At 69.2% G+C, this 223,483-nt stretch carries 226 protein-coding genes, 4 tRNA genes, 1 other RNA gene and 8 pseudogenes (1 of these 239 cut by a window edge); 87 read left to right on the forward strand and 152 right to left on the reverse strand.

The features are described from left to right. Positions 1-422: 422 nt before the first annotated feature. Entirely contained in the window at positions 423-1,679 is a 1,257-nt protein-coding gene (locus P2L57_RS15770) for an FAD-dependent monooxygenase (RefSeq protein WP_275814657.1), read from the forward strand. Positions 1,680-1,876: 197 nt separating this feature from the next. Beyond that, positions 1,877-2,686 (forward strand): MBL fold metallo-hydrolase, encoded by an 810-nt coding sequence (locus P2L57_RS15775; protein WP_275814660.1) that lies wholly within the window; start codon positions 1,877-1,879, stop codon positions 2,684-2,686. A 422-nt stretch (positions 2,687-3,108) separates the two neighbouring features. Here the strand turns inward: P2L57_RS15775 and P2L57_RS40205 are convergent, their stop codons facing one another. Both P2L57_RS40205 and P2L57_RS15785 read right to left on the reverse strand, forming a co-directional pair. Then, on the reverse strand, positions 3,109-4,266 hold the full coding sequence (locus P2L57_RS40205; RefSeq protein ID WP_275814663.1) for an ATP-binding protein: 1,158 nt from the start codon (positions 4,264-4,266) through the stop codon (positions 3,109-3,111). A 702-nt stretch (positions 4,267-4,968) separates the two neighbouring features. Further along, a complete protein-coding gene (locus P2L57_RS15785) occupies positions 4,969-5,736 on the reverse strand; it encodes a helix-turn-helix domain-containing protein (RefSeq protein ID WP_275814666.1) in 768 nt (255 codons plus the stop codon). Positions 5,737-5,884: 148 nt separating this feature from the next. Between P2L57_RS15785 and P2L57_RS15790 the strand changes: the two genes are divergently transcribed. From P2L57_RS15790 to P2L57_RS15800, 3 genes are all read left to right on the forward strand, one after another. Further along, a complete protein-coding gene (locus P2L57_RS15790; RefSeq protein WP_275814668.1) occupies positions 5,885-6,346 on the forward strand; it encodes an ATP-binding protein in 462 nt (153 codons plus the stop codon). A gap of 484 nt (positions 6,347-6,830) precedes the next feature. After that, positions 6,831-7,352 (forward strand): GntR family transcriptional regulator, encoded by a 522-nt coding sequence (locus P2L57_RS15795; protein ID WP_303656344.1) that lies wholly within the window; start codon positions 6,831-6,833, stop codon positions 7,350-7,352. A gap of 9 nt (positions 7,353-7,361) precedes the next feature. Then, positions 7,362-7,907 carry an HD domain-containing protein gene (locus tag P2L57_RS15800; RefSeq protein WP_275814674.1) on the forward strand — a complete coding sequence of 182 codons (546 nt, stop codon included), beginning with the start codon at positions 7,362-7,364 and terminating at the stop codon, positions 7,905-7,907. Positions 7,908-7,915: 8 nt separating this feature from the next. Here the strand turns inward: P2L57_RS15800 and P2L57_RS15805 are convergent, their stop codons facing one another. Both P2L57_RS15805 and P2L57_RS15810 read right to left on the reverse strand, forming a co-directional pair. Further along, positions 7,916-8,398 (reverse strand): NUDIX hydrolase, encoded by a 483-nt coding sequence (locus P2L57_RS15805; RefSeq protein ID WP_275814677.1) that lies wholly within the window; start codon positions 8,396-8,398, stop codon positions 7,916-7,918. Further along, positions 8,395-9,096, reverse strand: coding sequence for an XRE family transcriptional regulator (locus P2L57_RS15810; RefSeq protein ID WP_275814680.1), 702 nt, complete (start codon positions 9,094-9,096; stop codon positions 8,395-8,397). Before P2L57_RS15810 ends, P2L57_RS15805 begins: the two co-directional genes overlap by 4 nt. Before the next feature lie 307 nt (positions 9,097-9,403). Between P2L57_RS15810 and P2L57_RS15815 the strand changes: the two genes are divergently transcribed. From P2L57_RS15815 to P2L57_RS15845, 7 genes are all read left to right on the forward strand, one after another. Then, complete coding sequence (locus tag P2L57_RS15815) at positions 9,404-9,616, forward strand: hypothetical protein (protein ID WP_275814683.1); 213 nt, start codon at positions 9,404-9,406, stop codon at positions 9,614-9,616. Then, positions 9,613-9,897: a hypothetical protein gene (locus tag P2L57_RS15820; protein ID WP_275814687.1), complete on the forward strand. Its 285-nt coding sequence runs from the start codon at positions 9,613-9,615 to the stop codon at positions 9,895-9,897. The genes P2L57_RS15815 and P2L57_RS15820 overlap by 4 nt, the downstream gene beginning before the upstream one ends. 17 nt (positions 9,898-9,914) lie before the next feature. Continuing rightward, the gene (locus tag P2L57_RS15825; RefSeq protein ID WP_255930353.1) at positions 9,915-10,109 is read left to right on the forward strand and encodes a hypothetical protein; all 195 of its coding nucleotides are present in this window, start codon (positions 9,915-9,917) and stop codon (positions 10,107-10,109) included. Between the two features lie 29 nt (positions 10,110-10,138). Continuing rightward, positions 10,139-11,968, forward strand: a complete 1,830-nt coding sequence (locus P2L57_RS15830) for an FtsK/SpoIIIE domain-containing protein (protein ID WP_275814691.1) — start codon at positions 10,139-10,141, stop codon at positions 11,966-11,968. Between the two features lie 105 nt (positions 11,969-12,073). Next, positions 12,074-12,286: a helix-turn-helix domain-containing protein gene (locus P2L57_RS15835; RefSeq protein ID WP_275814693.1), complete on the forward strand. Its 213-nt coding sequence runs from the start codon at positions 12,074-12,076 to the stop codon at positions 12,284-12,286. Then, positions 12,283-13,404, forward strand: coding sequence for a site-specific integrase (locus P2L57_RS15840; protein WP_275814696.1), 1,122 nt, complete (start codon positions 12,283-12,285; stop codon positions 13,402-13,404). The genes P2L57_RS15835 and P2L57_RS15840 overlap by 4 nt, the downstream gene beginning before the upstream one ends. Further along, entirely contained in the window at positions 13,364-13,702 is a 339-nt protein-coding gene (locus P2L57_RS15845; protein ID WP_275814699.1) for a tyrosine-type recombinase/integrase, read from the forward strand. The genes P2L57_RS15840 and P2L57_RS15845 overlap by 41 nt, the downstream gene beginning before the upstream one ends. Before the next feature lie 260 nt (positions 13,703-13,962). Here the strand turns inward: P2L57_RS15845 and P2L57_RS15850 are convergent, their stop codons facing one another. The 37 genes and pseudogenes from P2L57_RS15850 to P2L57_RS16030 all read right to left on the reverse strand — a co-directional run bounded on the left by P2L57_RS15850 (position 13,963) and on the right by P2L57_RS16030 (position 43,802). Beyond that, a complete protein-coding gene (locus P2L57_RS15850) occupies positions 13,963-14,553 on the reverse strand; it encodes a hypothetical protein (protein ID WP_275814701.1) in 591 nt (196 codons plus the stop codon). Then, the gene (locus P2L57_RS15855) at positions 14,550-15,134 is read right to left on the reverse strand and encodes a DUF6349 family protein (protein ID WP_275814705.1); all 585 of its coding nucleotides are present in this window, start codon (positions 15,132-15,134) and stop codon (positions 14,550-14,552) included. The genes P2L57_RS15850 and P2L57_RS15855 overlap by 4 nt, the downstream gene beginning before the upstream one ends. 55 nt (positions 15,135-15,189) lie before the next feature. Beyond that, entirely contained in the window at positions 15,190-16,281 is a 1,092-nt protein-coding gene (locus tag P2L57_RS15860; RefSeq protein ID WP_275814707.1) for a DUF4192 domain-containing protein, read from the reverse strand. After that, positions 16,278-16,850: a hypothetical protein gene (locus tag P2L57_RS15865; protein ID WP_275814710.1), complete on the reverse strand. Its 573-nt coding sequence runs from the start codon at positions 16,848-16,850 to the stop codon at positions 16,278-16,280. The genes P2L57_RS15860 and P2L57_RS15865 overlap by 4 nt, the downstream gene beginning before the upstream one ends. Continuing rightward, positions 16,847-17,878, reverse strand: a complete 1,032-nt coding sequence (locus P2L57_RS15870) for an N-6 DNA methylase (protein WP_275814713.1) — start codon at positions 17,876-17,878, stop codon at positions 16,847-16,849. Before P2L57_RS15870 ends, P2L57_RS15865 begins: the two co-directional genes overlap by 4 nt. Before the next feature lie 89 nt (positions 17,879-17,967). Next, positions 17,968-18,267, reverse strand: coding sequence for a hypothetical protein (locus tag P2L57_RS15875; protein ID WP_275814716.1), 300 nt, complete (start codon positions 18,265-18,267; stop codon positions 17,968-17,970). Positions 18,268-18,334: 67 nt separating this feature from the next. Then, complete coding sequence (locus P2L57_RS15880) at positions 18,335-18,961, reverse strand: hypothetical protein (RefSeq protein ID WP_275814720.1); 627 nt, start codon at positions 18,959-18,961, stop codon at positions 18,335-18,337. A gap of 315 nt (positions 18,962-19,276) precedes the next feature. Then, positions 19,277-19,903 carry a hypothetical protein gene (locus P2L57_RS15885; protein WP_275814723.1) on the reverse strand — a complete coding sequence of 209 codons (627 nt, stop codon included), beginning with the start codon at positions 19,901-19,903 and terminating at the stop codon, positions 19,277-19,279. Beyond that, positions 19,900-20,727 (reverse strand): phosphoadenosine phosphosulfate reductase family protein, encoded by an 828-nt coding sequence (locus tag P2L57_RS15890; protein ID WP_275814726.1) that lies wholly within the window; start codon positions 20,725-20,727, stop codon positions 19,900-19,902. The genes P2L57_RS15885 and P2L57_RS15890 overlap by 4 nt, the downstream gene beginning before the upstream one ends. Beyond that, positions 20,724-21,311 (reverse strand): hypothetical protein, encoded by a 588-nt coding sequence (locus P2L57_RS15895; RefSeq protein WP_275814729.1) that lies wholly within the window; start codon positions 21,309-21,311, stop codon positions 20,724-20,726. Before P2L57_RS15895 ends, P2L57_RS15890 begins: the two co-directional genes overlap by 4 nt. A gap of 77 nt (positions 21,312-21,388) precedes the next feature. After that, positions 21,389-21,706: pseudogene (locus P2L57_RS15900) on the reverse strand (HU family DNA-binding protein); the annotation flags it as partial. A gap of 177 nt (positions 21,707-21,883) precedes the next feature. Then, on the reverse strand, positions 21,884-22,291 hold the full coding sequence (locus tag P2L57_RS15905) for a hypothetical protein (RefSeq protein WP_275814732.1): 408 nt from the start codon (positions 22,289-22,291) through the stop codon (positions 21,884-21,886). An 18-nt stretch (positions 22,292-22,309) separates the two neighbouring features. Next, a complete protein-coding gene (locus P2L57_RS15910; RefSeq protein WP_275814735.1) occupies positions 22,310-23,041 on the reverse strand; it encodes a hypothetical protein in 732 nt (243 codons plus the stop codon). A gap of 29 nt (positions 23,042-23,070) precedes the next feature. Further along, positions 23,071-24,570, reverse strand: a complete 1,500-nt coding sequence (locus tag P2L57_RS15915) for a DNA cytosine methyltransferase (RefSeq protein WP_275814737.1) — start codon at positions 24,568-24,570, stop codon at positions 23,071-23,073. 210 nt (positions 24,571-24,780) lie between these two features. Continuing rightward, on the reverse strand, positions 24,781-25,395 hold the full coding sequence (locus tag P2L57_RS15920; RefSeq protein WP_275814739.1) for a hypothetical protein: 615 nt from the start codon (positions 25,393-25,395) through the stop codon (positions 24,781-24,783). 84 nt (positions 25,396-25,479) lie between these two features. Continuing rightward, on the reverse strand, positions 25,480-25,758 hold the full coding sequence (locus P2L57_RS15925; protein ID WP_275814742.1) for a hypothetical protein: 279 nt from the start codon (positions 25,756-25,758) through the stop codon (positions 25,480-25,482). Between the two features lie 105 nt (positions 25,759-25,863). Then, positions 25,864-26,763: a helix-turn-helix domain-containing protein gene (locus tag P2L57_RS15930; RefSeq protein WP_275814745.1), complete on the reverse strand. Its 900-nt coding sequence runs from the start codon at positions 26,761-26,763 to the stop codon at positions 25,864-25,866. A gap of 77 nt (positions 26,764-26,840) precedes the next feature. Continuing rightward, positions 26,841-27,974, reverse strand: coding sequence for a PD-(D/E)XK nuclease family protein (locus P2L57_RS15935; protein WP_275814748.1), 1,134 nt, complete (start codon positions 27,972-27,974; stop codon positions 26,841-26,843). A gap of 64 nt (positions 27,975-28,038) precedes the next feature. After that, positions 28,039-28,623, reverse strand: a complete 585-nt coding sequence (locus tag P2L57_RS15940; RefSeq protein WP_275814751.1) for a hypothetical protein — start codon at positions 28,621-28,623, stop codon at positions 28,039-28,041. Continuing rightward, positions 28,620-29,588: a phage recombination protein Bet gene (gene bet, locus P2L57_RS15945; RefSeq protein ID WP_275814754.1), complete on the reverse strand. Its 969-nt coding sequence runs from the start codon at positions 29,586-29,588 to the stop codon at positions 28,620-28,622. The genes P2L57_RS15940 and bet overlap by 4 nt, the downstream gene beginning before the upstream one ends. A gap of 29 nt (positions 29,589-29,617) precedes the next feature. Beyond that, positions 29,618-29,968 carry a hypothetical protein gene (locus P2L57_RS15950; RefSeq protein ID WP_275814757.1) on the reverse strand — a complete coding sequence of 117 codons (351 nt, stop codon included), beginning with the start codon at positions 29,966-29,968 and terminating at the stop codon, positions 29,618-29,620. Between the two features lie 102 nt (positions 29,969-30,070). Continuing rightward, positions 30,071-30,289 carry a hypothetical protein gene (locus P2L57_RS15955; RefSeq protein WP_275814760.1) on the reverse strand — a complete coding sequence of 73 codons (219 nt, stop codon included), beginning with the start codon at positions 30,287-30,289 and terminating at the stop codon, positions 30,071-30,073. 96 nt (positions 30,290-30,385) lie between these two features. Continuing rightward, entirely contained in the window at positions 30,386-30,955 is a 570-nt protein-coding gene (locus tag P2L57_RS15960) for a hypothetical protein (protein ID WP_275814763.1), read from the reverse strand. A 169-nt stretch (positions 30,956-31,124) separates the two neighbouring features. Then, positions 31,125-31,370, reverse strand: coding sequence for a hypothetical protein (locus P2L57_RS15965; RefSeq protein ID WP_275814766.1), 246 nt, complete (start codon positions 31,368-31,370; stop codon positions 31,125-31,127). 35 nt (positions 31,371-31,405) lie between these two features. Further along, positions 31,406-32,614, reverse strand: a complete 1,209-nt coding sequence (locus P2L57_RS15970) for a peptidoglycan-binding protein (RefSeq protein ID WP_308292477.1) — start codon at positions 32,612-32,614, stop codon at positions 31,406-31,408. Positions 32,615-32,759: 145 nt separating this feature from the next. Further along, a complete protein-coding gene (locus P2L57_RS15975) occupies positions 32,760-33,197 on the reverse strand; it encodes a hypothetical protein (RefSeq protein WP_275814769.1) in 438 nt (145 codons plus the stop codon). Next, complete coding sequence (locus P2L57_RS15980; RefSeq protein ID WP_275814771.1) at positions 33,198-34,322, reverse strand: hypothetical protein; 1,125 nt, start codon at positions 34,320-34,322, stop codon at positions 33,198-33,200. Then, entirely contained in the window at positions 34,322-35,254 is a 933-nt protein-coding gene (locus tag P2L57_RS15985) for a hypothetical protein (RefSeq protein ID WP_275814774.1), read from the reverse strand. Before P2L57_RS15985 ends, P2L57_RS15980 begins: the two co-directional genes overlap by 1 nt. A 13-nt stretch (positions 35,255-35,267) precedes the next feature. Beyond that, positions 35,268-36,188 carry a phage tail family protein gene (locus P2L57_RS15990; protein WP_275814776.1) on the reverse strand — a complete coding sequence of 307 codons (921 nt, stop codon included), beginning with the start codon at positions 36,186-36,188 and terminating at the stop codon, positions 35,268-35,270. After that, positions 36,185-40,450 carry a phage tail tape measure protein gene (locus P2L57_RS15995; protein ID WP_275814779.1) on the reverse strand — a complete coding sequence of 1,422 codons (4,266 nt, stop codon included), beginning with the start codon at positions 40,448-40,450 and terminating at the stop codon, positions 36,185-36,187. The genes P2L57_RS15990 and P2L57_RS15995 overlap by 4 nt, the downstream gene beginning before the upstream one ends. Before the next feature lie 34 nt (positions 40,451-40,484). Continuing rightward, a complete protein-coding gene (locus P2L57_RS16000; RefSeq protein WP_275814781.1) occupies positions 40,485-40,868 on the reverse strand; it encodes a TFIIB-type zinc ribbon-containing protein in 384 nt (127 codons plus the stop codon). Next, positions 40,823-41,386 (reverse strand): hypothetical protein, encoded by a 564-nt coding sequence (locus tag P2L57_RS16005; protein WP_275814784.1) that lies wholly within the window; start codon positions 41,384-41,386, stop codon positions 40,823-40,825. The genes P2L57_RS16000 and P2L57_RS16005 overlap by 46 nt, the downstream gene beginning before the upstream one ends. 4 nt (positions 41,387-41,390) lie before the next feature. Further along, positions 41,391-41,996 carry a phage tail tube protein gene (locus tag P2L57_RS16010; protein WP_275814787.1) on the reverse strand — a complete coding sequence of 202 codons (606 nt, stop codon included), beginning with the start codon at positions 41,994-41,996 and terminating at the stop codon, positions 41,391-41,393. A 142-nt stretch (positions 41,997-42,138) separates the two neighbouring features. Further along, entirely contained in the window at positions 42,139-42,588 is a 450-nt protein-coding gene (locus tag P2L57_RS16015; RefSeq protein ID WP_275814790.1) for a hypothetical protein, read from the reverse strand. Next, a complete protein-coding gene (locus P2L57_RS16020; RefSeq protein ID WP_275814792.1) occupies positions 42,585-43,010 on the reverse strand; it encodes an HK97 gp10 family phage protein in 426 nt (141 codons plus the stop codon). The genes P2L57_RS16015 and P2L57_RS16020 overlap by 4 nt, the downstream gene beginning before the upstream one ends. Next, positions 43,010-43,441 carry a DUF6093 family protein gene (locus tag P2L57_RS16025; RefSeq protein ID WP_275814795.1) on the reverse strand — a complete coding sequence of 144 codons (432 nt, stop codon included), beginning with the start codon at positions 43,439-43,441 and terminating at the stop codon, positions 43,010-43,012. Before P2L57_RS16025 ends, P2L57_RS16020 begins: the two co-directional genes overlap by 1 nt. Beyond that, a complete protein-coding gene (locus P2L57_RS16030; RefSeq protein ID WP_275814798.1) occupies positions 43,431-43,802 on the reverse strand; it encodes a hypothetical protein in 372 nt (123 codons plus the stop codon). The genes P2L57_RS16025 and P2L57_RS16030 overlap by 11 nt, the downstream gene beginning before the upstream one ends. Positions 43,803-43,889: 87 nt before the next feature. On the opposite strand from P2L57_RS16030, the gene P2L57_RS16035 reads away from it, so the two are divergent. Beyond that, on the forward strand, positions 43,890-44,108 hold the full coding sequence (locus tag P2L57_RS16035) for a hypothetical protein (RefSeq protein ID WP_275814802.1): 219 nt from the start codon (positions 43,890-43,892) through the stop codon (positions 44,106-44,108). A gap of 18 nt (positions 44,109-44,126) precedes the next feature. Here the strand turns inward: P2L57_RS16035 and P2L57_RS16040 are convergent, their stop codons facing one another. The 14 genes from P2L57_RS16040 to P2L57_RS16105 form a co-directional block, all read right to left on the reverse strand. Beyond that, positions 44,127-46,016 (reverse strand): ATP-binding cassette domain-containing protein, encoded by a 1,890-nt coding sequence (locus P2L57_RS16040; protein WP_372515726.1) that lies wholly within the window; start codon positions 46,014-46,016, stop codon positions 44,127-44,129. A 343-nt stretch (positions 46,017-46,359) separates the two neighbouring features. Next, complete coding sequence (locus P2L57_RS16045) at positions 46,360-47,454, reverse strand: methyltransferase domain-containing protein (RefSeq protein ID WP_275815324.1); 1,095 nt, start codon at positions 47,452-47,454, stop codon at positions 46,360-46,362. A gap of 655 nt (positions 47,455-48,109) precedes the next feature. After that, the gene (locus tag P2L57_RS16050; RefSeq protein WP_275814808.1) at positions 48,110-48,958 is read right to left on the reverse strand and encodes a helix-turn-helix domain-containing protein; all 849 of its coding nucleotides are present in this window, start codon (positions 48,956-48,958) and stop codon (positions 48,110-48,112) included. A gap of 37 nt (positions 48,959-48,995) precedes the next feature. Continuing rightward, a complete protein-coding gene (locus P2L57_RS16055; protein WP_275814811.1) occupies positions 48,996-49,505 on the reverse strand; it encodes a DUF6879 family protein in 510 nt (169 codons plus the stop codon). Further along, positions 49,459-49,740: a hypothetical protein gene (locus P2L57_RS16060; RefSeq protein WP_275814813.1), complete on the reverse strand. Its 282-nt coding sequence runs from the start codon at positions 49,738-49,740 to the stop codon at positions 49,459-49,461. The genes P2L57_RS16055 and P2L57_RS16060 overlap by 47 nt, the downstream gene beginning before the upstream one ends. 199 nt (positions 49,741-49,939) lie before the next feature. Further along, entirely contained in the window at positions 49,940-51,292 is a 1,353-nt protein-coding gene (locus P2L57_RS16065; RefSeq protein ID WP_275814816.1) for a phosphomannomutase/phosphoglucomutase, read from the reverse strand. Positions 51,293-51,382: 90 nt separating this feature from the next. After that, on the reverse strand, positions 51,383-52,429 hold the full coding sequence (locus P2L57_RS16070; protein ID WP_275814818.1) for a mevalonate kinase family protein: 1,047 nt from the start codon (positions 52,427-52,429) through the stop codon (positions 51,383-51,385). Further along, positions 52,426-53,340 carry a radical SAM/SPASM domain-containing protein gene (locus tag P2L57_RS16075; RefSeq protein WP_275814821.1) on the reverse strand — a complete coding sequence of 305 codons (915 nt, stop codon included), beginning with the start codon at positions 53,338-53,340 and terminating at the stop codon, positions 52,426-52,428. Before P2L57_RS16075 ends, P2L57_RS16070 begins: the two co-directional genes overlap by 4 nt. A gap of 136 nt (positions 53,341-53,476) precedes the next feature. Next, a complete protein-coding gene (locus P2L57_RS16080; RefSeq protein ID WP_275814823.1) occupies positions 53,477-54,052 on the reverse strand; it encodes a class I SAM-dependent methyltransferase in 576 nt (191 codons plus the stop codon). Next, positions 54,049-54,642, reverse strand: coding sequence for a DUF6624 domain-containing protein (locus tag P2L57_RS16085; RefSeq protein ID WP_275814826.1), 594 nt, complete (start codon positions 54,640-54,642; stop codon positions 54,049-54,051). Before P2L57_RS16085 ends, P2L57_RS16080 begins: the two co-directional genes overlap by 4 nt. Positions 54,643-54,644: 2 nt before the next feature. Then, complete coding sequence (locus P2L57_RS16090) at positions 54,645-55,169, reverse strand: hypothetical protein (RefSeq protein WP_275814830.1); 525 nt, start codon at positions 55,167-55,169, stop codon at positions 54,645-54,647. Positions 55,170-55,301: 132 nt separating this feature from the next. Further along, on the reverse strand, positions 55,302-55,691 hold the full coding sequence (locus P2L57_RS16095; protein WP_275814832.1) for a hypothetical protein: 390 nt from the start codon (positions 55,689-55,691) through the stop codon (positions 55,302-55,304). Then, positions 55,688-56,170, reverse strand: coding sequence for a DUF6415 family natural product biosynthesis protein (locus P2L57_RS16100; RefSeq protein ID WP_275814835.1), 483 nt, complete (start codon positions 56,168-56,170; stop codon positions 55,688-55,690). Before P2L57_RS16100 ends, P2L57_RS16095 begins: the two co-directional genes overlap by 4 nt. After that, positions 56,167-56,574, reverse strand: coding sequence for an ATP-binding protein (locus P2L57_RS16105; protein WP_275814838.1), 408 nt, complete (start codon positions 56,572-56,574; stop codon positions 56,167-56,169). Before P2L57_RS16105 ends, P2L57_RS16100 begins: the two co-directional genes overlap by 4 nt. Positions 56,575-56,788: 214 nt before the next feature. Between P2L57_RS16105 and P2L57_RS16110 the strand changes: the two genes are divergently transcribed. From P2L57_RS16110 to P2L57_RS16130, 5 genes and pseudogenes are all read left to right on the forward strand, one after another. Next, positions 56,789-57,649 carry a helix-turn-helix domain-containing protein gene (locus P2L57_RS16110; RefSeq protein WP_275814841.1) on the forward strand — a complete coding sequence of 287 codons (861 nt, stop codon included), beginning with the start codon at positions 56,789-56,791 and terminating at the stop codon, positions 57,647-57,649. Between the two features lie 2 nt (positions 57,650-57,651). Continuing rightward, entirely contained in the window at positions 57,652-57,870 is a 219-nt protein-coding gene (locus P2L57_RS16115; RefSeq protein ID WP_275814844.1) for a DUF397 domain-containing protein, read from the forward strand. Between the two features lie 11 nt (positions 57,871-57,881). Next, positions 57,882-58,016: pseudogene (locus tag P2L57_RS16120) on the forward strand (Scr1 family TA system antitoxin-like transcriptional regulator); the annotation flags it as partial. Continuing rightward, positions 58,013-58,237, forward strand: a complete 225-nt coding sequence (locus P2L57_RS16125; RefSeq protein WP_275814847.1) for a DUF397 domain-containing protein — start codon at positions 58,013-58,015, stop codon at positions 58,235-58,237. The pseudogene P2L57_RS16120 and the gene P2L57_RS16125, both read left to right, overlap by 4 nt. 1 nt (position 58,238) lies before the next feature. Next, positions 58,239-58,475 carry a DUF397 domain-containing protein gene (locus tag P2L57_RS16130; RefSeq protein WP_275814850.1) on the forward strand — a complete coding sequence of 79 codons (237 nt, stop codon included), beginning with the start codon at positions 58,239-58,241 and terminating at the stop codon, positions 58,473-58,475. An 87-nt stretch (positions 58,476-58,562) separates the two neighbouring features. Here the strand turns inward: P2L57_RS16130 and P2L57_RS16135 are convergent, their stop codons facing one another. Together P2L57_RS16135 and hisS are read right to left on the reverse strand one after the other, a co-directional pair. Beyond that, the gene (locus P2L57_RS16135; RefSeq protein ID WP_275814852.1) at positions 58,563-59,174 is read right to left on the reverse strand and encodes a hypothetical protein; all 612 of its coding nucleotides are present in this window, start codon (positions 59,172-59,174) and stop codon (positions 58,563-58,565) included. Positions 59,175-59,218: 44 nt separating this feature from the next. Further along, on the reverse strand, positions 59,219-60,622 hold the full coding sequence (hisS, locus tag P2L57_RS16140) for a histidine--tRNA ligase (protein WP_275814854.1): 1,404 nt from the start codon (positions 60,620-60,622) through the stop codon (positions 59,219-59,221). A gap of 206 nt (positions 60,623-60,828) precedes the next feature. Between hisS and P2L57_RS16145 the strand changes: the two genes are divergently transcribed. Further along, a complete protein-coding gene (locus P2L57_RS16145) occupies positions 60,829-61,218 on the forward strand; it encodes a DUF6907 domain-containing protein (protein ID WP_275814856.1) in 390 nt (129 codons plus the stop codon). A gap of 3 nt (positions 61,219-61,221) precedes the next feature. Here the strand turns inward: P2L57_RS16145 and P2L57_RS16150 are convergent, their stop codons facing one another. From P2L57_RS16150 to P2L57_RS16175, 6 genes are all read right to left on the reverse strand, one after another. Next, on the reverse strand, positions 61,222-61,554 hold the full coding sequence (locus tag P2L57_RS16150; protein WP_275814859.1) for a hypothetical protein: 333 nt from the start codon (positions 61,552-61,554) through the stop codon (positions 61,222-61,224). Positions 61,555-61,631: 77 nt separating this feature from the next. Next, positions 61,632-61,904 (reverse strand): hypothetical protein, encoded by a 273-nt coding sequence (locus tag P2L57_RS16155; RefSeq protein WP_275814862.1) that lies wholly within the window; start codon positions 61,902-61,904, stop codon positions 61,632-61,634. After that, complete coding sequence (locus P2L57_RS16160) at positions 61,904-62,953, reverse strand: major capsid protein (RefSeq protein ID WP_275814864.1); 1,050 nt, start codon at positions 62,951-62,953, stop codon at positions 61,904-61,906. Before P2L57_RS16160 ends, P2L57_RS16155 begins: the two co-directional genes overlap by 1 nt. A 12-nt stretch (positions 62,954-62,965) precedes the next feature. Next, positions 62,966-63,382 (reverse strand): head decoration protein, encoded by a 417-nt coding sequence (locus P2L57_RS16165; RefSeq protein WP_275814867.1) that lies wholly within the window; start codon positions 63,380-63,382, stop codon positions 62,966-62,968. Positions 63,383-63,503: 121 nt separating this feature from the next. After that, positions 63,504-64,118 carry a hypothetical protein gene (locus P2L57_RS16170; RefSeq protein WP_275814870.1) on the reverse strand — a complete coding sequence of 205 codons (615 nt, stop codon included), beginning with the start codon at positions 64,116-64,118 and terminating at the stop codon, positions 63,504-63,506. 65 nt (positions 64,119-64,183) lie between these two features. Beyond that, a complete protein-coding gene (locus P2L57_RS16175; protein ID WP_275814873.1) occupies positions 64,184-65,938 on the reverse strand; it encodes a hypothetical protein in 1,755 nt (584 codons plus the stop codon). A 519-nt stretch (positions 65,939-66,457) separates the two neighbouring features. On the opposite strand from P2L57_RS16175, the gene P2L57_RS16185 reads away from it, so the two are divergent. Then, the gene (locus P2L57_RS16185; RefSeq protein ID WP_275814876.1) at positions 66,458-66,796 is read left to right on the forward strand and encodes an STAS domain-containing protein; all 339 of its coding nucleotides are present in this window, start codon (positions 66,458-66,460) and stop codon (positions 66,794-66,796) included. A gap of 13 nt (positions 66,797-66,809) precedes the next feature. Here the strand turns inward: P2L57_RS16185 and P2L57_RS16190 are convergent, their stop codons facing one another. The 7 genes from P2L57_RS16190 to P2L57_RS16220 all read right to left on the reverse strand — a co-directional run bounded on the left by P2L57_RS16190 (position 66,810) and on the right by P2L57_RS16220 (position 73,671). Continuing rightward, entirely contained in the window at positions 66,810-68,303 is a 1,494-nt protein-coding gene (locus P2L57_RS16190) for a phage terminase large subunit family protein (protein ID WP_275814879.1), read from the reverse strand. Then, entirely contained in the window at positions 68,300-68,833 is a 534-nt protein-coding gene (locus tag P2L57_RS16195; protein WP_275814882.1) for a hypothetical protein, read from the reverse strand. Before P2L57_RS16195 ends, P2L57_RS16190 begins: the two co-directional genes overlap by 4 nt. Before the next feature lie 25 nt (positions 68,834-68,858). Then, a complete protein-coding gene (locus P2L57_RS16200; RefSeq protein WP_275814885.1) occupies positions 68,859-69,764 on the reverse strand; it encodes a ParB N-terminal domain-containing protein in 906 nt (301 codons plus the stop codon). Continuing rightward, positions 69,764-71,104, reverse strand: a complete 1,341-nt coding sequence (locus P2L57_RS16205; RefSeq protein WP_275814888.1) for a putative antirestriction adenine methyltransferase — start codon at positions 71,102-71,104, stop codon at positions 69,764-69,766. Before P2L57_RS16205 ends, P2L57_RS16200 begins: the two co-directional genes overlap by 1 nt. Positions 71,105-71,256: 152 nt before the next feature. Next, entirely contained in the window at positions 71,257-71,667 is a 411-nt protein-coding gene (locus P2L57_RS16210; protein ID WP_275814891.1) for a DUF488 family protein, read from the reverse strand. Positions 71,668-71,846: 179 nt separating this feature from the next. Next, entirely contained in the window at positions 71,847-73,025 is a 1,179-nt protein-coding gene (locus P2L57_RS16215) for a ParB/RepB/Spo0J family partition protein (protein ID WP_275814894.1), read from the reverse strand. A 472-nt stretch (positions 73,026-73,497) separates the two neighbouring features. After that, positions 73,498-73,671: a hypothetical protein gene (locus P2L57_RS16220; RefSeq protein ID WP_275814897.1), complete on the reverse strand. Its 174-nt coding sequence runs from the start codon at positions 73,669-73,671 to the stop codon at positions 73,498-73,500. Positions 73,672-73,916: 245 nt separating this feature from the next. Between P2L57_RS16220 and P2L57_RS16225 the strand changes: the two genes are divergently transcribed. Then, a complete protein-coding gene (locus P2L57_RS16225; RefSeq protein WP_275814900.1) occupies positions 73,917-74,459 on the forward strand; it encodes a hypothetical protein in 543 nt (180 codons plus the stop codon). Positions 74,460-74,584: 125 nt separating this feature from the next. After that, a complete protein-coding gene (locus P2L57_RS16230) occupies positions 74,585-75,232 on the forward strand; it encodes a hypothetical protein (RefSeq protein ID WP_275814903.1) in 648 nt (215 codons plus the stop codon). Here P2L57_RS16230 and P2L57_RS16235 read toward each other — a convergent pair. Both P2L57_RS16235 and P2L57_RS16240 read right to left on the reverse strand, forming a co-directional pair. Beyond that, on the reverse strand, positions 75,229-76,203 hold the full coding sequence (locus P2L57_RS16235) for a recombinase family protein (RefSeq protein ID WP_275814906.1): 975 nt from the start codon (positions 76,201-76,203) through the stop codon (positions 75,229-75,231). The two genes, P2L57_RS16230 and P2L57_RS16235, sit on opposite strands and share 4 nt — an antisense overlap. 118 nt (positions 76,204-76,321) lie before the next feature. Next, positions 76,322-76,540 carry a helix-turn-helix domain-containing protein gene (locus P2L57_RS16240; protein ID WP_275814909.1) on the reverse strand — a complete coding sequence of 73 codons (219 nt, stop codon included), beginning with the start codon at positions 76,538-76,540 and terminating at the stop codon, positions 76,322-76,324. Between the two features lie 210 nt (positions 76,541-76,750). Between P2L57_RS16240 and P2L57_RS16245 the strand changes: the two genes are divergently transcribed. Continuing rightward, a complete protein-coding gene (locus P2L57_RS16245) occupies positions 76,751-78,337 on the forward strand; it encodes a tyrosine-type recombinase/integrase (protein ID WP_275814912.1) in 1,587 nt (528 codons plus the stop codon). 96 nt (positions 78,338-78,433) lie between these two features. Here the strand turns inward: P2L57_RS16245 and P2L57_RS16250 are convergent. Then, a tRNA-Thr gene (locus P2L57_RS16250) sits at positions 78,434-78,510 on the reverse strand. 233 nt (positions 78,511-78,743) lie between these two features. Between P2L57_RS16250 and P2L57_RS16255 the strand changes: the two are divergent. Both P2L57_RS16255 and P2L57_RS16260 read left to right on the forward strand, forming a co-directional pair. Then, positions 78,744-79,211 (forward strand): annotated as a pseudogene (locus tag P2L57_RS16255) (MFS transporter); the annotation flags it as partial. 73 nt (positions 79,212-79,284) lie between these two features. Next, positions 79,285-79,803: an MFS transporter gene (locus P2L57_RS16260; protein ID WP_275815342.1), complete on the forward strand. Its 519-nt coding sequence runs from the start codon at positions 79,285-79,287 to the stop codon at positions 79,801-79,803. 25 nt (positions 79,804-79,828) lie between these two features. Here P2L57_RS16260 and P2L57_RS16265 read toward each other — a convergent pair whose 3' ends face one another. The 10 genes from P2L57_RS16265 to bldG all read right to left on the reverse strand — a co-directional run bounded on the left by P2L57_RS16265 (position 79,829) and on the right by bldG (position 96,955). After that, positions 79,829-81,421, reverse strand: coding sequence for an alpha/beta hydrolase (locus P2L57_RS16265; RefSeq protein ID WP_275814915.1), 1,593 nt, complete (start codon positions 81,419-81,421; stop codon positions 79,829-79,831). 154 nt (positions 81,422-81,575) lie between these two features. After that, complete coding sequence (locus P2L57_RS16270) at positions 81,576-82,721, reverse strand: alpha/beta hydrolase (RefSeq protein ID WP_275814919.1); 1,146 nt, start codon at positions 82,719-82,721, stop codon at positions 81,576-81,578. 238 nt (positions 82,722-82,959) lie between these two features. Then, the gene (locus P2L57_RS16275; protein ID WP_275814922.1) at positions 82,960-84,174 is read right to left on the reverse strand and encodes a DNA polymerase III subunit delta'; all 1,215 of its coding nucleotides are present in this window, start codon (positions 84,172-84,174) and stop codon (positions 82,960-82,962) included. Between the two features lie 230 nt (positions 84,175-84,404). Beyond that, positions 84,405-87,440 carry a dTMP kinase gene (gene tmk, locus P2L57_RS16280; protein ID WP_275814926.1) on the reverse strand — a complete coding sequence of 1,012 codons (3,036 nt, stop codon included), beginning with the start codon at positions 87,438-87,440 and terminating at the stop codon, positions 84,405-84,407. 104 nt (positions 87,441-87,544) lie between these two features. Further along, positions 87,545-90,415: a type I DNA topoisomerase gene (topA, locus tag P2L57_RS16285; protein ID WP_275814929.1), complete on the reverse strand. Its 2,871-nt coding sequence runs from the start codon at positions 90,413-90,415 to the stop codon at positions 87,545-87,547. Between the two features lie 178 nt (positions 90,416-90,593). After that, on the reverse strand, positions 90,594-92,144 hold the full coding sequence (locus P2L57_RS16290; RefSeq protein ID WP_275814932.1) for a DUF7059 domain-containing protein: 1,551 nt from the start codon (positions 92,142-92,144) through the stop codon (positions 90,594-90,596). A gap of 168 nt (positions 92,145-92,312) precedes the next feature. Further along, the gene (locus P2L57_RS16295) at positions 92,313-93,008 is read right to left on the reverse strand and encodes a small secreted protein (protein ID WP_275814935.1); all 696 of its coding nucleotides are present in this window, start codon (positions 93,006-93,008) and stop codon (positions 92,313-92,315) included. Positions 93,009-93,223: 215 nt separating this feature from the next. Then, positions 93,224-95,626, reverse strand: coding sequence for a sodium-translocating pyrophosphatase (locus P2L57_RS16300; protein WP_275814938.1), 2,403 nt, complete (start codon positions 95,624-95,626; stop codon positions 93,224-93,226). Positions 95,627-96,022: 396 nt separating this feature from the next. Further along, positions 96,023-96,493: an ATP-binding protein gene (locus tag P2L57_RS16305; protein WP_275814941.1), complete on the reverse strand. Its 471-nt coding sequence runs from the start codon at positions 96,491-96,493 to the stop codon at positions 96,023-96,025. 120 nt (positions 96,494-96,613) lie between these two features. Then, positions 96,614-96,955, reverse strand: a complete 342-nt coding sequence (gene bldG, locus P2L57_RS16310; RefSeq protein WP_275814945.1) for an anti-sigma factor antagonist BldG — start codon at positions 96,953-96,955, stop codon at positions 96,614-96,616. 135 nt (positions 96,956-97,090) lie between these two features. Between bldG and sftH the strand changes: the two genes are divergently transcribed. Further along, positions 97,091-99,457, forward strand: coding sequence for a DEAD/DEAH box helicase (sftH, locus tag P2L57_RS16315; protein WP_275814948.1), 2,367 nt, complete (start codon positions 97,091-97,093; stop codon positions 99,455-99,457). A 63-nt stretch (positions 99,458-99,520) separates the two neighbouring features. Here the strand turns inward: sftH and P2L57_RS16320 are convergent. The 7 genes and pseudogenes from P2L57_RS16320 to ssd form a co-directional block, all read right to left on the reverse strand. Further along, positions 99,521-99,796, reverse strand: a pseudogene (locus tag P2L57_RS16320) (Rv3654c family TadE-like protein); the annotation flags it as partial. Next, positions 99,793-100,176: a TadE family type IV pilus minor pilin gene (locus P2L57_RS16325; protein ID WP_372515727.1), complete on the reverse strand. Its 384-nt coding sequence runs from the start codon at positions 100,174-100,176 to the stop codon at positions 99,793-99,795. The pseudogene P2L57_RS16320 and the gene P2L57_RS16325, both read right to left, overlap by 4 nt. After that, positions 100,163-100,378, reverse strand: coding sequence for a DUF4244 domain-containing protein (locus P2L57_RS16330; protein ID WP_275814954.1), 216 nt, complete (start codon positions 100,376-100,378; stop codon positions 100,163-100,165). The genes P2L57_RS16325 and P2L57_RS16330 overlap by 14 nt, the downstream gene beginning before the upstream one ends. A gap of 160 nt (positions 100,379-100,538) precedes the next feature. After that, positions 100,539-101,321, reverse strand: coding sequence for a type II secretion system F family protein (locus tag P2L57_RS16335; RefSeq protein WP_275814957.1), 783 nt, complete (start codon positions 101,319-101,321; stop codon positions 100,539-100,541). After that, entirely contained in the window at positions 101,318-102,250 is a 933-nt protein-coding gene (locus P2L57_RS16340) for a type II secretion system F family protein (protein ID WP_275814960.1), read from the reverse strand. The genes P2L57_RS16335 and P2L57_RS16340 overlap by 4 nt, the downstream gene beginning before the upstream one ends. Continuing rightward, the gene (locus tag P2L57_RS16345) at positions 102,247-103,443 is read right to left on the reverse strand and encodes a TadA family conjugal transfer-associated ATPase (RefSeq protein ID WP_275814963.1); all 1,197 of its coding nucleotides are present in this window, start codon (positions 103,441-103,443) and stop codon (positions 102,247-102,249) included. The genes P2L57_RS16340 and P2L57_RS16345 overlap by 4 nt, the downstream gene beginning before the upstream one ends. Beyond that, entirely contained in the window at positions 103,440-104,489 is a 1,050-nt protein-coding gene (ssd, locus tag P2L57_RS16350; protein WP_275815326.1) for a septum site-determining protein Ssd, read from the reverse strand. Before ssd ends, P2L57_RS16345 begins: the two co-directional genes overlap by 4 nt. A gap of 954 nt (positions 104,490-105,443) precedes the next feature. Between ssd and P2L57_RS16355 the strand changes: the two genes are divergently transcribed. Further along, positions 105,444-106,268, forward strand: coding sequence for an HAD family hydrolase (locus tag P2L57_RS16355; RefSeq protein WP_275814966.1), 825 nt, complete (start codon positions 105,444-105,446; stop codon positions 106,266-106,268). A gap of 357 nt (positions 106,269-106,625) precedes the next feature. On the opposite strand, the gene P2L57_RS16360 is transcribed toward P2L57_RS16355, so the two are convergent. Further along, positions 106,626-107,483, reverse strand: coding sequence for a Fic family protein (locus P2L57_RS16360; RefSeq protein WP_275814969.1), 858 nt, complete (start codon positions 107,481-107,483; stop codon positions 106,626-106,628). Between the two features lie 101 nt (positions 107,484-107,584). On the opposite strand from P2L57_RS16360, the gene P2L57_RS16365 reads away from it, so the two are divergent. From P2L57_RS16365 to P2L57_RS16390, 6 genes and pseudogenes are all read left to right on the forward strand, one after another. Further along, on the forward strand, positions 107,585-108,601 hold the full coding sequence (locus P2L57_RS16365) for an ATP-binding protein (protein WP_275814972.1): 1,017 nt from the start codon (positions 107,585-107,587) through the stop codon (positions 108,599-108,601). Between the two features lie 173 nt (positions 108,602-108,774). After that, positions 108,775-109,611, forward strand: a pseudogene (locus tag P2L57_RS16370) (carbonic anhydrase); the annotation flags it as partial. A gap of 124 nt (positions 109,612-109,735) precedes the next feature. After that, positions 109,736-111,700 (forward strand): acetate--CoA ligase, encoded by a 1,965-nt coding sequence (gene acs / locus P2L57_RS16375; protein WP_275814975.1) that lies wholly within the window; start codon positions 109,736-109,738, stop codon positions 111,698-111,700. A 212-nt stretch (positions 111,701-111,912) separates the two neighbouring features. Beyond that, a complete protein-coding gene (gene nhaA / locus P2L57_RS16380; protein WP_275814978.1) occupies positions 111,913-113,307 on the forward strand; it encodes a Na+/H+ antiporter NhaA in 1,395 nt (464 codons plus the stop codon). A 72-nt stretch (positions 113,308-113,379) separates the two neighbouring features. After that, positions 113,380-113,820, forward strand: coding sequence for a phage holin family protein (locus tag P2L57_RS16385; RefSeq protein ID WP_275814980.1), 441 nt, complete (start codon positions 113,380-113,382; stop codon positions 113,818-113,820). Positions 113,821-113,833: 13 nt separating this feature from the next. After that, the gene (locus tag P2L57_RS16390) at positions 113,834-114,754 is read left to right on the forward strand and encodes an alpha/beta fold hydrolase (protein WP_275814983.1); all 921 of its coding nucleotides are present in this window, start codon (positions 113,834-113,836) and stop codon (positions 114,752-114,754) included. A 406-nt stretch (positions 114,755-115,160) separates the two neighbouring features. On the opposite strand, the gene P2L57_RS16400 is transcribed toward P2L57_RS16390, so the two are convergent. Genes P2L57_RS16400 through nth form a run of 3 tightly spaced genes read right to left on the reverse strand, consistent with a single transcriptional unit; the run spans position 115,161 to position 118,240 of the window. Continuing rightward, positions 115,161-116,360, reverse strand: a complete 1,200-nt coding sequence (locus P2L57_RS16400) for a MarP family serine protease (RefSeq protein WP_275814989.1) — start codon at positions 116,358-116,360, stop codon at positions 115,161-115,163. 12 nt (positions 116,361-116,372) lie between these two features. Next, on the reverse strand, positions 116,373-117,044 hold the full coding sequence (locus P2L57_RS16405) for an NUDIX hydrolase (protein ID WP_275814992.1): 672 nt from the start codon (positions 117,042-117,044) through the stop codon (positions 116,373-116,375). Continuing rightward, the gene (nth, locus tag P2L57_RS16410; RefSeq protein ID WP_308292478.1) at positions 117,041-118,240 is read right to left on the reverse strand and encodes an endonuclease III; all 1,200 of its coding nucleotides are present in this window, start codon (positions 118,238-118,240) and stop codon (positions 117,041-117,043) included. Before nth ends, P2L57_RS16405 begins: the two co-directional genes overlap by 4 nt. Positions 118,241-118,498: 258 nt before the next feature. On the opposite strand from nth, the gene P2L57_RS16415 reads away from it, so the two are divergent. Further along, positions 118,499-119,173, forward strand: coding sequence for a Crp/Fnr family transcriptional regulator (locus P2L57_RS16415; RefSeq protein ID WP_255931744.1), 675 nt, complete (start codon positions 118,499-118,501; stop codon positions 119,171-119,173). A 739-nt stretch (positions 119,174-119,912) separates the two neighbouring features. On the opposite strand, the gene P2L57_RS16420 is transcribed toward P2L57_RS16415, so the two are convergent. The 5 genes from P2L57_RS16420 to P2L57_RS16440 form a co-directional block, all read right to left on the reverse strand. Next, positions 119,913-120,737 (reverse strand): MBL fold metallo-hydrolase, encoded by an 825-nt coding sequence (locus P2L57_RS16420; RefSeq protein ID WP_275814996.1) that lies wholly within the window; start codon positions 120,735-120,737, stop codon positions 119,913-119,915. Further along, positions 120,737-121,663 (reverse strand): NUDIX hydrolase, encoded by a 927-nt coding sequence (locus P2L57_RS16425; protein WP_275815000.1) that lies wholly within the window; start codon positions 121,661-121,663, stop codon positions 120,737-120,739. The genes P2L57_RS16420 and P2L57_RS16425 overlap by 1 nt, the downstream gene beginning before the upstream one ends. 295 nt (positions 121,664-121,958) lie before the next feature. After that, positions 121,959-122,420, reverse strand: a complete 462-nt coding sequence (locus P2L57_RS16430; RefSeq protein ID WP_275815330.1) for a RidA family protein — start codon at positions 122,418-122,420, stop codon at positions 121,959-121,961. Positions 122,421-122,470: 50 nt separating this feature from the next. Continuing rightward, positions 122,471-122,629 carry a Sp36 family protein gene (gene sp36, locus P2L57_RS16435; protein WP_017947820.1) on the reverse strand — a complete coding sequence of 53 codons (159 nt, stop codon included), beginning with the start codon at positions 122,627-122,629 and terminating at the stop codon, positions 122,471-122,473. A 194-nt stretch (positions 122,630-122,823) separates the two neighbouring features. Then, a complete protein-coding gene (locus P2L57_RS16440) occupies positions 122,824-124,053 on the reverse strand; it encodes an IS110 family RNA-guided transposase (protein WP_275815006.1) in 1,230 nt (409 codons plus the stop codon). Between the two features lie 485 nt (positions 124,054-124,538). Between P2L57_RS16440 and bagA the strand changes: the two genes are divergently transcribed. Then, a complete protein-coding gene (bagA, locus tag P2L57_RS16445; RefSeq protein WP_275815009.1) occupies positions 124,539-125,600 on the forward strand; it encodes an ATPase BagA in 1,062 nt (353 codons plus the stop codon). After that, positions 125,597-126,928, forward strand: coding sequence for an ATPase BagB (gene bagB / locus P2L57_RS16450; protein WP_275815012.1), 1,332 nt, complete (start codon positions 125,597-125,599; stop codon positions 126,926-126,928). Before bagA ends, bagB begins: the two co-directional genes overlap by 4 nt. Here bagB and P2L57_RS16455 read toward each other — a convergent pair. Further along, the gene (locus P2L57_RS16455) at positions 126,910-127,239 is read right to left on the reverse strand and encodes a WhiB family transcriptional regulator (RefSeq protein WP_275815015.1); all 330 of its coding nucleotides are present in this window, start codon (positions 127,237-127,239) and stop codon (positions 126,910-126,912) included. The genes bagB and P2L57_RS16455 overlap by 19 nt on opposite strands. A gap of 395 nt (positions 127,240-127,634) precedes the next feature. Here P2L57_RS16455 and P2L57_RS16460 point away from each other — a divergent pair, with 395 nt between their 5' ends. After that, on the forward strand, positions 127,635-129,845 hold the full coding sequence (locus P2L57_RS16460) for a transglycosylase domain-containing protein (protein ID WP_275815018.1): 2,211 nt from the start codon (positions 127,635-127,637) through the stop codon (positions 129,843-129,845). Between the two features lie 159 nt (positions 129,846-130,004). Here P2L57_RS16460 and P2L57_RS16465 read toward each other — a convergent pair whose 3' ends face one another. After that, positions 130,005-130,469 carry a GatB/YqeY domain-containing protein gene (locus P2L57_RS16465; protein WP_275815021.1) on the reverse strand — a complete coding sequence of 155 codons (465 nt, stop codon included), beginning with the start codon at positions 130,467-130,469 and terminating at the stop codon, positions 130,005-130,007. Positions 130,470-130,548: 79 nt separating this feature from the next. On the opposite strand from P2L57_RS16465, the gene P2L57_RS16470 reads away from it, so the two are divergent. Both P2L57_RS16470 and P2L57_RS16475 read left to right on the forward strand, forming a co-directional pair. Further along, positions 130,549-131,478, forward strand: coding sequence for a metallophosphoesterase (locus P2L57_RS16470; RefSeq protein ID WP_275815025.1), 930 nt, complete (start codon positions 130,549-130,551; stop codon positions 131,476-131,478). 71 nt (positions 131,479-131,549) lie between these two features. Further along, positions 131,550-131,623 (forward strand) — tRNA-Pro (locus P2L57_RS16475). A 363-nt stretch (positions 131,624-131,986) separates the two neighbouring features. On the opposite strand, the pseudogene P2L57_RS16480 reads toward P2L57_RS16475, so the two are convergent. Continuing rightward, positions 131,987-132,160, reverse strand: a pseudogene (locus tag P2L57_RS16480) (transcriptional regulator); the annotation flags it as partial. Between the two features lie 139 nt (positions 132,161-132,299). Here P2L57_RS16480 and P2L57_RS16485 point away from each other — a divergent pair. Next, positions 132,300-134,093, forward strand: a complete 1,794-nt coding sequence (locus tag P2L57_RS16485; RefSeq protein WP_275815027.1) for a S9 family peptidase — start codon at positions 132,300-132,302, stop codon at positions 134,091-134,093. A gap of 205 nt (positions 134,094-134,298) precedes the next feature. Here P2L57_RS16485 and P2L57_RS16490 read toward each other — a convergent pair whose 3' ends face one another. The 11 genes from P2L57_RS16490 to P2L57_RS16535 form a co-directional block, all read right to left on the reverse strand. Beyond that, positions 134,299-135,114, reverse strand: coding sequence for an SURF1 family protein (locus tag P2L57_RS16490; RefSeq protein ID WP_275815030.1), 816 nt, complete (start codon positions 135,112-135,114; stop codon positions 134,299-134,301). 67 nt (positions 135,115-135,181) lie between these two features. Next, positions 135,182-136,327, reverse strand: a complete 1,146-nt coding sequence (locus P2L57_RS16495) for a hypothetical protein (protein ID WP_275815033.1) — start codon at positions 136,325-136,327, stop codon at positions 135,182-135,184. Next, a complete protein-coding gene (locus P2L57_RS16500; RefSeq protein WP_275815035.1) occupies positions 136,324-136,947 on the reverse strand; it encodes a SigE family RNA polymerase sigma factor in 624 nt (207 codons plus the stop codon). Before P2L57_RS16500 ends, P2L57_RS16495 begins: the two co-directional genes overlap by 4 nt. A 379-nt stretch (positions 136,948-137,326) precedes the next feature. Continuing rightward, the gene (locus tag P2L57_RS16505; RefSeq protein WP_275815038.1) at positions 137,327-138,415 is read right to left on the reverse strand and encodes an aspartate-semialdehyde dehydrogenase; all 1,089 of its coding nucleotides are present in this window, start codon (positions 138,413-138,415) and stop codon (positions 137,327-137,329) included. After that, on the reverse strand, positions 138,412-139,683 hold the full coding sequence (locus P2L57_RS16510) for an aspartate kinase (protein WP_275815041.1): 1,272 nt from the start codon (positions 139,681-139,683) through the stop codon (positions 138,412-138,414). Before P2L57_RS16510 ends, P2L57_RS16505 begins: the two co-directional genes overlap by 4 nt. Positions 139,684-139,974: 291 nt before the next feature. Beyond that, positions 139,975-140,685 carry a DUF5063 domain-containing protein gene (locus tag P2L57_RS16515; protein ID WP_275815044.1) on the reverse strand — a complete coding sequence of 237 codons (711 nt, stop codon included), beginning with the start codon at positions 140,683-140,685 and terminating at the stop codon, positions 139,975-139,977. Beyond that, a complete protein-coding gene (locus P2L57_RS40740; protein WP_372515728.1) occupies positions 140,678-140,818 on the reverse strand; it encodes a hypothetical protein in 141 nt (46 codons plus the stop codon). Before P2L57_RS40740 ends, P2L57_RS16515 begins: the two co-directional genes overlap by 8 nt. Then, positions 140,811-141,410, reverse strand: coding sequence for a recombination mediator RecR (gene recR / locus P2L57_RS16520; protein ID WP_275815047.1), 600 nt, complete (start codon positions 141,408-141,410; stop codon positions 140,811-140,813). Before recR ends, P2L57_RS40740 begins: the two co-directional genes overlap by 8 nt. A 43-nt stretch (positions 141,411-141,453) precedes the next feature. Next, positions 141,454-141,792, reverse strand: a complete 339-nt coding sequence (locus P2L57_RS16525; protein ID WP_275815050.1) for a YbaB/EbfC family nucleoid-associated protein — start codon at positions 141,790-141,792, stop codon at positions 141,454-141,456. 172 nt (positions 141,793-141,964) lie between these two features. Beyond that, positions 141,965-144,244: a DNA polymerase III subunit gamma and tau gene (locus tag P2L57_RS16530; protein ID WP_275815053.1), complete on the reverse strand. Its 2,280-nt coding sequence runs from the start codon at positions 144,242-144,244 to the stop codon at positions 141,965-141,967. Between the two features lie 69 nt (positions 144,245-144,313). Continuing rightward, positions 144,314-144,910, reverse strand: a complete 597-nt coding sequence (locus P2L57_RS16535; RefSeq protein WP_275815056.1) for an HhH-GPD-type base excision DNA repair protein — start codon at positions 144,908-144,910, stop codon at positions 144,314-144,316. Positions 144,911-145,088: 178 nt separating this feature from the next. On the opposite strand from P2L57_RS16535, the gene P2L57_RS40210 reads away from it, so the two are divergent. Next, a complete protein-coding gene (locus tag P2L57_RS40210) occupies positions 145,089-146,219 on the forward strand; it encodes a PP2C family protein-serine/threonine phosphatase (protein ID WP_275815059.1) in 1,131 nt (376 codons plus the stop codon). 88 nt (positions 146,220-146,307) lie between these two features. Here P2L57_RS40210 and P2L57_RS16545 read toward each other — a convergent pair whose 3' ends face one another. The 3 genes from P2L57_RS16545 to P2L57_RS16555 form a co-directional block, all read right to left on the reverse strand. After that, entirely contained in the window at positions 146,308-147,171 is an 864-nt protein-coding gene (locus P2L57_RS16545; RefSeq protein WP_275815062.1) for a geranyl diphosphate 2-C-methyltransferase, read from the reverse strand. Between the two features lie 94 nt (positions 147,172-147,265). Continuing rightward, positions 147,266-148,579: a family 2 encapsulin nanocompartment cargo protein terpene cyclase gene (locus P2L57_RS16550; protein WP_275815065.1), complete on the reverse strand. Its 1,314-nt coding sequence runs from the start codon at positions 148,577-148,579 to the stop codon at positions 147,266-147,268. Between the two features lie 53 nt (positions 148,580-148,632). Continuing rightward, on the reverse strand, positions 148,633-150,042 hold the full coding sequence (locus P2L57_RS16555; RefSeq protein ID WP_275815068.1) for a family 2B encapsulin nanocompartment shell protein: 1,410 nt from the start codon (positions 150,040-150,042) through the stop codon (positions 148,633-148,635). Between the two features lie 493 nt (positions 150,043-150,535). Between P2L57_RS16555 and P2L57_RS16560 the strand changes: the two genes are divergently transcribed. Further along, a complete protein-coding gene (locus P2L57_RS16560) occupies positions 150,536-151,774 on the forward strand; it encodes a glycoside hydrolase family 3 N-terminal domain-containing protein (RefSeq protein ID WP_275815072.1) in 1,239 nt (412 codons plus the stop codon). A gap of 158 nt (positions 151,775-151,932) precedes the next feature. On the opposite strand, the gene P2L57_RS16565 is transcribed toward P2L57_RS16560, so the two are convergent. Then, positions 151,933-152,898 (reverse strand): trypsin-like serine peptidase, encoded by a 966-nt coding sequence (locus P2L57_RS16565; RefSeq protein ID WP_275815075.1) that lies wholly within the window; start codon positions 152,896-152,898, stop codon positions 151,933-151,935. 104 nt (positions 152,899-153,002) lie between these two features. Further along, positions 153,003-153,890 (reverse strand): putative protein N(5)-glutamine methyltransferase, encoded by an 888-nt coding sequence (locus P2L57_RS16570; protein ID WP_275815078.1) that lies wholly within the window; start codon positions 153,888-153,890, stop codon positions 153,003-153,005. 220 nt (positions 153,891-154,110) lie between these two features. On the opposite strand from P2L57_RS16570, the gene P2L57_RS16575 reads away from it, so the two are divergent. Beyond that, on the forward strand, positions 154,111-154,425 hold the full coding sequence (locus P2L57_RS16575; protein WP_275815081.1) for a hypothetical protein: 315 nt from the start codon (positions 154,111-154,113) through the stop codon (positions 154,423-154,425). Beyond that, positions 154,422-154,670 carry a hypothetical protein gene (locus P2L57_RS16580; RefSeq protein ID WP_275815084.1) on the forward strand — a complete coding sequence of 83 codons (249 nt, stop codon included), beginning with the start codon at positions 154,422-154,424 and terminating at the stop codon, positions 154,668-154,670. Before P2L57_RS16575 ends, P2L57_RS16580 begins: the two co-directional genes overlap by 4 nt. 12 nt (positions 154,671-154,682) lie before the next feature. On the opposite strand, the gene P2L57_RS16585 is transcribed toward P2L57_RS16580, so the two are convergent. Continuing rightward, a complete protein-coding gene (locus tag P2L57_RS16585; protein WP_275815087.1) occupies positions 154,683-155,741 on the reverse strand; it encodes a PP2C family protein-serine/threonine phosphatase in 1,059 nt (352 codons plus the stop codon). 420 nt (positions 155,742-156,161) lie between these two features. On the opposite strand from P2L57_RS16585, the gene P2L57_RS16590 reads away from it, so the two are divergent. Both P2L57_RS16590 and fumC read left to right on the forward strand, forming a co-directional pair. Then, positions 156,162-157,835 (forward strand): NAD-dependent malic enzyme, encoded by a 1,674-nt coding sequence (locus tag P2L57_RS16590; RefSeq protein ID WP_275815089.1) that lies wholly within the window; start codon positions 156,162-156,164, stop codon positions 157,833-157,835. Continuing rightward, positions 157,832-159,328, forward strand: coding sequence for a class II fumarate hydratase (fumC, locus tag P2L57_RS16595; protein ID WP_275815091.1), 1,497 nt, complete (start codon positions 157,832-157,834; stop codon positions 159,326-159,328). The genes P2L57_RS16590 and fumC overlap by 4 nt, the downstream gene beginning before the upstream one ends. Positions 159,329-159,424: 96 nt before the next feature. Here the strand turns inward: fumC and P2L57_RS16600 are convergent, their stop codons facing one another. The 4 genes from P2L57_RS16600 to P2L57_RS16615 all read right to left on the reverse strand — a co-directional run bounded on the left by P2L57_RS16600 (position 159,425) and on the right by P2L57_RS16615 (position 163,575). Beyond that, complete coding sequence (locus tag P2L57_RS16600; protein WP_275815094.1) at positions 159,425-160,627, reverse strand: cytochrome P450; 1,203 nt, start codon at positions 160,625-160,627, stop codon at positions 159,425-159,427. A gap of 36 nt (positions 160,628-160,663) precedes the next feature. Continuing rightward, positions 160,664-162,028, reverse strand: coding sequence for an NAD(P)/FAD-dependent oxidoreductase (locus P2L57_RS16605; protein WP_275815096.1), 1,365 nt, complete (start codon positions 162,026-162,028; stop codon positions 160,664-160,666). Then, the gene (locus P2L57_RS16610) at positions 162,018-162,227 is read right to left on the reverse strand and encodes a ferredoxin (RefSeq protein ID WP_275815098.1); all 210 of its coding nucleotides are present in this window, start codon (positions 162,225-162,227) and stop codon (positions 162,018-162,020) included. Before P2L57_RS16610 ends, P2L57_RS16605 begins: the two co-directional genes overlap by 11 nt. 220 nt (positions 162,228-162,447) lie before the next feature. Beyond that, positions 162,448-163,575, reverse strand: a complete 1,128-nt coding sequence (locus P2L57_RS16615; RefSeq protein ID WP_275815100.1) for an NADH:flavin oxidoreductase — start codon at positions 163,573-163,575, stop codon at positions 162,448-162,450. A gap of 701 nt (positions 163,576-164,276) precedes the next feature. Between P2L57_RS16615 and P2L57_RS16620 the strand changes: the two genes are divergently transcribed. Together P2L57_RS16620 and P2L57_RS16625 are read left to right on the forward strand one after the other, a co-directional pair. After that, positions 164,277-165,692 (forward strand): arylsulfotransferase family protein, encoded by a 1,416-nt coding sequence (locus P2L57_RS16620; RefSeq protein ID WP_275815102.1) that lies wholly within the window; start codon positions 164,277-164,279, stop codon positions 165,690-165,692. 292 nt (positions 165,693-165,984) lie between these two features. After that, positions 165,985-166,542 carry a tyrosine-type recombinase/integrase gene (locus P2L57_RS16625; RefSeq protein ID WP_486387832.1) on the forward strand — a complete coding sequence of 186 codons (558 nt, stop codon included), beginning with the start codon at positions 165,985-165,987 and terminating at the stop codon, positions 166,540-166,542. A gap of 151 nt (positions 166,543-166,693) precedes the next feature. Here P2L57_RS16625 and P2L57_RS16630 read toward each other — a convergent pair whose 3' ends face one another. The 3 genes from P2L57_RS16630 to P2L57_RS16640 are packed head-to-tail and all read right to left on the reverse strand — an operon-like array spanning position 166,694 to position 168,263. Further along, positions 166,694-167,107 (reverse strand): arsenate reductase ArsC, encoded by a 414-nt coding sequence (locus P2L57_RS16630; RefSeq protein WP_275815104.1) that lies wholly within the window; start codon positions 167,105-167,107, stop codon positions 166,694-166,696. Positions 167,108-167,145: 38 nt separating this feature from the next. Then, entirely contained in the window at positions 167,146-167,895 is a 750-nt protein-coding gene (locus P2L57_RS16635) for an aquaporin (RefSeq protein ID WP_275815106.1), read from the reverse strand. Then, positions 167,892-168,263 carry an ArsR/SmtB family transcription factor gene (locus tag P2L57_RS16640; RefSeq protein WP_275815108.1) on the reverse strand — a complete coding sequence of 124 codons (372 nt, stop codon included), beginning with the start codon at positions 168,261-168,263 and terminating at the stop codon, positions 167,892-167,894. The genes P2L57_RS16635 and P2L57_RS16640 overlap by 4 nt, the downstream gene beginning before the upstream one ends. Positions 168,264-168,351: 88 nt before the next feature. Here P2L57_RS16640 and P2L57_RS16645 point away from each other — a divergent pair, with 88 nt between their 5' ends. Then, complete coding sequence (locus tag P2L57_RS16645; protein ID WP_275815110.1) at positions 168,352-168,867, forward strand: ArsI/CadI family heavy metal resistance metalloenzyme; 516 nt, start codon at positions 168,352-168,354, stop codon at positions 168,865-168,867. Positions 168,868-169,093: 226 nt separating this feature from the next. On the opposite strand, the gene P2L57_RS16650 is transcribed toward P2L57_RS16645, so the two are convergent. Both P2L57_RS16650 and P2L57_RS16655 read right to left on the reverse strand, forming a co-directional pair. After that, on the reverse strand, positions 169,094-169,516 hold the full coding sequence (locus P2L57_RS16650; protein ID WP_275815113.1) for a PIN domain nuclease: 423 nt from the start codon (positions 169,514-169,516) through the stop codon (positions 169,094-169,096). After that, positions 169,513-169,728 carry a type II toxin-antitoxin system VapB family antitoxin gene (locus tag P2L57_RS16655; RefSeq protein ID WP_275815116.1) on the reverse strand — a complete coding sequence of 72 codons (216 nt, stop codon included), beginning with the start codon at positions 169,726-169,728 and terminating at the stop codon, positions 169,513-169,515. The genes P2L57_RS16650 and P2L57_RS16655 overlap by 4 nt, the downstream gene beginning before the upstream one ends. Before the next feature lie 345 nt (positions 169,729-170,073). On the opposite strand from P2L57_RS16655, the gene P2L57_RS16660 reads away from it, so the two are divergent. Next, positions 170,074-170,790 (forward strand): hypothetical protein, encoded by a 717-nt coding sequence (locus P2L57_RS16660; RefSeq protein ID WP_275815118.1) that lies wholly within the window; start codon positions 170,074-170,076, stop codon positions 170,788-170,790. Beyond that, on the forward strand, positions 170,787-171,047 hold the full coding sequence (locus P2L57_RS16665) for a hypothetical protein (protein WP_275815120.1): 261 nt from the start codon (positions 170,787-170,789) through the stop codon (positions 171,045-171,047). The genes P2L57_RS16660 and P2L57_RS16665 overlap by 4 nt, the downstream gene beginning before the upstream one ends. Positions 171,048-171,357: 310 nt before the next feature. On the opposite strand, the gene P2L57_RS16670 is transcribed toward P2L57_RS16665, so the two are convergent. The 6 genes from P2L57_RS16670 to P2L57_RS16695 all read right to left on the reverse strand — a co-directional run bounded on the left by P2L57_RS16670 (position 171,358) and on the right by P2L57_RS16695 (position 175,021). Then, the gene (locus tag P2L57_RS16670; RefSeq protein WP_275815123.1) at positions 171,358-171,855 is read right to left on the reverse strand and encodes an NUDIX domain-containing protein; all 498 of its coding nucleotides are present in this window, start codon (positions 171,853-171,855) and stop codon (positions 171,358-171,360) included. A 118-nt stretch (positions 171,856-171,973) separates the two neighbouring features. Continuing rightward, entirely contained in the window at positions 171,974-172,525 is a 552-nt protein-coding gene (locus P2L57_RS16675) for an NUDIX hydrolase (protein WP_308292479.1), read from the reverse strand. Next, positions 172,522-173,643, reverse strand: a complete 1,122-nt coding sequence (locus tag P2L57_RS16680; protein WP_275815129.1) for an NAD(P)-binding domain-containing protein — start codon at positions 173,641-173,643, stop codon at positions 172,522-172,524. Before P2L57_RS16680 ends, P2L57_RS16675 begins: the two co-directional genes overlap by 4 nt. 51 nt (positions 173,644-173,694) lie before the next feature. Next, positions 173,695-174,171 carry a hypothetical protein gene (locus tag P2L57_RS16685; RefSeq protein WP_275815131.1) on the reverse strand — a complete coding sequence of 159 codons (477 nt, stop codon included), beginning with the start codon at positions 174,169-174,171 and terminating at the stop codon, positions 173,695-173,697. Then, positions 174,165-174,596: an ATP-binding protein gene (locus P2L57_RS16690; protein WP_308292480.1), complete on the reverse strand. Its 432-nt coding sequence runs from the start codon at positions 174,594-174,596 to the stop codon at positions 174,165-174,167. The genes P2L57_RS16685 and P2L57_RS16690 overlap by 7 nt, the downstream gene beginning before the upstream one ends. Then, the gene (locus P2L57_RS16695) at positions 174,593-175,021 is read right to left on the reverse strand and encodes a hypothetical protein (protein WP_275815133.1); all 429 of its coding nucleotides are present in this window, start codon (positions 175,019-175,021) and stop codon (positions 174,593-174,595) included. Before P2L57_RS16695 ends, P2L57_RS16690 begins: the two co-directional genes overlap by 4 nt. Positions 175,022-175,176: 155 nt before the next feature. Here P2L57_RS16695 and P2L57_RS16700 point away from each other — a divergent pair, with 155 nt between their 5' ends. The 3 genes from P2L57_RS16700 to P2L57_RS16710 are packed head-to-tail and all read left to right on the forward strand — an operon-like array spanning position 175,177 to position 177,763. After that, entirely contained in the window at positions 175,177-176,271 is a 1,095-nt protein-coding gene (locus P2L57_RS16700; protein WP_275815136.1) for a helix-turn-helix domain-containing protein, read from the forward strand. Between the two features lie 15 nt (positions 176,272-176,286). Beyond that, a complete protein-coding gene (locus P2L57_RS16705; RefSeq protein WP_275815139.1) occupies positions 176,287-176,955 on the forward strand; it encodes a YdcF family protein in 669 nt (222 codons plus the stop codon). A gap of 10 nt (positions 176,956-176,965) precedes the next feature. Next, positions 176,966-177,763: a WbqC family protein gene (locus P2L57_RS16710; protein WP_275815141.1), complete on the forward strand. Its 798-nt coding sequence runs from the start codon at positions 176,966-176,968 to the stop codon at positions 177,761-177,763. On the opposite strand, the gene P2L57_RS16715 is transcribed toward P2L57_RS16710, so the two are convergent. Next, a complete protein-coding gene (locus tag P2L57_RS16715; protein WP_372515729.1) occupies positions 177,750-179,234 on the reverse strand; it encodes a relaxase/mobilization nuclease domain-containing protein in 1,485 nt (494 codons plus the stop codon). The two genes, P2L57_RS16710 and P2L57_RS16715, sit on opposite strands and share 14 nt — an antisense overlap. Before the next feature lie 506 nt (positions 179,235-179,740). On the opposite strand from P2L57_RS16715, the gene P2L57_RS16725 reads away from it, so the two are divergent. Together P2L57_RS16725 and P2L57_RS16730 are read left to right on the forward strand one after the other, a co-directional pair. Beyond that, positions 179,741-180,112: a GNAT family N-acetyltransferase gene (locus P2L57_RS16725; RefSeq protein WP_308292481.1), complete on the forward strand. Its 372-nt coding sequence runs from the start codon at positions 179,741-179,743 to the stop codon at positions 180,110-180,112. Between the two features lie 663 nt (positions 180,113-180,775). Further along, entirely contained in the window at positions 180,776-180,919 is a 144-nt protein-coding gene (locus P2L57_RS16730; protein ID WP_275815144.1) for a hypothetical protein, read from the forward strand. 394 nt (positions 180,920-181,313) lie between these two features. Here P2L57_RS16730 and P2L57_RS16735 read toward each other — a convergent pair whose 3' ends face one another. The 3 genes from P2L57_RS16735 to P2L57_RS16745 all read right to left on the reverse strand — a co-directional run bounded on the left by P2L57_RS16735 (position 181,314) and on the right by P2L57_RS16745 (position 185,210). Beyond that, on the reverse strand, positions 181,314-183,017 hold the full coding sequence (locus P2L57_RS16735) for a hypothetical protein (RefSeq protein ID WP_275815147.1): 1,704 nt from the start codon (positions 183,015-183,017) through the stop codon (positions 181,314-181,316). Positions 183,018-183,306: 289 nt separating this feature from the next. Next, positions 183,307-184,047, reverse strand: coding sequence for a 5-formyltetrahydrofolate cyclo-ligase (locus tag P2L57_RS16740; protein WP_275815150.1), 741 nt, complete (start codon positions 184,045-184,047; stop codon positions 183,307-183,309). Then, complete coding sequence (locus tag P2L57_RS16745; protein ID WP_275815152.1) at positions 184,044-185,210, reverse strand: helix-turn-helix transcriptional regulator; 1,167 nt, start codon at positions 185,208-185,210, stop codon at positions 184,044-184,046. The genes P2L57_RS16740 and P2L57_RS16745 overlap by 4 nt, the downstream gene beginning before the upstream one ends. A 324-nt stretch (positions 185,211-185,534) precedes the next feature. Here P2L57_RS16745 and P2L57_RS16750 point away from each other — a divergent pair, with 324 nt between their 5' ends. The 9 genes and pseudogenes from P2L57_RS16750 to P2L57_RS16790 all read left to right on the forward strand — a co-directional run. After that, the gene (locus P2L57_RS16750; RefSeq protein WP_275815154.1) at positions 185,535-185,954 is read left to right on the forward strand and encodes an ATP-binding protein; all 420 of its coding nucleotides are present in this window, start codon (positions 185,535-185,537) and stop codon (positions 185,952-185,954) included. Positions 185,955-186,120: 166 nt separating this feature from the next. After that, positions 186,121-186,438, forward strand: a complete 318-nt coding sequence (locus P2L57_RS16755) for a hypothetical protein (RefSeq protein ID WP_275815158.1) — start codon at positions 186,121-186,123, stop codon at positions 186,436-186,438. Next, a complete protein-coding gene (locus tag P2L57_RS16760) occupies positions 186,435-186,779 on the forward strand; it encodes a hypothetical protein (protein WP_275815161.1) in 345 nt (114 codons plus the stop codon). The genes P2L57_RS16755 and P2L57_RS16760 overlap by 4 nt, the downstream gene beginning before the upstream one ends. Beyond that, positions 186,767-187,591, forward strand: coding sequence for a DNA glycosylase family protein (locus tag P2L57_RS16765; RefSeq protein WP_275815164.1), 825 nt, complete (start codon positions 186,767-186,769; stop codon positions 187,589-187,591). Before P2L57_RS16760 ends, P2L57_RS16765 begins: the two co-directional genes overlap by 13 nt. Next, entirely contained in the window at positions 187,545-189,050 is a 1,506-nt protein-coding gene (locus P2L57_RS16770) for a B12-binding domain-containing radical SAM protein (RefSeq protein ID WP_275815166.1), read from the forward strand. Before P2L57_RS16765 ends, P2L57_RS16770 begins: the two co-directional genes overlap by 47 nt. Further along, complete coding sequence (gene tmk, locus P2L57_RS16775; protein ID WP_275815169.1) at positions 189,047-189,679, forward strand: dTMP kinase; 633 nt, start codon at positions 189,047-189,049, stop codon at positions 189,677-189,679. Before P2L57_RS16770 ends, tmk (P2L57_RS16775) begins: the two co-directional genes overlap by 4 nt. 46 nt (positions 189,680-189,725) lie before the next feature. Further along, positions 189,726-190,040: a MazG-like family protein gene (locus P2L57_RS16780; RefSeq protein WP_275815171.1), complete on the forward strand. Its 315-nt coding sequence runs from the start codon at positions 189,726-189,728 to the stop codon at positions 190,038-190,040. Between the two features lie 1,021 nt (positions 190,041-191,061). Continuing rightward, positions 191,062-192,039, forward strand: a complete 978-nt coding sequence (locus P2L57_RS16785; protein ID WP_275815173.1) for a hypothetical protein — start codon at positions 191,062-191,064, stop codon at positions 192,037-192,039. Between the two features lie 142 nt (positions 192,040-192,181). Further along, positions 192,182-192,631, forward strand: a pseudogene (locus tag P2L57_RS16790) (SPDY domain-containing protein); the annotation flags it as partial. A 387-nt stretch (positions 192,632-193,018) separates the two neighbouring features. Here the strand turns inward: P2L57_RS16790 and P2L57_RS16795 are convergent. After that, the gene (locus P2L57_RS16795) at positions 193,019-193,798 is read right to left on the reverse strand and encodes an NAD(P)H-dependent oxidoreductase (RefSeq protein ID WP_275815176.1); all 780 of its coding nucleotides are present in this window, start codon (positions 193,796-193,798) and stop codon (positions 193,019-193,021) included. 138 nt (positions 193,799-193,936) lie between these two features. Here P2L57_RS16795 and P2L57_RS16800 point away from each other — a divergent pair, with 138 nt between their 5' ends. Further along, positions 193,937-194,803 carry a helix-turn-helix transcriptional regulator gene (locus tag P2L57_RS16800; protein ID WP_275815179.1) on the forward strand — a complete coding sequence of 289 codons (867 nt, stop codon included), beginning with the start codon at positions 193,937-193,939 and terminating at the stop codon, positions 194,801-194,803. Between the two features lie 183 nt (positions 194,804-194,986). Further along, positions 194,987-195,167, forward strand: a pseudogene (locus P2L57_RS16805) (SPDY domain-containing protein); the annotation flags it as partial. A gap of 210 nt (positions 195,168-195,377) precedes the next feature. Here the strand turns inward: P2L57_RS16805 and P2L57_RS16810 are convergent. From P2L57_RS16810 to P2L57_RS16825, 4 genes are all read right to left on the reverse strand, one after another. Further along, positions 195,378-197,138: a relaxase/mobilization nuclease domain-containing protein gene (locus P2L57_RS16810; protein ID WP_275815182.1), complete on the reverse strand. Its 1,761-nt coding sequence runs from the start codon at positions 197,136-197,138 to the stop codon at positions 195,378-195,380. Further along, positions 197,128-197,979 (reverse strand): type II toxin -antitoxin system TacA 1-like antitoxin, encoded by an 852-nt coding sequence (locus P2L57_RS16815; RefSeq protein ID WP_275815185.1) that lies wholly within the window; start codon positions 197,977-197,979, stop codon positions 197,128-197,130. The genes P2L57_RS16810 and P2L57_RS16815 overlap by 11 nt, the downstream gene beginning before the upstream one ends. 162 nt (positions 197,980-198,141) lie before the next feature. After that, positions 198,142-199,104, reverse strand: coding sequence for a DUF2637 domain-containing protein (locus P2L57_RS16820; RefSeq protein WP_275815189.1), 963 nt, complete (start codon positions 199,102-199,104; stop codon positions 198,142-198,144). Positions 199,105-199,519: 415 nt separating this feature from the next. Further along, entirely contained in the window at positions 199,520-200,671 is a 1,152-nt protein-coding gene (locus P2L57_RS16825) for a DUF3631 domain-containing protein (protein WP_275815334.1), read from the reverse strand. Between the two features lie 417 nt (positions 200,672-201,088). Here P2L57_RS16825 and P2L57_RS16830 point away from each other — a divergent pair, with 417 nt between their 5' ends. From P2L57_RS16830 to P2L57_RS16840, 3 genes are all read left to right on the forward strand, one after another. Further along, positions 201,089-201,604 (forward strand): helix-turn-helix domain-containing protein, encoded by a 516-nt coding sequence (locus P2L57_RS16830; protein ID WP_275815192.1) that lies wholly within the window; start codon positions 201,089-201,091, stop codon positions 201,602-201,604. Positions 201,605-201,734: 130 nt separating this feature from the next. Next, positions 201,735-202,028: a helix-turn-helix domain-containing protein gene (locus P2L57_RS16835; RefSeq protein ID WP_275815195.1), complete on the forward strand. Its 294-nt coding sequence runs from the start codon at positions 201,735-201,737 to the stop codon at positions 202,026-202,028. A gap of 10 nt (positions 202,029-202,038) precedes the next feature. Next, positions 202,039-203,274 (forward strand): tyrosine-type recombinase/integrase, encoded by a 1,236-nt coding sequence (locus tag P2L57_RS16840; RefSeq protein WP_275815198.1) that lies wholly within the window; start codon positions 202,039-202,041, stop codon positions 203,272-203,274. Between the two features lie 320 nt (positions 203,275-203,594). Here P2L57_RS16840 and P2L57_RS16845 read toward each other — a convergent pair whose 3' ends face one another. The 5 genes from P2L57_RS16845 to P2L57_RS16865 all read right to left on the reverse strand — a co-directional run bounded on the left by P2L57_RS16845 (position 203,595) and on the right by P2L57_RS16865 (position 207,641). Beyond that, complete coding sequence (locus tag P2L57_RS16845; RefSeq protein WP_275815201.1) at positions 203,595-205,610, reverse strand: DNA recombination protein RecN; 2,016 nt, start codon at positions 205,608-205,610, stop codon at positions 203,595-203,597. Beyond that, positions 205,607-206,185: an ABC-three component system middle component 2 gene (locus P2L57_RS16850; protein WP_275815204.1), complete on the reverse strand. Its 579-nt coding sequence runs from the start codon at positions 206,183-206,185 to the stop codon at positions 205,607-205,609. The genes P2L57_RS16845 and P2L57_RS16850 overlap by 4 nt, the downstream gene beginning before the upstream one ends. A gap of 41 nt (positions 206,186-206,226) precedes the next feature. Beyond that, on the reverse strand, positions 206,227-206,589 hold the full coding sequence (locus P2L57_RS16855) for a hypothetical protein (RefSeq protein WP_275815207.1): 363 nt from the start codon (positions 206,587-206,589) through the stop codon (positions 206,227-206,229). After that, entirely contained in the window at positions 206,586-207,212 is a 627-nt protein-coding gene (locus P2L57_RS16860) for a hypothetical protein (RefSeq protein WP_275815210.1), read from the reverse strand. The genes P2L57_RS16855 and P2L57_RS16860 overlap by 4 nt, the downstream gene beginning before the upstream one ends. Positions 207,213-207,553: 341 nt before the next feature. After that, a tRNA-Ser gene (locus tag P2L57_RS16865) sits at positions 207,554-207,641 on the reverse strand. Positions 207,642-207,713: 72 nt separating this feature from the next. Here P2L57_RS16865 and ffs point away from each other — a divergent pair. The 3 genes from ffs (at position 207,714) to P2L57_RS16880 (ending at position 209,065) form a co-directional block, all read left to right on the forward strand. Further along, an RNA gene (ffs, locus tag P2L57_RS16870) (signal recognition particle sRNA small type) lies at positions 207,714-207,810 on the forward strand. Positions 207,811-207,976: 166 nt separating this feature from the next. After that, a complete protein-coding gene (locus P2L57_RS16875) occupies positions 207,977-208,273 on the forward strand; it encodes a type II toxin-antitoxin system VapB family antitoxin (RefSeq protein ID WP_109454617.1) in 297 nt (98 codons plus the stop codon). Positions 208,274-208,420: 147 nt separating this feature from the next. Next, entirely contained in the window at positions 208,421-209,065 is a 645-nt protein-coding gene (locus P2L57_RS16880) for a LytR C-terminal domain-containing protein (protein ID WP_275815215.1), read from the forward strand. 207 nt (positions 209,066-209,272) lie between these two features. Here the strand turns inward: P2L57_RS16880 and upp are convergent, their stop codons facing one another. Beyond that, on the reverse strand, positions 209,273-209,908 hold the full coding sequence (gene upp, locus P2L57_RS16885; protein ID WP_275815218.1) for a uracil phosphoribosyltransferase: 636 nt from the start codon (positions 209,906-209,908) through the stop codon (positions 209,273-209,275). Positions 209,909-210,089: 181 nt separating this feature from the next. Between upp and P2L57_RS16890 the strand changes: the two genes are divergently transcribed. From P2L57_RS16890 to P2L57_RS16930, 9 genes are all read left to right on the forward strand, one after another. Continuing rightward, positions 210,090-210,365 (forward strand): hypothetical protein, encoded by a 276-nt coding sequence (locus P2L57_RS16890; RefSeq protein ID WP_275815220.1) that lies wholly within the window; start codon positions 210,090-210,092, stop codon positions 210,363-210,365. 206 nt (positions 210,366-210,571) lie between these two features. Then, on the forward strand, positions 210,572-211,096 hold the full coding sequence (locus tag P2L57_RS16895) for a tRNA adenosine deaminase-associated protein (protein WP_275815223.1): 525 nt from the start codon (positions 210,572-210,574) through the stop codon (positions 211,094-211,096). After that, positions 211,066-211,695 (forward strand): tRNA adenosine(34) deaminase TadA, encoded by a 630-nt coding sequence (gene tadA, locus P2L57_RS16900; RefSeq protein WP_275815225.1) that lies wholly within the window; start codon positions 211,066-211,068, stop codon positions 211,693-211,695. The genes P2L57_RS16895 and tadA overlap by 31 nt, the downstream gene beginning before the upstream one ends. A gap of 10 nt (positions 211,696-211,705) precedes the next feature. Continuing rightward, positions 211,706-211,795 (forward strand) — tRNA-Ser (locus P2L57_RS16905). Positions 211,796-212,498: 703 nt separating this feature from the next. Further along, positions 212,499-212,663 (forward strand): hypothetical protein, encoded by a 165-nt coding sequence (locus P2L57_RS16910; protein ID WP_275815227.1) that lies wholly within the window; start codon positions 212,499-212,501, stop codon positions 212,661-212,663. Positions 212,664-212,784: 121 nt separating this feature from the next. Then, positions 212,785-213,078, forward strand: a complete 294-nt coding sequence (locus P2L57_RS16915) for a Dabb family protein (RefSeq protein WP_275815229.1) — start codon at positions 212,785-212,787, stop codon at positions 213,076-213,078. Between the two features lie 239 nt (positions 213,079-213,317). Continuing rightward, positions 213,318-214,370: an RNA polymerase sigma factor SigF gene (locus tag P2L57_RS16920; RefSeq protein WP_425574855.1), complete on the forward strand. Its 1,053-nt coding sequence runs from the start codon at positions 213,318-213,320 to the stop codon at positions 214,368-214,370. Between the two features lie 162 nt (positions 214,371-214,532). Then, positions 214,533-215,423 carry an RNA polymerase sigma factor SigF gene (locus tag P2L57_RS16925; protein ID WP_275815233.1) on the forward strand — a complete coding sequence of 297 codons (891 nt, stop codon included), beginning with the start codon at positions 214,533-214,535 and terminating at the stop codon, positions 215,421-215,423. 174 nt (positions 215,424-215,597) lie between these two features. Further along, complete coding sequence (locus tag P2L57_RS16930; RefSeq protein WP_275815235.1) at positions 215,598-216,260, forward strand: hypothetical protein; 663 nt, start codon at positions 215,598-215,600, stop codon at positions 216,258-216,260. Between the two features lie 64 nt (positions 216,261-216,324). On the opposite strand, the gene P2L57_RS16935 is transcribed toward P2L57_RS16930, so the two are convergent. Then, on the reverse strand, positions 216,325-216,546 hold the full coding sequence (locus P2L57_RS16935; protein WP_275815237.1) for a hypothetical protein: 222 nt from the start codon (positions 216,544-216,546) through the stop codon (positions 216,325-216,327). Positions 216,547-216,611: 65 nt separating this feature from the next. On the opposite strand from P2L57_RS16935, the gene P2L57_RS16940 reads away from it, so the two are divergent. From P2L57_RS16940 to P2L57_RS16960, 5 genes are all read left to right on the forward strand, one after another. Beyond that, positions 216,612-217,565, forward strand: a complete 954-nt coding sequence (locus P2L57_RS16940; RefSeq protein WP_275815239.1) for an aldo/keto reductase — start codon at positions 216,612-216,614, stop codon at positions 217,563-217,565. 159 nt (positions 217,566-217,724) lie between these two features. Beyond that, positions 217,725-218,198 carry a MarR family winged helix-turn-helix transcriptional regulator gene (locus tag P2L57_RS16945; protein ID WP_275815241.1) on the forward strand — a complete coding sequence of 158 codons (474 nt, stop codon included), beginning with the start codon at positions 217,725-217,727 and terminating at the stop codon, positions 218,196-218,198. 179 nt (positions 218,199-218,377) lie between these two features. Further along, positions 218,378-220,816 (forward strand): MFS transporter, encoded by a 2,439-nt coding sequence (locus P2L57_RS16950; RefSeq protein ID WP_486387833.1) that lies wholly within the window; start codon positions 218,378-218,380, stop codon positions 220,814-220,816. 137 nt (positions 220,817-220,953) lie between these two features. Next, positions 220,954-221,799 (forward strand): YceI family protein, encoded by an 846-nt coding sequence (locus tag P2L57_RS16955; RefSeq protein ID WP_275815244.1) that lies wholly within the window; start codon positions 220,954-220,956, stop codon positions 221,797-221,799. A 21-nt stretch (positions 221,800-221,820) separates the two neighbouring features. Further along, positions 221,821-222,285, forward strand: coding sequence for a PPOX class F420-dependent oxidoreductase (locus tag P2L57_RS16960; RefSeq protein ID WP_275815246.1), 465 nt, complete (start codon positions 221,821-221,823; stop codon positions 222,283-222,285). 65 nt (positions 222,286-222,350) lie between these two features. Here the strand turns inward: P2L57_RS16960 and P2L57_RS16965 are convergent, their stop codons facing one another. Together P2L57_RS16965 and P2L57_RS16970 are read right to left on the reverse strand one after the other, a co-directional pair. Further along, positions 222,351-223,100, reverse strand: coding sequence for a TetR/AcrR family transcriptional regulator (locus P2L57_RS16965; RefSeq protein WP_275815248.1), 750 nt, complete (start codon positions 223,098-223,100; stop codon positions 222,351-222,353). A 48-nt stretch (positions 223,101-223,148) separates the two neighbouring features. Beyond that, positions 223,149-223,483 carry the 3' end of an MFS transporter gene (locus P2L57_RS16970; RefSeq protein ID WP_275815250.1) on the reverse strand. It continues 1,177 nt past the right edge of the window, so 335 of the gene's 1,512 nt are visible here — the last part of the coding sequence; its start codon lies beyond the right edge, outside the window; the stop codon is at positions 223,149-223,151.

The following is a 223,483-nucleotide window of genomic DNA, read 5'->3' on the forward strand; positions in this document are numbered from 1 at the left end:
GGAGGCGATGAACGCCTTCGACATCGCCTTCGACGGCCGCCTCTCGGCCGGACGGGTATAGGCCAATCAGATCAACGAGAAACCTCTACGCCAACCGAGTGGTGAACACCGCTTTCGTGATACTCCCTTCGACGTCGTCAGCCAGATCCACATTTCGGCGGGCGGCGCGTAGTGGAGAGATCTGGCGGGTCACGCTGGTCGGCGGCGCCCCGCCGGTAACCAGTCGCGCGTGGCAGGCCCTGGACGGCCTACGCGAGATCCAGTTCCGCAGCGACCTCATCGAGATGGATGCCGTGCCGCCACCGGACTCGCCCTGACGACACCACGTCCTCAACTCAGCAGCGCGATGCGGAAGAATTGGGTGGGCATGCGTCCCACCGAGGAGCCTCCGTCGCAACGCTGACGAAAGGTAGGGACAGACGATGAGAGTCACCATCGTGGGCGGGGGCATCGCCGGGCTGACCTGCGCCCTGAGCCTGCACGCCGCCGGCTTCGAGCCGCGGGTGAGCGAGGCGGCGCGGACTATCGAGGCAGTCGGAGTGGGGATCAACCTGCTGCCGCACGCCGTCCGGGAGCTCGCCGAGCTCGGCCTGGCCGACGATCTGGCCGCTATCGCGCTGCCCCCGCATCGGCTGAGCTACCGCGACCGGGCGGGCGAACCGGTATGGGAGGAGGCACTCGGACTCGCGGCCGGCTACAACTGGCCGCAGTACTCTGTGCACCGTGGCCGCCTGCACGTGACGCTGTTGGCGGCGGTGCGCGAGCGCCTAGGGCCAGACTCGGTCCGCACCGGCCTGCTGTTCCAACGCTTCGAGCGGACGGCGGGCGGCATCCGGGCCCACTTCCTGGACCGGACGAGCGGCGTGTCGACGGTCGAGGACGCCGACTTGCTGGTCGGCTCCGACGGCATCGACTCCGCAGTCCGCGCCCAGCTCTACCCGAACGAGAGCCCTTCCCACTGGAACGGCGTCCACATGTGGCGCGGGGTCGCACACTACCCGCACATCCTCGACGGCCGTTCGATCGTGGTGGCCGGCGGCACCCCCGGCGCGAAATTCGTCGCCTACCCGATCGAGGACCCGGTGACCGAGGGTGGCGAAGCCCTGATGAACTGGGTGCTGGAGATACGGCACAGGCCGTCCGCCAAACCGCTGGACCGCTCAAACCGTCGCATCACGACGGCGGAGGCCCGCGCCGGCCTGGCGGACTGGCGCCTGCCCTGGATCGACCTGGCGACGCTGGTCGAGCACTCCTCGACGATCTTCGAGTACCCAATGCTCGACCGCGACCCACTGCGGCGCTGGAGCTTCGGACGGGTCACCCTGCTCGGTGACGCTGCACACCCGATGTTTCCGATGGGCATGAACGGCGGATCGCAGTCCATCATCGACACCCGTGTGTTGGCCTGGTACCTGGCCCGGGAGCGCGACCCCGTGGCCGCGCTTCGCTGCTACGACCAGGCGCGCCGGCCGACGGTCAACGCGGTCGTGCTGGGCAACCGGGCTTCGGGACCGGAAGAGATAATCGCGCGAGCCGCGGAGCATGGCGGGGCGCTGCCCGTCGGCCAGGCCGAGGAGATCGCGAACCGTTACAAGAAGCTGGCCCAGGCCACAGTGGCGCAGGTCAACACCCACGCGTCGTGGACGGTCTCGCCCGATGCCGCAGGCCCGGCACCATGACCACCGCAACGCCCCGACACGCCACGGCGGTTAGTAGCGTCTGGGAGGACCTGCCGCCCGCGTACCGCAGGTGCCCCCGGTAGGCCCCACCGCGGTCAACAACGTCCGCAACAACGAACCGCACCTTCTCGACCCGCCCGCACCGCAAGCCGGATGAGTCGCCTCTGCGGCTATCCGCACCAGGCCAGAGGAGACCCATGCTGATCGGTGACATCGCCATCCACCCCGTCGCCGACGGGACCTTCCGGGCTTCACCCGCCTACTTCGGCGCCCACGCCCGCCCCGACGGTCACGAGGACCTCTTCACCCGCCACGCAATGGCCTGGCTACCCATCGGCTGCTTCCTCGTGCGAACCCGTGACCGCACGATCCTCGTCGACGCCGGCATGGGACCCGCGATGCGCGACGACGGCCCCCGCCGACTCCTAGTCGGCGGCCAACTCCTGCTCGGGCTCCGCGCCGTCGGCGCCACCCCGCCGGACATTACCGACGTCGTCTGCACCCATCTGCACGCCGACCACTGCGGCTGGCTCTTCGACACCGACGCCGCACCGGTCTTCACCCACGCCAGCATCTGGTTCGGCGCCCACGACTGGGACCACTTCGTCGCCGACCCCGACGTATGGATGTTCGACCACATCCGACACGGCTTCCGCGCCGCCGCCAAGCGCGGTGACCGCCTCCGCCCCGTGAACTGCGACACCGCCATCGCGCCCGGCGTCACCCTGACCATGACACCGGGACACACCCCCGGACATCTGTGCGTCGTCGTCTCCTCCGCAGGCCGCCGCGCGCTGCTCCTCGGCGACGCGATTGTCTGCCCGGTCCAACTCGACGAGCCCACCTGGCAATCGATCGGCGACGTAGACCCCGCTCTCGCACAACGGACCCGCGAACGACTGTTCCGCGAACTCGAGGGCGACACGACCCTCGGCGCCGGCGCTCACTTCCCCGAGCTTCAGTTCGGCCGCGTCCTCACCGGACAAGGGCGGCGCTGGTTCACCTGAGCGAGAGGCCGAAGCCGTACGCCTCCGAGCCACAAGCAGCACCGCACGGGCCGACGACAGAACAGCACGGTAGGTCGCGGCGTGCCGCTCGCGCTCTGCTGGGTCGGCGGCTCCCTACCGGCCCGGCTGTCCGGCCGGGCCCTTCTTCTCGTGCGCTTCAAGCACGCCCTAAGGGAATCGAACCCTTGACCTACGCATTACGAGCAAGCGGGGTGGTGGTTCGGTGACGTCCGGCGGTGTCCATCTGCGCTGGTCAGCCTTGGGGGCGGACGTGGGTGGGCATCGCTGGACGGGGGTGTACTGCTACTGATCTTGCAACTGGGCGGCGCTCCGGTAACCCTCCACCACGTCAGGGTCCCTGCAAGAAGCCTGGGGATCCGTCCCAAGGCGCGTTCACCGACGGCCGTCCCCCAGCAAGTGCTCTAATTTGCGGCGAGACCTTTGCTCGCAATTCCCTTATCCGTGAGTCGCCAGGCAGACTTCGACCGAACTCTTCCAGGGACAGGTTCAATCATGCCCGCTTTCTTGAGCTTGTAAAACACCTGCTTCACTCTGTTCTCTGAGGCGATACCAGTGAGAGACCTAGCAATCTTATTGGATATTTCAGGATTATTCCGAAGGAATTCCAAAATCAATTCCTCCGGTCGCGCCAGCGGGGTGTGCACCAAGACGACGACGAACGCATTCTCCTCAACGACAAATTGAGGCCCTTTTAGCTTTGCGGCCTTCATCGCACTCATTACAGTATCCAGACCTTCACCGATGTCCTTGTTGGGCGGATCAGGATACTTATTCAACAGCCGCACAATGCTGGGATTTCGCGCAAATCTGTCCGTGAGGATGTTATTCGGTGTCATGTGGCCAGGCAGGCGACCCGGACTTCGAACCTCCACCCTGTTATCGAAGATTGAAATCAAGATGTCATCCGAGACATTGTAATCTCGATGAATTACCGCGTTTACGATAATTTCCTTCAGCGCCTCGGGGGGGTACTTAACGGGCGACATCATTCCATCGGTTCCAAGAACTGGCACCGATTCAATAATCTCTGCCACGGCCGCCAGGGTCCTGTCGATCAGCAAACGAGCTGGTCCGTCGATAGTGAGCGGGGTACCCTTAAGATATTTGCGATCCGGTACCGCTTCATTGCTCTCATAGCGGGCGATCTTCACAGAGCAGCGCTTCGGGACGACAGTCGCCGGTTCCTCTGCGTAAAGGATGGCTGCAGCCACCGTGGCCTTCCCGTCTTTCCTCGTGACCAATCGCTGACGCCTGAGGAATTTTTCGGTCGAGGACACCGGGCTATAGCTCTCAAGGAAACGGAGAATCTCGGGTTCCTCTGCGAGTTCATCCATCTCATAGTCACTTAGCGGCTGGTCTTCATAAGACCTCGCACCTTTCGAAAGCGCCAAATCAGCGATCTTTGCCCCTGTCAACTTTAGAGATTGCGCACCCCTCCTTTGACGCACCTCGCCGCTGGCTGTTTTATGTACATCCGCACTCTTCTGGACAGTCACAAGGCAACAGGTACCAAGCTCTTCGCGCGCATCAATCCACAAATATTCCAGATCGTAAGGCACGGGAGGATCGACCTCCCCCACCAATGACTGGTGCACCCAATTGGCATCTTCTATCGTCGGAAACCCTTTCCAGCGGGCAATTCCCGACCCAGACTTTGGATCTTCGATCCCTACCGCGAATTCGCCTCATTCTGCGTTAGCTAGCGCAGAGGCGATTTCTTGGACATTCTTCCCGCCACTCGAAGCACTTTTGAAATCCCAAAAATGTGATTCCTGCCGATTCACAAGAGCGAGTGCCTCTTTGTAGGAGATTCGCCTTTCTTCCATCTGCCCCTCCCCAGGTGCCAGAGCGATGCGCCCTCAGACGTCAGGCCGTAGCCGTAAGACGCACCGTACAGCGCCTTGCCTCATGCGCGGAGGCGAATGCTGTTCTTGCTCAGTCATGAGAGTGGGCCGCCCTGCGCGTCGCCCCCGGCTGCTGGCACGACAACTGGTGGCTGAAGGGCGGCAGAGCAGGTTTGGGCGGTGCCCTTCGGGCTTGGGTCGAGTCCGATGCAGCGAAGCTGGCCGCCCAACGGCCTCTCGATATGAGCAACTCACCGCCTGCACTGGCGGCGCGCGGGTCGGCGGAGGCCGGGGCAGAGCAGGGCGAAGTCAGGAGGTCGACCCGGTCAAGTGGCCGCGCCGCGCGCACAGCGAGAAGCGGCAAGTTGCTGACCCCGTGGAGGAGGCTTTGGCCTAGTCAGAGCGAGCAGGATTCCCCTACCCGTGATCGAAGCGCCTAGCAATACCCCCTTCATGGCGAACCCCTACCACCGCTTCCTCCCATACTCGTTCGAAGCTTGCCTCGTACGTGCTTGCCATCGCCGTCTCGTCTGACCATCGGAGGTGTACGACGGGTGAACAGGTGGCAGGGTGTCCATATACATGGGTATTGAGCAGGAACTCAGTATCGGAGCGGAATATGGAGTTGTAGAGGGTCGTACTGTGCTTACGGATCTCAATTCCCCATGCCGACGCTAGCGGGAGTAGGAGCACAAAGGCGTTACGGATTCGGGCCGCCATGGCTTCGTCGATGCCTTCCTCGTCGCCACGGGTGGTGACGTACTCGCTGTCTGGGTCGCCCAGTAGCAGCCGCACCCTGACTCCCGCCGCTGCCTTGTCCGCCCAGATGCGGAGGATCGCGGCGTCCTCTACGAGGAAAAGGCCGCTGTAGACCAGGACGCCGATCTCCCGTTCGGCGCTGGCGAAGAACATGCGCCAGACCTCCTGGGGGACCATCCAGCGGTGGGGGTAGATCGCTTGGATCTCTGGTCCCAAGGTGCCCCGTTGCTTGCAGCGGCCAGCGTCCGGCCATAGGTCTGGTTCTCGGACGCCCAGCAACGCGCTGACGCGGGCGCGGTGGCGGGCGTGCGGCACCCGGCCACCGAGCCATCGGCTCACCGTCTTGGGGTCTACCTCGCACCGTGCCGCCACGTCGACAACGTTCAGCCCGGCGCGCGAAAGCGCCTGCTTCAGGGCGTAGTTCATGGGTTGCTCCCGCCCGGAGGGACGTTTTCAATGTAGCGGAGACGTCCCAAGACGTCCCTAGAACGCGGTACTTGAGCAGGTTCGCCGTCAGAAGACTCCTGCACATGCAGAGCCTGTTGGCGACAGCCTCAACCTGCGAGGTATCCCTGTGAGCAGTTCCCCAAGTCGGTCTTTGGCCGCCCAAGGACACCCGGACCACGACGAGTTGCTTGCCTACCTGGTCCTCGACAATGCCCCGACCTCCGTACCTCTCGCTCGCCAGTTCGCGAGACTCGCGCTGGCGGCGCGCGGGTACCAGGCCCACACGGGCACCCTGGAGTTGGTCACCTCCGAGCTCGTGACCAATTCGGTGGTCCATGCGCAGCCCTCTTGCGACGCTCCGATCAGCGTTCGTCTGTTGGTCCAGGGGGCGGTACTACGCCTCGAAGTCAACGATGGGAAGCGGCGACGGCCGATGCCACGCACGGCGCGTCCCGATCAGGAAAGCGGGCGTGGGCTGCGGATCGTCGAGGCGCTGACGATGAGCTGGGGCAGCTACCTCACCAACCACGGCAAGTGCGTGTGGTGCGAGGTGGACACGAAGTGCCGCGCAGAACGGCGGTCACGATGAAGCCCACGGCAGTAAGCGTTAGCGGTCGCGGCGCGTACGCGTGGCCTGGGTATTGGTGCGAATGCCTTCTCTACGAGGCCGCAGAGCACAGCGTGGACTTGGTGGCCTCGTTCGACGCGACCAGGCCCGAGCAGGCGGTTCGGTGGGTTCGCGTCGCGCTCCGGACTCTCGTTTCCGCGCTCTCCCCGGAGGAGGCGGAACGCGCCTACGACTGGCTTGCACTCGGGCACCATGAGTCCACCCACCGCCTTCGGGACGGGAAGCCGTTCTCCTTCTCAATCTCCCATGCGGGCAAGCGCGTTGAATGGACGGCAAGGCAGGTGCTCTTTCTGCCTCTGCCGCACCGGAAGTCCGGTCTACTTCCGCCATGCGTCGAGCTTTATCCCGGCCCGCTGTCGGCTCGGACGAAGGTGGTGGGCGAATGAGAGCCTGCACGTGGCCGGGACGCGCCAGCGGCTACACGACCAGGCCAAGACCCGAGACGATGGCCTCGGCACCAGGTTCAATCAGCGCGAACGACCCACGAGAGGACAGCGTGAGCCCGAGATCGACGGCATGGGGCGCGCACACGAAGATCGCGAGTGCCCTGCGGGAACGTATCCGTTCAGGGGTCGTGCGTCCCGGGGAACTGCTGCCCTCCGAGGCTGCGCTGTCGGCCGAGTTCGGCGTCGTCCGCAACACCCTGCGGCGGGCGCTCGCGCAGCTCGAAAGCGAGGGGCTGATCGAGTCTCTTCCGGGGCGTGGGCGAGTGGTGCGCCCAGTGGACGAGCACGGAGCGGCTCCAACACGGCCCAAGCCGCCGCAGTACCGCCAGATCGCCGCGGACCTCCGGTCGGCGATCGAGAGCGGGGAACTGGCGGCGGGTGCCGCCCTCCCCAGCGAGGCCGCGCTGACGGCCCGCTACGGCGTCTCACGGGGCACGGCACGGCAGGCGCTGGCCGATCTGTCCGGAGCTGGACTTGTCGAATCTGTGCAAGGCAAGGGCTGGTTCGTGTGCGGAGGTTAGCCTCGATGCATGGACGTCACACGGGCTCGCGACCTTGCACGTCGACTGCTTGAGGAACCGCTACCTCGTCGGTGGGCGCATTCCCAGGGCGTTGCGGCTCAGGCCGAGCGCCTGGCGCCGATCTTGGGGGACGATGCAGAACTCCTGCAATGTGCCGCTTGGCTGCATGACATCGGCTACTCCCCCACCATCGTGAAGACCGGATTCCACCCGTTGGATGGCGCGCGTTACCTACGGGACGTCGAGCATGCCGACCGCAAGCTGTGCAATCTCGTGGCGCACCATTCCTGCGCTTTGATCGAGGCCGAGGAGCGATCCCTCGACCATGAGCTTTCGGAGGAATTCCGCGTCGAGGACGGCGAGTTGGTTGATGCGCTGATCTACTGCGACATGACGACGACTCCCGATGGGCAGGAGACGACGGCAGGCGAACGCCTCGCGGAGATCCTGTCCCGATATGGGCCAGAACATGTCGTCACCCGGTCGATCGAGCGTGCTGCGCCACAGATCCGGACGGCGGAGAGTGCGGTGCGAGCTCGGCTCGCCGGGCGGTGATCCAGTCCTTACCCGAGGTGGGGAGTGTCGCCGTTGTTCACGTAGTGCTCGATGCGCATACGCATTGACCTGTCCATCTGGAGTTTGCCGAGCCCCGCTCGCGGGACCCACTCCACCTCACGTGACTCGTCGCTCGGCGTTGGCTCGCCTCCGGTTGCCCGAGCGGTGAAGACGACCGAGAATTCCTGCCTGCACTCGCCGTTGCTGGTGTAGAGGATCACGTGTCGAGGGTCGGTGTAGATGCCGACGAGTCCGGTGATCTCGCAGGTAATGCCCGTCTCCTCCTCGACCTCTCGGACGCCGGTGGTGGGGAGCGACTCCCCCAAGTCCATCGCGCCGCCAGGGAGAGCCCAGTTTCCGTTGTCGCTTCGGCGGATCATCAGGATCTCGTCGCGGGCGTTGAGGACGACGACGTTGGCTGAGGGAACGAGGCTGTTGGCCTTCGGAGCCTGCCCGTCGTCGAAGTAGTCAATCCTGCTAGCCATGCTCATCCCCACGTAAGAGGTTTCGCCTGTGCCCAGACCTTTTCGAAGCTTTCGAGGGACGTGTTCACCATCTCACCCCCGGGGATCCGCTTCAGGTGCAGGACTGGAGCGTGGGATGCGGCGAACCCGTACACGTGTGTGTTCACGAGGAGTTGATCGTCGGCGCAGTACATGGAGTTGTAGAGGACCGTGTCATGCAGGCGGATGTCGATGCCAGGGATGCCGCCCACGGCGCGCTCGTACAGCACCATCACGTTGCGGATCTTCGCTGCCATGGCGTCGTCGATTCCCTCGTCGGCTCCTCGGTTCGCTACGTGGGGGCTGTCCGGGTCGCCCAGTAGGACGCGCACGTGTACCCCCGCCCTTGCCTTCTCGGCGAACGTGCGCAGGACTCCGGCGTCCTCCGCGAGGAACAGGCCGCTGTAGACCAAGACGCCGATCTCGTGTTCCGCCGTGGCGAAGAGATGTCCCCAAGCGTCCCTGGGCACTGCCCAGCGATGGGGGTAAACCGTCAGGATCTCGCTCGCCGAGGCGCTGGCCACCTGCTGGCGCGGCAGGGCCTCGGGCCACAGGTACGCCTCGTCGACGCTGAGGAAAGTGGCTACGGCGTACCGGTGCCGCCGGTACGGCATGCGCCCGCCTATCCAGCGCTCGACCGACTTCGGATCGACGTCCACAGCGCTGGCCAGGGCGTTTGGGGTCACGCCTCGTTCCAGAAGGGTCGCTCGTAATCTCTCGTTCGGCATGTACCCCCACCCGGGACATCTGAGGACGTCCATGTCCTCGGGGACGTCTTGCACACGTCCAGTCATGTGGTGATCCGGTCCCATCCTCTCATCGGATGCTCGTTGTCGTGCGGATTCGTCCGCACAGATCCATCGACAACTGCGAGTCGAGATCCCCTCGTTGACAGTGCTCGGCGCTGCCGCGACGCTTAGAACTTGCACATGTTGTACATGCTTAAGTTCGCAGCTCCTCCGGTCTCGACTCCGATCTCGGAGAGGAGGCGCGATGCGATCCAGGAAGAGGAACGTCCAGGAAGCACAGCCGGATACGCCCCGGATCTGTCTGTGTGGCGCGCAAGTCGAGGGGAGCGGCGATCTGTGCCGCAAGTGCCGTGGTCGGCTCCGCCGGCTGCGGCGGACGAATGGCAAACGGCGAGACCAGTGGCGCGAGTTCAACTGGTCCAACTTCTTCTTCAACGAGGTGGTGAGCGCATCGTGACCACGCAGACGACCCAGTTGGTGCCCGCGAAGCACAAGGGCCACCGCCCTTGGGGGAAGCAGCCAGCGGCCGTCGAACTCAGCGCCATCTCGGTTCGACCGGCTGTGCACTACACCCGCCCTTGGTCCGCCGCCACGGAAGACGTCCCGTTCGCGTTCCGGCTGGCCGTGCTGCCCCTACGGGCGCTGGCTCTCGTCGTGCTCTGGGCGACGTCGTCGCCGCAACGGCTCTCCTGCGCCGTTGCCCTGTCCAGCGTGCTCGCGCTCGTACTGCTCGGCTGAACCAGGAAGGGGGTGCCATGTTCCTCTCAATGTCGGCAATCGTCCTGCTGGGTGCTGCGATTTTCGCGCTCTGGCGCTTCGGGCGGCTCTCGCCCTGGCACGCCGTGCTCTGCACGCTCTTTGGCTTCTTCCTCGCGTCCAGCTCCGTCGCGCCGTACATCGGCGCGACGGTCCGCGCAGCGGCTCGTCTCCTGGCAGGCATCCATCCGTGAAGTCCCAACCCGTCGAAGGGGGAATGCACTTGAACCGAACTCCTCGCAGGTATGCGCGGCGGCTCCGCAAGCAGATCGGGGGCGCCGACACCCCGCCGTTCATGCTCGTGATGAACGACCGCTACTCCGGTGCCGCTCTGGAGGCTGTAGGGCGGTGGCTGTTCCGCTATCGCTCCGAACTGGCGCCCATCGTCCTTGGACTGTGGGTCGGGCTCGCCGGCCTGGTCCTGCACTCGACTCATCCGGGCGTGTGGCCGTTGATCGCGGTTGGCGCAGTCGTCCTGTCTGGGGCGGTGCTCAAGGGGTGGCTGCTGCGGCGTCTCGACCGCTTCGAGGAGCGGCTGTACGCGGCGGTGACGGCCTGCGCGGCGGGTGGCTGGCTGGCCAGTGCCACGGCGCTCGGTGGGGGCCGTTTCCAGCTGTCCTGGCTGCTCCTCGTTGGCACGCTGGCCGCCGCGGTGCCGTGGTGGACTCACCGGCGGCGTAGGGCACGGGTCGCGGTCGATCGCACCATCCGGGCATGGCCCGACGTCGCCGAGTCCATCGGCCTGGTCGGCTCGCACGTCGTCTCGGCAGCCGTTGATCTGTGGGGCTGGCGCGCCCGTGTCGGCCTGCGGCGGGGCCAGACCGTGGCGGACGCCTTGAGCCGCGTCCCAGCCATCGAATCGGGGCTGGGAACGCGACCCGGAGCCGTACGGGTCACGCCAGACGAGAGCCGCGCAGACCGGTTCACGCTGCGCGTGCTCGACCGCGACCCGCACGCGGAACCCATCCCATGGACCGGACCGTCCGTGGCATCGATCTGCGACCCCATCGAACTCGGCGTCTACGAGGACGCCTCCCCGGTTCGGGTCTCTCTCCTACGTCGTCACGCGCTGATCGGCGGTATCGCCGGTTCCGGCAAGAGCGGAGTCCTGAATGTCATCCTCGCGAATCTCGTCGCGTGCCCTGACGTCGTGCTCTGGGGCATCGATCTTAAGGGCGGCATGGAACTCCAGCCGTGGGCCGCCTGCCTCGACAGGCTTGCGACGATGCCCCGAGAGGCCGCCGCCCTACTGCGCGACGGGGTACGGGTGTTGGACGGGCGAGCGGGGGCGCTGAGCCGTCGTGGACTGCGCGTCTGGGAGCCAAGCGAGGCAGATCCCGCACTCGTGTTCGTAGTGGACGAGTACGCGGAACTGGCCGAGGAAGCCGGAGACGCGCTCGCACACGCCGACTCGATAGCGCGACGTGGCCGAGCCGTCGCTGAGACGCTGCTCGCCGCCACCCAGCGGCCGACGCAACAGGCCATGGGCAGGAAGGCCGTTCGGTCGCAGATGGACGTACGGGTGTGCCTGCGCGTACGGGAGCGGCGGGACGTCGACCTGGTGCTCGGGCAAGGGATGCTCGCCGCAGGCTGGGCAGCGCACATGCTGGACGCGCCCGGGAAGTTCCTGCTCTCCGCGCCCGGTGCCGACGCTCCGCAGCGTGCTCGCGCGTACCTCGTCGGGGACGCGGATGTCCACGCCACCGTGGAGCGGTACGGGCCGAGCAGGACGCCTCTCGACCCACTCTCCCTGTCCGCTACCCGCCCGGTCGTCACGCCCGACGAGGACTCCGACGTCATCGACGCCGAACTCGTCGACGCGGACGACAGTGCACCGCCCCAGGGGCCGGAAGCAGTACTGCTCAACGCTCTCAACGACGCACCACCACAAGGCCGTTCCGTCGCCGGCCTCATGCGGGCTACTGGCATGGGCCGCACATGGGTCTACGACCGCTTGCAGGAGTACGCCACCGCCGGACGCGTCGTCCAAGTCTCCCGAGGCCGCTGGCGAGCACACCAGGGCGGCGACTCGGCAGCAGCCATGACCGGATAGCCGTCCGCGTCCGTGCGGACGTCCGCGCCACCCCGCGCGCCTGCGCGTATGGGCCACGGACGCCGTCACGGACGGACCCGCGGACGACCCGCACCCCGAGAGGAGGTGATCACCACGACGATCGGCAACCCGACCGAACGCCTCGTCTACACCGTCGCGGAAGCCGCGTACGCCCTACGGATCGGCAGGAGCAAGCTCTATGAACTTCTCGCCTCGGGTGAGATCGAATCCATCCACATCGGCCGGAGCCGCAAGATCCCCGCCAGCGCGCTCGACGACTACCTCAACCGACTACGCGAACAGGAGGTATCCGCATGAGCAAACGACAACCCAACGGCCACAGCAAGATCTATCTGGGCTCCGACGGTGCGTACCACGCGTACATCACCATCGGATTGAAGGACGACGGCTCGCCCGATCGACGTCATCGGAGCGGCAAGACGGCAAGCGAAGTGCGCGACAAGGTCCGCGAGTTGGAACGCAAGCGCGACGCTGGCCACGTTCCCGGCAAGGGACGCGTGCCCACCGTGGAGGAGTGGGTCACGACCTACCTCGACACCATCGCGCCGGGCACACTCGCGCCCCGTTCGTTGGACGACTACCGGTCCAAGGCGAAGAACTGGATCATCCCGGGACTCGGGCAGCACAAGCTGGACCGTCTCCAACCCGAGCACCTCGATCGGCTCTACGCCAAGATGCTCGACGCCGGGAAAGCACCGAGCCATGTGCTCAAGGTTCACCGCATCCTGTCCCGGATGCTCAAGATCGCGGTCCGGCGCGGCATCGTGGCCCGCAACGTCGCCCAGTTCGTCGATCCGCCGACCGCCACCGAGTCCGAGATCCTTCCGTTCAGTCGGGAGGTGACCCGGAAGATCCTGACAGCGGCGCAGGAGCGGCCCACGGCCGACCGCTGGTCCTTAGGGCTTGCTCTCGGACTGCGCCAAGGTGAAGCGCTCGGGCTGCGCTGGTCATACTTGGACCTCAACACCGGTCGCGTACGCGTGTGGTGGCAGCTTCAGCGCAACACCTGGCAGCACGGTTGCGGCGACCCGCACGCTTGCGGTGCGAAGCGGCACAAGACCAAACCGCGCCCCAAGACCTGCAAGCAGCACACGCGGAAGTGCCCGCCGCCCTGTCCCAAGGACTGCACGCGCCACGCGAGCACCTGCCCGCAGCGCAAAGGCGGCGGGCTCGTCTTCCGCGAGCCCAAGGGCAAGAACAAGCGCACGATCTCCCTCCCGCCCGAACTCGTCCCGATCCTCGAAGCGCATCGGGTGGCGCAGCAACGGCAACGCATGTGCGCGGGATCGGCCTGGCAGGATCACGACCTCGTCTTCTGCCAACCGGACGGGCGGCCCATCGACCCGCGGGACGACTGGGAGAACTGGAAAGGAGTTGCTACAGGCCGCCGGGGTCCGGGACGCCCGCGTGCATGACCGGCGGCACACCTCCGCCACGCTGCTCCTGGAGTACGGCGTCGACGTACGCGTCGTGATGGAGATCCTCGGGCACTCGGGCCTTCGGGTGACGACCCGCTACACGCACATCGCGGCACCCTTGGCCCAGGACGCCGCCCGTCGCATGGGGCAGGCTCTCTGGGGCGCGGCCCAAGCCGCCGAGCCCGGCTCCGCCGCTACTGCAACTGATCTTGCAACCGAAAAGGCCCAGGTCAGTGACGAGAAAGTCATTGACCTGGGCCTATACCGGAGCCGCCTAAGGGAATCGAACCCTTGACCTACGCATTACGAGTCAGCACATGATCATCACGATCTTGATCAGCATGGTCTGATTCTCGGGAAAATTGCAGTTCAGAAGGGGTGCGGGTGTCGGCCCGCGCTGGGCCTTGCCGCATCATTCCCGATCCTTCCGTTCCCACCAGGTTCCCATCCGTTCCCGCGTTCCGGCCTCCAGCACCGTGCTGAACCGCAGCGTTGCTGGTCCAAGCGGGGTGCCGATGCGGGGAGCTTCACACCTGCATCGAGATGAACGCGAGCTCACTTCCCCTGCGCCCGGGGTCGAGCCGGTGACCGTTTTCGCAGGTCAGCCGCGTCCTCACAGACTACCCCGCCGTCTCGTGCCCCGTCCGGTGATGCTGCGGGATCGGCGCGGGACCCTCCCGTGAGGCGTTGGACTGCGGCGACCTCTTCGGCCAGGCGCTGCTGGGCGTGTTGGAGTCGTGCTCGGTGCTTCTCCAGGGCGCGGCGGGTGTCGGCGAGCGTTGCGGCCTGTCGTGCCTCGAGTTCGGTGAGGCGAGCGATCTGGCGTTGGGCGTGCGCGATCTCTGCGGCTCGAATGGTTGCCGCTGAGCGGCGTGGTGCGGCCGGGCCGCTCGGGCCGCCGGGTTTCTTGTTCAGTTGGGTTCGGGCGAAGGCGAGGAACTCGGAGCGTGGGACGTATTTCATGCGTCGGTCGCCGAGGCCGGTCAGGAGGGCGATCTTGGGGAAGTTTGCGTGGCGTTTCGCCCAGTTGCTGACGGCGGAGCGGCTGATGCCGACGAGGGATGCTCCGGCTGCGAGGCTGACGAGTTCTTCCTCGCGGCCTTTGTATTCGGGGCGGAGCCAGGTGACGGACTTGGGGTCGCTCACGCTGCCTCGCTCGCGTTGTACTCCAGGGGCAGCGTCTCGGTGATCGCCGCCGTGTGGTTCTGGGTCTTGGGTGGTTGTGCGGCGAGGTCGTAGCCGCCTCCTGGGGCTTTGCCGGGCAGGTGCCGCTTCTCGGTCCCTGTGCGGATGGTGCGGATCGGTCCGCCGTTGTCGAACCAGTTCTCGGGGTAGAGGTGGGCGGCGTGGGTGAGCCAGTGCCGGCCGCGTCGTTCGGGGAGCAGTGGCAGGTTTCGCCATTCGGGGTGGTTGTGGTCGTGCGCGTCTTCGACGGCTTCGTCGGTACGGCGGCGGTCGGGGCCTTCCCAGTCGCAGCCGAGGCAGGCGCCGCGGTGGAGGTAGGGCCATATCGGCCCGGGTTGTCCGGGTGCGGGCTTGCCCCAGTTGCGGGTGATGACGGTGGGCCTGTGGTCGGGTGTGGGCTCGGGCGGGGTGTGGTGGGTGAAGCCGGGGTGGCCCCAGGCGATGCGCCACAGGTGCCGGGCGTTCTCGATCTTGTCCAAGCGTCGGGGCGGGTAGGCGGTGTGCCGGGCGACGGCGCCGACGGGTTCGGTGGGTGTGGTCATGTGGGGGTCTTTCGAATGGGGGTGGCCCCGGTGTTGGGCCGGGGCCACCTGGTGGTCAGTGGTTGCGGGTGTTGGGGCCCTCGGGGCGGGCTATCCGTTCGGCTCGGGCCTGCTGGGCGAGGTCGAGGAGGTCTCGCGGGTCGTCGCCGTCGAGGATTCCGAGGTGGATGCCGACGGCGAGTTCGTAGTCCGCGTCGGTGGTGAGGGCTTGGCGCAGGGCGAGGTGGGCGGTGATCAGGTCGTCTTGGCGCCAGGCGACGAACGCGAGGAGCGTGAGGATGGGCACGGCCTCGTAGGTGTATGGGGTGGTGCAGTGGCGGGCGAGGTAGGACCACAGGCGTCGGGCGTGGGGTAGGTCGTCGTCTTCGGCGAAGGCCATGCCTTCTTCCACGGCGCCGTCGTCTTGGAGGCCGACGATGAGCCGTGCGGTCAGGGCGCGGTCGAGTTCCGTTGCTCCTTGTCGAAACAGGCGCATGGCGGTCTCGATGTGGACCTGGGTGGTGGAGAGCGCGGCGTCTTGCCCGAGCTGTGTGGCGCACTGCTTGTTGAAGTTGTAGGCGGCATCGCCGAGGACGGTGAGGAAGTCGCGGCTGGTGGCGGGCTGGAACTCGTTGACGGTGTCGCGGGTGCGGGGTCCGCGTGAGTAGCCGAGCTGGATGAGCTGCGCGGCGGCGCTGTCGGGGTCGTCGAGCGCGGGCAGCGGTTGGCCTTCGCAGCATCCGGGCAGATCGCAGTTGTATGCCCACCAGCGGTCGGCGACGAGGCCGAGGGTTTGCAGGACGACGCCGCGGTGCTCGTAGAGGGCGTCAACGAGCGTGTTGGCGAGGGGTCGGAGGAGTTCGGCGGTGTCCTCGGGGGTCTCGCCTGTGCGGGGTTCGCGGCAGAGGTAGACGATGATGCCGCTGTCGGGGTTGTGGCCGCGGGCGCGGACGGTGTGGGTGAAGTGGCAGGCGAAGGTCTCGGCGGCCTGCTTCCAGTCGGCGGGGTTTTCGGGGAGGGGGGCGGTGATGGTGGGGCCTTCGATGAAGTTCGGGCCGGTGAGGTGGAGGACCATGCTGTCGTCGGGGTAGTGGCCGAGGAGGAACGGCAGGATCTCGGCGACGTTGGCCAAGCTGGTGATCTTGAGGGTCTTCTTCGGATTGTTCACTTCGCGGTGTCCTTCTTCGTTGTGGTGCGAGTCGTCTTGGTGGTGCGCTGCGCTTTCTGCGAAGGGGCCTTGGGCTCGCGTTCCGCCTTCGCCGGGGGCTTCGGCCCGGTGGCGACGCACTTGGGCTTGCGAGTGAGCGCAGGGATCAGCTGCTCGCGCAGCACGGCAGCGATGGCTGCGGGAAGGTCGTCGGTGTGCCGGATGGCGACGGTGGCGTTCCAGGAGCGGCTGGGCTGAAGGCGGGCGTCGTTGGCGGCCTGGGCCTCGGCCTTCTCCTCGTCGGTGCCGGCCGGGATCGGCGGCAGGTCGGGGCCTGCGGTGATCGAGGTCTGGACGATGAGGCCGCCGGGCATCAGGCGCAGCCCGATGCGGTGGCCTTCGGGGTGCGTGTACGTGGCGGTGCGGTCGGGGGTGTCGGTGTCCTCCTTGGTCCAGGGCTCCTCGAGGTCGGGGGCCAGCTCGTTCATGGGGTGTTGGGCGCCGGTGGGCTCGGGCTGAGCGAAGGACGGCCGTCGGGCGCGTTGCGCTGGGGTGGCGCGGGGTCGTGCGAGGTCCTGCTCGTCGGTCATACGGCGGCCGTCTCCTTGCTGGAGGTGAGCTCGTCCAGGAGGCGGAAGGCGCGGCGGGACGTGACGATGGCGGTGGCGGTGTCCACGTACCGGTCGCGCTGTTCGAAGGCGTCCTTGGCTTCGGAGAGCGTCTTGGCGTAGCCGCTGTCCTCGGTGGCGAGGGAGTCGGCGCAGCCGATGAAGGCGTTGGGGCCGAGGTCCCAGATGATCGTGTTGACGGCGGCGCACCCGGCGGACAGCGAGTCGATGTCGTTGCCGTACCAGTGGTAGTCGTGCGGGTTGAGGCCGAGGTCGCGAAGCCGTTGGGCGACGGAGCGGAACATGGTGCCCGAGCCGACAGCGGGTTCACGGATCGCGAGGCCCGGCTGGGCGAAGTCCTTGTCGACCAGCATGTTGGCCATCAGGTCGGTGACGCACGCCGGCGTGTGGTACTCGCCGCGCCACTTCTTGTCGCTCTTGTGGCGCAGACCTGTCAGGAGCGGGCTGAGGACGTCGGCTTCGGCGCGCTGGCCCGGGTCGTCGTGGCCGGTGAGGTCCAACAGGCCCTGGTTGAGGGCGCGGTGGGTGACGGCCTGGACGGCGCGGAGCTGCTGCGGGTCTGGGTCGGGGTTCCAGGCCCAGTCGTGCAGGCGCAGGGCGCGGTTGATCAGGTCGGGGCGCTTGATCCAGTAGCCGAGGTAGATCTCCTTGAAGAGTTGGGGCAGTTCGTGTGGCTGGCGGCTCAGGATCCAGTCGGCGAGGCCGTTGCCGATCTCCTCAGGTTGGCGCAGGAGCGCGAGCGCGGCGATGGTGCCGATGGGTATGTCGATGCTTGAGCCGCCGTAGCTCTGGTACCAGGCGTCGATGGCGTTCTCGGCGATCTTGCGGGCGTGCTCGTGCGGGTCACGCGGGGCAAGAGCCTTGCGCCAGGTGGTCTTGGCGCAGGCTCGTACAGCGGCCTTCGACTTGGGCGGGCTCTTCTTGGCCCAGGCCGGGGCGCGCCGCTCGGTGTTCTGGGCCGCGCGGGGCAGGAATGTGTCGTCGGGCATGGTGGGGGTTCTTTCTGCGCGTACAGGGCCGCCCCGGTGCGCGCGGGGCGCGGCCGGGGCGGCGGGGTGGTGCTGTGGGTGAGGTGGCGTCAGCTTTCGGGGTGGGGGTGGAGCGCGTTGACGATGGCGCGCAGCTCCACCGAGCGCGCGGCGTCGTGGTGTCCGGACTCGCGCAGGCCGCTGATCAGGAACATCAGGGCGAACTCGTCGATGTCGATGTCGCTGATCAGTGCCTCGAAGGACAGGTGGCGCAGCGCGGGCGGGCGGTGGGTGTAGCCGGTGCGCAGGGTGGTTTCGATGTCCGCGAGGGTGGCGGTGGTCTGCTCGGGGGTGAGGCCGAGGAGCGTGGACCAGGCGCTGAGGGTGTCGTCGTCTACCGGAATCTTCACGGTGGCTCTTTCTCGTCCGGGCCGTCCCCGGCTCGCGGTGGGCGGGCCGGTGGGGACGGCGGTGCGGTCAGGAGGGGAAGGGGTTGCTCCGGTAGTTGGGGTGGACGGCGGCCCACAGGCCGTCGGCGACCGGTTCGGTGATGACGCCCCATCCGGCGAAGCGCAGGACGGCGAGGTAGCCGAGTCGGCCGCCGGCGAAGCCGGTGCGCTCCTGGCAGGCTGGGTCGGGGTTGATGAACACCCAGCCGGGGAAGTCGTCGCAGCCGGGCATGACCTGGAAGCCGGGGCGCAGTTCGCGGGTGCCGTCGGTGACGATGGGTGGCAGGTCGGCGGCTTGCAGGATGCGGATGGCCTGCTGGACGTGCGGGTGGTCGTGGTACTCGGGCAGCGTGCCGACGCCGCGGCGGACGTGGAGGCGGTGGGCGGTGGCGTCTTCGCTGGCCTTGAAGATGTCCATCAGGAGCTGGGCGTCCTCGGGGCGGCCGGCGAAGCGCATGGCAATGTTGGCGACGATGACGACGGGGAACCGGTCGGTGCCGATGAGGCGGCGGAACTGGTCGTCGGTCAGGTGCCGGTAGTGGGTGGCGCGGATCGCGGTGTGGGTCCGTGAGACGTAGTGGAAGGCGCGTGCGACGTGCTGGACATCGACGCCTATGTGTTCCGCGAGGATTTCGACTCCGCGGGTGTGGGTCATGGTGGTGGTCTCCAAGAGTTGTTCGCTTGCGCGTATGGGTGCGCCCCCGGGCAGTGCCGGGGGCGCGGGGTGGTTCTGGTGGGCTGGCGGTTCTAACGGCGCCGGCCGCCGCATCCGGCGTGGCCGCAGCCACCGCAGAAGCCGCTGGGTTTGTTGCACTCGCAGCCGCAGCCGCCGCTGCGCGCGATTTCCATAACCTTTTCCCCTTTCCGATTCGAGCGTTTCCCGAATTACTTACTTATATCCTATTCGCATTCACCTCTGAAGCAAGTTTTACCGTGCGGAATTCCGATTAATTTCCGGGAATCCCAATACCTAATTCGCTGAGACAGGAATGAGGTCCGGCCACTGCACCGCTTCCAGCGCACGCCGGTGGGTGTCCGGCACCGGCACCGTCGGGTAGCCGAGCCAGTCCAGCCCCATCGCCGCCAGCACCGTGGCGTCCGCCTGGTCGTAACGCCCCGGCCCGTCGCACTCGACGCCGTACCGCTCCGCAGCGACGGAGCGCACCATGCCCTTGGCCACCTTCGACCGTTCCTTGCGCGGCCACTCCTGCGCCGGATTCGCCCGCCCGGTGGCATAGATCGTGCGGTGATGCGGGTTGGCCACCGCGTACGGGATGCGCAGCCGCCACAGGTCCTGTGTCACCAGCCACCACAGGCCGGCCAGTTCGTGGTGCCCGGCCTGCCCGCCCTGGGCGTAAGCCGCACCCTCGACCACCACCAGGTCCGCTTCCTCAACGCACATGCGGATGTGCCCGCACAGCCAGTCCATCCGCTCGTGACTCCGGCGCCGCCCGGGCCGCAGCGCCTTCGCCCAGGTGGTGCCCGCCACGCCGGTCGAGGTCAGCGACAGGTCGAGGCCGACGACCTTCGGCTGCCATCCCCCCTCGCCCTGGACGCTGGGCAGGGTGACCGGGGCACTTTGCAGCACCACCGTCATACCGCCGCCCCAGCGCGCTCGATGATCTCGGCCATCGTCAGGTCGCGGCGGAACGGGCTGCCCGTCTCACGCTCCGTCTCGGCGTATTCGGCGGCCAGTTCCGGACGAAGCCGTGCGGCACACGTCAGATCGGACGCCGACGCAAGGGGACACAGACTGCACGAAAGGCGGGACATGCCTTCGCGGTAAGCCCAGTGGTACGGAACACCGGTGGCGTGGATGCGCTCCCAGACCTCCTCGGTGCTCCAGCGCAGCACCGGGTACCACAGGGTGATGGTGCGCCGTCCGCTGCTGGCCGGGTCGCGCTCGATGGGCGGCTTGGCAGCCCGGTTGCGGGACTCGGCCGCGCGCAGGCCCAGGCACAGCACCACGCGCGCCGGGCGGCCGGTGATGCCGAGTTGGGCAACCTGCTCAGTGATGAACTTCCGCGAGACGTTTCGTTTCATCTCAGCCGTGCAGTACCTGTTGAAGAGATTCGGGAAGCGCCCGCGCGCTCGTATACGGTGCAGCAGCGACTCCCACTTCGCCGAGCGGCGCACCTCGAACGACAGCCCGTAGTGCTCGGCCTGGGCACGGGCCAGGTCGAGGGTTCCGGGCCACTCGATGGTGTGCCCGCGAGGGGTGACGCCAAGGTCGCAGTGGAGCACCACGATGCGGTCGCGTACACCGGCGGCGTCGGCCAGGCGCACCGTCTCATCGAGCGCCACCTGGGAATCTTTGCCGCCGCTGCTGGAGACGATGATCCGGTCGGCGGCGGCCAGGTCGGGTATCGGGTCAGGGCCCAGTGCGTCGCGGGCGGAGAGTAGTTCGAGTTGGGCGGTCACGAGGTCACCGCCCGGGTGGTGAGGTACTTGGTGATCAGCCGGTCGGCCTCGGTGGTCGCCTCGGTCTTCAGGCGGCCGGTCCATTCGCCGAGGTGCCCGCTCTCGGTGGGCCCCCACACGTACCAGCCGGTGTCGTGGTAGCCGTCCTTGGGGTTCTTCTTGCGGTGGGCCAGCACCCACCAGCCCTCGCGCCAGCGCCACAGGCGGCGCTGGGCGGGGTCGGGTATCCAGCCCGCCCGTTCGGCGTGCCCCTGGAACTGGGCCAGGTCAATGCGCAGCTGGGCGTTGGTGCGGGTCAGGGCCGCGGAATGCTCGTTGAAGCGGCGGCAGTCCTCGCCCCACTGAGTGTGGAAGTCGTCCAACTGCTCGCTGACGCTGGTGAACTTCGCGTGTTCGGTGCGGGCGCGGCGGCGGGCCGAGCGCCAGGCCAGCCGGTAGCGGTCCGGGGCGCGGTGGGCGGCCAGTTCGCGGCGGGCCTGGTCGCGTTGGCGGGCGACGCGGCGCAGCAGGGCGGCGGCTCCGGGTGCGGCGTGCTGCTCCAGCCACGTGGCGGTGGCCTCGACTTCGGTTCCCAGATCGTTCATGGGGTGCGGTTCCCTTCGGCATGGTGCCGCCCCGCGTGTGGGGCGGCACCAGCCAGGTCGGCTTACGGGCGGGGGGACTTGGGGGCCTTGCGGATGGCGTTGCCCGAGGGCGGAAGCGGGGCGCGGCCGGAAACGAGGTCCTTGAACTTGCGGCCCGGCGTGAAGCGCAGGACGCGGGTGGCGGGGACGTGCACCGCGGTGCCGTCTTGCGGGTTGCGGCCGATGCGTGCGGCGCGGTTGCGGGCCTGGATGCTGCCGAAGCCGGTGACCGAGACGGTCTGTCCTGCGACCACGGCGCGCACGATGGCGTCGAAGACGGCATCGACCGCCTCGGCCGCGGCAGCCCGGCCGCCCACCTGATCCTTGATCGCCTCGATGAGGTGGGCCTTGTTCATTGCGTGTCCTTCCGGTTCTGGGTCGGTTGCTGCGGGCTGCGGGCCGGTGCGGGTGCCCGCCACGCGGCGGGCAGGGGGTTCAGGCCGGTGCTCGGCTCGTCCGGCCCGTCGTCAGGCGGGTCCCATCGCGCCGCGTCAATCATCTCTACGTGTTGCAAAGTTGTCTCCTATCTTTGGTCAGTCGGAGACCCGCCGCCTCATCTCGCGGCGGCGGGCCTGGGCCAGCCGTCCGGCCTCCCGGCACAGCGAACAGGCCCGCTCTCCGCGCCGGTTGTGGGCACGGGCACCGGCCTCGGTGCCGTGGGGGATGTAGCTGCCGTCTTCGGTGAGTTCGTCGGGGTGCGCGGCCTCGCACTCGTCCCGCACGGTGCCGTCGATCCATAGACGACCGCCGCAGATGCCGTCGAACTTCGAGGTGCGAGGCAGGACGAGGTCGATGCACTGCGACCGGTAGGGGCAGCCCTGGCAGACCTTCAGGAGCTGCCGGGTCATCGGCGTCCTGAGCGCGTCGGCGGAGGTGTCGTTGGGGGTGAAGCGCGAGTCCCCGACGCACGGCGCGTCGCTGACCCACCAGGTGCCGCTCATCAGCTGCTCTCCCGGCGGTTATGCGCTCGGCAGCGGCATCAGGCACACCAGGTCACTGGGGCTGCTGCCGTAGGGGTGGCGGTAGGCGCTCCCGGCCGGGACCAGGTGCTTGTCGGCCAGGGTGGGGAGCGCGAAGATCTGGGCGACCAGGGCGGCGATGGTGTCGTCGCACTCCCGCGACCACCGGCGCCGAGTGGTGCGCTGGTCCGTGCCGTCCTCGGCGATGCCTTCGATGATCTCGATGACCCGTCCGCCCGCGTTGCGCCGGTCAACGACGACGGCGGTCGCCTCCGGGTGGTACTGGCGGATCAGGTCGGCGATGTGCACGGCGCGGTCGGCCGGGGGCAGCTCCAGCAGCCAACTGTTGCCCTCCGCAGCCGCGTTGCGGCTGACGGTCGCCCAGGCCGGGGAGTCGTACGGCTCCAGGGCCTGTTGCAGGTCGACTTCCAGCTTGTCGCTGTAGTGGTCCAGCGGGTGCTCGCCACCGCTGTCGCACGCGTCCCACAGCCATGGCAGGGGCGAGATCTGGCTGGCCGCGGCGCCGAGCGCGCCGTGCAGGTCCAGGGCTCGGGTCTTGCCGTAGTAGGCGAAGGTGACGTACGCGGCTTCCGGGCACATCTGTCGCACCGTCGCGGCCATGTGGTCGAGTACGGCCAGGGCGTACGCCTGCTCGATCCGCCGCCGCTGGGTGGCGAGGTCTTCGCGCTGCTGGGCCAGGCGGGCCACCTGGTCGGTGGTGTCCGGGGTCATGGTGCAGTTTCCTTTCCTCGTGTGCGGGTTCAGGCCAGGACGGGCACCAGGCGTTCGCCGATCCAGCGGGCGACGTTGACGCTCACGGCGTTGCCGGCCTGCATGGTCTGGGCGGCCTTGGAGCCTGCGACCTGGTAGTCCTCGGGGAACCGCTGCGCTGAGAGCTGCTCGCGCGGCTGGAGCATGCGGAAGTAGCAGTCCTCGATGGCGGGGGCGGTGCGGAGCACGGCCGCCGAATCGCGGGTGGACAGGGTGTGCAGCGGCTCGGCCGCGGTCTTGGGCGCGGCCTTGCGGTAAGGGATGACCAGCGTGTTGCGGGCCCGGTCGCGGGCCACGCCGTCGGGCACCACCAGGCCGTGATGGCGGGCTCCGGCCAGGGTGCTGAGGGGGTTGTCCACCGGTGCGGCGTCGCAGTTGTTGCGGAACTCGACGATGAACGGGGCCGGGTCGATGGTGACCAGGGCCTCGCTCTCGCGTGTCGTACGGGTCCGCAGTGGGACGTCGACCGGCACGGGGGTGTCGTTCCAGGAGCCGCCGACGGGGACGAGGAGGGCTTCGCCGAGCTTGGCCGTGCGGGTGGGCAGCGGCCTGGTGTGCGGGGCGAACGCGCGGTCCGTGCCGTCCTTGCCGTGGGTAACGGTGATGACGCTCGGCTGGTACGGGAACTTCTCCAGACCGGCCTCGATCCGCGCCATCGTGTTCGGCACGAGCGGTCGGGCCCGGTCGCCGATGCGCTGCCCGATGTCGTCCCACATGATGACGTCAGCCGCAGGGCGGACGTAGGGCTCGACCAGCGCGTGCCCGCACTGGCTGTGGGGGCACCGGTAGTCGTACTGCTGCTGGTACTTGCCGACGCGGACCTTCGCATCGCGCCAGCTCTGCTTGGCGCGCACGTCCTGCCCGCACTCGAAGCAGTACGCCAGCGGGCGCGGCGCGAGATCCGGGCGGCGCACGCCGACGAGCGTGAACACCACATAAATCCTGTCCCGCCACTGCGGCGCATACGGGTTGGCCTTCGAGCCGATGTGCGCGGAGGACACCGAAACGATCTGGACGCGGTAGCCCAGCTTCTTCGCGGCACGGATCCACTCAGGGAACAAGATCCAGTCGGTGACGAACTCCGTGACGTTCTCCACCACCACGCAGGGAAACCGCTTGGCCTCCATGGCGCGCAGCACGCACCACGCGGTGGCGCGGGTCTGCTCGAAGGCTTCCGGCGGCAGCTGGCGCCACTGCTCCTCTTCCTCGAACAGGGCTTCCTGGGCCGGATCGGGCAGGCGCTTGCGGCCGCCGGCGGGGCTGATCTCCGTGCAGATCACCGAGGCCCACAAGATGACGGCCTTGGGCAGCCAGCGCATCGGATAGTTGCGGATGTCGGCGCACCGCGCTGCGGCGGTGGGGTGGTTGAGCTCGAAGGTGTCGATGGCGGTCTGCCAGTGGTTGATACCGAGAACCGGATCGAATCCGGCTTCCTTCAGGCCGGTTGCGTCTCCGCCTGCTCCACAGAGCAGGGATATGGCACGGGGCAAGGGTGCTGGTCTCCAAGAAGCAGGGGCCGCCCGGCCCGGCGTGGGCCGGGCGGCCGTCGGTCAGAACTGGTCGTCTCCGCGCTGGGCGCGGTGGTGGCGGCTGTCCTCGACTCCGAGGGCGATGAACGCTGCGAGGGCGAGGACGCCGCCGATCAGCAGCCAGATCACGGCCGCACGCCCCCGGCGGGGAGCGGCCGTAAGCGGCGCTGGTCAGTCATGCCAGGGCGTGATGCGGTAGGTGGTGATGTGGCCGTCGCGCTCGAACAGCGCCAGCGGGTAGCCCTCGGTCTCCGGGCGCTCCCAGACCTTGCGGTAGCCCTCCACGGTGATCAGGCGGTGCGACCACTCGAAGAAGCGGGCGACGGCCGTGCCGGGGGCTTCGATGCCCGCGGTCTGGTTGGCGTTCGCGCCGGAGGGGTGGGTGTGGGTGGCGGAGAAGATCAGCCGCGTTGCGGTCTTGGGGGCGTCCAGTTCGTCGATGCGCGCGAGCAGCGGGATCAGGCTGGTGCCGTGGTGGCGCTGCGGGCCGCCGGGGGTGGAGTCGTACACGGCGGTGTGCACGTCGGGGTTGTCGACGTTCTGGCGCACCACGCTCCAGCCGTCCACCTCGGCCGGATCGGCGGGTAGCGCCTGCGAGGCGGCGATGATCAGCTCGGTGCCGTCGCTGAGGGCGGCGCGCAGGTGGTACTCGCCGCCGCAAGTCTCGACGTCGGTGGTCCAACCGTTGTGGCGCAGGGGGGTGATGACGTGGCGGTAGCCGTGGAACAGCGTGCGCCACAGCGGGTCGGTCAGGCGGTTGTGGTCGGGCAGTGCCGCGAGGGTCATGACAGTCTCCAAGAGGGTTGTGCCCGTGGGCACCCATCCAGGGCACCCACGGTCGAGAATTGACACCTATCTCTGAGTGGGGTTTCAGAGGCCGATGGGCAGCTCGTGGTAGGCGTGGACCTGTACGGTCCACATCCGTCCGCCGCCAGAGACAGCGACGCCGACGGGGCGGCCCTCGTGGCGGGCGAGGAACGTCGCGCCCCGTTCTTGCAGGCCGAGCGCCACGGTCAGGTCGCGCACTTCGTGGGCGGCGCAGTCCAGCGAGCAGAACAGCCCGTTGCCGAGGATGGGGTCAGCCTTCGGACCGTGGACGACTGTGGCGACCACGACGTAGGCGGTGGGCTCGCGATTCAGGGTTTCCATGGATTCTCCCAAGAGGTTGAAGGTCGGGGACTTTCGAAGTGACTACTTATATTTTATTCGCATACCTCGGGGCGTCAATGGTGATCAGCCCGGATGCGCCTGCGGCTAGGGAGAGTTGGCGCCCGGTCCGGGACGTTTGCGTATGCCCGCCCGTGCCTGCGCGCGGGCCTTTGCCACGGCCCCGTCGTCGGCCTCCGCACGGCGCCGCTGTTGCTCGGCGAGGAACTCCCGTAGCCACTCCTGCTGCGAGCGGTGCTCGCCCGCCGCCGCCTCACGCCGCGCCTGCTCGCGCCCGGCACGCGGATTGGTTCCGCACCCCCGGCAGTTCGCCACCGGTCTCTCGTGCCGCGGGCAGCCTCGTTGATCGGCGGCAGCGTCCGGCTCCCCCGCGGCGGCAGCCGTGGGGGTAGGGGGGTAAGGAAGGCTGTAGGAAGGAGAAGGAAGAAAAGGGGTTTCCCTGGGGGAACCCTCTTGGTTCCCCTGCGGGAACCCACTCGGTTCCCCTGGGGAAACCCTCTTCTCTCCGCCGGCCGGGTTCCCCTGGGGGAACCCACTTTCCTCATTCCGGTCAGAGGGACGCTCCTCCTTCCGCGCGACCACGTCCTGCTGGGTGCGGGCCGGCGCCGACGGCTTGCGGCGCCTAACCTCTGTGCGCGCCAGCCGGGGGTTCTTCGGGGCCCGCTGCGCCAGACGGCGCCGCTCGATCAGCTCCTCCGTCGTGGGCACCGGCGGCACGCCCTGGGGGAAGACCCGGTACTCGGCACGCCGCCCGATCTGGCCGGTCTGCGACCGCTCCACCAAGCCGAGTTCCACCAGCTCCGTGACGACCGTGATGACCTGCTTCTCCCCCACCCCGGCCCAGGCCATCATCCGCTCAAGTCCCGGCCGCCCCAGGCGGGTCTGGTCGTCGGCGGAGTCACAGATCTTCATCAGCACCAGCTTCTGCGTCTTGTTGATCACCTCCTTGGGCAGATAGGCGGCCACCACCATCAAGTGGATGCTCAACTCCGCACCTCTTCGCGGTTCGAGTGCATGCCGGGCCGGGGCGGCGCGCTGGACCGCGCCGCCCCGCCGACAGGGGATCAGGGCTTCTTGCGGGCGGTGACGTTGATGCTCACCGCAGTGCGCCGGGCGCTGTCGTAGCGCACGGGAACCGGGATCCCCGCAGCCTTCAGCTGCGCCTTCATGGCAGCCGCGTCCGGGGCCATCGGCACCTGAAGGCCGGCGTGCCTGAACAGGGCGACCATGGCGTCCAGGTCATCGACCTTCGTCGAGTTGCCGCCGCTCCACGACAGCACGTTGTCGCCGTACACGCCCGGCTCGCAGCCGTCCAGCATCGCCCGCAGCACTTTCTGCCGTTCCTTAAGCGGCTTGATCTGCTCGGTGACCTCCACGTACTCCGCCAGCGCCGCCTCGCGTTCGACATCGTCATGGATGAGGATGCTCTGCGGACGGCGCCCGGCCACCGCACCGCCCCAACACGTGCTCCTAAACGGGCAGTTGTCGCAGATCGCCGACAGCCCCGGCCCTTCGAAGGAGCGCGGCAGCTCCTCCGGCACGGCGGCTTGGCGTACCTGAGCCACCCACCAGCGAGCCCGTTTGGCCCGCTCGGCGGCGTAGGCCAGCTCCTGGATGTGGTCCTCGCCGTTGTCGCGGTTGATGAACCTAAAGCGGATCCGGCCGACCGGCACCGGCCCCAGCCGGGCCAACTGCCGCTGCCCGTCGATGTCGGCGAACCCGTGCGTGCGCAGCAGGTCCGCGTACAGCAGCACTTGGCGCAGCTCGGCCTCGCTGGCGCCGTGCCGCAGGACGCTGTCCCACTGGTAGGTGCTCTTGGTCTTCACGTCCTCCACCGTCGTCTCGGACGCCGGAAGGCTCGGGCGCAGCCTGCGGGGCAGGCGGGCCGCGGTGCGGGCGTCGAGCTGGACGGCATCGATGTGCCCGCGGATCGTGGCGTCCTCGACGCGGCGTTCGATGATCCAGCCGAACTCCTCGCGCGCGGCGGCGAGGATCCCGGCGTGCAGCCAGGTGCCCAGGATCGCCTTGCGCTTGTCGCCGACGTCGGTGGGAGTGCGCCCGTGCAGGAGGTATCCGGCGCGGCGAGCGCAGACGGTGTCGCTGGCACCGATCTTGGTTTGCAGGGAACGGGGGCGCCGCGCGTCGGCCGCGTGGGCTGCGGGCCACAGGCTGACGGGACGCTCGGCCGTGATGGTCATATCAGGTCTCCAAGAGAGCAGGGTGCCGCCCGGCCTCAACCAGCCAGGCGGCACCGAGGCGGACTTACAGGTGGTCAGCGCAAGCGCCGCTCTGGTGCGCCGTGGGCGGACGCAGCGCGGCGATCAAGGCGTTCAGCGCGTCGGGGATGGCGCCGGTCATCTGCTGCGCGGCACCGATCACCTTGCTCACGACCGGTGTCGCGCCGCCGTCGCTGCGCCGGTCGGCCGAGGCGATGTAGTGGCGGCCGTGCACATCCCGGGCAGAGATGATGCGCTGTTCGATGCGGCCGGGGATCTCGGCGTTGGGCGGGACCGAACCGCCCGCCCTCTTGCGCCGGATCGCCTCGGCGGCCTGGGGGCTGGACTCCGAGGTAATGGCGAACCCCTCGTAGCGCAAGGCCACCGCAACCAGGCTGTCCCCCGCGATCAGGCCGAACTGAGTGAACGATTCGGCGCACGCCAGGACCACCATCGCGGTCGGCATCGCGTCCCATACGGCCAGCGATACCGGGATCGGTACCGCCTTGGGCTCTGCGCCACCCGTGCGGAGCACCACCAGCAGCTCCGGGGGTTCGTCCCAGGCGGTGCGCCGGGCGAGCTGTTCCTCGCACGCAGCGAGGATCATGCTCTCGGTGTCGCTGCCGCTCACGCCTCCTCCTGGTTGGTCGATGCGGCTGACGACGGCTTGGCCGCGGCGGTCTTCTTGCCGGTGGCACGCCTACGGGCAGGCTTCGCAGCGTCCTCGGCCTGCTGCGGTGCCGCCGGGGCCTTGGCTGCCGCTTTCTTCCTGCTGCGCGCCGCTGGCGTGGGCTCGTCCGGCGCCTCCTGCTGGGCGTCGGGCTTCGGGCTGGCCTGCTGGCCGGTCTCCAGCCCAGCGGCGGCGCGCAGGCGGCGGGCGGCGTCCTCTGCGACGCCGGCGGTGGCTTCGGCGTCCGCCTGCTCCATTTCCTCATCCGCGTACACCCCGGACAGGTCTTGCGGGGCGGCCATGCGTAGCGACCCGGCTTCGGCGCACTTGCGGAGCATGTGGGCGGGCATCTGCCGCCACATCTTCGCAACGACGTACTGGCCCTTCTTCGCATCCCAGTACGTGGGGGCGAACTCGCCCCATCGGGCGATCATCGGGAACCGGCTTTCCCCACGCAGGACGGTGACCTTGACGGCGGCGGGCGGCCCTTGGGCGAGCCAGACCTCGTGTGCCGCGCCCTCGGCGTCGTAGTAGACGGTGTCCTCGTAGCTGATGCGCTCCCCGGTGCGTTCGGCGGCCCGGTGCGCGACGGTGCGGAACCCGTCGATGCCGGTCTGGATGGTCCAGGTCATCTCCGGGGCGTCGGGGTCGTCGGCCGCCTTCCAGTTCTTCCGGCCGATCATGTAGATCTGCCGGGCGAACGGGTCGAGCCCGGTGCGCACGCAGTAGTGGAAGAACATCGCCAACTGGGCGCGCGGGGCGTTCTCCAGACCGGGGCTGACCAGCGCGAGCGCGCTGAGCTGCCTGCGGTCGAACTCTTCTTGGTCCGCGCGCAAGACAATGGCGCTCGCCGGTATGGGCCGCGGGGCCGTCGCGACGACGGTGCCCTCAACAGGCGTGGTCTGGTCGGGTTGTTGGTCGTTCACGGATAGGTCTCCCAAGAGGTTCGGTTTTTTTAGTCGGTACGCAGGGATCGGACCTCGAACGCGGACTGCCACTGCGGGTGGCGCTCGACGATCAAGCGGACGTACCGGGAGCGAAAGTTGTTGTTGAGGCGGAACTCGTCCCCCTCGGTGGCGGTGGTGTAGCGCCAGCGCAGGACCTCGAAGAGCATCCCGATGCCGACGCGCCGAGCGCCGCGGGCGAGGTAATCGGCGGTCAGGCTCTCCAGGGCTTTGAGGACCCAGGGGTTGAGCCGGTGGAACTCCTCGAACTGCTGCTGGATGGTCGCGGTCGCGGTGCGGATCTCGGGATGCCGCACGGTCTGGATCACCAGGCCCGGGATCTCGTCCTGGATGGTTGCCACACCCGCCCCCTTGGTGACTACTCGAAGATTGTCACCTATCTTGCAGGGGGAGCGACCGGCGATCAACCCCGCTTTGGCCGAGGGGGACTTCGCATACGCAGATCAGGCCGAGGCGGCACCCTCCGCCTCGGTCGCGGCCTCCTCGGCTCGCCGCTCGGCCGCCTCGTTGGCGCCGACGAGTTCGGCCATCATCCGGGCCGCGAGATTGGAGTCCCGGCCGGGTCCGGCCACGTAGTGCATCAACGCGGCTTCGGCCAGGACGAGTTCGGCCGACTTCATGACGGCGACCGCGTCGCCGCCGGGGGTGAGCAGGACCTGCATGAACTACCTCCTGTGTGCGAATGGGGGTGGGTTACCCCGAAGGGATATACGTATATCTTATTCGCACACGAGGGCTATGTACAGTGTTTCCGCAGGTCATTGGCGCTTTCGGGCGTGGCGGCCACGGGTGAAGACGACCGAGCCTGGACCGTCGTAGCGGCCCTCGCGCAGCGCGGCAGCGACCTGCTCGTCCACCTCCCACGGCAGACTGCGGGCGCTGTTCAGCAGACCGGGCGCGGCCTCGATCACGCTGTCCAACAGCCACAGCCGCGACCCCGACAGCAGCCAGTCGCACTCCGGGAAGCGGCCCGTGGCGATGGCCGTCGCCAGATTGCCCTGCTTCGGCAGGCGGAACAGCTCGATGATCTCCTGTTGCCCGACGATCGGCGGCAGCTCCTCGCGGGAGAAGGCCATCCAGCCCTCGCCCTGCTCGGCCATGAGCCGTTCCTTCACCTCCAGGTGCAGCGTCTTGGGGCGAGCAGTCATCTGCCCGAAGCGGCACGCGAAGCCCAGCGGCCAGTACCGCACCCCGGAGACGACGATGGCCGTGGCCGGGTCCAGCACGGCCCGGCTGGGCGCCAGCCACTGCGAGACCATCTGCGCCTCGACCCCGTACAAAGCGGCGAACTCCTGGTGCCCGACCAAGTACGGCTTGCCGCCCGCCATGTCCCCGTCCCTCTTCGATCGTGTTGCCCGTGGTGTGCCGACCGAAGGGTAACGGTGCCCACCGGCGCTGCGCGCGACCACAGGGCGCTGCTATCGTGAGGGCCGGTCTTCCAAGAGGCCCGAACGGCCCCCGCCGAGGCGGGGGCCGTTTCTCTTACTCGGTCGGCTGTCAGCCGCGTGCGATGCCGAACAGGGTCAGTGCCACTGCGGTGACGCTGGCGAGCACGGCGATCGTCGGCAGCGGCCACCGTCCCTTCTCCAGGGCCGTCACCCGCTGCTCCAGGTCCTCGATGGCCTTGTCGGTCTGGTCGCTGCGCTGGACCAGCAGCGCCAGCTGCCCGTCGATCCTGGCCAGGCCGACTTCCAGGGCGCTGCGCAGCTCGGCCAGGGCAAGGGCCACCTCGCCTTCCGGCATGGTGCACCTCCTTCTTCCTGCACGCGGGCCGGGGGTCAGTGGGCCGGGGTCGCCGGGTCACGCTTGAGCGGCAGCCACGAGGCGGTGCCCTGCCGTCCGATGACCGTTCCCAGGGAGGACTTCAGCACGGACAGGCCCGCGGGTATCGCGGAGACGGCGGCTGCCTGCCAGGCGGACAGCGACAGCAGGTCGGTGGTACCGGAGGCGATCACCAGGCCCAGGAGGGTCTGGAGGTAGGTGGCGAGGGTGCGCTCAGCGATGTCGGCGAGGGCCTGCGGCGTCATGTCGGGCTTCTCCTTGGTGGGCTTGCTGGGAGCCGGTGTGCTGCCGGCGTCGGCCTGGTAGGGGACGGTCAGCTTGTTCCAGCTCTGCTCGCCGGGGATGCCGTCGGCGTCCGCGCCGCGGTAGCCGCATCTGATCTGCCAGACGGCGTACGAACGGCGGTGGGCGTCATTCCAGACGGGGCCGGGGCGGGTGTCGTAGGAGTCGCAGCCCTCGGCGATCAGACGCTTGGCCATGGCCTCGATCACCGGCGAGGAACGGCCGTCGTGGAAGAAGTCCTTACCCGGGTAGGGGGCTGTCTTCGGCTGCGGTTTCGGCTCGGGCTTCGGCTTGGGGTCGGGGTCGGGCTTCGGCGCCGGCGGGTTGCTGCCGCCCTTGATGTATGCGGCGACACGGGCGCGGAAGTCGTCCATGTCGATGCCGGCGGGGTCCGGCTTGCCCGGCTGCCACTCCTTGTGGCCGATCACCGAGCGTTCGTTCCACCCATGGGCCTTGCAGATGGCCGCGGCGGCCTCGGCCATCGCCTCGACCTGGGCGCTCGGCCAGGGCTGGCCCTCGCCGTTGTTAATGCACTCGAAGCCGTAGAAGACCTTGTTGCCGTCGGTGTCGGCGACCCGGTCCACGGGCACCTTCCGCTCAGCGATCACTGCGTCGAGGACGGCGCTGTCGCCGAGGCCGGCGTGGTTGGTGCGCCCGTAGCCGACCAGATGCACGGTGCCGGAGCGGTCGATGACGCCATGGCACAGCGGGCCGGGAAGTTCGTCGTAGCCGACGCGGCAGAACTCCACCATGTCGGCCTCGGAGCTGTAGGAGCCGGTGTGGTGGATGACCACGCCGTGGACCGGACCCCAGGGGCCCTTGTGATTCCTGTTGTGGGTGCGCCAGTTGCCCACTTCGACGACGCCGAGACCGGCGTGTTTGAGCACGGTGAGGAACTGGTCCGCGGTCAGTGGTGTTGCCACGTGGGTTGCGCCTTCTCCCCTGTGCCTGTGCGGCAGTCGGCCGGGCCGGGCGGGTCGCCGCGGTCGGTCCCTCGGGGAGTGGTGTCTACCGGGTGGAGGGTCACCCGCTCGTCATGGTATCCAGCAGGCCGGGCGGCGACCGGGGTTACTCGTCCTCGTCGCCTTCGGCTCGGCAGGAGGCGCCATCGAGGCTGATCCAGCTGGCTTTCACACCTCCGCCGCCTTGCACGCGCAGCCTCACATGCCCGCTGGGTGCGATGTCGATCTGGAGCGGACGGCGGGCGTCGGAGGCCACCGGCAGGGTGCGCGGTGCTGCGGGGTGGTAGCCGTCGGGCAGCAGCGCGATGACCGCGGTGTCGGTGGCGCGGCCGTCGGACAGGCCGATGCGCCCGCTGAACTCCAGCGTGTGCCACGGGTTGGCCCGTATCTGCGGGGGCCGGGCGGCGTCGGGGATCGAAGTCTTGCCTGTCAGCGGCAGGTCGCGCCACGGCGGGTAGGGCTGGTCGCGGGCGCGCTCCAGGGCGGTGACCCGCCGCTCCAAGCGGGCCAGGCGACGGGCGAGGTCGGCGATGGTGTCCGGCATCTATCCCTCCGGGGTGGGTTCGTTGGTCTTGCCGTCGCCCTTGCCGTCGTCGCTGGGCTTGAGGGTGCGCTCCAGCTTGAGGGTGACGCGCTCGGATGTCTCGCCCTGCCCGGGGCGGACCGTGAAGCCGGTGATCCGGTTCCACTGGTCGTAGGTGGTGTGCGGCTCGTGCAGTCGGATGCGCACGTCGTCGCCGACCCGCAGGGCAGCGATCGGCGCGGCCGGGTGGTCGCACACTTCCAGTTCGGTCAGTGTCGGGAGGATTTGCCGGGCCTGCCGGTCGTGCTCGGCGCGCTGTTTGAGCTTGGCCTCGTCCTTCTCCTGCGTCTCCAGCCGGTGTTCCAGGCGCAGACGGCGGTTGCGCATCCCGTCGATGACGAGCTTGCGCTTGGCTCCCTCACCGCTGCCGAGGGCGACCACCCATTGCGCGTACTGGTCGGCGTCCAGCACGACTTGCGGCTCGCCGGTGACGTTCGCGCCGGTGGTGAACGTCAGGTCCTCGCGCCGCCGACCCAGGCGCGGGGCGCCGAGGACGATGCGGCGCTCGGCGTGGCCGTCGCGCCATGCGACGGTCTCGCTCCACTCCAGGCCGTCATCGCTCCCTGCCATTTCGTCCACGATGTCGCCGAGGTTGCGGGCGTCCCACCGGTTGATGACGTACGGGTCCTTGGACGTGCCCTTCTTCGCCGTGGACTTGGTGTCGTCCACGGTGACCTTCAGATCGCCGTCCGGCTGCGTTTGGGCGTAGGTCCACACGTCCCGGATGATCTGGCAGGGGTCGGCGCCGATGTAGGAGCCGCGCCCGCCGAGGTTGCCGTTCAGGTCGTAGCGGCGGTGCAGGTAGCTGGTGAACCCGGACGCCTCGATGGGCAGCTTCGGCCCCTGCGGTTCGGCCCGCCAGATGACCCCGCCCCACAGCAGCACGGAGTCCCGCTCGACGTAGAGGACGGTGTTGCCCGGATCGAGCAGGTCATCCATGGCCTGGCCGAAGGTCGGGTTCAGCGTGGCGCTGAGCGATCCGGGGCCGCCCAATTCGGGGCCGAACTCCACATCCGACAGCGGCAGGTTCCAGTGCAGGATCTCGCCGGTGACGGCGCGGGCGACGATGTAGCGGTAGTCCGGCATCAGATCGGGCTTTCGGTGAACTCGACATCAGCCACCACCGCGGTGCCAGCCGCCGCCGAGACGTTGCCGTGGCCGTACTTGTCGTTCTGGTTGATCTGCACGGTCAGTTGCTGGCGGGTACCGCGGTAGTGGGCCGGGACGTCGAAGCTGTCAGCGAGGACAGCGGTGGTGCGGCGCGCGCTCGTGCCCTGGTCGTCATCGATGACCGTGGGAGCACCGTTGTGGTCGCCCAGGACGGTGCGCACCTCGACGTAGACGCTGCCGCCCTCGATGCGCAGGCCGGTGACGGTGAGCACCACGGCGGCCTTCGTTGCCCACGCGGGGATCTCCACCGTCCAGGTCGCATCCTTCGGCCAGGCGGTCCAGCGGCCGTGTTCGGCCGGGGCGAGCGCACCAGGCTTCGGGTGGAGGGTGCGCAGCGTGCGCTCGGCGCGGGGATTGGCCAGCCGCCGCAGGTCGCTGATCATCTCCGCGGTGATCGCGGCGGTGTTGCGGGGGATGGTGATGCGGGCCAGCGGGATCGCGGTCATCTCCCGGACCGCCGTGGTGTCCCGGGGGTCGATGCCCTGGATGAGGTGGAAGTATCCGACGTCCTCGTGGCGCGGGTCGCGGTCGCCTTCGAACTCGGGGTCCTCGATGCGCAGCACCAGCAGGTCGGTGCGGGCGTACGGGCCGGTCGGCAGCACCTCGACGATGGCGTCGCCGATGTTGGCCTGGGTGTAGGCGCCCTGCCAGGGGCGTGCGCCGTGGACGATGGCCGACCCGTCGCCGACCCGCACCCCAGGCCCGGGGGTCGCCAAGGGCCGCACCTTCAGGTCTCCTGCTTCGGCGACGCCCTGTCGGCCGCGCGCCAGGTCACGGATCATCAGACGCATCGCGCGGGCCGGATGGTCGCCGCCGTGCACCATCATCGGGGGCTGGACAAGAGTCAACGGGTGCTCCCTTTCACAAAGCGGTGTACGCCGACCGCCACGACACCTCGAGTCGGCACGTGCGGGTGGGGTCCTCGCCGCTCCAGCCGATCTCCGATCGGCCCGGCGGGATGGTGAACAGGTCGATCCGGGAGAACGGGGTCAGGTCGCCTGCGGCGTTGACGGTCCCGTTGCGCAGCGCCCAGCAGGTGCCGGGCCGGGTCTGGATCTCGATCCACTCCGCGTCCCGCAGCGTGGTCGTCAGCTCCAGCACGCGGCCGGTGACGGTGTTCCAGATCCTCGGGCGGGCCACGGGGCCGTGGATGCGCAACGTCGGCCAGGCGGAGGTGTACCCGTGGTTGGTGATCCAGCCGGGCCGCTGGGCCGGGTCTGCGCTGCCGCAGCGGGCTGGCGCGCCCAGCGGCGCAGTCACGCTGCGGCGGACCGGGGCCTGGTCGAGGGAGAGCTGAAGGTGCGACGCCTCGTCCGCGTGCCAGCGCGGGTCGAGGGCGGCGAACTCGATGTCCAACGGGATCCAGCCGTGGACCGCGGTCGCGGTGCTGGTGGCCTCCATCCGGCGCAGCCGCCCGTACAGGCGCCGCACCTCATGCCCGGGCCAGCGCCCGCGCAGCACGGCCCGCCCCTCGGGCTCCGTGCGGGCGGCCGGATCATCGAGCGCGCGCTGGAGGCGGGCGAGGAGGTCTGCGGCCTTGGCCGGGTCGCCGGGGGTCTTGATTCCGGCCTCGATCCGTACGGTGCGCGGACCGTAGAAGTCCTGGCCGGGGAAGGTGCCGTCGCCGACGGGGTTGTCCACATCCTGTGCACGCACGGTCGGCGAGCCGAGCCCTTCGATGTTGCCGACGGGAATCGGGGTGCCGTGGCCGAGGACGATGCCGCCGCATTCGAACTGCCAGGGGGCGAGTTCGATGCGGGGCTTCTGGGTGGGTGCGCTCATCGGATTCTCCCGCCGCGTTGGGCGTTGCGCAGGTTGCGCATCATTTCGCTGCCGATCTGCTCGGGGGTGGCGGAGCTGTCGGTGACGGTGACCGGCATGGTGCCGATCAGCGGCTGCTGCTCGCGGACCACCACGACCTGCACGCGCCCGCCGGCGCGGGCATCGACCACGCGGGTGCGGTCGTCGTCGGGGCCGGTGCGGATGTCGAAGCGGCGCACGACGTCGGCCATGGCCGCCACGCTGGTGGCGCGTTTGAAGGAGTTGGCCATCACCGCCCCGACCTCGCCGCCGGTCCGGCCGCCGTTGGCGAACCACGTCACCTCGCCGCCGAAGCGGCCGACGACGTCTTCGACCACGGCCTTGCTGCGCTCCCGCTTCGACGGGGTGAGCGGCACGTACGCCTCTCCGCCGGTCTCGGGCTCGGCCCAGATCCGCCACGCACCAGCTGGGGCGATTTGGGCAACGTGGTGCTCAGATCGACCAGGCGGCTGCGTCCTCTCGTCGCTCAGGCCGCCGTTGGCGTAGTAGTCGACTACGCCGCCTTGGGCGTGCGCTCCGAAGTTCTCGGCCTGCTTCTCCAGGGCATTCGCGTTGTCCTGCGCGGTGTTGCGGATGACGTCTTGGATGGTGACGTAGTGCGTCGTGACGGTCACCTCTTTGCCCTGCAAGGAGTTGATGCGCTGCTGGATGGCGCTGATCGCCTGGCCCGGCCCGCCGGTTGGGACGGTGATCTTGACGTCCTTGGAGCCAGGCACCTGGGTGACCTGGAACCCAAGGGCACGCAGCTCTTTGATGGCGGCGGCGGTCGGCGCCGCGACGGTGACGGTCTTCGCGCCCGGGGTCGCCCGGATCTGTGCCTGGACGGCCTGGAGGCTCTTGATCGCGGCGGCGGTCGGCGCGGAGACGGTCACGTGCTTTGAACTCGGCGTCTGGCCAAGGGTGTTGATCAGCCCATCCAGACTCTTGCGGGCCTCAGTGGTAGGGGCGGTGATGGTGATCTGCCGGGTTCCCGGCACGGTCTTGACCGTGAAGCCCAGGGCCTTCAGCTTTTGCTGCGCGCCATCCGACAGGCTGTCGACCTTGATGATCTTGGTGTTCGGCAGCTTGCTGAACTCGGCCTGCACGGCCAGCAGATCCGCCAGAGTGCTGTCCATGCCCTTGGTCTGGAGCAGCAGGCTGACCTTCGTGGGCAGCAGACCGAGGCTGTCGGCAACCTTCTCCGCCTGCTCGCGGGTCAACCCGTACCCCTCGGCGGCCTTGATCGCCGCGTCCCGGGCCTGGCTCATCTCGTCCCGTGCCTTCGCCAGCGCCGCCGGCAGCGCCTCACCGTTCTGCTTGGCCAAGCTGTAGGTGGCGACCGATGCGTCCGCGGCGGCGTCGGACAGGGAGGTGAGCTGGGTGTACAGCTGCTGGCCGTTGCGCGTCGTGGTGTTGAGGGTGTTGTCAGAGTTGACCAGCTGCCTGCCGCCGTAGCCTTGCGACCGGTCGACGTTGGCGGTGCTGTCCTTCAGGTCGAGCGTCGCGGAGTTGACCTTGGCGTGGGCGGCCTGGAGGGAGATCTGGCCGCCGGAGAGCAGATCGAGAGCCTGCTTGAGCGAGCGAGTCCGCTGGTCGGCGTCGGCGGTCTCGTCGGCCAGCCCGCCTACGGCCGCCTTGAGCCGGTCGTAGGCGCTGGTTCCGTCGCCCGCGCCGCGTTCGGCTGCGGCGAGATCGCGGGCATTCTTCATCGACTGCGCCATCTCGCCCTTGACGCTGCCGAGCGCGTCAGCAGCCTGGGCGGCCTTCAGGCCAGTGTCGTTGTATGACTTCGCCGCGCCACCCTGCGTTGCGATCCACACGGCGTTCGCCTCAGCGGTGGCGTTCAGCTGCTTTTGGAGCGCATCCAAACTGGTGCCCTGGCCGAGGTAGGCGTCCGTGAGCCGCTGGATCGGCACACCGGCCTGCTCCATGACCTGGACGAGCTTGTCCTTGCCGTCGCGCACCTTGGTATCCATCAGCGTCTGCGCCGCCTGGGCACGCACGTTGGCGTCGATGACGCCGCCGGACTCCTTCAACGCACTGGTCAGCGTGGAGATGCGCTGCTCGTGCTCCGCCGCGGCCTGCGCGGCCTTTTGCTGGTGCTCGGCGAGCAGCCCGAGCCCGACCGTGACACCAGCGAGTGCCACCCCCCACGGGCCGCCCATCGCGCTGGTCAGCCCGGACATCGCCGACTTCAGGCCGGAACCGGCCGCGCGGCCCACCCCGCCCAGCGTGCCGACGAACGTTCTGCCCGCGCCGTCGGCGCTGCGGAACGCGGCGGTCATGTTCCCCAAGAAGCCCACCCGTGCCTGGACGGCGGCCCACGCCGCCCCGTACCGGGTGAGCTCCACACCGGACGATGCGGCCAGGGAACGCTGGAGCTGCATCTCCTGATTGAACCCCTGGATCGCGCCCCGTACCGGACCGGTGATGGTGGAGGCGAAGCTCGTCAGCCCCGGCTGAGCGCGGCGGAACAGCAGCAAAGCGAAGACCGCGGACTGGATCGGCGCCGGCAGGGCGGCAAAACCCTGCACCAGGTCGCCGACGACGTGCCCGATCGGCACCAGGACAGTGGACAGCCCGGCGACCGCCCGCAGCGCGGCGTTGACCGCCAGGACCACGATGTCCAGCTCACTCGCCGCACCACCGGACTCCTTGCCCATGGACGCGAACGACGCGGCGATCGGCTCCAGACCGGATTCCAGGTTGTGGACGACGGTGCCGAGCGTGCGGGCGGCGTTGATCAGCAGGTTCAACCCTGCGGCAAGGGTGTTCTCACCCAGCGCCTTGAGCGGCCCGAGCAGCTGCTTGGCCTCGTCGACCAGTCCGCCCAGTCCCGCGCTCACCTTCGCCTTGAGCTCCGGCCCGTACAACTGGGCCAGCTGCTGGCCGTATCGCAGCGCGGTTGTCAGGTATGGTGTGCCGCCCGACAGGCCGCGCGTCAGCAGGCGGGTGACGTATTCGAGCCCCGGTGCCATCGAGGTGTACAGGGCCAGGCCGGTCTGCTTGGCCTGGGTGCGCAGTTGGGTGACGGCGCCGGTCAATCCCTGGCCACGTGCGGCAGTCAGGGTAGCGGCGGTGCCGGTCTGGTTGACCGCCGTCGTCAACGCGTCGAACGACTCCACGCCCTGGTGCGCCAGCGCGACCGCGCCGGACAGTGCCGGGCGGCCGAACGCCTTCGTGACCGCGCCGGTGAAGTCTCCCTCGCTCATGCTGTGCTGGGCCTTCGACAACCCATCGATGACCGTGCGCAGCCCCAGGAACTTACCTTGGGCGTCGTAGGCGTCGATGCCCAGTTCTTTCAGCGCGCGGGCCGACTGCGGTGTCGGGGCGGCGAGTGCGGCGAACATGCCGCGCAGTGACGTTCCCGCAGTCGAGCCGAGGATGCCGGATTTGCCCAGCATCCCGATCGCCGCTGCGGTGTCCTGCAGCGAGACACCGAGCCCGTGCGCGACCGGGCCGGCGTACCGCATCGCGTAGTAGATGTCGGTGATGTTGCCGGACGCCTTGGTACTGGTCGCGGCGAGCGTGTCGGCCGCCTTGGACGCCTGGTCGGCACCGAGGCCGAACTGGTCCATCGTGTCGCCGAGGATCTTGGCGCTGGTGGCGGCGTTGACGTTGGTCGCCGCCGACAGCTGGACCGAGGCGCGGACCGCGGCCATGGACTGATCGGCGTTGAACCCGGCTTTCGCCAGGTCCACCAGAGCCTCGGCCGCGTCGGCTGCGGTCACCCCTGGCAGCTTCAGGTCGTTGCCGAGTTCTTGGGCGACGCTGGAGGCGATCTTCATCTGCCCGGCGGTGGCGCCTGTCGCCGCGCGGAAGGTGTTCATTTGCTGCTGGTAGCGGTTGCCCTCCTGCACCATCTCCTCGCCGCCGAGGAACAGCGCGCCGCCCGCCAGCAGGCCGGTCATGGAGGCGCCGTACCGGCCGGCCCCGGCCAGTGCCCGACTCAGGCGGGAGGCCGACCGCTCTCCGTCGTCCCCTGCGGCGCGCAGCCCGGCGCGCACCGCGCCCGCACCGGCGGAGATCCGGTTGAGCTCGGCGACGGCTGTGCGGGCGCTGCGGCCGAGCGCCGCGAACTGAGCGGCGGTGCGCGCACCGTTGGCGTCGAGCTGGCCCAGGGTGCGGCTCGCGGCCTCCGTGCGGTTGGCGAAGGTGCCCATCTGGTTCGATGCCTCGCGCGTGCCCGCGATCAGGTCGCGGACCTCGGCGCGCATCGCCACAGTCAGGGTGAACCCTGCCACCGCATTCCTCTCCTTTACGTGGGTGCTGGTGTCCTCAGTCGCTCGTCGCGTGGTCGCGCGGCAGGAGCTGGATCTTCACGCCGTAACCGGAACGGTCCTGCGGCACGTGGTCGCGCTCCTGCTCGATCAGCTCGCAGCCGGGGCAGCGCATGGTGTCAGTGACGTAGGCGTGCGGATCGCCGCCGCGCTCGCGGTCCCACTCCTCCAGCCGGGTGTGGCACTCGGGACACACCGACCGCTGCCACTCCACCCAGGCCAGGGCCTTCGCGCGGTCCAGCGCCGTCCAGTGGCCATCACCGCCGAGGAACTCCGAGTGCGGAATGCCGAACTTCTCGCACAGCTCCAGCTCGGCCCGCAGCTGCGGATCCCGGCTCAGTCTTTTCCCAGCTCGACCCGGCTCTCCTGCTGCACGCCCCAAGCCGCCTCCCACAGCGCGGTGGCGTCCGGCGCCGACCATGTGTTCAGCAGCTCGGCCGCCTCGGCCTCGCTCATCCCGTCGAACGAGGCCGCCGCGATCAGTGCCGCGGGGAAAGTGTCCGGGTTGAACGCCGCGCCGTCGGCCGCCTGTTGGGTAGTCGGCGGATGCTGGGAGATCAGTTCCTCCAGCACCGGGCGCGGCAGCGCGAGGAAGGTCAGAACGTCGCAGGCGTCATCCAGCGCGGTACGTGCTGTCTCGACGGCGGCGTCGGCCTCGACGGTGTTCCGGGCCGCCTGGGCATCGTCCGGCGCGGCTTCGGCGAGGAACCGGGCGCGCCGAGCGGCCTGTTCGGCCTCTTCAACCTGCTGCCGGAGCTGGTCGTCGTCGCAGACGCGCAGCTTCTTGCGCGGGCGAGCACGGCGGCGCAAGCGTTCCATCTTCTCCGCCCACGTCCCCTCCGTCGGCGTGGTCTCGCCGGACGGAGGGGACGGGCGCTTAGCGGGTGCGGGACGCGACATGGGGTTAGTCCTCGTCGCGCTCGAAGACGGTGGCGGCGGTCGCGCTCACCACGGTGACCTCCACCTCATCGCCCTTACTGCCATGCCCCGTTGGCTTCGGCAGCGGACGGATTTCTGCCTCGGGCACCGGCACGTCCAGCGACGGCTCCTCAAGGACGGTGTAGGTGACCTTGAACTTCGCCGCCTCGTTGCCGGTGCTGTATGTCGCGGCGCGGGTGGCGACCTGAACGGGGAAGACGTCGACCGACTTCGAGCCGGGGATGTCGCCCTTGCGGAGGAAGACCACGTACCCCTTGGCGCCCTTGGGCAGGTGCTGCTCGATCTCGTCGGACAGCTGGTCCTCGTAGAACGTCAGGCTGGAGCTGGCGGCCTTGTCGTTCCCCGGGATCGAGGAGTTGAACGTCGAGCCCATGTCCGGGGTCTCGATCGGGTCATTCTCCAGCGCCCACCCCTCGATGTCGGACACCGCGCTCGTCAGCTCGAAGGCATTCGGGGCGCAAAGTTCCTTGCGGGTGGGCCGATACGAGTCAGCGATGGCCTGGAGCCAGTAGATCTTGGAAATGCCGCGCCGGAGGAATCGGTGATGGGCATGAGTCGGCTTGGTGGACAACGGGTCCGCTCCCACTTCTGGGGCAGCGTCCCGTACCAAGGCCCTGCCCCTTCGAAACTCAAAGGGGGGATTCGCCTGGCCAGGGGCCGAGCGTCCGCGCGGGCCTCCGCGGTGAGGATCACGAAGAAGCGTTTCCACTCCTTCAGGCAGGGGTCACGGTGATCGTGAACCGTTGCACGTAGGACACGATAGCGCCTGCCGCCGACACCGAGGTCTCCCCAGCAGCGTCGTGTTCCAACTCCCGGTCGATCACGCATGCTTGGGCAAGATGCAGGTCGTAGGCCCACCGGTCGCCGTTGCGGCCGACGATGCCGTGGCGTACCCGGTCGGCAAGCCACTGCACCTGGTCATCTCGCTCTCCGACCGACGTCACCTGGTACGACCACGCCGCATCCGCCTGCCAGTCCCACAACGGCGGACCGCTGAACGTCCCAGGCAGCGAATCCAGGATCGCGTAAGGCACCGACGCCGGTTCCCACTCACCCGACGCACAGCGCACGCGCGGCAGTTCACCGACACCACACGGCCGACCGGTCGCCTGAGCGATGAGCGCGGCCAGCGCGCGTGTCACGGGAAGACGCGCGGTGGTCACAGCACCCCGTCCACCAGCGCCTGGACGAACTCCGGCTCGGTTTGCTGGAACGCCGATCCCACGTGCGGAAACGGCGGCTGCCGGTAGTGGCGGCCGAGCCCATCGACGCCGACGAACCCGTACTCAAGGCGCCGCGCCTGCGGCGCGTTCGTGAATACCTCGGCCGTCACTTGCCCGCCTCCGGTAGCCATTCGTACGTCCCACGAGGCCCGGTACTGGCCGGTGATCACGTTCGGCCCTGGCCTGCCTGAGGCGTTGCGCTGGATACGGACGCGCAGCAGCATCGCGTAATGCCTTGTGATCATGCTGGTCCGGGCGCGGGCCGCCGACCCGAGACCGGTAATCGCGGCGGCCAGCGCGATCGGATCACGGAACTCCGTCGCGTCCGGGTGGGCGTTCGGATGCGGATTCACGTCTGCCATCAGGCGATCACCTGGATCCGGACGATCCGCACCACGCTGTAGGTGCCGACGTTCGCGTCCGAGACCCGAAAGCGACGTCCCATCAGTTGTGGGTCCCGGGGGCCATCGGGCCTGATCGATCCGGCGACCCGAAGGACGTCATCAGGTCGCAGCGCCGGAACATCGACCGGGAGCACGGCCTGGTAGTCGGTCGTCGGCGGGGCTTGGGAAACCGATCCGTCAAGCGGCTTGGTGATTGCCGGGCGCCCGAGCGGCATCACCGCGCCGAGCCCATCCCACACCAGCACCTCCTCCGGTGACGGCGGGACCAACTGGCCGGTCGCCTCATCGAGCACATCGTCGGCTCGGCCGTCTGAATCGCGCCACACCTCCACCTTGTCATCCAGGATCCGACCGACGACCCGGCGCACCCCGCTCACATCAAGCCCCACAGGCCCACTCCCCCAGCTGAGCCAGCATCGCCCGCGTCAACGACCCCGGCCCGGCCCCAAGATCCGGCCGGGTCAACGCGGCGCGCTCCAGTTCGTCAGGGTCTATAGCCGCGAGGAACTCTGCGACGGCTGGCCCCGGATCGGTGACATCGGCGACTGACACGCGCGCCAGCCCGTCGAAGTTGGTGTCACCGCTGTCCGCGAGGTGCAGCACGAGGTGCGCGGGCTCCCCGGGAACCTGGCTGATGGTGTAGCCACGAAGACCGCGCGGATCGATGCACTCGCCGTCGATCTCGATGATGGTCGTCTGGCCGTCGACACGGAGACGTACGTGATGACCGGCAGAGTCGTTGTGAACCATTCAACAGACGGTAGGAGGAGTGTCGGACAACCCCGCCGCTACGCTGCACCCCACCATTCGCTCGGTTCACCAAAGGGGAAGGGCTCGATGGGATCCAACAAGCCGTGGTGGTACCGCATACCTACCCGGCCCCTCGGGGTCATTGTCACCTGCGGCGTCGCGGCCGTCATCATCCTCACCACGCCCGACATCGGCACTGATGGCGTTCTGTGCGCCCTGCTTTCCAGTGTGTGCGCAGCCTTCCTGACCGGATTCGTTCAAGGCGTAGCGCAGGCCCGTCACGACGAACACTCACAGCAAACCTGATCCCGAGGGCCGGTCTCATCAGCGATCCTTGGCCAGGGCAAGGAGTTCGGCGAACAGCCCATCGCCGTTGGACAGTTCCTCGTAGTGGCCCTGTTCGGTGATCCGGCCGTTTTGCATCACGATGATCCGGTCAGCGATCTTGGTGTTCTCCAGCTGGTGCGTGACCACGATGGTGATGCGGTCGGCCGCGATGCTCTTGATCTCCGCGAAGATGTCGTGCTCCCCACGGGGATCCATCTGCGAGGTCGGCTCGTCCAGGATCAGGAGTGGGGACCGCCTGTACAACGCGCGAGAACAGGCCAATCGCTGCCACTGTCCGCCAGATAGTTCGGCTCCTCCGAAGAACTCTCGGGCCAACAGTGTGTCCAGTTGCTTGGGAAGCTCCTCGATCGCGTCCCGCATGCCCACGGCATCGACGGCCTCCCACACGGGATCGTCGTTGAAGGTGCGGGGCTGTCCGAGAGTGACGTTCTCCCGTGCCCGCAGGGGCCACTGGGCGAAGATCTGCGGGACAAGTCCGCAGGCCGCCCACACACCGCTCGGGTCGGCCGAGGCCAGGTCGGCACCATCCCAGGTCACGCTCCCCTTATCCGCCAGGAGGATGCCCGTGATCAACCGGGTGAGGGTCGATTTTCCCGAGCCGTTCTCGCCCACGATGGCCAGGATCTCGCCACGACGCAGCGTGAGGGAGAGATGGTCGACGGCGGGCCGGTCCTTGCCCGGGTACTGGTAGACCACCTCCTCCAACCGAATCTCATCCACCCGCCTGGGGATAGACACCTCGCCACGCCTGGACGCGCGTTCGGCGGCGAAATCGAGAAAGGCGCGCATGTCGGCGAGATACAGGGAGGTGTGAAACAACGCCGCGCCATTAATGACGAGTTGAGACAAGGCGCCCAGAGATGCTTGGACGGCGACGACGACGGTGGCGGCGACGGCCAACTCCAGGCGGCCGGTGGCGGCCAGCCAGGCGAGGGTGGCCCAGGTGCCCAGCAGGAAGATGCCGCCAAGCGCCGAGGTAGCCATCACGATGCGCAGCGTGCGCGGCGCGGCGTCCAACGTGCGCTGGTCGATGCGCTGGGACAGGGTGCGGTACCAGTAGATGATGTAGTTGGTCATGCTGTTGGCGCGGACCTCGTCGCCGTAGCGGGAGGTCGTGGCCCACCAGCGCATCATGCCCCGCACGTTGCGGTCGCCGAGGTTGAGGTAGTGCGTCTCGTAATCCACACGGGCCGACAGCACGGCTCCGGCGCCTGCGGGGACGACAGCCAGGAGCAGCAGCGGCAGCATCAGGGGGTGTAGCGCGGTCAGCACGCCGCCGGCGGCGACCATGCGAATCAGCGCGGACATGAATCGCTGCGCGTCGTTGATGAGCATGGTGGTCCGCGTGACTCCGACTTCGGCGGCCTCTTGGCGGTTGGCGAAGCCGGGGTCGCTGTAGGCGGAGGCTTCAACCCGGCAGGTTGCCTCGACCAGCGCGGTGTCCGCCGCGGTGATCAAGCCGGGGCTGATCCGGTCATTGGCGTAGGAGGACAGCGCGCTGGAGATCCGGCCGACCGCGGCGGCAGTGGCGATGATGACCAGGGCGGGAAGCGCGGCGTGCAGCCGTTCAGGTACAGGTGCGTTGCCAACGAAGTGCCGCATCGCCTTCGCGGTGAAGGCCAGCACGACTGCCGCGGCGACGCCAGTGAGCACCTGGCAGGTCACCAGCAGGACGACCGCTAGTCGATCAATTGCCCATGCCATGCGTGCCGTCTGCCACAGCGCGGAGGGCAGGCGAGCACACATGGCGGCGAAGGTGGCCTCGCCCAGCGGGTTCTTGCTGTAGTTGCTTTCGAATGTGATCGTCGCCGGGGGCGGAGGAGGGGGAGTCTTACGGCCTTCGATCGGGGTATCAGTGGCAGTCAACTGCATCCCTTCTGAACGGTGTTGCCGCGCCTGGATGGTCCGGCGATGCCAAGCTCAACGAGGTCGCGCCGGAATCGAACACGCTCGATTTCGGACGACGTGGAGGCCAAGCACCCTGCGGGTTGTGGGTACGGCCCCCCGGAGCCATCGAGCATGGATCTTGATGGCGGTTGGCTGAAAGGGGACTTGAACAAGGGAACTGGCCCCCACGAGACGCGAGGGCCAGACTTACGACCCGCGCACTACCCGGCGCGGTGACCGCCATGGAGCAACACGGCACACGCCTCGGCGACAAGTGCGTCGGCCAGTGGAAGCGCCGCTTGACTGCCCCGCGAAGCGAGAGTCACCGGTACACCGTGGGTACGGGATGGTCTGGGGAGTCCAGCCATACTCTTTGCCCGTGCTGGTCGATGGCGAGACCAAAGCGGTCGCGCGCGGGGCAGCCTTGTGCTTCCCACCACCGCCATGCCGCCTCTACCTCTTCCCACAGGCGGCGCGGCCCGTACTGCTCGACCTCGAACTCCGACTGGCCGGGGACGTACTCGGCGGTCGCCCACGACTTCCCGTCGTCAGCAGTAATCCACAGTGTCGCCTCGTCGCTGCCGTCCTGGGCGAGGCCGAGTGTCGGCCAGGCGTCCCGCACCTGGGTGCCGATGGCGAACATCCCATCCGGGGAGTCGTCGATATCACGTGGGTCGATCCGGGTTGTGGACTTCTCCCCGTCCTCTCCGCGGTAGGCGTCATGAATGTTCCCGCTGCGGCCCCGTTGGGAGCGGCACCACATGAACGCCGGGCTTCCGGAGAACCGCCCGGTCGCAATGCCATCGCCCACGTCCAAGGAGGCGAAGGAGTAGGAGTGGAAGCTTCCGCCCCAGGGGGTGACGATCCGGCCGCCAGGCGCCTGCTCCACCCACGCGTAGGGGATGTCCCGCACCGTGCAGGTACAGATGATCCGGTCGAACGGAGCAACCTCGGGGATCCCTCTCAGGCCGTCACCTGTGAGGACCTCCACTGGGAGCCCGGCCGCCTTGAGATTCGCTCGCGCCTGCTCGGCAACGGCGGGATCAACGTCGATCGTGACGACGTTTCCGATGCCGAGGCGCGTGCCGAGCCATGCCGCGTTAAGGCCGGTTCCAGCCCCGATCTCGGCGACGGCATGCCCTTCACGTACGCCCAGGAGGTCGAGCATCTCCAGCATGATCGACGGCATGGAACTGGACGAGGTCGGCACTCCCGTACCGTCGCCGCCGTCATCGGTCTGCGTGACGACCGGAAGGTCCCCATAGACCTTCTGCGCCCACTGCTGGTAATCACGCTCCTTGTCCCTGTCCTCGAACACAGGGGGACAGAACAGACCCCGGTCGACGCTGGCGACGACATCGGCCCAGTCGGGCAGGAGAGCGCCCTTGTTGGTCAGGATCTCAACCAACCGCTTCATCGTGGTCACAGCGCATCACTTCTTCGGGTTACTGATGGGCTTGTCCCACTTGCCGTCCGATTCCTTCGGCGACTGCTTCTTGTCGCCCTCGCTGCCGCCCTTGCCATCTCCGTGTTTACTCATCGGTTCCTCCATCTGTGACTTTGTCGGCGATTAGTCCAGTTACGCCCTGGAAAATCCTCGCTTCGGCGGCCGGGCCGGTGTGCGGGTCGGAAGGTCGTCGGGCTGTTTCGGGCCTTTGGGGTCGGCCATGATGGACCTGCCCTTCTGATGGGTGGCGCCGGAGGCCCGCGCTGGGAACGTTGCGCCTCCGGCGTCGACTGGGCTTGCTTGACCGAGCCGCTCCACGCGGTCGGTACACCAGTCGGCGTCAGCCCGAGATCCCGGCTCTCCGCGGGACGTGGCTGTCCTCCGGTCTACATGGAGCGTTGACGTGCTGCGGGCAGCAGCAAAGCGGAAAGACCAGGGACATCAGTGGCCCTTCACCCGGCATGACTTCGTGCTCCGGCACTACCTGGGTGACCCCGTTCGCGGTCACTCGATAGACCGCGATCGTCATTGCCATGGCCGCCTCCCCGTCTGCGCTGCACGACGCCAACGACGCTAGAAACAACGGCACTTGGGCCTCAACGAAGTTGCGCCGGATTGCGCGAATTCACCCCAGGGCGTCGATCGCGGCCGTGATCAACTTCCGTGCGTGCGCGCCGTGAACAGCCATGCCTGTCAGTGTGGTGAACGTCCGGACGTAGTCGGCGATCTCCCGAGGCTGCGTGATCCGCAGGTATCCGGAGGTCAGTTCAACCGCGACCTCCGCCTCATCGAACATGTAGAAGTCCTCAACCGGTAGGTGCGGCCGGCCGGTACCCATGGGGAGGATGCCAAGGCTGACGAACGGTCGTGAGCTGACGGCGATCAGGTGCCCGAGTTGGCCTGCCATGGTTTCCGCATCGCACACGGCGGCGCGCAGGACATACTCCTCTACCAGGAGCCCGAAGCGGTGGCGCCCGGAGAAGAGCATGTGTTGCCGCTCCATGCGGGTATCGACAGCTTCGTCAACGTCATCGATGGCGACGCGATCACGCTGGATGGACCGCAGGACAGCGGCGGTGTACTCACGTGTTTGCACCATGCCGGGCATCACGCGGCTCGCGTAGACCCGGAAAAGGCCCGTGCGCTGGTAGAGGGCGGCGACGGACTCTTGAGCGGCGCGCAGGCCGGTGCGCTCCATGCGCCGCCATTGGGTGTACATCGACTCAACGGCGCGGACCGCGGCGATGAGGTCGGCGATCTGGTCGACGGCCCCGCACACGATGCACCAGGTCTTGATGTCGGACTCGGACGGAGCCGATATCCCACTTTGGATTCGGCTGGTCTTGGCCGGGTGCCAGCCGCACTGTGCGGACAGCTCGTCCCCGTTGAGCCCGGCGTCTTTGCGGATCTCGATGAGGCGGTTAGCGAGGGCTTTCCGCGCTTCGATGACGCTGGACGACGGGGACGATGGCATGGTGCTAGCTGTCCGGTACCGGTCTCGGGTGGATGGTTCAGACGGTGTACTGCTGGTGCGGGATGCCGCGGTCCCACACGGCCTCGAACGCGGAGACGACCATCTTCACCACGGCGGGGTCCTCGTTGAACTCGTGGCCAGCCCAGTCACCGTCCCCGGTGAACCAGTGAAAGAGGACCCTGCGGTCATCGATCAGCCACAAGTCATTGCCCGGCAGGGCCAGGTCGGAGGAAAGACGCCTCGGAAGCCAGCGGACCTGTTCCCCTGCCGCGATGTTGTGCTGCTCAGTGATCGCGTGCTCCCAGCGGATGTAGTCGGTGACTGGCTCGGAGACGACCCTGGCTCGGCGCATCCCCACCCCTCGGCCGACGGTCTCCTTCACCAGCTCAGACCAAACGCGGTACTCCTCGGGCAGTTGCACGGAGCTCCCTTGCCGCCAGGCAGCGAAGACGGGGTCGTCCATATAGGAGTCGCGCATCTCCAGGTGGGCCGCCGAGTGCTCAGCACTCCTCAGCAGGGCGGTAAAGTCCGGTGCGCTCTGCGTCATCGCACGCCTTCCTCAAGATCGGGATCATCCGGACGGGGAGACGCACCACGGTCTCATGGTCGGGCACGCCAGTGGGATGACCTGGAACCCACTCGGTCTCGCTGATCTTCTCGTACGTCTCCAGGTCAGGGAGCCACCCCTGAATGACGATCTCGCCCTTCTCGTCTTCGAGCCACACCGTGGGAGAGCCGCCATTGGGCGTGTTCGGGTCTATGCCGACGAACTCTAGGTTCACTGTGCACTCCCCTACCAACTCGGTTGCGCCATCTTGCGGGTGACGCTTCCCGAGGAGCGAAGGGCCGTCAAGATGCCCGTCCGAAATGGCCGAGACTTGCGCTACCTTGCCGCCTCTCGTGAGCCGCATGAACGGAAAGAGAGTGGGTGCGACAGCGAAAGGCTGCCGCACCACCCTCTTTCGTGCCCCTGATTGCAGGTCAGGTCCGGACCATGGCTAGAACTTCGTCGCGCAGGGCCTCGACAGCGGCTTGGTCGGGGGCCTCAACGTTGAGTCGCAGCAGCGGTTCGGTGTTGGACGGACGGAGATTGAACCAGCGGCCGTCACCGAGGTTGACCGTCAGACCGTCGAGTCGGTCAGTGGTGACGCCGTCGAACTCTTGGTACGCGGCTTCGACTTCGTCCAGCTTGGCGGGCACGTCGGCGACTTCGGAGTTGATTTCGCCGGAGGCGGCGTAGCGAGAGTAGTCGGCGACCAGCTCGGACAGCGGCCGGTCCTGCTCGCCGAGGGCGGCGAGGACGTGGAGGGCGGTGAGCATGCCGGTGTCGGCCCGCCAGAAGTCGCGGAAGTAGTAGTGGCCGGAGTGCTCGCCGCCGAAGACCGCGTCGTGCTCGGCCATCAGGGCCTTCATGAACGAGTGGCCGACCCGGCTGCGGATCGGGGTTCCGCCGTGCTCGCGGATGATCTCGACCGCGGCGGCGGAGGTGATGACGTTGTGGACGATGGCCGAGCCGGGGTGCTTGGCCAGCTCGCGGGCGGCGACCAGGCCGACGATCGCGGAGGGGGAGACGGCCTGGCCCTTCTCGTCAATGAAGAAGCACCGGTCGGCATCCCCGTCGAACGCCAGGCCGATGTCGGCACCGGTCTCGCGGACCTTGGCTTGGAGGTCGAGGAGGTTCTTCGGCTCCAGCGGGTTGGCCTCGTGGTTCGGGAAGGTGCCATCCAACTCGAAGTACATCGGTACCAGGTCGATGGGCAGGCCCTCGAAGACGGCGGGGACGGTATGTCCGGCCATACCGTTGCCCGCGTCCGCCACCACCTTCAACCTGCGGATGCCGGACAGATCGACCAGCTTGTTGAGGTGGACGGCATAGTCGATCAGCAGGTCCTGGCGGGTGACGGTGCCCCGCTCCCTGGCGGGGACGGGGATGTCTCCGGCCTCCAGCCAGGTGCGGATCTGGCCGAGGCCGGAGTCCTCGCCGATGGGGGCGGCCCCGGCCCGGCACAATTTGATGCCGTTGTCCTTGGCCGGGTTGTGGCTGGCGGTGACCATCACCCCGGGCAGGCCCAGCTTGCCGGAAGCGAAGTACAGGTAGTCGGTCGAGCCGAGACCGGCGTCGATGACATCGGCTCCGGCCCGGTTGGCGCCCACCGCGAAGGCTTTCGCCAGGTCCGGCGAGGTCGAGCGCATGTCGCGGGCGATGACGATCCGATCGGCTTTGGTGAGCCGGATGAACAAGGCACCGGCCTTCTCGGCGATGTCGGTGTTCATCTGCGCGGGGACTTCACCGCGAATGTCGTACGCCTTGACCAGACGGGAGTAGTCGGGCATGGCCTGCCTTCCAGAGTCGAGGGCTTGTTGGGCGAGGTTACCGACGGTGGCCGCCCGAACACGCCGAATCGGACCGCCCACCGTCGGGGGTTATGCGGAGGTGCTGGCATAGGGCTCGGAGAGACTGGAGATGAGCCCACGCGGCTCGGAGGTCGGCAGGGCGACCGCGTGGACCGGAAGATCAGCAACCGACTCCAGGACCGCTGTCAGGGCATCGTCAGGTACCAAGGCGAACAGGCAGCCGCCGTGTCCGGATCCGGTGAGCTTGGCGCCGAAGGCGCCTGCGGCCAGGACCCGCTTCGCGCAGGTGTCGATGAGCTCAGTCGAGCAGCGGACCTTGCCCCGCAGCAGGTCCTGCCCGGCGTTCAGCAACCGGCCAACCTGGCGATAGTCCACGGTCTTCGCGGTCAACAGCTCGGTGACGGCATCGACCAGCTCGCCGGCCTGGCGGGAGTAGTCGATCATTGCGGTCTCGCGGGCCTCGAAGCGGGCCCGCTTGGACGCCAGCACCTTCATGGTGGTCCGTCGCTGCAAGGTGTCGATGACCACGACCGGGATACCCAGGTTCGGTGCGATTCGCTCGATCGTGGGCAACTCGCCTGCGTTCACGCGGTTGACGCCGCCATACGCGCAGGCCAGGAAGTCCATCCAGCCCGCCCCGGAGCCCAGTTCACTGGTCTCGGCTTGGCGGGCCAGTCCGCAGACCTGGGCGATCTCCAGCGGATCTCCGGCTAGGCCGCCGAGGGCTGTGACCACGGCCAAGGTGAGGGCGGCGCTGGAGGACAGTCCGGCGGCCACCGGTAACTCGGTTGAGGCGGTCAGCACGGTCCCGGCGATCAGCTCGGCCTGCCGCAGGCTAACGCGGACAGCGGCCTGCATGTGGTCCAGGACATGACCGTCGTATTGCCGCCCGGCGGCCTGGGCGGCGGGGACGAGACGGGTGCGGAACAGCGGCGGCCCGGATGTCAGGACCAGAGCGGTGGAGCCGACCGCCTGCCAGGCGGTCACCCTGGTCCGCAGCGGCACGGCGGTCACCACGGAGGAGCCGCCGGTCATCCAGTCCAGCGATTCCCCGGCCAGACACAATCGGCCCGGGACCGAGGCGGTCACCGCCCTCGCGATCGCTCGGGCCGTCATCGGCGGGTCTCCGGTAGGGCCTGCACACAGCTCGCGCAGGCGGGTGAGCGCGACCAGTCCGCGCGGCTGTGCCGCTGCCGCCACTCGGCCATGACCGGGTGATTCCACAGCTCGGCCAGGGTGCTGTCGGCGACGTTGCCGACGACGTATTCGCGGTGCTGGGGGCCTTCGGGGACCACGTTGCAGCACATCTTCATCTGCCCGCGGAAGTCCACGCTGAGCGAGGTCGCGGTCATCTGGCACGGAGCGGTACGCAGGCCGTTCTGCGGCACCAGGGCGGTACCGCCGCGGTCGTTGTAGGTGTCGATCGACGGGCGGATGACCTCGACCTTCATCCCCGTGTCGGGGTCGGTCCAGGTCGCGGCCAGTCCTTGGCGGACCTCGGCGAGCTGCCAGGGGAAGCAGTCCCGGATGCGGGCCTTGACCAGCCAGCTTCGCAGGGCATCATAGGTGGGCTGCACGTCGGCTCGGTGGGGATAGCGGGTGACGCGCAGGTACTTCACCCCGTCCTCGCGCATGCGTTCCACGGTGCTGCGGTTGAGGAGATCGCCGTTGGTGTAGATCGCGGGCCTGGCGGCCGGGATCGCGTAGCGGACACGGGCGATCTCCTCTCTCAGACGAGGGTTGGCCAACGGCTCGTTGTAGTTGTGGAAGGCGAAGAACCCGTCGAAGCCAGCGGCCCCCAGCTCGGCGGTGATCTTCTCGAAGACGGCCCAGTCCATCAGCTGCTGGGTGCGTCGCGCGTTGGTCTGTCCGTTGGGGCACCACGAGCAGATGCGGTTGCAGTATCGGGAGGTCTCGATCTCCACATATCGCACGCCCGCCAGTGGCCGATCCTCGGCGGGGATGGGAGGCGCCAGAGCTGGCACCACGGGCAGTAATGCCCGGTCGGCGGTGTTTGGTTCGGGCACAGCAGTCCTCCGTCGTGGTGGGCTGGTGAGAGGCGATGAGCGAGGGAGCGGATGGGTTGGTGCATCTGGTTCGGGTACCGCGCTATTGCGCCGCTCGATGGTCCAGGCTCGTGCCTCCGGACCACCGAGCGGCCGTCTAGGTGGCGGTGCTGCGCAAGGCAAGGCAGGCCAGCGGGCCTCGCAGGTCGTAGCGCACGGCCTGCGCCCAACCGAAGCTGAGCGAGGCGATCTCCCGTTCGGCCATCCCACCGGGCTGGGTGACGTCCTCACCGACGACAGGTATTACCGCGTACATCCGTCCTCCGGGACGCAGCCAGAAATCACGGACCCGGCGGACCCAGGCTGCGGGGTCGGTGAGGAAGGGCAAGATCAGGCGGCACACCACCAGGTCGATGCCACGGATCGGCAGACCGGGCGGGTCGCCCTGGTTGAGGTCATGGCGGAGGTAGCGGACGCCGGTCAATGGGGTGCGGCGGGCGGCGCGCAGAGCTGTGTCGGCGAAGTCGATGCCGGTGACGTCGTAGCCGAACCGGTGGAGCTGGCGGCTGAAGACTCCGGTGCCGCAGCCGACATCCGTAGCTACATGGCCACAGCGAATGGGAAAGTGCCTTGCGAAGGCGGCCAATTCAGTGTCGGTGAGCATGTGGTAGCCGCGGCCTTCCTCGGCCCAGGCATCCCAGGTGGTTGCCGAAGGGCTCCGTGTCATCGTCATGCCGCCACGCTCACCGCGAATTCGGCAGAGCTCTTGTCGCCGGGCTGCTCGGGATCAGCTTCCGGCCCCGGCTCATGACGGCGGCGGAGAGCGTCGCGGGCAGCAGCGAACGGCGGCAGTCCGACGCTGGCGCGGCGCGCGTCGAGCTGACGGGTGTCACGGACCGGCAGGACTTCCGGCCCGTGGGGACCGGTCCTGTACTGCGTTCCGTAGAGCTGGACCGCGCCGGCGTTAACGCTGCACCGGTCGTGGAGGTGTGCCCACTGCTGGATGGGGGCCTCGCCGCGCTCAACTGCCGTGGAGAGCAGACGCAGTGCCAGGCGCTGAAAGTCGCGGAGATGGTCAGCACGAAGAGCAATCTCCCACGCGGCCTTCGCAGCGTCCTCCCCGACGAGGCTGCGACCGGGCCATCCGTGGTCAGCCACGATGCGGCGGAGCACAGCCGCGTTGGCATGGTCGAGATGCCGGCCCAAGTTGGTCTGCACGTCGCTGGGCCGGGTGCGGACGAGTTGGTACCAGTGCTCGCGTGCCTGCTCCGCGCGGGCAAGGAGGTCGCAGGCGATGTCGGGACGTCGGGGTTCGGTTGTCATGGTCAGGCTCCGTACTGGAGTGCCGTCACGAGTCGCCGTGCGGTGCGCAGTGTGAGGTCTCCCAAGGTGATGGCGGGCTCGCCCCCGCATCGCTGGCAGTAGGGGTGGAAGTACGTGTCCATGAATCCGCCGCGTGTGGCCTGTTTGAAGGCGGCGTCGAGACGGTCAAGGACTTGCTGTCCCTCGGGCCAGTCGGGGGTCTCGGCCAGCTCCGGCTGGGACGGGGCGCCCAGGACGCAGGCGAGCCGGTCCGCCGTGCAGATCGAGACATTACCGAGGCGGATCTTGGCGCCATAGACATGCGGGGTCGGCACATCGAGCCCGTGAGCCTGGAAGGCGGAGCTCAAGACATCCGCAGTTTTGAAGGCGCGCTTCAGGCTCTTGCGGATGAGGCGCGCCAGGTGGAGTGCTGTCGCCGGATCCGTCGTACCGACGTCGACGCAAGGCTTGCGCTCCGTGTTGGTCCATGGCGAGAGTCTCAAGCCCGCAGCCGTGCAAGCTCGACGCAGGTCGATGGCGGCTTCCACGACCCCTTCCATAGCGGATGAGGTAGTGAGTTGCGGCTCGACAGCGGGCTCCGCCGGGGCAGTAGTGTCGTTCGTCATGCGGTTCTCCGGACAGTGGTGCGAGGGCGGGTCGTGGGAGGCGGTTCCCCGCCGTCAGGGAGGTCCACCGATCGCGCCAGCCGGGGCTAACCGCCGTAGCGAGGACGCGTAGTTGACGGCGGTGTCCGTGAGGGGGAGCACGGAGACGGGGTAAGCGATCCACGTCCAACGACCGGCGGGGGCCGGCACGGCGAAGGTGTACGGCTTTCCTCTCCGCAGTTCGACCACAGCGGCCTGCACGGCACGGTGGTCGCCGAGCCAGCCCCAGACCCTGTGAAACGTCGCCCGGTCCAGATCCACACTGGCGGCGCGCACGGATTCGCGAACCCACTCGACGGCCTGGCCGGGTTCATCGGTCGTGATGTCATGCGGCGGCCCGTCTCCCGGCTGAGGACCGTCGTGGTCGACGTGGCACCAGTAGGTGCGCGGCAGCGGCTTCGTCATGCTGACCACCTGCTCTCGGCAGGGGCAGAGCCGAAGTCCGGGAGAGGACCGTCGTCGTCATCGGCCACGAGGTCGAGCAGGTCCAGGACGAGCGAGGCCAGACGGCGCGCATAGGAGTCTGTGGGCGTGAACCCCTTGGCTGATCCTTCGGCGTCGAGGCCGCAAGCAAGGCCGACCCGCTTGATCAGGTCCTTGTCCGGGCGCCCCCGGACGCGCTGCAAGGCATCCGTCACGAGGTACCACAGACAGCCTTGTAGACGAGGGACGAGCTTCCGGATTTCCTCGGGCTCCAGCGGCGCTGCGCCCCAGCCGAGAATCCGGTCCAGGTAGTCGTCCACGCCCTCCTTGATAAAGGAGCTGGTCAACGAACTGAGCAGGTCCAGGAGCGACTTGGGGGCGGCAGGCCGCGCGGGTTCGACCTCCATATCGCGGGCGGCCTCGGCGTCCCGTACAGGCAAGGGAGAGTGGCCAGTGTTCATGCCGCGCTCTCCCTGGAGGTCGTGCGGAACTCGAACCAGACGTCCTTGCCGTCTTCCGTCGGGTTGGCGCCCCAGGCGTCAGCGGTCTTGGCGAGGAGGAACATCCCGCGACCGCTCTGACCGCACCAGTCCGGCTCGGTGACCACCGGGAGCGCCCGACTGGTGTCGCTGACTGTGACGCGCACGGCGTCGGAACGGCGTTGCAGGGTAAGGACGCAGTCCGGAGAGCCCGCGTGCTTCGCGACGTTGCTGAGCAACTCCGTCGTGCACAACGCAGCGGGGGCCGTTAACTCAGCTCGGCCCCATAGACGCAGGTACGCGGCAACGATCCGTCGTATACCGGCGAGGGCCTTCGGGACTGCGGCCAACTCTTGTCTGTACTGCTTGATGCCTGCCTCTGCCATGACGGCCACGGCTCCTCCCAGAGGGACGCGGGCACACGCACAGGTTCGTAGCGCCCCGAACTCGTCGGAGCACCCTGCGTTGATGCCTCATGTTGCTCTCGACCAACCTTCCGCGCAACCTTTCTAGTTAGAAAGCATTCGTTCAGTGAAGATGTGTCATATGCCAGCTTGCTTACGCCCGATACGCTGCCTGGTCAGACGAGGAGGTACCGCAGTGGTCGATGCACAGCCGAACGTGCACCGCCGGAGACTGGGCCTGGAGCTCCGCGCACTACGGAAAGAGGCTGGGCTCAACCTGGACGACGCAGCCAGCAAGCTTGGGCTGTCCGGCGCCCCGGCACTCAGCAAGATCGAGAACGGCAAGCAGCGGGTAGCGCCGATCGCTATCGCTGGCTTCCTGGAGGCGTACAACTGCACGGACCCTGCCCGCAGCGCGGAGATCCGGAGCCTCGCCACCCTCGCTTCCTCCGGGAAGCGAACCAGCCTGCTCGCGCGGTACCGCGACTCAGTTCGGGACCCCTTCGCCGAGTACGTGCATCTGGAGGAGCTCGCCAAGCGAGCGGAGACCTTCGTGTATCTGTTGCCCGGGCTGCTTCAGACCGAGGAGTACGCCCAAGCGGTCGTCACAGGAAGCCGGAAGTGGAGTACGCAGCGGGACATCCGCAAGTTCGTCGAGCTCCGAATGAAGCGCCAGCAGGCGCTCACCCGCAGCGAACCGCTCGGCTTGTGGTGCGTGCTCGACGAGGCAGCCCTACGCCGCGAGGTGGGTGGGCCTGACGTCATGCGGCGACAGCTCCAGCGGCTGGTCGAGGTATCAGAAGAACTACCCCACGTCGCGATACAGGTTCTTCCCTTCGCGAAGGGTGCACACGCCGGCATGGACGGGGGTTTCACCCTTCTACACTTCGAGGCGGGACCGCCAGTAGCCGTCGTGGAGCCGATGACAACGTCGCTCTACCTGGAGGACGATAGGGACGTCGGACGCTATGAGACGGGGTTCAATCACCTCCGCGCCGAGGCTCTCGACACCGAGCAGTCCCTTGCCTTCATCCGCAACATGATCAAGGACTCGTAAGCATGAACATCAAGGTCGACCTCACCAACGCCGAGTGGGCGAAGAGCAGCCTGAGCAACGGCGGGGACAACTGCCTGGAGGTCGCGTTCGTCGATGGGGTGGTGGCGCTCCGCGACTCCAAGGACGTCGGGGACCCCAACGCCAAGATCCTGATCATCTCGCAGGACGACTACCGCGCCTTCACCGGCGGCATCGCTAAGGGTGATCTGCTGCTCCCGTAGCGTCCAAGCAAGGTGGTACGTTGCTTGAGCAGCGGCCCGACGTTCAGAGGTACTCGAAAGCATGGGACGAACTGACCGCCGCCGCAATGTCCCCATCTGCATCCCAGCAGTACATTCGTGATCTCGTCAAGGAAAGTGGATCATGACTCAGGAGTCCGCGCCCCGCACCACCGAGAACGAGCTGGAGGGCGCGTTCTGGCACACCAGCTCCTACAGCGGCACGAACAACAACTGCGTGGAGCGAGGCAAGCTCCGCTCCGGCCGCCAGGCCGTGCGCGACACCAAGGACCGCGAGCGCGGAGCACTGATCTTTGACGCGGACGTATGGCGGAACTTCGTCGCGGCCGTACGGAACGACACCCTCTAACGTGAGCCCCGACACGCGAGAAAAGGACGCGCTGTACGCGCTCGATCTGAGCGAGGTCGAGTGGGTGGGGGCACCGGGCAGCGACCCGCGTAACCGCGTCGAAATCGCCCGCCTCCCAGGCGGCGCCGTCGCCATGCGCAATGCAGCCTGCCCTGAGGATCCCCCGCTTCGGTACACGGCAGCCGAGTGGGAGGCGTTCACGCTCGGCGCCCGCGACGGCGAGTTCGACCTCTCGTAGCCTCCGAAAGCCGCGCCCCCGCTCCGATCACTCGGATGCGGGGGCGCGGCGCGTCAGGCCCACGGCGGCCCACCGGGCCGCCGCTGGCTACTCGTCGAGGTAGAGCAGCGCGGTGATCGTCTTCTTACACACGTCGCAGTGCATCGGAGCCTCGATGCTCGCGAGGTCGCACTCGATGGATGTGATGCGGTCCACCACCCTGGTGTCGACTTCGCCCCGCCATGCCTCATGCCAGCGTTCGGTGTTCTCCTGGAGCCGCGAGACGTAGCCGCGGGTCATCTCGTAGAACGCCCGAACGCCGTGCTCCTTCATGTAGCCCCAGTTGAACTTCAGGCTCTTGAGCACGACGGGGAACGGGTGCAGCGCCTGGGTACGACCCCAGGTCTCCAGCACGTCCGCGACATCGAGCCTGCCAGCCCGCTCATCCAGCACCGTCCACATGCCGGAGGCGTCGTAGTCGCCAAGCACCTGGTCCAGGACCCCGGCACAGCGGCGCAGGTTCGCCTTCTTCGCCTGGAAGACCCGCGCAACCTCGGTACGCGCCTCGGCCGTGGGCTCCTTGCGGGCCTTGCTGATCGCCCGGGTTAACTCCGTACTGAGAGCTGCCTCATCACACAGTGAGTCCCCGAAGCTGAGCCACGGGTCCGGAAACCCGCGCTCAGCCGTCACCTCGAAGATCCGATCGCCTTGCGTTCCCATCCACTCCTCCTCGAAAGTCGGCAGCGGACAGGGTCCGCTGCGCGTCAACTGGATGGTGCGCACCGCCGCGCGAGTTCCGCAGCAGCCTGATCGAGCGGGACCTGGACCTGCTCGCCGCTTTCCATGTCCCGCAGCGTGACCATGCCGGCGTCGTGCTCGGCCTTGCCGTAGATCACGCAGAAGCTGGCCCCTTGGTCGCTGGCCCACTTCATCTGCTTGGCGAACTTCCCGCTGGATCCAAGGTAAACGCCTGTTCGAATCCCGGCGCGGCGGATTTCAGCCGCCAGCCGGAAGCTGTCCGCCGACAGGTCCTCGCCCATGACCGTGACGGCCACATCGACCTGCGAGTAGCTGCCCTGATCAGCCTGCTCCAGAAGCGGAAGGATCCGCTCGATACCCAGCGAGCCGCCACAGGCCGGGGAGTCCTTGCCACCGAGCCGGGCGATCAGCCCGTCATACCGACCGCCGGAAGCGATCGAGCCCGGCATGCCCGGCGCGGCGACCTCGAAGATGATCCCCGTGTAGTAGTCGAGGCCGCGCACCAGGTTTGGCGTGAACCCGATCCGCTCGGCCGGGATCGCGTCCTTGGTCAGCTCCAACAGCCGGTCTACCTCCGCCAGACCCGCCTGCCCCATCTCGCTGGACTTCAACTCACCACGGATCCGCTCGACAGCGTCCGGCGAGGTGAGGTCATCCACCAGACCCTGCGCCACGTCTTGCGACAGCCCGCGGTTGGCCACCAGCTCGCCGACGACGGCCTCCGGGGAAAGCTTGTCGAGCTTGTCGAGCGTGATCAGCACGCCGGAGCCGAGCCCTTCGGGGACGTTGTACGCCTCCAGCAGACCGAACAGCACGTGCCGGGAGTTCAGCAGGAACCGGAACTCCGGCACCCCCAGCGCATCCAGCGCGTCATGGAGGGCGAGGACGACCTCGGCATCCGACAGCGGAGAGGACGAACCCACGATGTCCAAGTCACACTGCACGAACTCGCGGTAGCGCCCCTTACCCGGCCGGTCAGCACGCCACACCGGAGCGATGGCGTACCGCTTGTACGGGGAGGGCAGCTGGCTGCCGTAGGCCGCCGCCGCGCGAGCCAGGGGCACGGTGAGGTCGTAGCGGAGAGCAAGATCAGCCTCGCCGGTCGCCTCATGCTCGCCGCGCCGGAGGATCTTGAAGATCAGCTTGTCGCCCTCGTCGCCGTACTTGCCGGTGAGGACGTCCAACCGCTCGAACGCCGGCGTCTGGAGGGGCTGGAAGCCGTAGCGGCCGAACACTTCCCGGATTGTCGCGAACGCGCGTTCCCGCCGCTCATGCTCGGCGGCGAGGAAATCGCGGGTGCCGGACGCGGGCTCAAACTGCTTCAACGAGGCCATGCGGCCATAGTCCCGGAAGCCGGGTGCCGCAAGCAAAGCACATCGAGCAGTGTCTCGATAGCCGACCAGCCGCACGCAGAGACCTCCCAAACAGAAGGCGAGGTTCCGGTCTACTGGTGGTCGCAGGGGCCGTCGAAACCGAGCCAGGCGATCCGGCGCGGACCGAACGACCTGGCTCGACGCCTTCCCAGCCCACCAAGCGGTTCAGCGAGCGCGACCGCACCTCACCGACGCCAGGCACCCGAAATGGATCATTTGGACTACATGACAAAATCCGGACCATGAACGCGCAAGACTGGAAACTGTCTGTTACGGGCGATAGCTGCCCCGAGTGGTGTGCACAGGACCACGCCGACGACGACCCCGAGCACGAATCGATCATCCACGAGTCCACTCCGCTCACCGTCGCGCTGCCCCCAATGGTCAACGGAGAACGACTCCAACTCTCGTTCACCACCATCTGCAGCGAGGACTACAACCACCCCGAGGAGGGGCGCAGCCCCTCCCACATCGAGCTCGGCACCGAGTCCGACCAGCAGGGCCGCATGCACGACTACATACCCTTCCCGTCCGTCGAAGCCCTCGATCAGCTGATCAACGACTTCCGGAGCACGGCGAACATGCTGGAGCAATGGCGCGAGCGTCTGCCCTCCGCCGGGCAAGCCGCGTAACCCCTACCGGTAGCGGCGCGTCGGCACCAGCCAGGTGACCACCAGGTCCTCGTCGCCGTCCTCCTGGTCGCCGCAGGGATCATCGGGCGCGGGCGCTTGGCGTACGGCGTCGATCTGCCGCTCGATGCCGCGCAGGTTCTCCTGAAGGTCCATGGTCACCACGCCATCGACCGTGACCTTCAACGGGTCAGCAAGCAGCTTCGCGCGGCGCTCACCCAGTACCTCAAGTGCAACCGCCCGAACCAACCCCAGGCGGAAGTACCGGCGCTCCAGGTCGGCCGGGTCCACGTCAGGGCCGAGCTGCGCCAGCAGCCACGCCCGCTGGAACTCGTCCACCAGGTTCACATCCCTCTATACGAGACGGCCCGGAGCCAGACGCGGGAAACCAGCTCCGAGCCGTACGCGTGAGCGCATTACGCGGATGACGAGCGGGACCGCCGCGGCGGCGACTTCTTGCCGCCGCCGGTCTCGCCCTCCTCGTCTTGGGGTGCACTCACGGTGTTGTCCACCATCTCCTCGACCCCGACGACCTCCACCTCACGCGGCGGCGGCACGTCCCAGGCAGCGGGGTTGGTGATCAGCACGGCGATCTCCGCAGGCGGGCACTCGCCCGGCAACAAGACCAGCTCCTCCCGCGTCTCCGGGTCCTGCACGTACACGGCGGCGATCAGGTGACTCACCAGCATCACAGGACCTTGGCCACGATGTGCGCGTCCGGGGTGTGCATCACCGGCATGCCGACGGCGGCGCCCTTGGTCCAGATCTGCACCGGGTCATCCTGCATCCCGCGGGTGATGATGATGCCCGGCGCGTCCTCTCGGACGATCTCCGGATTGGTGCCGCGCGAGAGCACCAGCGCCTCGGCGGTCACCCCGAACATCGTCTGCGCCCACTTCTCCCGATCCGGCGGCACCAGCACCCACAGGTCCTCGGGCAGCACCTTGCGGGGCTTGCCGTCCACCCGCACCTGCGCCTTGTAGAACGTGATCGGCGGCAGGTTGTAGTTGCCCCTGACGACGTTGATTTGCTGCGGGGTGAGCGTCGCGGTCGGCGTGGTCGATGGGTTCACCGACCCGTAGTACGCCGCCCGGTAGGCGTTGTTCGCCGCCAGGTAGCTGAACGCCTTCCGGCTGGTGATCACCAGCTCCGGCTCCGGGGCGCCGATATCGTCCAGATGCTGAATCCACCGCAGCTCATCCGCGATCGGATCAGAGGCCGCGTCGGACCACGGCACCGGGGCGACCGGCATGTTCGCCGCCGGGACGTTCCAATCCACCTCCAGCGTCAGCCCGTTCTCCTGCACCAAGCTGAACTTCCCGTCGGCCAGAACGTCTCCGGCGGCCAGCTCCAGCCGGGAGCGGATCGCCTCCACATGCCGCTCGACATCGTCATACAGCAGCTCGATCAGCCGGTCCTGATCCGAGCCGCGCGAGGCTTCCAACAGGATCTGCTCCTGCTCACCAACGATGAGCTTCTGCCCGAGCGCGGGCAGCGCACCCTCACGGGAGGTCTGCCACGCCTCACGGGTCGCGAACGGCACCGAAGCATCGAACGCCCGGTACTTCGCCACGTTCACATACCGGCCGGAGTCCTTCACCCGCCACTTGACCTCGTTCAGCTCCAGCGTCGGGAAGATCGTCTGGGTGAGCAGGAAGTCCTTCGGCGACGGGATAGCACGGGCGAACGTCGTCAGGTCAGCGACCTGGACGTCCTTCAACAGGTCCTGAATCGTCACAGCCCCGGCCCCTTACACGAACCGGATCTGCGCACCACGCGGGTGCCACGACAGCTGCGACAGATCGATCCCCCCGGGCACCTTCGACGCACGCACCGCACCATGCCACAGCAGCGCCGCCGGAATCCGGGTCTGCCCCGGCGCGAACGGCACCTCCGCGAACACAAAGCCCCGCAGAACCTGACGGCCGCAAGACGCCTCCGGATCGTACGGCCCGTACAACTTCGACTCGACCACCTTGCCCACCGGGATACCGGAGAAGACCCGGCCGTACGGCTGGCATGCGTCACCGCACTGGTAGTGCACCCCCTCCTCGAAAAGGCTCAGGTCAAGAGTGATCGTGTCGGTCGACTCCGTGCCGTGCAGCGCCGCCAGCCAATCGCGGTCAGCGGTCAGGAACTCGTGCGTCGTAACAGGCTGAATACTCACGCCATCTCCTATGGACGAATGCGGTTCATCTCCTCCGCACACCGCCCACAAGGCAGTGCCGTCCACGAAGTTCGAGGGGCGTGGTCCCCAACCCTGCTGGCCAGACAGACAGTCCGCGCGGCTACTCGATCACAAGGCCGCGTCGACGAGCCATCTCCAGCCCCGCCGCACCCGGCCGCCGCACCGGCGCCGTACGCGACGGGCCTCGACCAGCCGGAGCACCACCCGGAGCAGACGGCACCGGCGTGCGCACCTCGCCGAACAGCTCCGGACGCCGCACCCGCAGCACCTCCGCAGCCGCCGCAATCTGCGCCTCGTCCGCGTCATCCTCCGCCGCGAGCAGCTTCTCCGCGTCTACCAGGTCATCACCTGCAGCGCCAAGAGCCACCAGCGCCGCACGACGCAGTGCCGCCCGCTCGCGCTCAATCGCGGCCTCCTCGCGTCGGGCTGCCTGCAACTCCCGCTCCGCAGCAGCCTGTTCACGACGCTCGACCTCCGACAGCGCCGCCTGCTCCGCCTCGCGCTGCACGGTCACGAAATCGTGGAGCGCCTTGGGCGAATCGAACCCCAGGCCCGCAAGCAGTCGCTTGATCGCGGCGCGTTCACCCTGCTGCTTCTCCCGCGTCAGCAGCTTGCCGAGCCGATCCTGCGTCACCGTCACCTGCTGCGGCTGCGGGCCCGCTTCTTCGGCGTCGTCCAGCTGCTGGTCATTCGGCTCGTCCTGGGGCGGAACCATACAACTCCTCCTGGTACGCGCCCCCGCGCTGCCGATCAGTGTAGCCACCACCACCGACTACCAGCTCAACTCACCGAGACGGCTGCCTGCTTCGGCCCCGGCGTTCCAGCCTGCCCCTCCTGCCCACCCCGGCTATCGGCCACCTGCTCGCTCCCATCCGCTGGGTGCGTCCCCTGACCCTGGCCACCGCGGCCCGCCGCAGCCTCCGCGACCCTCGCCGCCGCCTCCTGATCCGCCCGTGTCCGGATACGGGCCACCTCCTGCGAGGCGTCGTCGATCGGATACCCCGCATCGACCAGCATCCGCACCGCGGTCTCCAACGAGATCACCCCGGCCCCATACGCCTGCACCACCTCGTCCAGCACCGCCGCCCGGTCCGTCGGCGTGTGCGGAGCCCACGCCAGCCGCGCCGACAGCGACTCCCCAGCCGTCCACCCCTGAACCTGGCCGGCCTGGAACAGACGCTGCACGAACTTCAACAACAGCCGGTACTTGTGCTCCCTCGCCAACCGCATCGACCCCACCAACGCATCCAGCGGCCCAAGTGCCAGTTGCAGCGCATACCCCGACGGCACCTTCGACGCATCCAGCGCCCCCAACCCGGCCGACGTGATCCGCGAGTTCGACGCGATCCGGTCCAACAGGTGCTCCACCCGCGCCCGAAGCTCCGCCAACTGCGGCGAGGTGTCCAACGCATCCATGCGCCCGCTGTCCCCGAGCTGCCACACCGCACCGGCCTGCACCGTCAACTGCTCCGGCCGCCCCGTGGCCCGGTCGACCGGCAGCCGCGCACCAGCGAGCCCAATGATCGGCGTGCCCGTCGTCGCCGACGCAGCCGAGGAGTCCGAGTCCGTGGCGGCCAGCTCATCCAGGCCCTGCAACACCTTCGCGATCACCGAGCGGCCCCAATGCTCCCCGCCGTCCGGGATCGTGTTCGTCACGTGCACCACGGGAACGAAGTCGATCAACAAGTCCAGCCGATTCAGCGCCGTCCCGTCCGGCCGCACCCGGAACATCGCCTTACCCAGCGGCAGCTGGTCCAGCGTCTCGCCCTGCTTCAAATCGTCCAACGCCCACTCGGCATCCGTCAGGAAGCAGGTCACCGACGACGGCTTCCCGGGCTCCCACGGATACTGGCGCGCCACCGTGCCGTCCTCGGAGATCGGGCCAAGCTCGTACGTGACCCGGCGAACCCGGGCCTTCAACCCCAACTCCGGATCCTCCGGCAGCTCCCACGCCAGATGCACACGCGAGGGGAAGTCCTGGTCCTGGTCGTCATCCCACTGCGGGAAGTAGAAGCCCGGATCGTACGTACGCAGCGTCGGTCGACCCTTGTCCGGGTCCCAGGCCAGTACGTACACGCTGTCGCCGAGCAACACCGCGTTCCGCTCGGCCTGCTGCACGCGCAGTGTCAGCAGCTCCTTGTCAGCCCACTGCCGCAACCGCTCCTGTGCACCGGCCGCGTCCACAGCACCCGGCTGCGGAGCCGCCTCATCAGCGTGCTCCGCACCCAGCACCACTACCTGCTGTTCCGAGCCCAACAGATAGCCCAACGCCGTATCGACTAGCTTTGCCGCATCACCCAACTCGCGCCGATCCAACGCTGCGTCATCCCCCGACGCAGCGGCAAGCTGACCCGCCTGGTTGTTGTCGTACGCCGCGAGCACCTTGTACGCCGCCAATCGGCGCAGCTCGTGCGGGGGAAGCCACGACGCCGCCAGCTCCGGGAACGCCAGGTTGCCCGGTTGATCGGCCTCGGCCATAACCGGCTTGTACGACAGCCACGACCAGGCATCGATCACGAATTGGCGTAGGCCCACGTCCACTCCAGGAGGGTCGGCCCCGCGCCGTGCTCAACCCTAGTGCTGTGACCGCATAGGTTCGCCCCAGGCCGTACACCGCCACCTGCGCTGGCGCAACGCCAACGCCCGCCACCCCGACGTACTCGCCGCCCAGCGCAAGGAACGCGCCCGCATCCGCTGGGGCGGGAGATCACTCAAAGCTGCGTGATGCAGCGGTACCGGACCATCACGCCCTCAATGCGTCTGCTGCTGTTCAGGGGCAAGGGATCCCCGGGCGATGGCATTGAACGCAAGAAGGGGACGCGCGCATGCACAAGAGGGGCGCGCTTCGAACCAGCTGTGCGACGTTGGCGCCGGGGAGACTGCCTGACCCGCCCTGGCCGCCGAAGTGCGTGGGGGCGCGATCGGATACGCACGCTGCCACCGACCAGCTACGCTCTGCGTCCGGTCGCGCTGAGCTAGGCTGAGGACACCGGCCGGGCACCGGGCGTCCACACAAACGCAGCCATACTGCCGCACGCGAAACGGGAGGCTGCCGTGGCACCCGAGGGCCTGACCACGGAAGTGACGGCCTCATCAGCTGGCCACGCCCTGGTCACTGTCCGCGGTGAACTGGACATCGAGACCACCGACCAATTGCGCAGCCGCCTGCTTCAGGTCGTCGCCGAGAACCCGGAATCAGTCGTTGACCTCTCCGGCGTCTCCTTCTGTGATTGCTCGGGCCTGAGTGCGCTGGATGCCGCCCGCCGAGCTGCCATCCACGCAGGCCGCAGCCTACGTCTGCGGGCGGTCCCTCCTACGGTGGCCAGAGTGCTCGCGGCCACAGGCATGGACACAGCCTTCGCCATCGACGACGCGCCGACCAACGGTCGATAGCCAGGCCCTCGACTCACCTGCGACCACTCAGCCTCCGATCGTCCCCGGCACGCGGAGGCGGCATCGTCGGATCGAGGAACAGATCCCACAGCGCCCACACCGCCGAGTCCAGCAGGTCCGGTGAGTCCTCCGTCTCGCCCTGACCGACGAACGTCGTCATCTGCTCTTCCAATTCCGCGAACACCCGGGCCGACCCGACGTGGTGCACACGCGCCTGCTCATACAACTGCGCGGCCGGAGCGGCCCGAGCCCGCTTGCCGCGCGTCGCATGAACGATCCGCCAGTTCACCGTCGGATCCACCTGCTCCAGCAGCGCGGGCAGGTAGTCACCGCCGTTGTTCGCCTCGATGACCACACAGTCCGCACGGTGCTCGTGGTAGAGCCGCGCGGCCCGCTTCATCGCCTGCGTCGGCGTATGCCGGTCCTGCTCGCAGCGCAGCAGGTACCCACGCGGCCGGTCATCCCCGAACATCGACTCCACCGGATACCCGCGCCCAGCGACCGTGAACGCCGTCATGTCGGCGTTCTCGTGGCTCTTCGTGGCCGGGTCCACAGCGACAACGACGCGCTGCAAGTCGGGCAAGTGCTCCAGCTTGGGCCGGAAGCCCTCGACCTCCAGCATCCAGCCCTTCCACAGGGCACCTTCGACGTCTTCCAGCAGCTCACCGGACAGCTCCTGGCGTCCCAGCCGGGTGCCGGCGTACTCCTCCTCCAACTCGGCACGGGCAGCCGGGCTCAGGTTCGCGTCGTTCTCGCGCATGTGCCCGCGGGTGAGTACCACCCGCGGTGGCCCCCCGCCATCGCGGTGCGACTGCTCCTGCGTCCGGCCACGCTCGACCAGTCTCTTCACGTGCGGCAGCGGCTTGGGCGTCGTGGAGATCACCACCTGCGGGGTGTCCGCCTCGCGAAGACAGAACCACAGCATGTCGTAGACCTCTTGCGCGGTGTGCCGCGACCAGGCCGCGTACTCGTCGCACCACGCCTTGTCGAACGCCCAGCCACGCAGGTTGTCCGGCGTCTCCGCACCAAACCCGCGTATCAGCGTGCCGTTCTTCAGCCGCAGCGTCGTCTCACCCAGCGACGAGTTGTACTTCGCCACCTCCTCGGGCGGGATCACCGACAGCAGACCGGACTTCGGGGAGTCGAAGCAGATGTCGCGCACCAGCGTGGCGTTCTTCGCCACCACCGCGATCTGCAACCCCGGCGTCTTCGCCCACTCCCGCACCGCCTCCGCCGCCGTCCGCGACTTGCCCCAACCACGGCCCGTCAGCAGCATCCACACCGTCCACAGCCACGACGGCTGCCGCTGTGCCGCACGCGCGTGATGGTGAAGCCATCCCTCGTGCGGCAGCCCATCGCACTCCGGCACAGCGCACGCCCACCGGCGCGCCGACACCTCGTCCGCGCGCACCAGCGCGGCGACTTCAGCCTTCAACTGCTCCAGGCTCATCACCGCCGGATCGGCCAAGCCCTCAATGGCCCGGCGTTTCGCCCACCCGCCGCTCACCGGCCATCCTCCGCCAGTCGCCGTTCCAGTTCACGGCGTAGCTGCTCCATACGCGCCTTGCGGTCCTCATCGCTCAGCACCGCGAGATGACTCCCGTCGGCATCACCGGGGGTAACGGCGCCGGACAACTCCTCGCCTGCGGCGCGGCGTTCGACCTCAGCGGCGACCTGGAAGTAGCGCAGTAGCTCACCCGGCGTCAGCTCCCGGGGGTCCAGCGCCTGAAGCCGGGCGATCGCCTTGCCCAAGAACGCCTGCGCGAGCTTGGCGTGCCGTCGGGCGACATCCCGCCGCGCCTGCTTCTGCTCGGCGACGAACAGCCGGTCCTGTTCACGGTCGTAAGCCGCCGCCCGCATCACCCACGCGTACTGCCGTGACCACCGGCCCAGCAGTGTCCGCGACTTGTCCAACTCCTGTGCCACCTTCGTGACACTCCGTGCCGGGCCGAGATCGCGGTACACGGCGAACGCCTCGAACGCCTGGGGGGACTCACCGCTCTGCCGCTCCCAGGGATCCACGGGGCCCTCAGCCACCGCTCACCTCCTGGCCAACGGCCGTCTAGTCGCTGTCGGCAGCGAAAATGTCCAAGGCGCGCCACGGCTCGGACTCCGGCACGCTGCCGTCCTTCACCAGGCGGTCGATCGCGGCCCGCACCGTGGCCGCCGTCTCGACCGGGATCTCCCGCGCGCCAAACACCGTCTCCAGGGGTGCCGTGCCGCCGCGGTGCGCCTCACCGGGTGCGGCGTCGAACCAGCCGTCAGCCAGCTCGCCTAGGTGCCGCTCGAACACGGCGAGAATCACGCCGAGCGCCGTCGCCGAGTTACCGATCTTGTACGCTGCGCGGGAGGTCTCCAGCGCGTCCAGCACCGGCTCGTACTGCTCCAGCCCTGCTACCCACCGCTGGTCGGCCGTGGCGGTGGCGCGTGCCGCATCGAATGCGGCCTCGGCGCGCTCCAGCTCATCCGGCAAAAACATCAGCTGTACGGACGCGAAGTCCAGGTTCGCCTCCCCCAGGCTGGAGACGTCGACCTTCTCCAGCAGCTCCAACGCCTTGTCGTCCAGGCCCGTGTACTGCCGCCACTCCACCGACTCCAGCTCGTCGTACAGCTCCTTGAGGATCGCCGGATCGTCCTGCCCGGCGATCGCGTTGTGGCTCAGCTGGAGCGCGATCTGCCGCTGTCTCGGCAGCGGCTCGTCTATCTGCATCCACCAGATCCGCTCCAGGCCAGCCTCGATCGCTGCCAAGGTGCGGTGGTTGCCGGACAGCACGACCAGCCGCCCCGTAACGGTGTCGTTCCACACCAGCGGCGTCGAGGTCAGGCAGCCGTCTCGCTTGATGTTCGCGACCAGCTGCCGGAACTGCTCGTGCGGCAGGAACCGGGCGTTCACATCTAGCAGCGTCAGCGTGCGCGGGTCGCCCTCCACCATCTGCGGCCGGGCGAGCGGCGTCGTCTCCTCCATCATCAGGCTCCTGTCTGGGTATCCGTGGTGCGGGCGCCCCACCGCTTCGCCCACCTGTCCAGGGCCTCCGCGAGCGTGTGGCCGCCCATCGCGCCCTGGTACTGGAGCTGGAACCTCCAGCCGTCCTCGTTCGACGGGCCGCGCTTGGTCAGCCGCAGCAGCCCGCGGTACTTCATCGACACCGGGTTGTTGCTGAACGCCGTGGTGGACACCGCCCGTATCCGCCGAGAGAACGCCCGCTGGCACAGCAACTGCGCCTCGGCGCTGGTGGCCGCGAGCACGATCAGCTTCGACAACCGCGGGTAGTCCGTCGGCGCGACCCCGAAGTCGGAGAGCAGGTACGCCTCATCCGGTGTGTAGCTGCTCGGCGCCATCGCGAACACGCCCAGGATTCGGCCAGATCCGTCCTTCACCGCCACCGCCAGGTTCGCCGCGCCCGGTGCGATGCGCGGGTTCAGGTACCGGGAGCGCAGCGCGTTGAACTGACCAGGCTTGAGCAGTGCCAGGGACAACGGCCCCACCAGTTGCTCGTCTTGCCGCAGACGGGGCGCCGTGACCGGCTCGATGGGCTGCCGAGGAGCGACGATGCGTGTCGGCGCTTCGCTGGCGTAGACGTAGAACGGTGCGGCACGGGGGGTTGCCTGGATGACCCCGCGCAAGTGCCGGTGCAGCTCGGGCACATCGTGATTGGAGGCCGTCAGCCAGTACGGCCGGTCGGTGATCGCACCCAGCACGTCGACCACGTCAGCATCCGACAACGGCTCGTACTCGGGCACGTCCCAGGTGAAGTGCTCGTTCAACGGCTCATACAGCTTCTCGTACCCGCCGCCGTAGAAGGGAGGGAAGGAGCACACCGGCGCGTCACGGGGCACCTTCCGCAGCCAAGTGCGTACGTCTTCGACCTCGTAGGAGGCGAGCGACACGTCCGCGCGGGACAGGCGCTCGACCGTCTCGTGGTGCTTGGCCTGCCACTGCTCCCGGTAGGAGCGCACCACCCGCTCGTGCCACAGCCCTTCGCGGCCCACGCTGGCGAGGAACCGCGTGCCCAGCATCACCGCGGCGACGGTGCCGATGCCGTCGTCCAAGGAGTCGGCCAGCCAGCCGAGTTGCTCGGTGCTCTCCTCGTGCAACCGGATGCCGACCGGCTGGCCGGTGAGCCAGCGGCCGATGGCCGTGGTGTAGATCGACACATCCGAGGAGTGGAGGGCGAAGCCCATGCCGGCCAGGGACCGCTCGATGGTGAAGTTGCCGCAGCACGGGACGTACACCTCCCCGCGGGGCCAACTGGCCGCCGTCTCACGCACGATGGCGCGCATCGGGCCCGGGATAGTGCCCTGGAACATCTCTCGCCTCCTTCTCGCTTCGGGGGTGCGCGGAACGACAGCGCCCGGCCGGGCGGGCTGCCAGGCCGGGCGCTGCTCTGGACTCTACCCAAGAAGCACACAGCTCCTTGGAATCTTGTCACCTATCTCATGGACATGATGCAGGCTGCCGGTCACATGAGGGTGCCTTGCTCGTACTGTCCGGCCATCGGCGCCAGCTCGCGCACAGCATCTCCGGTGACGTCCTTCCACCAGGCGGCGAAGATGCGCCGGTGGCACCACAGCTTCGCATCGGACAGGTCCTCGAAGCACAGCAGGACCAGTCGGTGGTCCCCCTCCTTCCTGGCGATCTCCTTCAGCAGGCTGGCGATGCGCGCCGCGCCGAGCCGGTCGAGGTCGGCCCGGTAGGCGGTGGTGAACTCCGCCAACGACTTGGTGAAGTACTCCCGGCGCGGCGCCAACTCCCGCACGCTGTAGGTGAGCTGGTAGGGGAGCCGGAAGCGGGGAGCGCCCAGGGTGATCCGCACCGGCACTCCTTGCGCGGGCACGAACTCCTGGTAGCGGTTGGTGAACAGGGTGAGCAACCTGGCTCCTTCCGTGCGGGGGGACGGGTGTGTCCCATGATGCGTCTGGCCCCGGCCGATGTCGGCCGGGGCCACGGCCCTCCCGGCCGCCGGGGCCGAGGGGGAGCTGGGGGTGGGCTCTACTGGAGAGCCGCATGGCGAAAGGGGGCGCGGCGAGTGCCGCGCCCCCTTGTTCGGTCTTACTTCGCCGCCGGGGCCGCCGTCTTCGCAGCCGGCTTGGCCTCCTCGGCCTTCCCGCTGCTGTCGGTCTTGCGCTGCGTGGGGACCTTGGCCGCGGGCGCCTTGCTCGCCGCGGCGGAGACCGCCTTGGCCCGGGTCCGCGCGGTGCCCACCGTCTTCGCGGGCGCCTTGGCCGGTGCCGCCTTCTTCGCGGCGGGCTTGGCCTCCTCGGGCTTGACCGGACCTTCCTGCTTCGTCTCGGCCTCCTTGGCCGCCTTCGCCTCCTGCTGGACCTCCAGAGCCTTCTTGTTGAAGTCGGCCTGCATGGCACGCTGGATGCCCTGGGCCTTGCTCAGCAGGTTCCGCACCATCTGCACCTGGCTGAAGAGCTTCCCGACCACGCGGACGTGCCGGTCGAGATCGTCACCGAGGATGACCGCCAGGTCCTGGGGCCTCTTCTCCCCCAGCTCCTCCAGCAGCGGAATCAGGATCTCCTCGGCCTTCCCGAGCCCGTCCTTCGCCTTGGCCTTGGCCTTCTTCCGCTTCTCGGCCTCCTCGGCATCCGGGGCCTGCTCGCCCGTCAGGGAGGTCTGCTGCTCCATCATCTTCAGACCGTTGGCGAAGTGCTGCGCCTCGGCCTCGCTGTCGAAGTCGCCGCGCACGTACCGCATGGCCGCCACCATCTGGTTGGCCGGGTTGAGCTGGGCGATGTGCCAGGCCAGGTTGTTCTTGATCTGGCCCTTGTCGACCATCTCCGCGACCTCCGGCCGCAGGGTGAGCAGGCCCAGCCGCCAGGTGATGTGCGTTTCCGTCTTGCCGAACTGCTTGGCGATCTTCGCCGGGGTCCAGCCGGCCGCCTTGAGATCGGCGTACGCACCGGCCTCCTCCATGATCGTCATGTCGGAGCGGTTGACGTTCTCCGCAATGCTGAGGACGTATGCCTGCTCCTCGCTGGTGCCCTCGATGACCTTGGCCGGGACGACCTTCAGGCCGGCCTCCTTGCAGGCCCGCCACCGTCGCTCACCCGCGATCAGCATGTACGGGGCCTCGCCGCCCTCGACCGGTCGGACGACGACCGGCTGGAGAAGCCCGTTCTCCTTGATGCTGCCGACGAGCTCATTCAGTGCGGCCTCATCGAAGAACTTCCGGGGCTGGTCCGGGTTGGGGGCAATCTGGTCGATCTTGAGGTCTGCGAACATTTCCCGCGCCTTTCTCGAACCGAAAACCCATTTGACTGGGTTTCGCTTGCTTGTTCTTACACTTATATCCTAATCGCAAATACCGCGAATTCAAGTGGGAATTCTTTTAATTTCCGGAATTTCCCTTTCATTTGACGCGTCGATTCACCCGCCTGCGCGTCGAGGTGAGCGGTGGCGCGGGAGCGGCAGTGCGCGCCGGGAAACAGGGCGAGCCCGTCACGGCTTGGCGCCGTGACGGGCTCTACTCCCTCAACTGCCCCGGCGACCGCACCGGTTGCGGCCAGCTCCTCGCGGATGGAGCGCGGGGGGGGGTCGGCCACCCGCGAGGAGCAGGGAAGGGGATGCCGCTTGCGCGGCGTTGCCGGATGCGGGGTCCTGCGGCTGCTGTGCCCGACCCGGCACCACAGAACCTACATCAGCACTCGAAGGTTGTCACCTATCTCTACTGAAAGGCGGCGCCCCGCCTGCAAGTTCAACCATGGTCGCCCGGCTGCGCGGGCCGCCCTGGGGTCCGACGCCTCGTCAGCGCCTGCCACTCCAGCACCCTCCGCGCCTCGTCCAAGCCTCCAGCCCCGACATCGCGCCGCACCAACCTCGAGGGCTCCTTCGCCAGTTCGGCGATCCGCTGTTCATCCAGCTCGGACATGCGATTCCTCCCGTGAACGGCAACGTGCCGCCACCGCTGCCCCGTGACTTCCTCGGCGCGTCCCGCCCGAAGCTAAGCGCGAAGAGAGCGTGATCATGCTCACCGTAGACCCACCAACTCCCCCGTGAAAACTGACGGTTCAATCTAACAACCCCTGTGACCAGCGGAGGGTACTGTATGGCCAGCGATTGACACCAGTCGTTCTCCTTGTCCGGGCAGCTCATGACACAGCAGAGAAGACGGATATGACGGACACCCCCGACCGGCGCGAACCGCTCAACCTGGCCGAGAAGTTGCTCGTGCTGCTGCGCCTGCGCCGCGATCCGGAGGGCTATACGCCGAGCGCCAAGGACGTCACGAACGCAACGGTTTTGCCGGGCCAGCGCAAACCGGCCGTCTCCCACGGCCAGGTCAGCAGCCTGATCGCTGGCACCAGCCGCAATCCCCAACTGTCCACCCTCGCCACGCTCGCACGCGCCCTTGACGCCCCGACGGCTTTCCTGATGCCCGGCACAGCCTGGGACGACTTAGCCGCGCTGACGGTCTATCAACAGTCGTCTGAGGCGCGCGAGACGCTACGTTTGATGCAGGGGCTGGAGGTGCAGGACATTGTTGAAGTATGTATGAGGCTCAAGGAGATTCGTCGCCGCAGGGGACTGCCTGAGGACGTCCCGGCGATCCCCCCACCTCCTCCCGGCGTGGACCAGCCACGCGAGGGTCGGCCCCGCCGCCGACTGAGCTTGAACGAGGCCGCTGAGAGGGCGGCAGATGATCTGGAAGGACGTTGAGCCCCTTGGACGGCCCCATATACGGCGCCTGTGCCCTGTTCATGGCAATCGCTAGCGCGATGTGCCTGCGCTTAGCGCACACACGTCGGCACCAGGCGGCGTACCGCGTGGCCAGAAGAGCGCGGGTGTCGGCCTCTCTCTCGGGCTTCGTCGTCTCTCTCCTGACGATCCCCAAGGTCGCCGACGCAGCCGACGCCCTCGCCGGGTACGACGACCTTTCCACCCTCATGGCGTGCCTCGCAGCGGTTATCTTCTGCGCCAGCCTTCAGATCATGATCGTGGACTGGACGTACTCAAGAGCGCACGTCAACGGAGGCGTCACGCTGCGCATTGGAATGGCCTGTGCAGTCATCGCGCTGCTGGTCTGGGAGTTCTGCCGCACCGATAGCAACGCCACAGACCTCACCACGGCATACGCGGCAAACATTGCGGTCAGGCAGTACCTTCTGACCTACTTCGCCTTTGTGGCCATCGCCGGATCGGAGGTCAGCGTCTTCTGCATCAGGCTGGCTCGCGCTGCCTGGAACCAGCGGCGCGCTGCCGCTACCGGCCTCGCCTTCTCCGCCGCAGGGGGCGCGTTCTGCGTCGCCCACGCCATCAGCCGAGGCGGCTACCTCATTGCTTTCCGCACTGGCCACGCGTGGCCGCTGGCTATGGATGACTCCATCAGCCCCGCCTTGGCAGGGCTGTCCCTCGTGTGCATGGCCGTCGGTCTCATCCTGGCCACCACCGGCCGCCGGATCGGCCGGAGTGACGTGGGCTGCGAGGTCTAAGCGGACCCCTCTTCCACAGCGGCGTCCCCCCACTGGCGCCACTTGAACGCCACCCGGTCCGCGTCCACGGTCCGCGAGCCCCTGGACGCGGCCGGGAACACCGCCACCTGCTCCAGCAACAGCACCAGGACACCCTTCTTCGCTGCCAGCGGCGCGTGCTTCCACCAGCGCACCAGGTCCGGGATCGCCCCGACGGGCACGTGCTTGGCCTGCTCCAGCAGCCGCGCCTGCGTCATGTTGTCCCGGATCCGCTGCGCCAGTTCCTTGTCGGCGGCCTTGAATGCCTCCAGCGACAGGTCAGACGACCGGGCGAAGTCCTCGCCCAGCTTCTTCTGCCGACGCCGGTCGGCTTCGACCTGCTTGCGCAGCCCGGCGGCCTCGGCAAGCAACTCGTCGCGTGCCTGCTCGAGCAGCGCGCTGACCTCCGGCTTGGCCAGCTCCGCAAGCACGTGCTCAGCCACGTATTTCTCGAACAGGTCCGCGTTGATGCGGACCTTGCCGCAGCCGCCGGGGTGCTGGGCCGTATTCGGCGGGCAGCGGTAGCCGCGGCTGCCGCTGCCCGACGGCGACGAGCCCAGCGCGCAGGTGCACAGGCCGCAGACACCGAGGAGCCCGGAGATCAGGTAGTCGCGCTGGTCAGCGCGCTTTCTATCTTGCTTGCTAGAACGTAGGGCACGGATAGCTAGGAAATCCTCGCGCGGGATGATCGCCGGGCCACCCGACTCGACGAGCTCACCCTCCTCGTTCTCCTCAAGACCCGCGATGGCCGGGTGATCGAGCACGAGAGCGAGCACGCTCGGCCGCCACAGGCCGCCAAGCGTGGTGCGGTATCCCGCACCGTTCATCCACTCAACGATCGCGGGATAGCTCTGTTGGAGCAGCCGCCGCGAAGCGGCTGCCCGGATACCTTCTGCCTCACTCTCGCGTACGCGTCGGTGCGCCTGGTCCTCGAACCCGTACAACCGTGGCATCTGCTGGTCCCCTCGCTCCTCCGGCCGACCCCCTGCATTGCTTAACTCTTATAGAAGATAGGTCACAGTAGTGCAAAACACTCAACGACCTCCCATGCACGCGGCGGCCCCGCCCCCGTCACATACCCGCCCCCGTCGCCTGCCGCTCCTCGACGCCGAGGACCTTCCACAGCTCCGCCGTCGGCACCCGGATCGTGCCGCCCAACGGCAGCGTCCGAACCGGGAACGCCCCCGACCGGATCAGTTCGTACGCCTTGTCACGCCCAATACCCAACGCCCGCGCGGCAGTTGTCACATTCACCGTGGCCGGAAGAGCCAACAGCTCCTCCACACCCATCGCTCCAGTTGCCACTGAAGCCTGCCCGCCACTGCCCTGAGCCGTCATGCCGTTGTCGCAATCTCCCCCGCGCACAACTTGGACGGGACTTTACAACACTGTCCGACAGCCCCAACAAGATGAAGAAGGATCTTGCGCCATCCCTTACGGCCAAGCTCCACATCATCCGCACGATCGCTGGCTCCCAGCCAGCCGCCCGGGGGGAGACCCGTGTCCAAGGCGTTCAAGGACAAGACCTACCAGCGGTGCGCTTGCAAGGGCCCACTCGTCGACAAGGCAGGCAAACCGATCCTCAACGAGGACGGCACCCCCAAGATCGGCTACCTGGAGAAGCGTTGCCCCAAACTCAAGCGGCGTGACCACGGCTCCTGGTACTACTCCATCGAGATCCCCGCCGGCCCCGGCGGAAAGCGCCGCCGCCCCAAGAAGGGCGGATTCAAGACCCAGGAGCAGGCCGCCGCCGAAGCCGCCAAGGTCTACAACGACGCCCAAGCGGGGGTCGACGTGCTGTCCGACGAGACCGTCGGCGAGTACCTGCGCCGCTGGCTCAACAACCAGCACGACCTCAAGGCCACCACGAAGAACGGCTACGAGGACTACCTACGCCTGTACTTCACCCCGCACCTCGGTCACATCAAACTCCGCGAACTTCGCCCCCGTCACATAGAAGAGATGTTCGCCGCCATCCAGGCCGAAAACAAGGTGAAGGAGAAGAACCAGGAGGCCGCCCAACTGGCCCGCGAGGCCGAGGAGAAGACACGCGCAGCATGGCGCGACGCCATCGCCCCGCGCGACCCACAGCTCAGGAAAACCTGGAACGACGCCAAGGCCGAACTGAAGGCCGCCCTCGCGCGTCCGCGTCGCGAAACCGGTCCGGCGACACAGCACCGCATCAAGATGGCACTCAGCTCCGCCCTCGAAGACGCCCGCAAGCGCCGCATGATCACCGACAACTGGGCAGCCATGGTCCAGACACCTCGCATGCGCAAGGCCAAAGCCCTGGAGTGGACCCCCGCCCGCGTCGAAGCCTGGCGCAAGACCGGCAAGAAGCCATCACCAGTCATGGTCTGGACGCCCGAGCAGACCGGCACGTTCCTCGACTCCGTGGTCTACGACCGGCTGTACCCCCTCTGGGTCATCATCGCCTTCCTCGGCCTACGCCGAGGCGAAGCGTGCGCACTGCCCTGGGCCGAAGTCGACCTCGACGCCGGCGTCATCCACATCACCGAGGAGATCGTCACCGTCGCGTACGAGCCTCACGAGGACACCCCCAAGTCCGACAACATCCGCGACATCGCGCTGGACGAGGACACGATCGCCCTCCTGCGCTGGTGGCGCGACCAGCAGCAGGCCGAGAAGAACGAATGGCTCGAAGCCACAGGTGAATGGACCGACACCGGCCGGGTTTTCACCCTTGAGGATGGCGCGGAATACCACCCCCAGTACTTCTCCGACCGCTTCGAACGCCTCTACAAGAAGGTCGACCTGCCGCCTATCCGGCTGCACGACCTCCGCCACGGCTCAGCAACACTCGCCCTGCGAGCGGGCGTCGCCATGGTCGCCGTCCAGCGCAGGCTCGGGCACTCCTCGATCCGCGTCACCTCCGACATCTACACCACCGTGCTCGCGGAGGTGGAGCGCGAGGCCGCCGAGGCGACCGTCGCCGTGGTGCCCCGATCGCGCAAACGCGTGATCCCGGAGCCCAAGGCCGACGACGAGCCCTCGCAGGACCAGGAGGAGAGGGACGGCAAAGACGCCGGGGAAGACCAGAACGTTCCCGATCAGGACGCCGCCTGACGGCATGTTCCCAGGGCGTTCCCATCCGCTCACGCAGAAGGCCCCCGCGATCTTCGCGGGGGCCTTCTGTTCGGACCGTTTTCCCTGGTCAGAGGGTGGAGCCGCCTAAGGGAATCGAACCCTTGACCTACGCATTACGAGTGCGTCGCTCTGGCCGACTGAGCTAAGGCGGCATGTTGCTGTGCACGTGGTGGCAGCAGCAACGGCGCTAAGTCTACACAGTGAGCGGGGGTGCTCCGCACGGTGGTTTTCTGGGGTGCGGGGTGCGGGGTGGTACGTATCGCCACGGACAGTAGCCATTGCCGTGAGCGTCATGAGGTGGCCCGAGGTGCGAGGAGAGGGCTCGGTGGGGGCCGTGCGGTGGGGCATGCTCGCTGTGCTGTGCGTGAGTCTGCTGCTGGTGGCGATGGACGCCACGATCCTCAACGTGGCGTTGCCGTCGCTGATTGACGATCTTCGGCCGGGGGCGCTTCAGCAGTCGTGGATCATCGACATCTACGGGCTGGTGCTGGGCGGGGTGCTGGTTTCCACGGGGGCGCTTGGGGACCGGTATGGGCGCAAGGCGCTGTTCCTGGCCGGGTTCGGGCTGTTCGGGGTGGCGTCCGTGGTCGCCGCGACGGCGGGCAGTTCGTGGCAGCTGATCGCGGGGCGGGGGCTGCTGGGGCTTGGCGGGGCACTGGTGATGCCGTCCACGCTCTCGTTGATCCGGAACATCTTCACCGATCCGCGGGAGCGCACGCTGGTCATCGGGATCTGGGCAGCGGTGGCACGGCCGGGGGCGGGGGCGTCCATCGGGCCGTTGGTGGGTGGGCCGCTGGTGGAGCGGTACGGGTGGTCGGCGGCGTTCTGCGTCAATGTGCCGGTGGTCGTGGTGGCGGTGGCCGCCGGGGTCCGGTTGCTGCCGGAGTCCAAGGATCCGCACCCCCGGGCGCTTCGACTGCTGGCTGATGCACCACGTAGGCGTGCAGGCGCTGCCGGGTGGGAGTCTGCGGGCGCTCTCCGCCGGGTTCGCGGTGCTCGCGGTGGTGCCGGAGCCGACGACGTACCCGGGGGTCGCGGTCGTCCTCGCGGCGCTCGGCATCGGGGACGGGCTGGCGGTCACCACCGGGGCGGCGGTCATGTTGTCCGCGGTTCCGGCGGCGCGGGCCGGGCAGGCAGGTGCCGTCTCGGAGGCCTGCTACGAGCTCGGGGTGGGGCTCGGTGTGGCGCTGCTCGGCAGCATCCACGCCGCCATCTACCACAACAGGTTCCCTCAACTACCGCTTCATGGCAGTCATTTGGAGACGGCACCGCAGTCGGTCGGCGGCGCGGCCGAGGTCGCCCGGCAGGTGGGCGGCGCGGCCGGGGCGGCCGTGCTGGCCGCCGCGCGTTCGACAGCGCGCTCACCACCACCGCGTACGTCTCGGCCGGCATCGTGCTCGCCGCCGTACTCGCCACCGTTCTGGTACCGCGCGGCTTCACGGTGACCGCCGCGCACTGAACGTGCGGCGGTCAGGTGCAGGTCTTGCCGTTCTGCGGGGTGATCCCCTCCAGCAGATAGCGGTTGACGGCGGTGTCGACGCAGTCGTCACCGCTCGCGTAGGCGGTGTGCCCGTCGCCCTGATACGTCAGCAGCGTTCCGGAGGACAGTTGACCGGCGAGCGAACGCGCCCAGTCGTAAGGGGTCGCCGGATCGCGCGTCGTGCCGACGACGACGATGGGCCCGGCGCCCTTGGCCTCGATCCGCATCGGCCGCCCGGTCGCCTTGACCGGCCACGACGCACAGCTCAGGCTCATCCAGGCGAAGTCCGGTCCGAGGTGCGGCGACGCCTTGCGGAAGGAGGGCAACGCGGCCTGGACATCGGCCGGGCTGTTGGTGGCGGGCGGTAGGTCGAGGCAGTTCACGGCGGCGTTGGCGTACATCAGGTTGGAGTAGGCGCCATCGGCGGAGCGTTCGTAGTACTGGTCGGACAGGGCGAGCAGAGGTCCGCCGTCGCCGCGGTTGGCCGACGTCAGCGCGTCCCGCAGTACGGGCCACAGCTGCTTGGCGTACATCGCCTCGATCAGGCCGGAGGTGCCCAGCGACTCGCCGAGTTGGCGGCTCTGGCCGGTGCGCAGCGGATGCGCGTCGAGGTTGCTCAGGAACCTGACGATGTACTGGTCCGCCGCCGCCCTGGTCTGGCCCATCGGGCATCCGGTGTGCTGTACGCAGTCCGCGACGAAGGACTGGAAGGCGGTCTCGAAGCCCTGTGCCTGGGTGCGGCTCTCATCGAGAGCGGACAGCGAGGGGTCCATCGCGCCGTCGAGCACGAGATGGCCCACCCGGGACGGGAACAGGCCCGCGTAGGTGGCACCGAGCATGGAGCCGTAGGACTTGCCGACGTAGTTGAGCTTGGCGTCGCCGAGCAGTGCCCGCAGGATGTCCATGTCGCGGGCCGCCTCGACGGTGCTGACGTGCGAGAGCAGCTTCGCGGAACGCTGCTCGCAGCCGTTCGCGAAGTTCTTGTCGGCGGCGGTGATCGCATTGATCTCGGCCTGGCTGTGCGGATCGTTGTCGACCTCGGTGAACGCGTCCATCTGCGGGTCCGTCAGGCACACGACGGGCTCGCTGCGGGCGACACCGCGCGGGTCCATGCCCACGATGTCGTAGCGGGCGCGCACCGGCGCCGGGTAGCGCGCGGCAGCGATCTGCGCGTAGTCGACCGCGGAGCCGCCGGGACCGCCCGGGTTGACCAGCAGTGAGCCGATCCGCTGCCCGGGGCCGGTGGCCTTCTTGCGGGCGACGGACAGGGTGAGGTCCTGCGCGGCGACGGGGTGGTTGTAGTCGAGCGGGGCCTTCATCGTGGCGCACTGGAAGCCGGCGGTACCGCAGTCACGCCAGGTCAACTGCTGCCCGTAGTAGGGCTTGAGGGCGTCCGGGATCGCCGCGGGCAGCGGTGCCAGGGGGGCCACCGACCGCTTGGCCGGCCCCGCGTCCGAGGCGGCGGCTCCGGTCGGCCTCGAGGCGGCCGCGCTGCGGACGGAACCGGCCGAACAACCGGAGAGCATCAGGCCCGCGACGGCGAGCACGGTGGTGGAGGTACGGAGCAGGCGTGCGGTGTCCATGAGTGCCACAAGTCCTCCCGTCGTGTTTCGCGAGCCTATCCACACCGTCGTCCGGTATGCGCACTTCCGCGAGTTCTTATGGGTGATTATTCGGGTGAATTTTCGATCAGACCTGTGGTGGGGTGCTCTACCGGGCGGTACCTGGCAGGGAGTCTCAGGTGGCCTCCATCGGGGTGATCCGGTGGCTTCCGCGGCCGTGCCCGAAGCGGTGGCGGTGGTGACGGCGGTACGGGTGGTGACGGCGGTACGGGTGGCGATGGCGGTACCGGTGGTGATGGCCGTACGAGTGAGGCCGCAGCTCCTCCGTGAGGTAGCCGGAGACCAGCGCGAGCAGATGGCGCCGCGCGCCGCCGCCGAGATCGGGGTCGGGGGCGACCTCGTCGAGGAATCGGGCCCTTACCCCGCCGCGCCGCAGCGCGGTCCGCAGCCGCAGACCGGAAGCCCGCTCCCGGTCCTCGTCCACGGCGGCGGCGAGCAGCAGCCGCGGCCGGGAGCCGGGCGACGAGGGCGCGGCGGCGATGCCCGCGGTGTCGTACGTGCCGGAGACGCCCGCTGCCGCGCGGTACCGGTCCGGGTGAGCGAGCTCGGCGCGCACCGCGCAGGGGGCGAGGTCCCCGACACCGATGACGGCGCGGGCCTCACGGCCGCCGTCGGCGCGGTAGTAGCGGGCGGCGGTGTCCAGTGCGGCGGACGGATCCGCCGAGCAGTCGCGCGGCATGACGACGATCAGCGGATCGGCCGTCCCCTGGGTGATGGAGCCCGCCAACGCCGCGTACAGCTGCTCGCTGTCCGGCTCGGCCGGTAGATAGGCCGCGACCATCGGGAACGCCGGGGCACCCGGACGGCCGTACTGCGCAGGCAGCCAGACTCGGGTACCGCCGGGCAGCTCCTGCAGCGTGCCGCCGACCGAGTGGGCCACGGTACGCGGGGGGTTCCCAGCCGCGTCCTGGGGAGCCGCGTGGGGCACGGGCTGCGGCGGGGCGGCGGGGGCACGGCCGGGGCGGCCCGCGGTCGGCGGTTGGGCTTTGGCGACGGAGTGTCGGGCGGCCGACGCGTCGGCGGCCGAGGCGGTACGCGGACGCGTTCCGGTGTGCGCCAGCTGGATCGCGTAACCGATCGCGGTGGCCAGGACCAGCAGGGCCGCGGCCGCACGGAACACCACCGGGCGGTAGTCGGTGGGGAGTTCGTACACCCGGCCGCTGCGCTCGGCGGACCAGCGCACGACGGCGGCGCGGGCGAGCAGCGCCGCGACAACGGCGAGTGACGCGAGCGGCGCCGTACTCAGCAGGGCAGAATCCACCTACGCACCAACCTGAGGGGGACAACCGGGCCAACCGGCCCGGGGCAGCGTGCAAGGCTTCCCCCCGCCGGGTGCGCCGCCAACCGCGCGATACCCGAGGATCACCCGAAGGCACCAACCTCGAACGGGGCCCTGCGGCCAGTCGGGTTCAGCCGACTGGCTGCAGAGCAGTCGGGTTCAGCCGGATCCGTCTCGCGGCGCCGCCCACGAGCAGGTGCGGCGGCCCGCGAGGGCGGGGTCAGCCCGCGCGGAGCGCCATCGTCATCGCCTCCACCGCGAGCAGCGGCGCCACATTGCTGTCCAGGGCCTCGCGGCAGGCCAGCACCGCCTCTATGCGGCGCAGGGTGTTCTCCGGGCGGCCGTTCGCCGCTATGCGGGTGATGGCATCGCGGACCTCGGTGTTGGCGATCGGCGTCGATGTGCCCAACTGGACGGCCAGCACATCACGGTAGAAACCGGCGAGGTCGGTCAGTGCCAGGTCCAGGGTGTCCCGCTGGGTACGGGTCGAGCGGCGCTTCTGCCGGTCGGCCAACTCCTTCATCGCGCCCGCCGTTCCGCGCGGCATCCGGCCGCCGGTGCCGGCCGCGGCGCCCAGCGCGGCGCGTAGCTCCTCGGTCTCCTTGGCGTCGACCTCCTCCGCGACCTGCTTGGCGTCCTCGGTGGCCGAGTCCACCAGCATCTGGGCGGCCTTCAAACACCCGCCTATGTCGTCGAGTTGGAGCGGCAGCCGCAGCACGGCGGCCCGGCGCTCCCTGGCCCGCTCGTCGGTCGCCAGCCGTCGCGCCCGGTCGATGTGGCCCTGCGTCGCGCGGGCGACGGTCGCGGCCAGCTCGGGCTCGATCCCGTCACGTCGTACGAGGACATCGGCGACGGCGTCCACCGGCGGGGTGCGCAGGTTCAGATGACGGCACCGGGAACGGATCGTCGGCAGTACGTCCTCGATCGACGGCGCGCACAGCAGCCACACCGTGCGGGGCGCGGGCTCCTCGACCGCCTTGAGCAGGACGTTTCCGGCGCCTTCGGTGAGCCGGTCGGCGTCCGCCATGACGATCACCTGCCAGCGGCCGTTCGCCGGGGACATGGAGGAGCGGCGCACCAGATCGCGGGTGTCCTTCACACCGATCGACAACTGGTCGGTGGCGACCACTTCGACGTCGGCGTGCGTGCCGACCAGTGTCGTATGGCATCCGTCGCAGAACCCGCAGCCAGGCGCGCCGCCGAGCGCGCGGTCCGGGCTGACGCACTGCAGGGCCGCGGCGAAGGCACGGGCAGCGGTGGAACGGCCGGCGCCGGGGGGGCCGGTGAACAGCCAGGCGTGCGTCATCTTCGATGCCGCACGCGGCGGTTCGGCGCCCTCGGCGGCGGCGGTGACCAGTGCGTCGGCGTCGCGGGCGGCGGCGGTGAGCTGCGCGATGACGGGCTGTTGCCCGATCAGGTCGTCCCAGACTGCCATCGGTGTCCCCCTTTCCTCGATGCGTGCTCTCTTTATTGTGGGGGGCGGGTCTGACAACGGTTTCTCACCCACCCGCCCGCTCTTTCCGGGGGCTGCGCCCCCGGGCCCCCGGTTCCTGGGGCTGCGCCCCGGGCCCGTTCTTGGGGCTGCGCCTCAAACCCCCTTTTCACAGGGAGCAGCCGCGGCGGCGGCGACCGGAGCGGGCCGGCCGCCGGTCCGCCGGTCAGGGCCTATCGGCGGCCCTTGCCCCGGCGGTTTCGGGGGTCGTCCTCGTCGTGGGGGCCCAGGAGTTCGTCGGCCAGGGTGGGGAGGTCGTCCAAGGGGGTTTCCTCGGCCCAGCTGGGGCGAGGGCGCTTACGTGCCTGCTGGGGGTCGACCTGGGGGAGTTCGCGGGTGCGCTCCGGTGTCTGCTCCTCGCGGAACAGCCACGGCGGAACGCGGTCCGCCGGGTCGCCCTCAGGCTGGACCGGCGGCAGTACCGCCGTCTCCTCCTGTGCGGACTCCGGCCGCACCGGTGGCAGTACGGTCGTCTCCTCGGCGTCCGAGGGACGGGGGACCTCGATCGTGTGCGTGGTCTCCGCGTCCGGCGAGGTGGCGCGCGGGGTCTCGACGGTCTGCGTGGTGTCGTTCGGCTCGGCGGCGACCGGGGTCTCGATGGTCTGGGTCGCGTCGTTCTCGGTGGCGGCCGCCTGCGCGGCCTGGCGGGCCTGTTCCGCGCGGAGCAGAGCCTCCTCGGCCTTGCGCTGCTTCTCCAGGCGGCGTTCCTCGGCTTCGGCGCGCAGCCGGTCCTGCTCCTCCTTCTGGCGGCGCAGCCGCTCCTGCTCCTCGGCCCGGGCGCGCTCCTCGGCCTCCTTGCGGGCGCGCTCCTCCTCGGCCCGCTGACGGGCCTCCTCCGCAGCCTTGCGCTCGGCCTCCGCCTGGCGCTCCGCCTCCTCGCGGAGGCGCTGCTCCTCGGCGAGGCGCTTGCGCTCCTCCTCCGCGGCGCGCAGCCGCGCGAGCTGCTCCTGGCGTTCGCGCTCCTGGCGCTCCTCCTCGGCCTTGCGGGCGGCTTCCTCCTCGGCCCGCTGACGGGCCTCCTCCGCAGCCTTGCGCTCGGCTTCGGCGCGGGCCTCGATCTCCTGGTCGGAGAGCGGCAGCAGCTGGTCCAGACGGTGCCGTACGATCCGGGTCACCGCGTCCGGCTCCTGGCCCGCGTCGACCACCAGGTAACGCGACGGGTCCGCCGCGGCCAGCGTCAGGAAGCCCTTGCGCACCCGCTCGTGGAACTCGACGGGCTCGGACTCCAACCGGTCCGGCGCCTCGGTGAACCGCTCCCTGGCGGTCTCCGGCGAGACGTCCAGAAGCACCGTCAGATGCGGTACCAGGCCGTTGGTGGCCCAACGGGAGATCCGGGCGATCTCGGTCGGCGACAGATCGCGGCCCGCACCCTGGTAGGCCACCGACGAGTCGATGTACCGGTCGGAGATCACGATCGCACCGCGCTCCAGCGCCGGGCGGACGACGGTGTCGATGTGCTCGGCGCGGTCGGCCGCGTAGAGCAGTGCCTCGGCGCGGTGCGAGATGCCGGTACTGGAGACGTCCAGCAGGATCGACCGCAGCCGCTTGCCGATGGCGGTCGCGCCGGGCTCGCGGGTGACCACGACCTCGTGGCCCTTGCCTCGGATCCACTCGGCGAGGGCCTCGACCTGGGTGGACTTGCCCGCGCCGTCGCCGCCCTCGACCACGATGAAGAAACCGGATCCGGCCGGCGCCTGCGCCGGCTCGCCGCCACGCAGTGCCTCGCGCAGGTCGCGCCGCAGCGACACGCCCTGCCGGTCGTCGAGCTTGCCGAGCACCAGCGCGGCAACCGGCAGCAGCAGCGCGCCGACCAGCATCAGCGTGTACGCGGCTCCGCCGTGGTCGAAGGTGAAGTGCCCGGCGACCACCCGGTGCGGCCCGATCGCTCCCGCGACCAGCGGCGCGGCGACCACGGCCGCGCCCACCGCGACCCGTACCACCGCGTGCAGGTGCTCGGTGGTCCGCGCCCGGCGCGGCTCTTCGGCTTCCTGGTCGATCACCGTGTGGCCGGTGTTGGCGGCGACTCCGGCGGCATAGCCCGCGAGCAGCGCGAGCAGCAGCACGGTGGTGGCGTCGGGGACGAGTCCGATGAGCAGCAGCGCGATCCCGCTGACCGCGATGGCGAGGCCGAGCAGTCGGCGGCGGGAGAAGGCGGGCAGTACCCGGGTCGCGGTACGGATCCCCAGCACCGGCGCCGCGGTCAACGCCAGCACCATCAGCCCGAACTCCACCGGCCCGCCGTCGAGGTCCGCGGCCTGCAGCACGGTGAGCGACACCGCCGCCGCTATGGCACCGGCGACCGCACCGCACGCGATGACCAGCGTCGGCAGCGCACCGGTACGGCCGCGCTCCTGGCCCGCGGGCCCCTTGGGCAGCCGCAGGCCCTCCAGCGGCGAGCGCGGGCGCGGCGTGGCGGCGCCCGGCAGTTCGAGGAAGTACAGCACCACGATGGAAGCGGCGAACAGACCGGCCGCGACGTACGAGGAGAGCGCGACCTGGTGCAGGGAGAACCAGTCGGAGCCGAGCGCGACCACGTTGTTGATCAAGGTGATCACGATCAGGGCGGCGGCGGCCACCGGCAGTGCGACGAATCCGGTGCGCAGGTTCAACCGGCGCAGCGCGTCGAGGTGATCGGGCGCGGGGCGTACGGCGCCGCCGTCGGCCGGCGGCGCGGGCAGCAGCGCCGGGGCGGCGCCGTCCCTGGCGACCTTCCAGAAACGTTCCGCGACACCGGTGGCGAAGACCGTGACCAGCAGCCAGGCGAGCGCGGTGTTCGGTACCCACTCGATCCACAGCGGGGCCACGACGAACAGCGCGAGCCGCACCGCATCCGCGCCGATCATGGTCCAGCGCCGGTCCAGCACCCCGGAGGACGCGGTGAGCGCCGACAGCGGCCCGAGCAGCACCGCGCCGAAGATCAGCGTCGACAGCAGCCGCAGGCCGAAGACGGCGGACAGGGCGAAGGCCACCCCGCGGTAGCCGCCGCCGAGGCTCTGCGCCTCGTCGGCCGCCTGGACCGCGAGCACCAGTAGCACCAGCAGTCCGAGCCGGTCACCGACGGCTCCGGTGAACTGGGCGGTCCACAGCTTTCGCAGGGGCGGAATACGCAACAGCGAGGTCACGGCACGCTCGCGGGAGTCCGCGGCGAGTACTTCCGTGAAGTCGGTGGAACCGTGGGCCTCGCCCATTGGCTGCTCGGCACGCGTCATCCTGCCAGCCTAACCGCAGGGACGCGGCGCGAGCCGCCCTGGCCGAGGGGTCGGCCGGGGCGGTTGCCCAGTCGTAACGGAACGATCATGCGCCGATCAAAGATCTACTCGGGCTGCTCCGCGACAGCCGCCTTCTTCGCCGCCGTCGTCTTGGCGGCGGTCGTCTTGGCGGCGGTCTTCTTGGTGGTCGTCTTCTTGGCCGCGGTCTTCTTCGCCGCCGTGGTCTTCTTCGCGGCGGCCGTGGTCTTCTTGGCCGTCGTCCTCTTGGCGGCGGCCTTCTTCGCCGGGGCCTTCTTCGCCGGTCCCTTGGCGCGCTTCTCCGCGAGCAGCTCGAAGCCGCGCTCCGGGCTGATCGTCTCCACGTCGTCTTCCCGGCGCAGCGTCGCGTTGGTCTCGCCGTCGGTGACATACGGGCCGAACCGGCCGTCCTTGACCACCACCGGCTTTCCGCTGGTCGGGTCGGTGCCCAGCTCCTTCAGCGGCGGCTTGGCGGCGGCCCGGCCGCGCTGCTTGGGCTGCGCGTAGATGGCCAGCGACTCATCCAGGGTGATGGTGAAGAGCTGCTCCTCGGTCTCCAGCGAGCGCGAGTCGGTGCCCTTCTTCAGGTACGGGCCGTAGCGGCCGTTCTGCGCGGTGATCTCGGTGCCGGACTCCGGGTCGACGCCCACGACACGCGGCAGCGACATCAGCTTCAGCGCGTCCTCAAGCGTCACGGTGTCCAGCGACATCGACTTGAACAGCGACGCGGTACGCGGCTTGACCGCGTTCTTGCCGGTCTTGGGGGTGTCCTCGGGCAGCACCTCGGTCACATACGGCCCGTAGCGCCCGTCCTTGGCGACGATCGGACGGCCGGACTGCGGGTCCGTGCCCAGCTCGAAGTCGCCGCTGGGCTTGGCCAGCAGTTGCTCCGCGTACTCGACGGTCAGCTCGTCCGGCGGCAGATCGGCGGGCACGTCGGCGCGCTGGCTGCCTTCCTCGCCCTTCGCGCCCCGCTCGACGTACGGCCCGTACCGGCCGACGCGCAGCACGATGTCGTCGCCGACGGGGAAGGACGAGACCTCCCGGGCGTCGATCGCGCCCAGGTCGGTGACCAGTTCCTTCAGGCCGCCGAGGTGGTCGCCGTCGCCGTTGCCCGCCTCCGCGGCGCCGCCCTCGGTGCCCTCGCCGAAGTAGAACCGGCGCAGCCACGGAACGGCCTGGGCCTCGCCGCGTGCGATGCGGTCGAGGTCGTCCTCCATCTTGGCGGTGAAGTCGTAGTCGACGAGCCGGCCGAAGTGCTTCTCCAGCAGGCCGACCACGGCGAAGCTCAGGAACGACGGAACGAGCGCCGTGCCCTTCTTGAAGACATAACCGCGGTCCAGGATCGTGCCGATGATCGACGCGTAGGTGGACGGGCGGCCGATCTCGCGGTCTTCGAGCTCCTTGACCAGCGACGCCTCGGTGTAGCGGGCCGGGGCCTTGGTGGCGTGCCCGTCGGCCTCGATGTGCTCGGCGGCCAGCGGGTCGCCCTCGGCGACCTGCGGCAGCCGACGCTCACGGTCGTCCAGCTCGGCGTTGGGGTCGTCGGCGCCCTCGACGTAGGCCTTCATGAAGCCGTGGAACGTGATGATCTTGCCGGAGGCGGAGAACTCGGCGTTCCGGCCGGCCCACTGTCCACCTTCGGCGGCGCATCGGCCGCCGACCTTGACGGTGACCGACTGGCCGACCGCGTCCTTCATCTGGGAGGCGACGGTGCGCATCCAGATCAGCTCGTAGAGCCGGAACTGGTCGCCGGTGAGGCGGGTCTCGGCCGGGGTGCGGAAGCGGTCGCCGGAGGGGCGAATCGCCTCGTGCGCCTCCTGGGCGTTCTTGACCTTGGACGCGTACGTGCGCGGCTTGTCCGGCAGGTAGTCGGCGCCGTAGAGCTCGGTGACCTGCGAGCGGGCGGCGGCGATCGCGGTGTCCGACAGCGTGGTGGAGTCGGTACGCATGTAGGTGATGAAGCCGTTCTCATACAGCTTCTGCGCCACCTGCATGGTCACCTTGGCGCCCATGCCCAGCTTGCGGCTGGCCTCCTGCTGCAGCGTGGTGGTACGGAACGGGGCGTACGGGGACCGGCGGTACGGCTTGGACTCGACGGACCGTACGGAGAACTGGCTGTCCGCGAGGGCGGCGGCGAGTGCCCGGGCGCCCGCCTCGTCCAGGTGGAGCACGTCGGCGCCCGGCTTGAGCCGGCCGTTCGGGCCGAAGTCCCGGCCCTGGGCGACCCTGCGGCCGTCGACGCTGGTCAGTCGGGCGCCGAAGGTGCCGGGGTCGGTCTTGTCACCGGCCCGGCCGGTGCCGAAGGTGCCGGTGAGGTCCCAGTACTCGGCGGAGTTGAAGGCGATCCGCTCCCGCTCGCGCTCGACCACGAGGCGGGTGGCGACCGACTGCACCCGGCCGGCCGACAGCCGTGGCATGACCTTCTTCCACAGCACCGGGGAGACCTCGTAGCCGTACAGCCGGTCGAGGATGCGGCGGGTCTCCTGGGCGTCGACCAGGCGCTTGTTCAGCTCGCGCGGGTTGGCCACCGCCTCCTGGATCGCGTGCTTGGTGATCTCGTGGAAGACCATCCGGCGCACCGGGACCTTGGGCTTGAGGACTTCCTGCAGGTGCCAGGCGATGGCTTCGCCCTCGCGGTCCTCATCGGTGGCGAGGAGGAGTTCGTCAGCGTCGGCGAGCAGCTCCTTGAGCTTCTTGACCTGGCTCTTCTTGTCGCTGTTGACGACGTAGATCGGCTGGAAGTCGTGCTCGACGTCGACGCCGAGACGGCGGACCTCGCCGGTGTACTTGTCGGGCACCTCGGCGGCCCCGTTCGGCAGGTCGCGGATGTGCCCCACGCTCGCCTCAACCACGTACCCGGGACCCAGGTAGCCCTTGATCGTCTTCGCCTTGGCAGGCGACTCGACGATGACTAGGCGGTGGCCGCCCTGCGCGGTGTCGGTGGTCGGGGACAACTTCGGCTCTCTCTCCGGATCGAAAGGGTGACGCTGCGGAGTGTGACCGTAACCCAGCCCCCCGTGTCAAACGGGAAAAGTCCACAACGCCACTCGAACGGTAACCCGACAGTCGGGCTTTCTGCCCCACGGCCCACCCTGCCGGATGGCTTCCGGCCGCGCCCGCGCACCGCCCCGGTCAGTCCATCGGCTCGATAAATCCCTGTTCAACGAGGAGGCGGATAGCGGCCGGGGTGCGGTCGCGCAGTACGACCGGATCTTCCCCGAGCAACTGCGCGATCGCGTCCAGAATCCGTCCGGCGGTCAGTGTCCCGTCACAGACTCCGGCGAAGCCGGCGCCGACCGTGTCCACCTTCGTAGCCCGTCGCATACCCCGATTTGACCTGAGCACAACATGCTCGGGGTCCTCGGAACCGGGCAGTCCGACCTGTTCCTGGACCACCTCGTCGGCCAGCCGGAAGCGGGCCGCGAGCAGTGCCGCGTCGTCATGGGCGCGCAGGAAGTCCTGGCGTTCGAACCACCTCTTGATCTCCGGGCCCAGCGGCTGCTCGACCGGATGCGGCCACTCCTCCGCTGTGACGGACGGCATATCGGAACCCGAGTTCCGCAGCGTGATCCAGCCGAATCCCACGCCCTTGACCCTGCGGCGTTCGAATTCTTCCAGCCATGCGTCGTACCGGGCCGCGTAGCCGGCCGGATCGGAGCGGTGGTCGCCGCCGTCGCGCAGCCACAGTTCCGCGTACTGCGCCGGGTCCTGCACCTCGCGCTGGACGATCCACGCGTCACAGCCGGATGGCACCCAGGAGGTGACGCGTTCCCGCCAGTCCTCGCCGTCCACGTGTTGCCAGTTGGCGAGCAGCTGGCAGTAGCCGCCCTCGGTGAGATGGTCCGCCGCCTGTCGCACCAGCGTGCGGCACAGATCGTCGCCCGCCATACCGCCGTCGCGGTAGACGAAACGCTCACCCGGGGAGATCACGAACGGCGGGTTGGAGACGATCAGATCGAACCGCTCCTCACCCACCGGTTCGAACAGGCTGCCCAGCCTCAGGTCCGCCTCCCGCACCCCGGAAAGCGCGAGGGTGAGCCGGGCGAAGTGCAGGGCGCGCGGGTTGACGTCGGTCGCGGTGACGCGGGAGGCGTGCGGGGAGGCGTGCAGCGCCTGGATGCCGGAGCCGGTACCCAGGTCCAGCACGCGCGACACCGGGTTGCGGATGGTGATCCCGGACAGCGTCGTGGAGGCGCCACCCACACCGAGTACGAGCTCGGAACGGTTGACCGTGGCGCCCCCGGCCCCGATCCCTCCCGCCCCGCCCACCGCGCAGCCCAGGTCGGACACGATCCACCAGTCCTCGCCGGACTCGCCCGCGTAGGGGCGTACGTCGACGGTGGCCCGCACGCCGTCGCCGTCCTCCGCCACGGGGCACAGCCAGCCGTCGGCGAGGGCGTCCTCCAGCGGGAGCGCGGCGCGGGCCTGCTCCCTGGAAACCGGCTGCTGCAACAGGAACAGCCGGACGAGGGTCTCCAACGGGCTGCCGCCGCGTGTCCCGCGCAGCGCCGGAACGGTCTCGCTACGGGACAGCGCCGTGTACGCCGTGACGCCGAGCAGATCGAGACAGCCGTCGGCGGTGAAGGCGGCGGCCCGTAGCGCGTCGCGCAGACGGGCGGTGCGGTCGGGGTCCGCGATCGGGAGGCCGGGGACGCTGCTGGCACTGAGGCTGTTCTGGCTCACGGTGTCATTCTCCCGGACATGGACCCGGCCGGGCGCCCCCTGAACGGGTCACCCGGCCGGGCCGTGGCCCGACGTCCGCCGGTCAGCCCATTCAGGGCGCGCCCGGCGGCACGGGGCGCGCCGGACGGATCCCGGCCGCGACCGGCGCTCGGCCCGTCACGGCCGCGCTCAGCTCGACTTGGACGGCGCGGCGGAGGCCGAGCCGGACGGGTGCGAGGAGGGCTTGGCGGACGGGTGCGCCGACGAGCTCGCCGACGGCGTCTGGGAGCTTTCGGGGTTGCCCGCCGCGCCGGAGGGTGAGTTCGCGGCGCCCGCCGCGGGGGACGGCTTCTGGCAGCCGGGCTGCTTGGCCATCGCCTTGCCGACGTCACCGGACTGCAACTTGTTCAGCGCGTCGTCGCCGCTCTTGCCGACGTTGCTGAGTTGGCCGACGACGCCCTTGAGGCCGTCCGCGAACTTGCCCTGGTCGCTGGTGTTCAGACCATCGACGTCCTTCTTGAGGGTGCCGTACGCGCCAGCCGTGTCGTTCAGCTGCTTGACGGCGTTCTGCTGCAGCGTCGCTCCGTTGTTGACGGGCGGTGCACCCGCCTTGTCCACCGCGTCGGCCAACGCCTTGTACGCGCTGGAAATCTGCGAGAACGCCGCCGAGTCGGTGTTCTTCACGTCCTCGGGCTTGTGGTCGCCGCTGGAGACCGACGCGATGGAGTTGCTGGCGTCCTGAATCTTCTTCAGCTGGGGTTGCACCTGGTCGCAGACCGACTTGGCGTACTTGTCGACCTTGTCGTTCGAGCTGCTGCTGCACCCCGCGAGCGCCAGCGTCAAAGTCGCCGCACCGGTCGTTACGGCCATGAGCTTCTTGTTCACCGGGTGAGTCCCTTCCGTGGCTCTACGGCCCCGGAACATACACGGAGAACCGGGAGCGCTCGCGAGTCGATCAACCGGTACGCCCGGTATCACCGCCAATTGCACCACGCCAAGGGCGCCAAGTGACGCTTCTCGCACGGGGGCGGGGGGCGGTGCCCACACCACCCCCCCCCCCCCCCCCGCCCCGGTATTGACGCTGTGCCGGAGCTCCCGGGTTAGGACACCACCGCCGGGTCGGCCGAACGGGCAGCCTTCTCGCTGTTGTCTTCGTCACCCACGGCGATTCCGCGCCGCTTGGAGACGTAGACCGCACCGGTGATCACGGCCAGTGCGAGGGCCGCGACACCGATGCGCAGCGGCAGGCTCGCCTTGTCCCCGTAGGAGTAGGTGACGATGGCCTGCGCGATGAGCAGCGAGACCAGGTTCATCACCTTCAGCAGCGGGTTGATGGCCGGTCCCGCGGTGTCCTTGAACGGGTCACCGACCGTGTCGCCGATCACCGTCGCGGCGTGGGCGTCGCTGCCCTTGCCTCCGTGGTGGCCGTCCTCGACCAGCTTCTTGGCGTTGTCCCAGGCACCACCGGAGTTGGCCAGGAAGACCGCCATCAGCGTGCCCGTGCCGATGGCGCCCGCGAGGTACGAGCCGAGCGAGCCGACACCGAGCGCGAAGCCGACGGCGATCGGCGCCAGCACCGCCAGCAGCCCGGGCGTGGCCAGCTCGCGCAGCGCGTCCTTGGTGCAGATGTCCACCACCCGGCCGTACTCCGGCTTCTCGCTGTAGTCCATGATCCCCGGGTGCTCACGGAACTGGCGGCGCACCTCGAAGACCACCGAACCCGCCGACCTGGACACCGCGTTGATGGCGAGCCCGGAGAACAGGAAGACGACCGCCGCGCCGAGCAGCAGCCCGACGAGGTTGTTCGGCTGCGAGATGTCCAGGCTCAGGGCCAGACCGTGGGCGGCCGGGCCGACGCTGTCCTTCGCCGTGTTGATGGCGTCGGTGAACGAGCCGAACAGCGCGGTGGCGGCCAGCACCGCCGTGGCGATGGCGATGCCCTTGGTGATGGCCTTGGTGGTGTTGCCGACCGCGTCGAGGTTGGTGAGCACCTGGGCGCCCTCGCCCTCGACGTCACCGGACATCTCGGCGATGCCCTGTGCGTTGTCGGAGACCGGGCCGAAGGTGTCCATCGCCACGATCACGCCGACGGTGGTGAGCAGACCGGTACCGGCCAGCGCCACCGAGAACAGCGCCAGCATCAGCGAGCCGCTGCCGAGCAGGAACGCGCCGTACACGGCCAGGCCGATCAGCACCGCCGAGTAGACCGCGGACTCCAGACCGAGCGAGACCCCGGCGAGCACCACGGTGGCCGGGCCGGTCAGCGAGGTCTTGCCGACATCGCGTACCGGACGGCGGTTGGTCTCGGTGAAGTAGCCGGTGAGCTGCTGGATGAGGGCGGCGAGCACGATGCCGATGGCGACCGCGACCAGGGCCAGGATCCGCGGGTTGCCGCTGTGGCCGGTGATCGAGGCCGGAACGCCCTTCAGATCGGCGAAGCGCGCGGGCAGGTAGACGAATACCGCGGCCACCACGAGAGCCAGGGAGATCGCCGCGGAGATGAAGAACCCGCGATTGATCGCGGTCATTCCACTTCGATCACGGCGACGCGGCGCGACGGCGAAGATTCCGATCATCGCAGTGATCACACCGATTGCCGGGACGAGCAGCGGAAATGCCAGCCCTGAATTACCGAAGGCGGCCTTGCCCAAGATCAGTGCGGCGACCAGGGTCACCGCGTAACTCTCGAACAGGTCAGCCGCCATACCGGCGCAGTCGCCGACGTTGTCGCCCACGTTGTCCGCGATGGTCGCGGCGTTGCGCGGGTCGTCCTCCGGGATGCCCTGCTCGACCTTGCCGACCAGGTCCGCGCCGACATCCGCGGCCTTGGTGAAGATGCCGCCGCCGACCCGCATGAACATCGCGAGCAGCGCGGCTCCGAAGCCGAAGCCCTCCAGCACCTTCGGGGCGTCCGCCTTGTAGACGAGCACGACCACGGACGCGCCGAGCAGGCCGAGGCCCACGGTGCACATGCCGACCACACCGCCGGTACGGAAGGCGATCTTCATCGCACGGTGCGAGACGGTCGTCAGGTCGGCCGCGGGGGCGTCGGGGCCCGGCGTCGCCGCGCGGGCGGCGGCGGCCACCCGGACGTTGCTGCGTACCGCCAGCCACATGCCGAGGTAGCCGGTGGAGGCCGAGAAGACGGCACCCACCAGGAAGAACGCCGAACGCCCGATGCGCTGCGTCCAGTTGTCCGCGGGCAGCAGCATCAGCAGGAAGAAGACCGCGATGGCGAACACGCCGAGGGTGCGCAACTGCCGCTTGAGGTAGGCGTTCGCGCCTTCCTGTACGGCAGCGGCGATCTGCTTCATCGCCTCGGTGCCCTCGTCGGCGGCGAGCACCTGGCGGACCAGGGCGACCGCGACGAACAGCGCGACAACGGCGACGGCGGCGATGACCAGTACGAGGTTGCGGTTGCCGCCGGTCAGTACGGCCGCCGCTGCGAGCGGTGGGTGAAGCTGGGTCAGGTCCTGCACGTGAGGGGTGAGAGGCCCCGCCATTCGTCCTCCTTGACGTTTGGCACGTGGGCGCGCGGCTCCTGCGACTGCAACAGCCGCGGCGCTCAGGCTGCTTGAGCTAACTGAGCAAAGATGGACGGATTGTAGGTAGTGGGAACGGATCAAAACAGAGCGCAGGAACGAGAATTCGCCGGTGACGCGCGTGCGGTACGGGCTGGCAATTTTCGGAAGCGTTCCAGAAATCACCGCTTACGGTGAACGGCGAGGCGCCGGGTAGACCCCGAATTGATCACTGGTATTGATCAAGGGGTTGACCGCGGAGATCTTGAGCGCACCGTGGGCGCGTCCCGGGCACACGAAAAAGGCGCCCCGCAGGGCGCCGGATGATCGGGAAGATCGAAAGTCGAGAACCGGGGGCGGGCGGCCGACCCGCCCGCGCTACGGGAGCTCGACCGTGGGCGTGGTCGGCCAGCTCATACGGATGACGCCGCCGCCCGGCCCGGAGACGACCTCGACGTCGTCCACCAGCCCGCTGATCACCGCGAGGCCCATCGTGCCCTCGTCCTCACCCTCCTCGGACCCGGACTCCCCGGAAGCCCCGGGGGCCGGGTGCCCGGAGGCCTCATCACCGGCGCGGGCCCCGGGCCCGGAAGGTGTCTCCGGCACTTCGTCCCCGACCTCGATGGAGAACTTCTTCTCCTCCTCGGTCAGCACGACGCGCACCGGCATGTCGACACCGTTGCTGCGGTGCAGCCCGACCGCGCGCGTGCAGGCCTCGCCGACGGCGAGCCTGACCTCGTCGAGTACGGCCTCGTCCACCCCCGCACGGCGCGCCACCGCGGCCGCCACCAGGCGTGCGGTGCGGACGTGCTCAGGCAGGGCGCTGAAGCGCAGTTCAACGGTGGCCATGGCCTCCCCCTCGGGCGAACGCGGGCGTGCTTGACAGGGGTCCGGGCTCCCAGCCAGGCCCGGTACCCCCGTACTCGGTCAAACAACGGAGATCACACTGACGACGCTACGCCGTCAGGGTCAGTCCGTCGCCGAGACAGCCTCTTGCACCGAGGTGTGGATCGGGAACACCTTGGTCAGACCGGTAATGCGGAAAATCTTCAGAATGCGCTCCTGGTTGCACACCAGTCGAAGCGAGCCCTCATGGGCGCGCACGCGCTTGAGCCCGCCGACAAGCACACCAAGGCCGGTGGAGTCGAGGAAGTCCACGCCCTCCATGTCCACGACCAAGTGGTAGCTGCCGTCGTTGACGAGCTCGACCAGCTGCTCGCGCAGCTTGGGCGCGGTGTATACATCAATCTCGCCACCGACCTCGACGACCGTACGGTCGCCAACGGTCCGGGTCGACAGGGACAGGTCCACGGATCCTCCAGCACCTTGCATCGAGCGGTCGCCCCCCATGGATCGGCAGCCGCGATGGCATTCAATCACTTACCACCGGGCGAAGACGACGCCTTGAAGCGATTGTCCGTCATGCCGGTGACACACTGAGTGCCGATGGCCCACGATGATCCACCGCAGCCTACGCGCGGTCGCCCAGCCCCAGCCACGGTCCTGCACCGGCTCGCCACCGGGGCGGGCCGCGCCGCGCGTATCACTCATACGGAGCACCTGCCCCCTAGGACCGGTCGGCATGCCGATTGGCCTGATCAGATCCGCTCCGAAGTGATCGACGCGATCCGTGCGGCCGGGATCGCCCGTCCCTGGGAGCACCAGGCCCGGGCCGCGGAGCTGGCGCTACGGGGCGAATCCGTGGTCGTCGCCACCGGAACGGCGTCCGGAAAGTCACTCGGATACCTGGCCCCGGTGCTCAGCGCGCTGCTGGACGGCTCGGAGGCGCCCAATGGGCGTGGCGCGACGGCGCTGTATCTCGCCCCGACGAAGGCGCTCGCCGCCGACCAGCGACGAGCCGTGGCCGATCTGGCCGCCCCGCTCGGCACCGCCATCCGGCCCGCGGTCTACGACGGCGACACGCCGTTCGAGGAGCGCGAGTGGGTCCGCCAGTACGCGACGTATGTGCTCACCAACCCCGACATGCTGCACCGCGGCATCCTGCCCGGCCATCCCCGCTGGTCCTCCTTCCTGCGCCAGCTGGCGTATGTGGTGATCGACGAGTGCCACACCTACCGGGGCGTGTTCGGCTCGCACGTCGCCCAGGTGCTGCGGCGGCTGCGCCGGGTGTGCGCGCGTTACGGCGCGGATCCTGTCTTCCTCCTCGCCTCGGCCACCGCCGCCGACCCCGCCGCCGCGGCGGGACGGCTCACCGGAGTGCCGGTGACCGAGATCACCGACGACGCGTCCCCGCGCGGCGAGCTGGTCTTCGCCCTGTGGGAGCCGCCGCTGACCGAACTGAGCGGGGAGCGCGGCGCGCCGGTGCGCCGTACCGCGACCGCCGAGTCGGCCGACCTGCTGACCGACCTGGTGGTCCAGGGCACCCGCACGGTGGCGTTCGTACGCTCCCGGCGGGCGGCCGAGCTGATCGCACTGCTCGCACAGGACAAGCTCAGCGCGGTCGACCGCTCGCTCGCCGGGCGGGTCGGCGCCTATCGCGGCGGTTATCTGCCCGAGGAGCGCCGGGCGATCGAGCGGGAGCTGCACAGCGGCCGCCTCCTCGGCCTCGCCTCGACCACCGCCCTGGAACTGGGCGTGGACATCTCCGGTCTGGACGCGGTGCTGCTGGCCGGATATCCGGGCACCCGGGCCTCGCTGTGGCAGCAGGCGGGGCGCGCCGGGCGGGCGGGCCAGGGGGCGCTGGCGGTGCTCATCGCCCGCGACGATCCGCTGGACACCTATCTCGTGCACCATCCGGAGGCGCTGTTCGACCGGCCGGTGGAGTCCACCGTGCTGGATCCGGACAACCCCTATGTGCTGGCACCCCACTTGTGCGCGGCCGCCGCCGAACTCCCGCTCACCGAGGCCGACCTCGCGCTCTTCGGCCCCGAAGCACTTGATCTGATACCCCAGTTGGAGAAGCGCGGTCTGCTGCGGCGCCGTAGGGACTCCTGGTACTGGACCCGGCGGGAGCGCGCCGCCGACCTCACCGACATCCGCGGCGAGGGCGGCCGTCCCGTCCAGGTGGTCGAAGCGACGACCGGACGGCTGCTGGGCACCGTCGACCCGTCCGCCGCGCACGCCACCGTCCACGACGGTGCGGTCCACCTCCATCAGGGACGCACCTACCTGGTGAACCACCTTGACCTCGACGACAACGTGGCGCTGGTCGAGGAGGCCGATCCGCCGTACTCCACGATGGCCCGCGACACGACCGCCATCTCCATCCTCGGCACGGAGACCGAGGAGCCGTGGGGTGAGGCCCGGCTGTCCTTCGGCTCGGTCGAGGTGACCCATCAGGTCGTCTCGTTCCTGCGTCGCAAGCTGATCACCGGCGAGGTGCTCGGCGAGACCAAACTCGATCTGCCGCCGCGCACGCTGCGCACCAGGGCGGTGTGGTGGACCCTCACCGAGGACCAGTTGGAGCGGGCCCGCATTCATCCGGAAGAGCTGCCGGGCGCCCTGCACGCGGCGGAACACGCCTCCATCGGCATCCTGCCGCTGTTCGCGACCTGCGACCGCTGGGACATCGGCGGGGTCTCCTTCCCACTGCACCCCGACACGGGCCTGCCGACCGTCTTCGTCTATGACGGCCACCCGGGCGGTGCGGGCTTCGCCGAACGCGCCTACCGGACCGCGCGGGCCTGGCTCACGGCGACGCGCGAGGCGATCGCCGCGTGCGAGTGCGAGTTCGGATGCCCTTCGTGCATCCAGTCCCCCAAGTGCGGAAACGGCAACGACCCGTTGGACAAGCCGGCCGCGGTACGCCTGCTGGACTGCCTGCTGGCCGCCGGCATCGGCGACGCCGGCTGACTGCGGCCCCGCACGGGCGCGCACCTGGGCCGGGCCCATCGGCACTGGTAGCCCGCCGCCCCGCACCTCCGCCACCACATCGGCCACCGCGCCTCGCACCGAGCAGGACACCAGCCGCGCGCCCTGTGCCACGGCCACCCGCTCCGCGCCCCGGCAGGCCGATTCCTGGCCGTCCAGCGCATGGTCCGCGGCCGCGAGGGCGGCCAAGTCGGCGGCGGCGCCCGCCCGATGGCGTACCGCGACCGCCTGACCGAGCGCGAGCAGGGCGGCGAAGACCGTGCACAGCGCTCCGGCGAGCACCAGCGCCCAGATCGTGGCCGACCCGCGGTCCCGGCTCACCGGACCGTGTCCTCTGCCAGCGCCGCCGCCTCCGCGCCGACCGTGGCCGAGAGCAGCCCGGCCAGCCGCCCCGGCCCCAGCGACCGTGCGGTCACCCGCACCCGCACCAGGTCCCCGTCCCGCCGCAGATCGACAACTGCCCCGCGCGGAGCGGCCGTTGCCGCCGCCGCCAGCGCGGCGGACCGTGGCTCGGATCGTGCGGCGGCCCGTGCCCCGGCGCGGGCGGCGTCCACGCACCGGATCTGTGCGGCCGCCGTCATCAGGCCCCACAGCAGCATCGCGGTGAACACCACCAGCACCGGGACCACCACCGCCGCCTCGGCGGTCACATAGCCGGTGTCGCCGGACACCTGATGTACGGCAGGCTCAGAAGGAGACATCGAGCGCCCTCTTGATCATCCCGCTGAGCGCCGAGCTCACCGCCCCACTGGTGACGACCTTGTACAGCACGGCCGCGAAGGCACAGGCCGCCAGCGTGCCCACGGCGTATTCGGCCGTGCTCATTCCGGCGTCCGCGGCCGCCCCGCGTACCCCGCTCCATCGGCCGCGCAGCCGACCGACGATGCTTACCGCTGCGAACATCTCTCCCCCTGAGGTTTGTTGGGTTGTGTTGTGTGCCGTGAGTGGCAGATGTGCCTTATGGGGATGGCGCGTTGTGATCCGCGCCAAGTCCTCCGTGAGTTGTGGTCCCGTCCGTTCGGTCCGTCCGTCCCTGCGTGCGTGTCCGCAGTGCGGTACCGCATCACCTCGCTCGTGTCATCGCCTCCGCCAGTCCGATCACCACCGGAACCACGCCGATCACCAGGAACGCCGGAAGGAAGCACAGGCCCAGTGGCGCTGTGGCCACCACTCCGGCGCGGCGCGCCCGGCTGTTGGCCGACCGGCTCCGCTCGGCGCGGCATTCAGCGGCCAGCCGCGAGACGGCGGCGACGGGCGGCACTCCCGTGGTGGAGGCACGCGCCATCCAGCTCCCAAGTCCGGCCGCTCCAGGGAGCGTTCCCAGCCGGATCCAGCACTGGATCGGGTCGGCGCCGAGCCGTAGCTCCGCCGCGACCCTGCGCAACGCCTCACCCAGCGGCCCGTCGAGGGTGCGGCCCACCGCGTCGGCGGCGTCCGCCGGGGCGGCCCCCGCCGTCAGGCAGGCGGCCAGCAGATCTGCCGCGAACGGCAGTTGGCGCCCCGCGCCGCGCGCCTCGTCGGCGGCTGTCCGCCTGGGCCTTCGCTGCCAGCGGCGTATGCCGTACGCCCCGGCGACTCCAGCCGCACACCCGATCGGGCCGCCCACCACGACGGTGAGCCCGATTCCGGCCGCCGCCGGTCCCGCCCACTCATGGAGCTTCCGCTGGGCGACCAAGCGCAGTCCGGGCCACGGCGTACGCCGGATGCGTTCGACGCCGAGCAGCCGTTCGCGGCGCCGTCTGGCCGCCCGCTCGCGGTGCGCCGAGACCAGTGCCGCCGCTGTGCACAGGGCAGCCGCCACCAGCGCCCCCGCCGTCCCCAGCCTGTGGACAACATCCCCGCTCATGTCGCCTCCTGTGCCGCGCTGACGATGCGGGCGGTCCATGCCAGCCCGGCCCACTCCAACGCACCGCCGCTCAACAGGCAGCCGAGCCCGGTCGGGGTACGCAGCAGCACCCGCAGCGGATCGGCGCCGAGAGTGGCGCCCAGCACCACACCGAAGACCGGGAGCAGTGCGAGCATCACGGCGGTCGAGCGCGGACCCGCCAACTGAGCCCGCAAGTCCTCCCGTTGATCACGCTCGGCCCGTAGGGCGGCCGCCACCCGGTCGAGGCCGTCGGCGAGTCCGGCGCCGCCGTCCACCGACACCTCCCAGCACGCGGCGACCCCCGCCAGCCCCTCGGCGCCCGGCCTGGCGGCCGCCTCCCGCAGTGCGGCCGCCACATCACCGCCGAAGCGGGCCGCCGCCAGCAGCGGTGTCACCCACTCCGCCGTGCCGGGACCGTCCGGCCCACGCAGCCGTTCAACTGCCTCGGCCAGCGCGGCGTCCGGCGGTCGGCCAGCGCGCAGATCTCCGGCGACAGCGGTGCACAGACCGGCTACCGCCTCCTGCCAACGCTCAGTCGCCAGCCGCCGCGCCCGGACCCGCAGCAGGCGCCGGACGTACGGTGTGGCGAGCCCGCCGACCAGCGCCGGGACCGGCGAGTGGGCGAACAGCGCCAGCGCCGTCCCAGCCACCGGGCACCACACCTCACGACCGAACCGGAATCCCAACCGGTCCTCGATGCCCGCTCTGCCCCGCCGCAGCCCGGCTCGCGCTCGGCCTCGATAGGCCCGCCAGCGCATCACGCCCAGAGGGGCCGCGGCGGCCCGGCCGCCGTCCGCGAGCATCAGCCGGGCCCTGCGTGCCGCCTCGTCCTGCCGGTGCAGCCGCCACACGGCGCCAGCCGCGCAGACCGCCGCGCACCACACCGTGAGCAGTTCGGCGCCCCTCATCGGGCACCTCGCTCACACAACGCGGCCAACCGCGGCCAGCCGCGCTCCCGCTCATAGCGGCCGTCGGCGCCGCGCAGCACGGCCGGAACGGTACCGACGAGCCCGCCGCTGTCCCGCTCCAGTACGTGGATCTCGGCGACCCGGCGCTGCCCGGACCGGTCACGGACCAGATGGACGACGACCGAGAGCGCGGCCGCGAGCTGGCTGTGCAGCGCCGCGCGCCCCAGCCCGGCCGTGGAACCCAGCGCCTCCAGTCTGGCGGGGACATCGCAGGCCGCGTTGGCATGCACGGTTCCACAGCCGCCCTCGTGCCCGGTGTTGAGCGCGGAGAGCAGGTCCAGCACCTCGGGCCCGCGCACCTCGCCGACCACCAGGCGGTCGGGCCGCATACGCAGTGCCTGCCGGACGAGGTCCCGCAGCGTCACGATGCCGACGCCCTCCTGGTTGGCTGGGCGGGTCTCCAGCCGCACCACATGCGGGTGTTCGGGCCGCAGCTCCGCCGAGTCCTCGGCGAGCACGATCCGTTCGCCCGTTCCGACCAGCCCGAGCAGCGTGCTCAACAGCGTTGTCTTTCCACAGCCCGTCCCGCCGCTGACGAGGAAGGACAACCGGGCGTCGACCACCGCTCGCAGCAGCCGCGCCGCCTCGGCGTCCACGTTGCCCGCCTCGACGAGCTCGGCGAGGGTGAAGGCGCGGGTCCGAACCACCCGCAGGGACAGGCATGGCGCGCCGATCGCGACGGGTGGCAGCACCGCGTGCAGCCGGGTGCCATCCGGCAGCCGTGCGTCGACCCAGGGACGGGCGTCGTCCAGCCGCCGACCGGCCGCTGTCGCAAGACGCTGTGCGAGCTTGCGGACGGCCGCCGCGTCGCGGAACCGGATCCCGGTCCGCTCCAGGCCCGAGCCGCGGTCCACCCACACTTCATCCGGCCCGTTGACCAGTACGTCCGTAACCCCGGGTTCGGCCAGCAGTGGCTCAAGCAACCCGGCACCCACCATCTCGGAGCGCAGCGCCCGGACCACCCCGAGCACGGCGGTGTCGCCGAGCAGCCGTCCCTGAGCACGTAACGCGGCGGCGACCGCCGCCGGTGTGGGTTCGCGCCCGGACTCGGCCAGCGTGAGTCGCACCGCGTCGAGCAGCGCCGCACGGTCGCCCGGGTCGGTGCGGAGGCGTGGGGTGTCGATGGTGTTCATACGGCCACGCTCCCGCCGCTGGGCAGTGCCTCGGCGAGGAACGCCGTACAGAACCTGGCGAGGGGTCCGCGGCCGTTGCCACCGGGCGGCCTACCGCCATTGACGGCTTCCAACAGCCCGTGTTCCGGTGGGAGTTCCCCGGCGAGCCGCAGCCCCAGCAGCCGAGCGATCTCCTCGTCGTCGAGGCCGGAGGGGTAGGGGCCGCGCGCCACCACCCGTAGGTCGGGCAGGATCATGCCGATCCGGGACGCCACCCGGTCGGCCGCCGCGACGGCCCGCAACTCGGCGGGGACCACGAGCAGTCCGACATCGGCCTGGGAAAGCGCCTCGACCACGCCGTCGTCCACCCGGCGCGGAAGGTCCACCACGACCACCCCGCCGCGCCGCCGGGCGGCGCCGAGGACCGAGCGCATCGCGTCCGGGGTGATGACGACCGAGTCGCCGCGGTCCCAGCTCAGCACGCTGAGATCGTGCAGCCGAGGCAGGGACTCCTCCAACGCTCCGCTGCTGACCCGGCCCTGGGACTCGGCGAGGTCGGGCCACCTCAGACCCGCGGAACGCTCACCGCCGAGCAGTACGTCCAGTCCGCCGCCCAGTGGATCGCCGTCGATCAGCATCGTGCGGCGCCCGCCGCGCGCTGCGGTCACCGCGAGCGCGCAGGCGAGGGTGCTGGCCCCGGCGCCGCCCCTGCCGCCGACCACGCCGATGGTCAGCGCCGGTTCGCCAACGCCCTCCGCGGCGTCGGCGATCCGGTCCACCAGCCAGCTCTCGGCGTCGGGCAGGAACAGCACATGGTCGGCGCCGATGCCCACCGCCCGCCGCCACACGCCCTGGTCGTCGAGGTCCCGTCCGATGAGCAGGACTCCGGAACGCCGCTGCATACCGCGCAGGGCCACCGAGCGGTCATCACCGACGAGGATCAGCGGCGCCGATGCCCAACTTCCGGGACTGGCCGGCGAGCCGTAGGCGACTTCCGGCTCCACGCCCGCGGCCGCGCACAGCCGCAGCAGATCATCGAGCAGGTCCTCGTCCTCGGTGACGATCAGCGGGACCCCGGCCCTGAGCGCGCGGGGGACACGGCCCGGCCGTGGCTCCGTACGCCCGGGCCGCGGGTCCGACCCAGTCGGCCCCGGTCGCGGCTCTGGCTCCGCGGGTTCGGGCCGGACACTCCGCTTCCGGTCTTCCACGGACGCCGGTGGCGTTTTCTGCTCCCGGTTCTCGGCGGGTTCCCCACTCCGATCCCCAGCCAGATCCCCGGCCTCCCGGGCTCGGCACCGTTCCCTGCCGCGCGGCACGGTCTCCCGGCCGCAGTCTTCCGGTTCCCCGTTCCGATCCCCCGCCTGCCGAGCCTGCCCGCGCCGCAGCGCGACCGGACTCCACTCCTCCTCTTCCTCGTTCAGCTGTGCGGGCTCCTGGGTCTGGCCACGGGAGACCGCACTGCGCGGACCTGGCCGCTTTTCCTTTGGCGTTTGGCCCGCCCGTCCAGTCCGGCCGATCCTCCCGGTCCGTTCTGGAGTGTCCGGTGAGATGGATTCGGTCATGGCCCCCTCACTTCCCTCGCTGATACCGCGTACCTCGCGGGCCTTCTTGCCTCGCGGTTCTTCACGGTGGAGGAAGACCAGGAATCGAGTGGATCTTGGTCAAAAACAGGGGATAACTCGACGGTTGTGGATAACTCCGCCACTCACACGGGTGAGTTCTCCGCGATAGCGCAACGATTACGGACCGTCACGCGTCGTATGTGTCACCAGACAGGGAGGGGCAGAGAAATGATCATGAAAAATGCGGCGGCCGAACCGGCCAGGCGGTGTGAAATGTACCCGGACATGCGACGACCCCCGCCGGGGGGGAGAGCGGGGGTCGTCCCCACGGCCGACTCGGGGGGGGAGGAGCCGGACCGGGTTAGCACGGTCGCGAACGATCCGTGACTTCCATGGTGTACCCGAAGGCCTTCTCAGGCAAACCCACGCGCCTGAGCTTACGCCGAATGGTGGGTGCCTATGCTCGTCCTCGTGGAAAACCACTCCTTGCCGCGAACAGCCGCCTTCTTCGATCTCGACAAGACGGTCATCGCGAAGTCGAGCACCCTGGCCTTCAGCAAGTCCTTCTATCAAGGCGGACTGATCAACCGTCGGGCCGTGCTGCGCACTGCTTATGCCCAGTTCGTCTATCTGCTCGGAGGTGCGGACCACGATCAAATGGAACGTATGCGGGAGTATCTGTCGGCGCTCTGCCGTGGCTGGAACGTCCAGCAGGTACGGGAGATCGTCGCCGAGACGCTGCACGACCTGATCGACCCGCTCATCTACGACGAGGCCGCCTCTCTGATCGAGGAGCACCACGCCGCCGGTCGCGACGTGGTCATCGTGAGCACCTCGGGCGCCGAGGTCGTCGAGCCGATCGGGGCGATCCTCGGCGCCGACCATGTGGTCGCCACCCGCATGGTGGTCGAGGACGGCCGCTACACCGGAGAGATCGAGTACTACGCGTACGCCGACACCAAGGCGAAGGCGATCGCCGAGCTCGCCGAGACCGAGGGATACGACCTCGACCGCTGCTACGCCTACAGCGACTCGGCGACCGATGTCCCGATGCTGGAGTCGGTGGGGCATCCGTACGCGGTCAACCCGGACCGTGCGCTGCGCCGCGAGGCGATCGCGCGGGAATGGCCGGTGCTGACGTTCAGCCGCCCGGTCCGGCTACGCCAGCGGATTCCGTCGATGCCGAGCCGCCCCGTTCTCGCCGTGGCCGCCGCGGCGGGGGCCGTCGCCACCGCGGGCCTCGTCTGGTACGTGTCCCGCCGCCGCAAGCCCGTAATGCCCTGAGCGCACCATTAGTTGTTCCTTGAGGCTAAAAGTAAAGAACTGCGGCCGGGGGTTCCGCTTCCCCGGGGCGCGGAGTAGAAAGGACTTGACGGCCCGCGAGACCACGGACATCCGAGAGGAACCCCGTTGAATCAGGCCCCACGGACCGAAGCACGAACGCTGGGCACCCACGCGAAGCCAGCCCGCTGACCGGGTTAGCCGCACCAGGTGACGGGCAAAGTCCCCGACCTGATGGGCCAAAGAGAGTGCACGCATGGTCACTCAGCGGACGTGCCAGCGGCGGCACCCGCGGGTGCCGCCGCACATTTTTGCCCGCGTGCGTTTCGCCGCCTTCGGCCGCGCACCGAGGATCGCCGCTCAGGCGGCGCCCCGCTGGAGCGCCTCGCACACCGCGGTGCTCTCCCGGACGCCTAGCCGCACGGCCTCCGCGCAGTGAGCGATCCACTGCGCCATACCCTGCGGCGTGCCTGACATGTACGCCCCCAGGGCCTTGAGGTACTCGGCACGCCCCAGTTCCGCGTGCCCAACCTCCGCCGGGCAGATCGACTTCGGGTCGAGCCCACTGCCCACCAGGACGATGCGCTGCGCCGCCAGCGCCACCGGCCCGTTGTAGGAGCCGAACGGACGCAGCGCCAGCAGCTCACCGTGCACCACCGCGGCGACCACCAGCGCGGGCGCCGTACTCCCGCCGAGCAGCAGCCAGGCCAGCCCCTCCAACCGCGCCACGACCTCCGCCGCATCGGGAAGCGGCAGTGCGGCCAACTGCTCCTCGGCCACCGGCTCGCCCGCCCGACGCGGCCGCCCCACCGTGTCGTCCGGCACCACTCCGCCCGCCGCGACCAGGTGCAGACGCGCCAGCGCCTGCAGCGGGGACTGCCGCCAGACGCTGAGAAGTTGACCGGATTCGGCGGTCAGCCGCAGCGCGGCGCCGACCGTACGGGACTCCTCATCGGCGCCGAAATCGCTACGCCGCCGCACCTCTTCCAGCGGCCAGTCGGCCCCGGCCAGCGCCGCGGAGGCACGCGCACCACGCAGCGCCGCCTCCGAGGTGATCTCGTTCGAGCGGCGTCGCATCACCCGGTGCCCGTACGCCCGGTCCACGGCCTGGCGTACCGCTTCCACCGAGTCGGACACCCCGGGCAGCGTGCCCAGCACGGCAAGCGGATCGGACGACACCGGGGAACCGGGGGCCGTCCCCCGGGAGAACGCAGTCATGGGTACGACACTACGCACCGATTCCGGCGCACCCCTCGTTGGAGTGGTCTTCTTCACTTCGGTATCGCACCAGGGCCGGACCTCCCGCTATCTTGTTGAACATGAAGATCGCTTTCGTTGGGAAGGGCGGGAGCGGCAAGACCACGCTCTCCTCCCTGTTCATCCGGCACCTCGCCGCCGCCGGCATCCCGGTCATCGCCGTCGACGCCGACATCAACCAGCACCTCGGCCCGGCCCTCGGACTCGACGAGGCGGACGCCGCGGCGCTCCCGGCGATGGGCGCCCACCTGCCGGCGATCAAGGAGTACCTGCGTGGGGCCAACCCGCGGATCGCCACGGCCGAGAACATGATCAAGACGACCCCACCGGGCCATGGCTCACGTCTGCTGCGCGTGACCGAGAGCAACCCGGTCTACGCGGCGTGCGCCCGGACCGTGGCACTTGACGGCGGTGCGGTGCGGCTGATGGTGACCGGCCCGTTCAACGAGTCGGACCTCGGGGTCGCCTGCTACCACTCCAAGGTCGGGGCGGTCGAACTCTGCCTGAACCACCTGGTCGACGGCCGCGACGAATACGTCGTCGTCGACATGACCGCGGGCAGCGACTCCTTCGCTTCCGGAATGTTCACCCGCTTCGACATGACGTTCCTGGTGGCCGAGCCGACGCGCAAGGGCGTCGCCGTGTACCGCCAGTACAAGGAGTACGCAAGGGACTTCGACGTCAGCCTGCGCGTGGTGGGCAACAAGGTGCAGAGCCAGGACGACGTTTCGTTCCTGCGCGACGAGGTGGGCGAGGATCTGTTCACCACCGTCGGCCACTCCGACTGGGTGCGCGCCATGGAGAAGGGCCGTCCGCCCCGGTTCGAGCTGCTGGAGGAGCCCAACCGCCAAGCGCTGCAAGCTCTTCACGAGGCCGCTGACGCCTCCTACGAGCGACGCGACTGGCAGCGGTACACCCGCCAGATGGTGCAGTTCCACCTGAAGAACGCGGAGAGTTGGGGCAACGAGAAGACAGGGGCCGACCTCGCCGCGCAGGTCGACCCCGCGTTCGCGCTGAGCGAGGACCTGCTCGCCGGGAGGCGCACCCCGGAGTTCGCCGCCGCGGGGACGAGCGCCTGACGCACCCGGCGCCCGCCCATACGGCCGCCCGGCCGTTACCCTGCGGGCGCTGCTTCAAAGACGTCCAGTGCACGCTTCACCCGATGGAGGCAATTCGAGCCGGTCCGGCTTGTTCGACCTTCCCGGCGGCTTTGGCATCCATTACCCTCCATTTACCGATCCTTGAAAGTAACGGAGTCATCACACTCCGCGACCGACGTTCCGCCGGCCTGCTGGAGACCCATATGCCCGAAGCCCACAGCTGCTCCCCCTGGACACCCTGGCGCCACCACCGCTGCGCTCACCCGCGGCAAGCGCCGCATGGAACGAGTCAACTCCTCGGCGGCGTCAGCGCGTTCCAGAGCCACACGGCACCGCTGGTCCGGGACGAGTTGGCCCGGCTCGCCCGTGAAGGACAGCGCCCCACCCACACCTTCTTGACCTGCGCGGACTCCCGACTGGTCACCAGCATGATCACTTCAAGCGGCCCCGGCGACCTGTTCACCGTGCGCAATGTCGGCAACCTGGTACCGCCGCCAGGCAGCGAGGGCGCCTGCGACTCGGTGGCGGCCGCCATCGAGTACGCGGTGGAGGTCCTGCGGGTCGACTCGATCACGGTCTGCGGCCACTCCGGCTGCGGCGCGATCCAGGCGCTCCTCGCTTCAGCGGCACCACCAGCGACCAGGGGAGCACGGTGTCCGATGGAACAGCCAGAAGGGCAAACCCCGTTGGCCCGCTGGCTGCGACACGGTCGCCCGAGCCTGGACCGCCTCGCGGCGGGCGCGGCCGTACCGCTCGCCGACCGCGAGGTGTCCGACGCGGCCGAGCGGCTCTGTCTCGTCAACATCACGCAGCAACTGGATCATCTGATCGCGCATAGTTGCGTGGCGCGGCGCGTGGACGAGGGGACGCTACGGCTTTACGGGATGTACTTCCATGTCGGCGAGGCCCAGGCGTACCTGCTCGACAGCGGGGCGGGCGTGTTCCGTGCCGTACGTCCCGAGGGGCAACCACAGATCGCACAGGTCTAAACCAATATTCGCCCGGTAACCCTTGTCAGCGCGCCGCTGGGCTGGTGAGCTATGCCGAGGGACACATAGGACATCCCAAGGGACATCCTGCGGCCAAGCGGATAAGCGGATAAAGGGAGATGGCGTGAGCAGCAACGAGAGCCTGGCCAACCTGTTGAAGGAGGAGCGGCGCTTCGCTCCTCCGGAGGAGTTGGCCGCGGCCGCGAATGTCACCGCTGAGGCCTACGAGCAGGCAGCGGCGGACCGGCTCGAGTTCTGGGCCGCCCAAGCCGACCGGCTGACCTGGAGCACAAAGCCCACCGAGACACTGGACTGGTCGAACCCGCCGTTCGCCAAGTGGTTCGCCGACGGCAAGCTGAACGTGACGTACAACTGCGTCGACCGGCATGTCGAGGCGGGTCACGGTGACCGGGTCGCCCTGCACTTCGAAGGCGAGCCCGGCGACGCCCGCACCATCACCTACGCCCAGCTGAAGGACGAGGTGTCACGGGCGGCCAACGCACTGACCGAGCTCGGCGTCACGGCCGGAGACCGGGTCGCCATCTATCTGCCGATGATCCCCGAAGCGGTCATCGCCATGCTCGCCTGCGCCCGTATCGGCGCGCCGCACTCGGTGGTCTTCGGCGGCTTCTCCGCTGACGCCCTGGCCACCCGGATCGGGGACGCCGACGCGCGCGTCGTCATCACCGCCGACGGCGGCTACCGGCGTGGCAAGCCCTCGGCGCTCAAGCCCGCCGTCGACGAGGCGCTGACCAAGCCTGGCACCGAGGGGGTGCGCAGCGTCCTGGTCGTGCGCCGCACCGGCCAGGAGACCGCCTGGGCCGAGGGCCGCGACGTCTGGTGGCACGACCTCGTCCCCCGCCAGTCGGACCAGCACACCCCGCAGGCCTTCGACGCGGAACACCCGCTGTTCATCCTGTACACGTCCGGCACCACCGGAAAGCCCAAGGGCATCCTGCACACCACGGGCGGCTACCTCACCCAGGCCTCGTACACCCACCATGCCGTCTTCGACCTGAAGCCGGAAACCGACGTCTTCTGGTGCACCGCGGACATCGGCTGGGTCACCGGCCACTCGTACATCGTGTACGGGCCGCTCTCCAACGGCGCCACCCAGGTCCTCTACGAGGGCACCCCGGACAGCCCCCACCAGGGCCGCTGGTGGGAGATCATCCAGAAGTACGGCGTCACCATCCTCTACACCGCGCCCACCGCGATCCGCACCTACATGAAGTGGGGCGAGGACATCCCGGCCAAGTTCGACCTGTCGAGCCTGCGGCTGCTGGGCTCGGTCGGCGAGCCGATCAACCCCGAGGCCTGGGTCTGGTACCGCAAGCACATCGGTGCCGACCGCACCCCCATCGTCGACACCTGGTGGCAGACCGAGACCGGCGCCATGATGATCAGCCCGCTGCCGGGCCTGACCACCACCAAGCCCGGTTCCGCCCAGACACCGCTGCCGGGCATCGCCGCCACCGTCATCGACGACGAGGGCAACGAGGTGCCCAACGGCTCCGGCGGCTACCTCGTGCTCACCGAGCCGTGGCCGTCGATGCTGCGCACCATCTGGGGCGACGACCAGCGCTACCTCGACACGTACTGGTCGCGCTTCGAGAACAGGTACTTCGCGGGCGACGGCGCCAAGAAGGACGAGGACGGCGACATCTGGCTGCTGGGCCGGGTCGATGACGTGATGCTCGTCTCCGGCCACAACATCTCGACCACGGAGGTCGAGTCCGCCCTGGTCTCCCACCCCAAGGTGGCCGAGGCCGCGGTGGTCGGCGCCTCCGACCCCACCACGGGCCAGGCCATCGCCGCGTTCGTCATCCTGCGCGGCTCCGCCACCGAGGACGAGAACCTGGTCGAGGAGCTGCGGACGCATGTCGCCAAGCAGCTCGGCCCGATCGCCAAGCCCAAGCGGATCCTGCCGGTCGCCGAACTGCCCAAGACCCGCTCCGGCAAGATCATGCGCCGACTGCTGCGCGATGTCGCGGAGAACCGGCAGCTCGGCGATGTCACCACGCTCACCGACAGCACGGTCATGGACCTGATCCAGTCCAAGCTCCCCGCCGCACCCAGCGAGGACTGACCGCTAGACACACACCGCCATAAGGGGCGCCCGGCAACATGCCGGGCGCCCCTTATGCACTTAATGTAACCACCAGCCGCTATCCGTTCGAATCCGCCCGGTAAAGTGGTTGCCGCGTCAAGAGCACGCAAAGATTTCGGGTGTGCCGGGAAGTCTGGTCGGCGGGTGCAACAGCCGTATCCAGCCACCGAGCCCGACCGGAGGTCATCCTCGTGACGCAGCCCCGCCGCCGTTCCGTCTTCCTCGGACGCCTGTCACTGCCCGAGCGGAACTTCGTGGCGGACGCGCTGCGCGCCGAAACCGTCGGCGGCGTCCTGCTGCTGATAGCCGCCGTGGTCGCGCTCGTCCTGGCGAACACGCCGCTGAGCAGCGGCTATGCCGCGCTACGGGACTTCCATCTGGGCCCGGCGGCGCTCCATCTCCACCTGTCGGTGGCCGACTGGGCCAAGGACGGCCTGCTCACCGTCTTCTTCTTCGTGGCGGGCATCGAGCTCAAACGCGAGTTCGTCGCGGGCGAGCTGCGGTCCCCGTCGGCCGCCGCGCTGCCGGTGATCGCCGCCGTCTGCGGAATGGCGGTACCCGCGCTGGTGTACACCACGGTGAGCCTGTCCGGGGACGGCAGTCTGCGCGGCTGGGCGGTGCCCACCGCCACCGACATCGCGTTCGCGCTCGCCGTCCTCGCGGTGATCGGCACCGCACTGCCCTCCGCACTGCGGGCCTTCCTGCTCACCCTCGCGGTGGTCGACGACCTCTTCGCCATCGTGATCATCGCGATCTTCTACACCACCAGGATCGACTTCGCGGCCCTCGGCCTGGCCGCGGCCGGGCTGTTCGTCTTCTGGCTGCTGCTGCGCAGGCGGGTGCGCGGCTGGTACGTCTATGTGCCGCTGGCCCTGGTGGTCTGGGCGCTGATGCATGCCAGCGGGGTGCACGCCACCATCGCGGGCGTCGCCATGGGGCTGATGCTCCGCTGCACCAAGGAACCCGGCGAAAGCGTTTCTTCGGGCGAGCGCATCGAGCACCTGGTCCGCCCGCTGTCCGCCGGGATCGCGGTTCCGCTGTTCGCCCTCTTCGCCGCGGGGGTGTCGCTCTCCGGCGGGGCGCTCAGAGGTGTCTTCACCAGCCCGGAGACGCTCGGTGTGGTCCTCGGCCTGTTCCTCGGCAAGGCTGCGGGGGTCTTCGGCGGCGCCTGGTTCGCCGCCCGGTTCACCAGGGCCGAGCTCAACCCCGAACTGGCCTGGGCGGATGTGGCAGCCGTGGCCTGCCTGGGCGGGATCGGCTTCACCGTCTCGTTGCTGATCGGCGAACTCGCCTTCGCCACGGATCCGGCACTCACCGACGAGGTCAAGGCCGCGGTCCTGATCGGCTCGCTGATATCGGCGGTCACCGCGGCCGTGCTGCTGAAGATACGCAACACCAAGTACCGCAAGCTCTGTGACGAGGAGAACCTCGACGAGGACCAGGACGGCATCCCGGACGTCTACGAGAAGGACAAACCGGAGTACCACCTACGGATGGCCGCCATCTTCGAGGCGAAGGCCGCGGAGCACCGCAGACTCGCAGAACTGGCCCGCAGCGGCACGAACGGGGACCATGGTTCAACATGATTCCGGCATGATCGAACGTGACGACGCACCCGATCCACTACGGGACACGAACCGAATACGACGGAGGACGCGATGAGCGCAGTCGACCGGACCGATGAGCGGAGCCTCGGCCAACTGGTCGCCACGGCCACGGCCGAGATGTCCGCACTCGTCCACGACGAGATCGCGCTCGCCAAGGCCGAGCTGCGGGAGGACGCCAGGCGCGCCGGGATCGGCGGCGGCGCGATCGCCGGAGCGGGGGTCTTCGCGCTCTTCGCGCTGCCGGTGCTGAGCTTCGCGGCGGCGTACGGCATCCACAACCTCGGCCTGGGGCTCGCCTGGTCGTTCCTGATCGTGGGCGCCGCGTACCTGGTCATCGCGGCGGTCCTGGGGGTCTTCGCGCTGGCCAAGTTCAAGAAGGTCAAGCCCCCGGAGCGGTCGATCGCCTCCGCCAAGCAGACCGCGTCCGTGCTGCAGAGCGTCAAGCCGCATCCTCGCTCCCTCGCCGACCACACGTCGGCGGGTCAAATGTGACACGCTCTCGGACATGACGGTCGCTGACTCAACAGGTGTACGCCTCGACGGCCCCTGGACCCACCGGGACGTGGCCGCCAACGGCGCCCGGTTCCACATCGCCGAGCTCGGTGACGGTCCGCTGGTCCTGCTGCTGCATGGCTTTCCGCAGTTCTGGTGGGCCTGGCGGCATCAGCTGACGGCGCTGGCCGAGGCGGGGTTCCGCGCGGTGGCGATGGATCTGCGCGGTGTCGGCGGCAGCGACCGTACGCCGCGCGGTTACGACCCGGGCAACCTCGCCCTGGACGTCACCGGCGTGATCCGCTCGCTGGGCGAGCCGGACGCGGCGCTCGTCGGCCATGATCTGGGCGGCTATCTGGCATGGACCGCGGCGGTGATGCGGCCCAAGCTGGTGCGCAGGCTCGCGGTCTGCTCGATGCCGCATCCGCGGCGCTGGCGCTCCGCGATGCTCGCGGACTTCCGACAGACCGCCGACAGCTCCTACATCTGGGGCTTCCAGCGGCCCTGGCTGCCCGAACGCCAGCTGGTCGCCGAGGACGCGGCGCTGGTCGGGCGGCTGATTCGGGACTGGTCCGGGCCGCGGCTGCCGGATGACGAGGCAGTGGAAACGTATCAGCGCGCGATGCGGATCCCGTCCACGGCGCACTGCTCGATCGAGCCGTACCGCTGGCTGCTGCGGTCCATGGCGCGGCCGGACGGTGTGCAGTTCTACCGGCGGATGAAGCGGCCGGTGCGGGTGCCCACGCTGCATCTGCACGGCTCGCTCGATCCCGTGCTCCGCACCCGCAGTGCGGCCGGTTCCGGTGAGTACGTGGAGGCGCCGTACCGCTGGCGGCTCTTCGACGGGCTCGGGCACTTCCCGCACGAGGAGGACCCGGTGGCCTTCTCCACCGAGTTGATCAACTGGTTGAAGGACCCGGAACCGGACAGGTGACATGCCGAACGGGTGACACACCAGGCACCCTCCGGATACTACTTTCTGACGATCGGCCAAATGCCGCGCGCATAGGCCAATTGAGCGACCGCGAGGTGGTTACCGACCTTGCGGCGCGGGCACGTAGCTCGGTATGGGCTGGACGCACGACTACCGTGACGTATCACGCGACCACCGCGACACCACCGCTACGGGCCGATCGGCGCCCACTGCGGGGCTTCACCGCCAAGGGCAGTTGCTACCCATCCCGCGCATCCTGGGGCGCCGCGCCCGGTGGGTAAGTGCCCGGCTGCGCCATTCCGCGCGCAGTTGACCGCGGCACGCGACTTAAACCCCCATACCCGGCGGACATCGGGCCTCGAGTCGGCCCGACGCAGGCCCCTACCCGTGGCTGAAAGCGCACGGGCTACAGGGCGCACTCCTGGGTGTCCGCGGTCCGTACCGCATTGCGGCCCGCGGTGATGTCGTCGGTCACCTCGTGCGCGGTCAGGGCGTAGCCGGTGGAGTCGTCGTCCAGGGACTTGGCGAAGACCACCCCGTACGCCTTGCCGTCCGGAGTGAGCAGCGGGCCGCCGGAGTTGCCCTGCCGCACCATCGTGTAGAGCGAGTACACATCGCGGCTGACGTTGCCGCGCCGGTAGATGTCCGGTCCGTGCGCCTGGATACGGGCCCGCACCCGGGCCGCGCGCACGTCGTAGCCGCCGTTCTCCGGGAAACCGGCGACGATGGCGTCGTCGCCGCTGTGCGCAGGGTGGTTGACGAAGTCCAGCGCGGGCGCGTCGAGTGACGGCACGTCGAGTACGGCGATGTCGCGCTGCCAGTCGTAGAGCACGACCCTGGCGTCGTACTGCTTGCCCTGGCCGCCGATCTGCACGGTCGGGCCCTTCACACCGCCCACCACATGCGCGTTGGTCATCACCCGGTGCGAGGCGAAGACGAAACCGGAACCCTCCAGCACCTTGCCGCAACTCGGCGCGGTGCCAACGACCTTGACGATGCTGTGCTCGGCGTTGGTCGCCGTCGGGCTCGTGGCGAGCTTCGGGTCGGGCGGGTGTACGGCGGTGATCGGCTCGCTGGAGAACGGTGTGAAGACCTGCGGGAAGCCGTTCTGGGCGAGGGCCGAGGAGAAGTCCGCGAACCACATGTCGGCCCGCTGCGGAATCATCCGCGAGACGCCGGTGAGGACCTTGGAGGCGCGTACCTCACGGCCGATGGTGGGCAGCGCGGTGCCCGCGAGCGCCGAGCCGATCAGCCATGCGACGAGCAGCATCGCCAGCACGTTCACCAGCGCGCCGCCGGTCGCGTCGACGGCGCGCGCCGGTGACCAGGTGATGTGTGTACGCAGTTTGTTGCCGAGATGGGTGGTGAACGCCTGCCCCACGGAGGCGGACACGATCACCACGACGACGGCGGCGATCGCACCGAAGGTACCGGGCGGTGCGTTACCCGTCGTCTGGTCCCAGACCAGCGGAAGGACGTAGACGGCGATCAGCCCGCCCCCGAGGAAGCCGAGCACCGACAGGATGCCGACCACGAATCCCTGCCGGTAGCCGACAATCGCGAACCAAACGGCGGCGAGCAGCAGCAGGATATCCAGCGCGTTCACCGGGATACCGTCTCACGCGCGGGCGCTGAGCGGGACTTCCCTGGCACGGTCCCATGGTCGTTCCCACCCGGAGAAGTGCAGGATGCGGTCGATCAATCCGGCCGTGAACCCCCAGACCAGGACATCTGACACCAGGAACGCGGGACCGCGGAAGCCGCTCGGATGCGTGACCGTCCGCCGGTTCCCCGGGTCCACGAGATCGGCGATCGGCACGCTGAACACCCGCGCGGTCTCCGCCGGATCGACCGGCCGCACCGGGCTGGGGTCCCGCCACCAGCCGAGGACCGGCGTCACCACGAAGCCGCTCACCGGAATGTACAGACGCGGCAGGACGCCGAAGATCTGTACGCCGCGCGGATCGAGTCCGGTCTCCTCCTGCGCCTCACGCAGGGCGGCACGCAGCGGACCATCGCCGTCCGGATCTCCGTCCACCGGATCGACCGCGCCACCGGGAAACGACGGCTGCCCGGCGTGCGAGCGCAGCTGCCGGGCGCGCTCCATCAGCAGCAGCTCAGGGCCGCGCTCGCCCTCCCCGAACAGGATCAGCACGGCGGACGGGCGGCCGCCCGAGGCGGGCGGCAGAAAGCGGCTCAGCTGCTCGGGCCGTACGCCCGGCGCCACCTTCGCCACCTTCGCCAGCCACTCGGGCAGCTCGCTCAGCGACACCTCCGGCGCTCTCGTCATCCCTCCCCCAGCGGGGGCGCGGGCTTGCCGGGAAAGTCCGACGGCGGCTTGAGTCGCTGGCCGGGACCGCCGCCCAACTCGTACTTGAGCAGCTTCGCCGCCTTGGCCGGGTCGGTCTCGCCCTCCCCGTACGAGGGGCACAGCGGGGCGATCGGGCAGGCGCCGCAGGCGGGCTTGCGCGCATGGCAGACGCGACGGCCGTGGAAGATCAACCGGTGCGAGAGCATGGTCCACTCGCTCTTGGGGAAGAGCGAGCCGACCTCCTGCTCGATCTTCACCGGGTCCTCCGAGGTCGTCCACCCGAAACGGCGTGCCAGCCGGCCGAAGTGGGTGTCGACCGTGATGCCGGGAACCCCGAAAGCGTTACCCAGCACCACATTTGCCGTCTTTCGCCCCACACCGGGCAGGGTGACCAGATCCTCCAGCCGGTTCGGCACCCGGCCGCCGAAGCGGTCGCGGATCGCCGCCGACAGACCGAGGCAGGCCTTGGCCTTCGCCCGGAAGAACCCGGTCGGCCGCAGCAACTGCTCCAGTTCCTCGGGGTCGGCGTCCGCCATCGCCTCGGGGGTCGGGTACTTGGCGAAGAGCGCGGGCGTCGTCTGGTTGACCCGCAGATCGGTGGTCTGGGCGGACAGGACCGTGGCGATCAGCAGTTGGAAGGGGTTCTCGAAGTCCAGCTCGGGGTGGGCGTACGGGTACGCCTCGGCGAGTTCGCGGTTGATGCGACGGGCGCGGCGCACCAGCGCGGTCTGCGATTCCGGCTTCGCCGCGGCCTTACGGACCGGAGCGGCGGATTTCGAGGCGGCGACCGCCGAAGTGGCGGTATTCGCCGCGCCCTTGGCCGTGGTCTTGGTCGCGCGCTTCGCGGTGGACTCGGTCGCGGGCTTCGCCGTGGACTTGGTGGCGGGCTTCGCCGCCGACGTGGCGGCGGTCTTGGTCGCGGGCTTGGGAGCGCTCTTGGCGGCGGCCTTGGCGGGCGTTCGTGAGGCGCTCTTGGCGGTGGCCTTGGCGACCATCTTGGCGGCGGCGTCCGCGGCCGCCTTGGAGGTGACCTTGCCGGTCCGCCGGGACGTGGCCCTACCGGTCGCCTTCGCGGCGGGCGCGGTCTTCGGCTGGGCGCCCGGCTTCGTCTCCGCCCGGGCTTCGGGCGCGGCATCCGGCGTCGACCGGGCCGTACTGGCAGCTTGTTCGCTCACAGCGGAATCCCGGTCGCGAGTCACCCGTACGGACCCTCCACCCTGCTGCTTCTTGCGCGCACTTGGCGTATCAGGCACCCGGCCAGCCTAAGCCTCAGCACCGACATCCGCCCTTGTGCATCACGATTCACGGCACAATCCGACCCCGGGCGACGCAGGCGCGGCACTATAGGTCACACTTGTGATCGATAGCACTGTTTTACCGTCCGGCATTATGGGGACTGGACACGGTCGGTGAAATCAACAAGGAGAAACCTCGTGGACGACGTTCTGCGGCGCGCTCCGCTGTTCGCGGCGCTAGACGACGAGCAGGCCGCTGAGCTGCGCGCCTCCATGACGGAGGTCACGCTCGCGCGCGGTGACTCCCTCTTCCACGAAGGCGACCCGGGCGACCGGCTCTACGTGGTCACCGAGGGCAAGGTGAAGCTGCACCGCACCTCGCCGGACGGCCGGGAGAACATGCTCGCGGTGCTGGGCCCCGCCGAGATGATCGGCGAGCTGTCCCTGTTCGACCCGGGCCCGCGCACCGCCACCGCGACCGCGCTGACCGAGGTCAAGCTGCTCGGCCTCGGCCACGGCGACCTGCAGGTGTGGATCAACGCCAGGCCCGAGGTCTCGGTCGCGCTGCTGCGCGCCGTCGCCCGCCGTCTGCGCCGCACCAACGACAACATGTCGGACCTGGTCTTCTCCGACGTGCCCGGCCGGGTGGCCAAGGCCCTGCTCGACCTGTCGCGCCGCTTCGGCGTGCAGTCCGACGAGGGCATCCACGTCGTGCACGACCTGACGCAGGAGGAGCTGGCCCAACTGGTCGGCGCCTCACGCGAGACGGTCAACAAGGCGCTCGCCGACTTCGCGGGCCGCGGCTGGCTGCGTCTGGAGGCGCGCGCGGTGATCCTGCTCGACGTCGAGCGGCTTGCCAAGCGGTCGCGCTGACGCTTGGTCGTTGGGGGAAACTTCTCGCGGGGGCTGCGCCCCCGCGTCCCCTGGACTGAGTTCGCGGGGCTGCGCCCCGGCACCCCCTGGGGCTGCGCGCCCGCGTCACCCTGGGTTGGGCTGTGCGGGGCTGCGCCCCGGCGCCCCCTTGGGCTGCGCGCCCGCGACCCTGGGTTCAGGTTTCGCGCGGCTGCGCCCCCGCGTCACCCTGAGCTGAGTTCGCGCGGCTGCGCCCCGGTACCCCCTGGGGCTGCGCGCCCCCGTCACCCTGGGTTGGGCTGTGCGGGGCTGCGCCCCCGTTTCGCGGGGCTGGCGCCCTGGCGCCCCTGGGCTGCGCGCCCGCGACCCTGGGTTCAGGTTTCGCGCGGCTGCGCGCCCGCGTCACCCTGAGCTGAGCTCGCGGGGCTGCGCCCCGGCACCCCCTGAGTCGGGGCTTCGTGGAGCTCCCTGGGCTGCGTCCCCGTTTCGCGGGGCTGGCGCCCTGGCGCCCCTGGGCTGCGCGCCCGCGACCCCTGATTTGGGCATTGCGGGGCTGCGCCCCAGCACCCCGGGGTGCGGGCGCGCGACAGCTGGGTTCGGCTTTGCCGAGCTGCGCGCCCGGGCCCCCGGGCTGCGCGCCCGCACCTTGGCGGCGCCCCTCCCCCCGGCTACGGGCGCACGTACCCCCGGCTGCGCCCCCGCGTGCCCGCGCCCCCGGGCTGGGTCCCGCGCCATCGGCGGGGGGAGCTTGCTGGGGGCGTCAGATGAGGCCGTGTTCGCGTAGGTAGTCGAGTTGGGCCCGGACGGAGAGTTCCGCCGCGGGCCACAGGCTGCGGTCCACGTCCGCATAGACGTACGCGACGACTTCCGACGGCGCGGTGTGCCCCTGCTCGACCGCGGTCTCGACCTGGGCGAGCCGGTGGGCGCGGTGCGCGAGGTAGTACTCGACGGCGCCGCGCGCGTCGGACAGCACTGGGCCGTGTCCGGGCAGGATCGTTTCCACACTGCCGTCGGCGGTCAGCGCCTGAAGGCGGCGCAGCGAATCCAGATAGTCGCCGAGCCGACCGTCGGGGTGGGCGACCACGGTCGTACCGCGCCCGAGAACGGTGTCGCCGGTCAACACCGCGCGATCGGCGGGTATTTGGAAGCACAGTGAGTCCGCCGTATGGCCCGGCGTCGGCACCACCCGCAGCTCCAGCCCGCCCGCCGTGATCACATCACCGGCCGCCAGCCCCTCGTCGCCGAGCCGCAGCGCCGGGTCCAGCGCGCGGACGTTGGTACGGGTCAACTCGGCGAAACGAGCGGCGCCCGCCGCGTGGTCGGGGTGGCCGTGGGTCAGCAGGGTGAGCGCGATGCGCTTGCCCTGCTGCTCGGCGACGGAGAGGACGTTGCGCAGATGCGCCTCGTCGAGCGGTCCCGGGTCGATCGCCACAGCGAGGTCGGAGCCGGGCTCGGAGACCAGCCAGGTGTTCGTACCGTCCAGCGTCATGGGCGACGGGTTCGGCGCCAGTACGCACACCGCGCGCGCGGTCGCGGGCCCGCCGACGGAGGGCTGGGGGGCGCCGGGCAGGATCGCGGCGGTCATCACTCGGCTCCTCGGGGGTCGTCTGCGGTGGCGTCCTGCACCGCCTGCCTCGGTATGCGCCTGGTGAACTCGTCGTGCCCCGGCCAGCTCAACACGATCTCGTCGCCGACGAGTTCGGCGCGCGCGAGTACCGGCGTCAGGTCACGCGCGCCGCAGTCCGCGTGGGCCACGGCCACGGACTCATAGCGGGCGAGCGGCCGCAGCGTGGCGATCGTCGGCGGCATCATCAGCAACTCGCCCCGGTCGTAGCCTGATGCCGCGTCCCGCGGCAGCAACCAGGCGGTACGGTCCGCCTCGCCGGATACATCGCGGGTGCGCTGGCCCTCGGGCAGCGCGGCGAGGAAGAACCACGTGTCATAGCGCCGTTCCTCGAACTCCGGCGTGATCCACCGCGCCCACGGGCCGAGCAGATCGGAACGGAGTACGAGGTCGCGGCGGGCGAGGAACTCCGCGAAGGAGAACTCACGCCCGACGAGCGCTTGGCGGTCCGCCTCCCACTCGTCCCCCGTGGTGTCCGCCACGACCGACTCGGCGTCCGGCCCGGCGAGCAGGACGCCGGATTCCTCGAACGTCTCCCGGACCGCCGCGCAGAGGATGGCCTGGGCGGTCAGCCGCGCCCCCGCGGGATCGCTGTCCGGCAGCAGCCCGAGCCGCTCGGCCCAGGCCTCCAGCGGCGGCCCCGCCCAGCCGACGGGGCGTTCGTCGCGCGGGTCCACGCCGCCGCCCGGATATGCGTACGCGCCTCCGGCGAAGGCCATGGAGGCGCGTCTGCGCAGCATGTGGACCTGCGGCCCGGCCGCGGAGTCCCGCAGCAGCAGGACGGTCGCGGCCCGCCGCGGCGGTACGGGGGTGAGCGCACCGCCCGCGAGCGCACGGATCCGGTCCGGCCAGGTCGACGGGAACCACTGTCCGTTGGTCGTGGTCATGCCGTAACGCTATCGCTGGATGTCGGCTATTTCTTCCCCGGTTCGCTTCGGGCCGGCGGTTGGGGAGCTTGCCCGCCCCGCCCACCCGTCACCGGGACCGCACGGCTGCCGGGGCGCGAGGCCGGTGCGCGGTCGGGGCCGCGGTGGGGTGACTCCTCGGGTGGCTCCCTCCCCCGGAAGGGATCCTTCTGGGAAGTTCGATCGCCACCCTGCGGGGACACCCCGTCACGACCCCGTCTGCTTCACGCTGCGCCGCGGCTTTCCGGGTCGCGGAGCCCGGAGGGGGTAATGGCGACTAGGCCACCTCGACCTGGATCTCCACCTCTACCGGAGCGTCCAGCGGCAGCACCGCCACGCCCACCGCGCTGCGCGCATGCACACCGGCGTCGCCCAGCACCTCGCCGAGCAGTTCGCTGGCCCCGTTGAGCACGCCCGGCTGGCCGGTGAAGTCCGGCGCGGAGGCGACGAAGCCGACGACCTTCACGACCCGCCTGACGCGTCCCAGGTCACCCACGACCGACTTCACGGCTGCCAGCGCGTTGAGCGCACACGTACGGGCCAGATCCTTGGCCTCCTCGGCCGTGACCTCCGCACCCACCTTGCCGGTGAGCGGCAGGGTGCCCTCGACCATGGGCAGCTGGCCCGCGGTGAAGACATAGTTCCCGGACTGCACGGCGGGCTGGTAGGCAGCCAGCGGAGGGACGACATCCGGGAGTTTCAGACCGAGCGAGGCGATCTTCTCCTCAACGGCGCTCATGCCCGCCCGTCGCCCGCCAGCACCCTCATCCGAGGCGCTTCGCGCCGCAGTCATGACTTCTCCCTCTTGAGGTAGGCCACCAGCTGCTCGGGGTTGTTCGGCCCCGGCACGACCTGGACGAGCTCCCACCCGTCCTCGCCCCAGGTGTCCAGGATCTGCTTCGTGGCGTGTACGAGCAGCGGTACAGTCGCGTATTCCCACTTGGTCATGGCTGCGACTGTAATGCCTCGGCGCGGCGGGACCGCCGCCAGACCGCCGCCAGACCGCCGCCAGACCGCCGCCAGACCGCCGCCAGACCGCCGTACGCCCCGCGCGGGCGGCGGGGGCGTGCCGGGACGGCCGCGACCCGGCCCGGTGCGTAGATCCAGAACCGACTGGTTAGACACCTCACCTTGCCAAGACGTCAAGCTGCGGCGGCGACGTCGGTGGGGAAGCCGGTCTCTTCATCGAACAGCTCGCCATTTTGGAGGCAGTGGTAGAGCTGGCCGAGCATGCGGTTGAACAGGTGCCTCTGGGCGGACGCGTGCCAGTCGCCGTGCGCGTCGCGGCGGTGCCGGTAATGGGCCATGGCTCCAGGCGAGGCCCGTAGGGCGGAGAAGGCCCACAGGTACCCAGCGTGGTTGAGGCGGTCATTCTTCACCCACCGGCGGGTGATGCTCGACTTCTTCCCCGACGCCCTGGTGATGGGCGAGGAGCCGGCGTATGCCTTGAGGCCGCGGGCGTCGGCGAAGCGGTTGCGGTCGTCCCCGATCTCGGCGAGTACCCGGGCGCCGAGCTGGATGCCGAGCCCGGGGAAGCTCAGCAGCACGTCAGCGTCCGGATGCTGAGGGAAGGCCTCCTCCACCGCCTCGGCGAGGTCGTCGGCGGCGGTGCAGGCCGCGTCAAGCTGGACGAGGAGGGCGAGCATCTGCTTGCCGAGCGCGTCCTCCACCAGGGCAGGTTGGTGGGCCCAGTCGGCGCGGAGGACCTCACGAAGCCGCTCAGCCTCGGCTTCGATACCGCGCTTGCGGCCAGCGCGCTTGAGTGCGGCCGCGATCTGTGTGCGCGTCAGTCGAGCGGCTCTTGTCGGGGTTGGGGCAGCTTTGAGAAGTTCGCGGGCCTCGGGGCGGCACAGGCCGTTTGCCCAGGTGGCGAAAGCATCCAGGGCAGCGGGGTAGTACTCGCGCAGCAGTGACCGAAGTTGATTGGACAGCTGCTGGCGATTCCAGATCGCGTCCTGCTGGGCACGGGCCAACACCGCGATGGCACGAGCCAGGTCACTGTCGCCTGGCAGCGGCCGGTGCGCGTGCATGTCGGTGCGGAGGATGTTGGCGAGCACCAAGGCGTCGCCGGGGTCGGACTTCTTACGCGAGACGCTGTGTCGATCGCGGTAGCGGGCCGCGGCCATCGGGTTGATCGCGAAGACCTTCCGCTTGCCGGTCCGCAGCACAGCGACCAGCAGTCCGCGGGAGGTTTCGATCGCCACCGGGATCGGGTTGTCCTCGGTGTCGCCGTACTCGGCGAGCAGGCCCAGCAAGATCCGGTAGCCGGCCGTGTCGTCGGTGATGTGGCGCTTGGCCAGCAGCTGACCAGAGTCGTCGACCAGGGCGACATCATGCGACCGTTCGGCCCAGTCGATACCGCAGTAGATCAAGTGTGCTCCTCCCCTGAGCAATTGGCATTTGCGCTGGTCACGAGCGCATGCGGGCCACGCGCCGACCTAATTCCAGGACTCGACCGCAGGGTCGGTCCGCCACCTCACTAGCCGTTCGCGGCACCAGCGCACCGCACGGGCCTCGGTCTGAAGCGGGAGCTCGGACAGCTCGGGCGTAACGAGAGGTCACCGCGCAGCGGGCTCGCACCACGAAGATCAACGAGCGAGCACGGCATCAGGTGGTGGCAGCCACGGAGACGCCGAACGCCGCCGCTCTAGGACGAGGCATCAAGGGCCAGGTCAGAGAAAGGCATCCGTCCGGCGCCCACGCGACCGCCACCACCACAGACACGAGGACCGCCCGCACGGTCTAACCAGAGGCTTCACGAGCCCGGCTCACAACAGACGTGACGGTCCTCACTCGAACAACCCAGTGACGCCACCCGACGCCCTGCGGCCGTTGCAAAGGAATTAGGCTCACAAGGGTGAGCGCCCAACACTCAGCCGCGCCGTCGGTGTCGGCCTCGCCGACGCCGACCCGGCTCCACATCGTGACGGGCAAGGGCGGGACCGGGAAGACCACGGTCGCCGCCGCCCTCGCGCTCGCCCTGGCCGACGAGGGGAAGCGCACCCTGCTCGTCGAGGTCGAGGGCCGGGGCGGCATCGCCCAGCTCTTCGAGTCCGAGGCGCTGCCGTACGAGGAGCGCAAGATCGCCGTGGCGCCGGGCGGTGGCGACGTCCACGCCCTGGCGATCGACCCCGAGCTGGCGCTGCTCGACTACCTCGACATGTTCTACAAGCTGGGCCGGGCCGGTCGCGCCCTGAAGAAGCTCGGCGCGATCGACTTCGCGACCACCATCGCGCCCGGCCTGCGCGACGTCCTGCTCACCGGCAAGGCGTGCGAGGCGGTCCGCCGCAAGGGAGCGTCCGGCGGGCGCGCGTACGACGCCGTGGTGATGGACGCCCCGCCGACGGGGCGTATCACCCGCTTCCTCAACGTGAACGACGAGGTCGCGGGCCTGGCCCGGTTCGGGCCGATACACAATCAGGCACAGGCCGTCATGCGGGTCCTCAAGTCGGCCGAGACAGCGGTGCACCTGGTGACGCTGCTGGAGGAGATGCCGGTCCAGGAGACGGTGGACGGTGTCGCGGAACTGCGCGCCGCCGGGCTGCCGGTGGGCGCGGTCGTGGTCAACATGCTGCGTCCGGCGGTGCTGGACGAAGCGGCGGTACGGATCGCCACCGGAACGGCGGAGCGCGGCCACCGTACGGCGGTCGCCAAGGCGCTGTCCCAGGCGGGCCTCGGCGGCGCCCGCCGCGGCGGCCATGCCGAACGGCTGGTGGAGCCGCTGCTGGAGCAGGCGCGCGAGCACGCCGAGCGGGTGGCACTGGAGCGCCGCGAGCGCGCGGAGATCGAGGGTCTCGACCTGCCGACGTACGAACTCGAACTGCAAGGCGACGGCATCGAGGTGGGCGGTCTGTACCGACTGGCCAACTCGCTGAGGGAACAAGGCATCGCGGGCGTGCAGAGGGAGGGCGGGCGATGAGCTGGCAGACCCCGTTGCTCGACATCGATCCGCTGCTCGACGACCGTGGGACGCGGATCATCGTGTGCTGCGGCTCGGGCGGGGTGGGCAAGACGACGACGGCCGCGGCCCTGGGGCTGCGCGCGGCCGAGCGTGGCCGTACGGCCGTGGTGCTGACCATCGACCCCGCGCGGCGGCTCGCGCAGTCGATGGGGCTCACCGAGCTGGACAACACACCGCGCCGGGTCGAGGGCATCGACGAGTCCGCGGGCGGTCAACTGCACGCGATGATGCTGGACATGAAGCGGACGTTCGACGAGATCGTCGTCCAGCACGCCGATCCCGAGCGGGCGCAGGCGATCTTGGAGAACCCTTTCTACCAGTCGCTTTCGGCGGGGTTCGCGGGCACGCAGGAATACATGGCCATGGAGAAGCTGGGCCAGCTGCGGGCGCGCGACGAGTGGGACCTGATCATCGTGGACACCCCGCCCAGCCGCTCCGCCCTGGACTTCCTGGACGCCCCCAAACGTCTTGGCTCGTTCCTGGACGGCAAGTTCATCAAGTTGCTGATGGCTCCGGCGAAGGCGGGCGGGCGCGCCGGAATGATGTTCCTCAACGTCGGTCTGTCGATGATGACCGGCGCGCTGAACAAGGTAGTCGGGGCGCATCTGCTGCGGGACGTGCAGACGTTCGTGGCGGCGATGGACACGATGTTCGGCGGGTTCCGCAAGCGCGCGGACGCCACGTACCGGCTGCTGCAGGCTCCCGGTACGGCGTTCCTCGTGGTGGCGGCGCCGGAGCGGGACGCGCTGCGCGAGGCCTCGTACTTCGTGGAGCGGCTGGCGGCGGAGGACATGCCGCTGGCCGGGCTGGTGCTCAACCGGGTGCACACCAGCGGCGCCGCGCGGTTGACGGCGGAACGGGCGCTCGCGGCCGCCGAGGCGTTGGAGGATTTGGCGGCGGAGTGGCCGGACGCCGTGGATCCGGCGTCAAACTCCCTCATGAACGCGGAAGTTGACGATCCGGTGGACGAGGCGGCGGACTGTCCGGCCGTGGAAAATCTTCCGGGCGGCCGCATTGTGGATCGCGACACCGGGAAGGCTGAGGCCAAGGCCCTCAGTGACCCCGGCGAGCTGCCCGCGGAGAGCCTGGCGGCGAGCCTGCTGCGGCTGCACGCCGAGCGGATGCAGGTGGTCGTCCGTGAGGGCCGTACCCGCGACCGTTTCGCTTCGGTGCATCCCGACGTGCCCGTCGCCGAAGTGGCCGCACTGCCCGGTGACGTACACGACCTGGAGGGTCTGCGTGCCGTGGGAGAGCGGCTGGCGAACGGTCAGCCGACCGCCGCGTAGTCCTCTTCGACCTCGGCCGTCAGCAGGCCCATGCTGCGCTCGTACTCATGGCGTGCGGTCTCCAGGAGTCTGCGCCAGGAGGTGACCGTCGGGCGGCGGCGCAGCAGTGCCCTGCGCTCGCGCTCGGTCATCCCGCCCCACACGCCGAACTCAACGCGGTTGTCGAGCGCATCCGCCAGGCATTCGGTACGCACCGGACATCCGGTGCACACCGCCTTGGCCCTGTTCTGCGCCGCCCCCTGGACGAATAGTTCGTCCGGATCTGTGGTGCGGCACGCTGCCTGCGCACTCCAGTCGGTAACCCAGCTCATGCTGGCGCCGTCCTCTCCCGAATCGGGGCTCCCCCACGGCGGCTGCGGCATATTCACCGTCGCCAGTTGAGGACGTTACGGAAGGCGGACACGGCACAACAGCCCTTTCAGGCCCAATCTTGAATGGCCCGAATGGACTATGCGTGCGCGGCAGATCACCCAACGGAGTGAGCCTGTTTCAGAGCCGCTTCTAAGGTGACAACTCTGGGCATAACGGTCAGTTTGCCGGGGATATCGCTCAAGACCCCTGGCATATGCCGGAATCGGGACAGTTCTCATCACCCACAAGAGTGACGATGAGAGGCAAACGTGGAGCTCGATGACGCATGTGTCTTCCACAGGTTAGGCGAACAGGTGGGCGTACGTCCTCAGAATCGACACGTAGGCTGCTCCCCATGGCCTACAAGCGCTCAGGCGGGGGTCTGGAGACGACCCGGCAAGCCGCGAAGTTCCTCGGTGTCAGTGTGCTGTCCGGAGTGGTACTGGCAGGCATCGCGCTGCCCGCCACCGGCGCCCTCGGGCTGTCCGCCAAAGGCACGGCCGCGGACTTCAACGCGCTCCCGGGTGAGCTCAAGCGCCCGCCGCTGAGTCAGGCGACGAAGATCCTGGACGCCAAGGGCGGCCTGATCGCCACCGTCTATTCGCGCGACCGCACCTCGGTCCCGCTCAGCGACATCAGCCCCACCATGCAGAAGGCGATCGTCGCGATCGAGGACGCGCGCTACTGGCAGCACGGCGCGATCGACGCGAAGGGCATTCTGCGGGCGCTGAACAGCAACGCCGCATCGGGCGGCGTCTCCCAGGGCGCCTCCACCCTCACCCAGCAGTACGTGAAGAACGTCTTCATCGAGGAAGCGGGCGACGACCCCGACAAGGTCGCCCAGGCCACCCAGCAGACCGTCGGCCGCAAGATCAAGGAATTGAAGTACGCGATCCAGGTCGAGAAGGAACTGGGCAAGCAGCAGATCCTGGAGAACTACCTCAACATCACGTTCTTCGGCGAACAGGCGTACGGGATTCAAGCGGCTGCCCAGCGGTACTTCAGCACGGATGCGAAGAACCTCACCCTTGACCAAGCGGCGTTGTTGGCTGGAATCGTTCAGTCACCGACCCGTTACGACCCGATCAACGACCCGCAGGAAGCCGTGACGCGCCGCAATACGGTGCTCAAGCGCATGGCCGAGCTCGGTGACATCACCCGGGCGCAGGCCACCGAGGCACAGGCCAAGCCGCTCGGTCTGAAGCCCAGCACGCCCAGGAACGGCTGCATCACCGCGGTCAACGGTGCGGGCTTCTTCTGTGACTACGTGCGCGAAACATTCCTGAACAACCCGGTCTTCGGCAAGACGCGGGAGGACCGCGCCAAGCTCTGGACCACCGGCGGCATGACGATCAAGACCACGCTGGATCCGCAGGCGCAGCAATCCGTCGAGGCGTCCATCCAAAAGCATGTCTACGAGACCGACTCGGTGGCCACCGCGGTGACCCTGGTACAGCCCGGCACCGGCAAGATCGTGGCGATGGGTCAGTCGCGGCCATACGGCTTCGGGCAGAACCAGACGCAGATCAACTACAACGTCGACCACTCGATGGGCGGCGGCAGGGGCTTCCAGTCCGGGTCGACGTTCAAGCCCATCACGGCCGCGGCCGCGATCGACGGCGGCACCGACCCCAACACCGTCTACCCGTCGCCGTACTCGATGCCGTACCCGAGTCCGGTGAACACCTGCGGCAAGCCCTGGGTCAACACCGATGGCTCGACGCTGTCCAACGAGGACAAGTCGGAAGTCGGGCCGATGAACATGCAGAAGGCCACGGCCCTGTCGGTCAACACCTACTACGTGCAGCTCATCAGCAACATCGGGGTCTGCCCGGTGACGCAGATGGCCCAGAAGATGGGCGTGCACCGGGCGGACGGCCACCAGATCGACCAGGTGCCCTCGATCACACTGGGCACCCAGGAGGTCAGCCCGCTGACCATGGCAGCGGCGTACGCCGCCTTCGCCAACCACGGCGTCTACTGCTCACCGACCGCGATCGAGTCGATCACGGACGCGAACGGCAAGCCGGTGGCCGTACCGCAGACCTCCTGCGCCCAGGCCATGTCCGAGAACACCGCCTCGACGCTCAACACCCTCCTCAAGGGAGTGGTCGAGGACGGTACGGGCCGGCAGGCGGGGCTGTCCGACCGGGACAGCGCGGGCAAGACCGGTACGACGGACAGCCGTTACGCGGCCTGGTTCGTCGGCTACACCTCGAACATGGCCGGTGCGGTCTGGGTCGGCAGCCCCGCCAAGAACCTGTCGATGACCAACATCACCATCGGTGGCGTCTACCACGACAAGGTGTTCGGCGCCGACACCCCGGGCCCGATCTGGAAGGACGCCATGAGCGGAGCCCTGGTGGGCACACCGGCCGGGACTCTGCCCACGGTGCCGCTCGCGGGCAGCAATCCGCCGAACGGGAACCAGAACCCCAGCCCGAACCCCGGTGACCAGGGGAAGGGCAAGGACCACGGTCACGGCGGCAACCCGCTGCCCTGGCCGACGATCAGCCTGCCGCCGGGCCTGCTGGACGGCGGCCAGAACGGCGGCAACGGACCGTAGGGCCGCGCCTGTGACGTGTTTCACGTGAAACAGGCGTTCTAACGCGACGTGGGGGCGCCCCCGGACCGGAATCCGGGGGCGCCCCCACGTCGCGCATACGGACCTCCCGTACGGGCGGATCGTCTACCGACTTCCCGCACGGGCCAAGATCAGCCCAGGTCAGCTGCCCAGGTGCCGCTTGACCTCGGCGGCGACCCGGCCACCTTCGGCGCGCCCGGCGACCTTCTGGTTCGCCAGCTTCATGATCGCGCCCATCGCACGGGGGCCCTCGCTGCCCTGCGCGGCGGCCTCGGCCACGGCCTCGGCGACCAGCGCGGACAACTCCTCATCGCTGAGCGGCTTGGGCAGGTACTCGGCGAGTACCTCGCCCTCCGCGCGCTCGCGCTCGGCGGATTCCGCACGACCGCCCTTGGCGAAGGCCTCCGCGGCCTCGCGACGCTTCTTCGCCTCGCGCGCGATCACCTTCTCCACCTCGCCATCGGACAGCTCGCGGGCCTGGGTGCCCGCGACCTCCTCCTTCTGGATGGCGGCGAGGGTGAGACGGAGCGTCGACGCGCGCAGTTCGTCGCGCGCCTTGATGGCCGCGGTGAGATCGTCGTGCAACCGGGACTTGAGCGTGGTCATACCCCGGAGTCTGCCACGGGGCCGGGCCTGAGTGCCGAAAGATTTCCTGCGGCGGAAAGGCGTCTGCCACGATGGGCGCATGCGCGCTCGTTATGGGATCCCGTTGGGAATTACGGCAGTCGGCGCGGCCTCGGTGGCGTACGCCGCGGGCTTCGAGGTCCGCTCCTTCCGGCTGCGACGGGTCGAGGTCCCCGTCCTGCCGCCGGGCATGCGGCCGTTGCGTGTGCTGCAGGTCTCCGACATCCACATGGTGGGCGGGCAGAACAAGAAGCGCCGCTGGTTGCAGTCGCTGGCCGGGCTGCGGCCCGACTTCGTGATCAACACCGGCGACAATCTCTCGGACCCCGAAGCGGTCCCGGAGACGCTGGACGCGCTCGGCCCGCTGATGGAGTTGCCGGGCGCGTATGTCTTCGGCTCGAACGACTACTACGGGCCGAAGCTCCGCAACCCGGCCCGCTACCTGGTGGAGAAGGTGCGCGGCAAGCACGGCCTCAACGGCAACCCACCGGCGCGCGGCGCGATCCACAACCCGTGGCAGGACCTGCGCGACAGCTTCGACGCGGCGGGCTGGATCGGGCTCAACAACGCCCGCGGCCGCCTCAAGCTCGACGACGGTACGGAGATCGCGCTCACCGGCCTGGACGACCCGCACATCAAGCGCGACCGCTACGGCATGGTGGCGGGCGGCCCGTCGTCCGACGCCGACCTCTCGCTCGCCGTGGTCCACGCCCCGTACCTGCGCGTCCTCGACGCCTTCGCGGCCGATGGCTACCCCCTGATCCTGGCCGGCCACACCCACGGCGGCCAGCTGTGCGTGCCCTTCTACGGGGCACTGGTCACCAACTGCGACCTGGACACCGGCCGGGTGAAGGGCCTGTCCACGCATCGCGCGGGCGGCCGCACCGCATACATGCACGTATCCGCAGGTTGCGGCACAAACCGGTACACGCCGGTACGCTTCGCCTGCCCGCCAGAAGCCACCCTGCTCACGCTGACACCGCGCAGCTGAGGACCGTCCACCCGCACCGAAACCGGATTTCGCCTCCGGTCACGAGTCCGCTAGAGTAGAGCCCGTTGCACCGGGGTGTAGCGCAGCTTGGCAGCGCGCTTCGTTCGGGACGAAGAGGCCGTGGGTTCAAATCCCGCCACCCCGACTGGTGAAACACCTGATCAGGGTCACCTACCGATTTCGGTATGTGGCCCTGATTCGTGTTGCGTGACTATCTGCGTGACTACGGCTTCGGGGCGATCTTGAATATGCCGTCCATCGCCACTGGGGCGATCTGCTTCCGGTAGACCTCCGCCGTACCGGGGTGAACGAGCAGCCGGGGTCTCTTCGAGCGGCACCCCGCTGTCCGGGAGCGGCGATACGAAGTTGTGCCGCGGCTCATCCGGGGTCCGCTCATCGGGGTTACTCGTGCGCTTCCCTGAGGTCACGCCCGCCCGAGAGGTGATCCCATAGAGCCACACGGCCCTGTCAGGGCGCGGGAGAAGACGGGCGCTCCTCAGGCCGTTCCTCAATCGCCCGCGTTGGACGGGTCGTTCGCAGGGGCTTCCGCGGGCCAGACCACGTCGTCGGCCATCTTCCGCAGCGCCGCCACGTCGCCGACGAAGGCCTTGCGGCCTTGCAAGGTCAACGACAGCCACGTCTGCGGCATGCTTCCGGCGATGGTCTTGCGCACCGCGACGAGGCCTTCCTTCTCAGGAAAGCACTTGAATTTGCGTCAAGTGCGGTCCTCTCGGCGGCACTTCACGATCCGCTGGACGGCCCCCATGTCGCGGCGGGATACCGCCGGTCCGGTTCCCGCCGGACCACGTTTGAATGGAGGCATGAGTGATGTCTTGGCTGGCATGCCGGATTGGGAGAAGCGATTCCGGGCACCGCGGGTGGGGCTGCCGGAATGGGCGCAGGACGCGCCACACCGTTCGCTGTACGTGTCGAACGTCACGGGTACGTACGAGCTGTACGCCTGGGACCGGGAGACCGGCACCCGGCGCCAGGTCACCGACCGGCCGAACGGCACCACGGACGGGACGCTGAGCCCGGACGGCGGGTGGATCTGGTGGTTCTCGGACACCGACGGGGACGAGTTCGGGGTCTGGATGCGACAACCGTTCGCCGGTGGTGACGACGAGCCCGCGGTGCCCGGGCTGGCACCCTCGTACCCGGCGGGCCTCGCCCTGGGGCGGGACGGAACGGCGGTGGTCGGCCGCTCGCTGGACGACGAGGGCACCTCGATCCATGTCGTCCGGCCCGGCCAGGAGCCCGAGCGGATCTACCGGCACAAGGAGTCGGCGGGCGTCGGCGACCTCAGCGAGGACGGCACCCTGCTCGTCGTCGAGCACACCGAGCACGGCGACGCCATGCACGCGTCGCTGCGTGTCATGACCCTGGACGGCAGGACGGTCGCGGAACTGGACGACACGGCGGACGGCCGGCATGAGCTGGGACTGGAGTGCCTCGGGTTTGCTCCTGTTGCGGGTGATACGCGACTGCTCGTCGCCCACCAGCGGCGCAGCCGATGGGAGCCGATGATCTGGGACGTCGCAACCGGCCGGCAGACCGAGCTCGCCGTCGATCTGCCGGGCGATGTGGCCGCCGAGTGGTTCCCGGACGGCTCCGCCCTGCTCGTCGAGCACACCTATCAGGGGCGCAGCGAGTTGTGGCGGTACGAGTTCGCCGACGGCGCGTTGGCCCGCATCCCGACGGATCCCGGGACGATCAGCGGAGCGACGGCGCGACCCGATGGCACGGTGGAGTTCCTGTGGTCATCGGCCGCGCTGCCGCCCGCCGTACGGTCCAGCACCGGCGCGACCGTGCTGGAGGCTCCCGGCTTCACTGCGCCGCCGTCGGTGCCCGCCCGGGACGTCTGGGTCGAGGGCCCCGGCGGGCGGATCCACGCGCTGGTACAGCAGCCGCAGGGCGACGGGCCGTTCCCGACGCTGTTCGACGTCCACGGCGGTCCCGCCTGGCACGACAGTGACGCGTTCGCGTCGGCTCCGGCCGCGTGGGTCGACCACGGCTTCGCCGTCGTGCGGGTCAACTACCGCGGCTCGACGGGCTACGGGCGCGAGTGGACGGATGCGCTCAAGCACCGGGTCGGGCTGATCGAGCTGGAGGACATCGCGGCGGTCCGGGAGTGGGCGGTGGAGTCCGGGCTCGCCGATCCGGCCAAGTTGGTGCTGGGAGGCGGCTCGTGGGGCGGCTACCTCACCCTGCTCGGTTTGGGGACGCAGCCGGACGCGTGGGCCGCGGGCCTGGCGGCGGTGCCGGTCGCGGACTACCTGGCCAGCTACGAGGACGAGATGGAGGCGCTCAAGGCGCTGGACCGGACGTTGTTCGGCGGGTCGCCGCAGGAGGTCCCGGAGCGGTACGCGGCCTCGTCACCGCTGAGTTACGTGGAACACGTGCGGGCCCCGGTCTTCATCTCGGCCGGGATGAACGACCCGCGCTGCCCGATACGGCAGATCGACAACTACATCGAGCGGCTGGCCGCCCTGGGCAAGGTCCACGAGGTGTACCGGTACGACGCGGGGCACGGGTCGCTGGTCGTCGAGGAGCGGATCAAGCAGTTGCGGCTGGAGTTGGCGTTCGCGGAGAAGTCGCTCGCGCTCGGCGGTTAGGGGGCTTTCACCCGCCTGCCCACCCGTTGCCCCCGCCTTGGGCGGACCGTTGCGCACGACCGGGGCGCGGTGCGGCTTCGCGCTGCGCTGCGGGTGGGTGGGCAGGGGGATGCGGATCCGCCGCTCACGCCGTCCCGGAGTGGCGCCACGGCGCGGCGCCACTCCGCGCTGCGGCTGACCGGGCACGGGGACGCGGGTCCGCGGCTCAGGCTGTCGCGGTGTGGTCTTCCGCCGGGTGGGCCGGGTCGGGGATCAGGCCGAGGGCCAGGTCGCGCTGGACCTCGGCCTCGCGGCGGACCAGGCGGATCCAGATGAAGACCACGAAGCCCGCGAAGACGAACCATTCGCCGGTGTAGCCCAGGTTCTGGAAGGCCCGCATGTCCAGACCGGTGTTGGGCGCGGCGGCGGGTGGCACCGGCTTCATCGGCGCGGGGCTCTGGCCCAGCGTGATCCAGCCGTCGTAGACGGGGTACGGGACCACGTTGACCAGGGAGGCCGCGCTGATCATGCCGAGCTGGCCGGTCGGCAGGCCGCCGCTGGCGTTGACGCCGTCGTCTCCGACGCCCTCCGACGCCTGGAGCGTGCCGGTCACAGTGATCTGGCCGTCGGGGGCGGGCGGGATCGTGCCGGGCGCGGAGGCGCTGCCGGGCAGCCATCCACGGACGACGGCCAGCGCGCCGCCGTCCGTGCGCAGCGGGGTGAGGACGTAGAAGCCCTGCTTGCCGTCGAGGGTCCGGCCCGGGACCAGCAGCTGGTGCCCGCTGTCGTACCGCCCGGTGGCGGTGACCTCACGGCCCGCGGTGGCCTGGTTGACCTGTGCCCGCACATCCGGCAGCAGCTGGGACAGCGCGACCGCCGGGGCGGTTCCGGGCTTCGGCGCCCGCTCGGCGGCATGGTGCTGCGCCACCCGCGCGTCGAACCGGCCGAGCTGCCAGGTGCCCATGAAGACGCAGAACGGGATGGCGAGCACGGCGAACAGGTGGATGCCCAGCCAGCGGGGAGTCAGCAGGAACCGGTACACGCCTCAACGGTACGGGGAGCGCCTCGGCCACCCGGACCCGGCCCCGGCGCGGCGCGCCCTGGCGGGACTAGGAGGCGGGCAGCGCGGACGTCCGGTAGACCGTGCCCGCGCAGGCGCCGCTCACGGTGGTCGAGGCGGTGGTCGGGGGGCCCGCGTCGGGCGTGTGGGAGAGGGTGATGCCGTTGCCGGAGGGGGGCGGCGGGGGGGTTCCGCCGCCCGAGGAGGAGTCGGGCGACGTTCCGCTGTTGCTGGTGCCAGGGGTGTTGGCCGAGGTCCCGGCATCGGTGGCGTTCGCCCCCGCGGCGCCGGAGCCGGTGGATCCGCCCGTGCCGCCGCCAGTGGTCGGCCCGGTGGGCGTCGCGGCGCATCCGGTGGTGCCGCCGCCCGCGGCGGGGATCCAGGCGAAGTCGACCTGGTAGGCCTTGCCCGGCGGCAGCGTGACGCTGGCCGGGGCGGTCGCCGGATCGGGCAGACCGGTGGCCGGGTCGCCCGCGGTGTGGTCCACGACCTGGATCTTGGTGGGGTCGGTGGAGCCCTGCGCGGCCACCGAGATCTGGCCTTCGCCGGAGACCGTACAGCTGGCGTTGGAGATGTTGACGACCCGGAACGAGCCGTAGACACGGCCGTCCTGGTCGGGGGCGACAGTCTGGGCGGTGCCCCTGCCGAGCTGGCCGCGGGCACAGGTCGGCGAGGAGACGGTCATGTTGCTGCCGGACGGCGGGGTCTTGCCGGGGTTGCCGGAGCGGCTGGCCGTGGGCACCGCGCTGGGCCGCGCCATGTTGCCCGCGTCCGCGCCACCCGTGGTGGCCGCACCGGCCGGGCCGCCGGCGCCGCTGTCCTGGGACCCGCCGCCGATGACGCCCGGGCTGCTCCCGGTGCTGTGGCTGCTGCCGGCGTTGGCCGCGCCGACGGTGTCGGTGCTGCCGGAGTTGGCGGCGTGCAGCACGGCGGGCACGGCGGTGCCGACCAGCAGTACTCCGGCGGCGGCACCGACCATGGCCTGGCGGCGACGGGTGCGTCGGGCCGGGACCGCCTGGCGCAGCCGGTTCAGCGCGTCCGCCTCGGGCTCGATGCCCCGTACCGCGTCCCGCATCAGGCGGCGCAACGCCAGCTCGTCGAAGGAGCCGCCGGGCGTCTCGGGCTGTGAGTCGTCGCGGTGGTTCTGTTCAGGCACGCCGTCGGGGACGTCGGGGTCGGAAGGATGCTGGGTCATGCCGGCGCCTCCATGGCGATCCGGAGCGCGGCGATGCCGCGGGAACCGTACGCCTTGACGGAGCCGATGGATATGCCGAGCGTCTCGGCGACCTGGGCCTCCGTCATGTCCGCGAAGTACCGCAGGACGAGGACCTCGCGCTGGCGGCGCTGCAACCCCCGCATGGAGCGGATCAGTTGGTCGCGTTCCAACTGCTCGTACGCGCCCTCCTCCGCGCTCGCCATGTCGGGCATCGGCTTGGACAGCAGCTTGAGGCCGAGGATGCGGCGGCGGAGCGCGGAGCGGGAGAGGTTGACGACGGTCTGGCGCAGGTAGGCGAGGGTCTTCTCGGGCTCGCGGACTCGGTTGCGGGCCGAGTGGACCCGGATGAAGGCCTCCTGGACGACGTCCTCGCAGGACGCCGTGTCGTCGAGGAGCAGTGCGGCGAGGCCGAGGAGCGACCGGTAGTGGGCCCGGTAGGTCTCGGTGAGGTGGTCGACCGTGGTACCCGCAGCCATCGTGCTGTCAGCGCTCACGGCCTCGGAGGGCAACTTGGCGACAGGCCATGGCGCGATCACCGGCAGGCCGCCGGGCGCGAAGGATCCAGCGCGCGCGGAAGCCGCCGCGCCAGCGCGGCCCAAAGGGTTTCCCCGGGTCGGTGGGATGCCAGGGCGCTTCCCACGCGGGGTTGGGGCGGTTGTTCTTCCTGGGGCTTCGCCCCCAGCCCCCCAGGGTGCGATGCCGACTGCCTCTGCCACGACTGTTGGACGCGCAACCCCTTGCCAGGGTTGTACGAGTTCCCCATGCGTACCAACTCATCCCCACTGTCCCGGTTTTCCCGATCCCCGACGAGTCGCGTCTATGGCAGGGCACTGACACAAAGACGCTCCCCGCCAACTGCCGGTTGCGGCAAGGCGGGGAGCGAAATTGTCGAACGCGGCGAGCACTCGCTTCAAGCGGTACAGACCTTCGACTACGTCACAGGTCCTTCACGAAATCTCCGCGGGGAAGCGAACGGCGTCACTTCGCCGCTTCCGGGGCGGCGGACGTCAGCTCCGCAGCGACCAGTTCGGCGATCTGCGCGGTGTTCAACGCCGCGCCCTTGCGCAGGTTGTCGCCGCACAGGAACAGCTCCAGCGAGTACGGGTCGTCGAGCGAACGGCGCACCCGGCCGACCCAGGTGGGGTCGGTGCCGACCACGTCGGCGGGGGTCGGGAACTCGCCCTCCGCCGGGTTGTCGCAGACCACGACGCCCGGCGCGCTGCCGAGGATCTCGTGTGCCCTGGCCACCGAGACCTCGTTCTCGAACCGCGCGTGCACGGTGAGCGAGTGCGTGGTGATCACCGGTACCCGGACGCAGGTGGCGTTCACCCGCAGCGAGGGCAGGCTGAGGATCTTGCGCGACTCGTTGCGGACCTTGAGCTCCTCGGAGGACCAGCCCTCGTCCTTCAACGACCCGGCCCACGGCACCACGTTGAGCGCGAGCGGCGCCGGGAACGGCCCGAACTCGCCCACCGCGCGCCGGACATCGCCGGGCTGGGTGCCCAGGTTCGTCCCGCCGACCTTGGCGATCTGCTCGCGCAGCGTGTCAATGCCCGGCTGCCCGGCGCCGGATGCCGCCTGGTACGAGGAGACCACCAGCTCGGTCAGCCCGAACTCGGCGTGCAGCGCGCCCAACGCCACGATCATCGACAGCGTGGTGCAGTTGGGGTTGGAGATGATGCCGCGTGGCCGGACGCGGGCGGCGTGCGCGTTCACCTCCGGAACGACCAGCGGAACGTCCGGATCCATCCGGAACGCACCCGAGTTGTCCACCGCGACCGCGCCCTTGGCGGCGGCGATCGGCGCCCACTGCGCGGAGACCTCGTCCGGGACGTCGAACATCGCGACGTCGACGCCCTCGAAGGCATCCTCGCTCAGCGCGATGACCTCGACCTCCTCACCCCGTACGACGAGCTTGCGGCCCGCCGAGCGCGGTGAGGCGATCAGCCGGATCTCGCCCCAGACGTCCTCACGGGAGGACAGGATGCCCAGCATCACGGTGCCGACGGCGCCGGTGGCGCCGACGACGGCCAGGGTCGGCTTGCTGCTGCGGTCGGTGCTGGTCATCGGCCGGTACCTCCGTACACCACGGCCTCGTCGCTCTCGCTGTCGAGACCGAACGCGGTGTGGACGGCACGCACCGCCTCGTTGACGTCGTCGGCGCGGGTGACGACCGAGATCCGGATCTCCGAGGTGGAGATCAGCTCGATGTTGACCCCGGCGTTGGACAGCGCCTCGAAGAAGCTCGCGGTGACGCCCGGGTTGGTCTTCATGCCCGCGCCGACCAGCGAGATCTTGGCGATCTGGTCGTCGTAGCGCAGCGACTCGTAGCCGACGGCGCCCTTGGTCTTCTCCAGTGCCTCAAGGGCCTTGCGGCCGTCGGTCTTCGGCAGGGTGAAGGAGATGTCGGTCAGACCGGTGGACGCGGCCGAGACGTTCTGCACGACCATGTCGATGTTGATCTGGGCGTCCGCGATGGCACGGAAGATCGTCGCGGCCTCGCCCGGCTTGTCCGGCACCCCGACGACCGTGACCTTGGCCTCGGACGTGTCGTGGGCAACCCCCGAGATGATCGCCTGCTCCATCGGCTGGTCCCCTTGCGGCTCGCTACTGACCCAGGTCCCCTTCAGTCCGGAGAAGGACGAGCGGACGTGGATCGGGATGTTGTATCGGCGTGCGTACTCAACGCAGCGGTGCAGCAGCACCTTTGAACCGGAGCTGGCCAGCTCCAGCATGTCCTCGAACGAGATCCAGTCGATCTTGCGGGCCTTCTTCACGACCCGCGGGTCGGCGGTGAAGACACCGTCGACATCGGTGTAGATCTCGCACACCTCGGCGTTCAGCGCGGCGGCGAGGGCCACCGCGGTGGTGTCGGAGCCGCCGCGACCCAGGGTGGTGATGTCCTTCTTGTCCTGGGACACACCCTGGAAACCGGCCACGATGGCGATGTTGCCCTCGTCGATGGCGGTCTGGATCCGGCCCGGCGTGACGTCGATGATCCGCGCTTTGTTGTGGACGGAGTCGGTGATGACTCCTGCCTGGCTGCCGGTGAACGACTGCGCCTCGTGACCGAGGTTTTTGATCGCCATCGCCAGCAGTGCCATGGAGATCCGCTCTCCGGCGGTCAGCAGCATGTCGAACTCACGCCCGGCAGGGATCGGAGATACCTGCTGCGCCAGATCGATCAGCTCGTCCGTCGTGTCACCCATCGCCGAGACCACGACGACCACCTGGTGGCCGCTCTTCTTGGCATCGACGATTCGCTTGGCGACGCGCTTGATGCCCTCGGCATCCGCAACGGAGGAGCCGCCGTACTTCTGCACGACAAGGCCCACGTGCGCTCCTCGCAACTGTGTCTTCTGGGGGGCTACCCCCAGACCCCCATGGGGGGATATGCGTTCGGCTCAGTCTAACGAGCGGGCGGAATACACCGCGTGTGTATCACAGTGTGAGACGTACGGCTCACACCATGATCATGCGCTTGCCCCCGGCCGCTCAGCCGCTTGCGCGGCGAAGCCTGCCCGTTACACGACGCGGCACACAAAGACGTGGGTTACGTCACAAACAGGTTGTGGGCATTCGTTCCGCAGGGCGGAACGGGTGAGCACAACCCGCCAGCACCCGGATCAGCGTTTCCGCGGTCCGAGCGGGCCGCCGATCTCCGCCGCCATCACCTTGCCCGCCTCCTCGGCCAGCTGGTCCTCACCGACCGCGTCATCGGTGTCCAGACCGTCCAGCTCGTCCAGCGGCGAGTCCAGCCGGACATGGGCGACCAGGGACTGCAGGGCGCGCAGTGAGGCGCTGGCGGTGGGTCCCCAGTTGGACAGGTACGAGAACTGCCACCACCACAGCGCCTCGCTGACCCGGCCCTCCCGGTAGTGCGCCAGACCGTGGCTGAGGTCGGTGACCACGTCCGCGAGGTCGTCCGAGATCCGGCAGGCGACCGGCATGCTGCGCGGCACATACGGATCGAAGACCTCGGAGTAGACGTCCACCGGCTCCAGCAGGGCGGCCAGCCGCTCACGCAGCTCGTCGGCGTCCGGCTCCGGTCCGACGTCCGGTTCGTAGCGCTCGTCCGGAACGATGTCCTCATGGGCGCCGAGCCTGCCTCCGGCGAGCATCAGCTGGGAGACCTCAAGGAGCAGGAACGGTACGGCACTGTCCGGTTCATCGCCCTTGGCGACCTCGCGGACCGCGACGATGAAACTTTCGATCTGGTCGGCGATCTGGACCGCGAAGTCGTCGGGATCTCCCGACTTCTTCGGGTCGCGCGCGCTCAACTGGCTCGGGTCCCGGCGCGGGCCGTTGCTGCCCTTGCGTACTGCGGTGTCAGACATCGAACAGTCGTCTCCCTTCGAAGGCACGCCCCAACGTGACCTCGTCGGCAGCAGTATGTTCCGCGCCCCCCGCACTGTTCGACCCCGGGGGGCCTGACAGCCGCTGGACGCTCCCTGGCATGACATCACACATCGAGGAGCCGCCTCCCCTCGAAGGCCCGACCCAGCGTGACCTCGTCCGCGTACTCCAGGTCGCCGCCCACCGGCAGACCGCTGGCCAGCCGGGTCACCTTCAGGCCCATCGGCTTCACCATGCGCGCGAGGTAGGTGGCGGTGGCCTCCCCCTCGAGGTTCGGATCGGTGGCCAGGATCAGCTCGGTCACCGTGCCATCGGCGAGCCGGGCCAGCAGCTCCCGTATCCGCAGGTCATCGGGTCCGACGCCTTCGATCGGGCTGATCGCGCCGCCGAGTACGTGGTACCGGCCCCGGAACTCCCGGGTCCGTTCGATCGCGACGACGTCCTTCGGCTCCTCGACCACACAGATCACCGCCAGGTCGCGGCGCGGATCCTGGCAGACCCGGCACTGCTCGCTCTGCGCGACGTTGCCGCAGACCGCGCAGAACCGCACCTTCTCCTTGACCTCGGTGAGGGCGTGGGCCAGGCGCCGGACGTCCGTCGGATCCGCCTGGAGGATGTGGAAGGCGATCCGCTGCGCGCTCTTGGGACCGACGCCGGGCAGCCTGCCCAGTTCGTCGATGAGGTCCTGGACCACGCCTTCGTACACGGAACGCCTTCTCTCTACGGGGTGCGGTTGTGTGGCCCTGAGGTCAGAACGGCATGCCCGGCAGGCCGCCGCCACCCAGGCCCTGGGCGAGCGGGCCGAGCCTCTCCTGCTGGAGCTGCTGTGCGGCGCCGTTGGCGTCGCGGACGGCCGCCAGGATCAGATCGGCGAGGGTCTCGGTGTCCTCCGGGTCCACCGCCTTGGGGTCGATGGCCAGGCCGCGCAGTTCGCCCGCGCCGCTGACCGTGGCCTTCACCAGGCCTCCACCAGCGGTGCCCTCCACCTCGGCCTCGGCCAGTTCGGCCTGCGCCTCGGCGAGATCCTGCTGCATCTTCTGCGCCTGCTTGAGCAGCTGCTGCATGTTCGGCTGACCACCGGGGATCACGGGTTCGCTCCTGCCATCCGTACGACTACCTATTACGTATGCGCGAGCCTACGTGCTCGATCGGCGGAGCGCGCTACGCCGTGCGGAGGACAGGGCGTACCGGCGGGGGCAGCGCGCACCCGCCTCGTCACCACGGTTTCACGGCTCGCGCCGGAGGGGAACCGGTGCCCTCTCACTCGTTGGTGATCTCTTCGATCACCGTAGCGCCCAGTTCGCGCACGATCAGGTCGTGCCCGGTCAGTGCCGTGTCATCGAGATCGGGATCGTCCTCCTCCGGGATGTCGTCCTCGATCGAGACGCGCGGCGGCGCCTGCGGCGCGGGGGCGGAAGCCGACTGCGCCGGTGGTACGTGCTCGGGCGTGGCCGGAGGCGCGGAGCGCGCCGGTGCCGGGGTGGGGGCCGCCGGGCGTGAGTCGCCGCCGAAGCCACCGCCAGAGGTGCTGGCGGGTGCGCCGCCGCCGAAGCCGCCCTGGCCGCCGCTGGGGCCGCCGAAGCCGCCGGGAGACGACGGGCCGCCCTGGCCGGGGCCGCCGGCGCCACCGGACGGATCGACGATCGCCTCGATCTTCCACTGCACGCCCAGCGCATCGCTGACGGCCTGCCGCAGCACCTCGTCGCTGCCGCCGTTCACAAAACTGTCGCGGGCACCGGGGTTGGCGAAGCCCAGTTGGAGCGTGCTGCCGTCGAAACCGACGACCTGCGCGTTCTGGCTGAGCAGGATCCAGGTGAAGCGGCGCCGGTTCTTCACCGCCTCCAGGATGTCCGGCCACATCTGGCGCACCCGGGAAGGGTCGCCCACCGGCGGGGCGGCCGGGGCCGCCGCCGCGGGCTGGGCGGCGGGGGTGGCCGGTGCGGCGGAAGCGGCCGGGGTGGACGGCGCGCCCGCGCCCGGCCAGGCACCGGGACGGTGGCCGCTCTCGCCGCCCGACGCGGCCGCGGGGGCCGCGGACTGGGTACCGGTCGGCCAGGCGCCGGGGGCCGGGGTCGGGGCCGAGGCGGGGGCCGGGGCCGGGGCGGGGGCAGACGCACCGGCGTCGTCCGGCCGCTGCCGCACCCCGGTGGGCCAGCTGCCGGGTGCGCCCTGGGCGGGCGGAGCCGTGGCTTCCGCCGGCGCGGCCGCGGGGGGTCCCTGCGGCTGCGGGCCGGCGCCCGTGCCGGTACCGGCGTCGGGGCCGCCGGAACCGGGGCGGACCGCCGCGCGGGCCGCCGCGGGGCCGGCGGACACGCCGCCCGCGTGGGCGTCGCTCTGCGGTACGTAGCCGACCGCGGGCCCGGCGGCCGCCAACCCTCCGGTCAGCGCCTGCCGTTCCAGCCGGTCGAGCCGCGCCTGGACCGCGCGCTCGTCGTCGTACGCGGCGGGCAGCAGCACCCGGGCGCAGATCAGCTCCAGCTGCAGCCGCGGCGAGGTGGCGCCGCGCATCTCGGTCAGTCCCGCGTTGACCAGGTCGGCCGCGCGGCTCAGCTCGGCGGCGCCGAAGACGGACGCCTGCGCCGCCATCCGCTCCACCACATCGGCGGGTGCGTCGATCAGGCCCTTCTCGCCCGCGTCCGGCACCGCCGCCAGGATCACCAGGTCGCGCAGCCGCTCCAGCAGGTCGGCGACGAAGCGCCGCGGGTCGTGGCCGCCCTCGATGACCCGGTCCACCATCTCGAACGCCGCCGCGCCATCGCCTGCCGCGAAGGCGTCCACGATGTCGTCGAGCAGTGCGCCGTCCGTGTAGCCGAGCAGGGCCGTGGCCATCGCGTAGGTCACGCCGCCCTCGCCGGCGCCCGCGAGCAGCTGGTCCATCACCGACATCGAGTCACGGACCGAGCCCGCTCCGGCCCGTACCACCAGCGGGAACACGCCGTCCTCCACCGGGATGGACTCGCGGGCGCAGACCTCGGCCAGGTAGTCGCGCAGGGTGCCGGGGGGCACCAGGCGGAACGGGTAGTGGTGGGTGCGCGACCGGATGGTGCCGATGACCTTCTCCGGCTCGGTGGTCGCGAAGATGAACTTCAGATGCTCCGGCGGCTCCTCGACCACCTTCAGCAGGGCGTTGAACCCCGCCGAGGTGACCATGTGCGCCTCGTCGATGATGTAGATCTTGTAGCGGCTGGAGGCGGGCCCGAAGAACGCCTTCTCCCGCAGGTCACGCGCGTCGTCCACACCGCCGTGCGAGGCGGCGTCGATCTCGATCACATCGATGGACCCCGGCCCGCCGCGGGCCAGGTCGCGGCAGGACTGGCACTCGCCGCACGGTGTGGGGGTCGGGCCCTGCTCGCAGTTCAGACAGCGGGCGAGGATGCGCGCGCTGGTGGTCTTTCCACAGCCACGTGGACCACTGAACAGGTACGCGTGATTGACCCGGTTGTTCCGCAGCGCCTGCTGCAGCGGGTCAGTGACGTGTTCCTGCCCGATGACCTCGGCGAAGGTCTCGGGGCGGTAGCGGCGGTACAGAGCGAGCGACACGCATACGACGATATCGGTGCGCACCGACAACCGGTGCCGCGCCGGAAGATCTGCACCGCCGGAGGGCGCTCAGGCCTTCTTCGTCCCGGCCGTCTTCTTGGCGGCGCGCTTCGCCTCCTGCTTGTGGGCGCGGACCTTGTCCAGCGACTCGGGCCCGGTGATATCGGCCACCGAGCGGTACGCGCCCTCCTCGCCGTACGGGCCCGCCGCCTCCCGCCAGCCCTCGGGCCGCACGGCGAGCTGCTTGCCCAGCAGGGCCAGGAAGATCTGTGCCTTCTGCTTGCCGAAGCCCGGAAGCTCGTTCAGCCGCTTGAGCAGTTCCCTGCCACTGCTGACATCGCGCCAGAGGTCCGCCGGATCGCCGTCGTAGTGCTCGACGAGGTACTGGCACAGTTGCTGCACCCGTTTGGCCATGGCCGCCGGGTAGCGGTGCACCGCGGGTTTCTGCGACAGCAGCGCGGCGAACGCGTCCGGATCCTGGACGGCGATCTCCCGCGCGTCGAGATCGTCGACGCCCATCCGCTGCGCGATGGTGTACGACCCGGAGAACGCCCACTCCATGGGGACCTGCTGGTCGAGCAGCATGCCGATCATGAGGGCCAGCGGGTTGCGGCTGAGCAGCTCGTCGGCTTCTGGCTGCTGGGCGAGCCGGAGGGAGACGTTCATCCTCATATGCTGGCAGTCCGGCTCGGCCGCCGGCTGACCAACACGCGCGGGACGCGACGCCGTCGACGTTCCCGCGACGGCCGGGGCTGGAGGAGCGGGTCCGCAGGAACGCCCCGTGCGCCCGCGGGTCGCACCGATCAGTGAGCCACGCCCTGGCCCGCGGCCTACACTGCATGAGGTGGACAGGCCATCCAGTCCGCCACGGCAGGGCAAACGCTCCATCGAACCGGCCTCGAACCCTTACGAGACCCTCTCGACCCTTGCGCTGGTGGCCTTCATCGCGGCGGTGGTCGTCCTCGACCTGGCCACCAACCGGCGGGACTGGATCAGCGTCATGCTGCTGGTGGTCCCCGGCCTGGCGGCCAGCGTCTGCTCGGTTCGCCGCACCGCCGCCTTCGGCGCGCTCACCGTTGTGACCCTGACCCTGCTCTACGGCGTCTCACCGCGCTACGGGGACACCCTCGGCGACTGGCTGACGATCGCCGCCGCGGCCCTGATCTCGCTCGTCTGCGTCGCCGTCTGCAGATACCGCCTACAGCGTGAACGCGCCCTGGTGGAAGCCCGGGTCACCCTCAGAGCCCTGCAGCGCACGCTGCTGCAGCCGCTGCCCATGCGAGCTCCGGACGTGGAGATCCACGGCTTCTACTCGCCCGCGAAGGCCGAGGCCCTGGTCGGCGGCGACATCTACGACGCCGTCGAGTCGCCGTACGGGACCCGGCTGCTGATCGGCGACGTCCAGGGCAAGGGCCTGGACGCGATCCAGACCGGCGCCGCGGTACTCAGTGCCTTCCGCGAGTCCGGCTACTACCTGCCGACGGTGGCCGAGGTGGCGGACCGGCTGGAACAGGCCGTCGCCCGGCACAACCGTCGCGCGGCGCGCTCCGGGCAGGAGGAGCGCTTCGTCACCGCGCTGCTCGCCGAGTTCGCCGCTGACGGCGCCGTGGCAGTGATCGACTGCGGCCATGTCGCGCCACTGCTCGTCTCGGACACCGAGGTCCGCGAACTCGAATGCGCCACCCCCGGTGTCCCGCTCGGCCTGGCCGACCTGGTCGGCCAGAAACGCGGCGTCCGGCACATCGACCTACGCCAGGGGGAACTGCTCGTCCTGTGCACCGACGGGGTCCTCGAAGCCCGCGATGCCAGCGGATCCTTCTATCCCCTGCTCACCCGGCTCGCCCACTACACCCCGGCCGAACCCGCTGTCGTCGCCCATGAGTTGCGCGCCGACCTGGAGCGGTATGTGAACGGCTGCCTCGGGGACGACGCGGCCGCCCTCGTCGTCGTCCGCCTGGCGCGGACCCGCGGCTGACCGGTGACGGCGGACGGCGGGTCCGCGGAACCCCGCGAAACCAGCAGTGGCCCAACTGCCCTCAGCCGGGCCGCTGCTGGCGCTCCCCTCAGATGCGGTCGGCGGCGATGAGCAGGTAGTGGAAGCTGCCCTCCCGGTACGCGGTGAGGAAGGGGTCCTCGATCCCGGTGGCGACCGAGCACTTCGCGCGCAGTTCCCAGTACGGGATGGTCTGGGCGGTCAGGTCGATGACATTGATCGGGACGAGGTTGTTGGCGGTGAGCGCCTTGAAGTACTGGCTCCTGGGATGGATGTTGCAGGTGTAGTGCTCGTCGATGCGGCTGACGGCCCTGGAACGGCCGCCGGTGACATCGTTGTAGCAGCCGGTGATGCACACATAGCGGCCGCCGTACTCCAACAGCCGGGAGAACTCGGCGAACAGCTCGAACAGATCCACGTACATGGTGGTCTCGTTGGTCCAGATCGCCCGGCGGGAGCCGGTGTCGAACCCGGTGTCCAGCATGTTGCGGAAGTGGAACCGGACCTGGTCGGCCACACCGCGCTGGGTGGCCTGGTCGTTGGCGAAGCCGACCTGGTACTCGGAGATCGTCACCCCGTCCACCTGGCAGCCGAAGCGCTGGTTGGCCATGATGCTGGTGCCGCCGCGGCCGGAGCCCGCGTCCAGCAGGCGGTCGGTGGGGCCGATGTCGCCCAGGTGGTCGAGGAGGACGTCGGCCTGCGCCGTCTCCAGTCGGTGCAGCTCCTCGATGATGCGCTCGTCCCGGGTGTCCTGCGGGCCTTCCAGGACGGAAGGGTCGTAGTCCCCGATGCCGTAGTGGTGGTGGTAGAGGCCGTCGACCTCGCCGAGCCGTAGATTGACCGGGTCCTGCTGGTGGTTGTTCCAGTACGCCGCGACGGACTGCTGGTAGGCGGTGCGCAGGACGTTGGCGGCGGCCGGAGCGGTCGTGGTCATCCAGAGAACTCCTTTTCGTCTGCGGGAAGGTGCGGCCGGCTGGTGCCGGGACCGGGCTCAGGGGGAGTGCTGCGGGGGCAGTGCGGCGCGCCGCTCAGGCGGTGTCGCCGCCGTTGTAGCGCGCGGTGCCGCTGTGCCATTCGCGGTTTCCGCCGAGCCAGGCCCATACGCCCGCCAGATAGCGGCGCAGCGCGGGAGACCCGGTGAGGCTGAGGGCGGCGGCCTCCGCCTCGAAGGTGCGGACGAGTTCGTCGTGGATCTCGACGCTGCGCTCGACCGCCTCCCTGAGGGAGCAGTTCTCCTGTGCGGCGATCAGCTGCGGCAGGTTGAAGTTGGCGGCGGAGTCGCCGGCCTCCTTGGCCATCGAGTACAGGTCGTTGACCAACGTGCTGGCGGTGGACGCCATGGTGACCGCGCGCCGCACCCGTGGTTCGGCGTACTCGGCGGACGACAGTTCATAGCCGCCCACCACGTCGGTGAGCGTGATGCACGGCAGGAAGCTGTTGAACTGCCGGGCCACCAGATACTCCCAGACCGGCGGGGTCCGCCCGGCGGTGCGCCAGGACGCCTCACCGTCGAAGGCCACGAACAGCACGCCGATCTCATGCCGTAGCCGGGCCACCTGTGCCCAACTGGCATACCGGGCAAGGTGTTCGAGTGCGGAGCGCAACGCCGCCAGCACCGGGTCCGCCCGCATCGCCCGCTCCAGGTCCGGGGTGTACCGCACCGGGAGATGGGCGGGGTCCACCGCCGCGTAGCCGACCACCAGGCGCGAGCCGAGCAGTTCCGGAGCGGCGCCGGCGGATTCGTCATCGCAGTAGTGGTCATCGGCGGCCCACTCCGCCAGCGCGCACTTGCCCGCCGCCAGCAGCCGGTCGGGGTCGTCGCTGTCGGGGTGGGTGAGCATGATCAGTCGGCCGAAGTCGGCGGCGCGCAGGCTGTCCAGCCGCCCGGCATAGATGCCGACGTCCGCGGCCCAGTCGACCAGCTGGTCGTTGACCTCGTCGCCGAGCGCCGGGTCGTCGCGCACCGGAGGCGGACAGTACAGCTCGGGCACCGACGAGGTGCCCTTGGCACGACGCGCGGTGCGCGGTCGCAGGGCCGTCGCGCCCAACCCGGTCGGGCCGTCCGACAGATGGCGCACCCTCGGGCCGCGGCCGTGGACCGGGGCACCGGTCGCGAACGGCACGGCGAGCCGCGCCGCCGACGTACCCAGCCCGGCGGGGCCGGTGATGAGTCTGCGTGCACCCGACTGCGCCGACTCCTCGGCCCGGCCCGGCTGTTGACCGCCGAGCGCCCCGGGCAGGTGCCGTGGAGCGGCGCCTTCCAGACTGGACAGTACGGCGGCCACCAGATTCGCCAGGTCATGTGCGGCCGCGGGCGCGGACACGCGGGAGAGCAGGGACACCGGTCCTCCTTCGTACTTGACGGCCCGTCGGCGGCGGGAGACCCCACCGGACGTCACACCCGCGGACGGGCGACCTCGACGTTCTCCAGCACGCCGAGGGCGTCGGGAACCAGCACGGCGGCCGAGTAGTAGGCGCTGACCAGGTAGGAGATGACGGCCTTGTCGTTGATCCCCATGAACCGCACGTTCAGGCCCGGCTCGTACTCGTCGGGGATACCCGTCTGGTGCAGGCCGATCACGCCCTGGTCGTCCTCGCCGGTGCGCATCGCGAGGATGGTGGTGGTGTGCCCGTCGGCGATCGGGATCTTGCCGCACGGGAAGATCGGCACCCCCCGCCAGGCGGGCACCTGGTGGCCGCCCACGTCGACGCTGTCGGGGTAGATGCCACGGCTGCTGCACTCCCGGCCGAACGCCGCGATCGCCCGCGGGTGTGCCAGCAGCAGCCGGGTGCCGCGCCGCATGCTCAGCAGGTCGTCGAGGTCGTCGGGGGTGGGCGGTCCTGAGTGGGTCTGGATCCGCTGGTCGTTGTCGGCGTTGTGCAGCAGGCCGAAGTCGCGGTTGTTGACGAGTTCGTACTCCTGCCGCTCGCGCAACGCCTCGATGGTCAGCCGCAGTTGCTGTTCGATCTGGTCCATCGGCTCGTTGTAGAGATCGGCGACCCGGCTGTGCACCCGCAGGACCGTCTGGGCCACGCTGAGTTCGTATTCGCGCGGGGCGATCTCGTAGTCGACGAAGGTGCCCGGCAGCTCGTGTTCGCCCTCGTGGCCCGCGGCGAGCTCGATCTCCGCCTCGCCCCGCTTGTTCATCGGCTGCTGGGCGTCCGCGATGAACTGCATGATCTGGTCGCGCAGTGCTTCCGAGCGGTCCGCGAGCTCCTGGAAGGCCGGCCAGGGCAGTACGAGGAGGGTGCCCGAGGTGACGGCCTTGGCGGTGCACAACCAGGACGCGTCGGCCTGCATCAGGGCCTCGTCCCCGAGGTGGTCACCGTCCGCCAGCACGCCCAGCACACTGGCCTCGCCGTACTTGCCGAGGCCCACTTTGTTGATCTTGCCGTGCGCGATCAGGTAGACCTCGTCGATCGGCTGGCCCGCCTCGACGATCACCTCGCCCTGTTCGAAGTCCCGCTGGGTGAAGCGGGAGGCCAGCTCCTCCAGCAGCGCGGTGTCCTCGAAGCCGCGCAGCACCGGGACTTCGCGCAACGAGGGCGGCACGACGCGTACGTCGGCGCCGGTCCTGACGAAGCTCACCCGCCCGCGGCCGACCGCGTAGGTCAGCCGCCGGTTGACCCGGTAGGTGCCGCCGCTCACCTGGACCCAGGGCAGCATCCGGGTCAGCCAGCGCGAACTGATGCCCTGCATCTGCGGCTTGGACTTGGTGGTTGTCGCCAGGTTTCGCGCCGCGGCCGTACTCAGGCTGAGCCGTGTCTGGTCTTCCGCTTGTCCCGGCTCGGCTGCGATCGACATCTGTTGCCCTTCCGTTTGGATGGCGGACCGCGGAAGGTGCACGCCGGGCCGATCAGCCTCGCCATGAACACCGTCCGCAATCAGAGAAAAGCGGATGGTGAGATCACCCTTCAATGGCGTGCGGTCGTGCGCTGCCGCGCTCAGCGCTGGTGAACACCACCTGCCACCCCCCGTCACGCCCCCTTGGATCACGGTTGGCGGCGAACTGCTCGGACCACGGGCGACGGTCAAGGGCGGGCCTCCGCATGCGAAGTCCGGAATTTTATGTTCCGCTGGACGGGCTTGCTGATGAACGCGATCCCGCTTGCGGATGAACGCGGTCCGGGGCCAGGCCTTCCGCCACGGCATCACGCAAACGGGCGCCGAGAGCTATCCGACCCGACCTTCGAGAGGGTGGCTGGTCCTCGTGTCAGTGCCGAATACTCCCTCGCCCAGTCGCCCGCGCCGCCGAACGGCGCAGCCGCGGGCCGCCGTTGTCCTCATGCTCGGGGTGGTGCTCCCGCTCACCGCCTGCGGCGGCGGGACCCACAACCTGCCGCAGGCGTCGACCACCCCGGGGGCACCGACAACCGGGAGCCCACCGGGTTCGCGTGCGGCCGGCACACCGGGTACGACCCAACTACCGCACCCGGGCAGCCCGCCGCTGCCCGCCGCACCGACCGCCCAGACCACGCAGGCCACGTCCTGTGTCGACCGGGTCATGGCGAGGATGTCCGCGGCCCAGCGGGTCGGCCAGCTGTTCATGAGCCCGGTGAGCACTTCCGGGATCGCCCCCGCGGAGTCCGCCGCGATCCGCGCGCACAACGTGGGTTCGATCTTCCTCATGGGACACAGCAACGCCGGGGTGCGGCCCATCCGGACCATCACCGACCAACTCCAGTCCACGGCACAGTCGGTGGGCGGTGCGAAGGTGCGGCTCTTCACGGCCACGGATCAGGAGGGCGGGAAGGTCCAGATCCTCAACGGTCCGGGCTTCTCCCCCATGCCGAGCGCCGTCGTGCAGGGCCAGTGGCCCGTATCGCGACTCCAGGGTCAAGCGGCCGACTGGGGACGCCAGTTGCGCGCGGCCGGTGTCAATCTGGACCTCGCACCGGTCGTCGACGTGGTCCCCGCCGGCATCGGTACGAAGAACCAGCCCATCGGGGCGCTCTCGCGGGAGTACGGCGACAATCCGACCACCGTCGCCCGGCAGAGCAGCGCGTTCATCCGCGGGCTGTCGCAGGCCGGTGTGGACGCCACCATCAAGCACTTCCCCGGACTCGGCCAGGTGCGCGGCAACACCGACTTCTCGGCGAACGTCGTCGACAGCCTCACCCAGCGCAACAGCCCCAATCTGGCCGCGTTCCGGAGCGGAATCCAGGCCGGGGCCCGCTTCACCATGGTCTCGTCGGCCACCTACACGCTCATCGACCGCGCCCACCAGGCAGTCTTCTCCTCCGTGGTGATCCGTGACATGCTGCGCGGCACCCTCGGCTTCAACGGCGTGATCATCACCGATGACGTGGGGCATGCCGCGGCCGTACGGGCAGTGCCTCCCGGCGAGCGGGCGCTCAGGTTCCTGGCGGCCGGAGGCAACATGATCCTCACGGTGGATCCCTCGACCGTCGGCCCCATGGCGAACGCCGTACTCAGCCGACTGGGGACGGACGCCGCCTTGCGCCGCAACGTGGACGACAGTGTCCGGCGGATCCTCACCGCCAAGCTGCAGTCCGGCTTGCTGCATTGCGGCTAGCGCCTCGCGACGGGATGTGGTGGGCGTGCGGCTTTGACCGCCGGTCCGGTTCAGTGGGGTTGCTCGCCGTGGCGGCGGTTCGAGGTCTTGGGGGCAAGCCCCCAAACCCCCGGAGCAGCGGGACCGGCGGTCAGCCAACTGCCGTCGCCCCCACGGTTCTAGCCGCCAGCGGCGGCCGCCTGCTCGTACAGGGACTGGACGTTGGGCCCGAAGGCCACGCTGTACGAGACGTCGGGGGTGTCGCCCCCCTGCTGGTAGCCGCCGATGACACCGATCACCGTGCCGGATCCGGCACCGTCGATGACCCAGGGGCCGCCGCTGGTGCCGCCGGTGAAGCCGGTGCAGTAGATCCGCAACTGGCTACTTCCATAGGCGGAGATGCCGTTGGTGCAGGTGATCGGAGTCTGGGTGGCCTGCGGATAGCCGGTCATGGTGACCGGGCGGCTCGTGCCCTGCCCGATGCCCAGTGCGTAGCCGCCGACCACCGACTGGAGGTCGCGGCCGTTCTCCGGCGCCACCACCGCGAACGCCACGTCGTGGTCCTGGTCGGAACTGGCGGACCACTGCGCGTCGACGATGACGCGCCGCAACCGCCACACCCCGTACGGCGCGGTCCCGTCGTGGTAGCCCGGGACGAAGACGTCGGAGGTGGAGCCCAGGCAGTGCGCCGCCGTCACGATCAGGTCGCCGCCCGGACTGTCCACCACGCTGGCCGTGCAGTGGTGTGCCCCGTTCAACCCGCCGTTGAACAACGCCCCCACCTGCGCGGCGATCCGGGACACCGGCACCGGATGGGAGATGCCGGGGTTCGCGACGGCGGCGGCAAGAGAAGCGGCCACCGCCGAGGCGGCGGGACGCACCGCTCCGGCGGCCGTCACCGTGCGCGCGCCCGCATCCGTGCGCGCGGCGCGCTTCGGGGTTGGGGAGGCGCTGCCGGTGGGCTGCGGCCGAGGCGCACCGCCCGCTGAAGTGGAGGCTCCGACCGCCGGATCGGCGGTGGGCCGACTGGCGGTGGCCATGCCACCGCCGGTCACAAAAACGCAGGCCATGAGCACCGTCACGGCCCAGGACCAGGGCCGGACACCACCTGCCAGGCCCTGACGTCGCCGCCCGGAAGCCGTCATGCGCCACCTCACGTCCCTGTCTGAAAGACACTCCGCCGACGTCCACCACTCGTAACCGCATCATCACCGGGTGTACTGAGACCGAGATGTGAGACATGTGAGAATCAGGTGATTTCTCCATCGGCCTCGACGGCCGGGCCGCCGACTCGCGCCGCGACGCGGGCGCGAACGGGCTCGGTGCCGACGACGACGGTGGCGCCGAGTTCGTCGCAGCTCGCCACCCGCGGGATCAGCCCGGCCCGGGCGAACACCTCGACGGTCAGCGGCGCCTGACGTTCGCTGGTCTCCAGCAGCAGATGCCCGCCGGGTGCCAGCCACAACGGTGCGGCGGCGGCCACCCGCCGCTGGACCTCAAGCCCGTCCGCGCCACCGTCCAGCGCCACCCACGGCTCGTGTACACGGGCCTCCGCGGGCAGCAGCCCGATCGACTCGGTGGGCACATAGGGCGCGTTGGCGACCAGCACGTCGACGCGGCCCCGTAGCGAAGCGGGCAGCGGCTGGTAGAGATCGCCTTCGTACACCCGGCCTCCGGCGGCGGCGACGTTGCGGCGGGCGCACCGCACCGCGGCGGGGTCGATGTCCGCGGCGTGCAACTCGATCCCGTCCAGGGCAGCGGCCAGCGCGGCGCCCACCGCGCCCGAGCCGCAGCACAGGTCGACGACCACAGTGCGTCCGGCGGACCGGTGGACGGCGCCGACGACCTGACCGGCCTGGCGGGCGAGGAACTCGGTACGACGACGGGGTACGAAGACACCGGGGTCCACCGCTATGCGCCGACCGCAGAACTCCGCCCAGCCGAGGACGTGTTCGAGGGGCAGACCGACCACGCGCCGCTCCACCATGGCGGCGAGCTCGGTCGGTGTCCGTGCGGTGGAGATCAGCAACTGCGCCTCGTCCTCGGCGAAGACACAACCGGCGGCCCGAAGCCTGGTGACGACGGCGGATTCGGAGAGGATGGCGGATTCAGAAAAAGGTGACGCGGAAAGCGACATGGGGGCCTTTCGGAGACGAAGGGCGCCCTCCCGCTCACCTATGCCAGATGAGCCGAACAGCCATGAGATGAGAGCACCCAGCCTGCTACAGCGGTAATGGGTCTCACCTCCTCGGTCGTGTGCTGCCGGACGTCGCAACAATACCCGACCCGCGCCACCCCGACCCCGGAGCGCGGCCGCGAGGGCGCGGGTCCGGCGCCCGGTTCTCAGCGAATGGCAGGTGGAGGCCGGTGACCACCACGCCATGCCGCACCGGGACGCCGAGCCGCGCGGCGTGCTCGGCCGGCAGCGCCTCCAGGTCGCGCTGCGGCACCGGGGTCGCGTGGGCGATCGACTCATGGCCCGCCACCTCGGGATCGGCGTCGTCGACGAGGTCGCGGGGAGCATCATGGCCGCGAAGTGGCCCGCCCGCCTCAGCGTGCCCCTGGGCCGCCCGTGGCCGGGCCGACGGCCGCAGCGCCACCCGCTGTCCGGGGTGCGGGGTGCGGGGGTGCGGGGGTGCGGGACGGGATGGCGCCCTTCCTGCGCACCGTGAGCGGGTCCCCCGTCCTGCTCGCCCGCGTGCGCGAGATCGTCGACGAGCTTGCGGACACCCTCGCCGCCCCGCTCGCCGAGAACCACGTCGCGACCGGGGACGCCCAGCTCATCGCCGCACTGGCGGTCGCCGCCCACCGCACGGTCTTCGTCACCGGCGCCCGGCGCATCCTCGCCGGGGAGACCGCGGCGGAGATCGTCGACGACCACGTCGCCCGACTGAACGCCGCGTTCCACGCACCTTGATCCGCAACGCGGCTACCCAGACCGATCTCTTCGGCCGTCGAGCGGGTCCGGGTGATCACGCAGGCAAACGGCGAGGGCGGCGATGTCGTCGTTGAGGCCGCCGCTGCTGTAGTGGAGGAGATCGCGGTGAAGCCCGTCGAGCAGCTCGCGGGGCCGCGCCGAGGCCTGCCGCCGCATCCAGTCCGCCAGCGGGAAGAACTCGCCGTCGCGGTTGCGGGTCTCGGTGACACCGTCGGTATAGAGAAGCAACTGATCGCCGGGGGCGAAGTCGACGGTGTCAACGCAGTAGTGATCGCCGATCAGCTCCGCGAGGTTGAGCAGCGGTGAGGGATCGGTGGGCTTCAGGACGCGGAGTTCCCCACGGTTCAGGAGCAGTGGCGGTGGGTGCCCGCAGTTGAGCACTCTGATACGGCCGCCCTCGTGCGGGACCTCGGCGAGGATGGCGGTGGCGAAGCGTTCCATCACGTCCTCGGCGGGAAACGCGGTGCAGTAACGGGTACTGCCGGCCTCCAGACGGCGTGCGACGCCGCTCAGGTCGGGCTCGTCGTAGGCCGCTTCCCGGAAGGAATTGACCACCGCCGCGGCCGCCCCCACCGCTGCCAGTCCCTTGCCCCGCACATCACCGATGAGCAGCCGAACCCCGAACCGAGTGTTGACCGCCTCGTAGAAATCGCCGCCGATACGGGCCTCCGCTGCCGCCGCGAGATACAGCGACTCGATCTCGACGCCCCCGAAGTACCGCGGAATCGGGCTCAGGACCACCTTCTGCGCCGCGTCGGCGACGAGTCGGACCTGGAAGAGGGTCTGCTCCCGCTGGAGTCGGACATGACTTCCGTACGCCGCCGCCACGGTGACCGCGATGATTCCCGCCACGGTGTACCAGGTTCCCAGGTCGGGGAACTCCAGGCTGAGGCCGATCATGAGCAGAAGGCAGAGAGTCCCCAGCAGGACGGTGGGGAGCACGGGCCACATGGCGGCGGCAAGGGCGGGCGCCGCGGGCAGAAGGCGGCTGAAGGCGACACTCCTGGGCGTGGCGAACGCCAGGCTGGCGATGACAACGGTCAGGATCACCGGCAACAGCAGCGTAATGGGCCATCGACCGTAGGGACGACGACGGAGCCGCAGCCGTCCAGGCTCGATCACAATGCATAGCATATCGACATAACCCGGCCATATGGCTCTAGCCGACCAGGGCGCGCCCTGCCCGGCGCCACGGCACATCCACTCGCGAACGCCTCACCAGGACAGATGCGCGACGGCTGGGGCCCAGCCACCAGGCCGACCGCACGGCGACGCGACGTGGCCGATGCGCCAACCGCAACCAAGCGGACCGATCACCGGTCCGGGGCCCGAGCGCCGCCAAGATCGGCGAGCGGTAGCGAGGGCTCTGTGCGCACAGTAGCGGTAGGGGCCGGTGGCTTCGCCGTCCGGGTTCGGCGGGGCTGCGACGCGTGCACACAGGGGGTCGCATACACACGTGGGGAGAGCATCATGACCCAGCACACCGTGCGGACGCCGGCCACCCCGAGCGTCCTGGAGGATCCGTTCCTCGACCGCGACGTGGCGTTCACCCAGGCGGAGCGGGAAGCCCTGGGCCTGACCGGGCGCCTGCCGACCGGGGTGCTGACGCTGGAGCAGCAGGCGCAACGCGCTTACCAGCAGTTGCAGGCTCAAGGCGGCGACCTCGCCAAGAACGTCTACCTGGAGCAGCTGCACGACCGCGACGAAACCCTGTACTACAAGGTGCTGACCGAGCATCTGGTGGAGCTGCTGCCGATCGTGTACGACCCCACGGTCGGCCAGGCGATCGAGAAGTACTCCCACGAGTACCGCCGCCCGCGAGGCGTCTTCCTGTCCATCGACCGGCCGGAGGACATCGAAAAGTCCTTCGCCACGCTCAAGCTCGGGCCCGAGGACGTGGACCTGATCGTGTGCACCGACGCGGAGGAGATCCTGGGCATCGGCGACTGGGGCGTGGGCGGGATCCAGATCTCGGTCGGCAAGCTGGCCGTGTACACCGCGGCCGCCGGCATCGACCCGCGCCGCGTCGTGCCCGTGTCGCTGGACGTGGGCACGGACCGTGAGTCACTGCTGAAGGACCCGTTGTACCTGGGCAACCGGCACTCCCGCGTCCACGGCGCCGACTACGACGCGTTCATCGAGAAGTACCTGCGGACCGCATCGTCGATGTTCCCCGACGCACTGCTGCACTTCGAGGACTTCGGCCCGAGCAACGCCCGGCGGATCCTGGAGAAGTACCGCGACAGCTACCGGATCTTCAACGACGACGTTCAGGGCACCGGTGCGATCACCCTGGCCGCGGCGCTGTCGGCGGTCAAGGTGAGCGGTGTGCCCATGCGGGACCAGAAACTCGTGGTCTTCGGCGCCGGCACCGCCGGGGTGGGCATCGCCGACCAGCTGCGCGACGCCATGATCCGCGACGGCGCAAGCGCGGAGCAGGCCACCGCACAGGTCTGGCTGATCGACAAGCAGGGGCTGCTCACCCGTGACATGGCCGACCTGCGGGACTACCAGCAGCCCTATGCTCGCGACCCGAAGGAGGTCGCCGGCTGGGGGACGGACGGCGGCGCGATCTCGCTGCTGGAGACCGTGCGCCAGGTCAGGCCGACGATCCTGCTGGGCACCTCCACCGTGCACGGGGCGTTCACCCGAGAGGTCGTCGAGACCATGGCCGCGGGCACCGAGCGGCCGATCATCTTCCCGATCTCCAACCCGACCTCGCGGATCGAGGCCATGCCCGCCGACGTCATCGCCTGGTCGAAGGGGAAGGCCCTGGTAGCGGTCGGCATCCCCGTCCCACCTGTCGACTTCGGCGGCATGACCTATCACATCGGGCAGGCCAACAACGCGCTGCTGTACCCGGGGTTGGGCCTCGGCACGATCGTCTCCGGTGCGTCGAGGGTGACCGCGGGCATGCTGGTCGCGGCCACACAGGCGGTGGCAGACCAGGTCGACGTCTCCGCGCCAGGCGCCTCCCTGCTGCCGCCGGTGGAGAACCTGCGGGCGTCGTCGGCGATCACCGCCGCCGCCGTGGTCGGCGCTGCGGTCAGCGAGGGCGTCGCCACCAACAAGACGGCCGATCCCGACCAGGCCGTCCGCCAGGCCATGTGGGAGCCCGTCTACGCGGACGGAATGGCGTCATGACCGCGCGGCACCCCGCCGCACACCAGGCCAGTGCGGCCAGGGACGACGCCGCGCCGAAGATCCTCGATGTGCCCATCGGCCTGCACGCGACCGGCACCCGGCGGGAGACCGACTCCATGGGCGCCGTCGATGTCCCGGCCGACCGGTACTGGGGCGCGCAGACGCAGCGGTCACTGATCCACTTCTCGATCGGGGACGACCGGATGCCCAAGGCCGTCTACCACGCCTACGGCTACGTCAAGAAGGCCGCCGCGATCGTCAACGGGCGGGCCGGGCGGCTGCCGGCCTGGAAGGCCGACCTGATCGAGAAGGTGGCCGACGAGGTCATCGCGGGCAAGCTCGATGACCACTTCCCGCTGTACGTGTGGCAGACCGGGTCCGGGACGCAGTCCAACATGAACACCAACGAGGTGATCAGCAACCGCGCGATCCAGCTGGTCGGGAGCGAGCTGGGCAGCAAGTCGCCCGTCCACCCCAATGACCACGTCAACATGGGGCAGTCCTCCAACGACACCTTCCCCACCGCCATGCACATCGCCGCGGTCAAGGCGACTCACGAGCGTCTGCTGCCCAGCGTGCAGGCGCTCCAGCAGGCGATCGCGGCCAAGGCGAAGCAGTGGCGCGACGTGGTGAAGATCGGCCGCACCCACCTGGAGGACGCCGTCCCGCTCACCGTCGGGCAGGAATGGTCCGGCTACGCCCACCAGTTGACGCAGGCCATCGACCGGGTCACCGCTTCCGCCGAGGGCCTGTACGAACTGGCCGCGGGCGGCACCGCGGTCGGCACCGGGCTGAACGCGCCACCCGGATTCGGCGAGCAGGTCGCCGCCGAGATCGCCGCCGCGACCGGTTACCCGTTCACCACCGCCCAGAACAAGTTCGCCGCCCAGGGCGGCCTGGACGCCATGGCCGGCGCATCGGCCGGGCTGCGGGCGCTGGCCGTACCGCTGATGAAGATCGCCAACGACATCCGGTGGCTGGCCTCGGGGCCTCGCTGCGGCCTCGGCGAGCTGATCCTCCCCGCGAACGAGCCCGGTTCCTCGATCATGCCGGGCAAGGTCAACCCGACCCAGTGCGAGGCGATGGTCATGGTCTGCATCCAGGTGCTGTCCGAGGACTCGGCCGTCGCCTTCGCCGGTTCACAAGGCAACTTCGAACTCAACGCCATGCGCCCGGTCATCATCAACAACTTCCTGCACGCGGCCACCATCATCGCCGACGCCTGCACCAAGCTGCGCCAGTACTGCATCGAGGGCACCCAGCTCAACCGCGACCGGATCGACGACTACGTCAACCGGTCCCTCATGCTGGTCACCGCGCTGTCACCGGTGATCGGCTACGACAAGGCCTCGGCCATCGCGCACAAGGCCAACGACGAGGGCACCACCCTGCGCGAGGCCGCCCTGGCCTCCGGCTTCATCAGCGCCGAGGAATTCGACCGCATCGTCAACCCGGCCGCCATGGTGGGCCGGACGCTGCCGAGCGGCGGATGAGGCATGCCGCGCGGCAGCCCGGTCCAGCGCAAGTCCCGCAGCCCCGGCGCGAGTTGTGCAAGCCGTCGAGCACGCGACCAACGAACTGATGGATCGTCAGAACTCGATGGGCAGGTGCCGGGGGCCGCGCAGCATGGCGTTGCGACGGTAGGGGGGCGGGTCCTGCACCAGGCGGGCGGTGCCGAGACGGGGGATCAGCGCACGCAGCGCGATCTGGGCTTCGACACGGGCGAGCGGTGCTCCGTAGCAGAGGTGGATGCCGCTGCCGAAGCCGACGTGCTCATTGTCCGGGCGGGCGGGGTCGAAACGGTCGGGGTCGCGGAACCGCTTGGGGTCCCGGTTGGCTGAGGCCAGCACGAGCACCATGGGCGTGCCCTTGGGGATGGTGGTGCCCGCGACGTCCACGTCGGCGAGCGGAAAGCGCTCCCGCATGTGGACCGGGGGCTCGTAGCGCAGCAGTTCCTCCACCGCGCGCGGCAGCAGGTCGGGTTCGCGGCGCAACCGGTCCAGTTGGTCGGGGTGGCGCAGCAAGGTGAGCACCCCGTTGGTGATGAGGTTGACCGTGGTCTCATGACCGGCGATCAGCAACAGCACGGCGGTGACCGCCAGTTCCTCGCCGGTGAGCCGCTGACCGGCCGGATCCGGCTCGTTGATGAACGCGGAGAGCATGTCGCCGGTCGGCTGGCCGCGGCGCCGCTCGGCGAGGTCCACCAGGTACTGGCCCATCTCGGCGTGCGCCTGCTGGCCCGCCCGTACCCGCTCGGTGGCCTCTCCCGGCCTGACGTCGGCGGAGTCGACGATCACGTCGGACCATGCCCGGAACAGCGGCTCGTCCTCACGCGGAACACCGAGCAGTCGGCAGATGACAGTGACGGGCAGCGGGTAGGCGAAGTCGTCGACGACGTCGATCTGCTTACGGCCCTGGAGCGCTTCGAGCAGTTCCTCGGTGATCCGGGCGATCTCGCCGCGCATCGCGTCGACCCGGCCGGGGCTGTGCGGCGGGCCGAACGGCCGCATCGCCAGGGTGCGCAGCCGGTGGTGCTCCGGGTCGTCGAGCCGGAGGAACGGCAGGTGCAGCCCCTCCTCCGACCGGTCGCCGCGCGGCACGCTGCGGCTGCGGGGGTCCGCGCTGATCCGCGGATCGTGGAGCAGGGCGACGATGTCGTGGTACGTGCCGAGCAGGTAGCTGCCGTCCGTCTGCCGCGCCACGCCCGCCGCACGGAGTTCCGCGTACAGCGGGTAGGGGTTGGGGCGGTTGGCGTAGTCGGTGATCCGCTCCAGCAGCGTGTCGGCGGTCATGCGGTTCGGCTCCTCGTGGAATGGCGGGTCGATGGGTCAGACGGGCCGCACCATGGTGAGCCGGCGGTCCGGCAGGTAACCGGTGAGTGCGACGGTGGGGCCGTGCGAGAGCACCTTGGGGTCCGGTACATCGGAGGGGACCGGCACGGCGGCTGCTGTCGCACGGTCGGCCGCGCCGGGCGCGGGCGGAAACGGGGCTGCCGTCTCGATCAGGCGCTCGTAGTACTCCAGCCATTTGGCCATGTTGACGGTGACCGCGGCGGTGACGCGGCCCCGGTAGCCGTAGACCATCACCAGACGGCGCTCGTCGAGCGAGCCCTGGGCGATGACCACCTGGTCGGAGAAGGTGGGGACGCCCACGGACTTGATGTTGAGCCCGAACTGGCTCGACCAGAAGACCGGGACCGCGAGGTGCGGGCGCCGCAGCGGCCCCGGGTTGACCATGTTGTGGGCCGCCACCTCGGCCTGCGCGACCGCGTTGCCCCAGTGCTCCAGGGAGAGCATCTGATACTCGAACAACGGGTGCGGAAAGCGGGCGGCATCGCCCGCCACGAAGATGTCGTCGGTGACGATCCCGTACATGTTGAAGGCGCGGCACCCGGCGTCGCAGGCGACGCCGCGCGCGCCCGCGGCCAGCCCGGAGTCCGCCAGCCACTCGGTGTTGCGGACCGCCCCCATGGCGACGACGCAGACGTCCGCGTCGATGTGACTGCCGTCGGACAGGTCCGCGCCGGTGAACCGGCCGTTGCCGTGCAGCGCGGTGACCGTCACCCCGCAGCGCAGGTCCACCCCGTGCGCCCGCTGCAGGCCGGCCGCGAGCTTCGCCAGCGTTCCGCCGAGGGCGCCCACCAGCGGTGCGGGGCCGCGTTCTGCGACCGTGACCTCGATGCCGCGCTCCCGGCAGGCCGAGGCGATCTCCGAGCCGGTGAACCCGGCGCCGATCACCAGCACCCGGCGCGGCCCGGCGGCCAGACGCTCGGCCAGGCCGTCCGCGTCGTCGCTGGTGCGCAGGGTGAACACCCCGTCCAGGGCGGCCTCCTCCGGATTGGGCCAGGGCCGCGCCCGGGTCCCGGTGGCGATCAGCAGCCGGTCGTACGGCAGCGAGTCGCCGTCGGCCAACAGCACCCGCTTGCCGACCGGGTCGAGACCAGTGGCGCGCACCCCCAGCCGCCACTGCGCCTCCGGATCCCGGCGCGTCGGCAACTCGGTGGCGCTCGCCGACGCCTTGCCCAGCAGCACCTGCTTGGACAGCGGCGGCCTGTCGTAGGGCGGATGGGGCTCATCCCCGACCATGGTCAGTGGGCCGGTGAAGCCCTCCTCGCGCAGCGTCTCGGCGGCCCGGAGTCCGGCCAGCGACGCGCCGATGATGACGATCCGGCCCTCCCGAAGGTCACCGGGCACCAGCGCTCACCTCCTCGCCCACGAGGATGGCCTGCACCGGGCACGCCGCCGCGGCCTGGCGCACACGGTCGAGCTGGTCGTCGGGGACGGCCGGGTCGTACAGCAGCGCGTCCTCCCCGTGCAGCTCGAACACCTCCGGCGCGAGGAACACGCACTGCGCGTACCCCTGGCAGCGGGTGAGGTCCACGACGATCCGCATTCCAAGCCACTCCCTCACTCGACCCGGCGTCCGCTTCCTTCCTACGCCCGGCCGTGATCAGGCGCATGCCCGACTACTCCGTCGGGATTCCGGTACAGCGCGACGAGCCACCTCCGCACGGCCGAGGCCCCCGCCGACCCCAACTGAGACGGAAGATCACGAGGGCCCCGACCGTCAACCGGTCGGGGCCCTCGTCTGCCCCGCTGGGCGAGTGGGTCTTCTAGCTCAGCGTCTTCAGCGCCGCCACGTCGTACGGCTTCAGCTCCTCGAACCGGTCTCCCAGGACCTTCGCCGCCCACTGCGGGTCCTGGAGCAGGGCGCGGCCGACGGCGACCAGGTCGAACTCGTCACGCTCCAGGCGGTCGAGGAGGTTGTCGATGCCCTGGACCGGGGCGCCCTCGCCCATGAAGCCGCGGATGAAGTCGCCGTCGAGGCCGACCGAGCCGACGGTGATGGTGGGCCTGCCGGTGAGCTTCTTGGTCCAGCCCGCCAAGTTCAGGTCCGAGCCCTCGAACTCCGGGAGCCAGTAGCGGCGGGTGGAGGCGTGGAAGGCGTCGACGCCGGCCGCGGCGAGCGGGGTCAGGATGGCCTCCAGCTCCTCCGGGGTCTCGGCGAGCCTCGCGTCGTAGGCCTCCTGCTTCCACTGCGAGTAGCGGAAGATCACCGGGAAGTCGGGCGAGACGGTCTCGCGGACCGCGGCCACGATCTCGGCCGCGAACTTCGTACGGGCCACGGCGTCGCCGCCGTAGGCGTCGGTACGGCGGTTCGTCCCCGCCCACAGGAACTGGTCGAGGAGGTAGCCGTGGGCGCCGTGCAGTTCGACACCGTCGAAGCCGATGCGTTCGGCGGCCGCGGCGGCCTCGGCGAAGGCGCCGATGACGTCGTCCAGGTCGCGCTGGGTCATCGCCTTGCCGGTGCCCTCGGTGCCGTCGACGCGGATGCCGGAGGGGCCGACGGCGGGGGCGTCGGCGTAGGGCGCATCGCCCTGCTTGCGCACCATGCCGATGTGCCACAGCTGGGGCACGATCGTGCCGCCCGCTGCGTGAACGGCCTCGGCGACCCTCGCCCACCCCGCCAGCTGCTCCTCACCGTGGAACCGCGGCACACGGTCGCTGGACCCGGCCGACTCGTGGCCGACGTAGGTTCCCTCGGTGACTACCAGGCCCACACCCGCGGCGGCGCGGCGGGCGTAGTACGACCGCACGTCTTCACCGGGGACGCCGCCCGGGGAGAACCTGCGGGTCATGGGGGCCATCACGATGCGGTTGGGGACGGTCAGCCCGTTCAGCGCGACGGGCCGGGACAGGATCTCGGCCGCGCGGGAGGCGGAGGACGCGGTGACGGTCATGGATGTTCCTCGCAGGTACCAGACGGTGTACGCACATGCACTGAATGCGCGCAGGTGCCAACCACTCCGGTGGTCACGGCATTTCGCTCGTCCGGCGAGCGGTCCTGTGATCCCGGACACGTGCCCGGAGCCAGGGGCGGTGGCCCCGACCGTTGAAGTGCGCCGCCATCCGGCGTTTGATGAGCCTGTCCTCGGCGGCCTCGCGGATCTCGCGCCACTCGGCTCGCCACGGCACGGAGCGCGTCGTCTGCCGTCTACCCACTCGTCTGTTCGGGTGCCGTCTGTGAGCCGTCTCGGTCCAGGCAGGATCGCCCGCGGTACTGCCGCCGCAGGCCGTGACAACGTTCCTCGTGGAGTGCGCTTCCGGCTGGCTCCCTGGCACGGGACGAGGGCGGTGTGGCCGTCGTTCCGCCTGGTGGACAAACAGGAGAGGGCGGATGTTCGGGACCACAACCAGGGGGGTGTGGCGCCGGTGGATGACGGCCGCGACTGTGCTGGTGACGGCGGGAGCGGTCGGCCTGGGGGCGGGACCGGCTGCGGTCGCGGCTCGGCACCGCTCCACGGTGCGCCATCACCAGCCCCGTACGTGGCCCCGGTCCTTGTGTGCGACGCGGCCTTTCCCTCCATCGGGGAGTGTCCCGGCACCGATCACTTCTGGCAGCGGTGTGTGGAGCTTCGTGTCCGCGCCGAACCTTCACCCCATGCGGGTCACCGTCACTGCGAAAGAGCCGGGCACGGCCCGCGGAAAGGTCTTTGTCGGCCCGTACAACCTGAGTCAGCCGACCGGCCAGACCGGGTCGCTGATCGTTGACGACTCTGGCAATCCGGTCTGGTTCCGCCCGCTTTCCTACGCAAACCTGCAGAACGCCGACTTCAGGGTTCAGGGGTATCACAACCCCCGGACCGGTAGAACTCAGCCGGTTCTGACCTGGTGGCAGGGAAGCCTCGCCATTCCGCCGTGGTACACGAACCTGCCGGGTGGTGCGCCCGAACCGGGCGGGTGCTACTACATCTACGACAATCACTACCGCCTGCTCAGGACCGTCTTTGCGCGTCACGGTTTCAACGCGGACGAGCATGAATTCCTCCTGACCCGCAGGGGGACCGCGCTGTTCATCGCCTCCAAGCCGGTCCCCATGGACCTCACCCCCTACGGGGGGCCGAAGAATGGAGCCATCGAGGACAGCGAGGTTCAGGAGGTCGACCTGGCAACAGGGAGACTCGTCTTCTCATGGGACATGCTGCAGCACGTGAACCCTGCCGACTCCGAGGTGCCCGCCTCCGACGCGTCATCGTCCGGCGGAGTCTGGGACGCCTACCATATGAACTCGATCGACGAAGGCCCCAAAGGCCAACTGCTGGTCTCCGCCCGAGACATGTGGGCCGTCTACGACATCTCCGAGAGGACCGGGAAGATCCGCTGGCAACTCGGCGGCAGGAAGAGTGACTTCGCCTTCGGCCCGAACGCAGACTTCTTCTGGCAACACGACGTCCGATTCCGACCGGGAAACCGGATCAGCATGTTCGACGACGGCTGCTGCAACCTACCGAACCCGCCCGAACAGCAATCCCATGGCCTGGTCCTCAAGCTCAACTTCCGCAGCCACCAAGCGACTTCCGAGCGTACCTACTACCACGCGCCCGCGTTGTACTCGGCATCCCAAGGAGATAACCAGGCGCTCCCCAACGGCGACAAGTTCATCGGGTGGGGCCAGGAGTCGTACTATTCGGAGTACGCGGGTGCGGGGAACACCGAGGGCGATGGCTCGCAAAACCTGCTCTACGACGCGCAGATGCCGGGTTCCGACATCTCGTATCGGGCGTTTCGCTACAAGTGGGTCGGTGAGCCGTGCTACCCACCGAGCGCGGCGGCACGGGCAATCGGTGGGCGAAGCATCGTCTACGCCTCCTGGAACGGCTCAACAGAGACGAGAGCGTGGCAGCTACTCGCCGGGCCGAACGCCGGTTCACTGTCGGTAGTCGCAAGGCACGCCGGACGGACCGGGTTCGAGACGGCGGTCACGACCACCAACGCAGGACCGTACTTCCAGGTCAGGGCGCTGGATGGGAACGGGAAGGTCCTCGGGATCTCCGACATCGTGACACTCTCCGGCTGACCGCGGCCGCGGTATCCCTCAAGAAGGAGAAACCCGACCCGATCCCGCCCGCCGCCCCCACCTGGGAACGGGTGCCGACGAACTCGACGGTAAGTGGTACGCCAGATACTGGAATCCGGTGACGGCGCCACTATCGGAGCACGTCAAGGAGGCGATCGCCCTGGGTCCTCAGGCGCCCGCGAAGCTGGCTGCCAAGCTCGGCCTGAGCCACCAGCTCCGCAGCATCGAGAGCATCCGGAGGATGACCGAGGGGACAGCCCGCCCCCGGCGACGGTGTCCAGGGATACGCGGCGTGACGGACAACCAGCGGGCCATGACCGAGGCTCAGCGGCAGCAGGCCAAGCTGATCTGGGACTACCACCAGATGCACCACCAGGTCCGGCCGGTGGATGCCGCGATCGGCCTGGGCAGCCACGACCTGGGGGTGCCCGCCTTCTGTGCCAAGTCCCGTCAGTGCAATGACGCCTCGTCGATCTGTCAGGGCCACGACGGCCGCTGGCACGGATACGTCACCGTCGGCGTCAAGGACGACGGCACTCCTGATCGGCGTCACGTGTCCCGTAAGACCCGGGCCGAAGTCACCAAGAGAGTCCACGAGTTGGAGCGGCAGCGCGACTCCGGCGCCGTGCGTTTGGCCGGTCAGGCCTGGACGGTGAAGTCGTGGCTGACCCACTGGGTGGAGAACATCGCCGCCCTGCACATATCGGAGGGCACGATCGACGGCTACCGCGTCGCGGTCGACCACCACCTCATCCCTGGCCTGGGCGCCCACCGACTGGAGAAGCTGGAGCCCGAACACAGCACGTATGCGGTGTCGGTACCAGCACATGACCGGCCGCGTCCTGTGTGACACCGCAGACACGGTCGACGGGCTGTTGTGGGGCCCGCCCGCTGGCTACACAGGCCAGTTGATCCAACATCGGTCAAGGTCCCGACCATCAACCGGTCAGGACCTTGACCTGCTGCAGACGGGCGTCAAAGCGCAGTTGGCCCGTCGGCGCTCATGGCGTGTAGCCCTGCTCGGCGTCGATCTCGGCGATCAAACCGCGGATACGCCTCTCGATCTCGTCCCGGATCGGCCGCACGGCCTCGACACCGTGGCCCGCGGGGTCGTCGAGCTTCCAGTCGAGGTAGCGCTTGCCGGGGAAGACCGGGCAGGCGTCGCCGCAGCCCATGGTGATGACCGCGTCGGAGGCTTGCACTGCCTCGACAGTGAGCACCTTGGGCGTCTCGGCCGAGATGTCGATGCCCACCTCGCCCATCGCCGCCACGACGGCCGGGTTGACCGCCTCCGCCGGGGCGGACCCGGCCGAGCGGACCTGGATGCGGTCACCGGCGAGGTGGGTGAGGAAGGCGGCAGCCATTTGTGACCGCCCGGCGTTGTGAACACAGACGAACAGCACGGATGAGTTCACGGGAGTCGTTTCCTTGATCTCGAAGCGGGGCGGCCGGTTCACCGGCTGGGGGCAGCGGCGAGTTCGGTCTCGTCGTGGGGCATGACGACATCGCTCTCTGCGGCAGCGGGTCGACCGAAGAGAGCGACGACCAGGCCAAGCCCGACGACCGTGCCGACCGCCTGGGCGGCGATGAAGGGGCCGACGGAGGCGGGGGCGATGCCGGCGAAGGTGTCGGTGAAGGCCCGGCCGATGGTCACCGCCGGGTTGGCGAAGCTGGTCGACGAGGTGAACCAGTAGGCCGCACCGATCCAGGAGGCCACCGCGACCGGGGCGATGTGAGCCCGGCTGGTGCGGGTGAGGCCGAAGATCAGCAGGATCAGCCCCGCCGTGGCTACCACTTCGCCAAGCCACAGATGGCCCGCCGAGCGGCCGTGGGCCGACCAACGCACAAGCGGCTGGGCGAACATGGCGTCGGCCAGTACGGAACCACCGATCGCCCCGACGATCTGCGCGGGCACGTAAGCCGCGAACTCCCGCGTGCTCAGGCCGTCCTGGCCTCGGCGGCCACTCCCCCAGGCCGCAGCGGACACGACCGGGTTGAAGTGGGCTCCGGAGACCGGCCCGAGCAGGGTGATCAGTACGCCGAGGCCGAAGACGGTGGCCAGGGAGTTGGCCAGAAGCTGCACGCCGACGTCATGACTGAGCTGAGTGGCCTGGATCCCGGAGCCGACCACCACGGCAACCAGCGCCGCAGTGCCGACCGCCTCGGCCGCGACGCGACGCCCCAGTGGGATCGAGCTACTCACTTCGCGACCTTGCTGTCGGCCGGCGCCTGAAGCAGGGCGGCGAGGCGGTTCAAGGCGGCGGGCATCACCCAGTAGTAGACCCACGTCCCCCGCCGCTCCGACCCGACGAGCCCGGCCTCCCGCAGGACCTTCAAGTGGTGCGAGATCGTCGGCTGGGACACGTCGAACGGCCCGGTCAGATCACACACGCACGCCTCGCCGCCCTCGTGCGAGGCGATCAGCGAGAGCAGCCGCAGCCGGACCGGGTCCGACAGCGCCTTGAACATCCGCGACAGCTCGACCGCATCGATCTCGCCCAGGGGCTCACGCACCATCGGGGCGCAGCACACGGCGGCCTGGTCGATGACCGGCAGGCTCTGTTTCGACATGCCTCAATATTGACGGCCGTCTAAGCGAGTGGCAACCTCGACTGTATCGACAGCCATCGATACAGAAGTTCCGCTTGAGGAGACCGCTATGTCCCGCGTCCAACTCGCCCTGCGCGTCGCCGACCTGGAGGGCTCAATCGCCTTCTACTCCAAGCTGTTCGGCACCGAACCAGCCAAGATCCGCGACGGCTACGCGAACTTCGCCATCGCTGAACCCCCGCTCAAGCTCGTCCTCATCCAGGGCGAACCCGGCGTGGAGACCCGCCTCGATCACCTCGGCGTCGAGGTCGACTCCACCGAGCAGGTCTCCGCCGTAGCCGATCACCTGAAGCAGGCCGGGCTGGCGACGTTCGAGGAGAACGACACCTCCTGCTGCTACGCCCTCCAGGACAAGGTCTGGGTCCACGGCCCCGGCAAGGAGCCCTGGGAGGTCTACGTCGTCAAGGCCGACGCCGACACCCTCGGCAAGAGCGCGACGCCCGGCGCGGAAGGCGACGCCTGCCGCGGCACCACCGCCTCCTGCACCTCCGAGGAGCAGTCCGTCGACCCCACCCGGACCGTGGAGCAGGCGAAGGCCGCCGCTGGCTGCACCTGCGGAAGGTGACCACCCGAGATCCCGATCCGGTCAGGCAAGAACGCGGTGCGTGACACCCGTCACCCCTGCCTGGCGAAGAGGGTGGCTCCAGGGCCCCGATCACGCCCTGGAGCCACCCGAGCCGCCCAACTGCAACCAAAACCGCAACCACGCAACACGAAAGGCCCCGACCGGCAACCGGTCGGGGCCTTCGTTTGCCCAGCTGGGCAGAGGCGGAGGATAGAGACCGCGGACGTCACTTGCTTGCGTCCGGCCCGTACCACTGGAGAGGTTGTCCGGTCACAGCGGCGATGCATTCGAAGTCGTGGTCGCGGTGGAGAAGGGTGAGATCTTGGAGCTCGGCCGTGGCGGCTACCACCAAGTCGACAGCCCCGGCACTGCGATGCTGGCCGCGTTTGGTCAGGGCTTCCTGTACCTGCCACGCTCGGCTGTATGCCCGGTCGTCTACGGGCACCCACCCGAAGACGAGGCGCAGGTCTTCGATGCCGCGGGCGCGGTCCTCGGGGGAGCGGGCGCTGTAGAAGAACTCGAGTTCAGTGATCGGGCATGTTGCGATGAGCCCGGCCGACGCGGCCTGATCCCACCCGTACTGCTCCCCGTCGCTGCGCAAGAACCGCGCGAGTGCGCTGGTATCAATGAGGAACTGTGCCGCGTTCACCGGCGGTAGTTCCCCTTGTCCTCGAAGAGTTCCAGGTCGAAGGCCCCGTCGGCTGCGGCACTACGCAGCCGCGCCAACGCCAGTGCCCGCCTCCGGATATCGAGCACCTCCCGCAGGGCGGTGTTGACTGTTTCCTTCTTGGTGCTTGTACCGAGAGCTCGCGCGACTTCGGTCAGCAGTTCGTCGTCCAAGTCGATCACAGTCCGGCTCATCGCCACCTCCGTATATCGCCGCAGATGTAAAGTATATCTACCATGATGCATCGTGATGCCTGAGTGGTCAACCTGCGTGTGGGAGCGCCCAGGCCCGGCTGGAGTGTTGACCTCGTCGCGGAGCTGGCTTGGCGCCCCGGGGAAATCGTTTGTGCCGCGCACGAGCCATCCCTGTTCGACGGTGAACAGTGGGTGCCTTCGGCGCAGTATGAGGGAGGTGATCGCGCTTCAATCGGCGACTTCGTGCCGTTCACACGTGCTGGCGCACTCGCATGTGGACGCGGATAGCCGCCGTCCCTGTCGGAAAGCTGCCTGCTGCCAGACGACCCGACTTGAGGTGAGCCTGTGTCATTGGTGCTTTCGGCGGACGTGTTCAAATCGATCGAGTTGCAGGTCTCGCAGCTCTTCCGCAGACAGTTGATCTGTCCGCATCGCCCTGGCCAGTGGTGCTCGGTCAGCGAGCACCTCACGCTCTCGGAAGCGAAGGAGGTGGCGGCCCGCGAGGCCGCTGACGGCGTTCTACACGCCGCCCTGTGGTGGCGTGTAGGGCGCGACGCCCACAGCGATGCTCCCAACCTGGCTCGCCGTACCCAGTTGCTTGCCGTGGACTTCGTCGGCCCCTACCTGCGGAAGTCGGCCGCGAAGGTTTCAAGGACGCTCTGCGTCGATGTAGCGGATGTGAGGTCCGCTATGGTTTTCGGCGCGTTGTACGGGCTGGCTCTGACGGACGACGGTGACGACGTCCGGAACAAGATCATGCGAACCGCACATGACGCCGGGTGGGCGGTGGAGCGGGCGAATCCGGTGGAGCGCACGACGGATCCGCACAGCCTTGTCGACCGCAGGGGCGGATGCGACGACTACACACCGGTGCGTGACGAATCGGACGTCCACGCGGTCGACGAGGTGGACGCTTCGCTGCGGGACAGGATCAGCGGCGAACGCTGGGGCGCGACTTTGCATCGGCTCGGGATCCTCGAGGACTTCCTCACCAAGGGGTCGGGGCAGATGCCGGAGAGCGAGTCTGGCCTGTCTCATACGCAGCAGGAGGACGCCGAATGAATGCGAACAGTGGGCGGGTGTCGCAGTGGTTCTCCATGCCCATGCCGCTAGGGAAGGTGGCTGGCCTCCTCGACATCGACCCGGCGAAAGCACCCGGACTGGTGAGAGCGGGCCGATTCCCGTGCCGTGTCACGAAGGTCAGGGGCAAGTACGTGGCCACTGTCGGGGACGTGATGGAGGCCATGGGCATCGAAGACCCCGTCGTACAGACCGACGACCTACGGGCTGGAGCCGATTTCGCGAAGCGATGGGATTGAGACCCCTGCCCACCGACGCCTGGGCGCAATGCCAGAGGGCCGACCCGCGGAGTCGGATCGGCCCTCTGGACCAGGCGGAGGATACGAGATTCGAACTCGTGAGGGGTTGCCCCCAACACGCTTTCCAACTGTTCGTCCGGGGGTTCGGGGAGGGACACGGGTGTTCTGACCTGGGGTGGAGTTCCTCATGCACGGGACTCTGGACGGGGCTGGACGGGGGCCAATGAGACCAGAACTGAGACCATAGGGCCGACAGTCTCCCCTGCTCATAGGGGTGATCGGGCTTGACGGCCCGGGGGCTCCAGCGAGGCTAGTGCCAACCGCGGAGGGTGACTTCCGGGCCTCCCGTGAGGTAGCGGTGGAGGGCGCTGCTGGTGCTCGGGACGAATTCCTCGGGAAGGGCGCGGGTGTCGGCCCAGCAGACCCGGGCGTGTTTGCCAGGCTCGCGGTTCTCAGGCTCGCCGGTCCATGCGTGGGTGGCGAAGACGACGGTGAGGAAGCCGTTGGGGGCTTCGACGCCCCAGGCGCCATGGATGATGTGGGCGACGCGAAGAGAATCGAGCGTGACGATCAGGCCGGTCTCCTCGCGGAGTTCGCGGACGGCTGTCTCGGTGATGGCCTCACCCGGCTCACTCTTGCCGACGGGCAGGTCCCACATGCCCGGCGCGAACTTGGCGTCAGGGCCACGCTGCAGGAGTACGACGCGACCTCCGGCCCTGTCGTGGACGATGACAGCTGCGACCAGGAGGGTCATCGAGTCGAGGGCGGGCTTGAGGGCGCGGGGTTCACCGGTCTTCTGCTGAGTCACGATGGTTCCTTCGTTCGCCGGGATGTTGGGCGTGCTGGCTCAGGGCTTCCCCGGAGGCGGGCGGTCGCCCCTCCATGCAGAGGGGGGCATCGGTACAGGGGCGACCTGAGCGTCCGCGTTAGCGAACCGCTTGAGCAATACGCAACCGCAGGGCCTGGTCATGGATGCTGTCGACATCGCGCCATGCCGCGTCGGCGACCTCTTCGGTCTGCAGCTGGCCGACCTCGGCCGTGGTGCGGAAGAGGAACCGGAAGTCGATGTGCTGGTGGTCCGGCTCGCCCTTGGCCCCGTTGGCCGGGATGGGGTGGACGTCGACGTGGAGGGGGCTGTCGCTGACGGGGTTGACGGTGTCGGCCGGGATGCCGGTCTCCTCGGCAAGCTCACGGCGGGCAGCTTCCTGCAGGGTGGTGTCGTCGGCCTCAAGGTGGCCGCCAGGCAGGAGCCACTTGCCGGTGGCGAGGTGGTGGATGTGCAGGATGCGTCCGTCTGGCTGGGCGAGGATCGCGCCTGCGGTCGCGTGGCCGCGGAACTCCTTGCGGGAGGTGAGGTCGGCTCCGGCATCGATCAGGTCGAGTGCGGGTGCGAGGTCGGGTTTGTCCTCGGGGTGCTGGTCGAGGTAGGCGGTCAGGGTGGTGCGGATGTGGTCTGCCGTGATGGCCAAGTCGATCACCTGTTGAAGTAGTTGAGCCAAGTTGCCGCGATGGCGGCGCGGTCGACTGCGGGGACCTCGTGCATGCCGGGGGCGAGATCCGCGCGGGTGAGCATCCTGATCCCGGCGAGTATCTCGGCTTGGACCAGGAAGATGAACGGCCCGACGCTGGCGCCATGCAGGAAGTTGACGGCGTTTCCACCGTTGGCCAGGTAGAAGTAGTGGCCCGTGGTCTGGTACCGGGTGACGTGCTCGCCGACCATGGTGCGGGTATAGACGTCCGGGAGTCCGGCGAGTTCCAGTTCGTCCTCGCTGGAGGTGACGGTGGCGACGTAGGCGCCGTTGCGCAGGTGCGGGAAGTCCTCGCCGTGTAGGGAGACCGCGCCGGTCGCGCAGAGCACCAGCCCCGCTTCCGTTAGCGCGGCCTCGCGGTCTCGGGCGACGGTGAAGCCCTGGGAGAGGGCCTGGGTGCGGCGTACGGGGTCGATGTCAAAGACGTTGACCTGGACGCCTTTGACTTGCAGCAGTCGGGCGATGGAGGAGCCGAGTTTGCCGAAACCGATCACCAAAGCGGGGCGGCCGTGGAGAATGTCGCCGCGCTCGCGCATGACGGCCTCGGTGGAGAAGACCACAGATTGGCCGACGAGGAAGTCTTCAGGATCCTTCAGGGGTGAGCGGGCGACGGAGATCACCGGGCAGGGCAGCTTGTCGAGATCGGCATAGCGGCGGTGACCGTTCTCGGTGTCCTCGATCACGCCTAGGACGTGGCCGGAGAAGCGGTCATGCAGGTCCGTGAGAGTGGGGGCGAAGTAGCCGCCGACGTCCAGCAGAACGATAGGCTCGGCGGTCGCCCTGGACTCGACGTAGTCCAGCGCGGCTTCGGGGTCGATGAACAGCTCACGGGAGAGCGCGTCGACCGGGGTGGTCTTCTCGACCTCGCGCCGGGCGGCGGGATTGATCGACTTGGGTTTGGGCAGCACCGCCCGCAGCCGGGTGAGGGAGGCGACCGCGCGAACGAAGGCAGGCCGCTCCGGCAGCAGGTGTGTGACCAGGAAGGATGTCGCCTGCTCGTCGGGGGTGAACTGGGCGGTGATCTTGGCGAAGTAGGCGTCCAGCCGGGCGCGTTCGAAGGATTCCATGGCAGTTCCCTCTCATCCGTCTGTGCGGATTCGTGCATGGAAGGGCTGGCTTCAAGTGGTGCGGGCGAGGCCGAACAGCAACCGGTCAGCGGTGAGTTCGGTGTCCAGGTAGGTATCAACGCGGGTGGCGTCGGCGGACTGCGGCAGCGCGTCCAGGCCGACCATCACGATGGCCTCGCAGGATCGGGTGAGCAGTGCGGTCCAGCGGGGGTGGGTGGGCAGCCGTAGTCCGTAGCGGCTGCCGTGGAAGCGCATCAGCACCTGGTCGCCGATGATCTGCAACCGTCCCGGCAGGACGGGCAAAGGGTCTCGGGCGTCGGCCAGGCCGCCAAGGGAGACTGCGATCAGTCGCATCCGGGCCTCGATCGCCTCGGGGGTGTCGTGGCTGGTGCGGTCGGGTGGGTGGGTGAGCAGGACGTGCCCGACATGTTGACCGTCTGGCGCCATTCCGGGCCAGGTCCAGGCTCCGAGGGAGGCCAGCAGCCCCGGTCTCGGCCCGATGAGCGGCTGCGGGATGCGGGTCAGCATGCTGCCTCCCGGACGGCGGCGACGGCCTTGAACCGCAACCAGACGATCTTCCCGGAGGGCTGCCGGTCGCAGACGCCCCACTCATCCGCGAGTTCCTCGACGATCAACAGCCCTCGTCCAGAGGCGTCCGACGGTTTCGAATGGCGGACCTGTGGCCGGTGGCCGTCATGGCGGCTGTCGTGTACTTCCAGGAGTACGAAGTCGTTGTCTTCGACGGTCAGTCTGACCAGGAAGCCGATTCCGGGCTCGGTGCCGTGAACGAGCGCGTTGGTGGCCAGCTCGGAGACACACAGCCGGATGTCGTCGGCGTCCATGTCCAGTCCCCAGGCCATCAGGGTTGCGGTGGTGAACTCCCTGGCCCGGCTCACGGATTCGAGCTTCGGCTCGAAGTACTTCTGCATCACCTCGGGCATGGCGGGCCTCACGTCTCCGCGTCCAGGGCCCGGCTGCGGCGGCGAGGCCGGGCCGCACTGGACGAGTTGGAGATGCGGTGGCCGGCCGATCGGGGCCTGCGGCTGTCGCGGATCAGCAGCAGCCGAGCCCCGGCCGCCTCGATCCGTTTCTCCCGGTCGGCGGCTATCGCCTTGGGGCCGAGGTGGGAGGCGGACGGCAGCACGACGCCATAGGCGTCGGGTAGCGACAAGACGTCCAGCAGTCCGGTGAACGCTGCGGAGACGACGTCGGTGGAGCGTTCGGTGAACACCCCGGACAGCAGCAGTTCGTGCTGGCGGCAGTACTCGGCCAGCGAAGCGGCCAGTGCCTCCTGTCGGGTGGCCGGGGCCCGCGCCAGCCGCAGGAAACCGTAGACGGCCGGGCCGTTGACCGGGCGATGCTCCGTGAGGGGTTCCATGCTGTAGACCGTCCAAAGGCTTGAGGCGGTGGTCACAGTCCGAGGGTGTCCGAGACCCAACGTCCATGGAATGAACCGCTGTTGCACTTCCGTGGCACTTCCATCCCCCCGGTTGAGTTCCCGTGCTTCGATGGCGGCTCAGAAGGGAGCGACGCGTGGCGACCGTGCACCACTGGACCGGCCTGGAGGCCCGAGCGCTGCGTCTGGCCTTGCGGATGAGCGTCCGCGCTTTCGCCGAACACCTCGGCGTCGGCGTCCGCACCGTCTCCAAGTGGGAGAAGCTCCTCACCGCCACCGAGCCCCGTCCCGACACCCAGGCCATCTTGGACACCGCGCTGGCCCGCGCGGATGCCGCCGTTCATCTGCGGTTCGAGACGAACCTGTCCGAGGCCGGACGCCCGTCGTCTGGCCGCCGAGTGACGGCTACCGGGCCAAGGGCCTGGGAGTACGAATCGTGGACCGACGACCTGGAACGCGGCGTCGTCGCCTTGTCCCGGCAGAACTTCGCCTTCGCCAACAACCTGCTGAACCGCTGGCTGGGGCGCTTCAAGCCGCTGCGGTTGGATGACAAGGGCCTATATCTGCTCGCACGCTCGACCGCCCTGCTCGGTGACCTGCGGCGCGACCAGGGCGCCGTCCTCGGGCCGCTGTCGGCCCAGCACTCTTATGCCGGTGCCCGCTCGATCTTCACCCAGCTCGACATCCCCCGCCGCGTCGCCCAGCTCGACCTGTCTCTGGCGGTGGTCGCCGAGATGTCTGACAAGTTGGAGATAGCCGCACGCCACTACGAAGCCCTCGCGGTCGATGACCGCCTGGCCCGCCGTGACCGGGCTCGGGCCAGGTTGTGGGTGGGAACCGCCTTGAGCAAGGACGGCAACCACGACTATGCCGCCCGCGTCATGCTCGCCGCGACTCGCGAGTTCGAGGACCTGTCCGAGCCCGACGACTGGTCAGTCGCCCACCAGAAACTCGCCCTGGCCCACCGCGGAGCGGGCCAGTTAGACCAGGCCCTGCACTTCATCGATATCGCCCGCAGCACCGGCGTAATGGACTCGCCAATGCAGCGGGTGCGCTTGGACACTGCCCATGGTCACATCCTGCTGTCCGACCCGGCCACCCGGGATGATGGGCTGCGGGTGCTCGATGACGCCGGGAAGCTGGCCGCCAAGGTCGGCCTGAGCCACCAGCTCCGCAGCATCGAGAGCATCCGGAGGATAACCGAGGGGGCATCCGGCCCCCGGCGACGGTGACCAGGGAGATGCAGCGTGACGGACAACCAGCGGGCCTTGACCGAGGTTCAACGGCAGCAGGCCAAGCTGATCTGGGACTACCACCAGATGCACCACCAAGTCCGGCCGGTGGATGCCGCGATCGGCCTGGGCAGCCACGACCTGGGGGTGCCCGTCTACTGTGCCCAGTTGTACCGCGCCGGGCTCTTCCCCACCCTGGTGTTCACCGGGGGTCCCAACCCCACCGCCCCCGAGCGATTCCCGCGCGGCGAGGCCGTTCACTTCCGCGAGCACGCCATGGAACTCGGCGTCCCCGACAAGGCGATCCTCGTGGAGCCGAAGGCCCGCAACACCGGCCAGAACATCACGTTCTCCCGCGAAGTCCTGACCGCCGCCGGTATCACCGTGAAGACCGTGCTGCTGGTGTCCATGCCGTATATGGAGCGACGCTCCTTCGCTACCGCCCGCAAGCTCTGGCCCGAGGTCAAGGTGATCTGTGCCTCGGAGCCACTGGAGTTCGACGACTACCTCAAGAGCATCGGCGACGAGAAGCTCGTCACCGACCAGCTCGTCGGCGACCTGCAGAGGGTGATCGAGTACCCCAAGCTCGGGTTCGCCATCGAGCAGGACGTCCCGGAGGACGTGCATGCCGCCTACGAATCCCTTATCCGCGACGGATTCACCAGCCGCCTCATCAACTCCTGACCTGCCGCGCGTGAGTGGGCTGTGCGCGATCCACCAGCCCAACTTGTTCCCGCGACTGACCACGCTGGCCAAGCTGTTCGCGGCGGACTACTGGATCGTCCTCGACGACGTGCAGTTCTCCCGCCGCGACTACCAGCACCGCATTCGCCTGACGGCCTCGAACGATCCGCAGTGGCGCCAGTGGCTCACCATCCCCACCCACTTGCCCCGAGGCCGTGCCACGGCCATACACGAGGCTCTGATCGTGGACCCGATCCGTTCGCGGCGACGTGTGGCCCAGATGCTGCGGTACTACTACCGCGCAAGCCGACACTGGGCGATTCTGAGCCGGGCACTTGAACCGTTCCTCGACTTGTTCACCACGACGGACAAGACCGCTGACATCTCAGAGGCGTCCACCCGGATTCTTCTGGAACTGCTCGGCTGGCATGGGCGGATTCTCCGCAGCAGTCAGCTCTCCGCCCGGTCGGGGCGGTCGCAGCGGCTCGCCGATCTGGCAGTAGCCACTGGCGCCTGCGGCTACCTCTGCGGGACGGGCGGCATGAGGTACCTGGAGGCGAACGTGTTCACGGCTCTCGGCATCGCGGTGATCCCGTTTCGCACCCCCACCACGGGCCTGTGGCATGCCGGACGCGAAATCAGCGCCATCCGGTCCTTGATGACCTGCGGCGTACGGGTCCTTGCCGATGAGCTACGGGACGTCGTCGCGAACCAAGAGGTCACGCAGCCGCTACGCGAAACAGCCTTGAGAGACCGCCTACCTAGTGGCAGACGGCCTCTCGGAACGAGCGCTTTCAGCGGCTATTAGTTCGCCTGGCGACCTCAACGTGCGGAGGCAGCTCGGTCATCGCGGTGGAGGAGGGGCGGTACGCAGTTCCTCCAAGGCTCCTGCTCCGTGCCGTGGCCGCCGATGCCCGCTTGTTGGGCATGGCGCTGATACGCCAGTTCAGCACTTCCGCGAGCGAGTGCGCGGTGTCCAGTTCGCGCTGTTCTGCCGCCTCGGCGAGGACTTCGCCAACGCGGTGTCCACTGCTCTCGGCCCTGGCCAGCGTGGTCGTCAAGGCAGGCCAGGCGGGATCGGCAAGGATGCGGTCGGCCTGCTCGGGCACCGCCCGGCGTAGGTCTGCCTCGAACCGTCGAGCCACCTCGGCCCGCGGAGCGCGCTGTGCGAGGTCAGCGAGAACCGGCGCGGCGGCCTGGCGATAGCCGCTACTCAAGTGTTCGGCGGCACGTCGGGCTGCGGCTGCCTGCTGCTGGTGGCCTCGCTTCTCGTGCCAGCGTGCGGCGGCGATGGCCAGGAGGACGGCGCTCGACAGCAGCGCGATGAATGCCGCTCCGTCCTGCCCCGGTCCGATGGCGGTGCACAGTTCCCTGGCGGCACCGCGCAAGGCGGCGGCTTGCTGGTGGTCGGCGCGGATGGCGGAACGATTGGCGCGGTTGAACGCTGCTGCTGCCGCTCGTAGTTCAGCCCTGTTGCCGGGGGGACCGGTCTTGGCGGTGTTGTGAAGGAGTTCCGCGAAGGCGGCGAGTTGGGCCTGGGCTGCCGCGTCGTCGCCGCTGTCGAGAACGGCGGATGCCTGCCGCAGTGCGGTCTCGGCTTGGTGCCATGGGCTGACCGGGCGTATGCCTGCGGCCGGAACGTCGTCGCTCTTCTGCGCGTCGAGGCGTTCGCGGATGCGGTGGATGGACAGGTCGGAGGCGAGCTTGGAACCGCCAAGCCAGATCGACTCTCCCTGCGCATTGGTGTCGCCGGGGGCTGCGAGGCTGTAGCCGATGACGTCGCCGGTCTCCGGGTCGATGCGCTTTTTGGCCTGGATGCCAAGGGAGTCGAGGACGGAGAAGAACTCCTCCTCGGTTCGTACGACGGCCAGGACCGCGTATGCCTCGTCGCGCAGCCACTCGCGCGAGGTGACGCTCTTGCCTCGGCGCTGGGCCTTGGCCTGCTCTGCGCTGGTCAGGGTCTTCGGTGCGGTCAGGTCGCCGGACTTCGATCGCCGCAGGCCGAACTCCTCTTCGATCTTCCGGCACTCCTTCTGCGCCCGCCATCCATCCCGGTTCGTGCGGGGGCGGCGCCCGTCGGCGCGGACGGTGGTCGCAACGATGTGGATGTGGTCGTCCGCGTGCCGCACGGCGATCCATCGGCACGCCTGGTCGTCCCCGTCAGGGGCAATGCCCGTGGCGGCAACGACGCGGCGAGCGAGCCTCTTCCTGGTCACCTGGCTGTTCGCCCTCCTGTACTGGCGCATCGCCCGCATCGAGGAGAAGTGGTCCGCGAACATGCGCCCCACCAACGCCTCTGGCGACTGACCCGGATCCGGCCCTGTCCAGCGCGACGCCGACACGCGCTGGGCAGGGCCTTCGTCATTTGCGCGTCACCGCACTCCCTCTTATTGCAAACTAATTGCAGATAAGGAGATATTGCATGTGAGTCGTGAACGAAGGGAAGCCGGTATGGCGATTTCACCCGTGGCGGTGGGGAGCGATCCGCCCCGCGATGGGGCTGGCGCGGGAAGCATGCGAGTCGGCGTCCTGCCCATGCACGCGGTTCCCCTTACGCCGATCGCCGAGACAGCCAGGGCCGCGTAATGTCCGCGCGGATACGACTGGCTACCGGAGCCGAGACCGTGACCATGGCGCCCGCGCTGCGGCTGGTCTACCGGCAGGCGTTCTCGGCACCACCTGGCAAGAGGACCCCGCCGGGGATGCCCTGTTCGCCGGACGGCTGAACCATGACGTTCGTCGGCCCGGTTTCACTGCGGCGGTCGCCCTGGAACACGACCGGCTGGTGGGCTTCGCCACCGCATGGACCACCACGGCCCCGCTGCCCGCCGAGCGCTGCTACCCGCAGGTGTCCGCCGCGCTAGGTCCCGAACGCGTGACGTCCTGGCTACACGGCGCCCGAGAAGTCGATGAACTCGCCGTCCTACCCACACTGCACGGCCGGGGCATCGGCCCTGCGCTACTCGACGCGGTGACTCACGACGCGCCCGACGGCCGGTGCTGGCTGCTGACCTCTGTCCGCGCCACGCGCGTACTGGAGCTGTACCAGCGCCTTGGCTGGACACAGGCCACCCACCCCGCCCCCGCCGGAAGAGGCATCGCAGTCTTCCTCGGCCCAGCCCACCCCAACCGCGACACCGCGCCCCAACCCCTCTAAGTAGCGGTCCGATGGGTCGTGAACCCTGCGCTCCACTTGCGCGATGAGGGCCAGCCATTGACCCGTCGCACGAGCCTCGAACCTGCCGTCGGCGCCTACGGTGGGCGCGCCGTGACGGACGGCACAGCTCAACGAGCGCGGCACGGAGCATCAGTTCGCCCGTCTTCGGACCGCTGGGCAGCGGCTCACGGCCAACTGAGACCAAAACTGAGACCAGACAACGTCGAAGCCCCTGACCGGATCCCGGTCAGGGGCTTCGTTTCCGCTGCTCAGCGGTGGCGGAGGATACGAGATTCGAACTCGTGAGGGGTTGCCCCCAACACGCTTTCCAACTGTTCGTGCGGCTGTTCGGCGGGGTCCGTCAGCGTACTGACCTGCGGCTGAGTGGGCTCAGCAGGGCGCGCCGAACGGGCCGGAACGACGCTGAATGCAACCCGAACTGCAACCCTCCGGGCACCCGCTTGTCTCGAACGCTGTTGAGGTCATGGGAAACAGTCAATCAACCCCTACAAGTCGATGGGGTCCTGGCAGTGAGTGGGCGGAGTCAACCGATGTGGGTGCCCCATGGGTTCAGCTTGGAAACGATCGACCGTGGTTTCCGGGGGCGTATCGGCTCCATGTCCCGCCGGTCTCGTTGAGGAGGCGGGCGGGGGTCTTGTCGTGGTGACCGAGTGCGTCCGCGACGACGGGGGCGGGCAGTTCGAGGAGTTGCTGTCGGATGGCGGCGCCGCGGGCGGCGGCCGGGACGCCGACCTCGCCCAAGAGTGCGGACAGGTGATCGGGGCGAGCGGTTGGCCCGCCCGGTGACCAGGGAAGAGCCAGCGGGATGCTGGTTGGTGGCGGTGTTCATGTTGTCGCGGTTCGCGATGTGTTCCAGCAGCAGAGCAGCGACTGGTGCGGGGACGGGCGATGCTGGCTCGCCGAGTCGTAGCAGCACTGTGTAGCCGTCGTGGATCACGTCGTCGACGGTGAGCCGGACGATCCGGGTCAAAGGCTGCGCGTAAAGGAGCACGGTGACCCCGGCGACATAGAGGCGCATCGATATCTCCATATCGGTCAGCAGCCGACCGAGGGTGTCCAGGCGCTCGTCCTCGCTCAGTGCGGCTCTCCGGGAGGTCTTCATCGTAGGGATGGAGAGGTTCCGTCGGCAGTGGCGGCTCTGCATGGCCCACCTCATGGACACCGTCGACAAGAGATACCTCTACATCTGCCTGGCCAACCAGTGCCAGATCGTGTGGTCCCCGACATCCGTTATGGCCAGGGTTACCGCCGTCAAGAGAAGTGTCGCGCCTGCCACCCACAAAGCCAGGCGGCTCACGCGGAATGCGTCCACCGACGCCCCCAGCGCGGAGACCGCGGTGAGAACCTCCCGGTAGTCCCGGTCAGCGTCCGACAAATCGGAGGCCATCCTCGTCTGCGCTTCGGCGAGCACCTTGTTGTAGTCCAGCGGCTCCTGCTTCGTTTGAACCCACGGTGCGTTCCCCATGGTGAACATGGCCTCGTCCGGCCACAGTCCATACTCATTGGTGCTCTTGACGTCCCGAGCGAGAGCGTTGATGTCCAGGCTAAACGTGATCAGGCCCTCCTGGAGCTCCTTTGCATACTTTCCCTTGAGCTGCCTGTGCTGGCGCCTAGCACTGTCCCGTAGCTTGGCGTAGGAGCGTTCAAGTTCGCCAAGGAACTCCGTGAGGGCGATCTTGACGAAGAAGCTGCGAATGACATCACTGACGTAGCTGGAGACCGCCCAGGGCTTGTCGCTGCCACGATGACGGACCATCGACTCGGGAATGTCCGCAAGGGAGCCGACAAGCCCCCAGCTGGGCGCTTCTCCCATGGACCGGCAAAGATCCGGCTCCGTCCTTTGCAGCACGAACCCGGGCAGGGAGTCGCTGGTCAGCCAGATGAACTCCTGGGTGAGGCCCAGCGCTCGCAGACTGGCAGACCATTCGCCGCTGGGCGGTTGGTCATCCTGCGGGTGGTAGGTCTGAAACAGGAGCAAGTCGAAGGCGGAATGGCGTCGGTCCTTCGAGGCGAAGCTGCCGGGCAACTTCTCGGCCATCCAGTCGCGTGCGGCATCATGGAGTGCTCGTCTAGTTTCTTGGGTTCGACGCATCGTCACCCAAGCGCTGTCCTCGGCCAGTGGCCTCATGCCGCGCCTCTTCACCAGTTCGGGGCCATGCTGGGTCCTCCAGACCTGGTCGAGGTGGTCCGATGCCTCGTCGGATACGAAGAACTCGGCGACGACGGCCGTTGTCCCGGACCCGATCTGATGGCCGTACAGGCAGACGGCTTCAAAGGAGGGATGGAGACTTCCCTCCCCGAAATCCGGAAAGAAAAAACTGGACTTGATCTGCTTCAAGCCTCCGATGCGCCACCACGACCGGCCCACGTGGCTGCGTGACCGATCGAGCCGTTTCCTGTTCTCCTGGTCGCGTTCCGCCCGGTCCCAAGAGTTCCGTTCCAAGTAGCGGCGCAGGTTCTCATGCTCACTCGGGGGAAAGAACTCGACTACCCATAGGCGCGGTACGTTAATGCGCTCGCCGTCAGAGACCTCTATGGTGTTCCATGGGCGCCGTCGGCCTGTCAGATGGCGTCGGTGCTCCTGGTAGGGCAGTAGGTAGTTGATCCCCTTGACGACAGTCTGCTGACCACGCCGGGGAAGCCTCTGCCAGACGGAAGGATGCCGGGGAAGCCAATCAAGGGTGCTGTACAGGCGGTCGAACCACTCTTTGCCGACGCCGTCGCCGTCGCCGTCGCCGTCCGCGGAGAGTATCGCGGGCTCGGAGGCTCCTGTCTTGGGCGTCTCGAGAAGCTGCGGAGCTGTATCCGGGGTGGGTTCCTCCGCGCATGGCTCCTCGCTCGGCGCAGACGTCATTTCATCATCAGGCTGCTCATTGCGGTCCAAGGTGGCCCTCCGTCCACGCTGTGAAGCCCAACCTAGTACTACAGTCGGTGGTCTCACTTTGATCGAGCGCAGACTGCGCAGGGACGTGGCCACCCGACGCGCAGGCTCCACGTACATCGGGTCGGGCTCGAAGGACATGACATGCGCTTGGTTACCATCGGCCTACCCCAAGTAGCCGTCGTACCGTTGGGCGGGTTGGAAAGCGAAGGTGTGAGGCTTCGCCCGCGGACCGGCCGACGCGTACTGGCCCTGCCGTCGGCTCGCCGAGGTCCCCGAGCGATGCCGTGCTTCAGTACCCGAGAGCGCGTGCCGCGAGCAAGGGGATCGACGCGATCTTCTGTGCGTCCAAATGTTCCCATACCAGCCCGGAAGGCCGGTGGGGCGAGGGGCAGGTGATGACCTCCTCGGGCGTCACGATCACATCGACGCCGACATCGTGTGCGGTCGCGGGCAGCTCCTCGTCGAGGACTTGCAGTCCGTGCACGGTGGTGACGACGACGGTGTGCTCACCGATGAGTCCGGCCTCGGTGAGGAATGCGAACTCCAGGTCGGAGTAACCGGCCCCCTTGCCGATGCGCACTCCCGACCGGTTCACGGCGACGCTGCCCAGCACCACCATGTCGACCGGCCGAAGGGCGTCCACGCCCACCTTCGGGGCGACGCTGGCGGCCACTCGGCTGGAGGCGGCCTCGGTCGGGGGGATGCTGAGCGCCGAGGGGTCGAGCAGGTAGAAGGGGTGCGGATCGGCGAGCTTGGGCACGGCCATGAATACGGTCTTGCCTTCGGACAACGCTTGAGCGCGCACTAGAAGTTGGGCCTTGTCGGGCACGGCCTTGATAACCCTGGCATGCTTCCAGGCGGGTAGCTCGCCCAGTCTGACGGCTGCCTCCTTCGATCCCTTGAAGTTCGGGATGCGGCCGTGGGCGGTGTCATCCTCGACGGCACCGCCGGCGTCCAAGGCGTCCCATACGCGCTCGCGCACCTGCTGCTTCTTGCGGTCTACGTCCGTGAACATCTGCTCTTCGCTCATGCCGCCTCCATCAACGCCAACAGACGATCTTGGGCCTCCTGTACTGCGTTCTCACTTCGCCAGGGTCGCAGTTCGCGGGCGGCGCGGAAGACGATGTTCATCCCACCACCTCCGCGCGTTCCCTGGAGTTCGTCAACGGCGTCGTTGAACACGACGAGCGCGGCGTCGAGGTCACCTTGGCGAATCGCGGTCAGCGCGAGGTTACCCAGGACAATCGCGCGTGACTTGCGGCGCCCCTGCATCTGGGAAGCTGTCTCTTCCAAGAACCGCTGCGCCTTGCCGTAGTCGCCGAGAGACAGGTAGCAGGAGCCGGCAAGGCGACCAAAGTGTGTCGGGGTGAACAGCTCGTGGCCTGCGTCGGCCCCGTCGGACCGTTCGAGATGCTTCTCGGCCTCCAGCAGGGCGCGCTCGCAGGCACTGTGTTCGCCGAGGAAGGCATGGGCCTCGGCAGCGTGCAGCAGCGCAAGACCAGTCAGAGCATGACTCGTCTTCCGGGTGGTCTGCGCGGCTTGGAGAGCGAGTTCGAGACCCTGACGGTGGTCGTTCGCTCCGTACAAGGCGACGTAGCAGGTGCGCAGCAGCGCATGCCCTTCGGTTGCGCGGTCTCGCAGGTGCCGTGCCACTTCTAGACTCTGCGCGTAGTAGGCGCGCGCTGTCTCATGGTCGCGCCGCTGTGACGCGTCCCACACTAACTGGCCCATGAGCGTTGCCGCGTCTGCCTGGAGAGCGCGCAGTTCGCGCTGCACACGGCCGGCCGGGGCTTCATCGGCAAGGAATGCCACTTGGTTGAGTTGCTGTGCCGCGTGGGCTAGGAGCGTCGCCGAGGGAACGGCATCATAACGGTCCGTCAGGTCGTCCATGTTGGAACGCAGTTCCGCGGCGACGATGAGATCGGCTCCCGACGGGTGCCGCAGTGCGTAGCCGACGCGCTCAGTGTGGCTGGGCCGCATCTCGGGGGCGACCGCCAGCAGCTCGTCCAACTCCTCAGCATTCACTCGAAGGAGCCGGGCCAGACGGGGCCGCAGGAACGGGATGGTCGCCGACTCGCCTGACTCCCAGCGTCGGACCGTGGAGCGCTCAACTCCGAGAGCCTCGGCAAGGGACTCCTGTGTGAACCCCAGAGCACGGCGGCGTCGCACAAGTCCGTGCCTCTTCACCGCCATGGGTTATCTCTCCCGCGTCGTCCTCAACTTCCATGGCACACCGGCATCCCAGGTCATGCCCCGGTGTGCCCCATCGATGCCCCACGCTTGCCCCAATTCTGCTCTGGTGCCTCCTGCCCGGGGGCGGTTCCGTGGATCTCCCAGAGCAGGCCGCACCGCGAAATGTGCAATCGCGTCTGACAGCGATCGTAAGGAGACCCGTTGCTGAGGATCTACGAAGTGGACCCGAGCGCGGGTCGACATCGCCGAGCCCCGCACCAGACATGCTCGCCCAGCACCCATCCGTCTGGCAGCGCCGCCCCGGCAGGAAGGAGACGAGGGCGCGTGACTGATCAGAGCGAACGTCGGTTCAACCGTGCGCCCGCATCCGTCGGCGCGGTGCGTGCTTTCGTCCTGGCCGCGCTTCCCACCGAGCAGGCCCGCCACCGCATCGACGACATCGCCCTCTGCGTGTCCGAGTTGGCCACCAACGCGGTGGAGCACGGCACGCCTGCCGGTCACCTCTTCCTCGTACGGGTGATCGTCGACGATGCGCTGCTGCGCATCGAGGTGCACGACGCAGGCGACGGCAGGCCACGCCTGCAATTGCCCGCAGATGAGGACTTGTCCGGGCGCGGCCTCTGCCTCGTTGATGCCCTCGCCGACGGATGGGGAACCATGCCGCGCGACGGACTCGGCAAAGTCGTCTGGGCCGAATTCAAGCTCCGTGCCTGTGCCCCCATGACCCGTACGGTGCCATGCTGACCACTCACCAGACCCCAGCATCCGCAAGGCCGATCGCGGCACTACTCGCCACGGTTCGCGTCATGACCTGGATCGATACCGCACGGAGCGGTCCGCTCGCCTTCCTCCTCCTGCGCACCCGCCCGCCCGGCGCGAGAACGAGACCGCCGCAACGATCGAGGCGCACATGCGCGGTCTGGCCGACGCCCTCGCCCTGGCCCCCGCGTCCGCGACGGTCCCCCACATCGGCCCGCGCCTGCACATGCAGGGGCGCGGCGCCGTGCTGCTCGACGTCGACGGCTGCGACTTCATGCTGCGAGCCCCCGTCGGCGTCCGGTGGGGCGCCTTCGTCACACTGGGCTGCCCCGTCGCGATCGCTCTCGGCCTTGACCCACTCAGCAACGGGGGGCAGGACGCGGTCGAGGCGTACCTCGCAGCGAGTACCCGCGCCGATCGCCTGCTACTCGGCACAACCCACATGCGCCGCCAGGGGGTGCGCTCATGACGGCGCTCGAACTGCGGCCAGCGCGCCTGCCCGAGGCCGACGCCGTGTTCCGGCCAACCCGCCGCGACATCGACCCTGCCACCGGCCAGCCCGAGGCCCGAGCCTTATGGGACTGCCACGACTGGCAGATCGGCGAGTGCTGGCTGTGGTGCGGGCGTGCCCGGATCGACGTGACATGGATCGACCCTGCCCAATCCAGCGGCATGCACGCCGACATGTACGCGTGCCGCACCTGCCTCTACCAGCTCGATCAACGCGTGCTTCTCGCCAACCTCCGTCGCGACCGTACGATCCTGGCCCATCACCCGACGGAGAAACAGGGGCAACCATGGCAACGCTGATCACCGATCACCCGGCATGGACCACGCACGATGACGGTACCGCGACCCGCGCGATGCTGGCCAACCGCAGTGCATGGCAAGCCTGTTGGTCCGACGGCACCCTCGAACTGCACCCACTTGGCGAGGCAACCCGCGCGCCGCGCGTCGTCCAGACCTCAGGCGACCAACTGCCCCCGGGCGCACCCGCCGCGCTGCGGACCGCCCTCGGCGGCCTTGAGCGGGTCGTACGGCTGCCCAACCCGGACCTGTGGGACGCAATCACCACCGCCGTGCTACGACAGGTCGTACGGGCCGCACAAGCCCGCGCCCTGTACCGCCGGTGGTGCGCCGCTTACGGCACCCGCGATACGGTCCGCGGCCCCGTATCGCTCACCCCGGCCCCCGAGGTGGTGCTCGACCTGCCCGAAGAGGCGTTCCGCGAGATCGGCGCGGCGTTCCACCGCACCGCCTTGCAGGCCGCCGCTACCACCTACCTGCAACACGCCGACGAGTGGCACGCGCTCGACCCGGACGACCTCGTGAAGGCGCTCGACGACATCCCGCGCGTGGGCCCGTGGACCGCTTCGGCCGCCACGGCGGACTTCACCGGCGACTTCTCCGTCTACCCGCACGGGGACCTCGCCGTGCGCACTTGGGCACGCCGCGCCGCACCCACCGTTCCTCTACCCGACTCCGAACGCGAGTTCGCCGCCGCCTGGCAGCGCTACGCGCCGGACCGGCACCATCTGCACGCCCTCACTCTGTTCACTCTCGCTTGGGGGACACATGCCCGCACAGCCGAGCACAACGGAGCACCAGCCGACCGCACCTGACCTGATCACCGGCGCCGACCCCGACCGGGTTCTCGACGCCCTGTTCGTCAACGCCCCGCTACGCGACTACTCCCTGCGCCCGCGGGTGAACGACTACACCCTGCCCGTCCTCGGCCTCGGCTACATCGCCACCTACGCGGCCCACGCCGGATTCAACGTCGGGGTGCTGGACGCCGAAACGCACGGCCTCGGCATCGACCAGGCCCTCGCCATCATCAACAACGCCCGACCCCGATGGGTCGGCATGAACCTCCTCGCGCCCACGTACGAACTATCGGCCCGCATCGCGGCTGGCCTCGCCCTCGACATCGCCCTCATGGTCGGCGGCCACCACGCCAAGGCGATGCCGCAGCGCGTCCTCGCCGACGCGCGTATGTCGAACCTGAGCGCGTTAGTCCTGGGCGAAGGAGAAACCCGCGTCGTCGCCCTACTCGACGACGCCAAGCGCCGCGCCGAGCTACCCGGCGTGATGTGGCGCGACCGCCTGCTCGGCACTAACGGCACCGGAATCGCCCCCGGCAAGGACACCGCGAAGTGGCTCGCTCCCAACGTCAACGAGCTGCCGTTCGTCGACCGCGCATATCTCCCCCAAGACCCCTACCGCGCCAGCGACGGCCGCACCGAGGCGAACATCGTCGGCAGCCGGGGATGCCCGTACGACTGCGGATTCTGCGGCGCCGCCGTCTCCGCCAACCCCGACATCGCAATCCGCACCCGCGAGCCCGCGAACATCGTCGACGAACTCGACCACCTGCACGCCGAGTTCGGCACCACCGCGTTCCGCTTCGTCGACGACCTGTTCCTCGGCGCCGCCCGCATCATCGGCCCGTCCATGGAAGCCTTCACCGCCCACAAGATCGGCGACCGCTACGTCTGGGACGCCACCGGCCGAATCAACGTCCTGCACCGAGCCGGCGACGCCCTGCTCGACATCCTCGCCCGCAACGGCCTACGCGAGGTCGCCCTCGGCATCGAATCGGGCAGCGACCGCGTGCTCAAAGCGATGGACAAGCGCATCACAGCCGAGATGACGGAAACCGTGACCCGCCGCCTGCTCGAACGCGGGATCAACGTCAAGGGCTACTTCATTCTCGGCTACCCCGGCGAGCAGCCCGACGACCTCGACGCCACCGTGCGCCATATCCACAACCTGTGGAAACTCGCCGACGCCCTGCCCGGCAATTTCCGCGCATCCGTCTTCGAGTTCCGCCCCTACCCCGGAACCCCTATTTGGCACCAGCTCACCGCCACCGGCCACGACCCCGACACGCTGCTCGCCTACGCCGACGTCGACCTCACCGACCACGGCGCCGACGAATCCCTGCGCGACCGAGACGAGTTCAACTTCTCCGTAGGAATCCAGTTCGGCGGGGTCCCTCTGCCCACGATTCGCGCCACCCTGGCCGCCCTCTCCCGCGAGCAGCACGCCCGCAACCGCGCGAAGGGGGCTGCGGCATGACCTACGGCCGGTTCGTCACCCTCGACGGCCCCGGAGGAGTCGGGAAGTCGACCACGCTCGGCACCCTCGCCGAGCTGCTGCGCCGCTTCGGCACCCCGGTCCACACCACCGCAGAACCCTCGTCCAGTGCCCTCGGCCAGTTCACCCGATCCCACGCCGACCAGATCCAAGGTCGGGCGCTCGCCTGCCTCGTCGCCGCCGACCGCTACGAGCACATCCGCAGCGAGATACAGCCCCACCTCGACGGCGGCGAGACCGTCATGTGCGACCGCTACCTCGCATCGACCCTCGTCGTACAGCAGCTCGACGGCGTGCCCGAGCGGTTCCTGCTCGATCTGAACGCCGACATCCTGCTGCCCGACCTCTCTGTGATCCTCACCGCCGACCCGCAAGCCATCAGGCGGCGCCTGGCAGAACGCGGGGCCCACCATCGGTTCGAGCGGGACCCCAAGGTCCCCGCCCGCGAGGCCGCGCTCTACCGCCGGGCCGACCAGACCATGCGCCGCCTGGGAGTTCCCGTGCTCGTCGTCGACACCACCCAAGCCACTCCATCGGATACGGCCAAGCGGATCGCATCCGCACTGCGGGCGGTCCCCGGTAGCGTCGCCTCCGGCCCGATCGACCGCTAAGCGGCCCCCTGAGCCCGTACTCACCGAACAGACCGGAGCACCACAGATGCAAGAGACCTGGGACACCGTCGAGCGCCTGGTCGAATGGCTCGACGCCGAGAGCACCGTCCCACCGGACGTGGCTCGCCTGCTGCGCGTGTTGAAGATCACCGAAGAGGCCGGCGAGGTCGCCGAGGCAGTGCACGGGGCGACCGGTTCCAATCCGCGCAAGGGCAATAGCCACACGTGGGATGACGTACAGAGCGAGCTGTGCGACGTGATCCTCACGAGCATGGTCGCGCTCAAGACCATCACCGCGGACGCGGCGAAGGTGTTCGAGGAACGGGTCGCCCACGTCGCCGAGCGGTCCCTTAGCCAGTAGCCAACCCTGACGGGACGATGCCCCAGGCAGGGTCTCTCGACCACCGGGGGCGGTGCCCTGTTGGCCCCCTTGGCTCGATTGTCAACGTACCGACCGAGCTACACCCCCTCGGAGGGTTTCAACGCCTGCGGCGCACGGTGTTGTCGGCTGCTGGGCGGCGGGGGTGGGCCGGGTGCTGGTGGTTGTCGCTTGGTGGGTGCGGGTAGTAGCCGCGCGAGCGCGGGCGTCGCACCGGTCGGCGGTGGCGTTGCAGAGCCGCCAGACAAGAACCTCGGCGGGGCAGTCGGCACCGTCCAGCTCGCGGTGCCCAGCCGCAGCCGCGAGCGAGACAGAGGTCCGAAGTCGAGCGCTTCGTCCTGCGGCGGAAGGGCGGTTCTGCAACGCCCCGCTCGCCGGGTACTGCACCACGAACGACGACGGCAACACTGTCACCTACACCGTGCGGACCCGCGCCTTCGCCCCCGACGGCGGAGTGGCGATCGACGTCCGCCTAACTGGAGCGGACGCCACGCGAACGGCAGCGGCCGTCTGCCAGCGACTCACCCGGCACGGCGCCCAGGATCTCGCCAAGGGAGAGTGAGCACATCCGCGAGAAAACGGATTCGATTCGCCTCGTAGGATCTCGCGGCTCGCATTACTGGGCATCACGCTGACCAGATCTTCCCGGAACGGTCTCAGGTGCTGGCCGCGCGTGTTTGTCTCAGAGCGGGTGGCATTTCCTCGCACCCGGTTCGGAACCCCCATCGGTCGGGCAGCGCTCGCTGGAGCCCGACCGTGCGGTCTCTATGCGGGTGCCGCTGGGGGACGCCGAGAGGTGGAACCGGAATCGCTGCCACTGCGTGAGAGAAGGCATCATCATCTCGATGCCCTTCCTCAACTCCCGTTTAGGAGAACGCTGGTGGCTGCTTCGAACGCCGCGCTGACGGTGTGGCAAGAGGTCACCCCGAGGTCCAGAGCAGAACGCCGTGGCGCCCAAGCAGTCGCCAATGTCCGCCGGGTCGCTCACATCCACGCTTACGGCGTGGACGGCACCGACTGGGCGGCCCTGGCTCGCGTGTACCAGCGCGCGGTGGGCGCCGCCCCCTGGTGGCGGCTCAGTGCAGCCTTCGCGGTGCTCCTCGTAGGAGGCGCCTCGCAATTGGCAGCAATGCAGAAATTCGGCTCCTACGTGAAGGACGTGCCGGTCAAGCCCCTGACGTTCGCGTCCGGGCTGCTCGGCGTGGTGGAAGCGGTGACCTTCTTACTCCTCGTCGCCGTGGTGTGGTGCGCCACGACGATAGGCCCCACGCTTCTGATCTGCCAGGGCGTGAAGAGGGTCGCACGGAAGCCGCCGGCATGGACCGAGCGGCCTGTTCCGCCGGCGCTCGCCATCGCCGAGACCTGTGGAGAACTACTCACCGCGCCGGGGGACGAGCAGGCGCGTCTGATGAAGCGACTTGATGAGCAACTTGGGGTGCTCCTTGCAGACCTCTGGCGCGCGACGGGGAACGGAATGGGCATCACACGCCACTCTGCTCATAGGAAAGCCCTCACCCAGCATCTGCGGCGTGTCGAAGCGGCCCTCAGAGCGACACAGGGCTCTTTGCTCTCTGACCTAGAGGCGGCGCGGACGCTCGGCCGGCAATCCCTAACGATTGCGAGCCGTCTGGCCACACCGCGGGTCACGCAGCTGCTTGATGAGCAGGACCTTCCTCCCGAGGCCGGCGACGACCGGCGGGAAGGGAGGCGACTCGCGGCCATCACCACGCTGGGGCTCGCCACGAGTTCGGTAGTCGTCTACGCCCTGCTGCAGCTGCGCATCCTGCCCGAGGCTCTGGCGCCCTGGATCTTCAGCGCAGCGTTCGTGAGCGTCTTCCTCGCCGCCTTTGGGCAACGCTCCTCCGCCCGCCCCCTGGCAGTGCTGCGCCAGCGGCTGGCAGCGCTTGGCACGGCGGCCAAACCGCCCGCTCCCAACACATCTGGGGCCGGGGAGGATGGCGTCCCCCCTGCGCAGGGATGATGTCAACAAGGCAACGCATCGGCGGCGGCCAGCTCCTGAGCCCGGTCCTAGTGCTCATCGGCGGAGTCAAACCCTGTGCCGCCGGCCCCGATTCGGCATCCCGGTTCTGGGAACTCTCCAGCAAGCTGACCAGTATGAACGCATGCGTAGCACGGTCCTCCACATCAGCCCGGACGCCCTCCGATGGGCGCAGTGGGTGCTGGCGGACGAGCCGTTTCATCTCGGCGGCCTGCCGATCGCGTGGCACATCTCGACCCGCTCGGGCACAAGCAGTCCGCTTGCGGAGTGGTCCGCGTATTTCACGGGCGGCGTCCCGGGCGAGGTCCTGACCGACTTCCTCCTCGCACTCGACGCGCGTGACCACCGCAGCGCCGTGTCCACAGGTCCCAGGGCGGTACTCGACAAGGCCACCGAGCACGGCTGGCTCCGCGACGCCGACCAGCCCCTGACAACAGCGATGCACCCCACCTTCACTGTCCGTCTCAGCCTCGGTGAGGTGCCGCCTCTCGTCCAGGACGCCGACCCGCGCATCCTGACGATCGAGACAGACGAGAGGGGGCCGGTTGGTTGGCAGGCATGGGCGGAGCCCGCCTGGCTTTGTACACGAGAACGGACAGCAGATGTACACCACTTCCGGAGGCACCCGATCGGCGGCTGTTCGATGTTCACGAGAATGAGCAGCACGCTGTTCACCCGGCGGGCCCGCAAGTGTGCTGACGTCCGGGGAGGGGCGCCGCCGCGCTCATCTCCCAACTGGAGGCGCAGGGGGAACCGTCCTGAGGTAAGGCGGCGCAGCCCGATTGCGGTGACGGCTGTGGCGGTCCGTCAGGCGAGGCTCGGGGTCGCCTCCGGCTCGGGCTGCGGTGCGGGGGCCCAGGGCCGAGAGCAGGTAGCTGGCCGCGTCGGCCGCCACCGCCGCCACGGCCCTCAGGCTGCTCCTCGGGTTCGCACCCCAGCTCGTCCTGTTCATCGCCGGCAGTTAGCCGCGCACGTGCAGCCCGAAGCCCGTGCGGCCCGCGGGCTCCAGTCCCTCCTTAAGGTGCAGGGAGGGGATCTCGTAGTCGCCGAAGTTCTGCCGCCGGAACGGGATCGGCTCGGTCGACTCCAGGGTGAGCAGGCGCTGCTCCCAGGCCTTGGCGACGTCCGGGTAGTCCTCGCCGGTCATTCGGTCGGTGCCGTACAGCACGAACGGCGGCAGCACCTCGATGCCCGGGTAATAGAGGATCCCGTGGTGGATTGGGAACAGCAGATCCTCGATGGGGCCGTTGATCCCGCGAGCGGCGTAATGCGGCTCCGGGCCGCCAGCGGTCACCGACAGCAGAGCCTTCCTGCCCGCGAGGGTGCCCTCGCCGAAGCGCTCGCCGTACTTGGTGTCGCTGTGCTCGCCGACGCCGTACGCAAAGTGGAAGGTAAACACCCGGTCCACCCAGCCCTTGAGGATCGCGGGCATCGTGTACCACCACAGCGGGAACTGGAAAATGATCGTGTCGGCCCACAGCAGCTTCTCCTGCTCGGCGAGGACGTCCGGGGTGAGCGTCCCAGCGTCGAAGGCCCGGCCCGAGTCCCGGGCGACCTTCAGCGGACTTGAGGCGTCGGGGCCGTAGTCCGCGGCGTCCACGACCGCCTTCCAGTTCATCGCGTACAGATCGCTCACCCGTACCTCGTGCCCGGCATTCTCCAATGTGGACACCGCGAGGTTCTTTAGCGAGCCGTTGAGCGACTTCGGCTCCGGGTGGGCGTAGACGATCAGCGTCTTCATGGAAACTCCCTCGGATCAGATGCCTTCGATTCTGGGCGTCGCGGCGCCCGGTGTTCAGGGCCGCCTCTTCCATCGGACGGGACTTCCTGGTACTGGCAGGGCCACCTTCACAGGCTCCACCGAGGCGATACTGGAGGCATGGACGATCTTGCGGGCTTCCTGCGGACCCGGCGTTCCCGGGTCGACCCGGCGGCCGTCGGCATCCCCACCGACAGCCGCCGCCGGGTCGAAGGGCTGCGCCGCGAAGAGGTCGCGCACCTGTCCGGCGTCAGCGTCGACTACTACGTACGCCTGGAGCAGGGCCGCGCGACCCAGCCCTCCGAGCAGGTCCTCGACGCGCTCGCCCGCGTCCTCGGCCTCGACGAGACCGAACGCGGGCACCTTGACCGGCTCGCCCGGCAGCGCCGCCGCCGCGCGAAGGCGCCCGGCGGGCGGGTCCGGCCGGAGTTGCTGCGCGTCCTCGACCTGGTCACCGACGCACCCGCGCTGATCATGGACCACCGCCTGGACGTGCTCGCCGGGAACCGCCTCGCCGGGCTCCTCTACGGCCGGCCGATGCCAGGCCTGAACACCGCCCGGCACATCTTCCTTGACGAGGCCGAACGCGGCCTTTACGCGGACTGGGACAAGTGCACCCTCGACGTGGTCGGGCACCTGCGCCTGGCCGCCGGTAAGTACCCCGAGGACCCCCGCCTGGCCTCGCTGATCGGTGAGCTGGCGATGGGCAGCGAGCGCTTCCGCCGCCTCTGGGCCCGCGCGGACGTGCGCGCCCGCACACATGGACGCAAGGCGTACCAGCACCCGCTGGTCGGACTGCTGGAACTGCACCAGGAGAACTTCGCACTACCGGATGAACCGAGCATGGAGCTGCTGGTGCTGTCCGCGACCCCCGGCAGCCCCGCCGAGGACGGGCTGCGCCTGCTCGCGGGCCTGGGCGCGGTCAGCGGTGACGCGCATCCCGCAGTGAACACCCAGGTCCGCGAGTACCTCAACGACGCCCACTAACCACCGGAGACGCCTTAGCGCCGACGGCTTTCCAAGGTCCGGACTACGTTGCCGCTGGGGACATGCTCCTTACCGACCCCCAATAAGTCGGGATGGCGCCGGCCGCTGTCGTGTCTGCTGGACAGTTCGATTTCTATGTGCGGCGGGGTGCCTCCCGAAGTGGTGTACATCTGCTGTCCGTTCTCGTGGACAAAGCCACCCGCCATTGGCGCGCCGTACTTGTGGGCTGCGTCGTTCAGCGCCAGCGTGCCGCATGATCTCGTCGCCGCATTCGCCGCCTCGCTCAGCTCGCCCCCCCCCGATACTGCGCCGGGTGTTACCGGAGAGCACGCGGGAGCAGCTTCTGCGTGCACCGGCCAACTGAGAACAATCCCGTGCTAAGCGCGGCCTCCCGATTCGGGAGGCCGCGTTTCTGTTCCCCAAAGGAACGTCGGACCAGTTCCCTCGGGGAACGCGCCGCGTGTTCAGTCTCTGAACGCAGCGTGGTTCAGAGACTGAACGGCCCTGGGCGGAGAGCTTCAGCCTCGGTCTCGAGCCTGGCGGGTGCGGACGTGACTCGTTCTGGGGTTTGGTGTCAGCGCCTGCGGCGCATGGTGTCGTCGGGCCGCTGGATGGCGGGGGGTGTGGTGGTGGGCGGGGAGCTGGTGGTTGTCGCTTGACGGGTGCGGGTGGTGGCCGAGCGGGTGCGGGCGTTTGTCTGCTCGGCGGTGGTGTTGCGGAGTCGCCAGATGAGGACTTCGGCGGGGCGGTCGGCGCTGTCCAGTTCGCGTTGTCCGGCCGCGGCTGTGAGTGCTTGCCGGGGTGGGGTGCCGGCTGATTCGGCTTGGGCCAGGGTGGTGGCGAGGGCGGGCCAGGCCGGGTCGGTGAGGATGCGCTTGGCGTGCTCGGGTACGACCGCTTGGACGACTGCTGTGAGGCGTCGGGTCTCGTCCGGTCCGGGGGTTCGTTCGGCAAGGCGGGAGAGTACAGGGCGGGCGGTGTGCTGGTAAGCGGCCTGCAGGTGGGTGAGGGACTGCTGAGTGGCGGCGGCCTGCTGCTGGTGGCCGCGCTGCTGGTGCCAGTGGTCCAGGGCGATCAGTACGTAGACCGCCGTGGCCAGCAGGGCGGCGACAGCGGAGCCGTCCTCGCTGCCTCCGACGGCACGTATCAGTTCCTTGCCTGCCTGCCGTAGGGCGTAAGCGCTCTGGTGCTCGGCGCGGATCGCCGATCGGTTGGCCCGGTCGAACGTGACTGCCGCGGCGTGCAGTTCGGCTCGTGCTCCCTTCGGGGCGGTGGCGGCCGTGTTGTGGAGCAGTTCGGCGAACGCTGCCGCCTGGGCCTGTACCTGCCTGTCGAACGTCTCCCGGTCCTGACCGTCTTCCGTCCCGAGGAGGAAGGTGTGGACGGTGCGCAGTTCTTTCTCGGCGCGTCGCCATGCGTCGCCCTTTGCGCCCTGGCCGTTGGCGCGGACCGTAGCCGTGACGTTGGTGTCTGCAGGTGCCGAGGTGAAGCGTTCGCGCAGGCGGTTGAGGGACAGGTCAGGGGCGAGGGTAGAGCCGGCGTAGTAGATCGGCTCGTTCTTGGCGTCGGTGTGGCCGGGGGCGGCGAGGCTGTAGCCGGTGGTCTCACCGGTCTCTGGGCCGATCCGTGTCTGGACTTTGATGCCCAGGGCGGTGAGTACGGCGAAGTACTCGTGTTCATCGAGGGCGGCTGCTGCGGCGGCGTATGCGTGCTCCCGCAGCCACTGCCGCGCTGTCATCTTCCGGCCTTGGCGCTCCGCCTTGGCCACTTCAGCCCCGGTGGGCGTCTTCGGGGCGGTGCCATCGCCGGACTTCAGGCGCCGCAGCCCGAGTTCGATCTCAATCTTGCGGCACTCGGCCTGGGCACGCTGGCCGTCGCGTTTGTTGCGTGGGCGGCGACCGTCCTCGCGCACGCTGGTGGCCATGATGTGGATGTGGTCCTCGGCGTGCCGGACCGCGATCCACCGGCAGCCCGAGTCGTCGCCGTGCGGGGCAATGCCGGTGGCGTGGACGACGCGGCGGGCGACCTCGGCCCATTCGGCGTCGGTGAGGTAGCGGTCGCCGGGGGCTGTGCGGACAGGGCAGTGCCATACGTGCTGCGGCACCTTCTTCCCGGTGCGCTGCCGGCGCAGTTCGACCGGCTGGTCGAGGTACTGCGCGAGATCGGAGAGCGCGGCCTGGTGCTCTTCGAGGGGAACGCGTCCGGGATCGGTGATACCGGGCAGGGCGAAGGCGGCGACGATGTGCGGGTCGGTGTGCTCATTACGGCGGCCCGGTCCGAAGAGGTAGGAGAGCAGACCGCGCGTGCGATCCCCGGTGGAGACGTCAGGCACCACGGCGACCACCACCCGCCAGAACCTGCTCCAGCGTGCGACGTGTCAGCCGCGCGACCTGGTGCAGTTCATCGAGTACCTGCTCGGCGCGGTCGGGCAGGTCGCCGCTGTGGATCGCGCGGACGATCTGGTTGAGGTTCGAACCGATCCGGTGGAACTCCCGCAGCAGCCTGCCGGCCAAGACCATCAGCTCCTGGGTCGCCTGCGGCGAGGGCAGCGCGGGTACGGCGGCGGGACGCTGGTCGGGCAGGTAGGCGTGGGCGAACGTCAGTGCCGCGTCCATCAGAAAGGCCGAGCGAGAGCGCTTCGCCTCGCGTGCGGCGCGGTCGATGAAGTCGCGCTCTGCCGGTTCGGCCGAGCACGTCAGTTGCACATCGCGCTTGATCCCGGAACGCGGCCGGTACAGCACCTCGCTCAGCCGCCGCCGACGTGCGGAGCCGGGTGAGGTGTCGTCTTCGGCGGGTGCGGGGACGTCGTACGCGGCGATGCCGTGGTGCACGAACGCGTCGGCGGTGATGGTGGATTCGAAGCGCGCGACGTCTTCGGCGGGCTCGCTGGGATCTGAGTGGTCGACGGTGGGCTGGTCCTTGTCCTGATGGAGGTCGCGCTCGGCCTCCACCGCCTTGTGGTCCGTGCCCCGCTGGGCGCGGACCTGGTCCGCCTCGACCGGGGCGGACCCGAGCGCGAAGTCCGCATCGCCCTCGGCGATGCGGACTTCGCCCCAGCTCGCTCCGCTGTTGACGGGGGTGCTCTCCGTCGTGTCGTGACGGTGCGGGGCCGCAGCCTGCCGGGTGCTTCCGGAGTGTGTGCGGCGGGCTTTACGGGAGAAGGGGTTGGGGCTCATGAGCGGTGGGGGCTCCAGTGCGGGATCGCGCGGGGGTGCTGACAGGAGGTCAATGTGCTCGCGCTCGGCGGTTTGGCCGTGCCGGGCTTCTCAGGTAGGGCGAGGAAGAGGGCATCGCCCGGAACCGGTCCGGCTCCGGGCGATGGCTCTTTGTGAGGCGTCTCAGCCGGTGGGATGCGGGAGCGCCTGCGTGCGCTGGCGGACCAGGGCGATGGCTTCGGTCAAACGGCCGGTCGCGGCCCCGAGTCCGGCCTTCTCGACTGCCTCTCGGGCGCTGTCGCGGGTCAGTCCGGAGCCGTCGGGGTGTGCAGCGCTGATAACGTCGGCGAGCTGCGTGATGGATGCCAGAGGGGGCCGCCCTCCCTTGGGGACGGGCTGAAGCACTGCACTCTCCTCCGGCTCCTGGCCTGCGGAGTCCGACGCCTGTCCGGATTCCTCCTCTGCGCCGTCCGGATTATCTGCGCCACCGGATATGGCCTGGGCCGCACAGTCGGCATCTGAGGTTTCGACGCCCCCGTCCAGCGGGCTGACGGCGAGGCTCTCCTCGCGGGGAATGTCCGCTGAGGTCAGCGGGGCGGGGTCAACGTCCGGAACCTCTACAGGGTTCGGGGGCACCGGTTGCGTACCGTCCGGAACCTGTGTCGGAGTTCCGGACTGGCGCTCGGTGGTGGATGCCGGCGAGGTGCCGTAGCGGGTGATCAGGATGTGGAGATGGGTGGCGCCAGCGAGGGCGAGCGGGGCGGTAGCGGACAGCACGGCGACGGTGGTGTCGTCCAACCGCAGGGCTGCGGAGCCCGGCTGGTTGAGGTCGAGGGCGTGCAGGCCGTTGGCCCAGATGCTCGCGCAGGTGGCCGCGATGAACAGCGTCCACGCGTACAGGCGTGCCGGTAGCGGCGCCTCTCGCAGGACGAGCAGGGCGCGTACGCCGTAGGCGATGAAGCCGTCGATGACGACGGGGAACAGGTAGGTGAGCGGGTGGCGGACGTGGACGGCGGTGGCCATCTGCCGCAGTGCGTCGAAGGACAGGGCGCATCCAGCGACGCCGAGTAGGACGATGGACAGCCGGTCCCACCAGGTAGCGCGATGGCGGCCTGGGGGCGTGGCGGATACAGGGGAGAGGGGCATGGCGTGGCCTCGCATACGGGGGCGTGGGTGGTGTCTGTGGGGATCCGTCTTGGCCGTCTTGGCGTTGACGCTGCAGGTCAGACCGGTGCGGCAGGGTCCGCCGTGGCGTCTTCGCGCGCTGTGCCGCGCGTCTTGTGCCATGCGGGCTCACCGGCCACGGGGCCAGCCATGAGCGGGTGAGCTGTCGCCGTGAGGGCGGCCAGCGGCCTGGCCTCCGGTGCCAAGACGGATCGTTATCCGTCTTGGGACGCTGTGCCGTCTTGGATAGAGGGCCTTTGACCTGCTGTTTTATGGCTGGGACGGCAAGGACGGCACGAGACGGCGCAGGCCGGGGTCGGCCTGCCGTGGCCGTCGAGGTGAGGTGCTCTGCCGGTCGCTGCCCGGTCGGGCTGGGGCAGCGACCGACAGGGCGGGGTCAGCTCGGCTGAGTGCCGGTGGCCGCGGTTGAGGCGTCGAGAGGGTGGACGGTGGGGCAGTAGCGCTTCCAGGCGTCCGTGAACTTGGCGCGCGTGTAGCCCTTGCGCTGTGTCTGGTCGGGCATGCGCACGTTCGCGGGGCGGATGCCGAACTCGCGCAGCATCCCTGACAGGGCGCGTGCGGTGAGTCCGCCGCGCGCTGACTCGGCCCAGGGGGCCTCGGGGTCGCTGTTGAGCGCGTAGAGGAGAGCGTCCGTCGACACGCTCTCAGGGTCTCCCGCTGCGGCGAAGGCGCGGCGGACGTCGGAGAGGATGCGAGCGTTGCTCGGGCTGTCCTCCTCGGCCTCGACCTCGGCCGCGACCATCCGAGTGCAGGCAACGCGGGCGCGCTCGGGCCACGTGCCACCCGCGAGGTCGGCGACGATCACCAGGGGCTCCCAGGTGTCGGCTGCTCGGTCTTCGACCGGCATGGCCGGTTCCAGATGCAGGGCACGACCCGCAAGGGGCTTGGCCCAGCGTGCGAGCCTCGTGCGCAGTCGGTGCAGCGTGGTGCTGTCGCGCTTGGTGCGGTACGGGCTCACGCGCTCGCCTTCGGCGCGGCGGCGCATCCGGATCACCACCGAGCGATCCATGATCGTGTCAGGAAGGTCGCCGATGCCCGCGATGGCTGCCATGGCGAAGGTGGCGAAGCGATGCGGGGTGTGCTCCTTGCCGACGACCCGCAGGACCGGTCGGCCGCGCTGGTGCCCGGCGTTGAGCAGACCGCGCAGATCCTCGTTCTTCTCCGCCTGCTTGGGGCTGCCGAAGATGGTGTCGGCCTCGTCGACCAGCAGGGTCGGCGGCTCCTCGGTGATGGCGCGGAAGATCGCCGCCGCTGTGGAGTTCACCGTGATGATCGGGTCGTGGACAGTCTCGGTGAGTACGTCGAGCAGGCGGGACTTGCCGCAGCGTTTCGCAGGCCCCACCACGGCCAGGCGAGGCGCGTGCTGCCACGAAGTCTGCAGGTGGGTAGCCGCGACCCACAGCACGACCGCGTCCAGGGACTCCTCGCTGGGCAGGATCACGAACTTGGCGATCGATGTCCTGAGCTGGTCCAGCAGGGCTGAACCTTCAGACGCCGGAGCGTCGGTGGGTACGGGCAGCGGCGGCACTGCTGCGCTATGGGCGTTGGGGGCGGTAGTCTCGTTCAAAGGAGATCCTTACTCGGCGGCTGCGGGGGGCAACCCGTTCCGCCGGGGGTGACTGTCCTGGGATGGGCGGTAGCGAGGTTTCCGAACGACCCCCGGTGTTCGTAGCGCCGGGGGTCTCGTGTTTCTCGGGCAAGAAGCGACACCAACCCGTGCGGGGTTGGAATCATGATGCTGTCATGGAATTTTTTACCCCCTTGAGTCGGACCGTGTCAACCTCCTAGCGGTTTGTTGATCCAGTACCTGACGGCATATCCCCTGCTCGGCAGACCCTGTTGCGTGGATCACAATCGCGACTATTCCCTTGCAGGTTGAGCTGTCCATGCTGCTATGGTTTAAGGGTCATCGGCTGAGCCACGTCCATGGGGAAGGAGGTTGAAAATGGACGACCCTAAGCCGCAACGCTGGAGCCCGCCCGAGGGCGAGGCGCTAGTGGCCCACAATCTGAAGATCTGCCGGAAGGTCGCGCGACTGTCCCAGGAGGACGTCGCCGAGCGCATGAGGCGGCTCGGTTTCAAAATCCACCAGACCCAGATCGCCAAGATCGAGAACGGCACCCGCTCCATCACCTTCAACGAGGTCATCGGTCTGGCCAAGGCGCTGAGCGTTCCCGCGGAGCACTTCATGACCGAGGCCGTGGCCGGTCCCGACGATCCGAGCTACGAACTCCAGGAAGCGGCCTTTGCCATCCAGGCCGCTGAGCGGGAGTGGAGAGTCGCCCAGGACCTGGCCGACGCCGCTAAGGCCCGACTTGACGAGACTGAGCGCACCTACGACGAGATCGCCGAACGCCTCGGCGTCGACGCCCAGGGGCAGTCGGCAGAACTCGTCTGGTACCCGGCTCCGAACTCACCCTGGGACCCGCTCCGCGAGGGCGCCGGCCCTTCGGCCGGATAGCCGCCGGTCCCCCGTCCCTCGGCGCTACGAACGCCGAGGGACGAACTCGGGACTTCTAACGACCCACCGCCCATCCCACGCATTCACCCAGCGGTCGCGTTGCCCCGTGACCGCCGAAAGGCATCTCCTCATGTCTGCTTTGCTTGCCCGCTTCGCCGACCTGCTCGGCGTCACTCAGCAAGAACTCCTCGACGCCGTGCAGGAGCACACCGCGCCCCAGCAGGACACGCGCGTCGCTCTCACTGTCGAGGAGGCGGCCCGCCGACTCGGTGTCGGCCGCACCACGATGTACGCCCTCGTCGCCTCCGGTGAGGTGGAGTCCGTCCAGATCGGCCGACTCCGCCGAGTGCCCGTCCGAGCGCTCGACAGCTACGTCAACGCCCGTACGCAGGCTTCAGCGTCGACCGTCGCCCTCGCGGCTTGAGGGGGCTGGCATGGCAAAGTCCCGACAGCCCAACGGCGCTTCCTCGATCTACCTCGGCAAGGACGGGAAGTGGCACGGCTACGTCACCGTCGGCGTCAAGGACGACGGCAAGCCCGACCGCCGCCACGTCAAGCGCAAGACCCGCGCCGACGCGACCAAGGCCGTCCGAGAGCTGGAGAGGCAGCGCGACTCCGGCAACGTCCTCAAGACCGGGCAGACCTGGACGCTCGCGGCATGGCTGACCCACTGGGTCGAGAACATCGCCGCGCTGCACGTCTCCGAAAACACCATCGACGGCTACCGCGTGGCGGTCTACCACCACCTCATACCCGGCCTCGGCGCACACCGGCTGGAGAAGCTGGAGCCCGAGCACCTGGAGCGGTTCTACAAGCGGATGCAGGAAAACGGCAGTTCGCCCGGGACCGCGCACCAGGTCCATCGGACCGTACGTGCCGCCCTCAACGAGGCAGTGCGCCGACGCCACCTCACCCTGAATCCGGTCTCCATCGCCAAGGCCCCGCGCCTGGAAGAGGAGGAGGTCGAGCCGTACACCGTCGAGGAGGTGCAACGGCTCCTGGACGAGGCCAACAGGCAGCGGCATTCGGCGCGGTGGGTCATCGCCCTGGCCTTGGGGCTGCGACAGGGCGAGGTGCTCGGCCTGAAGTGGACCGACATCGACTTCGACCTCGGTGTCCTGGTCGTCCGCCGTGGCCGACTCCGGCCGCGCTACCAGCACGGCTGCGGCGACCGCTGCGGACGCAAGCCCGGGTACTGCCCGCAGAAGATCAATACGCGGCGGGAGACGAAGGACACGAAGTCGCGTGCGGGCCGCCGCGCCATCGGCGTGCCAGGGCCGTTGCTCGCACTCCTCCTGCGGCACCGGTCGGAGCAGGAGCAGGAGCGGCAGGCCGCCGCAGACCTGTGGGTGGAGAAGGGCTACGTCTTCACCTCACCCACGGGCGAGCCGCTCAGCCCGAACACCGACCACCACCAGTGGAAGGCCCTCCTCAAGACGGCGGGCTTGCGCACAGGCCGTCTCCACGACGCCCGTCACACGGCGGCGACCGTACTGCTGATCCTCGGTGTCCCGGACACGGTCGTTGACGCGATCATGGGCTGGGAACCCGGCAAGTCCGCCCGGATGCGCCGCCGCTACCAGCACCTCACCAACCGGGTCCTCACAGACACCGCGGACAAGATCGGTGGGCTCCTTTGGCCCCTGCCCGAGGTGCCGCCTGTCGCCTGAGCGCCCGCACTCCACCAGCGGGGCCGTCGGCCCGAATGCGTCGACATTCGGGCCGACTTGGGCTGGGCTCCCTACGAGTCCCGCCCCCTAGGCCGTGTATTGAAAGCAAACCTTGGGATCGTCGAATGGCAGCTGAACGGGCTCAGTAATTTGATCTTCCGGCTCCTGACCGTCAGCGCCGGTGAACCCGGCGATTTACAGCCATAGCGACCACAACACCACCAGGGCGCGGGCGCGCCCCGAGACCGCTGGCGGCCGATCGCCAACGCCGCCGCAGACGCAGGGGCGGGCGGGTGAATGGCCTAGGCGGGGTGAGGAGGTTATTCGGGGCTGCCTTCGTCTGTAGTGGTCTCGTCGTCGATCAGCCCGTAGGGAGGTCGGTCCTCGTTGCGGCTGTACCGGACTACGACGTTCTCTTCCACGAGCATGGGCGGACTGTTGTCGACGATGATCACCTGGGCACCGGCCCCCTGTTCAGCCAGCCAGTTGGTCAGGTGGCGGTAGAAGTCGTCGATGGCGATCGCGTCTGCGATTACCGCGTCCCGGGTGGCGCCGTGGCCCAGGTTCTTCTGCGGGCTGTCGATCATGAGGAAGCCGGGGTGGGCGGCCGATGTTTCGACGGCCACCTCGAAGACGGCCAGCTGCCAGGCCAGGGTCAGGAGTGTTCTGGCGCCGGATGATGCCTCGCGGTAGGAGTCGCCGCGTACGTGAGGAACCAGGTTCGTGTCGATCATCGGCTGGCTGAGTTTCGGGTAGCGCCACTGCCGCAGGAGGTCGTTGTACCGGCCGCTGATTCGGCCGACGACCAGGTCCCGGTCCTGTGCGGCATCTCCCAGCCGGTCGCGTTCCTCCCGCAGGCGTTCGATCTGTGCCTCCTGCCGCTCCACGAGCGCGGCGCGCTTCTCCAGGCCAGCCTGAAGCTTCGCCGCGTTCTCGGCGTGCTGGAGATGACGGAGGACTTCCTCGCGCCGGCGCTGGAGGTTGTCCCGAGCGGCGAGGAACGGGGTGACGGTGGGCGAAGTGGCTTCGTCGACTGCGGCCGCGGCACGTTCTTCGTCGATGGCGGCGTCTTCTGCCTGGAGCTTCAACGTGGCGAGCGAGCTGTCCAGGCCCTCGATGTAGGCAGTGATCTCCTTCAAACGGGCCTTGGTGGCCCTGACCTCGGCCGCGACGTCCAGCCGCCCTTCATCCGACGAGTGCTCGGCTGTGGCGGTGCCGAGCGTCAGGTGACTGTCGCCGTGGGGCAGCTCGTGGCTGCACAGACTGCACGAGCCGTTCTCCACCGACGGGGGAGCGGGCAGCCGATTCAGGCACGCTGGGCAGGTCGTGACGCTGAGGGGGTCGAACAGGCGCTGCGCTTCGGCCAGCATATTGAGCTTGACGAGGTCGTCCGCGTACTGCGCCCGCAGCGGCATCATCCGGGTGAGTTGCGTCTCGCAGTCACGTACCACGCCGGCGGCTCGCCGGGCGCGCTGGGCAGCTTGCTGGTGCTCGCGGCGCAGACGCCCGGCGAAGGTGGTGTCGGCTTGCGCTGCCTCGTCGAGGACCCGTAGCTGCTCGGTCAGCTCCCGCAGCTCGCCTTCGTATTGCTCAGCGATCAGCGCGCCGACCGTGGGAACGTCCTGCTCGTCGACGAACGCCCGTGCTGCGGCGAGTTCGGAGCGTGCCTGGGTGAGTCGGGCGCCCAGTTCCTTGATGCGTTGCCCAAGCTCGACGGCGCGGTCGTCGTGAACGCCGAAGACGACGTCGACCACCTGCTTCAGCTTGTGCTTCTTCATGTACTCGTTCTCGAACAGGAAGTTCTTGGAGGCGATGCGCTCGTTGGGCAGGAACGCGAGGTTCATGAGGTCGCGGATGCTCAGGGGGTCGGTCCGGGACTCACGGCTGGAGGGGGCCTCCCGCAGCTGGACGCCTTCGAGCTTGCAGTGCCCCAGCAGCAGAGCGGAGAGGCTCTCGGGCGCTCCCGCTGGCTCGATGGTCCTGCTCTCAGGCTTGGAGAGCGGCGGGCTGTCCAGCGTCCCGCGGCGTACGTAGGCGACCTTCGACGGCTCCCCGACGGGCCGTTCGATGACGTGCGGTTCGCCGGACAGCTCGACTTCCAGAAGGCAGGAACGGACCTTCCGCAGCACCTCAGGATGCCGTGGATGGCGCTTCCCACCGAGGCCGTAGGCGATGAACTCCAACACCGCGGTCTTGCCCGAGCTGAATGCCCCGGCCACCACGGACAGGTCCCGCACACGCTGGTCCTGCGTGAAATCGACGTCATAGTTCCGGCCGACGCCGGCAAGGCGCAGGCGCCGGATCCGGATGCCCGGCAGAGGCTGCATGGTGGTCATCCCTCCCAGGGCATGTCAGGTGCCTGCGGTCCAGGACCCAGCACGCTGAGGAGCGCGGCACCGGGACCGCCCTCTCCATCCGGCCGCAGCCACCGTGCGGTCTGTTCCCGCAGCGCCTTGTCGCTGAGCTTGCGGAGGCTACGCACGACGATGGACGCCGCAGTGGTGAACGACGCGGCGTAGGTGGCGGTGAAGCGAGCCCCGAGTTCCCGACCGCGGTTGCTGATCGAATAGGCGAAGGCGCCGTTGCGGTTGTGGACCTCGCAACACCCGTAAGCCACGAGCAGTCCGAGGTCGTGCTGGATGCGCTCGCGTCGACTGGTGAAGCGCTGCGAGGAGGACGCGTACGAGAGCACCTGCGGATCGAACCCGGCCAGCCTGAGCATATTGCCCTCCCGGCCGTCGGAATCGACGACGAGGAAGGGATTCGCCGACAGGAAGTCGTAGTAGCCGATGCGCTCCAGGCTCGCCCCCTTCGCGTCCTGTCCGGCGACAGCGTCGAGAAGAAGAAGCAGCTGCGCCAGCCGGAAGGTCACCTCGTCCTCCGGCATCATCACCGGCCGGTGTGCTTCCACAGCGAACTCCTCGTAGGTCTGACAGGACAGGCGACGGCGGGTCAGCCGTCGGAGTGCTCGGCGGCGATCTGCCGCCAGTGTTTGACCCAGCCCGCCTTGCGGTTGTCCACGAGCCGGTGGACCAGCCCCCAGCTGTGCACCAGCTCCAGGCGGAGCGACTTCGGCAGTTTGTCGTGCTCGTTGCGTACATCCCGCCAGACACGGGTGTGGAGAACCCGAAGCGCGTCCTCGGCCGCGCATTCGTTGAACTGCATCTCCCATAGACCGTGGAGCGTCGCATCGGCGGAACTGAGCGCCGCCACCTCCGCCGGAACATCCTTGTGCGCGATCTCGCGAGCCACCAGATCGGCATTGAAGAACTGCCTCTTGGCCGAGTCCAGCTCTACGTGGCCGGCCTCGGTCATCTGCCGAATGAACAAGGCGGAGCCAAGGGCGGCTGCCTTGTCGTCCTCGACCTCGAGTACCAGCCGAAGCTGCTCCACGGGGGCGGGGGCGGGGGCGGGGGCGGCCTGAGCGTACGTCTCGTAGAAGCCGCGACGCACGTCGTCGCCCTCGGGGCTAAGCAGCTCTTCCGGAGGGCGGTCTCGTCCCAGAGCTGGATGACGAGGCTGTGTTCCTTCTCCCTCGCCTTCGTCCACGTGTCCCACCATGCCGTCATGGGGCCGTCCATGCTGGAGGGGATGCACAGAATCCAGCTGGCGATGGTGTGGCCGTTCTTGACGGCTGCCTTCAGCACGTTGTCGAGCGAGTCTGTGACCTGCTGTACGTGCTTCTTGGTGGTGACCGGCATGAAGTACTTGGACTGCCACACTGTGATCGCTCCGCCGAGGTTTCCGGCGAAGGCGTCGATACCCCAGTCGCCCGGGTTCGCAGCGACGGACCGTACGTTTGGGGTCGTCGCGGCGGCAAGCTGAGCGATCATCGTTTCGAAGTCGTCGCGGGCTCCGCCGAGGCTTCCCCCGCGGACTGCGTGCACGTCGAAGCTGATTGGCTGGACACCCGTCGGCACGGCTATCGAGTCAGGCACAGCCCACCCCCCTGCGCCGGTGGCTGCACACAGGATGTTCCCCGTGCGTCACACGCCGTATCGGTGGAGCCTATCCAACGGCCACTCGTCTGATCAAGAAGTGGAACGCCCCGGCATCTCAAGTACGGTCCACTGCGCGGCACGGCAATCGCGCGAAACCTGCGGGCCACGGTTCAGGCGTGCAGGTCGTCTTGGCGAGAGGGCTGCAGCCCTCAGCCCTCTCCCGCAGGGGGCCGCCCGCCCCCTGATCGCGGCAACTGCAACCCAAACTGCAACCCTCAACGCCGAAGGGCCCCACCGCGAACGGTGGGGCCCTTCGACATCGTGCCCGGTGAGAGCACTGGCGGAGGATACGAGATTCGAACTCGTGAGGGGTTGCCCCCAACACGCTTTCCAAGCGTGCGCCCTAGGCCTCTAGGCGAATCCTCCGCGGCAAACATTACAAGACTCCAAGGGGTGGTTGCGAACTCGATCCCCGGCGGGCCGATCGGGTACCCTGGGCACAGCCCCTCACGTGGCGCTATCTCGCTGAACCCCCCCAGGGCCGGAAGGCAGCAAGGGTAGGTGGGCTCTGGCGGGTGCGTGAGGGGTCTTCTCTTGCCCGGGGCGCGGAACGTGATCTTGCGAGGTGCGCCCGGGCCTGCGGTGATCCCTGTGGTGGATCTTGTGCGGTTCGGTTCCGGCCGCCGCGGCACTCCCGCGTACCGGCTCGCGCCGCTGCGGCGAGGCTGCGCCCGCACTGGCTTGGCCGGTAGGCTTTCCGTGTGATCTTCAAGCGCATCGGAAGCAGTCGGCCGTATCCCGACCACGGCCGCACGAGCACCCGCGAGTGGGCGGACGTCGCGCCGCGCCCGGTACGCCTCGACCAGTTGGTCACCACGAAGGGCCAGCTCGACCTGGAGACGCTCTTGGCCGAGGACTCGACGTTCTACGGGGATCTCTTCGCGCACGTCGTGAAGTGGCAAGGCGACCTCTATCTGGAGGACGGTCTGCACCGGGCCGTGCGGGCGGCGCTCCAGCAGCGCCAGGTGCTGCACGCGCGCGTCCTCGAGATGGACTGACCGGACGATCCGCGCCAGGGGGGAGTATGCCGGAAATGATCCGGACTGACCCTCCCTCAAGGGGTAATTGATCCTTTCGGGTTGACGGATACGCCATTCGTTGATCATCTAGTAGGCCCCGGCGGAATCCAGCACTACGCTGCGGCTATGAGCATGCTCACACCCCCCGGCATGGGCGGAAAGTACCGGATCACCGGGAACCAGTACCCGCGCATGCGGCGGCCGCGCAACAACCGCCGCATCGTGCTGTCCGCCGTCGCCGCCGTTGCCGTGGTCGGGCTGATCGGCTGGGGAACAGTGCAGCTCATCCATGTCTTCGGGGGCAGGTTCGGCAGCTCGCACACCACCGCCAGCGCCTCGCACTGCGCGGTCGGCTCCAAGGCGGGCGGAGCCCCGGCCAGCGTGCCCAAGCCCGCCGCCGTCACCGTCAATGTCTACAACGCCACGTCACGCGGCGGACTCGCCAAGACCACCGCCGACGAACTGAAGAAGCGCGGCTTCGCGGTCGGCAAGGTCGGCAACGCCCCGGCCGCCTACGACAAGAAGGTCAAGGGCACCGCCATACTGCTCGGCGGGCCCCCGGCGCAGGGGGCGCTCAAGGTGCTCGGCACCCAGCTCGCGGCCGCGGATGTGAAGACCGACCCGTCACGGACCGGCGCGGCCGACGTCGATCTGATCATCGGTGACGGGTTTGCCGCGCTCGATCCGCAGAAGAACGCGGACCAGGCGCTGGCCGCCCTCACCCAGGCCGCGCCCACGGCGTCGTCGCCGGGCCACGCCAAGGCCTGCTGAACGGCCGCCGGACGGCTCCGACGGCCGGCGGGGTCCGGTAGGGCCGCCAGGGCCCGTCCAGCGGATCTTCAGCGCCAGGTCGGTGGGATCTTCGGCACCGGGGCGCCCGCGGGCCGTGGCAGCGGCTGAACGCCGCTCGGCGCACCCCAGCGGGCAGCGCCGAACCGGCCGCGCCCGACGGTGGTCCGCCGGGCCGGCCCCGAACCGCTAACCAACCGTCCCGTACATCCGGTCACCCGCGTCGCCCAGACCCGGGACGATGTAGCCGTGCTCGTTGAGCCGCTCGTCGATCGAGGCGGTGACCACGGTGACCGGCTGCCCGGCGAGCTCGCGCTCCATGACCTCCACGCCCTCGGGCGCGGCCAGCAGGCAGAGTGCGGTCACATCGTCCGCGCCCCGCTCTATGAGCGTGTTGATCGCGGCCACCAGGGTGCCGCCGGTGGCGAGCATCGGGTCGAGCACGTAGACCTGGCGGCCGGACAGATCGTCCGGCATCCGGGTCGCGTACGTGGAGGCCTTGAGCGTGTCCTCGTCGCGGACCATGCCGAGGAAGCCGACCTCGGCGGTCGGCAGCAGCCGCACCATGCCGTCGAGCATGCCGAGCCCGGCACGCAGGATCGGTACGACCAGCGGGCGCGGATGCGAAAGCCGGACACCGGTGGTGGGGCAGACCGGCGTGACGATGTCGACCGGCTCGATGCGTACGTCACGAGTGGCTTCGTACGCGAGCAGGGTGACGAGCTCGTCGGTGAGCCGCCGGAAGGTGGGCGAGTCGGTGCGCTGATCGCGCAGCGTGGTGAGTTTGTGCGCCACCAGCGGGTGGTCGACGACGTGGATCCGCATGCCCTCGACATTAACTGAGGTTCAGGGGTGGAAACCGCCACCGGGGCAGGCGCGGAAGGCCGCCCGAGGGCCCCCTCCAGGCCGCCGCGACACCGCCGCGAGCGCCCGACGGGCATCAATCGCGACCTTGGGGGAAAGTGTGACGGTATGCCGTGCGTAACCGTACGTAGAGGTGGTAGCCATGGCTGAGCGGCGAGAGAGGCGCGACGGACAGCAGGGGCCGGTCGGCCCCGGCGCCGGGAAGTCCATGCCCGATCCCGCCGACCCGCCCGGGGCCTCGGAGCAATCCGCGGCCCAGGACACCACGGAGGACCACGACGCGGAGCGCAGGCGGCGGCGCGCCCTGTTCCTGCGCGAGTTGCACGAGGCCAAGGAGCTACGGGCCAGGGTGCAGCCGAGAAGGGCCCGCGCGGCCCGCGCGCGCGAGCAGATGCGGATGCGGACTTTCCGGTGGTGACGGCCCGCCCGGCGACCCGGGGTGTCCGCCGGTAACACCGCCAAACAGCCACCCGAGCGTCCTAAAAAGCCCGAAAAAACGTGCACGGCCTGGCACGACGCAGTGCGGAAGACCCTTCCCAACGCTTAGGTTTCTGCCACGATGCCGAGTGGGCGGGACATAATCCCGTCCGTCCCGGCACACCTAGGACCAGTGGGAGAGTCACGGTGTACTTCGCCGCACTGCTCGCGCGCACCGAGGACGGGTGGGAAGCGAGCGATACGGAGCTTGACGATGTGGAAGCCCTCACCGATCTGGTGGACCTCGCACGCGAGGACGCGGTCGATGAGGACACAGTGCTCGTCTTGATCGAGCAGGAAGACGCGTGGTTCGGCATCGTCCGGGTGGACGGCGAGGACGACCCGCGGATCTTCGTTTCGGACGCGGCCGCCGCGTCCCGCAGTTCGTACGGAGCCATGCTCACGGATGAGCTGCTGGGTCGCGACGCGGACGAGGTGGACGAACTCGACGCCCTCGATCTGGACGGCACCGAGGACGGAGAGGATGAGGATACGGAGGACGAAGAGGCCGCCGACGAGACCGGGCCCGTCCCGGTCGGACCGCTGGGCGACGCGGGGCTGCTGTCCGACCTCGCGGTGAGCGAGGACGCACTGCTGGCCCTCGACGGCGACGCGCTCAGCCAGATCGCCGACGCACTCGGATGCTCCGAGGTGCTGGAGGCCGTCCGCTGAGTACGGATCCACCCGCACGGCCCGGTCCCCACAGCGACCCGCTACGGGGACCGTGGGCCGCGCCCATGCGGCTCGCCCTGGAGGAGGCCGCGCTGGCACCTCGTACCGGCGATGTGCCGGTGGGCGCGGTGGTCCTCGGCCCGGACGGCAGCGTCCTCGGCCGGGGCCACAACGAGCGTGAGGCCAGCGGTGACCCGACCGCCCACGCCGAGGTACTGGCGATCCGCGAGGCCGCCACGGCCGTCGGGGAGTGGCGGCTGTCCGGCTGCACGCTCGTCGTCACCCTGGAGCCCTGCACGATGTGCGCGGGCGCCATCGTGCTGTCCCGGCTCGACCGGGTGGTCTACGGGGCACGCGACGAGAAGGCGGGTGCGGTCGGCTCCCTGTGGGACGTCGTACGCGACCGCCGCCTCAACCACCGCCCCGAGGTGATCTCCGGCGTACTGCCCGACGAGTGCGGCCGCCTGCTCACCGACTTCTTCCGCGGCGGCCCGGACCCCCGCGGCGGTGCCACGGACGGCGGTACGGGGGGCTGCACGGGGGCCGCTCCGGGGGCCGGGGAAGGAACCGATTTCAGCGCACGGCCCGGCGTCCGCTAAGCTCTCTCTCGGTAGCGTGTCCGAGCGGCCTAAGGAGCACGCCTCGAAAGCGTGTGAGGGGGCAACTCCTCCGTGGGTTCAAATCCCACCGCTACCGCCAGCACCCCCTCTGAGACGTGGAAACACGAACCAGAGGGGGTTTTGCTTGTGCCCCGATGTCCGTCGCCCGTGTCGTGACGTTCGCTTGTGCGCCCGTGTTCTGGCGCTCGCTCGTGCGCCCGTGTTCTGGCGCTCGGCCGTGCGTCTGAGTCCTGGCGTTCGCCTGTGCGCCGACGAACGCGGCAGCGGCTCTCGGCCAATCTCGGGCGCCGCCCGAAGAGCACTGCCGACCGCTGCCCTCTGGGAGCCTCAACCGCCCCTGAGCTCAGCGGACTTGCCGATACGAACGGATCACGGCGCGCGGGGCAACGCCCCCGCCCCACGCCATGACCAGCGGGCCGGGGCGGAGTGCGCACCACCGTACGGGAGGGGCCAGGGGGAGCGGCATCGAAGGGACACATCCGCTCCCCCTGACCGAGGAGGGCCTCCGGGCTCGGCCGTGGTCAGGGTGGGCCACGACGCGGCCCCCCGTAGGGAGGACCCCGTTCCGACCCGCCGGATTCCTGCCGGATCCGACGGGTTCATGAACCATTCTGAACGCTTCCCACACCCTTCGAGCTCGACAAAAGACCTGGGATCAGGGGACCTTGGACCGTAAAAGCGCGCTGAATGACAGGCTTGGACACTCGGTGGCTAGACTCTCGCCACTGCACGGTGGGGCGTAACCGTGGTCGGGCGCCACGGCTGGGGAGGCAGGGCAGGGAATGGCACAGGCGAAGAAGATAGCGATGTACATCCTCGTCGTCTTCGTGTTGTACACGATCATCACTTCCCCCGCGCGCGCCGCCCAACTGGTCCAGGTAGGGTTCGAGGGCATTTCAACCGCTGCCAAGGGCGTCGGGAAGTTCATGTCTCAGCTCGTCAACTGACATCGCGGCCAGCGGCTGGACCGGCCTGCGGGAAGAAACGGTTCATTTGCGCTGACCAGCCCCGCTCCTGGCCGACCCGAGCCCGTCGGCAGTCCGTCGTAACCGCCCGGAGGAGCGTCACATGATCCGTCACCTGGTTCTGTTCAAGCTCAATGAGGGCGTCGACCGCGACGACCCCCGCGTGATCGACGGTGTACGGGCGTTCGAGAAGCTCGGCGAGCAGATCCCCGAACTCGCCTCCTGGGAGTGCGCCTGGAACATCACGGACCGGCCGATCGCCTACGACTACGCGATCAACTGCACCGTCGCCGACCTCGATGCACTGGTCCGCTATCTGGAGCATCCCGCCCACCAGGCGGGTGTCGCACTTTGGCAGGAATTCTCCACCTGGGTGATCGCGGATTACGAGATCTGACGCGTCGCCGTACTTTTCTGAACACACAGCCCTCGCCCAGCGGCGGGGGCTGCGCCATGCCCTCAGCGGTTTCCCAGGCCGGACATCCGGTGGTCCCGTGACACCAAGAGTCACCCAACTGCCCACCAACACGGCACTTTACGGTGCTTGCACACAGTGGACATGTCTTGTGATGCTATGACCGCTTTTGCCGGATCAGTGACCGTCGATGGGTGGTGAGAGTCCTGGCCGCTCGAACCGTGCCTTCGCCGTCCACGACGCCCAGCGAACCCCGCACGGCCGAGCCGTGCGCCGCCGATCCCACCAGCACGGCGCCCTCCGCCGCGGCGCCCGCCAGCACGGAGCCAGCCGCCAGGGAGCCCGCCACCACAGAGCCGCCCGCATCGCCCCCGGAACCGACCGAACAGCATGCAGATCCGAATGCGGCGTATGCGGAATCGATCGAATCGGCTTCGGATTCGACCGCGGCCTCCTCGACAACCGAACATCCGGCCGCCGCCCCGCCGACCGGCCGAACGGCCCGCAGCAGCCGCGCCGCGGACGCACGCGCACTGACGCAGGTGCTGTTCGACGAGTTGTCCGGGCTGGAGCCGGGCACCCCTGAGCACGCCCGGGTGCGCGCCGCGCTGATCGAGATCAATCTGCCGCTGGTGCGCTACGCGGCGGCACGGTTCCGCAGCCGTAACGAACCCATGGAGGACGTGGTCCAGGTCGGCACGATCGGACTGATCAACGCGATCGACCGGTTCGATCCGGAACGCGGAGTGCAGTTCCCCACCTTCGCCATGCCCACCGTGGTCGGAGAGATCAAGCGCTACTTCAGGGACAACGTACGCACCGTCCATGTCCCCAGACGGCTGCACGAGCTGTGGGTGCAGGTCAGCGGTGCCATCGAGGATCTGACGGTGCTGCACGGACGGTCGCCCACGACCGCCGAGATCGCCGAGCGACTGGGGCTGTCCGAGGAGGAGGTGCTGGCCTGCCTGGAGGCCGGCCGGGCCTACCACGCGACCTCCCTCGAAGCGGCGCAGGAGGGCGATGGCGCGCCCGGCCTGCTGGACCGGCTCGGCTACGAGGACCCAGAGCTCGCCGGTGTCGAACACCGCGAGCTGGTACGGCATCTGCTGGTGCAGCTTCCGGAACGGGAACGCCGCATTCTGCTGCTGCGGTATTTCGGGAATCTGACCCAGTCGCAGATCAGTGCGGAGCTGGGGGTCTCCCAGATGCACGTGTCGAGGCTGCTCTCGCGTAGCTTCGCCCGATTGCGATCCGCAAATCAGCTCGAAGCGTAGCTGACGAGGACTAACGTCACCTGACAAATAAGTCGACATGGCGCTACAGCGCGTTGCCGACATGTGACATTCTGCTTGAACCGCGTTTGTCGCGGCTCGGCCTCCGGTATGCAGGGGGAGGAACCGTTGCTCGCGACCCGTCCGCGACCTCAAGGGGGTGGCATGTCCGTAGAAGTGGGCAGTCCGAAGGTGCTGGAGTCCGAGGCGCCGTTCGACGCCGACAACGCGGCGCCGCTCAGCGCCGACAACGCGCTCAGCCCCGACTCCGCGCTCAGCGCCGACACCGGCGCGGCCATCAACACGCGCACGCTGTCCCGCTCCCTGTTCCTGCGGCTCGCAGAGCTGCCGCAGGACAGCCCGGAGCGCGGCTACGTACGCGACACGCTGATCGAACTCAACCTCCCCCTGGTCCGGTACGCGTCGGCGCGCTTCCGCAGCCGCAACGAGCCGATGGAGGACATCGTCCAGGTCGGAACGATCGGCCTGATCAAGGCGATTGACCGGTTCGACTGCAACCGCGGGGTCGAGTTCCCGACCTTCGCGATGCCCACCGTCGTCGGCGAGATCAAGCGGTTCTTCCGGGACACCTCCTGGTCGGTCCGGGTGCCGCGCAGGTTGCAGGAGCTGCGCCTGGCGCTGACCAAGACGAGCGATGAGCTCTCCCAGCGGCTCGACCGGTCGCCCACGGTCTCCGAACTCGCCAGCGCCCTGGGGGTGTCGGAGGAGGACGTGGTCGACGGTCTGGCGGTCGGCAACGCGTACACGGCCTCCTCGCTGGACTCCCCGCCGCCCGAGGAGGACGGCGGCGAGGGTTCGCTCGCGGACCGCCTCGGCTACGAGGACAGCGCGCTCGAAGGCGTCGAGTACCGCGAGTCGCTCAAGCCGCTGCTGGCCCAACTCCCGCCCCGCGAGCGGCGGATCATCATGCTCCGCTTCTTTGCCAACATGACGCAGTCGCAGATCGGCGAGGAGGTCGGCATCTCGCAGATGCATGTCTCCCGGCTGCTCACCAGGACGCTGGCGGCGCTGCGGGACGGCCTGACGGCCGAATAGCCTGCGGGCTAGGCAGATCTGACGAAGCGTCAGTACACTGGCGCGATGCTTCGGACAGCCGACCGCCGGGGAATACGGAGGCGGAGCTCAGCGCCCGGGTCGAAGGCGCCGGGTTCCGCACTCCGAAGGCCGGGAACGGACAGCGGACGGGCCCTCCTGGCCACCTCGGCGGTCGTGCTGTGTCTGGCGGCCCTGGTGCTGGTGCTGACGTCCGGCGCGGGCCGTACGGGCGGCGGTGGCGGCGGCTATGTGGCGGTGGGCGGCGCAGGCGCCTCCGCCGATCCGGGCCACGCGGTACCGCCGGACGGCAGGGTGACCCTCGTACCGCTGGACGGCACGCCCACCACGGCGTCGTCGCCGGGGAACGCCTCGCCCTCGGCCGGTTCCGCCGCCGCTCGTAGCGGCGGCGCGAGTGCGGACACCGGCAGCCCGCGCGCCACGACGCCCCCGTCGACCAGCGGCGCTCCGAGCACCGCGCCCCAGGCACCGGGGACCCCGACCGCCTCCGTATCCCCCAGCGCGCCGGGGCGCCGGCCCGCGCGGCTGACCGTCAGCGGGCCGCGACAGGCCGCGACCGACCAGCGATGGTGTCAGGACGTCACCTTGACCCTCACCAACTCGCGTGATTATCCGGCGACTTCGGGCACGGTGACCTTCGCCACCCACATCATCGGTCTACTGGGCATCGACTGGGCGACCATCGACACCACCGAGAACGTGCCGGTGCCGATCGCCGGGGGTCAGCGGGTCGAGAAGACCTGGCAGATCTGCGTCGACGCCTGGCGGGTACCGCTGGGCATGCACATCGAGACCCGGAGCGTCACGCTCCAGGCCTGAGTCAAGACCGCACGGAATTGCCGCTGCTGTGCAGGGTCGCCCGTTATGGGGGGACCGGCGCGGGTTATCCCAGGGCGAAGTAGGCGATCGCCGCGATGACCAGCACCGCCACGACAACGCCCACGATCACACCGGTCCGGGAGCCGCCGCGCGAACTGCTGTACGTGGTCGCGGCGCCCGCGGCCGGTGCGCGCTCCGGGGTGGAGCCCTCGTCCACGAAGGCGCGGAACATCTGCGTGCTGCCCGCGGGGTCGGGGTTCTGCTCGGGGTTCTGGTAGTCAGCCATGACGCAGGACCCTAGCGAAGTCGGGAACCGGAATACCAGAGACCCCCGCGGCGCTGTAGCTGCCCATGGCACGTATCGGAAGTTCTGAGCTCGATGTCTTCCCGCTCGCCTTCGGTGGCAACGTCTTCGGCTGGACCGCCGACGAGAAGGAGTCCTTCGAACTGCTCGACGCCTACACGGCGGCGGGCGGCAACTTCATCGACACCGCGGATGCCTATTCCGCATGGGTACCGGGCAACTCCGGCGGTGAGTCCGAGGCCATCCTCGGCCGCTGGTTCGCCGCACGTGGCGCGAGCATGCGTGATCGGGTGGTACTGGCCACGAAGGTCGGCCAGCACCCCGACTTCCGGGGGCTGAAGGCCGACACGATCAAGGGGGCGGTCAAGCAGTCGCTGCGGCGTCTGCGGACCGACCACATCGATCTCTACTACACGCACCGCGACGACCCGGACACGCCGGTCGAGGAGTTCCTCGGCGCCCTGGACCATTTGGTCAAGGAGGGCAAGGTGCGGGAGATCGGCGCCTCCAACATCAGCGCCGAGCGGCTCGCCGAGGCGCTGGCGGCCTCCGAACGCGAGGGCCTGGCCAAGTACGTCGCCCTCCAGCAGCTCTACAACCTGGTGGAACGCGACCAGTACGAGGGCCCGCTCGCCGAGGTCGTCGCCTCGCACGGGCTGTCGTCGGTGCCGTACTACGCGCTGGCGGCCGGCTTCCTCACCGGTAAGTACCGGCCAGGGGCGCAGGTCGACAGCGCCCGCGCCGGCAGCGCGGGCAAGTACCTGGACAGTGCGCGCGGGCAGCGCGTGCTGACCGCCCTGGACGAGGTCGCGCAGGCGCGCCACGCCGAGGTGGCGACCGTGGCCCTGGCCTGGCTGGCGGCACAGCCGACGGTCGCGGCGCCCATCGCCAGCGCCCGCACCCTCGACCAGTTGCCTGCCCTGCTCGCCGTGGCGGAGCTCACACTGTCCACCGACGAGCTCGCGAAGCTCACCGCCGCTTCAGCCCCTGACCAGGCCTGACCAGGCCTGGTCAGGCAGTACACCGGGTGCCGCCCGCCTTCCTCGGGGGAGGCGGGCGGCGCCTTTGCGTCATCTTTACATATCAATGGCCGAATTCATTTGCGTGTAGCAACTAACCGGGTTTAAGGTTGCTTTAGGCAACTAGTGCTGGGGGTGCTCATGGTGACGCGGACACGGTGCGCGGATCTCGTACAGCAACTCAGCGCACTGACAGCGGTCAGCCGAGGGCTCGGCCGCGCGTTGCCGCCCGACTGCCCCGCCGCCTCGGCCGCGGTGCTCCGGATGCTCAGCCGGTACGGCGAGATGCGGATGAGCCGACTGGCCGAAATCCTGGACGTCGACATGTCGGTGACCAGCCGTCATGTCGCACACCTGGCGGCCCGGGGATGGCTTGACCGCCACCTCGATCCACAAGACAAGAGATCACGGCTGCTGCGCCTCAACCCACTCGGCGAGCAGGTCCTGCGTCAGGCGTCGGACCGCATCGCCGAGGAGCTCGCCGACCTCCTCCTTGACTGGACGGACGACGAAGTGGCGCAGCTCACTGTGCTGCTGGCCAGGCTGCGTGCGAGCTTCGACGGCTGCCGGCCAGGGCACCAGGACGCAGCAGCGGCCCGAAAAGCCATCCGTTGAGGGTGCGCACACACAGAGGTTTCCCGGGGGGCCGCCCCACAGGTGCCCTGGACGAGTAAAGGATGACGATGGCTTCAACCACACCAGCCGGTGTGCGGGAGGCGGATCCGAAGCGCGGAGCCCATCGGGCCCACGGGTCCCACGGCACGCACGGCAACCACGGGGACCACCTAGCCCCCATGTCCCACCGGCAGATCATGGAGGCGCTCTCCGGGCTGCTGCTCGGGCTGTTCGTGGCGATCCTGTCGTCCACGATCGTCTCCACCGCCCTTCCCACCATCCTCGCCGACATCGGTGGCGGACAGGAGGCCTACACCTGGATCGTCACCGCGGCACTGCTCGCGGTGACCGCCACCACCCCGCTGTGGGGCAAGATGTCGGACCTGGTGAGCAAGAAGCTCCTGGTCCAACTGGCCCTGGTGCTCTACATCGTGGCGTCCGTCGTCGCCGGTCTTTCGCAGAACGCCGGCATGCTGATCGCCTGCCGAGTGGTGCAGGGCATAGGCGCGGGCGGTCTGTCCGCCCTCTCCCAGGTGATCATGGCCGCGATGATCTCGCCGCGGCAGCGCGGCCGTTACAGCGGCTACCTCGGTGCCACCTTCGCGGTCGCCACCGTCGGCGGCCCGCTGATCGGCGGTGTCATCACCGACACCAGCTGGCTCGGCTGGCGCTGGTGCTTCTACGTCGTCGTTCCCTTCGCGCTGATCGCGCTGGTCGTGCTGCAGAAGACCATCCACCTTCCGGTGGTCAAGCGGGAGGTCAAGGTCGACTGGCTGGGCGCGTTCTTCGTCACCGCCGCGGTCTGCCTGCTGATGGTCTGGGTCACCCTCGCCGGGGACAAGTACGACTGGCTGTCGTGGCAGACGTACGTCATGGTCCCGGGCTCGGTGGTGCTCGGCCTGATCTTCCTGCTGGTGGAGTCCAAGGCGAGTGAGCCGATCATCCCGCTGCGGCTGTTCCGCAACACCACGATCACCCTCACCTCGCTGGCCAGCGTCTTCGTCGGCGTCGCGATGTTCGCCGGCACGGTCTTCCTCAGCCAGTACTTCCAGTTGGCGCGCGGCAAGACTCCCGCGATGTCCGGCGTGCTGACCATTCCGCTGGTGGTCGGACTGTTCGTGGCCTCGATGGCCTCCGGGCAGATCATCACCCGTACCGGCCGCTGGAAGGCGTTCCTGGTCTCCGGTGGCGTCTTCCTGACCGCGGGCGGCGGGCTGTTGAGCCTGATGCGGTACAACACCGCGTACTGGCAGGTCGCCGTCTACATGGCCCTGCTCGGCCTCGGCATCGGACTGATGATGCAGAACCTGGTGCTGGCCGTGCAGAACCAGGTGGCCCCCAAGGACCTGGGTTCGGCCAGCTCGCTGGTGACCTTCTTCCGGTCGCTCGGCGGTGCGGTCGGCGTGGCCGCGCTCGGCGCGGCGCTCAGCAACCGCATCACCCACTACGCGAAGGAGGGCTTCGCGGCGCTCGGCGTTCCGATGCCCGCTTCACAAGGTGGCGGGGCCAACATCCCGGATCTCAAGAAGCTTCCGCTTCCGATCCGTACGATCGTCGAGAGCTCCTACGGGCACGGCATCGCGGATGTCTTCCTCTACGCCGCGCCATTCGCGTTCGTCGCCTTCCTCCTGGTGCTGTTCATCAAGGAGGTACCGCTGAAGACCGCGAGCGGTCTGCAGCAGACCGCGGGAGTTCCCGCGCACGACAGGGCGGCGGCGGACGCCCCCGTCACCATCCCCGCGCCGGCTTCGGAGTCCGAGCTGGTCGCTGTGGCCGCAGCCGCCGATGCTCAGCCGGTCACCGTGTACGCCTCGGCGGGCTCCGGCCCGTCCGGCGAGGAGGTTCCCATGAACGGCATCACCATCCACGGTTCCGTCCGCAACGCCGAAGGCGTGGGCGTCGGTTCCGCCAACCTGACCCTGATATCCCTGCAGGGACGGCAGTTGGGCCGCGCCCAGGCCGGGACCGACGGCGGCTACTGGGTCGCCGCCCCGGGCGCGGGGACGTACGTCCTGATCGCGGCCGCCGACGGGCACCAGCCGCAGGCCGCCACCGTGGTGGTGGGTGACGCACCGCTCGGCTACGACATCGTGCTGTCCGGCACCAGCGGTCTGGCCGGTGTGGTGCGCGACGCGGCCGGCGGAACGCCGGTGGACGGTGCGATGGTGGTCGTCACCGATGTGCGGGGTGAGGTGCTGGCCACCGCGAAGACCGCTGAGTCGGGCACGTTCACCTTCGAAGAGCTGCCCGCGGGCGTCTTCACGCTCGCGGTCAACGCGGCCGCGTACCGCCCGGCGGCGCTGCCGGTCGAGGTCGGTGCGCAGGGGATCACCCGCGTCGAGGTCGAACTCGCCTCCGGCGCGCATCTGCAGGGCACGGTACGGGCCGGTGCGGACCAGCGTCCGATGGCCGACGCACGGGTCACGCTGATCGACGCGGCGGGCAACGTCGCGGGCACGGCGACCACCGGTGAGGACGGCTCCTATGCCTTCACCGATCTGAACGCGGGCGACTACACGCTGATCGCCAGCGGATACCCGCCGGTCGCCCGCACGCTCGTGGTGGACGGTCCGGGCGAGGACGCCTTCGACGTCGAGCTCGGCCACCCGGCCGAGTAACCGAAGCGACTGGCGGGCGCGCACAGCGGAGACGCGTACCGCCAGTTCGGGGGAGAACGGGTTCCGGCCGACGGCCGGAGCAGGGGACGGCCGAGGCCGTCCGGCCGGAACCCGTGACCAAACGATCAGGAGATGCAATGACCACGCACACGGGTGAGGGCAACACCGGACTTCGGGCCCGGATTCGGACCAAGGACGGCTGGGCGGTGCAGCACGCGGTACTGACCGTAACGGATATGACGGGAAGTCAGGTACAACGGGCGACCGCGGACGACGACGGGGTGGTACGGACCGATCCGCTGCCGCCGGGCGCCTACACGGTGATCGTCACGGCCGTCGGCTACCAGCCGGCCGCCTCGACGGCGATCGTCAGCGCCGCGGGCCGGGCGGACCTGGGCAATCTGGTCCTCGCCCGGCAGGGCGGTGTCGAACTGCCGCCGCCGGGCCCGTGGACCATCGACCCGGCGCACTCCTCGGTCGGCGCGGTCGCGCAGCACCTGGGCATCTCCAGCGTGCGCGGCCACTTCACCGAGTTCCGCGGCCAGATCACGATCGCCGAGAACGTCGAGGAGTCGTCGGTGGTCGCGGCCATCACCGCGGCGAGTATCGACACCGGCAACAAGATGCGCGACGACCACCTGCGGTCCCCCGACTTCCTGCACGTGGACGTCCACCCGGAGATCACCTACCGCGGCACCGGCGGCGTCACCCCGGCCGGACCGGACCGCTGGACGGTGCACGGCGAGCTGACGATGAACGCGCTCACCCGCCCGGTGGACCTGGACCTGACCTACCTGGGCACCGGCCCCGACCCGTGGGGCGGCACCCGGGCCGCGTTCCGCGCGACGACGGAGCTGCGGCGGGAGGACTTCGCCATGAACTACAACCAGGTGCTGCAGGCGGGCATCGCCGCCATCGGTACGACGCTGCGCGTGGAACTCGACATCCAGGCGGTGCAGGGCGAGTCACTGCCGATGGCCTGAGCTTGGTCGTAGAGTGCGGACATGGCACCGCACATCGCTACCAACACCACTGTGGACCTCGGCCAGTTGCTGGAGTTCGCCCGGCCCAGGCACCGGGCCGTCCTGCTGACCACCCGCGCGGACGGGCGGCCCCAGGCCTCCCCGGTGACCTGCGGCGTGGACGACTCCGGGCGGCTGGCCGTCTCCACGTATCCGGACCGCGCCAAGGCCCGCAACATCCGCCGGGATCCCCGCGCGTCGCTGATCGTCCTGTCCGACGACTGGAACGGGCCCTGGGTACAGATCGACGGCACCGCGCAGGTCGTCGACCTGCCCGAGTCGATCGAGCCCCTGGTCGAGTACTACCGCAACATCTCGGGCGAACACCCCGACTGGGACGAGTACCGGGAGGCGATGCGGCGGCAGGGCAAGTCCCTGATCCGGGTCACGCCCGAGCGGTGGGGGCCGATCGCGACCGGAGGCTTCCCGCCGGGCATGGCGCAGTAGGGCCGAACCAGCCGCGCCCCACCGGGAATCCGCCAGGAATCCGCCAGGAATCCGCCAGGAAGGCCCTACCCCCGGTCGCGCATTACCTCGATGCCCGCGATGACGCACTCCAGCGCGACGGTGAAGTCGCGGTCCCGCGACTGCGCCATCGGCATCTTGGTGCGCAGGTCGATGAATTCCGTGAGGTCCTGGTACTGGGGACGCTCACGCACCGCGTCCGCCATCTCATGGAACAGGTCGTCCTCGCTGGCACCGGTGCTGCGGCACAGCTCGGTCCAGCGGCCTTCCACCGTGCCGTAGCCGTAGACGAACTGGTAGACGGCGGCGAGGGCGCCGGGGATCATCTCCGGCGGCAGTCCGGCGCGTTGCATCACCTGGTGGGCGACGGTGCTGAACGCCACCGACTTCGGGCCGACGTTGGCGTACTCGCCCATCAGACGGGACGCCCAGGGGTGGGTGGCGAGCATCCTGCGGTAGCTGAGGGCGAGTTCACGCACCGTGTCGCGCCAGTCGGCGGCCGCGTCCCCGGCGGGCAGCGGAACCTCGCCGAACGCCTCGTCCAGCGCGTACTCCAGCAGGTCGTCCTTGTTGTCGACGTACCAGTAGACGGACATCGGCGTCACGCCGAGTTCGGCGGCGAGGCGGCGCATCGAGAAGTTCTGCAGGCCATGGGCGTCCAGCAGGCGGACCGTGGTCTTGACGATCTTCTCGTGGTCCAGCCCGGCCGGCTGCTCCGACCTCTTGCGCCTGCCCCCCGCGCTCTCGTTCAGCCACACGCTCGCTTGCGGCTTGCTGGCGCGGGGGGCGGGGGCCATGGCTTCTCCTCGGTCGGGCTTCGGCAACGGTGCGCTGCGTAGGTGATGCTAAGCCGCGACCTCGGCCAGAGCCGGGCTCTGGCGGTCGGAGTCGGTACGGTCCGCGCGGTGCAGGAGGAACGCCGCGAGCAGACCACCGGCGAGAACCGCGGCCGCACCCATGAGTTGGCTGGTGCTCACTCCGGAAGAGAACGCGTCGGCGACCGCGGTGCGCTGCCGCGGACCGTGCGCGGCGGCGAGGGCGGCGGGCAGCGAGCCCGCGCCGATCGCGGCCGGAAGGAGCGCGGCGAAGCGGGAGTTGAGCACCGCGCCGAGCACCGCGATACCAAGTCCGTTGCCGAACTCGGTCAGCGTGCCGTTGACGCCCGCGCCGATACCCGCCC

It is taken from the genome of Streptantibioticus ferralitis, assembly GCF_029223525.1.
In the GTDB taxonomy this organism is placed as follows: domain Bacteria; phylum Actinomycetota; class Actinomycetes; order Streptomycetales; family Streptomycetaceae; genus Streptantibioticus_A; species Streptantibioticus_A ferralitis.

What these genes read in the sequence shown, in the direction of transcription:
- P2L57_RS16460 (WP_275815018.1), top strand. Translation starts at nt 127,635, where the DNA reads ATGGCCTACAAGCGCTCAGGCGGGGGTCTGGAGACGACCCGGCAAGCC.
- sp36 (WP_017947820.1), bottom strand. Translation starts at nt 122,629, where the DNA reads ATGACCAAGTGGGAATACGCGACTGTACCGCTGCTCGTACACGCCACG.
- tmk (WP_275815169.1), top strand. Translation starts at nt 189,047, where the DNA reads ATGACCTACGGCCGGTTCGTCACCCTCGACGGCCCCGGAGGAGTCGGG.
- P2L57_RS16770 (WP_275815166.1), top strand. Translation starts at nt 187,545, where the DNA reads ATGCCCGCACAGCCGAGCACAACGGAGCACCAGCCGACCGCACCTGAC.
- P2L57_RS16665 (WP_275815120.1), top strand. Translation starts at nt 170,787, where the DNA reads ATGAATGCGAACAGTGGGCGGGTGTCGCAGTGGTTCTCCATGCCCATG.
- P2L57_RS16335 (WP_275814957.1), bottom strand. Translation starts at nt 101,321, where the DNA reads ATGAGCGGGGATGTTGTCCACAGGCTGGGGACGGCGGGGGCGCTGGTG.
- P2L57_RS16420 (WP_275814996.1), bottom strand. Translation starts at nt 120,737, where the DNA reads ATGACCGCCGCGATCCTGCCCGGCGCCCCCCAGCCCTCCGTCGGCGGG.
- P2L57_RS16745 (WP_275815152.1), bottom strand. Translation starts at nt 185,210, where the DNA reads ATGGCGGTGAAGAGGCACGGACTTGTGCGACGCCGCCGTGCTCTGGGG.
- P2L57_RS16215 (WP_275814894.1), bottom strand. Translation starts at nt 73,025, where the DNA reads ATGTTCGCAGACCTCAAGATCGACCAGATTGCCCCCAACCCGGACCAG.
- P2L57_RS16235 (WP_275814906.1), bottom strand. Translation starts at nt 76,203, where the DNA reads ATGCCACGGTTGTACGGGTTCGAGGACCAGGCGCACCGACGCGTACGC.
- P2L57_RS16155 (WP_275814862.1), bottom strand. Translation starts at nt 61,904, where the DNA reads ATGCTGGTGAGTCACCTGATCGCCGCCGTGTACGTGCAGGACCCGGAG.
- P2L57_RS16020 (WP_275814792.1), bottom strand. Translation starts at nt 43,010, where the DNA reads ATGGCAGACGTGAATCCGCATCCGAACGCCCACCCGGACGCGACGGAG.
- P2L57_RS16385 (WP_275814980.1), top strand. Translation starts at nt 113,380, where the DNA reads ATGAGCGCAGTCGACCGGACCGATGAGCGGAGCCTCGGCCAACTGGTC.
- P2L57_RS16940 (WP_275815239.1), top strand. Translation starts at nt 216,612, where the DNA reads ATGGCACGTATCGGAAGTTCTGAGCTCGATGTCTTCCCGCTCGCCTTC.
- P2L57_RS15905 (WP_275814732.1), bottom strand. Translation starts at nt 22,291, where the DNA reads ATGAGCGGCACCTGGTGGGTCAGCGACGCGCCGTGCGTCGGGGACTCG.
- P2L57_RS16260 (WP_275815342.1), top strand. Translation starts at nt 79,285, where the DNA reads ATGCACCACGTAGGCGTGCAGGCGCTGCCGGGTGGGAGTCTGCGGGCG.
- P2L57_RS16390 (WP_275814983.1), top strand. Translation starts at nt 113,834, where the DNA reads ATGACGGTCGCTGACTCAACAGGTGTACGCCTCGACGGCCCCTGGACC.
- P2L57_RS16225 (WP_275814900.1), top strand. Translation starts at nt 73,917, where the DNA reads ATGACGGACACCCCCGACCGGCGCGAACCGCTCAACCTGGCCGAGAAG.
- P2L57_RS16715 (WP_372515729.1), bottom strand. Translation starts at nt 179,234, where the DNA reads ATGTTCGCGGACCACTTCTCCTCGATGCGGGCGATGCGCCAGTACAGG.
- P2L57_RS16200 (WP_275814885.1), bottom strand. Translation starts at nt 69,764, where the DNA reads ATGATGGAGGAGACGACGCCGCTCGCCCGGCCGCAGATGGTGGAGGGC.
- P2L57_RS16755 (WP_275815158.1), top strand. Translation starts at nt 186,121, where the DNA reads ATGCGCGGTCTGGCCGACGCCCTCGCCCTGGCCCCCGCGTCCGCGACG.
- P2L57_RS16600 (WP_275815094.1), bottom strand. Translation starts at nt 160,627, where the DNA reads ATGACCGCCGACACGCTGCTGGAGCGGATCACCGACTACGCCAACCGC.
- P2L57_RS16590 (WP_275815089.1), top strand. Translation starts at nt 156,162, where the DNA reads ATGACCCAGCACACCGTGCGGACGCCGGCCACCCCGAGCGTCCTGGAG.
- P2L57_RS16880 (WP_275815215.1), top strand. Translation starts at nt 208,421, where the DNA reads ATGAGCATGCTCACACCCCCCGGCATGGGCGGAAAGTACCGGATCACC.
- P2L57_RS16115 (WP_275814844.1), top strand. Translation starts at nt 57,652, where the DNA reads ATGAACATCAAGGTCGACCTCACCAACGCCGAGTGGGCGAAGAGCAGC.
- P2L57_RS16965 (WP_275815248.1), bottom strand. Translation starts at nt 223,100, where the DNA reads ATGGCCCCCGCCCCCCGCGCCAGCAAGCCGCAAGCGAGCGTGTGGCTG.
- P2L57_RS16430 (WP_275815330.1), bottom strand. Translation starts at nt 122,420, where the DNA reads ATGAGCGCCGTTGAGGAGAAGATCGCCTCGCTCGGTCTGAAACTCCCG.
- fumC (WP_275815091.1), top strand. Translation starts at nt 157,832, where the DNA reads ATGACCGCGCGGCACCCCGCCGCACACCAGGCCAGTGCGGCCAGGGAC.
- P2L57_RS16485 (WP_275815027.1), top strand. Translation starts at nt 132,300, where the DNA reads ATGAGTGATGTCTTGGCTGGCATGCCGGATTGGGAGAAGCGATTCCGG.
- P2L57_RS16265 (WP_275814915.1), bottom strand. Translation starts at nt 81,421, where the DNA reads ATGGACACCGCACGCCTGCTCCGTACCTCCACCACCGTGCTCGCCGTC.
- P2L57_RS16325 (WP_372515727.1), bottom strand. Translation starts at nt 100,176, where the DNA reads ATGTCTCCTTCTGAGCCTGCCGTACATCAGGTGTCCGGCGACACCGGC.
- P2L57_RS16105 (WP_275814838.1), bottom strand. Translation starts at nt 56,574, where the DNA reads ATGGCAGAGGCAGGCATCAAGCAGTACAGACAAGAGTTGGCCGCAGTC.
- P2L57_RS16545 (WP_275815062.1), bottom strand. Translation starts at nt 147,171, where the DNA reads ATGACCACGACCGCTCCGGCCGCCGCCAACGTCCTGCGCACCGCCTAC.
- P2L57_RS16925 (WP_275815233.1), top strand. Translation starts at nt 214,533, where the DNA reads ATGTCCGTAGAAGTGGGCAGTCCGAAGGTGCTGGAGTCCGAGGCGCCG.
- P2L57_RS16345 (WP_275814963.1), bottom strand. Translation starts at nt 103,443, where the DNA reads ATGAACACCATCGACACCCCACGCCTCCGCACCGACCCGGGCGACCGT.
- P2L57_RS16070 (WP_275814818.1), bottom strand. Translation starts at nt 52,429, where the DNA reads ATGACGGCCCGAGCGATCGCGAGGGCGGTGACCGCCTCGGTCCCGGGC.
- P2L57_RS16135 (WP_275814852.1), bottom strand. Translation starts at nt 59,174, where the DNA reads ATGGGAACGCAAGGCGATCGGATCTTCGAGGTGACGGCTGAGCGCGGG.
- P2L57_RS16845 (WP_275815201.1), bottom strand. Translation starts at nt 205,610, where the DNA reads ATGACCACCATGCAGCCTCTGCCGGGCATCCGGATCCGGCGCCTGCGC.
- P2L57_RS16275 (WP_275814922.1), bottom strand. Translation starts at nt 84,174, where the DNA reads ATGGCAGTCTGGGACGACCTGATCGGGCAACAGCCCGTCATCGCGCAG.
- P2L57_RS15795 (WP_303656344.1), top strand. Translation starts at nt 6,831, where the DNA reads ATGGCCTCGGCACCAGGTTCAATCAGCGCGAACGACCCACGAGAGGAC.
- P2L57_RS16465 (WP_275815021.1), bottom strand. Translation starts at nt 130,469, where the DNA reads ATGACCACGCTCAAGTCCCGGTTGCACGACGATCTCACCGCGGCCATC.
- P2L57_RS16565 (WP_275815075.1), bottom strand. Translation starts at nt 152,898, where the DNA reads ATGACGGCTTCCGGGCGGCGACGTCAGGGCCTGGCAGGTGGTGTCCGG.
- P2L57_RS16840 (WP_275815198.1), top strand. Translation starts at nt 202,039, where the DNA reads ATGGCAAAGTCCCGACAGCCCAACGGCGCTTCCTCGATCTACCTCGGC.
- P2L57_RS15925 (WP_275814742.1), bottom strand. Translation starts at nt 25,758, where the DNA reads ATGGAAACCCTGAATCGCGAGCCCACCGCCTACGTCGTGGTCGCCACA.
- P2L57_RS16495 (WP_275815033.1), bottom strand. Translation starts at nt 136,327, where the DNA reads ATGACCCAGCATCCTTCCGACCCCGACGTCCCCGACGGCGTGCCTGAA.
- P2L57_RS16300 (WP_275814938.1), bottom strand. Translation starts at nt 95,626, where the DNA reads ATGGCGGGGCCTCTCACCCCTCACGTGCAGGACCTGACCCAGCTTCAC.
- P2L57_RS16830 (WP_275815192.1), top strand. Translation starts at nt 201,089, where the DNA reads ATGGACGACCCTAAGCCGCAACGCTGGAGCCCGCCCGAGGGCGAGGCG.
- P2L57_RS16760 (WP_275815161.1), top strand. Translation starts at nt 186,435, where the DNA reads ATGACGGCGCTCGAACTGCGGCCAGCGCGCCTGCCCGAGGCCGACGCC.
- P2L57_RS16835 (WP_275815195.1), top strand. Translation starts at nt 201,735, where the DNA reads ATGTCTGCTTTGCTTGCCCGCTTCGCCGACCTGCTCGGCGTCACTCAG.
- P2L57_RS16170 (WP_275814870.1), bottom strand. Translation starts at nt 64,118, where the DNA reads ATGGTTCCGCCCCAGGACGAGCCGAATGACCAGCAGCTGGACGACGCC.
- P2L57_RS16030 (WP_275814798.1), bottom strand. Translation starts at nt 43,802, where the DNA reads ATGGTTCACAACGACTCTGCCGGTCATCACGTACGTCTCCGTGTCGAC.
- P2L57_RS16425 (WP_275815000.1), bottom strand. Translation starts at nt 121,663, where the DNA reads ATGACCACGACCAACGGACAGTGGTTCCCGTCGACCTGGCCGGACCGG.
- P2L57_RS15825 (WP_255930353.1), top strand. Translation starts at nt 9,915, where the DNA reads ATGTTCCTCTCAATGTCGGCAATCGTCCTGCTGGGTGCTGCGATTTTC.
- P2L57_RS16340 (WP_275814960.1), bottom strand. Translation starts at nt 102,250, where the DNA reads ATGAGGGGCGCCGAACTGCTCACGGTGTGGTGCGCGGCGGTCTGCGCG.
- P2L57_RS16620 (WP_275815102.1), top strand. Translation starts at nt 164,277, where the DNA reads ATGCGGGTCACCGTCACTGCGAAAGAGCCGGGCACGGCCCGCGGAAAG.
- P2L57_RS15865 (WP_275814710.1), bottom strand. Translation starts at nt 16,850, where the DNA reads ATGACCGACGAGCAGGACCTCGCACGACCCCGCGCCACCCCAGCGCAA.
- P2L57_RS16065 (WP_275814816.1), bottom strand. Translation starts at nt 51,292, where the DNA reads ATGCCCGACTACTCCCGTCTGGTCAAGGCGTACGACATTCGCGGTGAA.
- P2L57_RS15785 (WP_275814666.1), bottom strand. Translation starts at nt 5,736, where the DNA reads ATGAACTACGCCCTGAAGCAGGCGCTTTCGCGCGCCGGGCTGAACGTT.
- P2L57_RS16455 (WP_275815015.1), bottom strand. Translation starts at nt 127,239, where the DNA reads ATGAGCTGGGTTACCGACTGGAGTGCGCAGGCAGCGTGCCGCACCACA.
- P2L57_RS16695 (WP_275815133.1), bottom strand. Translation starts at nt 175,021, where the DNA reads ATGGAACCCCTCACGGAGCATCGCCCGGTCAACGGCCCGGCCGTCTAC.
- P2L57_RS16050 (WP_275814808.1), bottom strand. Translation starts at nt 48,958, where the DNA reads ATGCCATCGTCCCCGTCGTCCAGCGTCATCGAAGCGCGGAAAGCCCTC.
- P2L57_RS16955 (WP_275815244.1), top strand. Translation starts at nt 220,954, where the DNA reads ATGACCACGCACACGGGTGAGGGCAACACCGGACTTCGGGCCCGGATT.
- P2L57_RS16615 (WP_275815100.1), bottom strand. Translation starts at nt 163,575, where the DNA reads ATGACCGTCACCGCGTCCTCCGCCTCCCGCGCGGCCGAGATCCTGTCC.
- P2L57_RS16640 (WP_275815108.1), bottom strand. Translation starts at nt 168,263, where the DNA reads ATGTCGAAACAGAGCCTGCCGGTCATCGACCAGGCCGCCGTGTGCTGC.
- P2L57_RS16005 (WP_275814784.1), bottom strand. Translation starts at nt 41,386, where the DNA reads ATGTCGCGTCCCGCACCCGCTAAGCGCCCGTCCCCTCCGTCCGGCGAG.
- P2L57_RS16855 (WP_275815207.1), bottom strand. Translation starts at nt 206,589, where the DNA reads ATGACCGAGGCCGGCCACGTAGAGCTGGACTCGGCCAAGAGGCAGTTC.
- P2L57_RS15805 (WP_275814677.1), bottom strand. Translation starts at nt 8,398, where the DNA reads ATGAGCATGGCTAGCAGGATTGACTACTTCGACGACGGGCAGGCTCCG.
- P2L57_RS15855 (WP_275814705.1), bottom strand. Translation starts at nt 15,134, where the DNA reads ATGACCACACCCACCGAACCCGTCGGCGCCGTCGCCCGGCACACCGCC.
- tmk (WP_275814926.1), bottom strand. Translation starts at nt 87,440, where the DNA reads ATGACGCGTGCCGAGCAGCCAATGGGCGAGGCCCACGGTTCCACCGAC.
- P2L57_RS16815 (WP_275815185.1), bottom strand. Translation starts at nt 197,979, where the DNA reads ATGAGCCCCAACCCCTTCTCCCGTAAAGCCCGCCGCACACACTCCGGA.
- P2L57_RS40740 (WP_372515728.1), bottom strand. Translation starts at nt 140,818, where the DNA reads ATGTGTGATGTCATGCCAGGGAGCGTCCAGCGGCTGTCAGGCCCCCCG.
- P2L57_RS15980 (WP_275814771.1), bottom strand. Translation starts at nt 34,322, where the DNA reads ATGCCGGACTACCGCTACATCGTCGCCCGCGCCGTCACCGGCGAGATC.
- P2L57_RS16610 (WP_275815098.1), bottom strand. Translation starts at nt 162,227, where the DNA reads ATGCGGATCGTCGTGGACCTCACCCGCTGCCAGGGGTACGCGCAGTGC.
- P2L57_RS16240 (WP_275814909.1), bottom strand. Translation starts at nt 76,540, where the DNA reads ATGGGTGTGGAGGAGCTGTTGGCTCTTCCGGCCACGGTGAATGTGACA.
- P2L57_RS16355 (WP_275814966.1), top strand. Translation starts at nt 105,444, where the DNA reads ATGCTCGTCCTCGTGGAAAACCACTCCTTGCCGCGAACAGCCGCCTTC.
- P2L57_RS16820 (WP_275815189.1), bottom strand. Translation starts at nt 199,104, where the DNA reads ATGCCCCTCTCCCCTGTATCCGCCACGCCCCCAGGCCGCCATCGCGCT.
- P2L57_RS16505 (WP_275815038.1), bottom strand. Translation starts at nt 138,415, where the DNA reads ATGACCAGCACCGACCGCAGCAGCAAGCCGACCCTGGCCGTCGTCGGC.
- P2L57_RS16800 (WP_275815179.1), top strand. Translation starts at nt 193,937, where the DNA reads ATGGACGATCTTGCGGGCTTCCTGCGGACCCGGCGTTCCCGGGTCGAC.
- P2L57_RS15885 (WP_275814723.1), bottom strand. Translation starts at nt 19,903, where the DNA reads ATGACGGTGGTGCTGCAAAGTGCCCCGGTCACCCTGCCCAGCGTCCAG.
- P2L57_RS15990 (WP_275814776.1), bottom strand. Translation starts at nt 36,188, where the DNA reads ATGAGCGCACCCACCCAGAAGCCCCGCATCGAACTCGCCCCCTGGCAG.
- P2L57_RS15800 (WP_275814674.1), top strand. Translation starts at nt 7,362, where the DNA reads ATGGACGTCACACGGGCTCGCGACCTTGCACGTCGACTGCTTGAGGAA.
- P2L57_RS16765 (WP_275815164.1), top strand. Translation starts at nt 186,767, where the DNA reads ATGGCAACGCTGATCACCGATCACCCGGCATGGACCACGCACGATGAC.
- P2L57_RS15965 (WP_275814766.1), bottom strand. Translation starts at nt 31,370, where the DNA reads ATGCCGGAAGGCGAGGTGGCCCTTGCCCTGGCCGAGCTGCGCAGCGCC.
- P2L57_RS16780 (WP_275815171.1), top strand. Translation starts at nt 189,726, where the DNA reads ATGCAAGAGACCTGGGACACCGTCGAGCGCCTGGTCGAATGGCTCGAC.
- P2L57_RS16125 (WP_275814847.1), top strand. Translation starts at nt 58,013, where the DNA reads ATGACTCAGGAGTCCGCGCCCCGCACCACCGAGAACGAGCTGGAGGGC.
- P2L57_RS16795 (WP_275815176.1), bottom strand. Translation starts at nt 193,798, where the DNA reads ATGAAGACGCTGATCGTCTACGCCCACCCGGAGCCGAAGTCGCTCAAC.
- P2L57_RS15975 (WP_275814769.1), bottom strand. Translation starts at nt 33,197, where the DNA reads ATGCCGGACACCATCGCCGACCTCGCCCGTCGCCTGGCCCGCTTGGAG.
- P2L57_RS16220 (WP_275814897.1), bottom strand. Translation starts at nt 73,671, where the DNA reads ATGTCCGAGCTGGATGAACAGCGGATCGCCGAACTGGCGAAGGAGCCC.
- P2L57_RS16405 (WP_275814992.1), bottom strand. Translation starts at nt 117,044, where the DNA reads ATGACGAGAGCGCCGGAGGTGTCGCTGAGCGAGCTGCCCGAGTGGCTG.
- upp (WP_275815218.1), bottom strand. Translation starts at nt 209,908, where the DNA reads ATGCGGATCCACGTCGTCGACCACCCGCTGGTGGCGCACAAACTCACC.
- P2L57_RS16035 (WP_275814802.1), top strand. Translation starts at nt 43,890, where the DNA reads ATGGGATCCAACAAGCCGTGGTGGTACCGCATACCTACCCGGCCCCTC.
- P2L57_RS15840 (WP_275814696.1), top strand. Translation starts at nt 12,283, where the DNA reads ATGAGCAAACGACAACCCAACGGCCACAGCAAGATCTATCTGGGCTCC.
- bagB (WP_275815012.1), top strand. Translation starts at nt 125,597, where the DNA reads ATGAGCTGGCAGACCCCGTTGCTCGACATCGATCCGCTGCTCGACGAC.
- P2L57_RS16085 (WP_275814826.1), bottom strand. Translation starts at nt 54,642, where the DNA reads ATGACAACCGAACCCCGACGTCCCGACATCGCCTGCGACCTCCTTGCC.
- P2L57_RS15775 (WP_275814660.1), top strand. Translation starts at nt 1,877, where the DNA reads ATGCTGATCGGTGACATCGCCATCCACCCCGTCGCCGACGGGACCTTC.
- P2L57_RS16945 (WP_275815241.1), top strand. Translation starts at nt 217,725, where the DNA reads ATGGTGACGCGGACACGGTGCGCGGATCTCGTACAGCAACTCAGCGCA.
- P2L57_RS16100 (WP_275814835.1), bottom strand. Translation starts at nt 56,170, where the DNA reads ATGAACACTGGCCACTCTCCCTTGCCTGTACGGGACGCCGAGGCCGCC.
- P2L57_RS15920 (WP_275814739.1), bottom strand. Translation starts at nt 25,395, where the DNA reads ATGACCCTCGCGGCACTGCCCGACCACAACCGCCTGACCGACCCGCTG.
- sftH (WP_275814948.1), top strand. Translation starts at nt 97,091, where the DNA reads ATGGCCCACGATGATCCACCGCAGCCTACGCGCGGTCGCCCAGCCCCA.
- P2L57_RS16555 (WP_275815068.1), bottom strand. Translation starts at nt 150,042, where the DNA reads ATGTCGATCGCAGCCGAGCCGGGACAAGCGGAAGACCAGACACGGCTC.
- P2L57_RS16515 (WP_275815044.1), bottom strand. Translation starts at nt 140,685, where the DNA reads ATGTCTGACACCGCAGTACGCAAGGGCAGCAACGGCCCGCGCCGGGAC.
- P2L57_RS16645 (WP_275815110.1), top strand. Translation starts at nt 168,352, where the DNA reads ATGTCCCGCGTCCAACTCGCCCTGCGCGTCGCCGACCTGGAGGGCTCA.
- P2L57_RS15910 (WP_275814735.1), bottom strand. Translation starts at nt 23,041, where the DNA reads ATGACCCCGGACACCACCGACCAGGTGGCCCGCCTGGCCCAGCAGCGC.
- P2L57_RS16655 (WP_275815116.1), bottom strand. Translation starts at nt 169,728, where the DNA reads ATGAGCCGGACTGTGATCGACTTGGACGACGAACTGCTGACCGAAGTC.
- P2L57_RS16915 (WP_275815229.1), top strand. Translation starts at nt 212,785, where the DNA reads ATGATCCGTCACCTGGTTCTGTTCAAGCTCAATGAGGGCGTCGACCGC.
- P2L57_RS16145 (WP_275814856.1), top strand. Translation starts at nt 60,829, where the DNA reads ATGAACGCGCAAGACTGGAAACTGTCTGTTACGGGCGATAGCTGCCCC.
- P2L57_RS16960 (WP_275815246.1), top strand. Translation starts at nt 221,821, where the DNA reads ATGGCACCGCACATCGCTACCAACACCACTGTGGACCTCGGCCAGTTG.
- P2L57_RS15895 (WP_275814729.1), bottom strand. Translation starts at nt 21,311, where the DNA reads ATGAACGATCTGGGAACCGAAGTCGAGGCCACCGCCACGTGGCTGGAG.
- P2L57_RS16950 (WP_486387833.1), top strand. Translation starts at nt 218,378, where the DNA reads ATGTCCCACCGGCAGATCATGGAGGCGCTCTCCGGGCTGCTGCTCGGG.
- P2L57_RS16535 (WP_275815056.1), bottom strand. Translation starts at nt 144,910, where the DNA reads ATGAACGTCTCCCTCCGGCTCGCCCAGCAGCCAGAAGCCGACGAGCTG.
- P2L57_RS15870 (WP_275814713.1), bottom strand. Translation starts at nt 17,878, where the DNA reads ATGCCCGACGACACATTCCTGCCCCGCGCGGCCCAGAACACCGAGCGG.
- P2L57_RS16360 (WP_275814969.1), bottom strand. Translation starts at nt 107,483, where the DNA reads ATGACTGCGTTCTCCCGGGGGACGGCCCCCGGTTCCCCGGTGTCGTCC.
- P2L57_RS16095 (WP_275814832.1), bottom strand. Translation starts at nt 55,691, where the DNA reads ATGACGAAGCCGCTGCCGCGCACCTACTGGTGCCACGTCGACCACGAC.
- P2L57_RS16055 (WP_275814811.1), bottom strand. Translation starts at nt 49,505, where the DNA reads ATGACGCAGAGCGCACCGGACTTTACCGCCCTGCTGAGGAGTGCTGAG.
- P2L57_RS16570 (WP_275815078.1), bottom strand. Translation starts at nt 153,890, where the DNA reads ATGTCGCTTTCCGCGTCACCTTTTTCTGAATCCGCCATCCTCTCCGAA.
- P2L57_RS15960 (WP_275814763.1), bottom strand. Translation starts at nt 30,955, where the DNA reads ATGGCGGGCGGCAAGCCGTACTTGGTCGGGCACCAGGAGTTCGCCGCT.
- P2L57_RS16045 (WP_275815324.1), bottom strand. Translation starts at nt 47,454, where the DNA reads ATGAAGCGGTTGGTTGAGATCCTGACCAACAAGGGCGCTCTCCTGCCC.
- P2L57_RS15770 (WP_275814657.1), top strand. Translation starts at nt 423, where the DNA reads ATGAGAGTCACCATCGTGGGCGGGGGCATCGCCGGGCTGACCTGCGCC.
- P2L57_RS16365 (WP_275814972.1), top strand. Translation starts at nt 107,585, where the DNA reads ATGAAGATCGCTTTCGTTGGGAAGGGCGGGAGCGGCAAGACCACGCTC.
- P2L57_RS16330 (WP_275814954.1), bottom strand. Translation starts at nt 100,378, where the DNA reads ATGTTCGCAGCGGTAAGCATCGTCGGTCGGCTGCGCGGCCGATGGAGC.
- P2L57_RS16890 (WP_275815220.1), top strand. Translation starts at nt 210,090, where the DNA reads ATGGCTGAGCGGCGAGAGAGGCGCGACGGACAGCAGGGGCCGGTCGGC.
- P2L57_RS15955 (WP_275814760.1), bottom strand. Translation starts at nt 30,289, where the DNA reads ATGCAGGTCCTGCTCACCCCCGGCGGCGACGCGGTCGCCGTCATGAAG.
- P2L57_RS15815 (WP_275814683.1), top strand. Translation starts at nt 9,404, where the DNA reads ATGCGATCCAGGAAGAGGAACGTCCAGGAAGCACAGCCGGATACGCCC.
- P2L57_RS16305 (WP_275814941.1), bottom strand. Translation starts at nt 96,493, where the DNA reads ATGGCCACCGTTGAACTGCGCTTCAGCGCCCTGCCTGAGCACGTCCGC.
- P2L57_RS16080 (WP_275814823.1), bottom strand. Translation starts at nt 54,052, where the DNA reads ATGACGATGACACGGAGCCCTTCGGCAACCACCTGGGATGCCTGGGCC.
- P2L57_RS16470 (WP_275815025.1), top strand. Translation starts at nt 130,549, where the DNA reads ATGCGCGCTCGTTATGGGATCCCGTTGGGAATTACGGCAGTCGGCGCG.
- P2L57_RS15880 (WP_275814720.1), bottom strand. Translation starts at nt 18,961, where the DNA reads ATGACCCACACCCGCGGAGTCGAAATCCTCGCGGAACACATAGGCGTC.
- P2L57_RS16910 (WP_275815227.1), top strand. Translation starts at nt 212,499, where the DNA reads ATGGCACAGGCGAAGAAGATAGCGATGTACATCCTCGTCGTCTTCGTG.
- P2L57_RS16680 (WP_275815129.1), bottom strand. Translation starts at nt 173,643, where the DNA reads ATGGAATCCTTCGAACGCGCCCGGCTGGACGCCTACTTCGCCAAGATC.
- tadA (WP_275815225.1), top strand. Translation starts at nt 211,066, where the DNA reads ATGCTCCGAGGTGCTGGAGGCCGTCCGCTGAGTACGGATCCACCCGCA.
- P2L57_RS16685 (WP_275815131.1), bottom strand. Translation starts at nt 174,171, where the DNA reads ATGCTGACCCGCATCCCGCAGCCGCTCATCGGGCCGAGACCGGGGCTG.
- P2L57_RS16935 (WP_275815237.1), bottom strand. Translation starts at nt 216,546, where the DNA reads ATGGCTGACTACCAGAACCCCGAGCAGAACCCCGACCCCGCGGGCAGC.
- P2L57_RS16740 (WP_275815150.1), bottom strand. Translation starts at nt 184,047, where the DNA reads ATGAGCGAAGAGCAGATGTTCACGGACGTAGACCGCAAGAAGCAGCAG.
- P2L57_RS16205 (WP_275814888.1), bottom strand. Translation starts at nt 71,104, where the DNA reads ATGTTCCAGGGCACTATCCCGGGCCCGATGCGCGCCATCGTGCGTGAG.
- P2L57_RS15935 (WP_275814748.1), bottom strand. Translation starts at nt 27,974, where the DNA reads ATGACCATCACGGCCGAGCGTCCCGTCAGCCTGTGGCCCGCAGCCCAC.